The sequence below is a fragment of the Ideonella sp. FW305-24 genome (genome assembly GCF_058788035.1).
Genome location: NZ_JBYTAI010000002.1, coordinates 470416 through 694906, shown reverse-complemented (window position 1 = coordinate 694906; position 224491 = coordinate 470416). Strand labels below are relative to the sequence as shown.

The window sequence follows — 224491 nt, the reverse complement described above, 5'->3', positions numbered from 1 at the left end:
CTGCGTGAGGTGCGCCGCAAGATGGGCGGCCTGGCCGACGAGGCCCGTGCGAGTTTGGACACCTGGATGCAGCGCGCCGAGCGCATCCATCGGCAGCGGCCCAAGGACAAGAACAAGCTGTATGCCCTGCATGCGCCGGAGGCCGAGTGCATCTCCAAGGGCAAGGCGCGCCAGCCCTGCGAGTTCGGCGTGAAGGTGAGCCTGGCTGTCACCCACCAGCACGGGCTGATGGTGGGCGCGCGCAGTTTCCCCGGCAACCCGTACGACGGCCACACGCTGGCCGCGCAGATCGAGCAGACCACCAACCTGCTGCAGGACATCGGGGTCAAGCCCACCACCGCCATCGTGGACCTGGGCTACCGCGGTGTGGACAAGGAGTTGGCGCCGGTGGAGGTGATCCACCGAGGCAAGTTCAAGTCGCTCAGTCCAAAGCAGAGAACCTGGCTGAAGCGGCGCCAGGCCATCGAGCCGCTGATCGGCCACACCAAGACCGACCACCGCATGGACCGGTGCTGGCTCAAGGGCGCGCAGGGCGACGCGCTGCATGCGGTGCTGTGCGCGGCGGGCTTCAACATCCGCTGGCTGCTGCGGGCCATAGCCCGACTGGGCCTCGGCGGTCTTCTGTTGGCCCTGACCGCGCTGGCGCTGTATGCGGCGGCCATGGCCAACCTGCTGCGTCACCCGCGCTCTGGCTTCGATGCCCCGTCTGCAACGTGACCGCTGCGGCTCAAGGAATCAAATGACTGCTGTCGCTGCGCTTGAAATGGATTTTGCAGGGCCGACTCAGTATCGAAAATGAACGATCGACCTCGAAGATGTGGGCTTCCAATGGCCCAAGAAACTGCAGCACCGCCCGATTCCTGGCGCTGTAACGATAACAGCGTCTAAAATGGGGGCATTCGATCACGTTATGCGGTTTCTTTGGAAATCAACAACCATTTTCAGCCGATGGTTGCAAGCTGCTTTATCTTTGCGCACCAACTGCCAGCCAAGACTGCAAAGAGCATCATGGGGATCGCGTGGTAGAAAAGACCATCAACCAGAGCGTAAGTGAAGAATCCCGCAATACAGCAACTCAAAGCCTGAAGTTCCGAGGATTGGCAAAACCAGGAACGCCATTTGGCCTGATGTCCGGTCAGTTGACCAACAATTTGTATTGCAAGATTCGCCGCGCAAATGATGCCCGCGATACCGAATTCCAGTAGCCAAAGCAAAATGCAGGAATGGGGCTGCACCGCAGTGGAGGGGTAAGAGGCATTCCCCAGGCAGCAGCCTGAGGTGAGATAGCCTTCCGGTCCGTAACCCCAAAACGGACGCTGCAGGACACCTCTCACGGCGTCATGCCACATCTCCCAGCGGCCGGAGGTATGGTAGATCACGATGGCTCCCGCCTCCTGCGTGCGGGCGAATATGCTGCCGGCGGCCAAGATGCCATGAGATTCCACATAGTAGCTGGCGTACCCCGCAATGCATGTTGTTGCCAAACAGAATGCCAAAATCGAAACGCGCTCTTGGTAGATGCACAGCGCCAAGGCCGCAGAGACCAGCCAGGCGTACAGCGCACCTCGTGTGCCCAGGGCAATGATTTCGAACAATGCGCAGGTCGTCAGCAAAAATGCCGTGAGTCGCAGGCGGCGACTGGTCATGAAGATGCCAAGCCCCCCTGCAGCTGCAACAAATCCGAGGTAACCAGGGTGGCGAAAGTGCGAGTGGTAGGGCAGGCGGGTTAGGCCGTCGTAGTGCCCGTTCAACATGGAAACGATCCAAGCCACGATGGCGGCCAGCACCAGTACGTGTACGACACCTATCACGGTGAATATCTCGGTCGCTCCGCCGCGGGTTCCTCGTCGACCAAGGATATAGGCCAGAAATCCGAGCAGGCCCGTTGCGAGATAGAGATACAGCCTGTCCAACGCCGCCAAGAGGTTCGGAGACGACGCGGTGGATATGACTGCGCTTAATATCAGGATCAGCAACGAGGTGGTGACCTTGGGCTGCCGGCGCCAACTTTCCCCCGTTGCCCCGGCGAGCCACAGCCCGATGGCCACGGCCGGAAACAGCCTTTGGGCCGTTGCAAGGTTGTAGGCAGTGGAAGGGGAGGCGAAACTGACGATGCAGGCATAAAGCAGCAACCCAAATAGAATGGGCGTCGCCCAGCGTTGCGCAGTGGCCTTGCTGTTGCGCGTGAAGGAGGCTGGCAGCATGGAGGTGTAGTTGGAAAGCGGCCGTGGCTGCTGTCAATGTAAGGTTTGAGATCTACCCCATCGTGGCGTTGGTGCCGACCTATGCCAGTCGGGCACGATAGGCTTCCATTTCAGAAATGTCCCGAGGGCTTGATGCGCGGCGTGAGCATGTCAGCATCTTGCCGCAGCCTCAGCCGGTCAAGGCCAGCGATGGACGGTTTCTAGAACCGCCCTTATGGGTGACTGGTACGCGCTGTGCGTCAAGGTAGATCGCAAAGCCCAGCAACGCTACCGCCAGGTAAACGGGGACCCTGGCCCAAGCACGCGTCGGGCTCGGGGCCAAAGTGATGGAAATTAGCAAGGAGGCAGAGAAGCAGAGTAACAACAGGCTTGTGGCAACGAACACGTGGCTGGCCACGATGCCGTTGTATTCGATTGAGGGTGGCTGGTAGGCCAGAATGCTGAAGTAGAACAGCAATGAGAAGCCTGACGCAGCCCCCCAGCGGCGAAACAGGTTCCTGGCGACTTCTTGCACTGCTTCCGCTGTCAGGTATTGCATGGGGAAATTCGCGAGCACATCATTCGGCTGAGCCACCCGCAACAAGCATCAACCTTTGCTGATAGGCCTTGATCTTTTCGATGTCCGCGGCAGCTGGGGGTATTTCTATAGGATCCTGGCCGTCATTTTCGAGCCGATAGGCGTGAAATTTCCCATCGGCCTTTCTGAAAAAAGTCAACCTATCCTTGCAGCGCCAACCCACATCCTTGGTGGCCACGAGCTCATGCAAGCGATCTTCACGTAGTTGCATGCGCCCATGCGCGTCCGTTTCATAGTAGTTGAGTCCTTGTGCTGCGAGCTTTTTTGGATCTAGCGTTGCATAGTTTGCCGCGTTCGAAAATCGAATGCCTGTTTCCACGGGAATGCAGGCCTGGGCGGGTTGCAGATCGATACGGCCATTTGCAGCAAATCCCTCAATGGCGGCGCGCAAGTCCATGAGTGACACCTGTTCGTGTCGCAGGGCAGGAGCGCTCACGGGATGGCCGTCCTTGAATTGAATGGTTCCAAGCACGATACGACTCTGATGGTCACTGAGAACGTCTGCGCCATGACCATAGCCGCTCACCGAAAAATCGCGGCCATTCATCTGCGTGTGTGCTTCGATGTCGCCGAGGCCCTCGCCATGATCCGAGAGCACCACCACGAGAGCGTCGTCTAGCTGGCCCGATTGACGAAGCCCATCCATCAACTGACCGATCTGCCCATCGACAGCGATTACTGCTTCAACATGATGAGCCCGGAAGCGATTTGCATCGGGCACCTGCACGGACGTATGGCGAGAAATGAAGGGGTAGTGGCCAGAGAGGAAGTGAATGGCCAGGAATAGCTTGTCCGCGCCTTGGGTCTCTTTCACCGCATGCTCAACGAAGCCGCTCGCGTCGTAGTTGTTGTAGGAGGCGACATTCAAATATGAAAACGGCAGGGCCCATTCGCCCAGCGGGGTTTGCAGCAACAGGTTCGTGAGCGGAGAATCATTGAATTGCTGGATGGCAAAGTCCAAGGCCCCAACCTTGGGGCCGACGACTGCATTGAACCCGAAGCGCTCATCCATGTTGTTGAAACGTCGCTCGTCTATGGCGAACACCGTTCGGTAGCCTAGCGCTTGCAGATGTTGGGTTACTAATCCTTGAGTTTTCACATGGGACAGGCTGCGCAGGTTAAAAATGGCGCCATGCTCGGCTGGGGTTTGACCACTGAGGATGGTTTCCCAGGCTGGGTAAGTGCGGCCCAGCAATGTATAGGCTCTGTCATAACGCGTGGCATGCTGCATCAAATCGCGCAGATGAGGGAATCTGTCCTGCTCGCTAGCCAGCACCGCGGCTGAGAGCGAGTCGATTCCCACCAAGATGATGTTTCTTTGCGCGCCCTTGGCCCTTGCGGTGCTGTGCCACGCGGGCAACATCGCAGCCACAGAAATTGCAACACAGGAGGCCAGCGCGCCTCCCCACACAATTGGTCGACGGAGGCGGGTTTGATTGCGCCAGGTGCCTAACGCTGCGCAGGTGAACAGAAGACTGCCGCTGACTGTGGCCACTGGCATGTTGGCAATTGCGCTGTAAGCCATCGAATAGTCAGAGTTCGGGAACCACACGGCATTGCTTGCAACAAGAAAAATCCAACCCAGGATCAGAATGGAAAGCCTGGGCAGCAATGGCCGCTGCTTGAGGCACTTGGCGGTTACGTTGCCCAGCAACGTCAACGTGGCATACCAGAGGGTAAACAAAATCAGGTGGGTCAGCGCATTTTGAGCGATTGCCCACTGCAGTGCGGGGATCGCAAGTGTCTGCCGCACCGCCTCAGTTGCGCGAGCATCCATCTCCTGCGACGTGTACAGGTATGGGATGAATGGGGAAAAATATGCTGCACCACTACCCAAGAGGAGCAAAAGTTCGCGTGACCAGCGGCGAAGATCGAGCGTCATGTGGTGCAGGAAAGCAAATCCGGGCGGGAGAATGCCAAAGGCCCTCGCGTGAGCTCGCGAGGGCCTTGATCTAGCTATCGGATGCGGAGCATCCGGTCAGACATCAGCTCGCGTTACGGCATTCCGACGGCACGTACTTAAATTGGGCCGAGTCAGCAGAGCACTTCCAAACAACGCCAGCGGAACCAGCTGTGGGTGCGAGTTTGATGGTCACATTGCCCGCCGAGGTGCCAGAAGCCACCACCGCAGTCATCACGCCACCGGAGCCGCACGACAGCGTCGTCTTGCCAGTTGTGCCTTCAGTCACGCCGGCGCAGGCGTCCGTGCCCGTCTTGCCAGCAGCCAGATTTTCGGAAACTGTGGGCTTGGCGCCGCTCGCCATAACCACGCCTTCCGACACGCGTGCACGCACGGTGTAATCTTGATAAGCCGGCAGCGCGATGGCGGCCAGGATGCCGATGATCGCCACGACGATCATCAATTCGATGAGGGTGAAACCTTGTTGAACGCGCTTCATGGGTTGACTCCTGAGAGGTCTGGAAACTGACTGACGGATGTGACCGGCGGGAAGGTGCCGGAGGTGTTTTGCATTCAGTCTTATGCGAGCGGCGTGCCAGCTTGTTTGGCCGGTTTTCAGCCTGCTCTTCTGACGATTCGGGTCACCTGCCGGCACTGGTTCCGCTTTCGCGGCGGGTGTGGGTGACCAAAAGTGTCAGGGTGCCGTGCCTGGTCGCGTCAGGTCAGGCCAGTGCGATGGTCTGGCCGGCCTGCAGGGTCTGCAGGCACATGCCGGGCAGCCGGTTGGCCAAGTCGGCGAGCACGGCTTCTGTTTCGCCGGGCTTGATGTGGGTGAGCATGACCTGCAGGCCGGCCGGGACGTGTTGCAGTTCGGCGGCCAGCGTGGACGGGCAGTGGTGCAGCGCGTCGGCGGCGATGGCGCGGTCGCGTTCCGGGAAGGCGATCTCGATCACCAGGTGGCTCATCTGTCTGCCGCGCAGGGCTTCCCACAGCGCAGGGTTCGGGCCGGTGTCACCGGTGTAGACCCACAGCGGGCCGCCGTGTCGGGTGGCAACGGCGTAGCCGACCGCGGGCACGCTGTGGCGGGCCGGCAGCACTTCGATCTGGCGGGCCTTGGCGCCCAGCGTCAGGACCTGGCCGACCTGCAACGGCTGCAGCACCAGCACCGGGCTTTCGGTGCTGGGCAGGCGGGTGAAGTCCGGCCAGAGCAGGTTGTTGAAGACGTGCTGGCGCAGCACGGCCAGGGTTTCCGGCAGCGCGTGCAGCTGGATGGGCGGGCGGCCGGCGCGGCGGCGCATCACGGTGTCGGCCAGCAGCGGCACGCCCAGCACGTGGTCCAGGTGCGAGTGGCTGAGCAGGATGTGGTCGATGCGGGTGAGTTCGTCCAGCGTCAGGTCACCAACGCCGGTGCCGGCGTCGATCAACACGTCGTCATCCAGCAGGAAGGCGGTGGTGCGGCAACCCCGGGCGATGGAGCCGGAGCAGCCGAGGACGCGAACGCGGGCTGTTGCAGCCTCCGCTTCGCGGTGTCCCTCCGGGAGGGACTGAGCGCCGCCTTCGGGCGACCGTGCGGGGGCGCTCATGTCGCCGATGCGGACGCTGGCGGCTCGTCCACGCTGGCGCGAAGCCGGGTTTCGAGCGACGCGCAGAGCGCGGCCAGCACGGTGTTCAGCGCCGTGGGGGCGGGGGAAGCCAGGGGGGTGGGAGTGTCAGCGGCGCGCAAGGCAGTGAGGTCGGCCAGCAGGGCCAGAGCTTGGGCAGCATGGTGGGTGCGGACGGCTGCTTGCGCAAGCGCCCAAGTTTGCAGTTGAAGCGCTTGCGCGGGCGTGGGCGGACTGGCGGTGCCAGCGAGCGTGAAAACCGTCACGCTTTGCTGGCGGCCCCGGACCTGGGTTTGATCGACCTCAAGCCACGCCGCGCCGGCGGGTGCGGGGCCGCAAGCGGCTTGTGTGCTGCTTGCGACCAGCAGCGGTGCGCCGAGTTCACGCGTCAGCGCTTCGAGGCGGGCGGCGAGGTTCACGGCGTCGCCGACTGCCGTGTAGCTGCGCCGCAGCGCCGAGCCCAGGTCGCCCACGCAGACCACGCCGCTGGCCAGGCCGATGCCAAAGCGGACGGCAGGCAAACCTTGGTCGCGCAGCCGCTGGTTCAGCGGTTCTGCGGCCTGGCGCAGGTCCCAGGCCGCAGCCACGGCGCGTTGTGCATGGTCGGGCTGGGCTTGTGGCGCGCCCCAGAAGGCCATCACCGCGTCGCCAATGAACTTGTCCAGCGTGCCGCCGTGGGCGTGCACGACCTGGGTCACGGTGGAGAAGTAGTGGTTCAACAGGTCGCGCAAGGCCAGCGGGGGCAGTTGCTCCGACAGCGCGGTGAAGCCTTGCAGGTCGCAGAACAGCAGCGTCAGCTCGCGGTTCTCGGCTTGCAGCGTTTGCTGCTGCGCCGGGTCACGCGCGAGTTCAAGCGCCAGCGCACGGGCGCGTTCGGGCGGCAGGTACTGGTCGAACAGTCGCAGCAGCGAGCGGCGGTTGCGCCATTCGCCCAGGTAGTTCCGGCCGACCAGCAGCAGGGACAGCAGGCCGCCCAGCAGCAGCGCGCTGGCGACCGGCAGCACGAGTGCCGCGCCGGCATACAGAGCGGCATTGGCCGCCAGCTGCAGGGCCATCACGGCGGCCACGCTGGCCAGCGCCAGCGGTGCAGCCTTGAGCCGGGCCGCCAAACCGCAGAGCAGCAGGCTGAGGGCTATCAGGCAGACCTCGTAACCGGGTGCCCAGGCGGGGCGGTAGGGCAAGGCGCCGTCCAGCAGGCCTGCAAGCAGGTGGGCGTGCACTTCCACACCGGGTGTCGCGGGCCCGGCCGGCGTGGGCCGCAGGTCGGCCAGTCCGGGCGCCGAGCTGCCCAGCAACACGATGCGCCCGGCCAGGCTGGCGGCCGGCAGCTCGCCAGCCAGCACGGTGGCGGCGCCGAGGTAGCGAAAGCTGCCACCCTGCACGCCGGCCGGGCCGCGGAACGGCACGCGCCAGTTGCCGTGTTCGTCGACCGGCAAGCGGCGCGCGGCCTGGCCAGGCGGGGACACCCGCAGCGCGGCCACGGCGGCGCGAGGCTGGGCACTTGTGGCGGGCAGCCACTCGGCGGACACGCCTGCCGCGGCCGCCGGGCTGCCGGTCACCAGTTGCAGCGTGGCCAGCGCCAGCGAAGGCTGGAGCTGCCCTTGCACGACGGCCGCGGCCGGCACGCTGCGCACCAGGCCGTCAGCGTCTGGCAGCACGTTGAAGAAGCCGGCGTGCGGCGCGGCCTGGGCCAGTGCCGGCAGGCTGGCGGCGTAGCCGGTCCACAGCGGCCAGCCTTGCGGGACTGTGTTCGTGCTCGCCAGTGCGGCGGGCAGCTGGCCGGCGCGGTAGTTGGCGCCGGTGGCTTGCAGGTAGAAGCCGGCGACCACGGGTTGGCCGCGCCAGGCGGCGGCCAGCGTGTCGTCACCCTCGGCCGCCTCGGGGAAGACGAAGTCGAAGGCCAGCGCGGCGACCTGCTGGCGCTGCAGCAGCTCGCGGCTCAGCGCGGCAATGCGCTCGCGTGGCCAGGGCCAGTGGCCGACGGCCTGCAGGCTGGCTTCGTCGATGTCGACGATGAGGATGTCGGGATGCGGACCGGCGGCATGGGCGGGCGCGAGCAGGTCCTGGCGCCAGTCGTCTGCCGCGGTTTCCAGCCGTGCCAGCGGCGGCAACGGTTTCACGGCGGCATGCCAGGCGCCCAGCAGAGCCAGTGCGCCGCCGGCCCACCACGCGAGGCCGCGCAAGCGCATGGCGTGCTCGTGCGGGCTCGGTCAGCCCTGGATGAACTGCATCTGCGTGCCGGCCAGCTCGATGATGTCGCCGTTTTTCAGCGCCATCACGCCGTCGCCCAGCGGTGCGCCGTTGATGCTGGGGCGGGCGTCGCCTTCGACGTGGGCCAGCACGTAGCCGGTGGGCCGCTTGGCGATCGAGGCGACCTGGGTGCCGGGCTTGCCGACGGTGGTGACTGCCTTGGACAGCAGCACTTCGCGGCCGGCGGCGCCACCGTTCAGCACCTTGACCGAGGCGGGCAGGGTCTGCACGGCAGGCATGGGCGGCAGGTGCGGCGTGAAGGTGCCGGGCCGCAGGATCATGGTCTTTTCGTAGTCCGGCACTTCGTCGGTCAGGTACTTCAGGCGGTACTTGCCGATCTCGATCGAGTCGTTGTGCGAGAGCAACTGTTTCTTGACCGCCTTGCCGTTGATGTAGGTCCCGTTGGTGCTGTTGAGGTCTTCCAGGAAGACGTCTTCACCGACGGCCAGCAGCACGGCGTGCTCGCCGCTGACGGCAAGGTTGTCGATCACGATGTCGTTGTACGGACGCCGGCCCAGGGTCGTGCGCTCCTTCTGGATCTGCACTTCCTTGAGAACCACGTTGTCGAGTGATACGACCAGCTTGCCCATGAAATCCCTCAGTTGTCCGCGTGCGGACGGCTCCTCTACACCCCTGCCAGGTCAGCGCCGGAAAGGCCACCAGGCCCGGGCTGACGCGTTCTGGCTTCCTTTTGTCCTGGCCAGAATCACGGAGATGTTATCCCTTCCGCCCGCCGCGTTGGCGGCATCCACCAAGGCATGGGCGGTGCTGTCCAGGTCGCTGTCGTGCTGGCGCAGCACTTGCGCGATGCCGGAATCCGGCAGCATATCGGACAGTCCGTCAGAACACAGCAAGATGACATCTCCCGGTAACAAGGCGTGTTCGTGCACTTCCAGCATCACCTCGGGCTCCACGCCGACTGCGCGTGTCACCAGATTGCGGTGCGCGGCGAACTGGGCTTCCTCGGCCGTCAGCAGGCCGGCGTCGATCTGTTCCTGCAGCAGCGAGTGGTCACGGCTGAGCTGGTCCAGCCGGCCGGCGCGCCAGCGGTAGGCGCGCGAGTCACCGAGGTGGCCGATCCAGACCTGATGGCCGCCGAACAAGGCGCCCACCAGCGTGGTGCCCATGCCGTTGTACTCCGGCACGGTTTGCGCTGCGGTGAAGACGGCGCGGTTGGCATGTTGTGCGGCAGCGGCCAGCGCGGCCTGCACGGCGGGGCTGGTGGGCGGGGTGGACTGGTCAGGTTGTTGCGCGGCCCATTCGACCAGGTGGTCGCGCATGGTGCGTACCGCCATCTCGCTGGCGACCTCGCCGGCGTTGTAGCCGCCCATGCCGTCGGCCAGCAGGCACAGCGACAGGCCGGGGTCGACCAGCACGGCGTCTTCGTTGTTGTGGCGAGCGCGGCCGGTGTCGAGCGCGCTGCTGTAGTCGAGGCTCAGGGGCACAGGCAGGAATCCTGAAATGTGAAGTGATGCCGGGCAGGCATTGTGCGCTCAAGCGTCATGGGCTTTGGTGCGGGTTTCGGGCAGCACCGTGCAGCTTGGCACCAGGAGACGAAGTTCACGCGCGAGTTGCGTGCCGTCCACATGGCGCTGGCTGGCGTGCTTGGACAGCAGCCGGGCGATCACGTCGGCCAGCAGCGGCGGCAACTCGGGGCGCAAGGCATCCAGCCGCGGGGCCGGCTCGGTGGCAATCGCCACCAGCAACTGGCCCATCGAGGCATGGGCAAACGGCAGCCGGCCGGTCAGCAGCTCGAACAGCAGCACGCCGAGCGCGTACAGGTCGCAGCGCCCGTCCAGCGGCAGGCCGCTGAGTTGCTCGGGCGCCATGTAGCCGGGCGTGCCGACGATCAGCCCGCTGCGGCTGCGCTCGGCGTCGCTGAGGCGGGCGCAGCCGAAGTCGCCCAGCTTCAGCATGCCGTTGGCCGGGTTGAACATCACGTTGGCCGGCTTCAGGTCGCGGTGCACCACGCCTTGCAGGTGCGCATGGGCCAGTGCCTCTGCCATGGCCGCGCCGATCTGCAGCACCAAGCCTTCCGGCAGCAGTTGCCCGGGTGTGGTGTAACGGATCAGGTCGCCGCCTGGCACCCATTCCATCGCGATCCAGCCATGCGCTTCGTGCGACTGGCTGACGACGCCCGATGCGAAGGTCTGCACGATGTGCGGATGCTGCAGGCGGGCTGCCGTTTCGGCTTCGTGCAGAAAGCGCTCACGGGTGTGTTCGCTGCCTTGCAGCCTCACCGTCTTCAGCGCGACGGGCTCGCCGGTGCGCGGCGCGTCTGCCAGGTAGAGCGCACCTTGGGGGCCCTGCACCAGCACCCGCTGCAGCGTGTAGCCGGCCAGTTTGCCCAGCGGCGGCGCTGGCGCTGCCGGCAATGCCGCGGATGTGGCCGGTTCGCTGGGCGGCGGCTGGCTGGTGGCGGGCCAGGCTTGCTGCCTGGCGCCTTGGTTGCGGCGGAACAGCTGCTGCCAGAAGCCCGGTTGGGCGGTTGCCATCGTTGGCGTTTCCCTTGGGTGAATTGGGGCTGGCTGACCTTAGCACAGCGGCAGCCCCGTCAGGTCCTGGGACTCGCCCACCCGCGGGGTGGCATACCTCCACGGGTGGATGCGGTGCGGCGCTCAGTGAGCCACGCCGGGCTGGGCCGCGTTGGTGTTGGCGCGGCGCTTGCGCCACCAGCCCGCAGCCAGCACGCCGACGACCACCACCGCATAGGTCAGCAAGCGGGTGGGCAGCGAGGCATCGAATACCGCGTCCAGCAGCGGCTCGTCGATCACCATCTTGGCGGCAGTGAAGGCCAGCACGCCGGCGCCGATGTAGGTGATGGCGGGGAAACGGTCCACCAGCTTCAGCACCAGGCTGCTGCCCCAGACCACGATGGGCACGCTGATCAGCAGGCCGATGATGACCAGGTCGAAGGCGCCATGCGCCGCGCCGGCCACGCCCAGCACGTTGTCGATGCCCATCAGTGCGTCAGCGACGACGATGGTCTTCATCGCGCCCCAGAAGGTGGTGGCGCCCCCGCCTTCATGACCACCTTCGTCGTTGGAGGCCAGCAACTGGTAGGCAATCCAGACCAGGCCCAGGCCACCGGCCAGCATCAGGCCGGGGATCTTCAGCAGCCAGACCACGACCACCGTCATCAGCGAGCGCACGACGATGGCGCCCACGGTGCCCCACAGGATGGCCTTGCCCTGCAGGTGCTTGGGCAGGCCGCGGGCGGCCAGGGCAATGACGATCGCGTTGTCGCCGGCCAGGACGAGGTCGATCAGGACAATGGCCAGCAGCGCTGAGAACCATTGGGCGGACAGGAATTCCATGTGTGTGCTCCAGGTTGTCGGTGGGTACGACACACCCTGTGATCGGGCGAGAGCCAAAGACGCGCCGGATCAACCGGACGGGGATGCCTTCGAACTCCCGACGCGTGTCGCGCGGGCGTGTCGAAGGTCTTGCTCGACAAGCGGCTGTTGCGGCCAGCTTGTCCGACAGACCGGGGGCTTGCGACCCCGTATTGACGACCTGCCGATGGGAGCTACTCCCCTTCAGGCCGCCATTATGCGGGACACCAAAGGAAAACCCCGCCGGGTGGCGGGGTTTGTCAGCGGAAAAGCGGCCTTGTAGCGGCCTTGTTTCAGCTGGCTTTGGCCTGCGCCGCGCGGTGCGCGCGCTGCTTCAGGAAGTGGCCCAGCGCGACGACGAACACGGCACCGATGGCCCCGGCGATCTCGGGCACGATTTCCGGCTGCGGGCCGATCAGTGAGACCACGCCCGGGTCGGTCAAGGCCATTTCACCGGCCAGGTAGCCCAGCAGTGCGGCGCCCAGCGTGATGATGATGGGGAAGCGGTCCATGACCTTCAGCAGCATCGTCGAGCCGAAGATGATCAGCGGGATGCTGATGCCCAGGCCCAGGATCAGCAGCAGCGTGTTGTTGTGCGCGGCGGCGGCCACGGCCAGCACATTGTCCAGGCTCATCACCAGATCGGCCACGAGGATGGTGCGGATGGCCGTCATCAGGCTGGTGTGGCCGGTGCCGTGTGCGTCGTCCTCATCGTCGTTCTCCAGCAGCAGCGAGGTGCCGATGTAGACCAGCGCCACACCGCCCACCAGTTTCAGGTAAGGCATGGCCAGCAGCTTGACGGCCAGCAGGGTCAGCACGATCCGCATCACGATGGCGGCGGCGCTGCCGTAGAAGATGGCCTTCTTCTGCTGGTTGGCCGGCAGGGCGCGGGCAGCCATGGCGATCACCACTGCGTTGTCGCCCGAAAGCAGCACGTTCGCAAGGATGATGGAGCCGAGGGCGGCCCAGAAGGCGGCCGAAGTGATGTCCATGGCGTGGGATCTCCCGAAGAATGATGTTGTGGGTGGCGGTGGCCCCGGCCCAATGATGGCCGAATGAAAAAGGCCTGATGCATCTGCATCAGGCCCATGCGCAGGGCATCGACCTTGCGATCGATCCCTGGATTCTAGGCAAGCCTGTCAGGTGGCTGTCCGTGGTATTACGGACATCCCTAGGCTGTCGGCGCCGACCTTACAGCATGGCTTTCAGCAGCTTGGCCATTTCCGACGGGTTGCGGGTGATGGTGAAGCCACACTCTTCCATGATGGCCAGCTTGGCATCGGCCGTGTCTGCGCCGCCGGAGATCAGCGCGCCGGCATGGCCCATGCGCTTGCCGGGAGGCGCGGTCACGCCAGCGATGAAGCCGACGATGGGCTTCTTCATGTTCAGCTTGCACCAACGGGCGGCTTCCGCCTCGTCCGGGCCGCCGATCTCGCCGATCATGATGACGGCGTCGGTGTCCGGGTCGTCATTGAAGGCCTGCATCACGTCGATGTGCTTCAGGCCGTTGATCGGGTCGCCACCGATGCCGACGGCGCTGGACTGGCCCAGGCCGATTTCGGTCAGCTGTGCCACGGCTTCATAGGTCAGCGTGCCCGAGCGCGAGACCACGCCGATGCGGCCCTTGCGGTGGATGTGGCCGGGCATGATGCCGATCTTGATTTCTTCCGGCGTGATCAGGCCGGGGCAGTTCGGGCCCAGCAGCAGCGTCTTCTTGCCACCAGCGGCTTCCTTGGCCTTCATCTTGTTGCGCACTTCCAGCATGTCCTTCACGGGAATGCCTTCGGTGATGCAGATCGCCAGGTCCAGGTCGGCCTCGACGGCTTCCCAGATCGCGGCCGCGGCGCCAGCCGGCGGCACGTAGATCACCGACACGGTCGCGCCGGTCTGGCCGGCGGCTTCCTTGACGCTGCCGTAGATGGGAATGTCGGAGAACTTCTCGCCGGCCTTCTTCGGGTTCACGCCGGCCACGAAGGCGTTCTTGCCATTCGCGTAAGCCTGGCAGCCCAGGGTGTGGAACTGGCCAGTCTTGCCGGTGATGCCCTGCGTGATGACCTTGGTGTCTTTGTTGATGTAAATGGACATGGTGCCCCTCGTATGCGGTGTACCGCACCCGATCCCCCGAGGGGATCACGCCCGGCTTGGGGCGGCCCGGCGCTCGGGCGTGGTGCGATGGTGTGGATGGGAGTCAGGCGACGGCGGCGACGATCTTGGTGGCCGCTTCGGCCATCGTGTCGGCCGCGATGATGGGCAGGCCGCTTTCGGCCAGCATCTTCTTGCCCAGGTCTTCGTTGGTGCCCTTCATGCGCACCACCAGCGGCACCGACAGGTTCACCGCCTTGCAGGCCGTGATCACGCCGGTGGCGATGGTGTCGCACTTCATGATGCCGCCGAAGATGTTGACCAGGATGCCCTTGACTTCCGGGTTCTTCAGCATGATCTTGAAGGCTTCAGTGACCTTCTCGGCAGTGGCGCCGCCACCCACGTCCAGGAAGTTGGCCGGCTCGCCGCCGAACAGCTTGATGGTGTCCATGGTGGCCATCGCTAGGCCGGCGCCGTTCACCAGGCAGCCGATGTTGCCGTCCAGGCTGATGTAGGCCAGGTCGAACTTCGAGGCTTCGACTTCGGCCGGATCTTCTTCGTCCAGGTCGCGGTAGGCGACGATTTCCGGGTGACGGAACAGCGCGTTGGCGTCGAAGTTGAACTTGGCGTCCAGCGCGATCAGGTTGCCCTTGGAGTCGCAGTTCAGCGGGTTGATTTCCACCAGCGACGCGTCGGTGTCCATGTAGCACTTGTAGAGCTTGGCGAACAGGTCCACGGCCTGGTCCACCGAGGCGCCGGTCAGGCCGATGGCTGCGGCAATCTTCCTGCTCTGCTCGGCCGTCAGGCCCACCAGCGGGTCGATCATCTCGGTGACGATCTTCTCGGGGGTCGAGTGCGCAACTTCCTCGATGTCCATGCCGCCTTCGCTCGAAGCGATGAAGGCGACCTTCTGCGTGCCGCGGTCGGTGACCAGCGAGACGTAGAGTTCATTCTTGATGTCGGCGCCTTCTTCGATGTAGAGGCGGCGCACCTTCTGGCCTTCCGGGCCGGTCTGGTGCGTGACCAGCTGCATGCCGAGGATCTGCTCGGAGATGGCCTTGACGTCGTCCATCGTGCGCGCGAGCTTCACGCCGCCGCCCTTGCCGCGGCCGCCAGCGTGGATCTGGGCCTTCACGACCCAGACCGGCCCGCCCAGCTTCTGGGCGGCTTCCACCGCCTCTTGCACGTTGAAGGCCGGGATGCCCTTGGGCACCGGCACACCGAACTGGCGCAGGATTTCCTTGCCTTGGTACTCGTGAATCTTCATGGGAGGGTCTTTGCGTGAGTGCGAAAACGGGGAAGGAGCAGCGGCAGTGCCGGCTCAGCGGGAAATGCTGCCAGCGGGACCGGCGCGCAATTTTGCGGCAGTTTCGTCGGCGGCGGCCTGACGGAACCAGCGGGGATAGTGCAGCCTGACCACCTCGCCATCGGTGACGAGGGCGTGGCAGCGGTCGAGCTGGAAAGGGGGTTCGTCGCCCTGGCCGTGGGTGTCCAGCACCTCGCCGGCAAAAGCCTGGACGACAGCGGTGGGCAGCAGGTCGCCCATTTCGGTCAGGTGGGTGCAGCCGCGAACGCCGCCCACGCGTTCGCGCAGCGCGCGCTTGAAGCCTTGCATCAGGTTCAGCCCGGCCAGCCTGCCGTAGGCGTCGCCGTGCTGGTTGCAATGGCCCGGATAGGGCGTGGCGCGGGATTCTGCGCCCGCTTCGAGGATGTTGAAGCGGGTGTCGACGACCAGCCGCAGCAGCAGGTCGTGCACCGGCTCGCCAGCCGGGCGCACCCCGTTGGCGGTGCTGATCGGGTGGGTCTTGATGTCCGTAATGCGGGCGTCGACTTCCCACAGCCCGTCGTCGCGAGCGAACACGGTCACGCTGATCGCACGGTGGTGCTTCAGCTGGCGGGTGGGGGATGCAGCGGGCAAAGGCATGGGGACAGCTGCCCCGAACCGGGCCAGACAACCAAAGATTTTACACCCTTGCTGCATCGCAGCATGCCCGTTCCCTCAAGTGACCTGATGACTTGCCGGCGCGAGGCCAGTCCTCACGAGCAGCGTGTAACCCGCATGTACCTGGTTTCGGGCATCACCTGGATGCCCGCGAGCAGTGCGAGTCAGTCGTCTTCCCTGTCGCCCACAACCCGCCGCACCACGTCCCCAGCAAAGCCGCGCGCGGCGAGGAAACGCATCTGCCTGGCCCTTTCGGCAGCTTCGCTTGCAGGGGTGTCACCAAAGCGTCGGCGCCACACCTCGCGGGCGCGTGCCAGCTCGGTCTGTCGCAGCTGCAGCGCGGTTTCGGCATCCAGCGCCACACCATGCTGCGCCAGTTCCTGCTTGATGCGCATCTGGCCCAGCTTGCCGGCGCGGGCGTTGACGCGGCTCTCGATGAAGCGGGCGTCGCTTTGATAGCGCTGCGCTTCCAGCCAGTCCAGCACTTCGTCGACCTCTGCGCCCAGGTTTTCCTGCGCCAGTTCGTGCATGCCGGCATCCCCATCGTCATCCGGCCCGGCCGATGAGCTGGATGCGGCCGGATCGAGGCCAAAGGCGGTGGCGAAATCCAGGCCGGCGGCGCGCTCGGCCGCGCGGCGCTGGTCTTCGGCCAGCCAGGCAAGGCGCTTGCGGCCATGGGCCAGCAGCTTGGTGCGCAGCTCGGCACGGCTGTGTTCGCGCCGCGCCAGCAGTGCCAGCGCCTGGGCCTTCAGGCTGGGAGGAGCGGTCTTCACGGCGGGACGGGCAGAAGGCGCCAGGAGATGACGCCTGGGCGATGGCTGGCGCCACCGCCAAGTGCCAGCGGCGGCTCAAGCCGGCTGCTGGCCGCGGTTCATGCTGCCGCAGTGCCCGCCGCCGCGTTCAGCAGCGGCACGCCCAGTGCAGCGCGCACCTTGTTTTCGATCTCGCGCGCCAGGTCGGCGTTTTCACGCAGGAATTCGCGCGAGTTGTCCTTGCCCTGGCCGATCTTTTCGCCGTTGTACGAATACCAGGCACCGGACTTGTCGACGATCTTGGCCTGCACGCCCAGGTCGATGATCTCGCCTTCGCGGCTGGTGCCTTCGCCGTAAAGAATGTCGAACTCGGCTTCCTTGAACGGCGGAGCGACCTTGTTCTTGACGACCTTGACGCGGGTCTCGTTGCCGATGACCTCTTCGCCCTTCTTGATCGAGCCGATGCGGCGGATGTCCAGTCGCACCGAGGCGTAGAACTTCAGCGCATTGCCACCGGTGGTGGTTTCCGGGCTGCCGAACATCACGCCGATCTTCATGCGGATCTGGTTGATGAAGATCACCATGCAGTTGGACTTCTTGATCGTCGCGGTCAGCTTGCGCAGCGCCTGGCTCATCAGCCGGGCCTGCAGGCCGGGCAAGGAGTCGCCCATTTCGCCTTCGAGTTCGGCCTTGGGCGTCAGTGCGGCGACCGAGTCGACGATGATCAGGTCGACCGCGCCGGAGCGGCACAGCGAATCGACGATCTCAAGCGCCTGCTCGCCGGTGTCGGGCTGGCTGATCAGCAGTTCCTGCAGGTTCACGCCGAGCTTTTGCGCGTACTGGATGTCCAGCGCGTGTTCGGCGTCGATGAAGGCGGCCACGCCGCCGAGCTTCTGCATTTCGGCCACGACCTGCAGCGTCAGCGTGGTCTTGCCCGAGGACTCAGGGCCGTAGATCTCGACCACGCGGCCGCGCGGCAGGCCGCCGACGCCCAGCGCCACGTCCAGGCCCAGCGAGCCGGTGGAGACGACCTGGATGTCCTCGATCTTTTCGCCATCGCCCAGGCGCATGATCGAACCCTTGCCAAACTGCTTCTCGATTTGCGAGAGGGCCGCTTGCAGGGCCTTGGACTTTTCGGGGTTCAGCGTATTGGCGGGGGCGGGGGCATTCATGCAAGTCTCTCCTGGTGATGGCCGCGATTATGGCAGAAGCTGGATATTCGTACAGTATCTTGGCGCCGCGATTTGCGAGATTGCATCATGTCGCGTGGGCGGCACTGTGAACCTCGCCACCTAGAATCAAACGAGTCGGCCAGCAGGCTGCGAGGAGACAAGGCAATGCGCATCCTGATAGCCGAAGACGACCAGGTCCTGGCCGATGGCTTGCTGCGCTCGCTGCGCGGCGCCGGTTATGCGGTGGACCAGGTCGGCAACGGCAGCGAGGCCGACGCGGCCCTGGCGGCCCACGAATTCGACCTGGTGATCCTGGACCTGGGCCTGCCCAAGCTGCATGGCCTGGAAGTGCTGCGCAAGCTGCGCGCCCGCGGCACCTCTACGCCGGTGCTGATCCTCACCGCGGCCGATTCGGTCGAGCAGCGTGTCAAGGGCCTGGACCTGGGGGCCGATGACTTCATGGCCAAGCCGTTTTCGCTGCAGGAGCTCGAAGCGCGGGTGCGTGCGCTGACCCGGCGCGGCCTGGGCACGGCCTCCAGCGTCATCAAGCATGGCCCGCTGACCTTCGACGCCACCGGCCGCGTGGCCTATATCAATGACCAGATGATCGACCTGTCGGCGCGCGAGATCAGCCTGCTGGAAGTGCTGCTGCAGCGCGCCGGCCGACTGGTCAGCAAGGACCAGCTGGTGGCCCGTCTGTGCGAATGGGGCGAAGAGGTCAGCAACAACGCGATCGAGGTGTACATCCACCGCTTGCGCAAGAAGATCGAGCAGGGCCAGATTCGCATCGCCACCGTGCGGGGCCTGGGCTACTGCCTCGAAAAAATCGCCGCCTAGAGGCCCATGCGGCTGTTGCCCTCCGCCCGCCCTGCGCCTTCGGCCGACAGCAGCACGCCACGCGAACAACGCTCGTTGTTTGGCGAGATCCTCGACTGGATGCTGGCGCCGCTGCTGCTGCTGTGGCCGATGAGCGTGGCGCTGACCTGGCTGGTGGCGCAGAACATCGCGGCCCGGCCTTACGACCGCGACCTGGGCCAGCTGGCCCACATGGTTTCGCGCCAGATGGCGGTGGAGCTGGCGGCCAACCCTGGCCTGCCGGTGCGGCTGCCGGAATCTGCCGCGGTGCTGCTGCGCAGCGACGAAGTCGACCGGGTGTATTTCCAGGTGCTGGACGCCCAGGGGCGGCTGATCACCGGCGACCGTGACCTGCCGCAGGTCGACGGCGAGCGCAGCGCACCGGGCGAGCTGGCCTGGCGCGACGCCGAGGTGCGCGGCGAGCCGGTGCGCGTGGTCAGCCTGCGGCCGCTGCAGGTGGACGGCAACGCTTCGCAGCCGTGGCCGGTCGCGCTGGTGCAGGTGGCCGAGACGCTGGACAAGCGCTCGCGCCTGGCCACCGAGATCATCAAGGGCGTGATCCTGCCGCAGTTCGTGATCCTGCCGCTGGCGGTGCTGCTGGTCTGGTTTGCGCTGGCGCGGGGCATCGCGCCGCTTAATCAGCTGCAGCAGCGCATCCGCCAGCGTGAGAGCCACGACCTGAGCCCGATCGAGGAACACGACGCGCCTGAGGAAGTGGCGCCGCTGGTGCGCTCGATCAACGACCTGCTGGCCCGGCTGGACCAGAGCATGGGTGCGCAGAAGCACTTCCTGGCCGACGCTGCGCACCAGCTGAAGACGCCGCTGGCGGGGCTGCGCACCCAGGCCGAGCTGGCCCAGCGCGAGATTGATGCGGGTGGCGACGTGCGTTCGGTGCGCCGCTCGCTGCAGCAGATCTCGCTGTCCAGCCAGCGTGCGGCCCACATGGTCAACCAGCTGCTGGCGATGGCGCGCGCCGAGGACCACGAACAGGCCCAGCGGCGCCAGGTGTTCGGCCTGGTGCGGCTGGCCATCGACACGGTGCAGGACTTCGTGCCGCGGGCGATGGAAAAGCGCATCGACCTGGGCTACGAGGGCCCGGACGCCAGCGAGCGGGTGGCGAAGCTGCTAGGCCAGCCGCTGCTGGTGCGCGAGCTGGTGCGCAACCTGGTCGACAACGCGCTGCAGTACACCCCCGAGGGCGGCACGGTCACGGTGCGGGTGTTCGCCGACCCGTTTGGCCAGGTCATGGTGCTGCAGGTGGAGGACAACGGGCCGGGCATTGCGCCGGCCGAGCGCGAGCTGGTCTTCCAGCCGTTCTACCGCGGCCTGGGCACCAACGTGGATGGCAGCGGCCTGGGCCTGGCCATCGTCAAGGAAATCGCCGACAAGCATGGCGCCACGGTGAGCGTCGAATACGCCCGCGAAACGCCGCAGCACGAAGGCCTGGGCACCTTGATCACCTGCCGCTTCCCGATCGCGCCGGCCGTGCCGGCGGCGTAGTGGTTCTCAAGAAAACGCCGGGCCGCCCCAAGTTTTCTTGGCCCCCTCGGGGGGGCCTGACGCGAAGCGGCAGGTCTGGGGGTGCTCAGAACCGGATCGAGACGCCGGCGCCCCACTGGAAATCGGCGGTTTCGCGGGTCAGGCCGCGCGAGGCGGCGAGGTCCAGCTGCAGCGAATCGGTCACCAGGTAGCTGGCGCCGAAATCGAAGCTGACGACCTTGCCGCCGTTGTGCCTGGCGGCGAGTTGCTGGCCGGCGATTTCGACGAAGCTGTGCCACGCCGGCCCCCAGCCCTTGCCCAAGGTGATGGCGAAGATGCCGGCGGCAAAGCGCTTGCCGTCCTCGGTCTTGTCGGCGACCACGCCCGGCATCACGCCGACCGAGAAGTCATGCGGCAAGTCCCATTCGGCGACAAAGCGCAGCGAAGGGCGCACGCCCTGGCCGCGGAAGTCGCGGCTGCCCGAAGCCAGGTCGGCGTGCAGCAGCCAGGCCATGCCCGGTGCGCCAGTCTCTTCGTCGCCCTCCTGCATGCGCCACTTCAGGCCCAGCGAGGTGTCGGCAAAGCCGTGGGTGGTGGTGGTCGTGTCGGCGGTCGTGTCCTGCGTGCGGCTGTGCATCGCGCCGTCGGTCTCCACGCGCAGTTCCAGCGCGTCACTGACGCCCAGGCGCAGCAGCGTCGGCGTGCTGCGGGCGCGGGTCTTCAGGCCGCTGCCGTCCTGGCGCTCGCTGCTGAAGCCGGTTTCGATCTGGAAGCGGCCGCGGCCGACCACGTCGCTGGATTCGACGAAGTCCGGCCGGTCGGTGACGATCTCGTCGCCAGCAAAGGCCGAAGGCGGCGCGCAGGCCGCCAGCAGCGTCAGCGTGGCAAGCCGGGGGAAACGGAACAGGGGCAGGGCAGCAGCCATGGGACTTCCTCGCGAGGAAGCCCCGCACCCCTGGCATTTCGGCGCGTTGGCGCCGGAACTGAAGCGGCTCGCCCGAAGGTCTCAGCTTTGCATCAGCCGCCGGCTGCGGGCGATGGACATCAGCATGCCCATGGCCAGGCCCAGCGTGACCATCGCGGTGCCGCCGTAGCTGATGAAGGGCAGCGGAATGCCCACGACAGGCAGGATGCCGCTGACCATGCCCATGTTGACCATCGCGTAGGTGAAGAAGCTCATCGTCAGCGCGCCACCCAGCAGCCGCGTGAAGGCGGTGGGCGCCTGTGCGGCGATCACCAGGCCACGGGCCAGCACGAAGGTGAAGCAGGCGATCAGGCCCAGCGTGCCCATCAGGCCGAATTCTTCTGCATAGGCGGCGAACACGAAGTCGGTGGTGCGCTCGGGGATGAACTCCAGATGGGTCTGCGTGCCCTTCATGAAGCCCTTGCCGGTCGGGCCGCCGGAGCCGATGGCGATCATGCCCTGGATGATGTGGAAGCCCTTACCCAGCGGGTCGGTGGTCGGGTCCAGCAGTGTGCAGACGCGGTGCTTCTGGTAGTCCCGCATCGCAGGCCATTTCACGCCGTCCTGGCAGATGCGGTCACCCGACATCACCAGCGCCGCGACGGCGATGGCACCAGCCAGCAGCACCGGCAGGATCAGTTTCCACGACAGGCCGGCGAAATAGATCACGTACAGGCCGCCGGACAGGATCAGGATGGCGGTGCCCAGGTCCGGCTGCTTGACGACCAGGCCCACCGGCACCAGCAGCAGCAGCCCGGCGACGACGAAGTCCAGCGTGCGCAGCTGGCCCTCGCGCTTCTGGAACCACCAGGCCAGCATCAGCGGCATCGCCAGCTTCAGCAGCTCGCTGGGCTGGATCACGATGCCCACATTGAGCCAGCGTGTCGCGCCCTTCTTGGTCACGCCGAACAGCGCGGTGGCCACCAGCAGCGCCACGCCCACGGTGTACAGCGGCACGGCCACGCGCATCAGCTTTTGCGGCGGGACCTGGGCCACGGCAAACAGGATGAACAGCGCCAGCAGCATGTTGCGGCCGTGGTCGACGAAGCGGGTGCCGTGGTCGTAGCCGGCCGAGTACATGGTCACCAGGCCGATGCCGCCCAGCAGCACCAGCCCCAGCAGCAGCGGCAGGTCGAAGCCGTAGAAGACCGGCAGCACGCGGCGCCACAGCGGAGGACGTTCCAGCACCACACTCATGGCTCGACTCCCGAACTTGGCTTCGGCGCAGGCGCCAGCACTGGCAGCGCTGCGCTGGCCGGTTTGGGTGCCCCGGGCGGCACGGGGGTCGATGCAGGCGGCGCCGACCCCACGGCGGTCGCTGCCGAGGCGGCGCTGGCCGCGAGCGCAGCTTCGCTGGCGGCCAGCTCCGGCGTGGGCACCAGGCCCATTGCGACACTGGCGCCAGTGCCGGTGGGCAGCAGAATGTCCGCCGGGTTGCGCGGCTTGCCGACCGGCGCGGTGGCCTTGCCCTGGCGCACCAGCGCCATGTCTTCTTCGCTGGGGTACTCGTTCCTCAACACATAGTCGAACACGCGGCGCGCGATGGGCGCGGCCGAGGTCGAGCCGAAGCCGGCGTTCTCGACGATCAGGGCCAGCGCGACGCGGGGCGCTTCGAGCGGCGCGAAGGCGATGTAGAGCGAGTGGTCGCGCTTGCGCTCGTCGGCCTTGATGTCCTTGTAGGTCTGCCCCGCCCGCAAGCCGATCGCCTGAGCCGTGCCGGTCTTGCCGCCGCTCTGATAGCCGGCACCGGCGAAGACTGCACGCGAGGTGCCTTCGAGCGTCACGCCGTTCATCGCGTTGCGGATCACGTCGACATCGGCCGGACGCAGCGGCAGCGCGCTCAGTGCGTCGCTTGCGATGTGGCGCTGATCGTGCTTGACCACGTCCTCGATCTCGCGCACCAGCCGCGGCTTGTAGCGCTGGCCGCCTGTCGACAGCGTGGAGACGGCGGTGGCCAGTTGCAGCATGGTGAAGCTGTTGTAGCCCTGGCCAATGCCCAGCGAGATGGTTTCGCCGGGAAACCACTTCTGGTTCGCCGGAGTCTTCGCAAAGTAGCGACGCTTCCAATCCTGCGAGGGCAGCACGCCGGTGACCTCGCCTTCCAGGTCGATGTCGGTCTTGCGGCCGAAGCCGAAGGGTTCCAGTTGATCGTGGATCAGGTCCACGCCCATCTCGTTGGCCAGGCTGTAGAAGTAGACATTGCTGGAGGTGACGATGGCCAGGCGCATGTCCTTGGGGCCGGCGCGGTCGCCCTCGGCACTGCCGAAGGTGCGGCCGCCGAAGCTGTAGGTCAGGTTGTCCTGGATCACCAGGCTGGGCGAGCGCTTGCCGGTGTTGAGCGCAGCCATCGCCATATAGGGTTTGAAGGTCGAGCCCGGCGGATAGGTGCCGCGCATGGCCCGATTCAGCAAGGGCTTGTCGGGGTTTTCGTTCAGATCGCGCCAGGAGTCGGCATCGATGCCGTCGACGAACAGGTTCGGGTCGAAGGTCGGCTTCGAGACGAAGGCCAGCACCTCGCCGTTGCGCGGGTCGATGGCGACCAGCGCGCCGCGGCGGTCGCCGAACAGCTCCTCGACCATCGCCTGCAGCTTGATGTCGATCGACAGGTGCAACTCGTTGCCAGGCGTGGGCGGGCGGCTGTTGAGCCGGCGCACTGCACGGCCGCCGGCCGAGGTCTCCACCTCCTCATAACCGGTTGCCCCGTGCAGCTCGCTTTCGTAGCTCTGCTCCAGCCCCAGCTTGCCGATGTATTCGGTGCCGCGGTAGTTGGCCAGCACGTCCTCGTCCCAATCCTCCATGGCCTTTTTCTCGGCCTGGTTGATGCGGCCGATGTAGCCCAGCATGTGGGACCCGGTTTCACCCAGCGGGTAGTTGCGGAACAGCCGTGCCTTGATGTCCACGCCGGCAAAGCGGAAGCGCTGGGCCAGGAAGCGCGCCACTTCCACGTCGGTCAGCTTGGTGCGGATGGGCAGTGACTCGAAGCTCTTGCTTTCTTCCATCTGCCGCTTGAAGCGGCGCCGGTCGCGCGGCTGGATCTCGACCACCTGCGTCAGCGCATTGATGGTCTCTTCCAGGTTCTCGACCTTGGACGGCGTGATTTCCAGCGTGTAGGCGGTGTAGTTCGAGGCCAGCACCACGCCGTTGCGATCCAGGATGCGGCCACGGTTGGGCACGACGGGCAGCACCGCAATGCGGTTGGCCTCGGCGCGGGTCGACAGTTCGTCGTGCCGGTAGACCTGCAGATACACCAGCCGCGAGCTCAGCAGCCCGAAGGCGATCAGCACGAAAAACGCCGCCGCGACCGAGCGCAGCCGGAACCTGTCCAGCTCGCGCTCGACATTGCGCAACTCCGTCATGCCGGCAACTTTTGCATGCGCTGTTTCACAGCGGCCGGGTCTTGTCCGGGTCCGGCGGCCGGCGCTGCGGTGCCAGCAGCACCCAGCTCGCCACCGGCCACAGCAGGGCCTGGATCAGCGGCGCCAGCGCCAGCTGCCAGCCGGGGAAGGCGTCGCCGGCCATCAGTCGGATCAGCAGCGAGACCAGCTGGGCGATGAAAAACAGCGGCAGCACGTGCAGCAGCTGCGCGCCCCAGCCGAAACCCAGCACCCGGCGGTGCAGCGCAATCGCGAAGTAGCTCAGCAGGCTGTAGGACAGCGCATGCTGGCCCAGCAGCGCGCCTTCGTGCACGTCCATCAGCAGGCCAAACACAAAGGCCCAGCCAATGCCGACCCGGCGCGGCTGGTGCACGTTCCAGAACACCAGCACCAGCGCGATGAAGTCCGGCATCGCTGCGTAGCGGCCCAGCGGCATCAGGTTGAGCGCCATCGCCAGCAGCAGCGAGAACCACAGGAAGACCGGATTGACCGGCAGCAGCAGCTGCCCGGCGCCGCGCGGCATGATCATCTGCGCTCTCCCTTGGGCTTGCTGCTGCTGGCGCTGGCGGCGGGACGCGAGGCGGCCGCGGCCGGGCGGGAGGCCGCAGGACGCGGTGCACTGGCCGCGGTGCGCGGTGCGCTGGCGGTCGCCGCGCGTGTTGGTGGCGAGACCGGCGTGGCAGCCGCTTCATGCGCGGGTTGCTGCTGCTCCAGCGGCTCCAGCACCAGCACATGGTGCACGCCGCCCAGCGGCGCCATCGGCTGCAGGCCGATGCGGGCAAAACCGGCGTCGCCGCGCCTGTCCATGCGCGTGACCTTGGCCACCGGCAGCCCGGCGGGGTAGATGCCGTCCACGCCGCTGGTGGTCAGCAGGTCGCCGACCTGCACGTCGTCGGTCGCCGAGACGAAGCGCAGTTCCATCTGGTTTTCCTCGCCGCTGCCAAAGGCTGCGCTGCGGTGCTGGGTGCGGGTGTTCAGCACCGGAATGGCGGCGTCCTTGTCGATCAGCAGCGTGACCTCGGCGCTCATCAGGTAGGTGCGCGTGACCTGGCCCAGCACGCCGGCTTCGTTGATCACCGGCGAGCCGTCGACCACGCCGTGGCGGCTGCCGCGGTCGATGAAGAGCTTGTGCGAATAAGGGTCCGGCGCTTCGTACAGCACCTCGGCCGCCAGCGAGCGCACCTGCAGCCCTGGCCGCAGGCCCAGCAGCGCACGCAGCTCGGCGTTTTCGTGGGCCAGCCGGCCGGCGCTGGCCGACTGTTCGGACTGGACCACCAGCTTCTGCTGCAAAGCGTCGGCCTTGGCATAGGCCTGGTGCACGCCGCCGAAATATTCGCCGACGCCGTCCCAGGCCTGCATCGGCAGGCTGAGCACGCGCACCACCGGCAGCAGCGCGGTGGCCATGGCGTTGCGCAGCGGCTGGGTCAGCGCGAAGCGGTGGTCGGCGGCCATCAGGAAGATGGCCAGCGCGGTGCACAGCAAGAGCTTGGAAAGCGCGGGCAGGCCCTGCCGGAAGAAGGGCGGTGGGCTGCGGTCGAAGGTGCCCAGTGGCATGGCGGTCGGGCGCTTGTCAGGGCATGAACAGAGGAGGCCGCGGCGTCAACGGACGACGTGCGGCCCTGCGGCGGCCGGTTACTCCTGCGTGAAGATCGAGCCCAGGCGTTCCATGCTTTCCAGCGCCATGCCGCAACCGCGCACCACGCAGGTCAGCGGGTCTTCGGCCACCAGCACCGGCAGGCCGGTTTCCTCGGCCAGCAGGCGGTCCAGGTCGCGCAGCAGCGCGCCGCCGCCGGTCAGCATCATGCCGCGCTCGGCGATGTCGGCGCCGAGTTCCGGCGGGGTTTGCTCCAGCGCGTTTTTCACCGAAGAGACGATCTGGTTCAGCGGGTCGGTCAGCGCTTCCAGGATCTCGTTGGACGAGATGGTGAAGCTGCGCGGCACGCCTTCGGAAAGGTTGCGGCCCTTGACTTCCATTTCCTTCACCTCGGAGCCGGGGAAGGCCGAACCAATGTTCTTCTTGATCGCCTCGGCGGTGGGCTCGCCGATCAGCATGCCGTAGTTGCGGCGGATGTAGTTGATGATGGCTTCGTCGAACTTGTCGCCACCGACCCGGACCGAGCCCTTGTAGACCATGCCGCCCAGCGAGATCACGCCGACCTCGGTGGTGCCGCCGCCAATGTCGACCACCATCGAGCCCGAGGCTTCCGACACCGGCAGGCCGGCACCGATGGCTGCTGCCATTGGTTCTTCGATCAGGTAGACCTCGGAGGCGCCTGCGCCCAGGGCAGATTCGCGGATGGCCCGACGCTCGACCTGGGTCGAGCCGCAGGGCACGCAGATGATGATGCGCGGGCTGGGCTTCAGCAGGGACCGCGGATGGACCATCTTGATGAACTGCTTGAGCATTTGCTCGGTGACGGTGAAGTCGGCGATCACGCCGTCCTTCATCGGGCGGATGGCCTCGATGTTGCCCGGCACCTTGCCCAGCATGGCCTTGGCTTCGTGGCCCACGGCCTGGATGGTCTTCTTGCCGTTGGGGCCGCCTTCGTGACGGATGGAAACGACCGAGGGCTCGTCCAGCACGATGCCCTTGCCTCGCACGTAGATCAGCGTGTTGGCGGTGCCCAGGTCAATGGCGAGGTCGGTGGAAACGTAGCGGCGGAGGGAAGCGAACATGGGGGCTCAGTCCAGACAATGGCAGGCCACGAGGTCGGCGGCCATCCACGTCCGTTGGACGCAGGGCGGGCTCAGTACCTCGAGGCTCATGGATGGGGGGTGTGCTCGTCGAACTTGCGGGCCTCGTGCCACGCAGCAGGATCGCTGGACATGGCATCGGAAGAGGTCGCCGATAGGTCGCGGATAACCGGAGATAATACCCCAAGCCCCCCGCAGACATGGGGTGCGCAGGCCCTTTTTTGCCCGCTGGAAGCCTCTTCCGGCCGCTTCGATTTCACCTTGAAACACCCATGGCACTCTCCCCCGCGGACGTGAGCCGCATCGCCCATCTGGCGCGCCTGGAACTCTCCGGCGCCGAGGCCGACGCGATGCTCACCCAGCTGAATGGCTTCTTCGGCATCGTCGAACAGATGAGCGCGGTCGACACCCGCGGCGTCGAGCCGCTGTACACCCCGCTGTCGGCGGTGCAGGACGTGACACTGCGCCTGCGCGACGACGTGGTGACCGAAAGCAACAATCGCGAGCGTAACCAACTGAGCGCCCCTGCCGTCGAGAACGGCCTGTTCCTCGTGCCCAAGGTGATCGAATGAGCGCAGGTGAATTGCACACCCTCGGCGTGGCCCAGCTGTCGGCCAAGCTGGCCGCTGGCGAAGTCTCGTCCACCGAGTTGACCCAGCACCTGCTGGGCCGCGCCAAGTCCCACGCCGCGCTGGGCGCCTATTTGCACCTGGACGAAGCCGGCGCGCTGGCCACCGCTGCGGTGGCCGACGAGCGCCGCGCCGCCGGCAAGGCCACGCCGCTGACCGGCATTCCACTGGCGCACAAGGACATCTTCGTCACCCGCGACATGCCCACCACCGCCGGCTCGAAGATGCTGGCCGGCTACCGCAGCCCGTTCGACGCGACCGTGGTCGCCCGCCTGGGCAATGGCGCGGACGACTTCGACGGCGCCGGCATGGTGTCGCTGGGCAAGCTCAACTGCGACGAATACGCGATGGGCTCGGCCAACGAGAACTCCGCCTTCGGGCCGGTGCGCAACCCCTGGGACACCTCGCGCGTGCCCGGCGGTTCGTCCGGCGGCTCGGCTGCTGCGGTCGCCGCGCGCCTGGTGCCTGCTGCGACCGGCACCGACACCGGTGGCTCGATCCGCCAGCCGGCCAGCTTCTCGGGCATCACCGGCATCAAGCCGACCTATGGCGTGTGCTCGCGCTACGGCATGATCGCCTTCGCCTCCAGCCTGGACCAGGCCGGCCCGATGGCGCGCAGCGCCGAGGACTGCGCGCTGCTGCTGTCGGCCATGAGCGGCTTCGACACCCGCGACGCGACCAGCGCCGAGCGCCCGCCGCAGGACTTCCATGCCGCGATGCTTACCGCGCGTGACGGCGCCACCGCAGCTCAGCCGCTGAAGGGCTTGCGCATCGGCCTGCCGCTGGAGTTTTTCCCGGCCGCGCTGGCGGCCGACGTGAACGGCGCCGTGCGCGGTGCGCTGGCCGAGCTGGAGAAGCTGGGCGCCACGCTGGTGGACCTCAGCCTGCCGCGCACCGAGCTGTCGATTCCCGTGTACTACATCATCGCGCCGGCCGAGGCCAGCTCGAACCTGAGCCGCTTCGACGGCGTCAAGTTCGGCCATCGCGCTAAGCAACACGGCGACCTGCTGGACATGTACAAGAAGACGCGCGCCGAAGGCTTTGGCGCCGAGGTCAAGCGCCGGATCATGATCGGCACCTACGTGCTGAGCCACGGCTACTACGACGCCTACTACCTGCAGGCGCAGAAGCTGCGCCGCATGATCGCCGACGACTTCCAGGCCTGCTTCCAGCAGTGCGACCTGATCGCCGGCCCGGTGGCGCCCACGGTGGCCTGGAAGCTGGGCGAGCAGGGCGACGATCCGGTCAAGGCCTACCTCGCCGACATCTTCACGCTGTCCGGCAGCCTGGCCGGCCTGCCCGGCATGAGCGTGCCGGCCGGTTTCGGCGAACACGGCATGCCGGTCGGCCTGCAACTGATCGGCAACTACTTCCAGGAAGGCCGGCTGCTGCACGCGGCGCACGCGCTGCAGCAGGCCACCGATTTCCACCTCCGCACGCCGGGGGGCTTCTGACCATGTCCGCACCTCAACTCATCCGCGGCTACGAGGTCGTCATCGGCCTCGAAAACCACGTCCAGCTCTCCACGCTGTCCAAGATCTTCAGCGGCGCCTCGACCGCCTTCGGCGCCGAGCCCAACACCCAGGCCTGCCCGGTGGATCTGGCGCTGCCCGGCACGCTGCCGGTGCTCAACCGCGCTGCCGTGGAGCGGGCCATCCGTTTTGGCCTGGCGGTGGGTGCCAAGGTGGCGCCGCTGTCCATCTTCGCGCGCAAGAACTACTTCTATCCGGACCTGCCCAAGGGCTACCAGATCTCGCAATTCGAGATCCCGGTGGTGCAGGGCGGCGAGGTCGAGTTCTTCGTCGGCGGCGAGAAGAAGAAGGTGCAGCTGACCCGCGCTCACCTGGAGGAAGACGCTGGCAAGAGCCTCCACGAGGACTTCCAGGGCATGTCGGGCATCGACCTGAACCGGGCCGGCACGCCGCTGCTGGAGATCGTCTCCGAGCCGGACATGCGCTCGGCCCAGGAAGCCGTGGAATACGCCAAGACGCTGCATGCGCTGGTCATGTGGCTGGGCATCTGCGACGGCAACATGCAGGAAGGCTCGTTCCGCTGCGACGTGAACGTCTCGGTGCGCAAGCCGGGCCGCCCCTACGGCACGAGGCGCGAGATCAAGAACCTCAACAGCTTCCGCTACCTGGTGGACGCGGTGAACTACGAGGTGAACTGGCAGATCGACCAGATCGAGGACGGCCTGCCGATCCAGCAGGCCACCGTGCTCTACAACCCGGACCGCGGCGAGACCCGCGCGATGCGTTCGAAGGAAGACTCGGCGGACTACCGCTACTTCCCCGACCCCGACCTGCCGCCGCTGGTGATCGCACCCGAGTGGGTGGAGCGCGTGAAGGGCGAGATGCCGGAACTGCCGCGCGCGATGGCCGAGCGCTTCGTGCAGCAGGACGGCCTGCCGGCTTACGACGCGACGATGATGACCCAGTCGCTGGGCTTCGCCCGCTACTACGAGGCCGCACGTGAGGTTTGCAGGCAGCCCAAGCTGGTCGCCAACTGGCTGATGGGCGAGATCAGCAAGCGGCTGAATGCGGAGGATCGCGGCATCGAGCAGGCGCCGGTGTCGCCGGCCACCTTGGCCACGCTGATCCAGCGCATCCACGACGGCACCGTGTCGAACAACTCGGCCCGGCAGGTCTTCGAGGCCCTGTGGAACGGGGCGGGCAGCGACGTGGACGCCATCATTGACGCCAAGGACCTGCGCCAGTCCAACGACAGTGGCGCGCTGGAGAAGATCGTCGACGAGGTGATTGCCGCGAACCCGAAGTCGGTCGAGGAATACAAGGCAGGCAAGGACAAGGCCTTCAACGCGCTGGTGGGTCAGGTCATGAAGGCCAGCAAAGGCAAGGCCAATCCGGCCCAGGCCAGCGAGCTGCTGAAGCAGAAGCTCTGAGCCGGCGACTCAGCGCGAGGCGGTCTCGCCTGCCGGTGGGCGGCGTGACGCTCCGCTGCCGTTCAACACCTCGGGCTCCAGCGAGGCCACGACCTTCTTGCAGATCAGCGTCGGCTGGTCCTTGCGTGCCAGTTCGGCCTGGCTCTTGGCCAACGTCAGCGTCACGCCGGCGTTGTTGACGAAGCGGGCGTCGGCCCGGTCGCGCACGCGCTTGAGCTGGTATTCCTGGCTGTCCAGCTTGAGCTTGGCGTCGCGCGGCGTCATCGTCGCGTTCAGCACCTGGCCGTTGTCGCAGCGATAGGTCGCCGGGGAGGCAGATGCACCCGCGGCGGCGCCGGCCAGCAGCAGGGCGGCGACGCAATGCGGCAGGTGGGCGCTGAAAGGCGTCGTCAGGTTGACCAGAATTGTCATGGGGTGGCGCGCTTGGCGGCAGGATCGGCCGCGCCCGGCGCGGCACCGGCCCACAGCTGCTGCAGCCGCGAGCGTTCTGCGTCGAACTGTTGCACGATGCGTTCCCGCTCCGCTTCCTGGTTCTGCAGGATGGTGCGCTGCGCCTCGGTGGCGCCCTCGTTGGCATTGATGCGCGAGCGCAGTTCGTCCGGAGACGACCGGTTGCCCAGTGCGGCACGTTCGGTGGCCAGCCCGTCGGCCTCGGCTTCCAGCGTGTGCAGCCGGCTCTTGGCCGCATCGATCAGCTTTTGCACCGGCGCCAGCGCGCGCTGGCGCGCCACGTCATGCGAGCCGGCGTCGGGGTAGCGCGTCAGCAGCATGCGGTCGCGCCGCACGGCTTCGTTCTGCGTCGCCAGGTCCTGCGACTGCTGCTTCTTCAGGTCTTCCAGCCGGTCCTGCTCCTCGCGCGAGCGCAGTGGCGGCACCACGCCGCGCTGGCTGCCGTCCCGGCCCAGCACGCGCTGCTCCTGCGACAGGCATTCGGGAATCGGCCGGTCCGAGCTGAGCCGGCGTCCGCTGGCATCGGTGCAGGTGTAGATGCGCCCATCGCCGGTTTGCGGCTTGGCATCGACCGCCCAGGCAGCGGGCGCCGCAGCGGCCAGCATGGCGCCGAACAACACACTCAGCAGAACTGGTGACGCCATGGACGGAGGGTGGGCAAGGAGAGAGGAACTTCGGAGGCGAGCGTACGTCATCTGGCAAGGGCCGGATGCGTCGGTCAGCAGGTGTTTCAGCGCTTAGATTCCGTAACGCGTGCGATAGGCCGCGACGCGTTCGGTGTTGGCTGCCAGCGTGGCGTCGCCGGTGGTGGCCAGGAATTGCATCAGGTCGGCCAGCGTGGCGATGGACAGCACCTGCAAGCCCAGTTCCTGCTCGACATACTGCACGCCCGAGCGGCGGTTGGCGGGATCGTCGGACGCGCGCTCCTGGCGGTCCATCGTGATGGCCACGCCCACCGGCGTCGCGCCTGCGGCGCGGATCATTTCAGCGGCTTCGCGCTTGGAAGCGCCGTCGGTGATCACGTCGTCGATGATCAGCACCCGGCCCTTGACCGGCGCGCCGACCAGCGTGCCGCCTTCGCCATGGTCCTTGGCTTCCTTGCGGTTGTACGCATAAGGCACGCTCTTGCCGTGCTTGGCCAGGCCGATGGCGACCGCAGCCGCCAGCGTGATGCCCTTGTAGGCCGGGCCGAACAGCATGTCGAATTCGATGCCCGAGGCCAGCAGGCGGCGTGCATAGAATTCGCCCAGCCGCATCAGCTTCGCGCCATCGTCGAACAGCCCCGTGTTGAAGAAATACGGCGACTGCCGACCCGCCTTGGTGGTGAACTCGCCGAAGCGCAGCACCCCCGCTTCCACCGAGAACTGCACGAAATCCTGCGCCAGCGGGTCGGTATGGGGAACGGTCTTCATGGAGAAATTCAAATGGGATTCAGGCTGGTGACGCTGAACTTGAACGGGATCCGTTCGGCAGCGACCAAGGGCTTCATGCAATGGACGGAAAGCGTCTCGCCAGATTGTATGGGGGTGCAGGAAGTCAAGGCCCAGGCAGTCGACGTGAATGGGAAGTACGACACGGTTGCCGGCATGAATGGGCATTTCCACTACGCGCAGAAGAAGGGTTACTCGGGCGTTGGGGCTTACAGCAAGAAGGAGCCCAGCGATGTGATCACCGGCTTTGGCGTCGAGGAATTCGACTTCGAAGGCCGCTACATCGAGTTGCGCTTCGACACGCTCGCTCGCAGATTCAGCGTCATCAGTTGCTACTTCCCCAGCGGCTCATCGGGCGAAGAACGCCAGCGGGCCAAGTTCCGCTTCCTGGCCCAGATGTACCCGTACCTGATGACGCTGAAGGCCGAGCGCGAGTTCGTGCTGGTGGGCGACATCAACATCGCCCACAAGGCCATCGACCTGAAAAACTGGAAGGGCAACCAGAAGAACTCCGGCTTCCTGCCCGAAGAGCGGGACTGGATGACCACGCTGCTCGAAGAAGGCGGCCTGGTCGACGTTTTCCGCAAGCTCAACGACAAACCCGAGCAATACACCTGGTGGAGCAACCGCGGCCAGGCCTGGGCCAAGAACGTGGGCTGGCGCCTGGACTACCACCTCGCCACCCCCGGCATCGCCGCCACCGCCCAGCGCGAATACATCCACCTCGACCAGCGCTTCTCGGACCACGCGCCGCTGGTGATCGATTACGACTTCAGCTTGTGAAGGCGCGTCCGCACCGATAAAATCTGACCAGTCTGGTCTGAATGGAGCGAAGCGATGAACACTTGGCAGATGCAGGACGCGAAAGCGCGCTTGTCCGAATTGGTGAAGCTTGCCGAAGTGGATGGGCCTCAGGACATCACTTTGCACGGTCGCTCGGTGGCCGTGGTCCTGTCACGCGCCGCGTATCAGCGGCTCTCAGGCCAGGGCGCTTCTCTGACCGAGTTCATGCAAGCCTCGCCGCTGGCCGGCCTGGAAGATGAGCTGAGGTTCGAGCGCAGCGACAGCCTCACCCGGGACGTCAGCTTTTGAGCTATCTCGTCGATACCAACGTGCTGTCGGAACTGCGTCGCAGGCAGCCGGACGCGCAGGTTGTGCAATGGTTTTCGGCTCGACCTGCTGGCACCTTGTACTTGAGCGTGCTGACGCTGGGTGAAATCCGCAAAGGCGTTGAAGCCCTGTCCGATCAGCGTCGCAAGCTGCCTCTGCTGGACTGGCTCGAAACAGACCTCCCGGCATTTTTTGAGGGGCGCATCCTGCCCGTGGATCGCGCCGTGGCGGAACTTTGGGGACGCATGCAAGCCCAAGCTGGGCGTCCCCTGCCGGCCATTGACAGCCTGCTCGCAGCGACAGCGCAGCATCATGGCCTGATGCTGGTCACGCGCAATGTGCGCGACATGGAGGGCCTGGGCGCGTCCTTGGTCAACCCCTGGCATTCGTCCTGACAAGACTGGCAGGGCGAGGTTCTTGCGCTGGAACTAGGCACCGCTCGCCTTGTTGGCGATCAGGCCGGCCACCATCTCGTCGGTGAGCCGCATCGGCAGCGCCTGGGCTGACAGCAGCGCCACCACCGCGTGGTCGGCCTGGGCGCTGTCGCGCGTGACCGGCACCCCACGCGGCGCGCCGTTGGCATTGGTGAGCGCGACCACCAGGGGCCAGTGGGCGCGTTCGCCGTTGCGCACCACCAGGCCCATCTCGCCCGAGGCCAGCTTGACCAGGCTGCCGGGCGGGAACACGCCGAAGGCCCTGATCAGCGCCGTGGCCAGCGGGCTGGCGCCTGCCATCTGGTGAAGTTCGCGCCCGGCCTGCTGGGCGCTCATTGCCGGCCGGTTGGCGCGGCTGTTCAGGCGGGCGGTGTAGACATCGGCCAGGCGCAGCATCTCGGCCAGTTCGCTGACGTCCGTCGCGCCGCTCGGGTAACCCGAGCCGTCCGCCAGTTCGTGGTGCTGGATCACCGCGTCCAGCCAGTCCTGGTCGGTGATGCCGGCCTGGCTGAGCATCTCGGCGCTGCGGGTCGGGTGCTCGTTGATGGTTTCGCGCTGCTTGGCCGTCAGCGGCGAGACCTGTTGTGCCAGCCGGGCCTGCAGGTCGAACATTGACAGGTTCATCGTCAGCGCGGCCTGGAAGGCCCGGCGCTGCTCGGTGGCGCTCCAGCCCAGGTAACGCGCGGCCGCCTGGCAGGCCGTGGCGGCATGGATGGAATGGTTCACGCCATAGTGCCCGGCCCCGCTGTCGGGCTGGCGCACCACCTGCGAGAGCGCCATGTCGGGGGAAAACTCGATCAGTGCCAGCAACTGATCCGTGGTCTTGTGAAGCGCGCCAGCCAACTCTGCGCTGGGTGCGTTCAGCGCTCGCTTCACCTCGCGCGAACGGCGCTCCCACTCCTGCGGCAACTGGGCGTGCCGCTGTGCCGGGTTTTCGCTGCGCACTGCCTGCACCGCTTCGGCCAGTTCTTCCAGCTCGACCACCGCCCCGCGCTTGAACAGCGCCTGCAACTGGGCCTCGTCGACGATGACCTGGCCGCGCGCCAGCAACAGCATCTGGCTTGCGTCTCGCACGCTGAACGGCAGCGGCTCACCCAGCACGATGCGATTCTTGACCGAGGAGAGTGAGCAAACAGGCATGACGACAGTTGAGGGTTGCGGCCGCCGCCGCGTGTGAAGACCGATGTTGCCATGCAACGCCTGCATCCTTGCTGGGCCGGGCAACGCCCTTTTGACGTTTGCCTTGCCTGAGCCAGGAAGCAGGGCATGCATGACCGACCCGCGCAGGCCCGGATCATCCCGGTCACAAAGCTTCGCGAGCTTGGCTCAGCGTGGCGGCGCTGCAGGTGGCGTCACGCCGCCGGTTGGCGCGGCCAGGCTGGCCATGCCGGTCTGGGTGTTGACTTCGCTGCCGCCAGTGGCCTGCGCGCCAGGCGCGGAGGCGGCCGGTGTGGCACCGGCTTCTGCTGCGCGGCTGGGCGGGATGTTCTGCGCAGACGCTGCGCCTTGCAGCTCGGCGCGCACCCTGGGCAGCGCCTGCGGCTGGCTGCGTTGCAGGAAGGCGATCAGGCCTTCGCGCAGCAGGCAGCGCAGGTCCCAGTTCTGGCCAGCGGAAGGCGAGCTGACGATCAGCCGCAGCTGCATCGCGTTTTCGCTGGTCTCCACCACCTGCAGCAGGCAGACACGGCCGTCGTAGTCCTGGCTGGACTGGGCCAGCCGCGTGGCCTCGGCGCGCATCGGCGCGAGGTCGGTCGTGTAGTCGACCCACAGCATCACGCTGCCGATGATTTGCGAGGTCGTGCGGGTCCAGTTCTGGAACGGGTGCTCGATGAACCACTGCAGCGGGATGATGAGCCGGCGCTCGTCCCAGATCTTCAGCACCACATAGGTCCCGGTGATCTCCTCGACCCGGCCCCATTCGTTCTCGACGATCAGCACGTCGTCGATGCGGATCGGCTGCGACAGCGCGATCTGCAGGCCGGCCAGCAGGTTGCCGAACACCGACTTGGCGGCAATGCCGATCACCAGGGCCGAGAGCCCTGCCGAGGCCAGCAGGCTGGTGCCGAGCTGGCGCGCGCGGGGGAAGGTCATCAGCATGAAGGCCAGGCCTGCCAGCAGCAGCCCGGCAATGGCGATGCGCGACAGCACGCGGGCCTGCGTCATCACCCGCCGGGCTTCGAGGTTGTCGGCGACGTCCTGTGGGTGCAGCAAGGCAACCGCATCGACCACGCCGCGCACCGCAGCGATCGCTGCAGCGGTGAAGGCGCCGATCAGCGCAATGCCGGTCCAGTGGCGCAGGCCGTCGATGCCGCGCAGCTCGTCCGGCACGCCGGCCCAGACCAGCTCCAGCGCGATCAGCGGCAGCAGCCACTTCAGGGCCGGCTGCAGCCGCACTGCCACGGCATGCAATACCGGCGAATGCTGGGTCACCCGCCGCACCAGCGGCTGGCTGAATCTGTAGACCAGCCAGGCCAACACCGCGGCACCCAGGCCCACCGCCAGCGGTTGCCACCATTCGTAGAGATCGAAATGCTGCATCGCGGCAGCGAGGCAAACGGCGTGCCGCTCTGCTGCGCCGCAGCATCGGGATCAGCCCGAAAATTCAGGCCGGGTAGGCGCGCTGCAGCAGCGCATTCACGTCCAGGCCCCGCGTGTCCAGCGCGCCTACCACGCTGCCCCACTGGCCGTCGCCAAAGCGGGTGGCGATGAAGGCGCCGGACACCGCTGCCGGCGCGTGCTGGCGCAGCAGCCCCGCCTGCGCCACCAGCACCAGCTGCTGGGCAAAGCGCCGGCCCAGGCCTTCGAGCGCTTCCGGTGGCTCGCGCAGCGCGTCGCCCAGCGCCTGCAGTGCGGCGATCAGCCGCGGTTCGCCGGCGGCCAGGCCGCCGAGTTCGTCCAGCAGCGCCCAGGCGGCGTCGGGCTCGCGGGCCACCGCGCGCATCACGTCCAGGCACATCACGTTGCCCGAGCCCTCCCAGATCGAGTTGACCGGCGCCTCGCGGAACAGCCGCGCCATCGGCCCTTCGTCCACGTAGCCGTTGCCGCCGAACACTTCCATGGCCTCGCCGGTCAGCTCCACCGCGCGCTTGCAGACCCAGAACTTCGCGGCCGGCGTCAGCAGGCGTTTCCACGGCTTCTGTGCCGGCGTGTCGCCCGCCTCGAAGGCCTGCGCCAGGCGCATCGCCAGCACCAGCGCGGCTTCGCTTTCCAGCGCCAGGTCGGCCAGCACTGCGCGCATCAGCGGCTGCTCGGCCAGCGCGCGGCCAAAGGCATGGCGCTGGCGGGTGTAGGCCAGGGCCTGCACAGCGGCCTGACGCAGGATCGCGCTGCTGCCCAGCACGCAGTTCAACCGCGTGTACGTGGCCATCTCGATGATGGTCGGAATGCCGCGGCCCTCGTCGCCCAGCATGAGCCCAAACGCGTCCTGGAACTCCACCTCGCTGCTGGCATTGCTGCGGTTGCCAACCTTCTCCTTCAGCCGCTGGATCTGCACCGCGTTGCGCGTGCCGTCCGGCCGCCAGCGCGGCACGTAGAAGCAGGAGTGCCCGCCTTCGGGTGTGCGGGCGACGACCAGGTGCGCGTCGCTGGTCGGCACCGAAAAGAACCACTTGTGGCCGGTGAGCCGGTACTCGGCACCGCGCCCGCCCGCGCCCACCGGCGTGGCCTGCGTGGTGTTGGCGCGCACGTCCGAGCCACCCTGCTTTTCGGTCATGCCCATGCCGATCCAGCCGGCCGCCTTCTGGGCCACCGGCACATCGCGCGGGTCGTGCTGCGTGCTCAGCAGGTGGGGGCCCACCTCGGCCCAAAGCGCGGGCTCCTTCTGCAGCACCGGAATGGCCGCCTGCGTCATCGTGGCCGGGCACAGCGTGCCGGCCTCGACCTGGCCGTGCAGGTAGAAGCCGGCCGCGGTCGCGGCCCAGCGGCCGGGGCGGTCGTTGTCGAAGGCCAGCGAGACCAGCCCTTGCCGGCGGTACAGCGCCATCAGCGCCTGCCAGCTCGGGTGGTATTCGACCTGGTCGACACGCCGCCCGCGCGCGTCGAAGGCGTGCAGCTCGGGCGTGTGGCGGTTGGCTTCTTCGGCCCAGGCCCAGGTCTCGGGACGGGCCAGTTCGGCGCTGAAGCCTTGCAGCATCGGCATTGCCCAGCCCGCTTGTGCGCGGGCCAGTGCTTCCTGCAGCGCCAGGTCCGTTTCGAGCAGCGGGTAGGCGCTCAGTGCGTCGTACTGGTTGCGAATCTCGTGGGTGGACCAGGCCATGGCGCGCTTCCGGTGGGAACAGAAGCACCCAAGTCTACGCAGCGGGGCAGCGCCCTGCGATCCGGTTAGGCCCCGTGACGCAGCCGCTTGTCGATGGCAAAGCCTGCCGCAGAAATTGCCCACGGCAGCGGGGCGACGCGGCGGCGCGCCGCAGGGCACGGGGATTGCCGGCACAGCGCATTCGACGCGCTGCCAGGCGGCGCGCCACCTCGCTGACACGCACCGAAAGGCACGCCATGAAAACCGCTGAAAAGTCCCGCCCTGACACCGTCAAGCAGAACGCCGACGCGACTGTCGCGCGCCAACGCGCCTTCCAGGCCCAGCAGGACGAGCAGGACGAGCAGGACCAGTTGAAACCTGCCGGCGAGAAGGGTTCGAAGGAAGAGAAGGCGGTACAGGCCGGTGCACGCGAGCAGCCGCGCACACTGGCCAGGCAGCATCTGCAAAAACCGGGCGTCGAGGCCGACCTGGCACTCGCGCCCCGCTTCCAGGCGCCGGACTACAAGGGCAGCGGGAAGCTCCAGGACATGGTCGCCATCATCACCGGCGGCGACTCGGGCATCGGCCGTGCGGTGGCGGTGCTGTATGCCCGCGAAGGCGCAGACGTGGCCATCGTCTACCTGCATTCGGACGAAGACGCCAAGGAGACCTGCAGGCACGTCGAGGCCGAAGGCCGGCGCTGCCTGCTGCTGCGCGGCGACGTGCGCGACAGCGCGTTTTGCATCGACGCGGTGCAGAAGACCGTCAACGCCTACGGCCGGCTGGACGTCCTGGTCAACAACGCGGCGTTCCAGGAACACGCCGCCAGCATCGAGGACATTTCCGACGAGCGGCTGGAAGAGACACTGCAGACCAACATCGGCGGGTATTTCCACATGGCCCGCGCCGCGGTGCCGAAGATGCGTGCCAAGGCCTGCATCATCAACACCGGTTCGGTGGTCGGCCTGAAGGGCAGCCCGCGGCTGCTGGACTACGCCACCACCAAGGGTGCGATCCACGCCTTCACCAAGTCGCTGGCGCAGAACCTCATCTCGAAGAACATCCGCGTCAACGCGGTGGCCCCCGGCCCGGTCTGGACGCCGCTGAACCCCGCCGATTCGCAGGCCGAGCAGGTCGAGAAGTTCGGCCAGGATACCGACATGAAGCGCGCCGCTCAGCCCGAGGAGCTTTCGCCGGCCTACGTCTTCCTGGCCTCGCCGGTGATGTCGGGCTACATCAACGGGATCGTGCTGCCGGTGACCGGCAGCGTCGGTGCGATCTAGCCGCGACGGGTCCTGCAGACCGGCACCGAGCTCAGTGAATCGGTGCCAACGCAGCAAGAGGCGGGGCGGCTCGTGCGCCTTAAACTGAGGCCGTGAACCAGCACTCGCAGCCCCCGACATCTGACATCGCATCCGGCGCCACACCGGGCATCACGCCTGACACAACGCCGGACACCCGCCACAAGAACCCCGGTTACCTGATGAACCGGGCCAGCCGGCTGCTGATGCGCAGGGCCGAGCGGCGGCTGGTCAAGTTCGGCCTGGCGTATGCGCAGGTTCCCGTGATGGTGACGCTCAAATACAGCGAAGCCGGCCTGTGCCAGAAGGACCTGGCCGCGTTGATGCAGATCGAGCAGCCGGCAATGGCCGAACTGCTGGCCCGCATGGCACGCGACGGCCTGATCCTGCGCGAGCCCGACCCCAAGGACAGGCGCAGCAGCCTGGTCACGCTGACCGAGCAGGCCAGGCAACTGCTGCCGCAGGCGCGGCAGACCCTCAGGCAAGGCAGCAGCGAGGCGCTGGCCGACTTCAGCGAGGCTGAGGCCGAACAGTTCATCGGCCTGCTGCAGCGGGTGGTGGCCAACCTCGAAAACTCGGCCGCGCTGGACTAGGCACGCCAGCCGGGTCCCGTCCCGGGCCATTGGTGTGGCCGCTGGTGCTGCCGGTGGCGTCGAAGAGCAGCTGGCCGACTTCGGCGAAGGGCAGCGAACTGTTCAAATCGATCCATGGCAACGTGAGAAGCCGTGAACGAACCTGACCCGCCCATGCTGAGATACCACACCATTCCCGTCACCGCGTTCCAGCAAAACTGCTCACTCGTTTGGTGCGACGAGACGCTGGAAGCGGCGGTGATCGACCCCGGTGGTGGGCTGGACCTGCTGCTGGCCGAGGTTGAGCGGCGCGGGCTGAAGCTGACGGCGATCTGGCTCACGCATGCGCACATCGACCATGCCGGCGGCACCGGACAACTGGCGCGGGAGCGGGGGCTGCCCATCATCGGGCCGCACCCGGGCGACCAGTTCTGGATCGACCAACTGGCGCAGCAAAGCCGCATGTTCGGCTTCCCGCCGGCAGAAGACTTCACACCCACCCGCTGGCTGGCCGATGGGGACACGGTGGCGCTGGGCCACACCGAGGTCAGCGTGCGCCACTGCCCTGGCCACACGCCTGGCCATGTGGTGTTCCACCATGCCGGGGCGCAGCGCTGCTTTGTCGGCGACGTGCTGTTTTCCGGTTCCATCGGGCGCACCGACTTTCCCGGCGGCGACCACGGCACCCTGATTGCCAGCATCCGCGAGCGCCTGTGGCCGATGGGTGACGACACCGTGTTCATTCCCGGCCACGGCCCGGAGAGCAGCTTCGGCCGCGAGCGGCGCCAAAACCCCTACGTGCGCGGGACCTGACCGGGGCTGGGCAAACGGCGTGCGCAAGCCGCCATGTTCACGAATTGTTGCACTGCCGCGCCTGCGCATCTCGTGCCAGCCTCTGTCAAGAAGCCGACACATGTCGCCAAGCGTGGGGACGGAGTGTGAATAACGCACACAGCCCGCAGGTCAAACTCACCACCGGTTACGACTTGTGTTCCCTAAGCTTCCGACCATGGGTGGCCTGTGTTGCGCTGCCTTCTCAACCCGGGAGTTCTCCATGGTGGATCAAGGTCAGAGCCGCGCTTCTCGCAACTCCGCCATGGGCTCGTCGGCGCTCACGCTGGCCGGCAATGTGCACGCCGCGTTGTGGCCCTCGGTCAGCCAGGCCATGGCCTACCGCGGCCCGGAGCGGCGCACCGGCGCCGCGGTGATGGCGCGGCTGATGGCGCTGGCGCTGGACGAGATCGACTACGGCATGCTGGTCATCAACGATGAATACCAGGTGCTGCATGCCAACCATGCCGCGCGCGTCGAGCTGGAAGCCGGCGAGCATCCGCTGACGATGGAAGGCGGCCAGCTGCGCGTGCGGCAGGCGCAAGACCTGCTGGTGCTGCAGGAGGCGCTGCTGGGCGCCAGCCGGCGCGGCCTGCGCAAGCTGCTGTCGCTGGGCACCGGCGCGGCCCGTGCCGGGGTTTCGGTGGTGCCGCTGCCGGCGCTGCCGGGCGACCCGCTGCCCGGCGCCACGCTGCTGGTACTGGGCAAGAGCCAGGTCTGCGGCGCGCTGTCGGTGCAGGGTTTTGCCCGCGCGCACCGGCTCTCGCCAGGCGAAGAACAGGTGCTGATCGCCTTGTGCGATGGCCGCTCGCCGGGCGACATCGCCAAGACCCACGGCGTGGCGATTTCGACCGTGCGCACGCAGATTGCGAACATCCGGGCCAAGACCGGCAGCGTCAGCATCCGCGACCTGATCCAGCAAGTGGCCTTGCTGCCGCCGCTGGTCGGTGCCCTGCGCCAGAAGCCGGAAGCCCGCACCGCCGCGCCGGCAGGCAGCGCCAGCGCGCGGGCGATGCACAGTGCCGATCACCTGCTCGAAGCCCTGGGCGCGTTGACCAGCTGACGCGGCGGGCGGCGCGCGCGAGTTCACGCGCGTCAAGCCGCCTGGCGGCCAGGGCGCTACGATGGGGGGCATGCAAGATGCCCCCCACGCTTCCCCTTCACCGCGCAGCCCTGTGGCCCTGCCCTTGCTGTCGCCCTCGCTTCAGCTGCTGGCGCAGCGTGGCGACCTGCGGCGCTACCCCAAGGGCACGCTGATCATCCAGGAGGGGGACAGGGGCGACACGCTCTACATCATCGTCTCCGGCCTGCTGCGCGCCTTCTCGGCCGACGAGACCGGCCGCGAGATCACCTATGGCGTCTACGGCCCGGGCGAGTACATGGGCGAGATGAGCCTGGACGGCGGTCTGCGCTCGGCCAGCGTCATCACCCAGGAGCCCAGCGCCTGCGTGGTGCTGACCCGCGAAACCCTGACCCGCCACATTGCCGAACACCCCGAGTTTGCGTTCGAGTTGCTGGCCAAGGTCATCCACCGGGCCCGCGCGGTCACGCTGTCGGCCAAGCGACTGGCGCTGAACGACGTGTACGGCCGGCTGCGCCTGCTGCTGACCCAGCCACCCAACGAAGCCTGCGGGGCCGACGGCCTGTTCAACGGCCGGCTGACCCACCAGGATGTGGCCAGCCGCATCGGCAGTTCGCGCGAGATGGTCAGCCGCCTGCTGAAGGACCTGGAGCGTGGCGGCTATGTGGCGCAGCAACGCGGCCGTCTTCAAGTCCTGCGCAACCTCCCGCCGCGCTGGTGAGATGACGCGCCCGGTCTCGCGAGTACGCGAAACCACTCTCCGAGAGGGTGCGGGGCCGCTTGGGAGCGGCCCGGCGCTGGCCCCGCTGGATGGTGCACCCGGCCTTGCGAATCAGCGCAGGCCGGTGAGCGGATAGGCCAGTTGCTCGGGCAGGCCGCGCAGTTCGGGGATGCGCGGTGGCAGGTGCGTGACCTGCGCGTGCACGTTGCGCCAGGCGGCCTCGCAGGCCAGGATCTCGCCGGCCTCGGCGGCGGCGCAGAGGCGGGCGGCGCGGTTGGTCACGGTGCCGATGGCCGCGTAGTCCAGCCGGCCTTCGAAGCCGATGGCGCCCACCGTGGCCTCGCCGCGGCTGATGCCCAGGCCCAGCCCGGCCGGGCCGTGGCGGCCATGCCAGGCGGCCAGCAGCGGCGCGGCGCGGGCCTGCATCGCCAGCGCCAGGCGCACCGCGCGCAGGCTGTGGTCGGGCTGCGGGTCTGGGTCGTTGAAGAAGACCATGAACCCGTCGCCGGTGAAGCGTTCCAGCGTGCCCTCGAACTGGAAGATCAGCTCGCCCATGGCCGCATGGAAGCTGCGCAGCATCGCCATCACCTGGTCGGCGCTGGCCTGCTCGGCAAACGCGGTGAAGCCGCGCAGGTCGGCAAACAGCACCGTGACCTCCTGCCGGTGGCTGTTCAGGATCTCGTCGCGCAGCCGGCTGGCCACCAGCCGGGCCGCCAGCGCCGGTGAGAAAAAGCGCTTGAGCTGCGAGAGCTGCTGCATCTCGCCCAGTTGCTCGGCCACGCGGCGCTCCAGCTCGGTGGACCAACTGGCGAGCTGGCGCTGCTGGCGCTGCGATTCGTCGTACAGCGTCTTGACCCGCAGCAGCGAGCGCACCCGGGCCCACAGCTCTTCCTTCACCAGGGGCTTGGTGATGAAGTCGTCGGCCCCGGCGTCCAGCCCGCGCACCCGGTCTTCCTTGGCGTCCAGCGTGGTCACCATCACGATGGGCACCGCGCGCAGCGCCGGCAAGGCCCGCATCGCGGCGCAGACGCTGAAACCGTCCATGTCGGGCATCAGCACGTCCAGCAGCACCATGTCCGGCGGCTCGGCGCTGGCCATGGCCAGCGCTTCGTGGCCGCCAGCCGCCAGGCAGACCTGGTAGCCGCGGGCCAGCAGGTGGGCTTCCAGCAGCCGGCGATTGGCCGGCAGGTCGTCCACCACCAGAATGCGCGCCGGTGGGGGGGCTGGAAAGGCCGGTGAGCCCTCGTTCACGACCGACCCAGGTGCTCCCGCACCTTCAGCACGAACTCGCGCACGGAGGACAGCGGCTTGGCGATGAAGCCGTTGAAGCCCGATTCTTCGATGCGGCCGCGGTGCGCCGGCATCACCGAGGCCGTCAGCGCAATCACGGGTACCTCTTTGAGGGCCGGCTGCTCACGGATCCAGGCGATGACCTTGAAGCCGTCTTCGTCGGGCAGCTGGATGTCCAGCAGCACCAGGTCGGCGCCGTGGGCGCTGAGCTGGTCGCGGGCGGTGGCAGCGGTGCCGGATTGCAGCACCTCGAAACCGGCCGCGGCCAGCACGTCGGAGGCCAGCTTGCGGCTGCGCTCGTCGTCGTCGATCACATGCAGGGTGGTCATGGCAGGGTCCCGGGGGCAGTCAGATGATGGCGGGCACGGGTGCTGCGGCGGGCTGCAGCGGCAGGTTGAAGCGGAAGGTCGAGCCCTGGCCTGGCGCACTGTGCAGTGTGACCTCGCCGCCATGCAAATGCACGAGTCGCCGCACCAGCGGCAGGCCCAGGCCGGTGCCCTCGGCCTTGCGCAGCACGTCGTCGCCCACCTGGCGGAACTCCTCGAACACCGTGGCCTGGTCCTCCAGCGCGATGCCCACCCCTGTGTCGCTCACCTCGACCCACAGGCCTTCGGCCGCATTCTGCCCGGCGCGCAGCGTCACCTGGCCGCCGGCCGGGGTGAACTTCACCGCGTTGGACAGCAGGTTCAGCACCACCTGCCGCAGCCGCCGCGCGTCCACCGTCCAGACGTCCATGTCCTCCGGCAGCTGCAGTTGCAGCTGCAGCCCCTGGCGCATGCAGCGCTCGCGCATCATGTTGGCGGTGGCGGTCAGCAGCGAGGCCACCTCCACTTCCGACAGATCCAGCGTCATGTGGCCGGCCTCGATCTTCGACAGGTCCAGCACGTCGTTGATCAGCGCCAGCAGGTGCTCGCCGGAGGCATGGATGTCGTTGGCGTATTCCTTCTGCTTGTCGTTCAGAGCGCCGAACAGCTCTTCGCGCAGCACGTCGGAAAAGCCGATCACCGAGTTCAGCGGCGTGCGCAACTCGTGCGACATGTGGGTCAGGAACTCGGACTTGTGGCGGTTGGCCAGCTCCAGGTCGCGTGTCTTCTCGGCAATCATGGCCGACATGTTGCGGTACACATGCTGCAGGTTGCTGGCCATGGTGTTGAACTGCAGCGCCAGGTCGTCCAGCTCGTCGCCGGTGCGGATCTCGATGCGCGCGTCCAGCTTGCCATCGCCCAGCGCCTGCGCGCCGCGGTGCAGCGCGTTGATCGGCGCGATCGAGCGGCGCACCAGCACCAGCGCCAGCAGCACCGCGGCCAGGCTGGCCAGCAGCGTGATCAGCAAGGTGCGCAGGACCGTGTCGTACACAGGGGCCAGCGCCACGTCGCGCGGCTGTTCGATGACGATGCGCCAGCCCAGCTCCGGCAGCTCGAAGCTGCTGGCGATCACCGGCCGCTTGTCCAGCCCGCTGCGCGCGGTGGCGGCCGGCGCGTCGGGCCGCGCGGTGGCGGCGCCCAGCGCCTGGTGCTGGGCCAGCATCAGCGTGGTGTCGGCATGCAGCACCACCACGCCGCGCCTGTCCACCGCATACGCCTCCAGGCCCTTGCTGCGCAGCACCTCGTTCAGGCCACGCGCCAGGCTGCGCAGGTTGACCCGCGCCAGCGTCGTGCCGGCGCCCAGTCGCGGGTCCGGCGTCACCAGCAGCAGGTGCGGCTCATAGCCGTCTGCGTAGTCGATGCTGCCCTGGGCCGGCGGCAGGCCGTCCGGCCAGCGCAGCCGCGCCGCGTCGGCGAAGCTCAGCGTGTCCGGCCCCGGCAGGCTGGACAACTCCAGCCGCGAGACAAACAAGTCCGGCTCGCCGCGTGCATCGTGGTGCGTCAGGTCGCGCACCGCGGGCTCCAGCCGCAGGATGCGCTGGAACTCGTCACGCCGGTCCTGCAGGTCCAGCCAGCCCGGCATCTCCCACGGCAGGCTGGCGGTGGCCCGCACATGGTTCTGGATCGAGTTCAGCGAACCGCGGATCGAGCCACTGACCTCACGCGCCAGCAGCGACTGGTTCAGCGTCACTGCCCTGATCGCCTCGCGGTACGAGAACATCACTTCGGCCGCACCAAACAGCACGAAGCTGAGCAGCACCAGCCCCCCAAACGCCAGCGCTTGCTTGCGCCACAGGCGCATGCGCCAGAGCGAAGGCTTGTGAAGGGCGGGTGGAGGCTGGAGCGGTGGCGCGGACATCGATGGCGAAGGCAGATCGGCGCTCAGCGTATCAGCCGATCGGCCGCACGCAGCAGGGCCTTGCTCGGCGGCATGCCCAGCTCACGGGCGGCCTTGAGGTTCACGATCAGCTCCACGCCTTCCGGACGTTGAACTGGTATGTCGGCTGGCAGTTCTCCTGCCAGGATGCGACCGGCCAGTTCGATGCCTCTGGCCTCGCCGGGCGGCTCGCGCACCGGCGACATGGCCATCAAGGCACCCATGGGCAGGAAGTTGCGCGACGCGTAGATGGCTGGCAGGCGCAATTGGTACAGCTGGGACACCAGCGCTTCACCATTGCGGTACAGCAAGCCATGGTAGAGAACGATTACTCCCACTGTTGGCGCACCACGAGACGTGTTGACCGGGAGCCAGCGAGCCAGTCGACCAGCATCTTCATCGGAGCACAGCCGCAAAATTCGCACGGGATGGCGCAGTCTCTGTGAAGCCTGCTTCAGCCGCACGGGGCTGGTGAACGAGAAGAGCAGGGCCTGTTGTTCGGTCTCGCTGTCCACGTAGCCTGCACGGCAGGCAGGAACAGGCATCGGACGCGGACAATCAGCCAGCTCCGCGAGATCCTGGCCCTCGGTAATCAACACAAGCTGATCAAGGCTGGGGTAACCCAATTGCAGGGTTTCAGCCATTTTTCCTTCGCTCCATGTGGCACTGGTGAAGCCAGTGGCATTGGTGCCAGGGTGCCGCAGGCTGTTCACGAGGCAAAGCAGCGTAGGCTGATCGGCGACCCGGAACAGCAGCGGCACACGGGTGCCGCTTTGCTGAACCAACAGGGAAGTCCAGCTATCGGTGGTGACGATCAGCTTCCAGGGACGCAAGCCCAGGATGCGTGCAACATTGCCGCGTACGCGCTGGGCGTCTGGTTCGTCAGGCAGTTCGATGCGTTCGATGCGTGCGGACGCCGAGCCGTCAGAGGCCCTGAGTTCTCGCTGCAGTGTGGCCATCACACCTCGGTCATAGGCTTCTGGCAGGGATGACAACACCAGCACGTCGTCATTGGCCGTTGCTGCAACCGATGACAGGCACCAGCAGAACAACCAGGACAACAGACAGTGGCGCGCAAACAAGCGCATAGAGGGCAAGTCAGGTCGTTGGAACCCGGATAGCGTACAGGCTGTTGTTCGTGAAGGCTGCACCGCCGCCGCATGGAAGCATCCAGTCATTGAGCTCTGTGAGAGATGCAAACATCGCGACCCAAGTTTCCAGCGGTGCTGCCGGGGTCTTGCCGGCCACCAATTCTCCATACCAGCGCGGCAGCCCGCTGTTGATTGACGGAGGACATTTTGGGCACACCGCGCTTGGCGCAGCGTGGCCCCAGGCGCGCCAGCGGTGGATCACCATTACAACGTTGCCAACGCCGACGTCCGTGCCGTCGTAGCCCGAAACCATGCTGACGTTCAGCAGCGATTGAACGGCGGGGAGGTTCGACCATGTCGTCGCGGCGGCCTCGTTGGCAAACGAGATCCACTGCAACGAGGCCGGCCCGGCGACGATGCCGGAACCCAGCAGCGAGTCGGTGTCACCGGCCCAACTGGAGGTTTCACCGGGTTGGGCGGTCAGCAGCGTGCCGCCGCCCAGTGGGCTGCCGCTGTTGAGTGGCGTGCCTTGGAAACGTGGAATGCAGACATAGAACATCGAAATCCCTCCTGGACGAAAAATCCTTGAAGGCGCGATGTTTCAATTTGCATCCGGATGTGTCTACCGGCGGCGTCCTCTGGGCTGGGGAGGAGGCGACGCTTGCGCGCCAATTCATCGTGAAAAAGATCACGCGAAGGCCAGTTGAAACCCCGATTCAGCTGGGTTGGCCGGCCACGAACCGCGTTCAGGCTGTAGGCGGGCCGTAGAACTTGGCCGGCTTGGGGGCGCGGTCGTAGATCGGCAGCACGCGCGGCAGTGCGCGTTCGATCTCGGCGATGCGGGTGGGGCTGGCGGGGTGGGTGGAGAGGAACTGGGGCGGGGCGCCTTTGTTGGCCTCGGTCATCTTGTTCCACAGGCTGATGCCCGCGCGCGGGTCGTAGCCTGCGCGCGCGGCCAGTTCCAGGCCGACCAGGTCGGCCTCGGTTTCGTTTTCGCGGCTGAAGCGCAGCGTCAGCAGCTGGGCGCCCATGTTGAGCATGGTGTCGCCGAGGTTGCCAAAGCCGAACAGCGAGCTGATCAGGCCAGCGCCCATGCGGGTGGCCGCTGTCTTGCCCATCTGCTCGCGCGCATGTTCGCGCAGCGCGTGGGCCATCTCGTGGCCCATGATCATCGCCACCTCGTCGTCGCTCAGCTGCAGGCGCTTGAGGATGCCGTAGTAGAAGGCAATCTTGCCGCCGGGCATGCAGAAGGCGTTCAGCTCGTTGGAGCCGATCAGGTTGACTTCCCAGCGCCACTGTCCGGCGCGTGGGTTCCAGGCCTGGCAGAACGGGATCACCCGCTGGCCGATGGCGCGCAGGCGGACCAGCTGCGGGTTGTCGTCCGACGCCAGCGCATGCTTGGCGGCGGCTTCGCGCTTCATCTGGCCGTATTGCCGGGTCGCGGCCGTTTCCACCTGCTCGGCCGAGACCATTTGCGCGAAGCTGGATTCCCGGCCGACCTGCGAGCGCACCCCTTCTTCGGTGCTTTGCTGGGCTCGCGCCACGGCGGGCAGCAGGCCAGCGCTGCCCAGCGTGACCGCCAGCGCCGCACCCATGCGGCGGCGCGCATGCAGGGGGCAACTGCAGCCGCTGGCGTGGACCATCGGCGGCAGCGGCAACTCGGCGTCGGTGCGAAAACTGTGGGTCATGCTGCGGTTGTGGAAATTTGGAAACCCTGAGGCAGCCAAGCAACAGCCGGGCCCGGCGGAATGTGACGTTTTCAGTCGTCTGCCAGGCCTGCGCTGTCGGGGGAAGCGGTGAGCAGCGCGATGCTCGCACGCAGCTGCCACAGCAGCATCAGGGCTGGTGCTGCCAACAGCGTCGAAACAATGAAAAAAGCTGGCCATCCGATGGATTCGGCCAAAACCCCGGCCAGCGGGCCGACCCAGACCCGGCCGACCGAAGCGAACGAGATCAGCAGCGCGTACTGCGTGGCCGTGAAGCGCTGGCTGCACAGGCTCATCAACAGCGCGACAAAAGCCGCGGTGCCCATGCCGCCCGAGAGGTTCTCGAAGGCAATCACCATCAGCAGGCCGCCGTCCACCGGCGTGTCCTGCACCAGCTTCACGAAGCCCCAGTCGAAAGCCGGGATCACCAGGCCGGGCATCAGGCCCTTGCCGGCCACGGCCAGCCACCAGTAGCCGAGGTTGCTGACCATCTGCAGCACGCCAAACAGCATCAGCGCCCGCCACAGGCCCAGCCGCAGCATCAAGGCGCCGCCCAGCAAGGCGCCGCCAATCGTCAGCCACAGGCCGACGATCTTGTTGACCACGCCGACCTCGGCCGCGCTGAACAGCATGCTCTTCAGCAGGAAGGGCGTCATCAGCGAATAGGCAAAGGCGTCGCCCAGCTTGTAGAGCACGATGAACAGCAGGAAGGCAATCGCACCGGGCTGTGCGAAGTAGCTGTTCAGGCCATTGATCAGCGTCTCGAAACGCGCTTTGCGCGCGGCCCAGGCCGCCAGCGGCACGGTCACCCCCAGGCCGACCAGCAGCCCGGCCAGGTCCATCCAGCGCTGCTGCAGTGTGGCGGCCATGCTGCTGCCGGCGAACAGCGGCGTCATCGCCCAATGCGCCAGCGGGTTCCAGAGGTGGTCGGTCAGCAGGTAGCCGGCCGCGGCTGCGGCGCAGACGGCGAAAAAGCCGACCACGTCATGCCGGGCCACGCTGCTGGGCATGGCGGCGTTGCGCAGTGGCGGCAGCAGCACGGCGCTGAAGACCGCGGCGCCTGCCATCAGCCCTGCCATCAGCCGGTAGACCGAGGGCCAGCTCCAGCCGCCGCCTTGCGCTGCGTCGGTCCAGATGAGCGCCAGGCCGCCGGAGACGATCATTGCCAGCCGGTAGCCCATCACGTTCAGCGAAGAGCCCAGGCCGCGCTCGCGCTGCGGCAGCAGGTCGGTCTGGTAGGCATTGATCACCACGTCCTGCGAGGCCGACAGGAAGGCAATGGCCACGGCGACCAGAGCAAACAGCTGCAGCGAGTCCTTGGGCGGAATGGCCGCCAGCAGCAGCAGGCCACCGGCCAGCAGCAACTGCGTGAGCACCATCCAGCCACGCCGCCGGCCGAGCAAGGGCAGCTCAAAGCGGTCCATCAGCGGGGCCCAGAGGAACTTGAAGGTGTAGGGCAGGCCGATCAGGCTGAGGAAGCCGATGGTCGCCAGGTCCAGCCCCTCGATGCTGAGCCAGGCCTGCAGGGCCATGCCGGTCAGTGCCAATGGCAGGCCGGAGGCAAAACCCAGCACCGTGACGACCAACAGCCGGTGAACGGTGCCAAGCCGTTGGCGGGCCGGTGAGGAAACAGCTTCAAGGGCGGCCAGCTGGGAGGGGTTGGGCATGCGCGCGATTCTAGGAGCCGCGCACCCCCGGCCAGCCTGTCAACCGGCCGTCAGCTCAGCGCGGGTCCCAGCGGCCCGGGCGCTCGCGCCAGCCGCGGCCTGCGGGCTCCCAGGCGTGCGGCACGTAGCGGTAGCCGGCGCGCGGCGCTTCCCAGTGGCCGGCATTCCAGTAGTGCTGGTTGGCGCGCCAGCCCCAGTAGCCGCCAATCCAGAGCCAGCCGAGGGCCGGTGCGGGGGTGATGACTTCGTAGCGCGGCGGCGGCGGTGCCACGTCCACCACCACGCTGCCGCCGTAGTTGTCGTAGGCCGGGCCGTTGTTGTAGTAACCGTGGTCCACGTAGCCACCGCCGCCATAGCCGCGGGCTGGCAGGGGTGCGACCACGCATCCGCTGAGTGCGGCGGCAGCGGCCAGTGCCAAGGCGGCGGCCGGGGCGGTGCGCAACAGGGAACGTGAAGCGGGAAGGGGTCGCATAGAGATGTCTCCAACAGCGGTGTTCAGTGCAGCTCAACGCCGCGCCGCGCCCAGCCGATGACGGCGGCCGCCCGGATTTACACCCCGGCCATCACGTTTCCAGGCGTGACAAGTCAAGCGACCTTGTGCAGCGTGTCCCGAAAGCGCCTGGCGTTGTCGACGTAGTGCGCCGCGCTGCCCATCAGCCCGGCCATCTGCTCGGGCGACAGTGCGCGCTTGACCACCGCCGGGCTGCCGACGATCAGCGAACCATCCGGAAATGTCTTGCCCTCGGTGACCAGCGCACCCGCGCCGACCAGGCAGTTTTTACCGATCACCGCACCGTTCAGCACCACTGCGCCAATGCCGATCAGCGAGCCGTCGCCGACGGTGCAGCCATGCAGCATGACCTTGTGGCCGATGGTCACGTCGTTGCCGATCGTCAGCGGCTTGCCGGCGTCCGAATGCAAAACACTGGCTTCCTGGATGTTGGTGCGCGCGCCGATGCGCACCGGCTCGGGCTGGTCGCCACGGATCACCACGCCAAACCACACGCTGCTGTCTTCACCCAGTTCGACCCGGCCGATCACCTGGGCCGAGTCGGCCACCCAGGCCGAGTCCGGTACCACCGGCTGCAAGCCGTCCACTTCATACAAGGCCATGTCGGGTTGTCTCCTGTCGGTTGGAATGGGGTGGCGGCCTCAGGGCGACGAAGCCGGCGCGCTGGCCGGCAGCGGCAGCAGTGCACCGGCAGCCTCGGCTTCCGAAGCCGCGTTCTCTGGCGAAGACTCGGCGCCCACGTGGGCCACGAAGCTGCCGTCGGCAAACTCGCTGTAGAGCCAGTCGCCGCCTGCTTCCTGCACGCCTTCGGGTGCGGGGTAGGTCTGCACCGCCACGCCCTTCAGCGCACGCTCCATGTAGCTGATCCAGACCGGCAGCGACAGCCCGCCGCCGGACTCGCGGCTGCCGAGACTGCGCGGGTCGTCGTAGCCCATCCACACGACCGCCACCACCGAGGGCTGGAAGCCGGCGAACCAGGCGTCCACCGCGTCGTTGGTGGTGCCGGTCTTGCCATAGATGTCCGGCCGCTTCAGCGCGGCCTGGGCACGGGCGGCGGTGCCGCTGCGCGTCACTTCGTTGAGCAGGCTGTCGGTGAGGAAGACATTGCGCGCCGGCACCACGCGGCGGCTGTCGTCCAGCGCGGCCGGCGTCGGCGCCTCGTACAGCGTCTTGCCCTGCGCATTGGTGATGCGCTCGATGACCAGCGGGTCGACCTTGTAGCCGCCGTTGGCCAGCACCGCGTAGGCACCGGCCATCTGCAGCGGCGTGACGCTGCCGGCGCCCAGCGCGAAGGTCAGGTTGTCGGGCTGCTTGTCGGCGTCGAAGCCAAAGCGCGAGATCCACTCGCGCGCATCGGCCAGCCCCACGTGCTGCAGCAGCCGGATGCTGACCAGGTTCTTGGACTTGGCCAGCGCGCGGCGCAGGCTCATCGGGCCGTCGAACTGGCCGTCGGAGTTCTGCGGGTTCCAGTTGGCCGGTGCGCTGCCGTCGGCCAGCGTCAGCGGTTCGTCGTCGATCACGCTGGCTGGCATCACGCCGTGTTCCAGCGCCGAGGAGTACAGGAAAGGCTTGAAGCTGGAGCCGGGCTGGCGCCAGGCCTGCGTGACGTGGTTGAACTGCTGGCGCGTGAAGTCGAAGCCGCCGACCAGCGCGCGCACGCGGCCGGTCTGCGGGTCCATCGAGACGAACGCGCCCTGCGCTTCGGGCCACTGCGCCAGCGTCCAGCTGCCTTGCGCGTCCTCGCCCTTGGCGCCGGGCTTGGCATCCACATGCGACACGCGGATCACCGCGCCGCGGTCCAGCAGCAGGTCCTTGCTGGCCTTGGGCTTCAGGCCTGGCTGGCCCAGGCGCAGGCCGTCGCCAGTCAGGCGGATGTTCTCGCCGGTGGCCAACTGGGCCACGACCTCCTTGGGGCTGGCCTTGAGCACCAGCGCCACGCGCAGGTCCTCGTCGTCGCGGTAGTCCTTGAGGATTTGCGCGGCCTGGACCTCACCGTCGTCGGTGTTGTCCGGCAGGTCCTCGTTGTCCTCCGGGCCGCGCCAGGGCTGCTTGCGCTCGTGGTCCAGCACGCCACGGCGCAGCGCGCTCCAGGCGGCCTGCTGGTCGGCCGCGATCAGCGAGGTGTAGACCTTGAAGCCTTCGGTGTAGGCCTGCTCGCCGTAGCGCTCGAAGACCACCTTGCGTGCCATCTCGGCCACGTGTTCGGCATGCACGTCGACCTGCGTCTGCGAGCGGATCACCAGCTTCTCGGCCTTGGCCTGCTCGTACTGCGCCTGGTCGATCACGCCGGTGGCCAGCATGCGCGCCAGCACCACATGCTGCCGCGTGGTGGCACGCTCGAAATTGCTCAGCGGGTTGGCATAGCCCGGGTTCTGCGGCAGCCCGGCCAGCATCGCGCATTCGGCAGTCGACAGCTGCGACAAGGGCTTGCCGAAATAGACCTGCGCCGCCGCGCCGAAGCCGTAGGCCCGGTGGCCGAGGTAGATCTGGTTCATGTAAAGCTCGAGGATCTGGTCCTTGTCGAGCTGGTGTTCGATCTTCAGCGCCAGCAGCGCTTCCTTCAGCTTGCGTTCCAGCGTGCGGCGCGAGGACAGGAAGAAGTTGCGCGCGACCTGCTGCGTGATGGTGGACGCGCCCTGGCGCATGCCGCCCGGCGTTACGCTGGCCACCAGCGCGCGCAGCACGCCGATCGGGTCGATGCCGCCATGCTCGCGGAAACGCGCGTCTTCCACCGCCAACAGCGCGTCCTGCATCTGCTTGGGAATCTGCGCAATCGGCAGGTACTGCCGGCGCTCCGAGCCGAACTGGGCGATCTCCACGCCGTCGCGCGTGAAGACCTGCAGCGGCTGGCGCGGCTGGTAGTCGGTCACGCGGTCCAGCGCCGGCAGCTGCGGGTAGATCACGGCAATCGAGACCACCAGCACCAGCAGCAGTGCGCTGAAGCCGGCGCCCAGCATCAAACCCAGCTTGGCCCAGGGGCTTTGCGGCCAGTTGGCCGGCCAGCGGGTCCACAGCTTGCGCCACAGTGCGGCGGCCTGCTGGCGCAACGCGGCCGGGTCGAAGTGCAGCCGCCCGCGCTGGCGGGATGGCGGCACGGCACGGCGGACATCGCGGTGCGCGGGGCGGGGAGCAGTGACACGCATCAGGTCGGATCCTGGAACTTACGGCCGACCGATTATCGGCATGCCGCCAGGTCGCCCGCCGTCAAGCCCCGAAGTGGCGGGCGCATGGTCCGCTCTTTGGCCTGACGCGCGGGCCGCAAGCCCGCTAGCATGCCGCCAGCCCGAGCACGGCCCGGGCGAGGAGTGAGTTGCATGCCTGCCTGGTTGAATGCCCTGAACCGTCTGATTCCCTTGCGCTATCTCACGCTGGTGGCCTGTGCGCTGCTGGCGCTGGTCAGCTGCGTGGTGCTGGGCCTGGGCGGCCACCTTGGCGCCTGGGCCCTGGCGCTGCTGGTCGGCCTGGCCGGGCTGGTGCTGGGCCTGCGCGACCTGCGCCAGACCCGCCACGCGATCCTGCGCAACTACCCGGTGATCGGCCACCTGCGTTTCCTGCTGGAGTTCATCAGGCCGGAGATGCGCCAGTACTTCATCGAGAGCGACAACGAGGCCGCGCCTTTTTCGCGCCAGCAGCGCTCGCTGGTCTACCAGCGCGCCAAGGGCGACCCTGACAACCGGCCGTTCGGCACCCAGCTGGACGTGCAGCGCGAAGGCTACGAATGGATCAACCATTCGCTGCTGCCCACCGTGCTCGATTCGCACGACTTCCGCATCACCATCGGCGCCAGCTGCACGCAGCCCTACCAGGCCAGCGTGTTCAACATCTCGGCGATGAGCTTTGGCGCCTTGAGCGCCAACGCCATCCTGGCGCTGAACGGCGGCGCGCGGCGCGGCAACTTCATGCACGACACCGGCGAAGGCTCGATCAGCGTGCACCACCGGGTGCATGGTGGCGACTTGGTGTGGGAGATCGGCTCGGGCTACTTCGGCTGCCGTGACGAGGCCGGCCGCTTCAGCGAGGAGCGCTTCATTGCCAACGCCCGCGAGCCGCAGGTCAAGCTGATCGAGCTGAAGCTTTCGCAAGGCGCCAAGCCGGGCCACGGCGGCGTGCTGCCGGGCCCGAAGGTCACGGCCGAGATCGCCGCAGCGCGTGGCGTGCCGGAAGGCGTGGCCTGCATCTCGCCGTCCTCGCACAGCGCCTTTTCAACGCCGGTCGAGATGCTGCAGTTCATCGCAAAGCTGCGCGAGCTTTCAGGCGGCAAGCCGACCGGCTTCAAGCTCTGCATCGGCCATCCGTGGGAATGGTTTGCGCTGTGCAAGGCGATGCTGGAAACCGACCTGCTGCCCGACTTCATCGTGGTGGACGGTGCCGAAGGCGGCACCGGTGCGGCGCCGCTGGAGTTCACCGACCATGTCGGCGCGCCGATGCAGGAAGGCCTGCTGCTGGTGCACAACAGCCTGGTCGGCCTGGGCCTGCGCTCGCGCATCCGGATTGGCGCGGCCGGCCGCATCGTCAGCGCCTTCGACATTGCCCGTGCGATGGCGCTGGGTGCCGACTGGTGCAACTCCGGCCGCGGCTTCATGTTCGCGCTGGGCTGCATTCAGGCCCAGACCTGTCACACCGGCAACTGCCCGACGGGCGTGACCACGCAGGACCCGGTGCGCCAGCGCGCGCTGGTCGTGCCCGACAAGATCGAGCGCGTGACCCGCTTCCACCAGAACACGCTGCACGCGCTGAAGGAACTGGTGCAGGCTGCCGGCCTGCACCACCCGAACGCCATCTCGGCCCGCCACATCGTGCGCCGCACCGCCGGCGACCAGATCCGCCTGCTGTCCACCCACCTGCAGTTCCTCAAGCCGGGCGAACTGCTGGCCGCCGCGGCTGGCCAGCAGCCCTGGCCGCACAAGGTCTTCGAGATGTACTGGCCCATGGCCCGCGCCAACAGCTTCCAGGCTGCGGAGGCCGAGCTGGAAGCGGTGAGTTAGGCCTGGGGGATGGTGTCCAGGAAGCTTTGCCGGGCAGCGAGCTTGTCGTACAGCTTCTGGAGATTCGGGTAGGGCGTGCGCCAGTCGATCTCGGGATATCGGAAGTCCAGGTAGCCGAGTGCGACGCCGACGGCGACGTCCGACAGCGTGAAGTGGATGCCCACGCAGAAGGGCTTGTCGCCCAGGCCCAGGCTCATCGCCGCCAGCGCGGATTGCACACGCGCCATGTAGCGGTCGATCCAGGCCTGCGAGCGCTGTTCTTCGGTGCGGCCGGCCCAGTGCTTTTCCAGCCTGGCGGTGATGCTGGCGTCCAGCAGGCCATCGGCCAGCGCTTCCCAGGTGCGCACTTCGACGCGCTCACGGCTGTTGGCCGGAATCAGCTTGCCGACCGGCGACAGCGTGTCGACGTATTCCACGATGACGCGCGAGTCGAACACCGCCTCGCCGCCTTCCATCACCAGGCAGGGCACCTTGCCCAGCGGATTGGCCGCCAGGATGCCGTCGCTGCCCCAGACGTCCTCCAGCACGAACTGGCAATCCAGCTTTTTCTCGGCCAGCACGATGCGTACCTTGCGAACGTACGGGCTGGTGAGTGATCCGATCAGTTTCATGCTTGTTGTCGTCTTTGGGCTGTCCCTTGGCCGCGATTCTATCGAAGCGGCCCATGGGCATGCCGAGGGGCCTCGCGGGTTGCCCCCGTAAAATGGGGCGCTCCGCACATGCGCCCCGCGTGTGCGCCTTGCCTGGCTTGCGCCCCCGCTCCTATGCAGAACTCCCCCTCGCTGTCATCCCATTCGGCCCTGATGGCCCTGTCCCCGCTGGATGGCCGCTATGCCGCCAAGGTCGCCCCGCTGCGCCCGCTGCTGTCGGAGTACGGACTGATGCACCGCAGGGTGCAGGTCGAGGTCGAGTGGTTCATTGCGCTGTCCGACGCCGGCCTGACCGGCTTTGCGCCGCTGTCCGAAGCCTCGCGCGGCCTTCTGCGCGGGCTGGTGACCCGCTTCTCGGAAGCCGATGCGCAGGCCATCAAGGACATCGAGAAGACCACCAACCATGACGTGAAGGCGGTCGAGTACTGGCTCAAGGCCCGTTTCGAGCAGAACGCCGAACTGACCGCGGCGTCCGAGTTCGTGCACTTCGCCTGCACCAGCGAGGACATCAACAACACCAGCCATGCGCTGATGCTGAAGGCCGCGCGCGCCGAGGTGCTGCTGCCGGGCCTGGAGCGCGTCATCGCCCAGCTGACCGAGATGGCGCACGGCTTTGCCGATGTGCCGATGCTCTCGCGCACCCATGGCCAGACGGCCAGCCCGACAACGGTGGGCAAGGAGTTCGCCAACGTCGTGGCCCGCCTGCAGCGCGCCCGCGAGCGAATTGCCGAAGTGCCGCTGCTGGCCAAGATGAACGGCGCGGTCGGCAACTACAACGCCCACTCGGTCGCCTACCCGGACAAGGACTGGGAAGCCTTCTCGCGCCAAGTCGTCGAAAGCGGCCTCGGGTTGACCTTCAACCCGTACACCATCCAGATCGAGCCGCACGACTACATGGCCGAGCTGTTCGATGCGGTGACGCGCTGCAACACCATCCTGATCGACTTCGCGCGCGACGTCTGGGGCTACATCTCGCTGGGCTACTTCAAGCAGAAGTTGAAGGACGGCGAGGTTGGCTCCTCGGCGATGCCGCACAAGGTCAACCCGATCGACTTCGAGAACGCCGAGGGCAACTTCGGCCTGGCCAACGCGCTGCTGGCCCACCTGAGCCAGAAGCTGCCGATCAGCCGCTGGCAGCGCGACCTGACCGACTCCACCGTGCTGCGCAACATGGGCGTGGCGCTGGGCTACGCGGTGCTGGCGCACGAATCGCTGTCGCGCGGCCTGGGCAAGCTGGAGATCAACACCGACGCGCTGGCCGCCGACCTGGACGGCGCCTGGGAGGTGCTGGCCGAAGCCATCCAGACGGTGATGCGCGCCCATGCATTGCCGCAGCCCTACGAGCAGCTCAAGGCCTTCACCCGCGGCAAGCCGATGACGCGCGACATGATGCAGGGCTTCATTGCCAACCTGGCGTTGCCGCAGAGCGAAAAAGACCGCCTGCTGGCGATGACGCCGGGCAGCTACCTCGGCCTCGCCGCAGCGTTGGCAAAACGGGTCTGAACGGTAACGAAATGCAAGGGTGGCGGGGTGCATGCCCCGTGTCCCGCAAAAAGCACGTCAGGCCGGCAGCGGATTCACCTGTTCGGTCACCCTGCGGGCAGGGGGCGCTCATTAGAATCGCCCCATGCATTTCGCTTCCCAGTTGGCGCGCGCTTGCGCCCGCCACGAATCCCTGCTATGCGTCGGTCTTGATCCGGACCCGGCCAAGTTCCCCGCCGGCCTGCGCGGCGACCCGTCCCGCATTTTCGACTTCTGCGCCCGCATCGTTGACGCGACCAAGGACCTGGTCTGCGCCTTCAAGCCGCAGATCGCCTACTTCGCCGCCCATCGCGCCGAGGATCAGCTGGAGCAGCTGATGGCCTACCTCCGGCGCAATGCGCCCGAGGTGCCGGTCATCCTGGACGCCAAGCGCGGCGACATCGGCAACACCGCCGAGCAGTACGCCCGCGAAGCCTTCGAGCGCTACCAGGCCGACGCGGTGACGCTGTCGCCCTACATGGGTTTCGACTCGATCGAGCCCTACCTGAAATACGACGGCAAGGGCCTGATCCTGCTCTGCCGCACCTCCAACCCCGGCGGCAGCGACCTGCAGTTCCAGCCGCTGGCCAATGGCGAGCGCCTGTTCGAGGAAGTGGCCCGGCTGGCGGCCGGCAAGTGGAATCGCGATGGCCGGCTGGGCCTGGTCGTTGGTGCCACCTTCCCGGCCGAGCTGGCCCGGGTGCGCGAGCTGGCGCCCACCTTGCCGCTGCTGATCCCCGGCGTGGGCGCCCAGGGGGGCGATGCTGCGGCCACGGTGCAAGCCGGCTGGCGGCCTGACGCACCGATCATCGTCAGTTCCTCGCGCGCCGTGCTGTACGCCGGCAGCGGCGAGGACTTTGCCCAGCAGGCCCGCACCGTGGCCCAGGCCACGCGTCTGGAGCTGCAGGCCGCGCAAAAAGCCTTGCCGGCCCGGTTGTCGTGAAGTGCCTGCCGGCTGCAGTCCCCGCCAGGTCGGCCCAGCCGACCGGCGCTGCGGCACGCTGACCGGCCCCCGCCGCGCAGGTTGTCGAAATGACCCGCCGCCCTGCCGGTCGCCCTGCGCGCCCCGCCCATCCGGCGCCGCCGGCCTCGCACCTGCGTGCCTTGCCGCGCTGGCGCGCGCTGGCTGGTGCCGGCAGCACAGGGCTGCTGGCGGCGCTGGCGGCCATGTCGTTGTGGCAGCTCTACCCTGGCGAATGGCCGGCGCCGCTGCGCTGGGGCCTGGGTGCGCTGCTGGGCGTGGCCGGCGGCGTATGGCTCAGCCTGCGCCTGCATCGCAGCCGCGCAGCCGCCGCCTTGCCCGCAGAGCGGCCCGCTGTTGCGTCTGAAACCGCGCCGCTCTCGCCGCCGCGCGACGCACTCGCTGCCGGCTTGCTGGCGATGACCGCCGACGCGGTGCTGACGCTGGACGAGCACGGCCGCTTGCTCGGCCTGGTCGAACAGGATGGCCGCCAGCGGCTGGCGGCACTCGCCGCTTTGAGCGGCCAGCCGCTGTGGGCGCTGCCCGGTGCCCGGCTGCCGCCGCCTGACCTGCCGGCGCTGCAGCGCGCCATCAAGGAAGGCCGGCCCTGGCGCGACCTGGACTGGCACTGGCAGTCGCCCGATGGCCAGGCCTGGCATTTCGCGCTCAGTGGGTTGCCGCGCCGCAGTGCCGGCGGACGCCTGCTGGGCTTTGGCGCGGTGCTGCGCGACCTGCGCGGCGAGCAGCGCTTCCAGGCCTTGTTCGCCGAGCTGCCACAAGCGCTGCTGCTGCACCGCGGCCCGCGCCTGCTGGACGCCAACCTGGCTGCGCTGCAACTGCTGGGCGCGGCCGACCGCCAGGCCCTGCTGGCGCGTGACCTGCTCGAAAGCTTTGCGCCGGGCGACAGCCGGGCCCGCGCCGCTCGCCAGTTCGAGGCCGCGCGGCGCCAGCCGGCGGGCGCCTCGCCGCTGGTCGGCAGCTTCCTGCTCGGCACGGCCCAGCCGATCCAGGTGCGCAGCCAGGTGCTGGGCGGCGGCAGCGGTGGCGAGGCACCTGCCACGCTGTCGCTGCTGCTGCCCGAACACACGCCGGCGCCTGCCGCCACTAGCGGCCGCGCGGATGCCCTGATGTCGCACCTGGTCGACATCAGCCCCGATGCGATCTCGCTGACCGAGCTTGGCAGCTCGCGCTATGTGATGGTCAACGCCAGCTTCGAGCGCCTGATGGGCTACCGCGCGAGCGACGTGATCGGCCGCACCGCGCTGGAGGTCGGCATCTGGACCCACCCGGCCCAGCGCGGTGAGCTGCTGGAGGTGCTGCGCCAGCGGGCCGCGGTGCAGGACATGCCGGTCACGCTCACCGCGCGCAACGGTCGCCGGCTGGACGTGCTGCTGTCGGCCGCACGCTTCCACGAGGACCAGGTCGACTACATGGTGGTCACGCTGCGCGACGTGACCCAGGCCGAGCAGACCCGGCTGGAGTACCAGGCGATCCTGGACAACGCGCTGATCGGCATCGCGTTCGTGCGTGACGAGCATTTCGTGATGGCCAACCCCCGCTTCGAGGCCATGCTGAGCTGGCCGCCCGGCGCGCTGGTGGGCCAGCATGCCGCGGTGATCTGGCCCACGCGAGCCGAGCACCTGGAGGCCCAGCGGCGTTTCGATCCGCGGCTGACGGCCGGTGAGTCGATCGAGCTGGAGCACCTGCTCAAGCGGCGCGACGGCAGCGTTTTCCTCTGCCGCCTGATGGCCAAGGCCATCAACCCGCACAAGCCCGGCCCGCGTGGCAACCTTTGGCTGGCCGAAGACGTGACCGAGCGCCGCCAGGTCGAGCAGCAGCTGGCCAAGGCCCGTGACGAGGCCCAGGCTGCCAACCGGGCCAAGAGCGACTTCCTGGCCAACCTCAGCCACGAGATCCGCACGCCGCTCAATGCGCTGCTCGGGCTGGCCCGGCTGGCGCGCCAGCCCGAGGTCGGCGAGCGCCGCCGGCAGGACTACATCGAGCAGATCAGCGAAAGTGCCGAGACCCTGTCGGCCATCATTTCCGACATCCTGGACCTGTCCAAGATCGAGGCCGGCAAGATGCACCTGGAGCACCTGCCGTTTTCGCTGCAGGCGCTGCTCGACAGCCTCTACCAGGCCTATGGCGCACTGGCCGACAACAAGGGCCTGACGATGCGCCTGGCCTGCGATGCCGACGTGCCGGCCATCGTCATCGGCGACTCGGTGCGGCTGCGCCAGATCCTCAGCAACTACCTGACCAACGCGCTGAAGTTCACCCAGGCCGGCCGGATCGAACTGGCGGTGCGGCGCATCGGCGGTAACGCGCTGCGCTTCGAGGTGCGCGACACCGGCAGCGGCATCGCGCCAGACGCGCAGGCCCGGCTGTTCACGCCCTTCACCCAGGTCGACAACTCGGTCAACCGGCGCTTTGGCGGCACCGGCTTGGGCCTGTCCATCTGCCGCCAACTGGCGCACCTGATGGAAGGCGAAGTGGGGGTGCTCAGCGAGCCGGGCCGTGGCAGCGTGTTCTGGGCCGAGCTGCCGCTGCCCAGCGGCAGCAGCGAGGACCTGGAGGCCAGCACCGGCAGCGGCGGCATGGACCCGGTCAACGGCGCACGCGTGCTGATGGTCGAGGACAACCCGGTCAACATGATGATCTCGGTGGCCCTGCTGGAGCAGTGGGGCGCGCTGGTCACGCAGGCGCATGACGGCGCGCAGGCCATCGAGGCGGTGGAGCAGGCCTTTGCGCTGGGCCGGCCTTACGACGTGGTGCTGATGGACGTGCAGATGCCCGGCATCAGCGGCCACGAGGCGACCCAGGTGCTGCGCCGTCGCCACTCGCGCGAGCAGCTGCCCATCATCGCGCTGACCGCCGCGGCGCTGGTCTCCGAGCGCAACCAGGCGCTGGCCGAAGGCATGAACGACTTCCTGACCAAGCCGATCGACGCGCAGCGCCTGCGCGCTTCGCTGGTGCGCGCGCTGCGCGCGCTGCACGGCGAGACCTGAGGATTGGCACTCCCCGGGCCGGGTTGCGCCCGGCCCTTTCAGGCGGCCAGCGTCAGCGGCAAGCTGCGCAGCCGCTGCCCCGTCAGCGCAAACAAGGCATTCGCCAGCGCTGGCGCCACCGGTGGCACCGCTGGCTCGCCAATGCCGGTCGGTGTGCGGGTGCTGGTGATGAGGTGGGTCTCGATCAGCGGGCATTCGCGCAGGCTCAGCAATGGCTGGTCCGGGAAGTTCTTCTGCTGGACTTCGCCGTTCAAGATGTCGATGCGTCCGTAGAGCGCGGCCGTCAGCCCGAAGACCACGCTGCTTTCGACCTGCTGGGCCACGATGTCCGGCTGCAGCACCATGCCGCAGTCCACTGCGCAAACCACCCGCAGCACGCGCGGCTTGCCCTCGCTCAGCGTGACCTCCAGCACCTGGGCCACCACGGTGCCGAAGCTCTCGTGAAGCGCCAGCCCGCGGGCGATGCCGGCCGGCAGCGGCTGGCCCCAACCGGCCTTCTCGGCGGCGCGCTGCAACACGGCGGCATGGCGCGGCTGGTCGGCCAGCAGGCTCAAGCGAAAGGCCAGCGGGTCGGCCCCGGCGGCATGCGCCAGCTCGTCGATGAAAGCTTCGCTGAAAAACGCGTTGTGCGAATGGCCGACCGAGCGCCAGTTGCCGATCGGCACGTCGTGCTGCGTGGCCACATGCGCCATGCGCTGGTTCGGCACGGCATACGGCAGGTCGAACAGGCCTTCGGCCGTGGTTTTGTCCGGCATGTCCACCGGCCCGGCCAGCTGAGGTGCGTTGCGCGCCATCCAGCGCGGCGTGATGGCGTCACCCGCGCTGTGGATGCTGAGCGCCTGCAGCTTGCCGTCGCCAGAGAGCACGCCGCGCAGCAGCGCGGCCCCTGCCGGGCGGTAGAAGTCGTGCGTGAAGTCCTCTTCGCGCGGCCACAGCAGCTGCACCGGCCGGCCGCCGGTTTCCATGGCCACGCGCACTGCCTGGCCCACGTGGTCGGTCTCCAGCCGGCGGCCGAAGCCGCCGCCGATCAGCGTCATGTGCAGCGTGACCTTTTCCAGCGGCACGCCGGCCACGCGGGCCGCGAGCTGGCGGGCCATTTCAGGCACCTGTGTCGGGGCCCAGATCTCAACGCCCTGGTCCGTGACCTGCACGGTGCAGTTCATCGGCTCCATCGTCGCGTGGGCCAGGTACGGTGCCTGGTACGCGGCTTCCAGCCGGCGGGCGCCGCCTTGTTCGCCGGCCTGCCAGCTGGCCGCCGCGTCCCCCAGGCTGTAGAAGCCAAAACCGTGGCTGGCGTCGGCAGCGCTGCGCGCCGTCTGCGCCAGGCTGGCGGCAATCGCCGCCGAGTCCAGCGCGCCGGCGGGTCGGCCCTGCCAGCTCGCGTCCATTGCCAGCGCCGCCTGCTTGGCATGCCAGCTGCTGTGTGCGACCACCGCGATGCCGGCGGTGCTGCCGGCCACCGGGCCCAGCCGCACCACGCGCTGCACGCCGGGCCGGCGCAGCAGCGCGTCCATGTCCACCGCACCCGGGGCGCCGCCCAGCGCAGGCGCATGGCGCATCACGGCGAACAGCATGTCTGGCCGCCGGGTGTCGATGCCGTAGCGCGCCGCGCCGGTGCTCTTGGCCAGCGTGTCGCTGCGCGGTTGCGGCTTGCCCAGCAGCCGCCATTGGCTGCTGGCTTTCAGCTTGATGCCGCCGGCCGGCACGGTGGCCGCCGCCTCGGCCAGCTCGCCGTAGCCGGCGCTGTTGCCGCTGGCAGCGTGTTGCACCACACCGTCCTGCACCTGGAACTCGTCCACCGGCAGGCGCCAGCGCAGCGAGGCCGCGCCCAGCAGCTGGGCCCGCGCGGTGGCCGCGGCCAGGCGCAGCGGTTCCCAGGCGTCCGCCACGGTGGACGAGCCGCCGGTGATCACGATGCCCAGCTCGCGCGCCACCTTGCGCACCATCCACTGCCCCAGCCGCGCGCCGGTGGTCTCATGGCCGGGTTCCAGCGAGCGCGGATGCACCGGCAGGCTGGCGGCCAGCACGGCCACGTTGCCGTAAAGCGTCTCGCCCGCAGCTGGCGCGGTCAGTCGCACGCGGGTGGGCGCCAGGTCCAGCTCCTCGGCCACCAGCAAGGCCAGCGTGCTGTGCACGCCCTGGCCCATCTCGGCGTAGGGCATGGCCAGCAGCACGTCGCCATTGCGCGCCACCTTGATCCAGCCGTTCAGCCCGACCTCGCCAGCCACTGGCGGCAAGGTGTCGGCCCGGCCCAGCCGGCCGCGTGGCGGCAGCCCGCTCCAGCCCACGATCAAGGCCCCGGCGCCGGCCAGGCCGGACCACAGCAGCGTGCGGCGCTTGAGCGTCATGCGGCGCTCCGGTCCTGGTCCGCCAGGGCCGTCTTGACGAGCGCCTTGGCCCCGGGCTTGACGGCCGGCGCCAGCGCCGCCGCCGCGGCATGGATGGCCGCGCGCACCCGCGGGTAGGTGCCGCAGCGGCACAGGTTGGTGATGGCCGCGTCGATGTCGGCGTCGGTCGGCTGTGGTTTCTGGCGCAGCAGCGCCTCGGCCGCCATCAGCATGCCGCTCTGGCAGTAGCCGCACTGCGGCACCTGGTGGGTCACCCAGGCCTGCTGCAGCGGGTGCAAACCCACGCCCGCCAGGCCCTCGATGGTTTTCACCGCCTTGCCCTGCACCGCACCGACCGGCGTCACGCACGAGCGCACCGCCTGCCCGTCGACCTGCACCGTGCAGGCGCCACAGGCGGCGACGCCGCAGCCGTACTTGGTGCCGGTCAGCCCGAGTTCATCGCGCAGCACCCACAGCAGCGGCATGTCCGGCGGTACGCGCTGGTCGTCGAGGGCATGGGCTTGGGTGTTGACGGTCAACTGCACGGGCGCGTCTCCTGCGCTCCTGGAACTGGGAGCGCCGCGAGTTTGGCAGAAGCAGGGCCGCCATCGCCTGTCGCGAGGGTGTCCAGCGGTGACAAGGCCGCCCGGACTAACCCGAGGTGACGCGGCGTTTGAAGCTCACTGCCCCTTGAACAGGCCCTGGAAGTGGCGCGACACCGGCAGCTTCTCGCTGCGGCCGCGCAAGGAGAGCACCATCGTGCCCTCGTCCACCCGCAGCGCGCTGGCAATGTGCCGGTGGTTGACGATCACCGAGCGGTGCACCTGCCAGAACTGCTGCTCGTCCAGCTGCGCCAGCAGCTCCTTCAGCGGCGTGCGGATCAGCGCCTCGCCCGGGCCGGCCTCGTCCTGGTAGACGACTCGCGTGTAGCGCGCGTCCGACTCGAAGTACACCACCTGCTCGACCGGGATCAGCCGCACCTCCTTGCCGATGCTGGCCTGGATCATCGGGGCCGGCCGGCGCGCCGGCAGCAACTGCTGGCTGAGCTGCGCGAGCAGTGCCGTCATGTCCGGTGTGGCGGGCGCGGCTTGCGCGGGCTGCAGGCGCTGCTTGAGCCGCGCCACCGTCTGCGCCAGCCGGGCAGGATCCACCGGCTTCATCACATAGTCCACCGCGCCAGCCTCGAAAGCCTGCAGCGCATGGTCGCCATAGGCGGTGACGAACACCACCTCGGCCCGGCCCTGGATGCGCTGCGCGACCTCGATGCCGCTCAGGCCCGGCATGCGGATGTCCAGGAAACACAGCTGCGGCTCGTGTTCGAGGAAGGCGTCCCAGGCGTCCACGCCGTTGACGGCCTCGGCCACCAGTTCGAGTTCCGGCCAGGCCTGCTGCAGCGCGGCTTTGAGTTGCGCGCGCGGGGCTTCTTCGTCGTCGGCGATCAGGGCGGTGATGGGATTCATCGGTGTGCAGGCTCAGGCAGAAAGTGGAAGACGCAGCAGCGCACGGCAGCCGCCCTCGGGTCGGTTGGCCAGGCTCAGCTCGGCCTTGGTGCCGAAGGCTTGTGCGAGGCGGGCGCGGCTGTTGACCAGGCCCACGTGGCCTTCGGCAGGGCCGGGCAGCAGCGGCAGGCCGGGGCCGTCGTCGTCGATGGCGATGCAGAGCTGGCCGGCTTCGCGCCAGGCGCTGAGCTGCACGCTGCCGCCGGCCAGCTGCGGCGAGATGCCGTGTTCAACGGCGTTTTCGACCAGCGTCAGCAGCAGGCCGGGCGGCAGCGGCGTGGCGCCCAGCGCAGGCTCGGCGCGGATCTCGAAGCGCAGCCGCTCGCCCAGCCGCGCCTGCATCACCTCCAGGTAGCGGCGCACGGCTTCCAGCTCCTGGTCCAGGCGCAGCAGCGGTCGGTCGAACAGCGGCAGCGTGGCGCGCAGGTAGCCGGTCAGCGAGTCCAGCAGCGGCGCGGCGCGCGGGTCGCCGCTGGCCACCCAGTGCTGCAGCGAGGCCAGGGTGTTGAACAGGAAGTGCGGCTGGATCTGCGCGCTGCCGAGCTGGCGGGCCATTTCCAGCGCGCGCTCGCGCTCGTCCAGCTCGGCCAGGCGCAGGGCGATGTGCTGGCTGCGGTGCATCGCGGTGAACCACAGGCCCACCATGCCCATGCCGAACAGCGCGCCCAGCACGCCGGGGCCGGCCGGCACCGTCGACAGATTCTGCGCGGTGTGCAGCACCTGTCCGAAGGACCCGCCATAGGTGAGCATCGGCACCAGCAGGAAGCTGCTCGCGGTGGCCATGGGCATCAGGTAGTAAGCCCAGCGCCCGGCCCGGCAGCCGGGGTCGTGCCACAGCGCCCACAGGCCGGCCAGCAGCCCCAGTAGGTAGAAGCCCATCACGAACCAGATCGGCGCGGGCACCATGGCGTGGAAGGCGACGGCGTACATCGCCATCACGAAGATCACGTTGAACAGCACCGCGCCGACGATGGAGGGCGACGGGCCGTGCGGCACGGCGCGCGCCAGCTCGGCGGCCGTGAAGCGCCGCCTGGGCAGCATCATCATCATGCAGCGCCAGTCGAACCATGTCGTGCGGGGCGGGGTGGTCGCGGCGGCCGAGCCGGCTGATCCCTTCCCCGTCCTGACTGACCCCTCCGCCGTTCGGGCTGAGCTTGTCGAAGCCCCCGGCCCTTCGACAGGCTCAGGGTGAACGGATGCCGATGCACGTTGTCCGTCCGTGCCGAGTCCCCCACCGTTCGGGCTGAGCTTGTCGAAGCCAGCCAACCCTTCGACAAGCTCAGGGCGAACGGACCCGAGAGGAGTCGCGCTCATGACCGCGACTCCGGCAACCACAGCGCGGCGCGCGTACTGCCATCGGGCTGGCGCTGCAGGGCCAGCGTGGCGCGTGGGCCAGCCAGGCGCTGCAGCCGCTCGCGGCAGTTGCGCAGGCCCACGCCTTCGGATGGCAGCGGTTCTGGCAAGGGCTGGCCGGTGTTGTCGACCCACACGGCCCAGCCATCGGCCTGCCGCGCGCCACCGAGGCGGATCTCGCCGCCGGCCAGCGCCGGGCTCACGCCGTGCTCGATGGCGTTTTCCACCAGTGTCAGCAGCAGCCCCGGCGGCAGCGGCAGCGCGCCGGCTTCGGGTGGCAGCGACTGGGCGGTCTGCAGCCGCGCGCCGAGCCGGGCCTGCTGGATGGCCAGGTAGTGCGCCACGGTGGCGGCTTCTTCGGCCAGCGGGATGTGCGCGCGCGACAGCGTTTCGGTGCTGGCACGCAGGAAGCCGGTGAGGGCGCGCAGCAGGCCGGGCGCGCGCGCGTCGCCGCTGTCCACCCAGTGCTGCAGCGCGGCCAGCGTGTTGAAGATGAAATGCGGCTGGATCTGCGCCTGCAGCAGCCGCAGCTGCGCCTCGGCGGCTTCGCGCGAGGCCTGGTCGCGTTCGCGCTTGAGCTGCATGCGCTCGAACTCCAGCTTCATCTGCACCTTGCGGGTGTTGGACAGCAACCAGAGGAAGACCAGCGTGGTGAGCGCCACGATGAGCTGCAGCGGCGTGGCCGCCCACAGCAGCGCCGGCCACTCGCCCGGCGAGGGCCAGCCGGCCTCGCTGCCTCGCAGCTTGCGCCAGGCCAGCACCAGCGTGCTGGCATAGGTGGCCAGCGACATCAGCAGCGCCAGGCGCAGCAGCCGCCGGCCCGAGCCGTACGAGGCGAACAGCCCGGGCTGGCGCCACACGCGCAGGCACAGCATGAACAGCCCGGCGAAATACAGCGCGCTGACGGCCCAGGCGGCCGGCCAGCTCAGGCCGTTGGCATGCAGCCCGCCAGCGCCGCCGATGACGCCGCCGGCCACGCCTGTCGCCATGCCCAGGCCGAGGCGGCCGACCATCAGGCGATCCATGGTCTCGGCCATCTCGCGCTGTTCGGCGGGCCAGTCCTGGCGGTCCGGCGACATGCGAATCAGCAGCCAGCGCTGGACGCCGTTCAGCGGCACTTCTGCGGTGGTGGCTGCTCCGGCAGGGCGGCTCGGGTCTTCAAAGACAAAGGGCGTCGGCGGCATCGTCATGGCGCAAGCATCTCGCAGCCGCTGGCGCAGCGGCGCTGCGAGGCGGTGGATGGCCGGTGCGGGCGCACGAATGGCAGCAGCGGCGCATGAACTGCGGTCAGCCCAGCGGCTGGCCGTCGACAAACACCTTCAGCTCGCCGCAGGTGAAGGCGGTCCAGGCTTCGTGCTGGGTCAGCGGCTCGGTGGCGATCACGGCCACGCGGTCGTTGGGCGTGGTGTGGTGGGCAAAGTCCACGCTGAGGTCCTCGTCGCGCAGCGCGACCGCGCCGAACGGATGCTGGCGCACGACCCAGTGCAGGTGGGTGGATGCATGCGCCCACAGCGCCTGGCCGTTGGACAGCAGCATGTTGAAGGTGCCGTGGCGGTGCAGCGTGGGCATCAGCTCGGCCAGCGTGCGCGTCAGCTCCTCGATCGCGGGCACGCCGGCATGGGCCTTGGCGAGTTCCTGCATCAGCCAGCAAAAGGCGCGCTCGCTGTCGGTGTCGCCCACCGGGCGGAACGCGGCGTGCAGGCGCGGGTGGAAATCCACCAGGTTGCCGTTGTGCGCGAAGACCCAGTAGCGGCCCCACAGCTCGCGCTGGAACGGGTGGGTGTTCTCCAGCGCCACGCGGCCCTGCGTGGCCTTGCGGATGTGGGCGATGACGTTGTCGCTGCGGATCGGGTAGGTCTTGACCAGTTCGGCCACTGGCGACTGGCGCGCGCTGTGGTGGTCCACGAAGAGCCGCACGCCGCGGTCCTCGAAGAAGCCGATGCCAAAGCCGTCCTTGTGCTCGTCGGCGCGCGTGGCCAAGCCGGTGAAGCTGAACATCACGTCGGTCGGCGTGTTGGCATTCATGCCGAGCAGCTGGCACATGCTCAGACGCCGATCATCGCCCGGGCCAGACCGCGCACGGTCACCAGGCTGCCGGGGTTGCTGGTCTCGTCCAGGATCTTGGCCATGCGCTGGCGCAGGTAGGCGCTGTGGCGGCCGCGCCAGATCAAGAGGTCGGCCAACCACGGGTGGCTGTTGATCAGGTTGGCCTTCTCGTACAGCGCGAAGCGCGGCTGCAGCGCGCGCAGCCGGGCTTCGTAGGCGGCGCGCTGAACGCCTTCGTCTTCGGCCACCAGCAGCGCCTCGGCGGCCAGCATGCCGGTTTCCATGGCCTTGCCAATGCCTTCGCCGGTGAAGTGATAGGTGGCGCCAGCGGCCTCGCCGGTGACCAGCACGCCCGGCGCGCTCCACTTCGCGCCGTTCAAGGAGCAGCGCAGTGGCGCGCCCTTGAGCGCCCAGCCTGCGGTGTCGCGCTTCACGTCGCCCAGCACTTCGCCGTCCTGCATCAGCAGGCGTGCAGGTTCATGGGCTTCGAGGAAGGCATTGAACACCTGGCGCAGATTGGGTGCCTCTTCAGAGTCGGTCTGAAACAGACCCACGCCGATGTTGAACACGCCATCCTTCATCGGGAAGATCCAGCCGTAGCCCGGCCGCAGCTTCTGGTGCCAGACCAGCTCCAGCCCGCGGATGCGGTCCACCAGCGACTGGCAGCGCACATGGGCGCGCAGCGCAATCGCGCTGGGCGTGCGGCGCTCGCACAGGTCGGCCGCCAGCAGGCCTTGCGTGACGGCGCCGGTGGCCAGCACGACACGGCTGGCGCGCACTTCGCGCAGCGTGCCGTCCGGGCCCTTCAGGCGGGCGCCGGTGGCGGGGCGATCCGGGCCGTCTGCGTGCAGCAGGGCCTCGAAGCGCCACGGTGCATGGAAGGCGGCGCCGGCGCGGCGCGCGGCTTCGAGCAGGATCATGTCCAGCTCGCGGCGGGCCAGCGTGGCCAGGTGACCGGGGATTTCGATGGACCCGCCACGCGGGCCCACGCAGCGCAGGAACGGCACCTTGTGTGCATAGGCCTGGATCTGGTCGGCCACGCCCAGGCGGGCGAAGGCGGCGTGGGCATCGGGGATCAGGCCGTCGCCGCAGATCTTTTCGCGCGGGAAGCTTTGCGCGTCCACCAGGCAGACCGCCTTGCCGGCGCGCGCCAGCAGCTGGGCGCAGGCGCTGCCAGCCGGGCCCGCGCCGATCACCAGCACGTCGCAGGCTTCAGGCAAAGGGGATGCGGAAGGGATGGCGGCCAGCGGGTCCATGGGGCGGGGTGATCGGCGGAAGCGGTCATCGTAACGCCGTGCCTGGCTCACTCCGGACGGGCGAGCAATTTCAGCGTGCGGTCCAGCGCCCGGGCGACCGGGGCCAGCGCCTCGGGGCCGGTCGTGGCGGGCGTGTCGCCCGGGTTGTGGAAGAAGCGGTGGCCGGAGGCCAGGCCGAGGTAGCGGCCGTAGCCTGCCGCATGGATCTCGCGCAGTTCGCCGGGCGGCGCCGCGCTGCCCACCTGCACCCGGCGCAGCGGCAGCAGGCCTTCGCTGCCGGCATTCGCCGCGGGCGCCAGCGCAGCGCTGTAGAACAGCGTGCGGCGGGCGTCCACCGCGCGGTCGGTGACCCACTGCGCCCCCTCCTTGCGCCACTCGTAGCAGGCCAGCGACGCGCCCAGGTGCAGCCAGCTGACCGAGTCGGCCGGCGGCGGCTCGCGCTGCAGGAAGACTTCCATGCCGCCGTGGCCAATCTCGTGGCCAGCGGTGGCCACGAAGACGAAGTTCACACCCAGGTCGCTGGCCGCCACGCTGCGCGCCAACGCCAGGAAGACCGCGATGCCGGAGCCACGTTCGCAGGCGCTGGTGAACCAGCCGGTGGTCGGCGTGGAGACGACGATGGTGCGCGCGGCATGGCGGTCCAGCCGGGCCACGACGTTGCGCCCGGCGACCTGTTGTTCGTAGCGGCCGTCGACGGCAATGTCCACCTTGTGGCCGGCTGCCTGCGCGGCCCGCAACAGGCCGGCGTCCGCCGTGCCCACGGTGAGCACTGGCACTGGCCACGGCGTGTCTGCCTGCGCGACGTTGTACGCATACGGCTGCTCGCCCGGGCTGGCAATGCTCAGCAGGATGGCCGCTGGGTGGCGCAGTGCAGCGGCGGCAATCGCGTCGCGCTGCGCCTTGCCGAGGTAGGCGGACTGGTCGTAGGGCAGCGTCAGCCAGACGATCTGGCCGCTGGCGTCGGCGCTGCCTTCAGGCGCAATCGGTGCGCTGAGGCGAAAGCTCGCCTGCTCGGCCGGTGGCCACCAGAACGGCAGCGCCTGCAGCTGCGCTTCGCCGACCGTCACGCTGGCGCTGTCCAGCTGGTACTGGCGGTCCATCGTGAACGGCTGGAAGCTGGTCTGCAGGCCGGCGTGTTTCAGCTCGGCGGCCAGCCAGTCACTGGTGGCCTGGTCGGCCGCAGAGCCGAAGCGGTGTTCGCCCAGGCTGGCGTAGTGCTGCACGTCGGCATACAGCTGCGGGCCGGCCAGCGGGTCGGACGGCGGGGCCGGCGGCGTTGCGCAGCCGCTGACGAGCAGCGCCAGCGAGGCGAGCAGTGCAACGGGTGTCGGTTTACGTTGAGTTTTGAACTCTTTGCGCTTAACTTGAAACTCGGGCATGGTCGAACGGGTCGAGGTCCATTTCGGGTAACGCAAAGATTGCTGAGTTGCCGATGCGGCTGTAGAGGCGGCTAGACCGGGATGCCGTTCGCGATCGCGATTTCGGTTGCGATTGGCGTGTAGAGGTTGATGTCCGCCGCTACCGCATCGAGTGGGTGGATCGACACGACCAATGAGTAGCGCACGGTGATGCCAGCGCGCTCACTATCGCGCCAGTCCTTCCACCAGCCGCCAACTGGGAAAACGGCCACATGCGACTTTGCAGCCAGCGCCGCTGCGGTACCCCGCCAGATGTCGGAGTGCAGGGAGCCACGTGCGCGCAGTTGTGAACCAAGCACCCATTCATTGCGGTCGGGGTCCAACATGGCCTCATCAACGTTTACATCTGCCAGCTCGCGCTCAATTTTGTTGATGCGCTGATTGAACTCTTCCTCTGTTTCTGAGGCGCCTTTTACTGCGAAGCGCAAGCCATGGGATTGGTACCGGAACTTGCTCTGCCAACCGCGCCGGCTGGGGTTGGGCTCGATGAAGTACGAGAGCGTGACTCGCATTTCGACCTGCGTGCCGCCAAGATTTCGCAGCACCTCAGCGGGCCACGGCATTGCATGCAGCTTGAGTTCATTGAGCTTGACTTGACCATCCTCCGATTTGTACGGAACGATGGTGTCCTGTGTGACTAGGTTCGGTGATTGCTCGGTCGAAAACAGCGAATTCTCAAGCGATACGAGCCCGAAGCCGTACTCGCGTAGGAGGTTCTTAATTTGTGCCTTGGTATGGTTGGGCGGCACTTGGGACCACATGCGCGGAGTGAAGCGCGCACCGTGTACGACCAGGGCGCGAATGGTCTCTTCCCAGTACTCAGGATAGCGAGCTCGCAGATGGGCGCAGATTCGACCGACCTCTGCGGCTGCGGCACTCGTGTCGCCGCTCTCCGCGAACGGTGACTGATGCTGACGGTGCGACGTCGTAAGGACACGCAGGCTCTCCGGGCCCACGATGACATGAGGGGCTGGGTCGAGGCTGCCGTTGCCGCCTTCCGCGACTACGTCAGGCTTGATGGGCCACGAGTTGACCCACAACAGCGACGTGGTGGAGGCTGGTGAGAGTGCCCCTTGGCTTGCGATGGGCACTGCATTGGGCCAGTTCGTGAAGTCGACATCAGTCAGACTGGTACATGCGCCGACGGTCAAGACATTCCAGGCCTGGCCGGGATCTTCGATCGAGGTCTGGCGGTTTATGCCCGGATAGGCATTCCAAGCCTCCCACGGCACGTTGCCAGCCGACAGCACGAAGAGTCGTGGACTTAGTTCATCGGTTGCCCAATCAACACCCTGTGCGTACGGCTGCAAGCCATCAAGGCCAAAAGCGAGTTGGTCGATTGCTGCAGACCATTCCGTCGGCTTGCCTGCGCTTGGGCCTACAGCCGTCGTCATCGTTGCAAAGACACGCTGCCGTTCGGAGTTGTTGTCTTCTACGTTGCTGACGGCCTGCGCATACACCCAGCCATAGAGGTGGGGCGGGTTGACGCCGGCAGGCGGAAAGATCTTGACGGACTCCAGTCGATGCGGAATTTCTATCTCGTGGGTGCCAGCAAGGGCATGAACCAAGTTACCGTAGCAGACAATGCCCGCTATCCCGGTGCCGTGCCCGTTCTGGTCTGCGCCGCCCCATTCGGGAAACACAGCCAGCACATCGTTCTGCTCGATTGCTTCCTGCAGAAGCACGTGTGCCCGGTTGACCCCGGTGTCGAGCAGCGTCACATACGGGGCAAGGTCTGGGGCAGCGAAGGTTGAGCGCCCCTGAAGGTCTTGAATCCAGTGCGCCTGCTCCCTGGGGGTAAGGTTTGACAAGAAGAACTCTGCAGTAGGCTGGACACCACGGATCTCGGCGATCAGGTCCAGCAGTGACACAGCCTGCTCGAGCGAGCGTCGCGTTGACATCGCAGCGATTACGACGCGCCCGGGGAAGGTCAGAAAACCGGTTTCCACCTGCACCTGAAGCTGCCGCGCAACATCGGTGAACGCCGCGACCACGTCGCGAGGGATGCGGTCCCCAATGCGCAGCCAGAGCTGGAACCATTGGGGCTGATCCAACGCCGTCGGCGCGGAGGCGTCTTCGGTCCACAATTCATCGAATGCTGCTCGCCGAATCGCGTCGATGGCATTGACCAGCTTGGCGTGCTTCGGTTTGCCATGCCGCGTGTCTTCAGTAAGGTACTCGCGAACCCGCTTCTCCAACGCGCCAAGTCTCCCGTCGGGCACATGAAGCGCAACGACAGGGCCGTTGCCTCCGTCCACCACACTGAGCACCTCGATGCCCTCGCGTTTCCATTCGAGCGTCCTGAAGTCGAAATCGGCGTCGTGCGCGAATTGGATGGCGATGGTGATGCCGGCTGCCGTGTCCAGGCCTCTCGCGGTGCGCTCTAAGGCCAGTTCTTCAGCGCTGAGCTTGAGGGTTTGCAACTGGCTGAGCAGCGCGTTGCCGTGACCGCCGCGATTTCGTTGAGGCGATTCAGTGCCACGAACAGACAGGTTGGATTTGAAGGGGCGATCCTCGACAAACCCCTCGACATACAAGTGTTCGAGCTGAGTCATCCCTGAAGCGACTGGTTGTTGTTACACCAATGTACTTCACGTGCGGTTGGGCCTGACGCCGCGAATTCACTGATGCAGTTGGCTAGACGTCCGCTCTTTTAGGTGCTGCACGACATTTTCTTCGCTGACTCGGTCCTGGCCATCGAGCACGGCGTCCTTGATCGCGTCTTCGCACGCACGCACGATTTCGGAGTGCGAGAGGCCACGTGCAGCTGGGACTAAGCCCTTGAACCACATGCCGTCAGGAGCCAGCAGCGCAAGGCGGTTACCTAGTAGCTCCTCGATCTGGTCGTCGTCCGGCGACCCGTATCGGATGACATCGTCAAAACGACGGAACAACGCCGAATCTAGCGAGGCACCATGATTGGTGGCCGCAACGATGATGCTGTCCGATTCATCCTGCTCGATTAGTTGCAGGAACATGTTCAGCGTGCGGCGCATCTCAGCCACATCGTGTTGGCTGCCACGTTGCAGTCCAAGCGAGTCAAACTCGTCGAAGAGATAGACGCCGCGGGTCGATTTCAGCGCTTCGAAGACCAAGCGCAGCTTCGACGCGCTTTCGCCCATGAACTTCGTGATGAGGCTGTCGAAGCGCGCTGTGAAGAGGGGCAGCTTCAGCTCTGTAGCAAGGACGGCTGCGGTCAAGGTCTTGCCAGTCCCTGGCGGGCCGACCAGCAGTAGCTTGCGGCGCGGGGACAGGCCGTGCCCGCTTAGCCTTTCATGCTGGCGTTGCTCTCTCAGAACTCGCTGAAGCTTTTGTTCCACCTCTGAAGACAACACCATCTGCTTCAAGTGGTGCTGGGGGTACTGCGCTGTCAGGAGTTCGGCTAGCTCCCCGCGCGGCTGGACCAGCGGCATCGCACGGCTTCGTGCGCGCGGCGCCGCCGGAGCACGGGCTGCTTCAATCAACTCGCGAAGCTCGGTGGCCAATTTCATGTGACCGCGGCGAGCCTCTTCCGCAGCCACCTGCAATGCGACGGAGATGAACTGCGCGTCCTCATTGCCTGCATAGGCCCTGAAGAGTGCCTTGATTTGTTCAGCTCGTGCCATGAATGCTCCTTGCTGCCATCTTAGGCGCACACACTTTTCAGCTTGTGCTATTGTCGCAATATGGTGCTTTTATTGCAACAAAATGGCGAGCGATCATCCACCTTTCCGACGACCCAGGCGGAATTGATCAAACAGGCCCGTGGGGACCGTACCCAGACGGCATTTGCCCGCGTCCTGAGTGTCAGCCGCTCTTGTCTCTCCCGCTACGAAAGCGAGGAGTTGGGGGCGCCCACGAGTGTCATCAACCACTGCCTTGGTGCGATAGCTGCACAGCTATCCGGCCTGCCTGAGGCGGGTGATCCGCTGAACCGTGCATTGCAGTTGAGTCGAGCCACGACGCGACAGTTGGAAGCAGCAGCAAGGCGTTCGGCTTGAGGCGGGGTTCGCTATGCCTGTCAACGGCGTGCATGGCATGCACGACGCCATCTACGAACTACTCGGCGTCAGGAGGTGGGCCCTTGGCAGCTGCTCGACCACCTGATGGATCACATTCAATGCGCAGCCGCCGCACTTACCCCAGCCGTCAGGCTGCCGCGCCTTGCCAGCCCTTGGGCACCGCGCTGATCAGCTTGCGGGTGTATTCCTGCTTGGGCGCATGCAGGATCTCCTCCACGCCGGCCTGCTCGACGACTTCGCCGTCCTTCATCACCAGCACCTCGTCGGAGATGAAGCGCACGACCGACAGGTCATGGCTGATGAAGATGTACGACAGGCCCAGCTCGTCCTGCAGGTCCTTCAGCAGGTTCAGCACCTGGGCCTGCACCGACACGTCCAGCGCGCTGACCGATTCGTCCAGCACCAGCACTTCCGGGTTCAGGCTCAGGCAGCGGGCAATCGCCACGCGCTGGCGCTGGCCGCCGGAGAACTCGTGCGGGTACTTGCCGAAGGCGCGGCCGTCCAGCCCCACCTTGACCAGCAGCTCGCGGGCGCGCTGCTCGCGATCACGGTCGTCCTTGCCAATGCCGTGGATGCGCATCGGCTCGATCAGCGCCTGGCCGATGGTGAAGCGCGGGTTCAGCGAGGCATACGGGTTCTGGAACACGATCTGGATGCGGCGGCGCATCAGCTGGCGTTCGGCGGCCGACAGCGCCAGCAGGTTCTTGCCGTCGAAGATCACCTCGCCGCTAGTCGGCTCGTGCAGGCGCAGCAGCGTCAGGCCCATGGTCGTCTTGCCGGAGCCCGACTCGCCAACGACGCCCAGCGTGTGGCCCTTGCGCAGCTTGAAGTTGACGTTGCGCACGGCCTTGAACTCGCGCTTGCCGAACAGGCCTTCCTTCATGAAGAAGCTCTTGGCCAGCGACTTGACTTCCAGCACCACCGGCGCGGCCGGGTCCTTGGCCTTGCTGTCGGTGCGCGCGGCGCGGCCCTGGATGTAATCGTCGATCACCATCAGCCGCGGCGGGTTGTGATCCAGGCTGGGTCGGCAGGCCAGCAGCGCCTTGGTGTATGGGTCTTTCGGCGCGCTGAACAGCTCGGCCGTGGTGCCAGCTTCGCGCACCGTGCCCTGGCGCATCACGACGACGTGGTCGGCAATCTCGCCAACCAGCCCCAGGTCATGGCTGATGAACAGCACCGACATCTTGTGCCTGGCCTTCAGCGAAGCCAGCAGTTCGATGATCTGGCGCTGGATGGTCACGTCCAGCGCGGTGGTGGGTTCGTCGGCGATCAGCAGCTTGGGCTCGCAGGCCAGCGCCATCGCAATCATCACGCGCTGCTGCTGGCCACCCGAAAGCTCGTGCGGATAGGCCTTGAGCCGGCGCGCCGGCTCAGGGATCCCGACTTCCTGCAGCAGCTGCTCGGCGCGCGCCAGCGCCGCCTTGGCCGAGAGGCTCAGGTGCACCTTCAGCGTCTCGACCAGTTGCTGGCCCACGGTGAAGACCGGGTTCAGCGAGGACATCGGGTCCTGGAACACGCAGGCGATTTCGGCGCCGCGCAAGGCGCGCAGCTCGGCCGGCGTGGCTTCCAGCAGGTTCTTGCCGCGCCACAGCACCTGGCCCGAACGCTCGGCGTTCTTGGGCAGCAGGTTCAGGATGGACATCGCGGTGACGCTCTTGCCCGAGCCGGACTCGCCGACCAGGGCCACCGTGCTGTTCTCCGGCACGTCGAAGCTCACGCTTTCGCCGCCCCGGCCCACGGCCTCGGCACGCACCATCTCGCCGTTCACGCGCCCCATGCGGAACGCGACCTTCAGGTTCTGAATGCTCAACAACATGATGGCTTACTCCTGGCCGCGCAGCTTGGTGTCCAGCGCGTCGCGCCAGGCGTCGGCCATCAGCGAGAAGGCCGTGACGAAAACCGCCATGAAGACGGTGGCGGCAGCCAGTTGCCACCAGTAGCCGAGGATCAGCTCAGCCTGCGATTCGGCCAGCATCGTGCCCCAGGACACCTGGTCGACCGGCACGCCCAGGCCCAGGTAGGACAGGATCACCTCGCTCTTGATGAAGCCCACCACCATCAGCGACATGCGCACCAGCACCACGTGGCTCACGTTGGGCAGGATGTGGCGGAACATGCGCGAGAACGACGAGGCGCCGATGGCCTCGGCCGCCCGCACGTATTCGCGCTGGCGGTGCTTGATGAACTCGGCCCGCACCTGGCGGTACAGGCTGGTCCAGCCGGTCAGGCCCAGGATCAGCACCACGGTGCCGATGCCCCGGCCCAGCACGGCCGCGAAGGCGAAGATCAGCAGGATGTCGGGAATGGCGGTGAAGACGTTGTAGAGCCACTCCAGGAAGTCGTCGACCTTCTTGCCGAAGAAGCCGGCCGAGGCGCCCAGCAGCGTGCCGAGGATGGTCGCCACCAGCGCGGCCAGCACGCCGACGAAGACCGAGATCTCGGTGCCTTTCTGCGCCTTGGACAGCACGTCCCGGCCCAGCCGGTCGGCGCCCAGCGGCAGCGTCGTGGCCTTCACGGTTTCGGTCGTGTGGTACTGCTTGGCCTTCTCGGCCCACTCGGCGTAGCGCGGGGCCAGCGGGTCGATGTCGCTCAGGTCCACGTTGGGTGTGAGTGGTGCGGCCACAGCGGCTGCGGCCTTCTCGGCCGCGCGGGCGCCGAGGAAGCTTGGCGGCGCGTTGGGCACGGCCACTTCCTGCTGGAAATTGCGCGCCACCACGCCGGTGGCCGACAGCAGGATCATCACCAGGAAGATGGCCACCACGCCCATGGAGACCAGGCCCACGCGGTCGGTCTTGAAGCGCCGCCAGGCCGCGCGCCACACACCCTCGGACCGCTCGTTCATCTCGGCGGCCGTTGCATTCATCACTGCGCTCATTTCAGCACCACCCGCGGGTCCACAACCTTGTAGAGCAGGTCGGTGGCCAGGTTGATCAACATCGTCATCATCGCCAGGTAGACGGCCGAGGCCTGGATCACCGGGTAGTCGCTGCGGTTGACCGCCAGCAACACCTCGCGACCCATGCCGGGAATCGAGAAGAAGAATTCGATCAGGAACGAACCCACGAAGATGCCCGGCAGCGCCAGGCCGACGTTGGTCAGGATCGGAATCATCGCGTTGCGCAGCACGTGCTTGAACAACACGCTGCGCTCGCTCAGGCCCTTGGCGCGTGCGGTGCGCACGTAGTCATGGCTGAGCTCGTCGAGGAAGAAGGTGCGGTACAGGCGCGTCTGCGGCGAGATGCCCACCGCCACGGCCAGCAGCACCGGCAGCGGGCAGTAGACGATCAGGTTGGTCAGCGTCGAATCGCTCCAGCCCTGCACCGGGAACCAGCCGAGCTGGAAGCCGAACACGTACTGGCCGATGATCACGTAGACCAGGAAGGAGATGGACAGCGCGATGGTGGTGGCCACCATCAGCGTGCGGTCGGTCCAGGAGCCGCGCACATAGGCCACGCCCAGGGCCACCGGAATGGCCAGGATGGTGTCCAGCAGCACGATGGGGATCATGACGGTCAGCGTGGCCGGCATGCGGGTGGCGAACAGGTGGCTCACCGCCTCGTTGGTCGCCCAGCTCTTGCCCCAATCGAAGGTGGCGATCTGCTTGATGAAGATCCACAGCTGGAACCAGGCGGGCTGGTCCAGGCCGAGCTGCTGGCGGATGGCGGCGATCTGGGCCTGGGTGGCGTTCTGCCCCGCCAGGATCACGGCAGGGTCACTGCCGAAGTACTTGAAGAGCACGAACACCAGCAGCACCACACCGATCAAGGTGGGAATCATCTGCCACAAGCGCCGTATCAGGTAAGCGAGCATGGGGGCAACAGCGGAAGTTGAGGCGCACCCAGCTTGTGGCGGGCTGCCAGTTGGCGAAAACGCGAGAGTGTAGGGCCACGCCCTTGTTGAGCTTTCCTCACGCAAACCCTGTGCCAGGCGCGGGAAGGCCTGGGTCGCGGATAGACTCTGCGGCTTTGCAACGGAAGCGGCAGCAGCACATGGGCCGGATTCGCAGTTTGGCGCGGGCCACAAGCCATGCGCTGAGAATCGCTTTGATCTTAGGGCTGGCAGGCGCCAGCCATTGGGCTACCTCTGCCACGCCGCCCGACGCGGTGGCGCAGAAGGTTTTCCGCTATGCGCTGGACGCGGCCGAGACCAGCCTGGACCCGGCCCGGGTTTCGGACACGTACTCGAACACGATCATTGCGCACATCTTCGAGTCGCCATTGACCTACGACTACCTGGCGCGCCCGGTGGTCCTGGTGCCGCGCACCGCCGTGGCCCTGCCCGAGCATTCGGCCGACTTCAAGACCTGGACGATTCGCATCCGGCCCGGGATCTACTTCGCCGACGACCCTGCCTTCAATGGCAAGCGCCGCGAGTTGACCGCTGCCGATTACGCGTACAGCTTCAAGCGCTACTACGACCCGCGCTGGAAGAGCCCCGTCTACGGCAACTATCGCGCAGACGACGTGCTGGGCCTGGAGGCGCTGCGCCAACGGGCCTTGGACACCCGGCAACCGTTTGACTACGACGCGCCCGTGGCCGGCCTGGAACTGAAGGACCGCTACACGCTGAGCGTGCACCTCGGCCGGTCCGATCCCCAGTTCATCCTGAACATGGCCAATCCCAACAACTTCGGGGCGGTGGCGCGCGAGGTGGTGGAGCGCTATGGCGAAGAGCTCGACGACCATCCTGTTGGCACCGGCCCCTTCAAGCTCGCCCAGTGGCGGCGTGCTTCGAAAATCGTGCTGGTGCGCAATCCCGGCTTCCGCGAGGACCTGTTCGACGCGCAGCCCGCCGCCGACGATCCCGCCGGCCAGGCCTGGCTGGCCAAGTACAAGGGGCGCCGCCTGCCGCTGGTTGACCAGATCGAGATCTCCATCATCGAGGCGGCGCAGCCCATCTGGTTGTCCTTCCTGGGCAGGGAGTTCGACCTGGTGCGCGTGCCGCTGGAGTTCGCGCCCATTGCCGTGCCCGGCGGCAAACTGGCCCCCAACCTGGCCAAGCAGGGCATGACGCTGGAGCGCACGTTGCAGGCCGACCATGTCTACACCTACTTCAACATGGAAGATCCGGTGGTCGGCGGCTACACGCCAGACAAGATCGCGCTGCGGCGTGCGATTGCGCTGGCCTACGACAACCGCACCGAAATCACCCGCGTGCGGCGCGGGCTGGGCATTCCCGCCACCAGCCTGGTCGTTCCGTACACCCTGGGCTACGACGCTGCGCTGGACTTCGGCTTCAGCGAACACGACCCCTCCAAGGCCAAGGCCTTGCTGGACCTCTACGGCTATGTGGACAAGGACGGTGACGGCTGGCGGGACCTGCCGGATGGCCAGCCGCTGACCCTGCACTACTACACCACCGGCAGCGAGACCTACCGGCAGTTCAACGAGCTGTGGGCCAAGGCGATGAAGGCGGTCGGCCTGCGCATGGTGTTCGAGATCGGTCAGTGGCCCGAGCAGTTCAAGCAGGCGCAGGCCGGGAAGATTCAAATCTGGGGCCTGGGCAATACCGCCACCTCGCCGGACGGATCCAGCTTCCTGCACGAGGCCTATGGCCCCGAGATCGGCGCGGAAAATCTGGCGCGCTTCAACCTGCCGGCGTATGACGCCCTGGTGAAGCGCATTGACGAATCCCCCGAGAGCCCGGAGCGCCATGCGCTGCTGAAGCAGGCGCAGTCCTTGCTCGCGGTCTACCTGCCGATCAAGCCTCATGTGCATCGCATCCGCATCTACTTGTCCCAGCCCTGGCTGACCGGTTACCGCACGCATCCATTCGCGCTGGACTTCGGCCGCTATGTGGATGTTGACGCTGCCAAGCAGGCGGCGGCGATTCGCTGAGCGCCACACGCCCCACAAGGGCGGTTCACCCGAGAGTTGTCGTGACCAAGAAGACTGTTGTTTCCGCTCGGCCGAAGTTGCCGGCCCGCCGTCGCGGCCTGCAAGCCGCCGGCGCCGCAGCCGGCCTCTGGGCCACCGGCCTGGGCTGGGCTGCCGATCCTGCCGCTTCTGCCACTGTGAGCACCACGCCGGCTGGGCAGAAGGTCATGCGCTATGCGTTCAAGACCTCCGAGACCGGCATGGACCCGGTGCGGCTGTCGGACCTCTATTCGCGCTATCTCACGGCCCACATCTTCGAGAGCCTGTACACCTACGACCACCTGGCTCGGCCCGCGCTGATCAAGCCCCTGACCGCTGAAGGCATGCCCGAGACCTCGGCCGACTTCAAGGTCTTCACGATCAAGGTCAGGCCCGGCATCTTCTTCGCCGACGATCCAGTCTTCCAGGGCAAGCCGCGTGAATTGGTGGCGCAGGACTATGTCTACACCTTCAAGCGTTTTGCCGACCCGGCCAACAAGTCGCAAAGCTGGAGCGACCTGGAGGAGCTGAAGTTTGTCGGCTTGAACGAGCAGCGGGATGAGACCATCGCCTCGCGCAAGCCGTTTGACTACGACCGCGTGGTGCCCGGCATCCGTGCGCTCGACCGCTACACGCTGCGCCTCGAACTGCGCGACACGCGGCCGCGGCTGATCGAATCGCTGGCCGACTGCAGCTTGCGTGGCGCAGTGGCGCGCGAGGTGGTCGAGCACTATGGCGACCAGGTCAGTGCCCACCCGGTCGGCACCGGGCCATTCGTGCTGGCTGCCTGGCGGCGCAGTTCGCTGATCACGCTGGCGCGCAACCCTGCCTACCGCGAACACTATTACGACGCCCAGCCGGCTGCCGACGATGCCGAAGGCCAGGCCTTGCTGGCGCGCTTCAAGGGCCGCCGGCTGCCGATGCTGGACCGGGTCGAGGTTTCCATCATTGAAGAACCTCAGCCGCGCTGGCTGTCCTTCCTGAACAAGGAGCATGACTTCCTGGACGTCGTGCCCGAGGAGTACATCAACCAGGCCATGCCCGGTGGCAAGGTCGTGCCTGGCCTCGCCCACCACGGCGTGAAGGGCTACCAGTCCCTGGCGCCAGACCAGTTCCTCACGCTCTACAACATGGAGGACCCGGTGGTCGGCGGCTACACGCCGGAAAAGATCGCGCTGCGCCGGGCGATGAACCTGGCGATGGACGTGCGCCGAGAGATCGACATCGTGCGGCGTGGCCAGGGCATTCCGGGCCAATCGCCCATCGTGCCGCACACGTCGGGATACGACCCGAAGTTCCGCTCCGAGATGGGTGACTACGACCCGGCCAAGGCCAAGGCGCTGCTGGACCTCTATGGCTACGTGGACCGCGACGGCGACGGCTGGCGCGAGCAACCCGACGGCAGCCCGCTGCGCATCTGGCATGCCACCCAGAGCGATCAGCAATACGTGGCCTTGTCGGAGCGCTGGCAGCGCGACATGACCGCGATTGGCATCAAGGTCGAACTGCGTGTGGCGCAGTGGCCGGAGAACCTGCGCACGGCGGAGGCCGGCAAGCTGATGATGTGGTTCCTGGGCCTGAGCGCCGCGCAGTACGACGGCCAGGGCGCGCTCACGCTCTACTACGGCCCGCAGGCCGGTGCCGGCAACCTCGCCCGCTTCAAGAACGACCAGTTCGACGAGGTCTACCGCAAGATGCTGGTGCTGCCGGACGGCCCGGAGCGCGAGGCCTTGTTTCTGCAGGCCAAGCGCATCGCCGTGGCCTACGCCCCCTACAAGATCCACCTGCACCGCTATGTGACCGACCTGGCCCGCCCGTGGATCGTCGGCTACCGCCGGCCGCTGTTCTGGCTGGACTGGTGGCAGTACATCGACGTGGACGAAAGCCAGCGCAAGGCTTGAACGAGATGAGCAAAGACGTCTTTCCCGAATTGATTGACCGCAGGCGGCGCCAGGGCCTGGGTGTGGCGATGGCCGTCGTGGCCGGCGGCCTGTTCGCGCCGTTGGCAGGCCTGGCCACGCCCAGTGTGGCCGAGTCCGGTGGCCAGAAGGTGCTCCGCTATGCGTTGCGCGCAGCCGAAACCGGCTTCGATCCGGCTCCGTTGTCGGACCTGTACTCACGCATCATCACCAGCCACCTCTTCGAAGGTCTCTACACCTACGACCACCTGGCGCGTCCGCCGGTGATCAAGCCCCTGACGGCCGATGGCATGCCCGAGGCCTCGGCCGACTTCAAGGTCTTCACGATCAAGCTCAAGCCCGGCATCTTCTTTGCGGACGATCCGGCCTTCAAGGGTGGGAAGCGCGAACTGGTGGCCGAAGACTTCATCTACGCCTTCAAGCGTTTTGCCGACCCGGCCAACAAGGCGCCCAGCTGGAGCGACCTGGAAGAGCTGAACATCGTCGGGCTCAACGAGGCGCGCGATGAAGCCATCGCTTCGCACAAGCCCTTCGACTACGACAAGGTGTTGCCGGGCTTCCGTGCGCTGGACCGGCACACGCTGCGCATCGAGCTGAAGGAAAGCCGCCCCCGGTTGATCGAATCGCTGGCTGACAGCAGCCTGCGCGGCGCGGTGGCGCGCGAGGTCGTCGAGTTCTACGGCGACCAGATCGCCGCGCACCCGGTCGGCACCGGCCCGTTCATCCTCGCCAACTGGCGCCGCAGCTCGCTGATCACCCTGGCGCGCAACCCGGCCTACCGCGAGCGCTTTTACGACGCACAGCCCGCGGCGGATGACGCCGAAGGCCAAGCCCTGCTGGCCCGCTTCAAGGGCAGGCGGCTGCCGATGATCGACCGCGTGGAAGTGGCCATCATCGAGGAGCCGCAGCCGCGCTGGCTGTCCTTCCTGAACCAGGAGTACGACTTCATCGAGCGTGTGCCCGAGGAGTACATCAGCCAGGCCATGCCTGCAGGCAAGGTGGCGGCCAACCTGGCCAAGCATGGTGTACAGGGCTACCGCTCACAGGCGCCGGACATCGTCATCTCCGTCTACAACATGGAGGACCCGGTGGTGGGGGGCTACACCCCGGAGAGGATCGCGCTGCGCCGGGCCATGAACCTGGCAATGGACATCCGGGCCGAGATCGACATCGTGCGTCGCGGCCAGGGCTACACGGCGCAGTCGCCGTTCATTCCGAACACCTCCGGATACGACCCGAAGTTCAAGTCCGAGATGGGTGATTACGACCCGGCCCGGTCCAAGGCGCTGCTGGACCTTTACGGCTACCTGGACCGCGACGGCGATGGCTGGCGCGAGCAGCCCGATGGCAGCCCGCTGCGCGTGTGGCGTGCCAGCCAGACCGACCAGCTCTCGCGTGCGCTGGACGAACGCTGGCAGCGCGACATGAAGGCCATTGGCATCAGGGCCGAGATCCGCCCGGCGCAGTGGCCCGAGAACCTGCGCGCGGTGCAGGCTGGCAGCCTGATGATGTGGTGGCTGGGCATCAGCGCAGCGCAGTACGACGGACAAAGCACGCTGGGCCTGTACTACGGCCCGCAGGCCGGCAGCGGCAACTACGCCCGCTTCAAGAACGAGCAGTTCGACGCGCTTTACCGCAAGGCGCTGGTGCTGCCCGACGGACCCGAGCGGGAAGCGCTGTTTGTGCAGGCCAAGCGCATCGCCGTGGCCTACGCCCCCTACAAGATCCACCTGCACCGCTACATCACCGACATGGCCCGCCCGTGGATCGTCGGCTACCGCCGTCCGGTCTTCTGGAACGACTGGTGGCAGTACGTGGATGTGGACGACAGCCAGCGCAAGACCTGAGATTCCGATGAGCACCGATTCCGATACCTCTTTGTTGCCAATCGACCCTAGCCGCCGGCAAGTGCTGGGCTTTTCCGCGGCCGCAGCTGCCGGCTTGGCGATACCCGCGCTGGGCATGGCCGCGCCGGCGCCGGCAGCCACCGCTGGCGGCAAGAAAGTGCTTCGCTACGCGTTCCAGATCGCCGAGACCGGTTTCGATCCGCCCAAGCTGTCGGACATCTATTCGCGCATCGTCACGCAGCACATCTTCGAAGGGCTCTTCACCTACGACCACCTGGCGCGCCCGGCGAAGATCAAGCCGCTGACTGCTGCCGCGATGCCTGAGATCTCGGCCGACTTCCGCGTCTACACGGTCAAGATCAAGCCGGGCATCTTCTTCGCCAGCGACGAGGCTTTTGGTGGCAAGCCGCGCGAGCTGGTGGCACAGGACTATGTCTATGCGCTGAAGCGTTTTGCCGACCCGGCCAACAAGGCGCCACCCTGGGGTGACCTGGAAGAGGCGGACTTCATTGGCCTGAACGCGCTGCGCGAAGAGTCGCTGGCCAAGCGCACGCCGTTCGACTACGACCGTGAAGTGCCGGGCTTGCGGGCGCTGGATCGTTACACGATCCGTTTCGAGGTGGTCGCCGCGCGGCCGCGTCTGCTGGAGCTTCTGGCGGGCGGCGACCTGTATGGCGCCGTGGCCCGTGAGGTGGTCGAGCACTATGGCGAGCAGATCCCCGCGCATCCGGTGGGCACCGGCCCGTTCAAGCTGGTGCAGTGGCGCCGCAGCTCGCTGATTGTGCTGGAGCGCAACCCGGAGTATCGGGAGATGCTTTACGCGGCGGAGCCGGCTGCGGACGATGCCGAAGGCCAGGCCTTGCTGGCCAGGTTCAAGGGCCGCCGGCTGCCGATGATCGACCGCGTCGAGGTCTCCATCATCGAAGAGAACCAGCCGCGTTGGCTGTCCTTCCTGAACCAGCAGAACGACTTCGTCGAACGGGTGCCCGAGGAGTTCATCACCACTGCGATGCCCGGCGGGCAGGTGGCACCCAACCTGAAGCGCCACGGCGTCCAGGGCTATCGTGTGCTGACGTCCGACATCGTGCTGACGCTCTACAACATGGAGCATCCGGTCATCGGCGGCTACACGCCCGAGAGAGTGGCGCTGCGGCGCGCGATCAACCTGGGCGTGGACATCCAGCGCGAGATCGACCAGGTTCGCCGCGGCCAGGGCATCAAGGCCCAGGCGATGGAAGTGCCCAACACGACCGGCTACGACCCGCACTTCAAGTCCGAGATGAGCGACTACGATCCGGCGCGCGCTCGCGCGCTGCTGGACATGTTCGGCTACGTGGACAAGGACGGCGATGGCTGGCGCGAGCAGCCCGATGGCAGCCCGCTGGTGCTGATCAAGCACACGCAACCGGATCAGAAGTCGCGCCAACTGGATGAGCTTTGGCAGCGCAACATGAATGCGCTGGGCCTGAAGATCGAATTCAGTGCCAACAAATGGCCCGAGAATCTGCGGGCAGCGCAAGCCGGCAGCGTGATGATCTGGGGCGTCGCTTCATCGGCCGCCCAGCCCGATGGGCAGGGCGCGCTCGGCCGACTGTATGGGCCGTTGAAGGGCAGTGCCAACCTGGCGCGCTTCGAGAACAAAGCCCTCGACGAGATCTACCTGAAGATGCAAGGCATCCCGGACGGCCCCGAGCGCAATGCCCTGTTCCGCGAAGCCAAGCGCATTGCCATTGCCTACGCGCCCTACAAGTGCCACCTGCACCGCTACGTGACCGACATGGCCCACCCGTGGATCATCGGCTACCGCCGGCCGGACTTCTGGCAGGACTGGTGGCAGTACGTGGACGTGGACGACAGCAAGCGAAAAGCCTGAGATGAGCAGCATTGACCTTGATGCGCCCGTGAACCCGGGCCGCCGCACGGCCCTTGGCATGGCCGCTGCCGCTGCGGGTGGTTTGCTGGCGCCGGGCTTGGCCAGCGCAGCACCTTCAGCGGGCGACGTCAGCCCCAAGGTCCTGCGCTACGCCTTCCGTGTCGCCGAAACCGGCTTTGATCCGGCCAAGCTGTCGGACCTCTATTCGCGCATCATCACCGCGCACCTGTTCGAGGGCCTGTACGGATACGACTACCTGGCCGAGCCGGCCAAGATCAAGCCGCTGACGGCGGCAGCCTTGCCCGAGGTGTCGGCTGACTTTCGCGTCTTCACCGTCAAGCTCAAGCCCGGCATCTTCTTCACCGACGATGAGGCATTTGGTGGCAAACAGCGCGAGCTGGTGGCGCAAGACTACGTCTACAGCATCAAGCGCTTCGCCGATCCTGCCAACAAGAGCCCGGCTTGGGGTGAGCTGGAAGAACTTCGCCTTGTCGGCCTCGCCGAGGTGCGCGAAGAAGCGCTGAGCAAGCGCACGCCATTCGACTACGAGCGAGAAGTGGCTGGCCTGCGGGCATTGGATCGTTACACCATTCGCTTTGAAGTGCGTGAGCCGCAACCGCGCTTGGTCGAGTTCTTGGCGCAAGGCGACCTGTACGGGGCTTTGGCGCGCGAAGTCGTGGAACGCTACGGCGACCAGATCCCGGCCCATCCGGTGGGCACCGGCCCGTTCAAGCTGGTGCAGTGGCGGCGCAGCTCGCTGGTGGCGCTGGAGCGCAACCCGCAGTACCGCGAAGTGCTGTACGACGCCGAGCCGGCGGCCGACGACGCCGAAGGCCAGGCGATGCTGGCCAAGTACAAGGGGCGCCGCCTGCCGCTGGTGGACCGTGTGGAGGTGTCCATCATTGAGGAGAACCAGCCGCGCTGGCTGTCCTTCCTGAACCAGCAGCACGACTTCATCGAGCGTGTGCCCGAGGAGTTCATCAACATCGCGATGCCGGGTGGCAAGCTGGCGGCCAACCTGAAGCACCAAGGCATCCAGGGCTATCGCACGCTGTACTGGGACGTGGTGGTCACGCTGTACAACATGGAGCATCCGGTCATTGGCGGCTACACGCCAGACAAGGTGGCGCTGCGGCGCGCGATCAACCTGGGCACCAACATCCAGCGCGAGATCAGCCTCGGTCGCCGTGGCCAGGCCATTCCAGCGCAGGCGATGGAAGTGCCGCACACGACCGGCTACGACCCGAAGTTCAAGACCGAGATGAGCGACTTCGACCCGGGCCGGGCGCGGGCGCTGCTGGATCTCTACGGCTACCTGGACAAGGACGGCGACGGCTGGCGTGAAATGCCCGACGGCAGCCCGCTGGTGCTGGTCAAGAACACCCAGCCTGACCAATTCACCCGCGGGCTGGAAGAGATCTGGCAACGCGACATGCAGGCCATCGGCCTGAAGGTGGACCTGCGTATCGCCAAGTGGCCCGAGAACCTGCGCACCGCGCAGGCCGGCAAGGCCATGATCTGGGACGTGGCCTCGTCATCGTCCCAGCCCGACGGGCAGGGTGCGCTGGGCCGGCTCTACGGGCCCATGAGCGGTGGCGCGAACCTGGCGCGCTTCAAGAACAAGCAGTTCGATGCGATCTACGACAAGATGAAGGCCTTGCCCGATGGCCCGGAGCGCCTGGCCCTGTTCCAGGAAGCCAAGCGCATTGCCGTGGCCTATGCACCCTACAAGAACCACGTGCACCGCTACGTGACGGACATGGCGCACCCGTGGGTGCAGGGCTACCGCCGACCGGTCTTCCACAACGACTTCTGGCATTACGTGGACGTGGACAACAGCCTGAAGAAGGCCTGAAGTTTTTGGGCCCCGGGGCAGCCCGGATGGCGCGGTGCAGCAAAGCTGCCTAGTCTGCCGGCATGACACGTGATGCCGCTGCCCTGCCGGAACCTCAGCTGATCCGTTTCGAGCGCTGGCTGGAGGCGCGCAGCGGGCGGCGTTTCGCCAGCTACGACGCGCTGTGGCAGTGGTCGGTCGACGAGCTGGAAAGCTTCTGGCAGGCGGTGTGGGAATACTTCGACCTGCAGTCGCCCACGCCGCATCGCACGGTGCTGGCCGAGCGGCGCATGCCGGGCGCGCAGTGGTTTCCCGGCGCCCAGGTCAGCTATGCGCAGCAGGTGCTGCGGCATGCGGACGCGGCGCATGCCGCCGGCCATCCGGCCATCGTGTGGACCGACGAGCCTGGCCTGGCGCGTGGCGAGCTTCGTCAGCTGGACTGGCCGTCGCTGCGGCGCCAGGTCGGCCTGCTGGCCGCGCGGCTGCAGGCGCTGGGCGTGCAGCGCGGCGATCGGGTGGCGGCGCTGCTGCCGAACCGGCCCGAGACCATCGTGGCCTTCCTGGCCTGCGCCAGCCTGGGGGCCGTGTGGTCGGTCTGCTCGCCGGACATGGGGCCGGTGGCGGTGCTGGACCGCTGGCGGCAGATCGCGCCGGTGGCGCTGATCGCCTGCGACGGCTACCGCCACGGCGGCCAGGCGCATGACCGGCGCGCGCTGGTGGCGCAACTGCAGCAAACCTTGCCCAGCCTGAAGCTGCAGGTGGCCGTGGACGTGCTGGACCTGCCATGGGACGACGCAGGGGGCGGCTGTCCGCGTCTGGACTTTTCGGCGTTGGTGGCCGACGCGCTGCTGCCCGGTGAGGCGCAAGTCCCCGCACCGCTGGCCCCGGCCTGGCTGCCCTTCGATCATCCGCTGTGGATCGTCTATTCCAGCGGCACGACAGGACTGCCCAAGCCCATCGTGCACGGCCACGGCGGCGTGGTGCTGGAGGCGCTGAAGATGGGCGGGCTGCACAACGACCTGGCGCCAAGCGCCGTTGGCGGTGACCGCTTCCACTGGTACAGCAGCACCGGCTGGATCATGTGGAACAGCCAGGTTGCCGGCCTGCTCAGCGGCACCACGGTCTGCCTGTTCGACGGCTCACCGGCAGCGCCCGCCAATGGCCATTCGGGCGCGCCGGATTGGTCCACGCTGTGGCGCTTTGCCGGCCTGGCCGGCTGCACCTTCTTCGGCGCCGGCGCGGCGTTCTACGCTGCTTGCCTGAAGGCTGGGGTGGCGCCGCAGCAGGTGGCCGACCTGCACCGCCTGCGCGCCGTCGGCTCGACCGGCTCGCCACTGGCACCCGAGTGCTACGAATGGATCTGGCAGCAGCTGCCGCGGCCCGGTGGCCGGCCGATCTGGATCTCCTGCATCTCCGGCGGCACCGACTTCGCCGGCGCCTTCCTGGCCGGCACGCCCGCCCTGCCGGTGGTCGCCGGCGAAATGCAGTGCCGCTGCCTGGGTGCTGCGGTGCAGGCCTTCAGCGAGCCCGATGACGAGGGCCGTGGCCGGCCGCTGATCGATGAGGTGGGCGAGCTGGTGTGCACCGCGCCGATGCCTTCGATGCCGCTGTACTTCTGGGGTGACCAGCCGCCAGGGCCGCAAGGTCAACGCCTGCACGACAGCTATTTCGACACCTATCCCGGCGTCTGGCGGCATGGCGACTGGCTGCGCATCGTGCCGCATCCGGACGCTGGTGCGGCTGGCGCCATCATCTACGGCCGCAGCGACGCCACCATCAACCGCCACGGCATCCGCATGGGCACGGCCGAGCTGTACCGCGCGGTCGAAGCCGAGCCCGAGGTGCTGGACAGCCTGGTGGTGGACCTGGAGTACCTGGGCCGGCCGTCGTTCATGCCACTGTTCGTGGTGCTGCGCGAGGGGCTGGCGTTGGACGAGGCGCTGGTCGCGCGGCTGAAGGCCGGCATCCGCCAGGCGCTGTCGCCGCGCCACGTGCCCGACGTGGTGCTGCAGGTGCCGGCGGTGCCGCGGACGCTGTCGGGCAAGAAGATGGAGCTGCCGGTGAAGAAGCTGCTGCTGGGCGAGGCGGCGGAGAAGGTGCTGAACCCGGACGCGATGGCGAACGCCGGCGCGGTGGGCTGGTTCGTCAGTTACGCGCAGCAGCGCCTGGCGGGCTGATTCAGCTGGCCGCGAACTGGGCGATGGCGGCAGCCGGCCGTGCGCCCGCCTGGCGGTCCGCCTCCTGGCCGCCCTTGAGCTTGAGCAGCGTGGGAATGCTGCGGATGCCGAAGCGGGACGAGACCCGCGGGTTTTCGTCGCTGTTGACCTTGGCGAACACCACCTTGCCCTTGAGCTGCGCGGCGGCCTGCTCGAACTGCGGCGCCATCATGCGGCAGGGGCCGCACCATTCGGCCCAGAAGTCCACCACCACTGGCAGCCCGCTGGCGCGCACGAAGGCGTCGAAATTGGCGTCGGTGAGGGTGATGGGGTGGCCGTCGGCCAGCGCAGTGCCGCAGCGGCCGCAGACCGGGTCTTCGGCCAGGCGTGCGCTGGGCACGCGGTTGGTGGCGCCGCAGTGCGGGCAGGCGAGCAGGGTGCGAGCTTCGGTGTCCATGGCCTGATCGTGAGGCCGGGCCGGCGGATTTCAAGCCGGCAAGGCCTTGTGCCTCAGGACTGCGGCGGGCGCACTGCCGTGGTCGGCGCCGCCGCGGTGGCTGGCGGGTCTTCGAACTGGGTGCTCTGGAAGGCGCTGGGCGACATTGGCTGGCCTTGCTCGACCGCGTCGATCAGGTGCAGCAGCTTGGTCTGCGCCCGCTTGAGTTCTTCGTCGGCCTGGGCCATGGCTGCGCCGTGGATGGTTTTCAGCTGTTCGAGCTGCTGGCTGTGGCGGGCGGTGGCATCGGCCAGCCGGCCGCGCAGCTCGGTCTGCAGCTCACGCATGCGCTCCACATCGCGCTTCAGGCCGGCTTCGTTGCGCAGGGCGGTGGCCAGCTGGGAAGCGGCTTTCGGGTGACGGCCGGGGCCAATGCGCCAGCCCAGCACCAGGCCCAGAACCAGGCCGGCCAGCAGCCAGGCGGCGTGGACCAGGGCAAGCGAGTTCAGCGACATGCGGGGAACAGCGGCGGCGGCACGTCGGCTCAGTGCGAAGAGGAGCGGGGCCGCGTGGGCGGCCCGGGCGGGGCCGCTGGCAGCGGCCGCATGTCGCCGCCCATGGTCATCGTGACCGGGCGGGTCAAGGCTTCGGAGGCGGCGGCTTCGGCGCTGGTCTGAGAGGCGCGCTTCAGTCGCTCGATCTCGCCTTCCAGCGTGTGCACCTGGGCGGCATGCTCGCGCTGCATCGCATCGACCTGCTCGACCATGGCCGACATCAGGTGCGAGAGTTCGGATGAATGGGCCTGGCGCAATTCTTCGAGCTGCCGCTCATGGCGCATCTGGTCGGACTGCTGGGTCTGGCTGCGCTCCAGGATGTCGCGCGCGTGCTGGTCGGTTGCGGCGCGCAGCTTGGCGTTCAGGTCCAGGTTGGTCTCGCGCAGCTTTTCCAGCAGGCGCTGGGACGGGCCGGCTTCGCCGGCGGCTGGCTGGGTCGCGGCGGCCGCTGCCAGGCCGGTGGCGCCAGGCGGGCGGCTGGGCCGGGGTGGCAGCGGCACGGTGCTGGACGGCCCGGCGGCCTGCGCACGCGGCGCGCCGGCGGCGCTGCCCTTGCTGCTTCTGCGCTTGTGCAGCGCACCCAGCACCAGGCCCAGTCCCAGGCCGCATATCGCGCCCAACACTTGCCAGTACCAGGCGGGAACATCTGCCATCAAGCCCACACGCGCTACCCCATCGGTTGTTGACATGGCTGACGCGCGCACCCCGGCGGTGGGCGGTCGTGCCTGGTGGCTGATTCCATCACATTTTCCCGGCACCACCGTGCAGCCACCGGCCACGGTGTCGCGCTTTTGCTGCCAATTTGCTGAATCCGGCGTCAGCGCCGCATGAATTTGGCTGCTGCGCCGCGAGATGGAGGCTGGCCCCAGCCCTGCCGGGCGCCGCCGGCATCAGCGCCTCCCATGAAAAAAGCCGGCCCTTTGGCACGGGCCGGCTCTGTTGGCAGCGGAAAGCCTCGGCTTACCAGGTCTTCAGCGCCGCGCGGATCTCGTCGCGGTACAGCTCGTTGGACGCGTCGTTGTAGGCGTTGACGTAGGTGGTTTCCTCGGCGCAGTTCCAGCAGGAGACCGGCACGTCGGAGATCAGGCGGGCAAAGCTGTAGACCTTGGGCGCGATCACGCCGCCGCTCTTGAAGGGCAGGCTGATCAGGCCGGTGCCCGAGCGGATCGTGACCTTCTGTCCGCAGGCGCCGTTGCTGTCAGGCAGGCAGGTGCCGTAGCTGCCGCCCTTGCCCCAACGCTTGATGTTGGCGCCGAAGCTGGCTGCGATCGACGACTTGCCCAGCGCTGCCGCCTCTTCGTTGATCACGGCCTGCAAGGTGGCATCGACCCCGCTGGACGGGTTGGCCGATTCCAGAAACTCGGTGCGGGCGTTGAAGTTGTTGCTCAGCAGGGTGCTGTTCCAGACACCTTCGTAGATGCGCGCCAGGTTGCTCGCCGTGGTGTCGTTGCGCATGTTGGTCGGGTCGTACTTGCCGGTGCTGAGGTTCTTGTAGCCGCAGCCGATGTTGTGGCGCAGCGTGGTGCCCGTCAGGCCGACGGCGGCGGCCGTGTTGTTGAAGGGCGTGAAGCCGCCGTAACGGATCACCGTGCCACGCGTGGTGCGGTTGTCCGAAATGGCCATCATCTGGTCCAGGCCGGTCTCGAAGTTGTAGTTGGTGCGCAGGTTGGCGGCGGTTTCCAGCGCCGGGTTCGGGCAGGCGTCCTTGCCCTTGACCGGGTCGTACTCGTAGTAGCTGAAGGCCGAGGCCAGCGTGTCCGCACCGGCGGCGACCTGGCGCATCGAATGCAGCAGGTGAACCGACTTGAACGAGCTGGCGGTCTCGGCACGGCGGCTGCCGTTGAGGTCCACCTTCACGCTGCCGCTGACTTCCTTCAGATAGGCCTCGAAGATGCCCTTGGTCGGGTTGCCGTTGGCGTCCAGGAAGGTGGGGGCGAACTCGCTGCGCATGCGGCGGGTGCTGGTGTTGGCGTTGTCGATGAAGGCGGCGTCGTAGCGGCGGGTCCCGTTGGCGTCCTTGTAGGTCGTGATGTCGACCGGGCGCGAGGCGAGTTGCAGCGCGTAGTTGTTCAGGTCGGCCATCGAGGCGAAGCCGTACTGGTACCACCAGGCCGAGGCGTCGCTGCCGGTGTTCTTCACCTGGATCATGTTGTAGGTGCCGTCGCTGTGGCGATCCAGCTTGACGATGCGGCCCTGGAAGGCCGAGACCTTGCTGGCGATGGTGGCCGGGCTCACGCCGTAGAACCACTGCCAGGATTTGGCATCCGCGCCGGTGTTGGCCACGAACACTGCGCTGTACTTCTTCACACCGCCTTCGACGTAGCTGTCCAGGTCGATCAGGCGGTGGCCGCTGTTGGTGATCTGGGTGCTGATCTGCGAAGTGCTCACGCCCATCAGGTAGCTCCAGGCACGCGCCGCGCTGCCGGTGTTGGAGACCATCACTGCCGCGTAGCGGATCGTGCCACCGCCGGCGTCATAAGGCTGCAGGTCGATCAGGCGGGCGGTGTTGGCATTCACCTTGGCCGTCACGTCGGCCGCCGTCAGGCCGTAGTACCACCACCAGCCGGGCACCGCGTAGGCGCCGCTGTTGGCCACCATGCGCACGCTGAAGGTCGGCGTGCCGTTGCTCACGCCGTAGACCTTGACCTCGGTCAGGCGGGCGTTGTTCTGGCTCAGGTAGGTGCCGATCGAGGCGGCGCTGACATTGGTGTAGGTCCACCAGCCGGTGGGTACGTTGACCGAGTGGTCATCGGTCATCGAGGTGGTGTCGAGGATCTGCGGGGTCGGGTCAAGCTGGGCAGAAAGCGCCTCGTCCTGCGCCGACATCGTCTCGGCTTGAGTCGCCATGTCCTGTGCGTGGGCGCCAGAAGCGGCGGCCAAGGCGGTCATCGTGGCAATGGTGGCGAGGGCGGCCAGCGCGGATTGGGTCAGCTGCTGGCGGGTGGTCATGCGGGTCTTCATGTTGATCTCCGAGGGTGTGAATCGATGAATCAGCACCGGGTGTTTGTTGAGGTGCTTACCTATCAATTCGCGCCCCGGAGGCAAAACCGGACATGCGCTGTCTCCCTCCGATGGGGGGATTTCCGAAAGTATTTCAGAGCCGCTTCAGAACACGTAGCTCGGCCGCTCCGGCAATGTGCCGCCTGAGCGCTCGGTGTAGCGTGCACTGGCCTGGCTGCGCATCGTTTCGGCGGCAGCCGTCTGGCCGCCGGCCTGCAACAAGGTGGAACGGATCCAGGGCAGCAGTTCGCGGTCCGGGTGGGCGGCCGGCAGTTCGGCGTTGAACAGGCGTTCGGCCTCGGCCAGGCTTTGCGCAGCTTCATCCGGCCTTTGCAGCGCCACCAGGGCCAGCGTCTGGACCATCAGGCATTTGGCGCGGCCGAGGCGGCCGGCTGAGTTGTCGCTGCGGCCGAACAGCGCAGCGCCGGCCTCAGCACTGGCCAGCGCCTCGCGCGGCTGGCCAGCGGTGTTCAGCGCGCCGGCCTGCAGCAGCAAGGTGGTGGCATGGCGGGTGTCCAGGCCACCTGCGGCGCGTTCGTCGTCTGCCAGCGCGGCAAACTCGGCCAGCGCCTGCGAGGTCTGGCCGGCGGCCAGCAGCGCACCTGCGAAGCGGCGCCGCACGCCACGCTGCTCTGAGCCGGACAAGGTGCCCGGCCCGGCGCTGACCAACTGCCAGGCCTCGCGCGCGGCGGCCAGCGCACCGGCCATATCGTTGGTGCGGTACAGCGGCAGCACCAGGAACGAGAGGTTCAGCGCCGTTTCGCTGTCACCAGGCCCGTAGAAAGTGCGGGAGCGGGCGACGTTGCTGCGCAGCACTTCGGCAGCGCGGGCGTACTGGCCGCTGTCCATGTAGAGCATGCCCAGCGTGCGGCTGGCCTGGATGGTGCCGGCATTGCGCGGCCCGGCCAGCCGCTCCAGCTCGGCAATCGCCTGGCGCAGCAGCTCGCCGCTGGCCTCGAACTCGCGCAGCTGCCACAGCGCGTAGCCCACATCGGCCCGCAGCTCGGTGGCCTCCAGGCCTTGCTCGGGCCAGTCGCGCGCCAGCGCCGGGGCCAGCCGCTGCAGGGCTTCACGGCTCTTGGCCAGCTGGCCGGTGGCGGCCAGCTGGGTGGCCACCTGCACTTCGGCCTTGATCACCGTCCAGTGCTGCGCGCCATGCCGCGCGAGCAGCTGCTGCAAGGTGTCTTGCGCCAGCGTCAGTGCCTCGCCGGTGCGCAGCAGGGCCTGCAGGTTGTCAGCCTTCATCATCGCCAGTGTCAGCCTCGCGTCGGCCCTTGCTTCGCCGTGTTGCGCGAGCACGGCGTCGGCCTGTGCCAGCGTGGCCAAAGCCTGTTCGTGATGGTCCAGCATCGTGTGGATGCGGCCCAGGGCCATCAAGGCGTCCCCGTGGGCCATGCTGCCGGCGCCGTGCTGTTGCAGTGCCCAGGCCACTTGCTGTTCGGCCAGCGGCAGCGCGCGCACGCCGTCGCCCAGCTTGCCGTAAAGCGTCATCAGCACGCCGCCGAGCTGGGCGGCCAGATCGGGCTCGGCGGCCAGGCGCGTCAGCTCGCGCTCGCCGCGCGCCAGCAGGTCGTGCGCCGACAGCTCGCGGCCTTGCGCATGCGCCGGATCGGCCTCGTTGAACAGGCCGATCAGGAAGTCCTGCACGGCCAGCGTGCGCTGGGCCTGGCGGCGCGCGGCCTCGGCCTGGTGCAGCGCCACGCCCAGGCCCACGGCCAGGCTCAGCGTGGCCACCGCGCCGGCGGCCACCGGCAGCGCATGGCGGCGCATGAACTTGCGTGTGCGGTAGGTCCAGTGGCTGGGATGGGCCAGCACCGGCTCGTGGCGCAGCCAGCGCCGCAGGTCCTGCTCGAAGGCTTCGGCCGACACGTAACGCTCGGCCGGCGCCTTGCGCAAGGCCTTTAGCGCGATGGTGTCCAGGTCGCCGCGCAGCTCGCGCCGCAGCAGCGGCTGCTCGGCGCCCACCAACTGGCTGGGCCGGCTCGGTTCGGTGTGCAGGATGGCGTCTTCCAGCGCGCCGCGGCTGGCGCGCGCCAGCCGGTAAGGCCGCTGGCCGCTGAGCAGCTCGCACAGCACCACGCCCAGCGAATACACGTCCGACGCAGTGCCCAGCGGCTCGCCGGCGATCTGCTCGGGCGAGGCGTAGTTCGGCGTCATTGGCGCGTTGGCCCATTCGGTCGCAGGGCCGTGGCCGGGCTCGGCTTCGTCGGCCAGCAACGTGGCAATGCCGAAGTCCAGCAGCCGCACCTGGCCCTCGCGGTTGACGAAGATGTTCGAAGGCTTCAGGTCGCGGTGCACCACCAGCTGCGAGTGCGCGTGCTGCACCGCCTGCAGCACCTGCAGGAACAGCTCGATGCGCGCGCGCAGCGGCAGCGCCTGCTGTTCGCTCCAGGCGGTCAGCGGCTGGCCGTCCACGTATTCCATCGCCAGGTAGGGCTGGCCGTCGGGGGCGATGCCGGCGTCGTACAGGCGCGCAATGTGCGGGTGCTCCAGCGCGGCGAGGATGTCGCGTTCGCGCTCGAAGCGGCGCGCCAGGCGCTGCGGGTCGCTGCCGGCCGGGCGCGCGGGCAGCTTCAGCGCCACTTCGCGCTGCAGCCCGCCGTCCACCCGCTCGGCCAGCCAGACCTCGCCCATGCCGCCTTCGCCAATGCGGCGCAGCAGGCCATAGGGGCCGACGCGGCTGTTGCGCTCGTTGGCCGGCTGGCCCAGCGCCTGGCGAGCCGCGGTGGCGGCCATGGCCGGCAGCCGGTCCAGCAGCGAGATCGGCCCCGGCGCCACCGCTGCGCGCGACAGCGGCGCGGCGTCGTCCGCCAGCAGTTCGGCCAGCAGCGCGCGCAGGTCGGCGTCTTCAGGGGGCAGGTTTTCCAGCCATGCCGCCCGGCCGGCTTCGCCCAGCGGCAGGGCCTCGTCCAGCAGGCGGGAGAGCCGTGTCAGTTCGGCAGCGGGTAAGGGCATGGGGGCCAGAGCCTGAGGGCTTTTCGGACGTGTCCGAGCAGCGCGTCAAAAGGCGACTGATCTAGGCGCAAAGCACAGCCATAGCTCGGGCTACGGCGAGCATTTGCAACGACGAGCAGGTGTTTTTTGGCGTGATGAGCGGGCATGTCCGAAGGGCTCTCAGGCTCTTAGGCCAGCGCCGCCTTGAGCATCAGCCTGGCCTTCTGCCAGTCGCGGCGCACGGTGCGGTCTGTGATGCCCAGCGCGTCGGCAATCGTCGCCTCGTCCAGCCCGCCGAAGCAGCGCATGTCGACGATGCGGGCCAGGCGCTCGTCCACCTGGGCCAGCTCTTCCAGCGCTTCGTGGATGCGCAGCACCTCGCTGTCGTCCACCGCCAGCGAGTCGCCGATCTCGGTGTTCAGCGTGACCTGGAACTGCCCGCCGCCGCGCCGCTCGGCATGCCGCTGGCGCACGAAGTCGATCACGACGAAACGCATGCTGCGCGAGGCATAGGCCAGGAACTGCCCTGGCGGCAGCTGCGCCAGCGCCGCGTCTTCCTGCTGCTGCATGCGCAGGTAGGACTCGTGCACCAGCGCGGTGGTGTCCAGCAGCGTGATGTCCTCGCTGCGGCGCAGCCGGGCCCGAGCGAGGCGGCGCAGGTCCTGGTAGAGCTGTTGGAACAGGGCGTCTGCGGGCGGCGGCTCGGCGGCAATCATCAAAGGCTCTCCGAGGGCGAAGGGAGGGGGCGGGGCGAGTATGCCAGCGGGGCGGGGCGTGGGAATTGGTGTTTTTTGCCTCAATCCAGGGTCTGCCGGTACCTCGCCAAGGCAACGGTGCCTGCGACGACGAGGAAACCGAGCAGTGGCCACAGCTCCGGCAGCACCTGGCCCACGGTGTTGCCCTTGAGCAGGATGCCGCGCACGATGCGCAGGAAGTGCGTCAGCGGCAGCAGCTCGCCCAGGTGCTGGGCCCAGACCGGCATGCCGCGGAACGGGAACATGAAGCCCGACAGCAGCATCGACGGCAGGAAGAAAAAGAAGGTCGCCTGCAGCGCCTGCATCTGGTTCTTGGCCAGCGTGGAAAACGTGAAGCCCACGGCAAGGTTGGCCAGCATGAAGACGCCGATCATCGCCATCAGCAGCGTGAAGCTGCCTTCCATCGGCACCTCGAAGAGGAACGCGCCCGCAGCCAGGATCACGCCGAGCTGGATGTAGCCCACCAGGATGTAGGGCAGGATCTTGCCGGCCATCACCTCGAACGGGCGCACGGGCGTGGCCAGCAGGTTTTCCATCGTGCCGCGCTCGCGTTCGCGCGTCATCGCCAGCCCGGTCAGCATCACCATCGTCATCGTCAGGATGGTGCCGATCAGGCCGGGCACGATGTTGTAGCGCGACAGGCCTTCGGGGTTGTAGCGGCGGTGGATGCGCGTCTCGAACGGTGCGGGCCCGGGTTGCAAGTGGGCCAGCGGGCCGCTGAGCTCGCGCTGCAGCGCGGTGCTGCCCAGCTGCGACAGCGCGGCCAGCGCATTGCCGGCGGCCGAAGGGTCGGTCGCATCCACGCTGACCAGCAGCGCAGGCTGCTCGCCGCGCACCAGGCGGCGGCTGAAGTCCGGCGGGATGACGATCAGGAACTGCACCTCGCCGTCGGCCACCAGTGCGTCGCCGGCGGCCTCGCTGGCAGGCTGGGCGACGACCTTGAAATAGCCGGTGTTCTGCAGCGTGGCCAGCAGGCTGCGCGACATCGGGCCGCTGTCGTGGCTCACCACCGCAGTGGGCAGGCCCTTGGGGTCGGTGTTGATCGCGTAGCCGAACAGCACCAGCTGCAGGATGGGCACGCCGACCGCCATTGCGAAGGTCGGCCGGTCGCGCATCATCTGCTGGAATTCCTTCAGGAAGATGGCCCACATCCTGGCGACGCTGAACCTCTTGCTCTTCATGCCTTGTCCCTCGCGGCGCCGCTGCCGAAGTTGTCCGGGCTCTGCGAGATCAGGCTGATGAACACGTCTTCGAGCGACGCCTCGGCCGGCGCCCAGCGCAGGCCCGGCTGGTGCTCGAACGGCGCAATGGCACGCTTCAGCGCCGCTTGGTCCTGGCTGGCCACGTGCAGCGCGCTGCCGAACGAGGCCACGCTCTGCACGCCGGGTGCCGCCTTCAAGGGCGCGACCAGCGGCGCCAGCGCGGCCGGGTCGTCGCGGTCCGACTGCACGGACCAGACGGTCAGCTTCGCACCTTCGATGATCTCGCGCTCGCTGCCGCGCGCCAGCAGCTTGCCGTAGGCGATGTAGACCAGCTCGTGGCAGCGCTGGGCCTCGTCCATGTAGTGGGTCGAGACCAGCACCGTGATGCCTTCGGCGGCCAGGCGGTGGATCTCGTCCCAGAAGTCGCGCCGCGCCTTCGGGTCCACCCCGGCGGTGGGCTCGTCCAGCAGCAGCAAACGCGGCGCGTGCAGCAGGCAGGCGGCCAGCGCCAGGCGCTGCTTCCAGCCGCCCGAAAGCGTGCCGGCCAGCTGGCGCTGGCGGCTGGCCAGGCCCAGGCGCTCAAGGCCCTCGTCCACTCTGCGCTTGCGGTCCGGCAGCTCGAACAGCCGGCCGATGAAGTCCAGGTTCTCGCGGATCGACAGGTCCTCGTACAGCCCGAAGCGCTGCGTCATGTAGCCGACCTGGCGTTTGATCGCCAGCGCCTCGCGGCGAATGTCCAGCCCCAGGCACTGGCCCTCGCCAGCGTCCGGCGTCAGCAGCCCGCAGAGCATGCGGATGGTGGTGGTTTTGCCGCTGCCGTTGGGCCCGAGGAAGCCGCAGATGCGGCCGGGCCGCAACTGCAGGTCGATCTGGTCGACGACGGTGTGTTGGCCGTAGCGCTTGGTCAGTCCGCGCACGTTGATTGCAAGACCTTCCGTGTCGCTCATGGCGCACTGGCCGCACTCGCGGCGTTGTTCAGCCGCACATCCAATGGCTGCCCCGGTTGCAGCCGCAGCGCATCGGCCGCGGCCGGCACCGCCTCGACCAGGAACACCAGCTTGGCGCGCTGGGCGTTCGAGTAGATGACCGGTGGCGTGTACTCGGCCTGCGGCGACAGGTAGCTGATGCGCGCGGCAATCGGTGCGCCGCAGCCGTCGCAGCCCAGGCTCACCGCCTGGCCCACGCGCAGCCCGCCCAGTTCGGCCTCGGGCACGTAGAAGCGGGCCTTGCGGCGCTCGGGTGGCAGCAGCGACAGCACCGGCTGGCCAGCGGGCACGTATTCGCCTTCGCGGAAGAAGGTGTCGGCAACCAGGCCGGCGGCCGGGGCGCTCTGCCTGGCCTGCTGCGCGCGCCAGGCGGCCTGCGCCAGCGCCTGCTTCGCGGCCTCGGTGTTGGCCTGCGCGGCCTTCAGTTCCTCGGGCCGGGCGGCAGGCAGCTCACCGCTGCGCAGCGCGGCCTGCAGCTCGGCCACATGATCGTGCGCCTGGCGGGCGGCGGTCACTGCGTCGTCCAGCCGCGAGCGCGAGATGAAGTTCTGCGCCACCAGCTGCCGCTGGCGCTGCAGCTCGGTGTCGGCCCGCTGGGCAGCAGCCTGGGCTTGGGCCAGCTGCGCCTGTGTCACGGCCAGCTGCGGCGTGCGCTGGCCGCTGCGGCCGTTGTCGGCCTCGGCCTGGGCTGCGGCCACGCGGGCTTCGGCCTCGTCGTTGGCTGCCCGTGCGCTCACGTCGTCCAGCGAGAACAGCGCCGCGCCAGCCGCCACCGTCTGCCCGCGCTGCACCGCGAGCTTGGTCAGCGTGCCTGCCACCGGCGCAGCCACCAGCACGTAGTCGCCTTCCACGTAGCCGGACCAGCCGGCCGGCGGCGGCTTCTGGCAGCCCGTCAACAACAACGCCAGTGCCGCTGTTGCGCCCAGGAATTTCGGATCAAGCCTTGTCATCGGGCGAGCCCTCCTCGGTTGCGCACAGTGCTGCCAGCGCCAGGTCCACGCGCTGCGCCAGCGCCGCGTCGCTCACCACCTGCGCTGCCAACTGCTCGCCCAGCACACCCGGCACCACGCCAATGTGCAAGGCGCCGGATGCCACCAGCAACGGCGCATTGACCGAGCCCATCAGGAACGCAAACGCCTGCATCGGCAACACCCCGGGCTTCAGCGCGACCTCGCCCAGCAGGCGCATCACCAGCCCCAGGTGTCGCGGTGCATTGGCCTGCAGAAAGCTGTGCACCACCGGCTCGCTCTGGGCCGCATCCATCAGCAGCCGGGCAATCAGCGCCCGGTGCTCGCGCAGGAACCCCGCCAGCGCCAGCAGGGCCGTGCGCAGCCGGTGCCTCGCTGTCCCCTCAGCCGCACTGCCCGCGCTCATCTGCGCAAACAACTGCTCGTAGCACCGCTGCAGCACAGCCCCCAGGAACGCCTGCTTGCTGCCGAAGTGGTAGTGCACCATCGCCGGCTGCGTGCCCGCATGTTCTGCCACCTTTCGCAGCGACAAGCCCGCGCACCCCACCTGCGGATACAGCGCCAGCCCGCTCTGCAGCAAAGCTTGGTCAACGGCTTGGGACGGGCGTGGCATGGGGCATTATTGGCCGAGTGTTCAGTAATTCAAAGTCCGGATGGCTGGGCGGGGGATGCGGCACCCGACGGCTCCGTCGTTCTGCATCTGCAGGGCGCCTGCAGCACCAAGGGTTGATCGCCGAGTGACCGTTGCCGTGGGGCATGGCAGGTTGCCGCGCTGCTAAACTCCTTCCATTGGCGCCGATTTGTTCCGGATTGCGGGCGCCGGGAAGCCGAGGGGCCGTCCCGAAGAAATGCCGCTAAAGAGGGACGCCCTGACCCAACAGTCACCCGGTGTCCGCTTCTTGTGCGGTGCCGGGTGTTCTTGTTTTGGGGTTTGCAACATGGCTTCGCTGGGCGTCGTCACACCGCAGCAAATGCATTTCGAGCAGCCGCTGCCGCTGCAAAGCGGCGCGCAGCTGGCCGACTACACGCTGGTCTACGAGACCTACGGCACGCTGAATGCCGCACGCAGCAATGCGGTGCTGGTCTGCCATGCGCTGAATGCCTCGCACCACGTGGCGGGGCTGCATGCGGGCGAGCCCAAAAGCGAGGGTTGGTGGGACAACATGATCGGGCCCGGCAAGCCGCTGGACACCGACAAGTTTTTCGTCATCGGCATCAACAACCCCGGCTCCTGCTTCGGCTCGACCGGGCCGATGCACACTGACCCGAACCCGGCGAAAAACGGCCAGCCTTATGGTGCTGACTTTCCCGTCGTCACGGTGGAGGACTGGGTCGACGCACAGGCGCGGCTCATTGAGCGCCTGGGCATCACGCAGCTGGCGGCCGTGCTTGGTGGCAGCCTGGGCGGCATGCAGGCGCTGGCCTGGACGCTGCGCTACCCGGAGCGCCTGCGCCACTGCGTGGCGGTGGCCACGGCGCCCAACCTGTCGGCGCAGAACATCGCCTTCAACGAGGTGGCGCGCCGCGCCATCGTGACCGACCCGGACTTCCACGGCGGGCATTTCTACGCCCATGGCGTGGTGCCCAAGCGCGGCCTGCGCGTGGCCCGCATGATCGGCCACATCACCTACCTGAGCGACGACTCGATGGAGGCCAAGTTCGGCCGCGAGCTGCGCAACGGCGCGCCCAGCTACAGCACGCAGGACATCGAGTTCCAGATCGAGAGCTACCTGCGCCACCAGGGCGACAAGTTCAGCGACTATTTCGACGCCAACACCTACCTGCTGATCACCCGCGCGCTGGACTATTTCGACCCGGCACGCGCGCATGCCGGCGACCTGACGCGGGCGTTTGCGGTGGCGCGCGAAAAGAAGTTCCTCTTGGTCAGCTTCACGACCGACTGGCGCTTCTCACCCGCCCGTTCGCGCGAGATCGTCAAGGCATTGGTGGACAACCGCGTGGACCTGAGTTATGCCGAGATCGCCGCGCCGCATGGCCACGACGCCTTCCTGCTCGAAGACCCGCGCTACCACGGCGTGATGCGGGCGTATTTCGAGCGCATCGCGGCCGAGACCGCGAACGTGCCGCTTCAGGCCAAGGGGTTTGCAGCATGAGTGAGAGGAAAGACCTTGAAGTAATCGCGAGCCTGGTGCCAGAAGGTGCGCGTGTGCTCGACCTGGGCTGCGGCACCGGCGAGCTGCTGGCCTACCTGCAGCAGCACCGCGGCTGCAGCGGCTACGGCATCGAGCTGGACGACGCCAATGTGCTGGCCTGTGCGCAGCGCGGCGTCAACGTGATCCAGCTGAACCTGGAAGAAGGCCTGGACCTGTTCGACGACCGCAGCTTCGACGTGGTGCTGCAGCTCGAAACCCTGCAGCACTTGCGCAATGCCGAGCGGATGCTGCGCGAGACGGCGCGCGTGGGCCGCATCGGCATCGTCAGCTTCCCGAACTTCGCCCACTGGCCGAACCGGCTCAGCGTGGTGCGCGGCCGCATGCCGGTGACACGCGCGCTGCCCTACGAGTGGTACGACACGCCGAACATCCGGGTTGGCACCTTGGCCGACTTCGAGGTGCTGGCGCGCAAGAACGGGCTGAACATCGAGGACAGCTTCGGCCTGCAGGGCGGGCGCGTCGTGCGGCGCTGGCCCAACCTGCGAGCCAGCGTCGCGGTGTTCAAGTTCTCGAAGTAGCGCTCGCTGCGAAAGGCGAGCGCGGCGTTCAGAACCCGACCTTCACGCCCAGGCTGTACTGGTCGATGTCCTGGTGGTCGGAGAAAGCATCGAAGCGGTAACGGTTCCATTCGCCGCGCAGCGCCACCTGCTTGCTCAGGTCGTACTGCACGCCGGCGCCCAGCTTCAGGCCGTTGCCGTGGTCGTCGCCGGCAGTGGTCTTCAGATTCGCGCCGGCATAGCCGAGGCGGCCCAGCAGCGAGAAACGCTCGCCGATCGGCAGCGTGCCCACCGCATCCAGGTAGCCGCCCTGGGCCTTGGCCGAGGTGCTGAGGCCTTCGACGTCGCCCTTCAGGCGGCCTAGGTTCATGTAGCCTGCTTCCAGTGACCAGTTCGGCGTGAACGAATAGCCGCCGTAGAGGTTCACGCCCACGCCCTGGTTGTCGCCATCGCTGCCGTTGACAGGCCCGTGCCACTGCGGCACCGCCAAGCTGCCACCGAGGTAAAGCCCCTCGGCACGAGAGCTGGCGGCAAAGCCCAGCGCTGCAAGCCCGAGCAAGGCCACGCCCAGCTGCGCGGCACGTCGACCACGGCGCCGCGTCACCAGCGGCAGCACTTGCGGCTGGCCGGGGCGAGGTGCCGCCGAGCCGGCAGGCAGGCCTTGGGCAGCAACACGGGAACGGGAGAAGAAGCGAGTCATGTGATGCCTTTCTGTATTGCACAGCCGGGTGGCTGCGAAGTGCGGTGCCTGCGAGGCGAGATCGTTGCGGGCCTCTTTTTTGGCACTGCTTTGAGATAGACCTGCGGGCAAACCCGGATGTTCCGTTGCTGGGCGTAAAGAAGCCCGAAGTGAAAGCGGATGTCAGACGAAGCCTGCGTTTGCAAGCGTGCCCCGGCTTTTTGCCGCTTCAGGCACCTGGCTTGCCGGAACCTGCTTTTGGCTTCGCAGGTCGCGCCCTGTGCGGGTGAACGCCAAGGGCCTGTGCGTTGGCGCCTCGTAGACTGCCTCGATGAGCACCCTCCCAGAATTCCTGGCGCCGGCCTGGCGCAGCCCGGACGGCCTGAACCTGCAGCGTTACCGATGGCAGCCCACAGGGCCGGCGCGCGGGCAACTGCTGATCGTGCACGGCCTGGGCGAGCACGCCGGCCGTTACCAGGCGCTGGCGCAGACCCTGGCCGGCGAGGGCTGGCAGGTGCAGGCCTACGACCAGCGTGGCCACGGGCGTTCGCAAGGTGCGCCGGGGCGCATCGCGGCAGACGACAGTTTGCTGAGCGACCTCGGGGGCCTCTGGGACGCGGTTTCGGCCGAAGCCCCGGCCGGCGCGCCACGGGTGCTGCTCGGGCACAGTCTGGGCGGACTGGTCGCCGGGCGTTTCGTCGCCGAGGCGCTGCAGCCGCAGCCGGCCGCATGGTCACGCACGGTGGACGCGCTGGTGCTGTCGTCGCCCGCGCTGGATGGCGGCATGAGTGCGTTCCAGAAGAAGCTGGTCTCGCTGGTCTGCGCCCTCTCGCCATCGCTGGCGGTCAACAACGGCCTGGATGCCGACTGGATCTGCCGCGACCCGGCGGTGGTGCAGGCCTACCGCGACGACCCGCTGGTGCATGACCGCATCAGCGGCCGGCTCGCGCGTTTCGTGCGTGATGAAGGCCCGGCTGTCGAAGCGCTGGCTTCTCGCTGGCGCGTGCCCACGCTGCTGATGTGGGCCGGTGCGGACCGCTGCGTTGCCCCGGCCGGCAGCGCGCGCTTCGCGCAACATGCGCCGGCGCTGGTGCGCACCCGCGAGTGGCCGGGCCTGGCCCACGAGATCTTCAACGAGCCCGAACGGGCGCAAGTCGTCTCTGCCCTGCTGGCCTGGCTGCAGGCGGTGGACCGGCGTGGCGCGGTGGCGGCACCCATGGCCGCCGTCGCCTGAGCCCCCGCCTCGGTTCGGGCTGGCACGGGAAGCGCAAAATACTGGGTTGGCGCCCGTTGGGGTGCGCTGCCACAGGGCCGATCCGGCCCGTTCCCGTCCAGCACCGCGCCGGCACCCGGCGCGCCGGAGGCTTCACACCATGAATGCACCTGAAAAACTGCCCGGCCTCGATTCGGCACAACTGAATCGGTTCGTCACCGAGGCCTGGAGCGAGCGCATCGTTCCGAACCTGGTCGACTACATCGCAGTGCCGGCCAAGAGCCCGATGTTCGACCCCGACTGGGCCGCGCACGGCCTGATCGACCGCGTGGTGCGCGACGCCGCGGCCTGGGTCGAGGGCCGCAAGGTGCCGGGGCTGAAGCTGGAGGTCATCCGCGGCGAAGGCCGCACGCCGGTGATCTTCTTCGAGGTCGAGTCGACCAAGCCCGGTGGCACGCAGACGGTGCTGATGTACGGCCACCTGGACAAGCAGCCCGAGTTCAACGGCTGGCGCTCGGACCTGGGCCCGTGGACGCCCAAGCTGGAGGACGGCAAGCTCTATGGCCGCGGCGGCGCGGACGATGGTTACGCGGTCTATGCCGCAGTCAGCGCGATCGAGGCGCTGAAGGCGCAGCATGCGCCGCACCCGCGCATCGTCGGCCTGATCGAGAGCTGCGAGGAATCCGGCTCGTTCGACCTGCCGTTGTACCTGGAACAGCTGAAGGACAGGCTGGGCGACGTGAGCCTGGTGGTCTGCCTGGATTCGGGCGCCGGCAATTACGACCAGCTGTGGCTGACGACCAGCCTGCGCGGCAACATCACCGGCGCGCTGAAGGTCGAGATCCTGACCGAGGGCATCCACTCGGGCGACGCCAGCGGGCTGGTGCCGTCGAGCTTCCGCATCATGCGGCAGGTGCTGGACCGGCTGGAAGATTCCGCCACCGGCCGGCTGCTGCCGCCGGTCTTCCACTGCGAAGTGCCGGCCTCGCGCGTGGCGCAGGCCCAGGCCACGGCCGACATCCTCGGCGACGAGGTCTGGAAGCGCTACCCCTGGGCCTGCGGCGCCGACGGCGGCGCGACCTTGCCCACCACCACCGACCCGGTGCAGGCGCTGCTGAACCGCACCTGGCGGCCCACGCTGTCGGTCACTGGCGTGGAAGGCATGCCGTCGCTGGAAAACGCCGGCAACGTGCTGCGGCCCTACACCGCGTTCAAGCTCTCGCTGCGGCTGCCGCCGCTGGTGCAGGGCCACGAGGCGGCGGTGCAGCTGAAGGCGCTGCTGGAAGACAACGCGCCCTACAACGCCAAGGTCACCTTCGTGCCGGATGGCCGCGTGGGCCAATGGGGGGCGACCGGCTGGGACGCGCCTGAACTCTCGCCGTGGCTGGAGACGGCGATGGACCAGTCCTCGCGCAGGCACTTCGGCGCACCGCTGGGCTACATCGGCCAGGGTGGCACCATCCCGCTGATGAGCCTGCTGCAGCAGGGCTTCCCGAAGGCGCAGATGATGGTTTGCGGCGTGCTGGGTCCGAAGAGCAATGCGCACGGGCCCAACGAGTTCCTGCACATTGGCTACGGCACACGGCTGACGGCGGCGGTGGCCGAGGTCATCGCGGCCCATCCCTGAACGTGGCCGTCAAGGGCAGCTGCCGGCTCAGGACGTGAAAAAGCGGGCCTCAAGCCCGCTTTGGTTCTGGCGTGTCTGGCAGACCTGGCCCTCGGGGACCAAGCTGCCGTTGCCCCGCGCTCACTGGGCGCTGGTCTTGGTTTCGGTGTCGGGGGTCTTGGTGGTCGCCGGGGTGCTGGCAGCAAACGCGGTGGGCGCCTGGACGCGGACGCGACGCGGGGTCTGCATGACTTCCTGGTCGGCGAAGTTCATTTCGCCATTGGCGCGGGCCTGGGCCAGTTCGGCCAGCACTTCGGCACGGGTACGCGGCTGGTCGGCCTTGTCGGCGGCCTGGGCCACGTTCAGGGTGGCGACAGATGCCAGCAGCAGGCCGGCAACCATGGAAGCGGAGGAGAAGCGGGTCATCTGAGTTCCTTTCGTTTCGGCCCAGGGTTAGTGCCGATAGGGTTGAACTGTAGAGATTTGGATCGAAGGAATAAATAAGGTTTGCGCACACGCAGTGTTCTCGTTTCGCAAACAATCGAAACGGCGCTGCCGGCCCCTCAGTCTTTGAATTCCTGGAGTGCTTGCATGCCCACCTTGCGCGCCATGCGGGTGTTTGCCCGTGTCGTCGACGAAGGCAGCCTGGCTGCCGCGGCGCGCGCGCTGGACCTGGCACCGGCCGTCGTGACCCGGCTGATTTCTGAGCTGGAGACGCACCTTGACGCCCGGCTGCTGAACCGCACAACGCGCCGGCTGTCGTTGACCGAAACCGGCGAGGCTTACCTGGAGCGGGTGCGGCAGATCCTGGCCGACATCGACGAAGCCGAGGCCATGACTTCGGCTTCGGTGCACGAGCCACGCGGTCATGTGCGGCTGCTGACCGCGCCGGCCTTCGCCGTGCACCAGATCGCCAAGCTGCTGCCGCGCTTCCATGCGCTGTACCCGCACGTGACGCTGGAGATCACCGCACCCGGCGCGGTAGAGGCGGTCGACGAAAGCTTTGACCTGACGCTGGTGCACACCCGCAAGCCGCTGGACGGCCAGTTCGTGGCCCGCCGGCTGGCGCGCACCGAGGTGATCTGCTGCGCCTCGCCCGAGTACCTGGACAAACGCGGCCGGCCGCAGCACCCGGCCGAGTTCAAGCAGCACGACATGCTGATCCCGCCGGCTTCAGAGGTGACACGCGGCGTCACCTTCTACCGATGCGGCGCGAAGGAGGGCGACACCGGGCCGGACGTGGTCCACATGGTGCCGCGCCGCGGCGTGTTGAGCACCCTGCATGTGGACGCCAACTACGCCGCGGCGCTGGCTGGCCTGGGCATTGCCGGCCTGCCGTCCTTCGTGGCCGAAGACGCGCTGATGGAGCATGCGCTGGAGCGTGTCATCCCCGAATGGCGGCTCTACAGCCAGACGCTGTGGCTGTGCATGCCCACGCGCCATCACCTGCCGGCCCGCACCCGCGCGCTGCGCGATTTCCTGGTCGAGGCATTTGGCGGCGAGGACCGGGACCCGTGGCTGGCCGCAGCCGGTTGCGAGACACGCCCGTTTGCGGCCGACTGCGTCAAGGCACTTGAAACCATGGCCAGCGCGAGCTCAGCGCCCGCCGGGCCGCCCCAAGGGCGCTGAGCCAACCCGCTCGGCGGGTGGTTCGACGTACTCGTCGGGCCGGGTGCCCCAATTTACAGCTCAGCGCCCGCCGGGCCGCCCCAAGGGCGCTGAGCCAACCCGCTCGGCGGGTGGTCTCGCGTACCCGCGAGGCCGGGGGTGCGCCATGTCAAAAGGTGTAGCCGGTGCTCAGCTTGGCCTGTTGCATCGGCTCGATCAGCGCGAGCAGCGGCTTCAGCGGCTGGTAGCGCAGCGCCACTTTGTTCGCGTAGGCAAAGAAGCGTGGCAGGTCTTCGCTGTAGCGCGGTTTGCCGTCGCGGTGCTTCAGGCGACAGAAGATGCCCAGGATCTTCAGGTGGCGCTGCAGGCCCATCCATTCGAGCTGGCGCCAGAACTCGCCAAAGTCCTCGTCCACCGGCAGCCCGGCCTTGCGCGCGGCCTGCCAGTAGCGCACGGCCCAATCCAGTTCCTGCTCTTCGTCCCAGGACAGGAAGGCATCGCGCAGCAGCGAGGCCACGTCGTAGCTGATGGGGCCGCGCACGGCGTCCTGGAAGTCCAGGATGGCCGGGTTCGGGTCGGCCACCATCAGGTTGCGCGGCATCCAGTCGCGGTGCACCGCCACGGTGGGCTGCGCCAGCGCGCTGGCCACCAGCCGGTCGCACACCAACTGCCAGCGGGCGTGTTGCTCGGCTGTCCAGGTGATGCCGAATTCGCGCTGCACGCACCATTCGGGGAACAGCGCCAGCTCGCGGCGCAGCAGCGCGTCGTCGTACGGCGGCAACGGTGTCGCGTCGACATGGCCCTGCCACTGCACCAGCGCACGGATCGCGTCGCGCATCAGCTTGTCGGCCTGGGCACAGTCCTCGGCCTGCAGGGCGTCGAGGTACAGCGTGCGGCCCAGGTCGCTGAGCAACAGGAAACCTTGTTCGGCGTCGCAGGCCAGCACCTGCGGGCCGTGCAGTCCCGCCTGCTGGATCAGCCCGGCAACCTGCACAAACGGCGCCACATCTTCCAGCGGCGGCGGCGCGTCCATCACGATCAGGGTGGAAAGCGGCATGCCGGCCGGCTGTGCCTGGATGCGGAAATAGCGCCGGAAGCTGGCGTCGGCCGAGGCGGCCTCCAGGCTGGCCACTTGCAGGCCGTGCGAGGCCACCAGCGGCTGTAGCCATTGCTCGAAGGCCAGGCGTCGGCCTGCATTGCCCCAGGCGATGCGGGCGGGGCATTGCACGGGGGCCACGGGGGGCGAAGCGGGGGCGGGGGGTTCAGGTGTCATCAGGGCATGCCGGCTGGCCACGGCCTGCCGCGGCAGGGTTCACACCTTGGCGCCTTCGCCTGGAAGGGCTTCGGTGCGGGCCGCTTGGGGCGGCCGGGCAGGGCTCATGGATAATCTTCATTCTAATGACGCCCCGGGCGGCCGCTGCCGGCCTGCCCTGTGTTGAGCCGCTTGCCGCGACCGGTGGGGCTTGCACATCACCGCGAGTTGCCGCGCTTGTTTCTCCCGCTGCCTGCCCCCCGCCGCTCCCGCCGCCTCTGTCCTGCGCCCTTCGCCTGGCTGCCGCTGGCCGCCGGGCTGGCGCTGGCCTTTGGCGTGGCGCCGTTGGCCTGGGGCCAGTCGACCGCTGCCGCGCTGCCTGCGCCGGCCCTGACCACGCCCGCCCAGTCCCGGCCCGGCAAGGTCAACCCGCAGCCGCCCATCGATGGCAGCAGCGACAGCCCGGTGCAGCTGACAGCGCGCGAAGTGCACAGCCAGCTCAACCAGGAAACCCAGGCGCTGGGCGATGTGGAGCTGCGCCGCGGTGGCCTGCTGCTGACCTCGGACACCTTGCGCTACCTGCAGGCCCAGCGCCTGGTGATGGCCAGCGGCCAGGTGCGGCTGAGCAGCGGCGGCGACATGTTCAATGGCGAGCAGGCCCAGTTGCTGCTGGACAGCCACACCGGCTACGTGACCGAGCCGACCTACTACTTCGCCCGCACCGCCGCCGGTGGCAACGCGCGCCGCATCGACTTCACCGGCCCGCAGCAGCTCACCGCCTACAACGCCAACTACAGCAGTTGCACCCGCGAGGCCGATGGCGAACCCGGCTGGGAGCTGCGCATGGACAAGCTGGACCTGGACTTCGATGCCAACGAAGGCAAGGCCACCGGCGCGGTGCTGCGTTTCCTGGGCGTGCCCATCCTGGCGCTGCCGTCGATGAGCTTTCCGACCAGCGACGCGGCCAAGTCCGGCTGGTTGCCACCGACGATCGACTTCTTCGACAGCCGAGGCGGCTTCGGCTTTTCGGTGCCGTACTACTGGCGCTTCGCGCCGAACTACGACCTGATGCTCACGCCGGTGCTCTCGTCGCGCCGCGGCACCGCGCTGCGCAGTGAATTCCGCTACCTGCAGCCCAATGACAGTGGGCGGCTGGAGCTGCACTGGGTGCCGGAAGACCGCACCACCGACACCCGCCGCTACTCGGTGCAGGCCGAGCACGAAGGCGCGCTGGACAACGGCGTGCGCTACGAGCTGGCCTACGAAGACGCGTCCGACGACCGCTACTGGAAGGACTTCTCGCGCCTGCTGCCCAGCCTGGCGCCGCGGCTGCTGCCGCAGCAGGCGGGCGTCTGGCGCTCGTGGGCGGTGGACCAGGGCAACCTGTCGGTCTATGCCCGGGTGCAGGACTGGCGGGTGCTGCAGGATGTGGACACGCCCATCGAGGTGCCGTACCAGCGCGCGCCGCAGATCGGCGCGCGGCTCAGCAATGTGGGCTGGCAGTCGCTGCGCTTCGACCTGGAGACCGAGGCCAACCGCTTCACGCTGAACGATCGGGCGGCCGGCGACACGAGGCCCCAGGGCAGCCGCGTGCATGCGCTCGGCGCCGTCGCGCGTCCCTACGACTTCGGCTGGGGCTGGCTGACGCCGCGCCTGGCGGTCAACGCCGCGGCCTACGACACCGATGAGCCGATGACCGACGGCCGCACCCGCGCCCACCGCGTGATCCCCACCGCCAGCATCGACGGCGGGTTGCGCTTCGAGCGCGATTCGACCTGGTTCGGCACCCGCTTCGTGCAGACGCTGGAGCCGCGCCTGCACTACCTGAACACGCCCACCCATGGCCAGGATGCGCTGCCGCTGTTCGACACCGCAGCCAGTGACTTCAACTCGCTGTCCATCTATGCCGACAACGAGTTCACCGGCATTGACCGCGTCAGCGACGCGCACCAGATCACGCTGGGCGCCAGCACCCGCTGGATAGAGCCGGACACCGGCGTCGAGCGCTTCAGCCTGGGCGCCGCGCAGCGCTTCCAGTTCCGCGACCAGAAACTGACGGCCGATGGCCAGGCCAGCGACAACCATGTCTCGGACCTGTTGGTGTTCGCCGCCGGCCGGCTGGGGCAGGACTGGCGGACCGACACCACGCTGCAGTACAACCCCGACCTCGGCCGCACGGTGCGCTCCATCATCTCGATGCGCTACAACCCGGCGCCGTTCCACACGCTGGCCGGCACCTATCGCTACTCGCGCGGCCTGAGCGAGCAGTTCGAGCTCGGCTACCAATGGCCGCTGTTCAGCGGCAAGGGTGCGCAAACTGCGGATGGCAGCTGCCAGGGCACGCTGTATGGTGTGGGCCGCGTCAACTACAGCCTGAAGGACCACCGCACCACCGATTCCATCGTCGGCCTCGAATACGACGCAGGCTGCTGGATCGCACGGGTGGTGGCGGAGCGTGTCTCCACCGGCCAGTCCGAAGCCACCAAGCGGCTGATGATCCAGCTGGAGCTGGTCGGCCTGTCCCGCCTGGGCAGCAACCCGCTGCAGGTCCTGAAGGACAATATCCCCGGTTACCGGCTGCTGCGTGATGACAACGCAGCGCCACCGTCCACGGTGAATCCATGATGTCTTCCTCGCGTTCCCTCTTCCGCCTGCTGCCGCTGATGGCTGCGCTGGCCTTTCCTCACCTGGGTGCGATGGCCCAGCGCGTGGGCACCAAGCCTGCACCGGTGATTCCCGCACCCCGCACCGCGGACTACATCGTGGCCGTGGTCAACAACGAATTGGTGACCCAGGTCGAGGTTGAGCAGCGCATCGCCAGGGCCAAGGAAGAGGCAGGGCGCTCTGGCGCCAAGCTGCCGGACGACGCCGCGCTGCGCAAGGAAGTGGTCGAACAGCTGATCGACGAGCGGGTGATGATCACCAATGCCCGCGACAGTGGCGCCAAGGTTGACGACGCCGAGCTGGACCGCGCGGTCGACAACATCGCCAGTGCCAACAAGATGACCGTGCCGCAGCTGCGCGAGCGGCTCAAGGCCGACGGCATGGACTACACGCGTTTTCGCGCCAACCTGCGCGACCAGATCCTGGCCGAGCGCAGCCGCGAGCGCGAGGTGAACTCGCGCGTGAAGATCACCGACGCCGAGGTCGACGCCTACCTGGCCGAGCAGCGTGCCGCCAAGGCCACGCGCAACGAGATCAACCTCGCGCAAATCCTGCTGACCCTGCCGGAAAATCCCAGCGAGGCCCAGGTGGCCGAAGTCCAGGCCCGCATGAAGACGGTGCAGGGCCGGCTCCAGAGCGGCGAGCCGTTTGAACTGGTCGCCAAGGCGGTTTCGGAAGACAACAACAAGGAGCGCGGTGGCGAGATCGGCTCGCGCCCGACCGACAGGTTGCCGGACCTGTTTGTTGCCGCGGTGAAGGACCTGCCGGTTGGCGCGGTCACGCCGCAGCCGCTGCGCAGCCCGGCCGGGTTCCACTTGCTGAAGGTGCTCTCGCGCGCCAGTGCGGACGTCAACACCGTCACCCAAACCCGTGCCCGCCACATCCTGCTGCGGCCGTCCGAACAACTTTCCCAGGACGCCGCGCAGCGCCGGCTGGCCGATTTCCGCGCCCAGATCCTCAGCGGCAAGCGCAGCTTCGAGGACCTGGCCAAGGCCTACTCGGAAGACGGCAGCGCCTCGCGTGGCGGCGACCTGGGCTGGGCTGCGGCCGGCACCTTCGTGCCCGAGTTCGAGATCACGATGAACGCGCTGCAGCCAGGCGGCATTTCCACACCCATCGTCTCGCGCTACGGCGTGCATCTGATCCAGGTGATGGAGCGCCGCGAGATCCCCATCGACCCCATCAAGGCGCGTGAGCAGGCCCGTGCCGCGCTGCGCGAAAAGAAGTTCGACGCGGCCTACGCCGAGTGGATCGACGACCTGCGCGCCAAGGCCTTCATCGAGATGCGCGAGCCGCCGCTGTGAGCTGTGCTTTCAAGCGGGTCGAGCGCCGGGCCGCTCCCAAGCCGGCCGCTTGCTGGCGTGACTTGTCCCCCGGACAAGTCACGTCCGCGCTCGCCCCCGTGGGGGATCGGCTGACGTACCCGTCGGACGAGGGGCTGTCATGAAGCACTTGGCGCGCAAGCGCTTTGGGCAGCACTTCCTGACCGATGCTGGATTGATCGACGACATCGTGCGCGCGATCGATCCGAAGCCGGGCCAGCCGGTGGTCGAGATCGGCCCTGGCCTGGGCGCCTTGACGCTGCCGCTGCGCGAGCGCTGCCCGGCCTTCACCGTCATCGAGCTGGACCGCGACCTGGCCGCCCGCCTGCGCAAGCAGGAAGGCCTCAGCGTGATCGAGTCCGACGTGTTGAAGGTCGACTTCAGCGCGCTGGCCGGCGAACTGGGCGGCAAGCTGCGCGTGGTCGGCAACCTGCCCTACAACATCTCCACGCCCATCCTGTTCCACCTGCTCGAACACGTGCAGCATGTGGAAGACCAGCATTTCATGCTGCAGAAGGAAGTCGTCGACCGCATGGCCGCCGGCCCCGGCAGCAAGACCTACGGCCGGCTCTCGGTGATGCTGCAGTGGCGCTACGACATCGAGTCCCTGCTCGACGTCCCGCCCGAAAGTTTCGACCCGCCACCGCAGGTCGATTCGGCGGTCGTCCGCATGATCCCGCTGCCGCAACCCGCCACGCTGGACCTGCCCCGCTTCGGCGCCATGGTGCAAGCTGCCTTCTCCCAGCGCCGCAAACTGTTGCGCCACGCACTCGGCCGCTGGCTGGATGAACAAGGCTTTGAAGGCACGTTCGACATGCAACGCCGCGCCGAGGAAGTCCCTGTGGCCGAATTCGTTGCGCTGGCGCAGTCGCTGCCGCCGCGCTGATCTCAACGCAGACGCACCAATGCAAACGGCCCGCATTCGCGGGCCGTTTGCATTCACCAACCGTCAAGGCCGCAGAGCGCAGCCGGCGCCTGGCCGCCCCTAGGCGGCTGCGCAACCCGCTTGGCGGGCGGCTCGGCGTATCCGCCGAGCCGGGTGCACCACACTCCGGGGCCAGCGCCGGGCCGCTGCCACGCGGCCCCGCTACCCGCTCGGCGGGTGGCCTCAGGTGTCCCTGAGGCCGGGTGCACAACTCAAGCGGCGTTCTGCCACATGGCGGTGTCGAAGGCGCTGCTCATCATCGGCATGTTCATGCCGAAGCTGGGGTTGCTGCCTGCTTTTGTACTGGCCTTGCTGGCCGGTTTTTCGGGGGCCGTTTCCGCAGCCCGCTCCCATGACCCGTTTTCTTGGGAGCGGGCTACTGAAAAGAATAGAAACATCTGAACGGGATTTTCCGCTCGGCCCAGAAGTCGGCCGCGTCTCGGAAGACGTCCAGAAGCTGTTCTCGGGATTCGCGGTCGAAACGCGAGTTGTCCGGCAACTGTTCCAACACGACGACAAAGCCGGGCTGCTGGCCCGATTTGTGCACCAGGTCGGTCATGCAGTCATACAGCGCGTCCAGGTTCTTCCCGAAATGCTGGGGGAACAAGAACGAGGTGGCAATGCCCTCGAGCACGTCCTGCTTGGACTGGGCTTCAGTCAGATTGGCGAACAGGAAGTGCTGGCCCGATTCCTGGGCCGCGCGCATCAGGTCATCCACCCGATAAGCGCGTATCGCCTGCACGATGTTGGGACGGACGGTCTGCAAAAGCATGGTCGCGTTCCTCCTTGGTCAAAGAAATCCAGATCCCGAAATGGCGTTCACGGCACCAGGCGGCGAAAGCTGGCGTAGTGGTCGTCGGTATAGAAACAGGCTTCAGGCTGTTGCGGTTGACGACCGCCGCACACCAAACGCCTTGCCCCACGATTCTTTGCATGGGGCGTGGGCACGGTGTACTCGCGGTAGTAGCCTCGCGCCTGAGGCGGCAGCCTGCGTTCCCGGTTGCCGAAGGCCACGCCATCCTTGTCGAAAGGAAACGGACCGCCGGCACGCACCAGGCGTTCGGTTTGCTGCGCCTCGGGCGGCAGGCTGGCCAGCGACACCGTGCCGAGCGACTCGGCGGTGACGACCATCGGTTCCCGCGCAAGGGCTGCGCCGGACCCTGCCAGTTGGACCACGGCGGCCATTCCCAGCACTGCTGCCACACCGAAGGAGCTGAGGCCACGACGCACAAAATCAAACTTTTGGCGCCAGGACCGCTCCATCGGCGTTGTTGACAGCCGACCAAGAAAAACCACGGGTTTGCCCTGAAGAATCAAACCGCGATCCTATCTGATTGGCACAAATACCACAAGTCCACTGCCCGAAAAGCGTGCAGTGGACGGGTATTGAAGTAACCGCTTACTTGTTCTTCTGCCGCTGGCCTGGATGCGCGGTTTTGGTGCCGGTTGGTGGGCGCTCAGCGCCCGGCGTTGGCGTCCGCCACGGTCAGCGCGGTCATGTTGACGATGCGGCGAACCGTGGCCGAAGGCGTCAGGATGTGCACCGGCTTGGCCGCGCCCAGCAGCACCGGGCCGATGGCAATGCCACCGCCGGCGGCGGTCTTCAGCAGGTTGTAGCTGATGTTCGCGGCGTCGATGTTGGGCAGCACCAGCAGGTTGGCTTCGCCGGTGAGCGTGCTGCGCGGCATCAGCTCGGCGCGGTAAGCGGTGTCCAGCGCCACGTCGCCGTGCATCTCGCCATCGATCTCCAGCCAGGGCGCCTGGGCCTGCACCAGCGCCAGTGTGTCGCGCATCTTGATGGCGGACGGCTGGTTGCTGGAGCCGAAGTTCGAGTGCGAGAGCAGCGCGGCCTTGGGCTGGATGCCAAAGCGCAGCATTTCCTCGGCCGCCATGATGGTGATCTCGGCCAGCTGTTCGGCGGTCGGGTCGTAGTTGACGTGGGTGTCGACCAGGAACAGCTGGCGGTTCGGCAGCACCAGGCCGTTCATGCAGGCGTAGGTCTTGACGCCAGGGCGGCGGCCGATCACCTGCTCGATGTGGTTCAGGTGCAGTGCGGTCGAGCCCCAGGTGCCGCAGATCAGGCCGTCCACCTCGCCCTTGTGCAGCAGCATGCTGCTGATCAGCGTCAGGCGGCGGCGCATCTCGATCTTGGCCAGCTGCTCGGTCACGCCCTTGCGGTCCATCATCTGGTGATAGGTCTGCCAGAAGTCGCGGTAGCGGCGGTCGTCGTCGGTGTTGACGATCTCGTAGTCGCGGCCTTCTTCGAGGCGCAGGCCCAGCTTCTTGATGCGGGCTGTGATGATGTTCGGCCGGCCGACCAGCACCGGCCGCGCCAGGCCTTCGTCGACCACCACCTGCACCGCGCGCAGCACGCGCCGGTCCTCGGCTTCGGCGTAGGCCACACGGTTGGCCTTGGCCTTTTTCGCGACCGAGAAGATCGGCTTCATCATCGTGCCGGAGGCATAGACGAAGGTGTGCAGCTTCTCGCGGTAGGCCACCATGTCGGTGATGGGTCGGGTGGCCACGCCCGACAGTTGCGCCGCCTCCGCCACGGCGGGTGCGATCTGCGTCATCAGCCGCGGGTCGAAAGGCTTGGGGATCAGGTATTCCGGGCCGAAGCTGAGGTTGATGCCGGCGTAGGCTGCGGCGACCACGTCGTGCTGCTCGGCCTGGGCCAGCTCGGCGATCGCGCGCACCGCGGCGATTTCCATCTCGTCATTGATGGTGCTGGCGCCGCAGTCCAGCGCGCCGCGGAAGATGTACGGGAAGCACAGGACGTTGTTGACCTGGTTCGGGTAGTCGGTGCGGCCGGTGGCCATCACCGCATCGTCGCGCACCGCCTTGACCTCTTCGGGCATGATCTCCGGCGTCGGGTTGGCCAGCGCGAAGATCAGCGGCTTGGGGGCCATGGCGGCGACCATCGCCGGCTTGAGCACGCCGCCGGCCGACAGGCCCAGGAAGATGTCCGCGCCTTCGATGGCCTCCGACAAGTGGCGCTGCGAGGTTTCCTGCGCAAACTCGGCCTTGTCCGGGTCCATCAGCTCGACCCGGCCCTTGTAGACCACGCCGGCCAGGTCGGTCAGCCAGATGTTTTCCTTGGGCAGGCCCATCTTGACCAGCAGGCCGATGCAGGCCAGCGCCGCGGCGCCAGCGCCGGAGGACACCAGCTTGACCTGCTTGATGCTCTTGCCGACGACCTTCAGGCCGTTCAGCAGCGCCGCACCGACGACGATGGCCGTGCCGTGCTGGTCGTCATGGAAGACCGGAATCTTCATGCGCTCGCGCAGCTTGCGCTCGACGTAGAAGCAGTCCGGTGCCTTGATGTCTTCGAGGTTCACGCCGCCAAAGGTCGGCTCCAGCGCAGCAATCACGTCGACCAGCTTGTCCAGGTCGTTCTCGGCGATCTCCAGGTCGAAGACGTCGATGCCGGCGAACTTCTTGAACAGCACCCCCTTGCCTTCCATCACCGGCTTGGAAGCCAGCGGGCCGATGTTGCCCAGGCCCAGCACCGCAGTACCGTTGGACACCACCGCGACCAGGTTGCCGCGCGAGGTGTAGCGGAAGGCATTCGCCGGGTCTTCGACGATCTCTTCACAGGCGGCGGCCACGCCGGGCGAGTAGGCCAGCGCCAAGTCGTGCTGGTTGATCAGCTGCTTGGTGGCAGTGACAGCGATCTTGCCCGGCGTCGGGAACTCGTGATACTCCAGCGCCGCACGGCGCAGTTCGGCTTTTCGTTCTTCGGCTGTCGGCATCGCAAAGTGTCCTTTTCATTCCCAACCCCGGGGTCGGCGATTGTAGGAGCCGCAAGTGAACGGCGGGGCGGGGGCGCAGTGTGCGCGCGCCGGCGGGCATGGCGCATGCGAGGAACTGCTTACCGGGCGCCTCTGCCCAGCGCAGATACTTCGGCCCCGTTCCCTGCACGATCATGCGCCCGCGAGACCCCACGCCGATGAGGATGGACACCCCCGCCGACGCGCCCCGGCTGCGCCGCGGCATGCGCTGGCTGCTGTGGGGTGCGCTGGTGGTGCTGCTGCTGGTCGCGCAGTCGCTGCTGGTGATGCTGACGCTGCGCTACGAGGAAGCCCGAACCCAGGACGAGACCGATGCGGTCGCCACCTCGGCGGCCATCGAGATGCGGCGCGTGCTGCTGCGCAGCCAGCAAAGCGTGCAGTCGTTGCTGTGGAACGAGCCGGACGAGCGCCAGTGGCGGCTGGACGCCACCGAGATGCTGCGCCAGCGCCGCGAGGTGCTGCGGCTGGAGCGGCGCGACCTGGAGCTGCGCGTCCAGCTCGCACTGGACGGCAGGCCCGAGCTCTCGCTGTTCACCGTGATCGGCCGCAGCGAGCTGGAGGTCGAGCTGCAGGCTGCCTGCGCCACCGCCCGCCGCAGCAGCGCGCCGGCCTATTCGCGCTCGTACTTCGTGCCCCAGCCCAGCGGCCTCGGCCTGGAGGTGCTGGACCTGTGCATGCCGATCACGCAATCGGGCCACCTGGTCGGCTTCATGGTGGCCACGCTGGGTCTGGCAGCCATGCTGGACGACACGGTGCGCCAGGCCGAAGTCGGCCGGCACGAGCTGTCGCTGGTCGAGGCCGACGGCACGCGGCTGGTGCGTGCCGGGCCGATGCGCGGCGCCGGCATCTACCACGCCAGCCGGCTGGTCGATCTGCCCGGCAGCTCGCTGCAGCTGCGCGCCGATGCCGTGGCCGGCCGGCCTGGGCTGATCCCGAACCTGGCGATTGCGCTGGTGCTGGGCCTGTCGCTGGTGCTGCTGGGGCTGGTGGTGCTGCTGGTGCGCGACGTGCGCCGCCGCGGCCAGGTCGAGACCGCGCTGGCCGAGTCGCTGGCCTTCCGCCGGGCGATGGAGGATTCGCTGGTCACCGGCCTGCGCGCACGCGATGTGCAAGGCCGCGTCAGCTATGTGAACCCGGCCTTCAGCGAGATGGTGGGTTATGCGCCGGAAGAGTTGATCGGCCGCTTTCCGCCGCCTTACTGGCCACCCGAGCAGGTCGAGGAATACCTGCGGCGCCAGGACACCCGGCTGCAGCTGGGCGTGGACGGCGGCGGCGTGCACCGCGAGGGCTACGAAACCGTGTTCATGCGCCGCGGCGGCGAGCGTTTCCCGGTGATGATTTACGAGGCGCCGCTGCACGACCGGGTGGGCCACCATGTGGGCTGGATGGGGGCGATCCTGGACGTCAGCGGCGAGCGGCGCATGGAAGAGCTTTCGCGCCAGCAGCAGGACAGGCTGCAGGCCGCGGCGCGCTTGGCCACCGTCGGCGAAATGGCCTCGCTGCTGAGCCACGAGCTGAACCAGCCGCTGGCGGCGATTGCCAGCTACGCCACCGGCTCGCTGAACCTGATGGCCGAGCCCGAGCCGGACACGCTGGAGCTGGTGCGCCAGGCCATCGAACGCATTGCCGAGCAGGCCGAGCGGGCAGGGCGTGTCATCAAGAGCGTGCACGGCTTTGTGCGTCGGCGCGAGCAGTCGCGCGAGGTGGTGGCGGCGGACCAGTTGATAGAGGCCGTGCTGCCCTTGGTGCGCCTGCAGGCGCGCAAGAGCGGTACGCGCATCGAGCTGGACCTGCCCAAGCCGGTGCCCAGCGTGCAGGCCGATCGCACCATGGTCGAGCAGGTGCTGCTGAACCTGACGCGCAATGCGATCCAGGCCATGGAGACCGACCAGACGCCGCTGGCCCAGCGGGTGCTCACGCTGAAGGTGCGCCAGCACGAGCCGCGCTGGGTGCAGTTCAGCGTGGCCGATGCCGGACCCGGCATTGCGCCGGAAGTGGCGGCGCGGCTGTTCACGCCGTTTTTCACCACCCGCCAGGAAGGCATGGGCCTTGGCCTCTCGCTTTGCCGCACCGTCATCGAGCAACATGGCGGCACCTTGGACCATGGGCCGGCCAACAGCGAGGCCTCTCCCGCCGGCACGGAATTCCGGTTTACCCTTCCAGCGCCCGACAGCCCGCGCCGCAACGCGCCTTCTTCTGCCATGACGCCATGACGCCCACCTCGTCCCGCTTCGGCCTGCCCATGGTCTACCTCGTTGACGACGAGGACGTGGTGCGCGACGCCCTGGCTTGGCTGCTGCGCTCGCGCCGCCTGCTGTCCGAAGGTTTTGCCAGCGGCGAGGCCTTCGAGGAACTGCTGGACCAGCGCGGCGCGCACGCCGACCTGGCCGCCAACTGGCCGACTGCGCCGTCCTGCCTGGTGCTGGACGTGCGCATGCCCGGCATGAGCGGGCTGGCGCTGTTCGACCGGCTGGTCGAGCGTGGCCTGGCCCAGGTGCTGCCGGTGATCTTCCTGACCGGCCATGGCGACGTGCCGACCGCCGTTGCCGCCGTCAAGCGCGGTGCCTTCGATTTCGTCGAGAAGCCGTTCTCGGACAACGCGCTGGTCGACAGGGTCGAACACGCCTTGCAGGCCAGCGAAGTGGTGCTGCTGCAGCGCCTGGCCAAGCGCGAGGTGCAGCGCGCGCTGGCCGAGCTGACCGAGCGCGAGCGCGAGGTGATGCAGTTGGTGGTCGAAGGCCGGCCGAACAAGCTGATCGCCGACGCGCTGGACATCAGCGTGCGCACCGTCGAGGTCCACCGGGCACGCGTCTTCGAGAAGATGAACGTCAAATCCGCCGTCGAGCTGGCCAATCTTTTGCGCCCCTGATCCGGTGTTCCGCTGACCGACAATACCGCCCATGTCCCTGGGCGAATTCGAACTGATTGACCGCTTCTTCAAGCGCCCCGTGCAGCGCGCCGCGCTGGGCGTGGGCGACGATTGCGCGCTACTGCAGCCCACGCCCGGCATGCAGCTGGCGGTGTCGACCGACCTGCTGGTCGAGGGCCGGCATTTCCTGTCCACCGTGGACCCGGCGCGGCTGGGCCACAAGGCGCTGGCCGTCAACCTCAGCGACCTGGCCGCCTGCGGCGCCAAGCCACTGGGCTTCACGCTCAGCCTGGCGCTGCCGCGGGCCGACGAACGTTTCCTCGCGCCATTTGCGCAAGGCCTGCTGGCGCTGGCGGACCGGCACCAGATCGAGCTGGTCGGCGGCGACACCACGGCAGGCCCGCTGACCATCGGCATCACCGTGTTCGGCGAAGTGCCGCCCGGCCAGGCCTTGCTGCGCAGCGGCGCGCGGGTGGGGGACGGCATCTGGGTCAGCGGCTGGCCCGGCGAGGCGCGGCTGGCGCTGGAGGTCTTCCGCGGCACACTGGCGCTGTCCACCGAAGACTTTGCACGGGCCCGGCTGGCGATGGAATGCCCCGAGCCGCGCGTGGCGCTGGGGCTGGCGCTGCGTGGCGTCGTCACAGCGGCCATCGACGTCAGCGACGGCTTGCTGGGCGACCTGGGCCATGTGCTGCGCCGCTCGGGCGTGGGCGCCGAACTGGCGCTGGCCCGCATGCCGCGCCGCGCGCTGCTGGCCGGCCAGTCGCCAGCCGTGCAGCGCATGGCTTGGCTGACTGGCGGCGACGACTACGAGTTGCTGTTCTGCGCGCCCGAAGGCGCCGACGCGGCGCTGCAGGCGATTGCGACGCAAACCGGCGTGCCGCTGCACCGCATTGGCCAGGTCTTGCCCAAGGGTGCCGGGCTGCGTGTGCTGGACGAGCAAGGCTCGCCCATCGACCTGACGCAACTCGCCGGCTTCGATCACTTCAAGTCATGAACGAAGAGCCCACTGCCACCTCACCCGCTTCGATCAGCGACGCCCACGTCATCGCCGAGACGCCGCGGCCTGGCTTTGAGTCGGTGCACGCGGCCGATGCCGCCTTGCCGCCGCGTCGTGCGGGCGTGTGGCTGCTGCGCCGCTCGCCGCTGCACTGGATCTCGCTGGGCATGGGCAGCGGGCTGTCGCCGTTTGCGCCGGGCACGGTCGGCACGCTGTGGGCCTGGGCGGCCTTCCTGCTGCTGGACCCGATGCTCAGCGACGCGCTGGGCGAGGCCGGCTGGGGCTGGGTGCTGCTGGTCGGCTTTTTCGTCGGCTGGTGGGCCTGCACGCGCACCGCGCAGGCCATGCGCGTGGGCGACCCCGGCGCGGTCGTCTGGGACGAGGTGCTGGCCTTCTGGCTCATCCTCTGGCTGGTCACGCCCTCCAGCTTGGTCGTGCAACTGGCCGCCTTCCTGATCTTCCGCCTTTTTGACGCCGCCAAGCCCGGCCCGGTCGGCTGGGCCGACCGCCGCTACAAGGGCCAGCCCGGCACGCCGCCCGGCTGGCGCCAGGGTTTCGGCATCATTTTCGACGACCTGGTGGCGGCGCTCTGCACGCTGCTGGTGATGGCGCTCTGGCACGCATGACGGCCGCCGGAAGTCGCGCGCGGCGCAATTCAGCGATCACGCCAATATCCGGGTTCCCGCCTCTGGTGCGAAACGGCAAGCACGAACACGACCGCGCCTTCAATCTCATAGAAAACGGTGTACGGGAATCGTCGAAGCAAACAATGGTGCGTGCCATCGTCATCCTTCTTCCACTTCTCTGCCGAGTCCGCCAGCGCATCAATGCAGCCGAGCGCTTCGGTGCGAAATGCGTCAGCGGCAAGCGGATTGCGTTCGCGATACCACTGGAACGCACCCGCTATTTCAGCTTCTGCGTCGGGAAGAATGACGACTTCGAACTGACTCACAGTGCACGGAGTCGTGCCTTGGCTGCAGCCCAAGGAAGCGGAACGATGGTCCCATCCCGAAGCCCGGCACGCCGCCTGCGAATCTCCGCACGCCAAGCCTCAGAAATGCAGGCATCGTCGCTGCCTTCCAGGCTGTCAAGCAACGCAACAACCAGCGCGGACCGTTCGTCCGTCGGCAAGGACAAGGCTTCATCGAGAAGCTGGTCAACGCGAGCAGTCATGCGTCAAAGTCTAGCATCGGGCGCCATCTCAATGCCTGTGTCTGCGGCGCAACCCCAGTGATGGACACACTGCTCACCGACGCCGCCTCGCTGCAAGCCCGCCTGCCGGCGCTTGCCGACGCACTGCGCGCCCGCGGCTGGCGCATGGCCACGGCCGAGAGCTGCACCGGCGGCCTGATCGCCGCGCTGTGCACCAGCGTCGCTGGTTCCAGCGACTGGTTCGACCGCGGTTTCGTGACCTACAGCAACGAGGCCAAGACCGACCAGCTCGGCGTGCCGGCCGACCTGATTGCCTCGCACGGCGCCGTCAGCCAGGAAGTGGCTGAAGCGATGGCCCGCGGCGCGCTGGCACACAGCCGCGCGCAGATGGCGGTGGCCGTCACCGGCATTGCCGGGCCGGGCGGCGCAGTGCCGGGCAAGCCGGTGGGCACGGTGTGGCTGGCGCTGGCCTGGCAAGTCGGTGCTGTGGCGCAGGTTCACAGCGAGTTGCTGCAACTGCCAGGTGACCGCACGGCGGTGCGCTCGGCGACCGTCGCCTTGGCGCTGGCGCGCCTGGTCGAGCGCTCGGCTTAAGGCTGCAGCGCCATCGGCGCAGGCGCAGCCTGGCCGCGGCGGGGTGGCGGCTGCATCAGGTCCAGCATCATCAGCATCAGGCGGCGCAGGCCGTCCCAGGCTTCGGTGGGCCAGTCGGGGTGGCGCAGGCCTTTGACCAGGCCGTCGCAGATCGCGGCAGCCTGCACCAGCGCGGCGAGCTTCGTGTCATCCAGCTGCGGCAGCACGCGTTCGAAGGCGCGCTCCTTGTCGCCCCAGACCCGCGCTTCGCGCAGCGCCATCGGCAGCGGCTTGCCGCCGGCCATCGCGTCGCGGGCGCGCTTCATCGCGCGGATGTCCTCGGCCAGGTTCCAGTGCACCAGCACCGCGGCCTCGCCTTCGGCGCGCAGGCCGTCCAGCATGCGCAGCGCGCGCTCGGCCTGGCCGGCCAGCACGGCGGCACCGAGCTTGAAGACGTCGTAGCGGGCCACGTCCAGCACCGCGTCCTGGATCTGCTCGAAGCTGAGTTCGCCTTCGGGGTACAGCAGCGCGAGCTTCTGCAGTTCCTGGTGCGCGGCCAGCAGGTTGCCTTCGACCCTGTCGGCGAAAAACGCCAGCGCCTGCTCGCCCGCTTCACCGGCGGGCAGCGACTGGCCTTGCGCGCCCAGCCGGCGCGAGATCCATTGCGGCAGTTGGTTGCGCTCGATCGGGTCCAGCCGCACCGTCACCCCCGCCCTGTCCAGCGCCAGGAACCAGGCGCTTTGCTGCTGCTGGCGGTCCAGCCGCGGCAGGTGAACGATGGTGAACAGGCCTTCGCCCAGCCGGTCGCAATACTGCTGCAGCGCGACCGAGCCTTCCTTGCCGGGCTTGCCGGAAGGGATGCGGATCTCGATCAGCTGCTGGTCGGCAAACAAGCCCATGGACTGCGCGGCGCCCAGCAGGCTGCTCCAGTCGAAATGCGCGCCGCTGACGGTGAAGACCTGGCGCTCGGAGACGCCGGCTGCGCGGGCCGCCGCACGGATCGAATCGGCCGCTTCCTGCGCCAGCAGTGGCTCGTCGCCGTGCAGCGTGTAAAGCGGCTTCAGGCCACGCGAGAGCTGCGCTGCCAGGGCATCGGAGCGGACCTGCATCGCGGGGCCTTCAGCGTGCGGCCGAGGCCGGCGCGGACGCGGCAGCCGCGCCCCAGTTGCCGGCGGGCGCCGGCACGAAGGCCGGCTCGGGCGCCGATGCGGCCTCTGGTGCGGACGCCGCCGAAGCCGCTGGCGCCGGCAGCCGCGCCGCCAGCTCGGCCGAGGCCGACAGCATGCGCAGCAGCTGGCGCGCCATGTCGGCGTGCATGTCGTGCAGCAGCGTGGCCTCTTCGGTCTGCTTGGCCAGTGCCGCGGTTTCGGTGTAGCTCATGTCGCGGCTCTGTTCCAGCTCGGTGTCGCCGAGCAGCACCGTGCCGTCCGGCCGGGTGAGGCGGAACTTCAACAGCACGCGCAGCCGGAATTCACGCACCTGGCCGGCCGAGGTGGAGGCTGCGACGGTGCGTTCCAGCTTGTCCTCCATCGCCGCCAGCACCACCTGGGCCTGGGCCGTGCTGTCGACGATCTTGGTGCCGCTGGGCAGCGCCAGCCGCACGGCTTCTGGCATTTCGGAATGGCGCGCGAAGCCGGTCAGCGCAATGCGCTGGTAGGGCAGCTGCGGCGGCTGCCGCAGCTCGAAGCCACAACCAGCCAGCGACGCAGCGGCCAGCAGCGCCACGAGGGCGCCGCGGCGCGAAGACAGCAAGCGCGCGGCCACCCGCTCAGACCACCACATTGACGAGCCGGCCCGGCACCACGATCACCTTCTTCGGCGGCTTGCCTTCGGTGAACTTCTGCAGCTCCGGGTCGGAAAGCGCGGCCATCGCCGCGGCCTCGATCGCGGCCTTGTCCGCACTCGCCGGCACCTTCACCGCACCGCGCAGCTTGCCGTTGATCTGCAGCACCAGTTCCAGCTCGTCCTGCACCAGCGCAGCCTCGTCCACCGTGGGCCAAGGCGCGTCCAGCAGGTCACCCAGGCGGTCTGCGTAACCGAGCTGGGTCCACAGCGCGTGCGTGACATGCGGGCAGGCTGGGTACAGGCCGCGCAGCAGCACCGAGAAGCCTTCGCGCAGCACGGCGCTGTCGCCGGCGCTGCCGGTGGACTTGAAGCCCTCGAGCGCGTTCAGCAGCTTCATTGCGCCGGAGACCACGGTGTTGTATTGCATGCGCTCGTAGTCGTACGAGATCTGCTTGAGCACCAGGTGCACCTCGCGGCGCAGCGCCTTGGCGTCGGCCGACAGCTCGGCGGCGGTGTCGCCCGCGGCCTTCAGCGCGTCGGTGTTCTTGGCACCGAAGCCCCACACGCGCTTCAGGAAGCGGTGCGCGCCTTCCACGGCGGCGTCGTTCCACTCCAGCGTCTGCTCCGGCGGCGCGGCGAACATCACGAACAGGCGTGCGGTGTCGGCGCCGTAGCGGTCGATCAGGGTCTGCGGGTCGATGCCGTTGTTCTTGGACTTCGACATGGTCGTCATTTCGTACTCGACCGGCGAGCCGTCAGACTTCAGTTTGTAGCCTTCGACTGCACCCTTGTCGTTGAGCACGGTTTCGACGTCCTGCTCCCAGAAGTAGTTCTTGCCAGCGTCGGCCGGCTTCTGGAAATAGGCACCTTTGAGCACCATGCCCTGGGTCAGCAGGTTCTTGAACGGCTCGCCAAACTTGACCAGCTTCAGGTCGCGCATCACCTTGGTCCAGAAGCGCGCGTACAGCAGGTGCAGGATCGCGTGTTCGATGCCACCGATGTACTGGTCCATCGGCATCCAGTAGTCGGTGCCGGCGCCAACCATCTGCTGCTCGTTCGTCGGGTCGCAGTAGCGCATGAAGTACCACGACGAATCGACGAAGGTGTCCAGCGTGTCCGTCTCGCGGCGCGCAGGCTTGCCGCACTTCGGGCAGCCCACGTTCAGGAAGCCGGCGTGCTTGTTCAGCGGGTTGCCCGAGCCGTCCGGGATCAGGTCTTCCGGCAGAACGACCGGCAGGTCCTGCTCGGGCACCGGCACCACGCCGCAGTCATCGCAGTGGATGATGGGGATCGGCGTGCCCCAGAAGCGCTGGCGGCTGACACCCCAGTCGCGCAGGCGCCAGGTGGTCTTCTTTTCGCCCAGACCCTTGGCGCCGACGAGTTCCGCGACCTTGCTGACGGCCGCCTTCTGGCCCAGGCCGTCCAGCTCACCCGAGTTCACGCAGACGCACTTCTGCTTGTCGCCATACCAGTCGGCCCAGGCCTCGGTGGAGAAGGTCTCGCCTTCGACGGCCACCACCTGCTGGATCGCGATGCCGTACTTCTTCGCGAACGCGAAGTCGCGCTCGTCATGTGCCGGCACGCCCATCACCGCGCCGTCGCCATAGCTCATCAGCACGTAGTTGCCGACCCACACCGGCACTTGCGCGCCGGTGAGAGGGTGGGTGACGAGCAGCGCGGTCTTCACGCCCTTCTTTTCCTGCGTGGCCAGCTCGGCTTCGGTCGTGCCGCCCTGCGCGCATTCGGCAATGAAGGCGGCCACTTCGGGCTGGCTGGCGGCGGCGTGCGCGGCCAGCGGGTGCTCCGGCGCCACGGCGCAGAAGGTCACGCCCATGATGGTGTCGGCGCGGGTCGTGAACACGAACAGCTTGCCGCCCTGGATCAGCCCGCCGTCCGCGCTGGCGATCTCGTGCGGGAACGCGAAGCGCACGCCTTCGCTCTTGCCGATCCAGTTTTCCTGCATCAGCCGCACACGCTCGGGCCAGCCGCTGAGGTACTCGGGGTCGCTCGGGTCGGTCACGGCCGACAGCAGTTCCTCGGCGTACTTGGTGATGTTCAGGTAGTAGCCCGGGATCTCGCGCTTTTCCACCGGCGCGCCGGAGCGCCAGCCGTGGCCGTCGATCACCTGCTCGTTGGCGAGCACGGTCATGTCCACCGGGTCCCAGTTGACGATCTGCGTGCGGCGCTCGCAGATGCCCGCTTCGAGCATCTTCAGGAACAGCCACTGGTTCCACTTGTAGTACGAGGGCTGGCAGGTGGCGACCTCGCGCGACCAGTCGATCGCCAGGCCCATGGCCTGCATCTGCAGCTTCATGTGCGCGATGTTGTCGTAGGTCCACTTGGCCGGCGGCACCTTGTTCTTGATCGCGGCGTTCTCGGCCGGCAGGCCGAAGGCGTCCCAGCCCATGGGCATCAGCACGTTCATGCCCTTCATGCGCAGCTGGCGCGTGAGCATGTCGTTGATCGTGTAGTTGCGCACATGGCCCATGTGCAGCTTGCCCGAGGGATAGGGCAGCATCGAGCAGGCGTAGAACTTGGGCTTGTTCTGGTCTTCGCTCACGCGGTAGGCGTCGTTCGCGTGCCAGTGCGCCTGGGCGGCCGACTCGACTTCGGCGGGGACGTATTTCTCGTTCATCGGCAAATTATCGCGCGTGGCTGGCCGCCGGGCCTTTTGGCATCATGCGCGCCAACAAGGGAGAGGACCGCCACCGGCGGGCACACGCATGCAGCAGTACATCCACCGAGCGCTGGCCGCCACCGCGCTGGGGCTGGCCACGGCCGCCAGCGCCCAGCTGGCCGAAAAGCCCAGCGGCTACCAGGCAGGCCGCGCCGCGGCGCCATCAAGTCCAGCAAGCGCGGTGCCTGCCGGCTGGCTGCCCCGGCTGGCCAGCCGCCAGGAACTGGACCGCCTGGCGCGGGTGTACGACGCAGGCACCGCGCTGGCGCTGCCCCACGTGCTGTTCATGATCGACCGCGCCAACGGCGAGCAGGTGATGTTCCTGGACAGCCGCCGCTTCGCGCTGCATGAGCAGTTCCTGCGCGCGCGCGACGGCGCAGCGGCGTGGCCGCATGCCGCCGTGGCGCAGAACTACCGCTCGCCGCAGCGCCGCTACCTGATGGGCACGCTGAGCTGGCAGGCCGCAGCCGGTGCCTGGGCCTACGAGTTCTGGGAGGGCGATCCGCTGTCGCCCGCATTGCTTCGCCTGGCCGACCAGCGGCTGCGCGCCGCATTTTTTGCGCCGCTGCGTTTCAAGCCGACCTCGTCGGTCCAGCAAGCGCTGGCCGAGGGCCTGCAGCCCGGGCTGGACCAGCCGCTGCTGAGCCAGGCGGCCGTGATCGCCAAACAGGGCTTTCTGCCGCTGAACCCGGGCAGCGCGGTTGGCCGTCTGCGGGTGCGCGACGACCCGGACGCGACAGACGACCTGCAGCGTGGCGACATCGCGCTGCTCGGCACGCTGCCGCAGAACCTGCCACCGGTGGCAGGCGTGCTGACGCTGCAGCCTTCCACCGCGCTGTCGCACGTCAACCTGCTGGCGCGCGGCTGGGGCATTCCGAATGCGTGGTCGCGGGACGCCGAACGCTGGCGCGCGCTGGACGGGCAATGGGTGCGGCTCACGGTGGCCCGCACCGGCGTGACGCTGGTGCCGGCCAGCGAGGCCGAAGTGGCAAAGGCGCAAGCCCGGCCGCTGGTGGCCAAGGTGAAGAACTGGCCGCAGCCGGACCTGGCGGGCAGCGCGCTCGCGCCGCTCACCGAACTGCGCCGGGCCGACAGTCGCCGCTGCGGCAGCAAGGCCGCCAACCTGGGCGAACTCACGGCCGCGCTGCGTCAGGGCCAGCTGCCCGGCGCCGCGCCGGTGCCTTCGGGCTTCTGCATCCCGTTTGCCAGCTTCGCCGCCTTCATGGCCCAGCCGGCGGCGCGCGCCGCGCTGGCCGAGGCGGTGGGCACGCCAGACTTTGCGCTCGACCGCCAGGTGCGGGCGCAGGCGCTGGCGAAGCTGCGCGAGGCGCTGGTCGCGCTGCCGCTGCCGGAGGTCGAGGTACAGCGCTGGCACGAAGCCCGCGCGCGCTGGGTCCCTGGCGGCCGCGGCGTGTTCGTGCGCAGCTCCTCCAACTCCGAGGACCTGCCCGGCTTCAGCGGCGCCGGGCTCTACACCACGGTGCCCAACGTGGCCGACGACGATGCAAAGCTTGCCGAGGCGGTGAAGACGGTCTGGGCCTCGGTCTACAACACCGAGGCCTGGGAGGCGCGGCGCGCGGCTGGCGTGCCGCACGACAAGGTGGTGATGGGCGTGCTGGTGCAGCAGGCGGTGGACGCACAGGCGGCCGGCGTGATGACCACCGCCAATCCCTTCGACGTGGGGCAGCCCGGCATGAGCTTCATCACCGCCAAGCGCGGCCTGGGTATTCGGGTGGTGGACGGGCTGCGCCAGGCCGAGCAGGTGCTCTACCACCGGCGCAGCGACAGCATCCAGGTGCTCAGCCGCACCGAAGACCCGGTGGCGCTGCTGCTGGACCCGCAGGGCGGTGTGCGCGAAGCCCCGGCCGAGCCTGGCCGCGCGGTGCTGAGCGACGCGCTGGTGCGGCAGCTGGCGCGGGTGGGCGAGGCGGTGCAGCGGCGCCTGGGGCCGGCACCGCAGGACATCGAATGGGCCATCGACCCGGCCGGGCAGGTGGTGCTGCTGCAGTCGCGCCCACTGGTGACACGGCGCTGAGCCGGTTCAGGGTGCGGCAGTGGTGCCTGCGGGCTTGGCTGGCGGGCCGGCGGTGATGAAGCCAATGTGGCTCAGGCCGGCGTCCTGCAGCAGGCCGATCAGCTCGGCCACGCGGCCATAGGGCACTTTCTCGTCGGCGCGCAGCTGCACTTCGGTATTCGGATCCTGCTGCGAGGCCTGGCGGGCGCGCAGCGTCAGCTGGGCGTCGTTGACCTGCTCGTCGTCCAGGTGCAACTGGCCGTCGATGCTGATGGCCACCGAGAGGAATACCGGGTTGTCGCCGGGCGACGCGCCTTCGGCCTTGGGCAGGTCCAGCTTCAGGCTGCTGGCCATCAGCGGGGCGGTGATCATGAAGATCACCAGCAGCACCAGCATCACGTCGATCAGCGGCGTCATGTTGATGTCCGCCATCGGCTGCGGCGGGCGGGTGCGTTCCAGGCGTCCGAAGGCCATGGCGCTGTTCTCGGGTGCGGGCTCAGCGGCCCGTCAGCACGAGGTCGCGCAGGTCGTGCGCGAAGCCTTCGAGCTCGGCTTCCAGTGCGCCCAGCCACTTGCCGAACAGGTTGTAGGCGAGCACCGCAGGAATGGCGACGGCCAGGCCGGCGGCGGTCATGATCAGCGCCTCGCCGACCGGGCCGGCGACCTTGTCGATCGACAGGCTGCCGGCGGTGGAGATGCCCAGCAGCGCGTGGTAGATGCCCCAGACGGTGCCGAACAGGCCGATGAAGGGCGAGGTGGCCCCCACCGAGGCCAGGAACACCTGGCCGCTCTGCAGCCGGCCCAGGCCTTCGTGCAGCGCGTCGCGCAGGCGGCGGGTCAGCTGGGCTTCGGCGCTGGCGCTGCCCTGCAGCGTGCCGGCCATGGGCTGCGCGGCGGCCGCGTCCACCATGCCCAGCAGCACCTGTTCGCGGTCCAACTGGGCCACACGTTCGCGGCCGTCCTTCAGGTTCGGTGCCTGCCAGAAGGCGGCGACGCTGTCGCGCTGGCCGCGCAGCGCGCGGCGCAGCAGCCAGGTCTTCCAGACGATCAGCACCCAGGCGCCAACCGACATGGCCAGCAGCAGCAGGGCCACCGTGCGGCCGATGCCGTCGCTGCCCGCCCAGAAGTCGCTCAAGCCGTTCATCTCAGGACAATCCCAGCACGTCGTTCATGTCGAACAGGCCACTGGCCTTGCCGGCCAGGAAGCGCGCGGCGCGCAGGCTGCCCTGCGCATACGTCACGCGGCTCGAGCTCTTGTGCGTGATCTCGATGCGCTCGCCGATGCCGGCGAACAGCACGGTGTGGTCGCCGACGATGTCGCCACCGCGCACGGTGGCAAAGCCGATGGTGCTGGGGGCGCGCGCGCCGGTGACGCCTTCGCGGCCGTAGACGGCACATTCCTTCAGGTCGCGGCCGACGGCCTTGGCGACGACTTCGCCCATCGCCAGCGCGGTGCCGCTGGGCGCGTCGACCTTGTGGCGGTGGTGGGCCTCGATGATCTCGATGTCGTAGCCCTGGTTCAGCGCCTTGGCGGCCTGGGCCAGCAGCTGCATCACGACGTTGACGCCCACGCTCATGTTGGGCGCCATCATGATGGCGATGCGCTGCGCGGCGGCACCGATTCGGGCCTTTTGTTCCGGCTCGAAACCGGTCGTGCCAATGACCATCTTCACGCCCAGGCGCTCGCATTCGGCCAGGTGGGCCAGCGTGCCTTCGGGGCGGGTGAAGTCGATCAGCACCTGCGCGTTGGCCAGGCCCTCGGCCAGGCTGGCCGTGATCTTGACGCCGCTGGCCTGGCCCAGCCAGGCGGTGGCGTCGCTGCCCAGCGCAGGGCTGCCTTCGCGGTCCAGCGCGCCGGCCAGCACGCAGTCGTCAGCGGCCTGCACCGCCTCGATCAGCATGCGGCCCATGCGGCCGCTGGCACCGGCAATGGCGATGCGCAAGGGGCCGGCGGCACTCACAGCGTCTCCAGCGGCGGGTAGGTGCGGGTCGGACCGGTGGGGGCTGCGGCGGTGCTGGCGGCTGCGGCGGGCGGCAGCGGCAGGGCGGCGCGTTCCTCGTCGGTCAGCATCAGCTTGCGTTCCTTGCTCGGATCGGCCTTGTAGCGCGTGATGGACGCGACGAACTCGCGTTCTGACGGCAGGTCGGGCGGCGCGTCGACGGTCTTGACCGTGTCCTTTTCGAAGCGGATCACGACCGAGCGCTTCTGCGCTTCGGTACCGGGGCGGCGCAGCGTGAACACATAGTCCCAACGGTCGCCGTGGAAGGGGTCGGCCAGCAGCGGCGAGCCGAGGATGTCGCGCACATCGTTGCGGCTGCGGCCCGGCTTGATCTGGGCGATCTGCTCCGAGGTCACCACGTTGCCCTGGACGATTTCCACGCGGTAGGGCGTGATCACGCTGGTGATGCCCTCGCTCATGGTGCGCGAGACGTAGGCACAACCGCCCAGCAGGCTGGCCGCCATCAGCGCGGCCGCGACCGCAACGGGTCGAACAGAACTCAGCAAAGGCATACGGCGAATCGCCCTGCGGGCGGCGATGGAGCGAAAAAGAAACCGCGCGACACGAGGCGAAGGCGGCCGAAATGGCTTGCCTGTCGCTTGAGGCGGACAGGCTGGCTATGATTGGACGATTCTAGGGCAACGCCAAACAAGTCTCACCAAGCCTCGCGGGGCCAGGGATTGACACCATGAGCAACCAGGTAGACGAACTCAAGAGCAGCGGCTTGAAGGCCACGCTGCCGCGCATCCGCATTCTGGAGGTCTTCCAGAAGACCCAGCAGCGGCACATGACGGCGGAAGACGTGTTCAAGGCCTTGATGAACGAGGGTGCGGACATCGGCCTGGCGACGGTCTACCGTGTGCTGATGCAGTTCGAGCAGGCCGGCATCCTGGCGCGCAGCCATTTCGAGTCGGGCAAGTCGGTCTTCGAGCTCAACGAGGGCAACCACCACGACCACCTGGTGTGCCTGAGCTGCGGCCGGGTCGAGGAGTTCTTCGACCCAGAGATCGAGTCGCGCCAGCGCGCCGTGGCGCAATCACGCGGCTTTGCGCTGCAGGACCATGCGCTGGCGCTGTACGCCACCTGCGTGAAAACCGATTGTGAACACCGCCCGGCAGGCGGCGTCAAACATCCGAGCCCGAACTCATGGCAGCCTGGTGGCGGGCGATGAATTCCTGGTAGGTGTCAATGCCGCGCAGCTGCAGGATGGTGTTGCGCACCGCGGCTTCCACCAGCACCGCCAGGTTGCGGCCAGCGTCCACCGCAATGACCACCTTGCGGATGGGGATCTCGAGGATGTCCTCGTGCAAAGGTTCGTAAGGCAGGCGCTCGAACTCGCGCTCCATGGTTTCCTTGCGGACCAGGTGCACGATCAGCTTCAGGCGCATCTTGCGCCGCACCGCCGTCTCGCCAAAGATGGCCTTGATGTCCAGCAGGCCGATGCCGCGCACCTCCAGCAGGTTCATCAGCAGTTCCGGGCAGCGGCCCTCCAGCGTGGCCTGCGAGATGCGGAACAGGTCCACCGCGTCGTCGGCCACCAGGCCGTGGCCGCGTGAGATCAGCTCCAGCCCGAGTTCGCTCTTGCCCAGGCCGGATTCACCGGTCAGCAGCACGCCCAGTCCCAGGATGTCCATGAACACGCCGTGGCGCGTGGTCCGGTCGGCCATCAGCTGGCTCAGGTAGGCGCGCACCACGTCGATCACATGGCCGGCCGAATGGCTGGTGGTGAACAGTGGGATCTCGGCCCGGTCGCACATGGCCACCAGCCGGTCCGGCGGGCGCTGGCCGTCGGCCACGATGATGACCGGCGGCTCCAGCGTGACGATGCGCTGGATGCGGCGCTCCTGGATCTCCGGCGCTGCGGCCTCGCCCAGGTAGTCGACCTCGCGGCGGCCGACCAGTTGCACCCGGTAAGGGTGGATGTAGTTCAGGTAGCCGACCAGGTCGGCGGCCGAGCGGGCGTCGCGCACCGCGGCTTCGTCGAAGCGGCGCTCGGGGTGGGCATGGCCGGCGATCCACTCCCAGCGCAGCGCCGGCTGGTGCTCCTCAAACAGCGCTTCGGCGCTGATCGAAATGGCTTTCACGCCACCGACTTCAGCGGTTCCCAGCCTTCGATCAGGCGGTGCACGGCGGCTGCGTCGGGTTCGCTCTTGAGCTTGTCGCGCAGTTCGCGGTCGGACAGCAGCTCGGCAATCTCGGAGAGGATCTCCAGGTGGCGCTGGGTGGCCGCCTCGGGCACCAGCAGGAAGATCAGCAGGCTGACGGGCTCGTCGTCCGGTGCGTCGAACGGGATGGGCTGCTGCACGCGCAGCACCGCCGCTAGCGGGTTTTTCAGGCCCTTGACACGGCCGTGCGGCACCGCCACGCCATGCCCCAGGCCGGTCGAGCCCAGGCGTTCGCGGGCGAACAGGTTGTCGGTGACCGTGGCCCGGGCAATTGCATGCTGGTTCTCGAACAGCAGGCCGGCGTGCTCGAACGCGCGCTTTTTGCTGGTGGCGTCCACACCCACCAGCACATTGGCGGCGGGCAGGATGGCGGCAAGGCGGTTCATGAAGAATGTTCTCCGACTACGGTCACAACTGGAGCGGCAGGCTGTTCAAGCGTGCGGGCGGGGAGCGGATTATAGAAATCGACAGCCTCACCATGAACTTGAACGAAGCCTGAATCAAGTGGTTGACGGAAGGGGTGCTGCGTTGCAGCAACAGTTCACGATTTCGCAGGTGTAACAGTCTCGCGCTTGCGCCAGGCAGCAAAAACGGCCCCGCAGGGCCGTGTTGGGTCGACAAAAGCGAGGCCATCAAAGCGGTGCGGCCACCTGGCGCTTGGCCGATTCGTGGTGGTGGTCCTGCATGCGGTCCTTGTGACGGCAGACCTGGCGGTCCAGCTTGTCCATCAGTTGGTCGATCGCCGCATAAAGATCCTCGTGGCAGTGTTCCACGAAGATGTCGCGGCCCTTGACATGGAGGGTGACCTCCGCCTTTTGTCGTCGATCCTTTTCCTTCTGGTTGTCTATCGTCAGCAGGACGTTGACATCGACCACCTGGTCGAAATGGCGCGTGACCCGGTCCAGCTTGGTCAGCACGTACTCGCGAAGCGCGGGGGTAACGTCTAGGTGATGTCCGCTGATCGTCAGGTTCATCGAGGACTCCTTTCAGGAAAGGGGAAAACAAGGGCAGGCTCATCGCCTGCATTTGGTCGCTCGCAGCCGGTGCCTTTGGGGGCTCCGGTCGAATTCAGTGTGCGCGTGGGACCATGCTTTGACAAGCGTGGTCAGCCTCGTCCCAGGGGGTTAGACTCCCTGGTTGTGAGCATTACTGCGCAGGCCGTTCGCGGCGGTGTCTGGTCCTTTGCGGGCCAAGGCCACGCCTGACCCGTGCAGCCCGGCGTCACGGCCCTTTCGGGGCGCCAAGGCCCGCTGGCCCGGTGTTTTGGAATGGCCGGCTGCTGGGCAAAAACCCAGGGAAAACCCCGTGCGGCTCTCCGTTTTTAGACCCTGCCTGCAGGACCGGTTTTGGTTTTTTCTTGATTGTTGAAAGCACGACTTGGACACCCCTCACCCTCGGTGACCGTCCATTCCAGCTGCCGCGACGCCTGCCCCCGGGCCGGTCCGGCCCGTCTGGGGTGAGACGGTCTGCTCCGAACACCCCGACCTGATCTTTCTGCCCGCGCCGTGCCTGCCTTCCTCGGCCGCCGCGCCGGGCCGATCCGCTGGAAGTACCGCATGCTCAACGTGTTCACGCTGGACAAGGGCCGCCTCAGTGGCCGCCTCGTGCAAGAGGAAATTGAAACTGCGGCCGAATTGGCCCAGGTACAGCCCGTGTGGGTGGACCTCGAAGCGCCGTCGGCCGAGGAGATCGGCTGGATCGCCGGGCGTTTCGGGCTGCAGATCCCCGGCAACATCGTGGACGACGACCTCGAAGAATCGGCCCGCTTCTACGAGGAAGACAACGGCGAGTTGCACATCCGTTCCGACTTCCTGATCGATGACGACATCACGCCGCGCAACGTGCGCGTGGCCTTCATCCTGTTCAACAACGTGCTGTTCTCGGTGCATGCCGAAGACCTGCCGGTGTTCCGCCTGCTGCGGCTGCGTGCGCGCCGCATCCCGGCCCTGATCGAGGACGCGAAGGATGTGCTGCTGAAGCTCTACGACGCCGACGCCGAATACTCCGCCGATGCGCTCGAAAGCATTTACGACAGCCTGGAAAAAGTCGGCGCCCGGGTGCTGAAGCAGGACGTGGACGACCGCATGGCGGCCGAGATCCTGGCGGCCATTGCCAAGGAAGAGGACTTGAACGGCCGCATCCGCCGCAACGTGATGGACACGCGCCGCGCGGTCAGCTTCATGATGCGCAGCCGCATGCTCAACGCCGAGCAGTTCGAGGAATCGCGCCAGATCCTGCGCGACATCGACTCGCTGGACAGCCACACCGCCTTCCTGTTCGACAAGATCAACTTCCTGATGGACGCCACCGTCGGCTTCATCAACATCAACCAGAACAAGATCATCAAGATCTTCTCGGTGGCCTCGGTCGCGCTGCTGCCGCCCACCTTGATCGCCAGCATCTACGGCATGAACTTCCAGGCCATGCCCGAGCTGAGCTGGAAATACGGCTACCCCTATGCGCTGTGCCTGATGGTGGCCTCGGTCGCTGCGCCGCTGCTCTATTTCCGCCGCAAGGGCTGGATGCGGTGACGGTCATGCCAAGCTGGCGCGCCATCACGCTGGACCTGGACGACACGCTGTGGCCAGTCTGGCCGGCCATCGAAGCCGCCGAAGCCATGTTGCATGGCTGGCTGCAGGCCAACGCACCGGCGACGGCCGCGGCTTTCGACACCGCGGCACTGCGCCTGATCCGCGAGCAGGTTGGGCGCGAGCACCCCGAGCGCGGCCACGACCTCAGCTGGCTGCGGCTGACCAGCATTGCCCGCGCGTTGGCGCAGTGCGGTGAAGACCCGGCGCTGGCCGAGCCGGCTTTCGAGCTGTTCTTCGAGCACCGCCAAAAGGTACAGCTTTACGACGACGTGCCGGCCGCGCTGGCGCGGCTGGCCGCGCGTGGCCCTGTGCTGGCGCTGACCAATGGCAACGCCGACCTGCAGCGCATCGGCCTGGCCGGCCATTTCGCCGGCACGCTGGGTGCGCGTGAATTTGGCGTGGGCAAGCCCGAGCCGGCATTTTTCCATGCCGCCTGCGAGCGCCTGGGCTGCGCGCCGCACGAAGTGCTGCACGTGGGCGACGACTGGGCGCTGGACATCGAAGGCGCGCACGCCGCCGGCCTTGCCAGCGTCTGGCTGCATCGGCCCGGCCATCGCCCCAAGCCGCTGCGCACCACCGCCACGCCGTGGCGCGAGCTGGATTCGCTGACGGCGCTGGCCGATGCGCTGGACCTGTTCGACGCCGCGCCAGCGAAAGCCTGAGAAAGCCTGATCAGTCCCGGCTCAGCAGGGCCGCAGGCCCGGCAATGCGTCGCTTCAGCCAGCGCAGCAGGCCGCCCAGCAGCGGCACCTGCTCGTACAGCTCCTCGGCTGCGTCCCAGTAGTCGCGGTGCAGCGCCACCCGGTCCTGCAGATCGAACAGCAAATGGCTGCTGCCGTGGATGTGCAGCGGCCGGCCGTTGCGCAGCGCGTCGAAATCCCAGGTCATGAAACACTGCGCGCCTTCGGCGATCACGCTGTGCACAGTGAAGCGCGGCGCCTGCAGGTTGGTGAACATGCGGCGGAAGATCGCGTCGATCTCGGCCACGCCCTGCACGCTGTGGAACGGGTCCTTGAAGTAAGCCTCGGGCGTGTAGAGGCTGTGCAGCTGCGCCAGGTCGGCCAGCTGCAGTTGCTCGAAGAAGTGGATCAACTTCTGCACGCGTGCGTCGGCATGGCGGGGCGCGGGGCGCTGCTGGTCCTGCAGCTTGGCGAAGGTGGGCAAGGCGTCTTTCAGCATGGTCACAGCCCCGTCACCCGGCGCACGGCCGGGAAGTACAAGGCGTCCGGCAGGTAGCGTGCGGCGCGCATCCAGCGGGTGAAACGTTTCGGAAAGTGCAGCGAGAAGTCGCCCGCGGCCCAGCCGGCCAGCATCTGCCTGGCGGCTTCATCGGCGCTGATCAGCGCTGGCATCGCGTGCTCGTTCTGCTGCACCAGAGGCGTGTCGACAAAGCCCGGGCAGACCACCGACACGCCAATGCCTTGCGCATGCAGGTCGCAGTACAGGCACTCGGCCAAGTTGATCAGCGCCGCCTTGGTCGGTCCGTAGGCCAGCGAGTTCGGCAGTCCGCGGTAGCCAGCCACGCTGCTGATCAGGCTCAGGTGGCCGCCGCGCTGGCGTAGCAGCACCGGCAGCACGGCGTCCAGCAGGTGCAGCGCGCCGACGTAGTTGATCTGGTCATGCCGAAGCGCATCCACCAGGTCGAAGGCCGTGGCCCGCAGCGCGCGGTAGTGGCCGGCGCAGTACACCACCATGTCCAGCCGGCCACGCCGGGCCACCACGGTCTGTGCGGCAGCCTGCAGCGAGTCGCGGTCGGTCACGTCCAGCGCAATCGCCTGGCTGCCCGGGTGTCGGGCCACGAATTCGTTCAGTGCCACCTCATGGCGGGCCGAGCAGACGACCACGGCGCCAGCGGCATGCAGCCGCTCGGCCAGCGCCCGGCCAATGCCCGAAGAGGCGCCGACCAGCCAGACCACCTGGCCCTGCCAGGCGGGAATGCGGGGGTTCAGGGACATCAGGTGCTTTCGCAGTGCAGGCGGGTGGGCATGGCCGGGTTCATGGCTTGTAGAAGGCCAGCGTGACCTCGCCGAGCTGGAAGCCGAACTTGCGCATCGCCGCCTTGTTCAGCATCACGTGGGCATCCATCAGGTACATCCAGTCGTCGAACTGCACCTCGTAGACCGTGCCGTCCACCGGCAGGCGCAACGTGTAGTGCCAGTTCAGTGCATTGCCCGCGGCCTGGCCGACGGCCTCGCCGACCACGTCGTCGGCGCTGCCGGTGTAACGCCCATCGGGCAGCTGGCGCAGGTGCCAGACCCTGCGCTGGCGCTCGCCGTCGCTGTAGACGAAGTCCTCCTCCAGCACGCCCTCATCGCCTTCCCAGCGACCGTTCAGGGCCACGCTGAAGCGGCGTACCACCTTGCCCGAGCGGTCGGTGAACAGCCCCTGCGCGCTCATCGGGCCGTTGAAATAGCTGCGCAAGTTCAGCACCGGGGTCTGGCTGGCGTAGTCGGCCGGCGTCGGGCTGGCGCAGCCGGACAACAAGGCCAGGCACAGCGGCGCGCTGAGCGCGAGCCCGGCCAGGCGAGGCCAGCGGGTGTTCAGGCGGGCAAACATTCGGGCACCTTTTTTCTCAGCCAGCCGTGCCACAGCAGCAGGCCAGCCAGGGTTTTCAACACACAGGGCAGCACGCCATACACGGTGGCCAATGCCAGGCCGGCAGCCGCATCGGCATGGCCTGGCGCATAGCCGAGCGCCTGCAGCAGCGGCAGCGCCACGCCGGCCGCCAGCGCCAGGTTCAGCTTGGTGCAGAGCTGCCACCAGCCGAACCAGGCGCCTTCGCTGCGGCCGTGCAGGCCTTCTTCGCGCAAGAGGCCGGCCAGCAGTGCGGGCGGCACGCTGAGGTCCGCGCCCAGCGCCACGCCGCTGGCCACGCAGATCAGGCCGTAGGCCAGCGTGTCGCCAGCGCCCAGCGCCACCGCGCCGAGAAAACTCAGCACCGCCAGGCCCATGCCCAGCGCCCAGCAGCGCGCCAGCCCCAGCCGCTTGACGCTGCGCACCCACAGCGGCAGCGACAGCGCGGCGGCGAGGAAATACGCGCCCAGGAACAGCGGCGCCAGCGCGGGCGCCTGCAGCCGGTCGCGAATGAAAAACAGCACCAGCGTGGCCGGGATCGCGCTGGCCATGCCGTTCAGCAGGTAGACGCCCAACAGCCGCCGGAAGTGCGCATGGCGCAGTGGCGCCAGCAGCGACGGTGCGGCTTCGGCAACGGCCAGCACCACCTGCGGCCGCGGTGCGCGCGACAGGCCGACCAGACCCGCGGCCAGGGTGGCGGCCAGCACCGCGCTGGTCCACTGCAGGCTCACGCCGGCCAGCAGGCTGGCCGTGATCACGCCCAGCAGCCCCAGCCCTTCGCGCCAGGCGACCACGCGGGCCCGCTGGGCTTCGTCACCGCCCAGGCTTGCGCCCCAGGCTTGGTGCAGCACGCTGAGTGCGCTGTAGGCCAGGTAGCAGCCGGCCAGCATCAGCGCGCACCAGGCCAGCAATGCCGGGCTGCCGCGCACCGGCGGGAAAAACAGGCCGTGGAAGCTGGCGGCCAGCAGCAGTGCGGCGGCCAGCGCCATCAGTGCCCAGTCGCGTGGCGGGCGGCGCAGCAGCCTGTCCACGCCGCGGCCGATCAGCGGGTCGATCACCGCGTCCCCGGCACGTGCCAGCAGCAGCACTGCGCCCAGGCTTGCCAGCGGCACGCCGAAACTGCGTGCGTAGTGCTCGGGCAGCACCACGTAGAGCGGCAGGGCCACGAAGGCCAGCGGCAGGCCCAACCCGCCATAGGCCAGGCCGGCGCGCCAGCCGGGCAGCGGTGGGGCGAGGGCTGCGGCCAGGCTCACGGCGCGCGGCCCAGCAACTGCTGGCGCAGCGCGGGCTCCGAAGTCGCGTCCGACAGCCAGATGCCGAAGAAGCGGTTGGCAAACGCCGCGTCGCGCAGCTCACCAACCGCGCGGCCGTTGACGTAAACGCGCGCCGCCAGGCCAGGTTCGAGCACGCCGGTGATGCGGTCACCCGGCTTCACGTCGGGGAAGAGTTCCTTCATGCGGGCCAGCCAGGCCGTGCCCTGGGCGGCGCTGAAGCCGCCCTGGCGCTGCATCTCGTCCAGCGAGCGCTCGGCGATCTTCGCGCCGTCCAGCCCGTGGGCGTAGCGAATCTCCAGCGCCAGCGGCTTGCCGGCCCAGTCGCTGGCGCCGACCGGTGTTGCCGCCCACAAGGCAATCTCGTAGATGGCGATGCCGAGGAACCGCATGCGCCCCTGGCCCTGGAGCTGCGCGGCCTCGCCCAGCGCCTCGCGCACCTCGGCCGGCGGCGTGCTGGCCGGCGCTGCAGCCTGTGTCCACAGCGGCAGGGCCAGCAGTGCGGCGAGCAGGTGGCGGCGAGGGTGTTGGGCCATGGCCGTGGGCCTCAGTCGCGCTGCAGCGTGAACTGCATGACGTTGGTATTGCCGCTCTCGAAGGCCGCCTCGCAGTAGGCAAGGTAGAAGTCCCACAGGCGCAGGAAACGGTCGTCGTAGCCCTGGCGGCGCACGGCTTCCTCCTGGGCCAGGAAGGCGGCGCGCCAGCGGCGCAGCGTCTCGGCATAGTCTGGCCCGAAAGCCATTTCGTCGACCACCCTGAGCCCCGCCTGCGCCGCCTGTTCACGGAAGGCCGTGGGGCTGGGCAGCATGCCGCCGGGGAAGACGTATTGCTGGATGAAATCGGTGCCGCCGGCGTAGCGCTCGAACAGCTCGTCGCGCAGCGTGATGGACTGGACGCAGGCCCGGCCGCCGGCCTTGAGCTTGGCATGCACACCGCGGAAGAACTGTGGCCAGTAGGCCTGGCCCACGGCTTCGAACATCTCGATCGAGACCACCGCGTCGAAGCCGCTTTCCGGCACGTCGCGGTAGTCCTGCAGGCGCAGCTTGGCCAGGCCGTCCAGCCCCTGGCGGGCCAGCCGCGCTTGCGCAAAAGCCAGCTGCTCGGTGGACAGCGTCACGCCGGTCAGTTCCAGACCGCGCTGCGCAGCAGCCTCGGCCACAGCCCCCCAGCCGCAGCCGATTTCCAGCACGCGCTGGCCCGGCCGCAGCCCACAGGCGTCCAGCGCGCGGCCAAGCTTGGCGCGCTGCGCCTGGTCCAGCGGCTGCTGCAGGTCGCCGTCAAACCAGGCGCTGGAGTAGTTCATGGTTTCGTCCAGCCAGAGCCGGTAGAAATCATTGCCCAGGTCGTAATGCGCCTCGATGTTGCGGCGGCTGCCTTCGCGCGAATTGCGGTTCAGCGCATGGCGCACGCGGTGCAGCAGGCTGCCCCACCAGCTGCCGTAGACAGCGCGTTCGAGCTGCTCGCGGTTGGCCATCAACAGGCGCAGCAGGGCCGGCAGGTCGGGCGAGCTCCACTCTCCGGCCATGTAGGCCTCGCCAAAGCCCACGTCGCCAGACTTCAGCACCGCGGCAAAGACGCGCCAGTCGTGCAGCCGCAGCACCGCGCCGGGCGCGTCGCGCGGGCCGAAGTGCAGCTGCTCGCCGTCGGGCGTGTGCAGGGTCAGGTTGCCGTGGCCAAGGCCTTGCAGCAGCCGCAACACCTGGCGTGCGGCAAACGGCGGCCTGGCCCTTTGTGCGCGCTTTGTCGCGGTTGTATGTTGGGCAGACGAGGCGGTGGGCGCAGTGGACACATTCATGGGCGGGCACCAGGGTCAGGCCAGGGGGCGCCGCGCGAGGCAACGGCCGCGGGCGCTTCGGGTTTGCGGAAAAACGGCACGCGCTTGCGCCACAGCAGCAAGGCTTGCCAGTGGATGCGGGCGGTGACGCCCAGCGTCAACAGCGGCATGCGGCAGAAGACGGCCAGCAGCGCGGCGCGCGTCAGCGGCTGCAGCGCGCCGCTGACGCTGGTGCGCAGCAGCAGGCCATCGGCGTCGTCGTGTTCGATGCGCACGACCGTGCGTGGCTGCGCGGCCGGTCGCGGGCCGAGGTCGTTGCGCAGGAAGCGGAAGCGGTAGCCACCGGTGACCTCGCAGAACGGCGAGACGTGCATCTGCTTGCGCGCATGCAGCTCGCGGCCCCAGGGCAAGGTGTCGCAAGGAAACGCAGGGCTGCCCCAAGTTTCCTTGACCCCCTCGGGGGGCGGGCTGGGCGGAGCCCGGCCCTGGGGGCGCTCACAAGGCTCGCCGTGCAGCACGTAGCAATGCCGCTCGCCAAAGGTGTTGTGAACCTCGGCGACCACGGCCACCAGCGCGCCGTCGGCACTGTGCGCGTACCAGAAGCTCACTGGCTTGAAGGCATAGCCCAGCACGCGCGGCAGGCAATGCAGCCAGATCTCGCCGTCGGCCCGGGCCAGCAGGCCTTCGCGCGCCAGCAGGCCCTCGACCCAGGCCAGGCTGTCGGCCCCGCCGTCGCCATGGTCGCGGTCATGGAAGGCGATCAGGCCGAAGCGGTTGCGCGGCAAGGCGGTGCAGGGCTGGCGGCGCAGCGTGCGCATCGGCAGCAGCAGGAAGAAGCTGGGGTAGGCAAAGCCGTGGGCGACCGGCCGCAGCCGCTGGTGCCGCACCTCGCCAATGCCCAGCAGGGCTCGCGAGTGGGAAACGGTGGTGGTCGACATGCAGTTTTCAGGCACTCAGCGGCCAGGACTGGGCGCGCTGCGTGGCTGCCAGCGCGCGGGCCACGGCCAGTCCGGACTGCAGGCCGTCCTCATGGAAGCCGTAGCGTGTCCAGGCGCCGCAGAACCAGACATGGCTGGCGCCCTGGATGCGCGGCAAGGCCTGCTGGGCCGCCACCGCGACCTGGTCGAACACCGGGTGTGCATGGTCGAACTCGCTATGCACGGTGGCCGGGTGCGGCTCGCGCACCGGGTTCAGCGAAACGATCACCGGCGCTTGCCAGGGCAGCGGCTGAAGCCGGTTCAGCAGGTAGTGCAGGCAGACGTGGCTGCGTTCCTGGTCCTGCCCCGCGGCACGTTCGTAGTTCCAGGCGGCCCAGGCGAGCTTGCGGCGCGGCAGCAGCGAGGCGTCGGTGTGCAGCACTGCGCGGTTGGCGTGGTAGCGGATGGCGCCCAGCAACTGGCGTTCGTCGCCGTTGGCGTCTGGCAGCAGCGCCAGCGCCTGGTCGCTGTGGCAGGCCAGCACGACTTCGTCGAAGCGCTCGCTGTGGGCCGTGCCGTCCGCGCGCAGGCCATCCAGCATCACGCCGCCCAGGCCGGAGCCGGGGGGCAGCCGGCGCACCGCCTGCACCGTGTGGCCGGTGCGCACATCGGCCAGCTGCGCGCGCAGCTTGTCCACATAGACCCGGGAGCCGCCGCGCACCGTGTACCACTGCGGCCGGTCCTGCACCTGCAGCAGGCCGTGGTTGTGGCAGAAGCGGATCAGCGTGCCGACCGGGAACTGCAGCATCTGCTCGACCGGGCAGGACCAGATGCAGGCCACCATCGGCAGCAGGTAGTCGAGCCGGAAGCGCTCACCGAAGCGATGCACCGCCAGGAATTCGGCAATCGGCATGGCCAGCGCCGCATCGTCACCGGATTGGGCCAGCGCGGTGCAAAGGCGGTTGAAGCGCAGCAGGTCGGCAAGCATGCCCCAGAACGCCGGAGAGACCAGGTTGCGGCGCTGGGCGAACACGGTGTTGAGCGAGCTGCCGCTCCATTCCAGCCCGGCGGACTGGACCGAAAACGACATCTCCGCCGGCGCGGTCGGCACCTGCAGCGCTTCGAACAGCGCGATCAGGCCCGGGTAGGTGCGCTCGTTGTAGACCAGGAATCCGGTGTCCACGCCGTGTCGCACGCCGTTCAGCACCAGGTCCACCGTGTGGGCGTGGCCGCCGCATCGGGTTTCGGTCTCGAACAGCGTGACCCGGCTTTGCGGCAACTCGCGCTGCAGCTGCCAGGCCGCAGCCAGGCCTGAAATGCCGGCGCCGACGACGGCGATGCGTGGCTGCGCCTGGGCGGCGTTCAAGCGCAACTCCTGCGCAACGGGCGCGAGCCAGAGGAAGAACGGAGAGCGGGGCGAACCGAAGACCGGGACGCTGCTTGCGCAGGCCGATGTGGTTCAGGCGTGTGCCGTGGGAGGTGTGGGGAGAAGAAGGAAGCCGCGCAGCGCCCGGGAGCGCAACAGGGAGGGAGGGAGGAGGAGAGGCCCTCCCGGGTGACAGCCAGATCAACTGACAGGCTGCGCGGCTTTAAGAAGACAGCCCCAGGTGTTGCCAGCCTGAGACCGGGGTCGGCACCGAAGTGCCAAAACCCAACCCACGTCTGTCTGACAGGCCCGTGTTCGGTTGGTTCCATCTTTTTTCACCCCGGAGTTGTAACAAATGACGCGGTGCAGCGAACCCGCCCAGGCGGACCCGGCGGCATAAAACTGACTGGTTCAATTTTTATACCGATCAGTTCAATTTGTCTACTGATAAGTATTGCCGGCGGTAGGGGCGAAAAAAAGCCGGGCGTACCCGGCTTTGGCAGCGCTTCGGAAAACTCAGGCCGGCTTGCTGCCCTTCAGTGCGGCCAGCTGCGACTCCTGCTCGGCCACGCGGTCGGCCGTGACCCGCTGCGCGCTGGGCCGCTGGCCGACCAGCTGCACATACGCTTTCCAGTTGACGCCGCCGGCAGCCAGCAGGTCTTCGCCCAGCACCAGCTTGGTGGACAGCGCCACCAGCGGCAGCGAGACAAAGGCGGCGCAGTCCGCCGTGGTGAACTGTTCGCCGGCCACGTAAGGCGCGAACTTGGCCAGGCGCTGGAAGGCTGCGATGTTGCGCATCAGCAGCTTGCGCAGCCGCGCCTGGTTGCCTTCGCTGACGGTGCCACCGAAAAACGCCTGCGGGTACAGCTCGCGCGCCACCAGTTCCAGGTGCAGGTCGATGAAGGTCGTCAGCTCGCGCACCTTGGCCTGTCCCCAGGCATCGGCCGGCGCGAGGGCCGGCTGAGGGTAGGTGGCTTCGAGGTATTCGACGATGGTCTGGCTCTCGCAGAGGTTGCCCTGCGCGGTGCGGATGAACGGCACCTTGCCCAGCGGCGAGCAGCTCAACACGTCTTCGCCCTTGGCGCCCATGACCCGCTCCTCCACGAACGGGATCTGCTTTTCCAGCAGCACCATCTTGACCTTGTTGTAGTAGTTCGAAAGTGCGAAGCCGCAGAGCGTGATCACGGGGTGTCTCCTGATGTTGTGGGCGAAAGCGCCAGTCTAGTCAGCCCGCGGGGCGGGCCCTGGCGCCTGCGCGACAACGCGCGGCGGCGAAGGCCGGCTGACCAGTGCCGTGCCCAGCACCACCGCGGCCAGCGCCACCAGCAGCCGCACGGTCAGCGGCTCGTTCAGCAGCCAAACGCCGGCCAGCAGGCCGAACACCGGCGTCAGCAGCGTGAAGGCCGAGATCCGCGTGGCCGGGTAGTGCCGCACCAGCCAGAACCACAGCAGGTAGCTGGCGAAGGTGATGATGACGGTCTGGAAACCCAGCGCGGCCCAGGTCACCGCACGCAGCGGCCCGGCCGGCCAGGCCTCGCCGCTGAACCAGGCCGCAGCGCCCAGCGCCAGGCTGGAGACCAGCAACTGGCACATCAGCGTCTGCTCCGGCGGTGTCTGCGACAGCGACGAGCCGCGGATGGTCAGCGTGGTGCCTGCCCACAACGCGGCGGCCACGACGCCCAGCGAGTCGCCCAGCCATTGGCGCGGGCCGGCGGCGGCTGCCCCCCAGCCTTCGGCAAAAGCCCAGACCACGCCGGCAAAGGCGACGATGAGCCCGCCGAACTGCAGCGCGCCCAGCCGCTCGCCCGGTGCCACAAGCGGCATGCCCAGCGCGACGATGAACGGCGCCAGGTAGATGAAGATGACGATGCGCGAGGCACTGGTGTACTGCAGGCCGATGAAGATGCAGCCAAACTCGGCCGCGAACAGCAGGCCGGCCAGCAGCCCCGGTGCCCAGGCCTTGCGCGCGAGCTTCAAGGGCAAGCCGCGCAACGTGGCCCACAGCCCGAGCAGCATGGCGGCGCCCAGTGAACGGCCAGCGGCCTGCAGCAGCGGCGGCACTTCCTGCAGCGCGACTTTGGTGGCCGTCTGGTTCACGCCCCACAGCAACGCGCAGCCCACCAGGCAGCACACAGCCAGCGCGTCGAGCTGGGTCTTGCGATCGGTCATTCAAAAACTCTCAGGTTCTCTCAGGCGGTGTGGGCGGCCCGCGCGGTGTCGCGCCGCGTCAGCAGCAGGCCGCAGGCGGCGCCGACCAGCGCGCCGCTGAGGTGCGCCGCTGGCGCCAGCGCAAAGTCCCAGCCCGGCACCTGGCGCAGCGGCCCGGCCCAGGGCTGTTCGGTGGCGATCTTGAGCAGCAGCCCGCAGGCGATCAGCCCGCCCAGCCAGCGCTCGCGGCCGGGCCGGCGCAGCAGCTGCATTGCCAGCACCGCCATGCCGGCATGCAGCACGCCGGACAGCCCGCCATAGTGCGCCAGCGCGGGTTGTGCCAGCAGTCCCAGTTGCGTCAGTGGCCATGCCAGCGCCCAGGCCGCGCTGGCGCGCCAGCCGGCTGCGGCACGCCAGCCCAGCCAGGCCAGCAGCGCGGCGCCGGCCAGGTTCATCTGCAGGTGGCGGGCGCTCCAGTGCACCGCGGCAGCGCTCCACCAGCGCCAGGGCTGTTGCCAGACCAGGGCGGGTTGCCAGTCCCAGCGTTCGGTGGGCTGGGACTGCAGCAGCCAGGCCGCCAATGCCAGCAGCAGCGCAAGCAGGGGCCAGGCGCTGCGCGCGAGTCGCGCCGTCAAGCCTCGAACACCGCTCGCCACAGCGCCAGCACCGCGTCGCGTTCGCTGGCCAGGCTGGCGGGGTCGAATTGCGTGGGCTGTTCGTCCAGCCTGGCCCGGTGCTGGGCGCGGCGCAGCTCGCGGTAGGCATTGGCCGCCGCGCTGCCCACGCCGGCCGGCAGCAGGCCGGCGTTTTCGGCGCGCTGCAGCAGCGCGATGTTGCCGGCGTTGTCCAGCAGCGCCGGGTGGCTGCCGCTTTGCGACAGCACCAGGTACTGCACCGCGAACTCGGCGTCCATCATGCCGCCGGGGCTGTGCTTGACGTCGAACAGCCCGCTTTTCACCGGCACCGCGGCGCGCACCTTCTCGCGCATGGTGCGCACCTCGTCCTTCAACGCCTGCGCCTCGCGCGGCGCGCTGATGACCGCGCGCCGCGTGGCCTCGAAGCGCTCGCCCAAATGCGGCGTGCCGGCGCAGAAGCGGGCACGGGTGATGGCCTGGTGCTCCCAGGTCCACGCGGTGTTGCCGCCGCGGCCGCGCTGGTACTTGTCGAAGGAGTTGATCGAGCTGACCAAGAGGCCGGAGCCGCCGTTGGGCCGCAGCGCGGTGTCGATCTCGAACAGCTCGCCGGCCGCGGTGCGCAGCGTCAGCCAGCTGATCAGCTTGCGCACGAAGCCGGCGTAGATTTCCTGCGCCAGGTCGGGGTCGGCCTCGTCGGCATCGTCGTAGACGAAGACCACGTCCAGGTCGCTGCCGTAGCCCAGTTCCAGGCCGCCCAGCTTGCCGTAGGCGATGACAGCGAACTGCGGCGTCTCGCGGTGGCGTTGCTTCAGGTGTTGCCAGGCCCAGCGCAGCGTGCAGTCCAGCATCGCGTCGGCCAGCGCCGAAAGGTCGTCGGCCACCTGTTCGACGGTGATGCGCTGCTCCACATCGCGCACCAGCGTGCGGAAGACTTCGGCGTGGTGGGCGCGGCGCAGCGTGTCCAGCAGCGCGCCTTCGTCGGCTTCGCCGGAGCGCTGCCAGGCGGCGTGGCGCTCGTTCAGGTCGGCGGTGAAGGCAGTGCGGTCGAAGCGCTCGGCCATCTGCCGCTCGTCGGCCAGCTCGTCGATCACGCCGGGGTGCAGCATCAGATAGCGCATCGGCCAGCGCGCCAGCCCCAGCAGCTTCAACAGCCGCTGCTGCACGCCAGGCCGCTCGACCAGCAGCGCCAGGTAGCTCTCGCGCCGCAGCAGCGGTTCGATCCAGTCGACAAAGCGCTGCGCCGCAGCCAGGCTGCAATGGCCTTGGGCCACCGCGCCGGCCGCGCGCAGCATCAGCTTGCCCAGGCGCAGCTTGCTGTCGTCGCGCAAGGCCTTCACGCGTGGGCTGGCGATCAGCGCGCGCACCCGCTCGGCCAGGCCTTCGGGCAGCTTGGCCATCAGCTGTTCGCTGTCCAGCGGCAGCGGTGCGCCGCAGGTGCCGCCCTTGCAGCCGCCGCGACCGGGCGCCTGGCCGTCGTGCAGCAAGGTGTCGAACTCGGTGGCCACCAGCTCGCGCACCTCGCAGAGCTTGTCGGTCAGCGGGCAGGCGAGGCTGCTGCAGGACAGCTGCATGCTGGCGGCGATCCAGCCCAGGTCGGCGTCTGCCGTGGGCAGCACATGCGTCTGCTGGTCGTCCAGGTACTGGATGCGGTGCTCGACCTGGCGCAGGAAGCTGTAGGCCTCGGCCAGTTTCTGCGCCGTGTCGACCTTCATCAGCCCGCCAGCGGCCAGCTTGTCCAGCGCTTTCAGCGTGGAGCGGGTGCGGATCTCGGGGAACTGCCCGCCGCGCACCACCAGCAGCAGCTGCACGATGAACTCGATCTCGCGGATGCCGCCGCGCGACAGCTTCACGTCGTTGGCGCGCTCCGGCCGGCCGGCGGCGCGGCGCTGCGCTTCCTCGCGGATGCGCCGGTGCAGCTGGCGCAGGCCCTCGAACACGCCGTAGTCCAGGTACTTGCGGTAGACAAACGGCGTGACCAGCGCGCGCAACTGCAGCGCCCGGCCGCTGGTGACCGCCTCGCGCGGCGCGACCACGCGGCTCTTCAGCCACGCAAAACGCTCCCACTCGCGGCCCTGGACCAGGAAATACTCTTCCAGCATCGCCAGGCTGACCACCGGCGGGCCGGAGTTGCCGTTGGGCCGCAGCGCCAGGTCCACGCGGAAGACAAAACCGTCGTCGGTCACGTCGCCGATCAGCGTGTAGAGCTGGCGCGCCACCGCGCTGAAGTATTCGTGCGCCGAGATTGGCTGCGGGCCGTCGGTCTGGCCGTCGTCTTCGTAGACGTAGATCAGGTCGATGTCGGACGACACGTTCAGCTCGCGTGCGCCCAGCTTGCCCATGCCGATGATCCAGAAGTCGATCGCCTCGCCATTGGCGTCGCGCGGCGCGCCGTGGCGTGCGTTGGCGTCCAGCCGGGCCTGTGCCAGCGCCAGGCCCAGCGTGACCTCGGCCAGCGCGGTCATCGCGTGGGTGATGCTGGCCAGCGGCGCCTGCTGCTCCACGTCCAGCACCGCCAGCCGTTCCAGCACCAGTTGGCGTGCCACGCGCATGGCGCTGGCCAGCGGGCGGCCTGCAGCTTGCAACTGCGTAATCAGCGCCGTGATGCTGGCGTGGTCGGGCGCGCCCGGCGGCAGCAGGGCCAGTTCAGCCGCATGGCGGCGGCGCACGCGCTGCACGAAGCGGCTGTGTTCGGCGAGCGCGGCCGCTGTGGCGGTCACAGGATGTAAGGAACCCATCGAGGCAGCAAAATGTCTGTGCTAGATTGCGCTGGAACTCAGGCGAGCGACAACGTTGCGGAGCGTCCGCCCTTCAGCCCGCCCATTTCCCGGCAGCCGAAGGCCGGGCATCGCGCGCCTGGACATCGATTCCATGCCGTTGATGCCGTCTGATTCTGAGCGAGGCCCGAAGCCTCGCCGTCACTTGCTCGTGTCCCTCTCACGCGGTGCCTTCCGTGCCGTGCTGCTGATGCTGATCACGCTCTGGAGCTTATTGCTTCTGGGGTGGCTGATATTGCACTGGGGGATTCTGCCGCACATCGACGAATGGCGCCCCCAGGTCGAGGCGCATGCCTCACGCGCATTGGGGGTGTCCGTCCGCATCGGGCGCATCGAGGCGCGCTCGCCCGGCTGGGTGCCGGTGCTGGCGCTGCATGACGTGCAGCTCGCAGACGTTGCCGGCCGACCGGCGCTGACGCTGCCGCTGGTCTCGGCCGCGGTGTCGCCACGCTCGCTGCTGGTCTTGTCGCTGCGGTTCTCCCAGCTTTACATCGAGGGCGCGCAGCTGGAGGTGCGGCGAGACCGCAGTGGCCATCTGCACGTGGGCGGCCTGGCCTTCAACAGCGGTGCTGACGGGTCCGATGGTCTGGCCAGCAACTGGTTCTTCGCGCAGCCCGAGTTCGTGGTGCGCCATGGCCAACTGCGCTGGGTCGACGAGCAGCGCGACGCGCCGCCGCTGGCGCTGGAGGACGTGGACATCGTCGTGCGCAACAGCCTGCGCCACCACGACCTGCGGCTGGACGCTACGCCGCCGGCCGGCTGGGGCCAGCGTTTCAGTGCCCGCGGCCGCTTCACCCAGCCGCTGCTGGCGCCGGCCGGCGACTGGCAGCGCTGGAACGGCACCTTGCACGCCGACCTGCCTTATGTCGATGTCGCCAGCCTGCACCAGCACGTGCAGCTGCCGTTCGAGCTGCTGGCCGGCCAGGGCAGCCTGCGGGCCTGGCTGGACCTGGCACAAGGCCAGTGGCGCGCCGCCACGCTGGACATGGCGCTGCAGACGCTGCAACTGCGCCTGGGCCGCGAACTGGCGCCGCTGGCGCTGCGCAGCGTCAGCGGCCGGCTGCAGGCCGAGCGCGAGCCGGACCGGGTGCGGCTGGACGCCCGCGAGCTGGCTTTTGCGACCGAAGACGGCGTGGCCTGGCCGGCCAGCCGGGTTGCGCTCAGCTGGCTGCAGCAGCAGGACCTGGTCGCCAGCCTGGCCGAACCGGACCGGCAGCGCGTGCCGCTGGCCGCTGCTGCGGCGTCCGAAGTGACGCCCGAAACATCGGCTTCCGCGCCCGAACCGACTGCTTCCGAGCCCGCCGCAGCCAGCTCCGCCATTCCCTTCGCCACGGCGAATGCCGCGCCCATCACCGGTGGCGAGTTCAGCGCCGACCGGCTGGACCTGGCCCTGCTCGCCCGCATGGCCAGCCGCTTGCCGCTGCCGGCCGCGCTGCTGCGCACGCTGCAGGACAGCGCGCCGCAAGGCCTGGTGCAAGGTCTGCAGCTGAGCTGGAGCGGCTCGCCGCAGGCGCCGCAGCATTACCGCGTCAAGGGCAGGCTCAGCGGCAGTTCGCTGTCGGCCCAGCCACCCGAGGCTGGCCAGGGTCCCGGCCGGCCAGGCTGGCGCGGCGCAGACCTGGACCTGCAGGCCAATGAGACCGGCGGCGAAGCCCGGCTCAGCGTGACCGATGGCGCGCTGGAGCTGCCGGGCGTTTTCGAAGACCCGCTGGTGCCGCTGGCGCGTTTCCAGGCCAAGCTGGTCTGGCAACTGCAGCCGCGTCCCGGCCTGCTGCCGGCCATCCAGCTCCTGGTGCAGGACGGCCGTTTCGCCAACGAAGATGGGCAGGGCGATGTGTCCGCCCGCTGGCAGACCGGCGAAGGCGTGGTCGGCGCGGCCGGCGAGCCGCCGGGCAGCTTGGCTGACCACGGTGCCGGCGCACGCTTCCCCGGTCGGCTGGAACTCAGCGGCCATGCCACGCAGCTGAAGGCGGCGCGCGTCGCCCGCTACCTGCCGCTGGGCGTTGGCCCCAGCGCGCGGCAATATGTGTCCGGTGCCGTGCTGGGGGGTGACATTTCGCAGCTGAACTTCAAGCTGCGCGGTGACCTGTGGCACTTCCCGTTCCCCAAGGCCGCCGAGGGCGAGTTCCACATTGCCGCCAAGGTGCACAACCTGGACTTTGCGTATGTGCCGGCCGAGCCCGGCGCGGCGCCCGCCTGGCCGGCCTTCAGCCAGCTCAGCGGCGACCTGGTGTTCGACCGCGTCAGCATGCAGATCCGCAATGCCCAGGCCAAGGTCTGGGGGCTGGCGCTGACCAACGTCAACGGCGACATCCGTGACCTGATGTCCAAGCCGGCGCTGAGCATCGACGGCACGGTGCGCGGCCCGCTGGCCGACGGGCTGCGCTACGTCGCCGCATCGCCGGTCGACAAGCTGATCAGCGGCGCATTGCACGACACCACCGGCACCGGTCCGATGACGCTGCAGCTGGGGCTCGTGATTCCGCTGGACGACGTCAACAACACCAGTGTCAAGGGCCAGGTGCAACTGGCCGGCAACGAGATCCGGCTGCGGCCGGACCTGCCGGTGTTTGCCAACACCCAGGCCCGGGTCGACTTCAGCCAGCACGGCTTCAGCGTCAGCGGCGGCGCGGCGCGGCTGGTGGGCGGTGACGCCACCTTCGAGGGCAACATGGGGCCGGACGGCATCGTGCGCTTCCAGGGCCAGGGGACGGCCACCGCCGAAGGGCTGCGCCGCGCCACCGAACTCGGCTGGGTTGCCAAGCTGGGCACCCAGCTCAGCGGCCAGTCGCCGTACAAGCTGCAGCTCGGTGTCGTGCATGGCCAGACCGAGCTGCAGATCACCAGCCCGCTGACCGGCATGGCCAGCGCCTTGCCCGCACCGCTGGGCAAGGCGGCCGAGGCCGCGCTGCCGCTGCGCTACCAGACCACGCTGGGCCCTTCGGTGCCGGCGGCTGGCGGCGCCGCGGCGATCACGCGCGACACCTTGCGCGTCGAGCTGGGCAGCCTGCTGCAGGCCGAATACCAGCGCGACATTTCGCAGCCCACGCCTGTGGTGCTGCGCGGCGCGCTGGCGGTGGGCGACACGCTGCCGACGCTGACGCCGGGCACGGTGCAGGCGCTGTTGAAGCTGGGCACGGTGGACATCGACGCCTGGCGCAAGCTTTCGGCCCAGCTGGCCGGCCCGGCGGCGGGGGACGCCGCCGGCACCGGTGCACATTCGTCCTACGAGCCGACCGACATCAGCCTGCGCGCCCAGTCGCTGGCCATGGGCGGGCGCAAGCTGACCCGCCTCAGCGCGCAGGCCCAGCGCCGCGCCGGGGCGGACGGCGAACACTGGCGCGCCAACCTGCAGGCCGACCAGGCGCAGGGCCAGATCGACTACCGCCCGCAGGCCGGCGAGCGGGCCGGCCTGGTGCACGCACGCTTCACGCGGCTGGCGCTGCCGCAGTCGGAGGCCGATGCGGTGGACGACATCCTCGACGACCCGGGTGACCATCCGCCGGCGCTGGACATCGTGATCGACGACTTCGAGCTGGCCGGCAAGAAGCTGGGCAAGCTGGAGGTGGACGCGGCCTACAAGGGGGCGGACTGGCGGCTTTCCAAGCTGAACCTGACATCGCCCGAGGCCAAGCTCGTGGGCAGCGGCCAGTGGTCGCCCGGCCCGCGCCGGCGCATGGCGATGGATTTCCGGCTGGACCTCAGCGACAGCGGTGGCCTGCTGGAGCGCATGGGCATGGGCCGGGTGATGCGTGGTGGCAAGGGCCACATCCTGGGCCAGCTGGCCTGGACCGGCTCGCCGCTGACGCCGGAATGGGCCGAGATGACCGGCCAGATGCAGCTGGCGCTGGACAGCGGGCAGTTCCTGAAAGTCGATGCCGGCGTCGGCCGGCTGCTGGGCGTGCTCAGCCTTCAGAACCTGCCGCGCCGGCTGCTGCTGGACTTCCGCGATGTGTTCCAGGAAGGCTTTGCATTCGACAACGCCAGCGCCGACATTGCGCTGGCCGATGGCGTGGCGCGCACCAACAACCTGCGCATTCGCAGCGCGCAGGCGGTGGTGCTGATGGAAGGCAGCGCCAACATGCGCCAGGAAACCCAGAACCTGCGCGTGGTCGTGGTGCCCGAGATCAATGCCGGTACCGCCTCGCTGGCCTACGCCGCGATCAACCCAGTGATCGGCCTGGGCACCTTCCTGGCCCAATGGTTCCTGCGCAAGCCCTTGATGCAGGCCAGCACCCGTGAGTTCCAGGTCACCGGCCCCTGGGACAAGCCCAATGTCGTCTCGGTCGAACGCAAGGCCAACGAGCCTCTGCCGGACCTGGACGCGCCGCTGCTGCCGACACCTGCGGCCTCTGCCGCGTTGGCCCCGGCCGCGCCCTGAACCGGCCGCGGCGGTATGCTGCACGGCATGAAGATCGCCGCCCTGCAAATGGTCGCCACGCCCGACGTGGACCGCAATCTCGCCGCTGCCGCCGAGCTGGTCGCCCAGGCCGCAGCGCAAGGCGCCCGGCTTGCCGCGCTGCCCGAATACTTCTGCCTGATGGGCCGGCGCGACGACGACAAGCTGGCCATCGCCGAGGCCGACGGCCACGGCCCGATCCAGGACGCGCTGGCCGCGATGGCGCGTGAACATGGGCTGTGGCTGGTGGGCGGCACGCTGCCGATCCATGGCACGCAGCCGGGCCGCGTGCGCAACGCCTGCTGCGTGTGGAACCCGGATGGCGAGCGGGTCATCCGCTACGACAAGATCCACCTGTTCTCGTTCGACAACGGCAAGGAGCGCTACGACGAAGCGCGTGTGCTGGAGCCCGGCGACACGCCCGCCACCTTCGACGCGAAGGTGGACGGGGTGGACCTGCGCGTGGGCCTGGCCATCTGCTACGACCTGCGCTTCCCCGAGCTTTTCCGCGCGATGATGCAGCCGCTCTGCGACCTGATCGTCGTGCCCGCCGCCTTCACCTACACCACGGGCCGCGACCACTGGGAACTGCTGCTGCGCGCCCGCGCGGTCGAGAACCAGTGCTACGTGCTGGCCAGTGCGCAAGGCGGCGAACACGAAAACGGCCGCCGCACCTGGGGCCACAGCATGGTCATCGACCCCTGGGGCGAAGTCCTGTCCGTCGTCGACGAAGGCCCCGGCATCGCCATCGCCGACCTTGCGCAGACCCGGCGCGACACCGTGCGCGTGCAATTGCCGGCACTGGCGCATCGCAAGCTGTGAACGGCGGCCCGTCAAACAGGTGCCTGATGGCACCGGCCGAAACCGATGGCAGCGCGCAAGGCATGCAGCGCTACTACGCGGCGCGTGCGCCCGAGTACGACCTGGTCTACGAGAAGCCGGAGCGGCAGGCCGACATTGCCCTGCTGCAAGCCGAGCTGCCGAGGCGCTTCGAAGGCTTGCGGGTGCTGGAGGTGGCGTGTGGCACCGGGTTCTGGACCCAGTTCATCGCGCCGGCGGCAAAGCATGTGCTGGCGCTGGATGCGTCACCCGAGACGATGGCGATCGCGCAGCAGCGCGTGGCGCCGGACCGGGTCACGTTCCGCGAGGGCGATGCCTATGCGCTGCCCGAAGACTGGCGCGGGCTGGACGCGGCGTTTGCAGGCTTCTGGTTCTCGCATGTGCCCATCGCGCGCCGCCGCGAATTCCTGCAAGGCCTGCACTGCTGCCTGGCGCCGGGCGCCCGCGTGCTGCTGATCGACAACCAGTTTGTCGCCGGCAGCAACCATGCGATCAGCGAGATCGATGCCGCTGGCGACAGCTACCAGGCGCGTCGGCTGGCCGATGGCTCGACGCACCGGGTGCTGAAGAACTTCCCGAGCCGTGAAGAGCTGGTCGCGCTGATCGATGGCATGGGCAGGCCCTTGCCGAACCCGACAGCGCTGGCCGGGCTGAGCTACTACTGGTGCTTCGAGTACCAGCTGCCGGGCTGAGCGGAGCCCCGTTCAGGCGTCGTCTTCGGTCAGCTGTGCGATGAAGTTGCGGGCGACGCGTTCGGCGCTCTGCACCGCGTCCAGCTCGCTGGGCGCTTCGACCCAACTGCCGACCACGTCTGCCACCGCGCCGGGCGCGGTGTCGAAGTCGGCACCGGCCACCGGGCGGTAGTCGAACACCTTGGCGAAACCTTGCCAGCCACCGTGCCGGTACTCGGCCCGGGCGGCGACGTAGTGGCCCGCGTACGGGCCGGTGATGCGGCGTATGGGCATGGCCGAAGCGTAAGGCATCGAACCCGTTTTGCGATCATGCAAATCGACGGTGAATGCCGGCTGTGGCGCCCGCGCGTCTCGCGCGCCGGGCGGGTGGTCTCGCGTAGTCGCGAGGCCGGGTGCCCCATGTCACGCGGGGCCAGCGCCGGGCCGCCCCAAGCGGCCCCGCAACCCGCCCGGCGGGTGGTCTCGCGTACTCGCGAGACCGGGTGCCCCATGTCACGGGGCCAGCGCCGGGCCGCCCCAAGCGGCCCCGCCAACCCGCCCGGCGGGTGGTTTCGCGTACTCGCGAGACCGGGTGCCCCATGTCACGGGGGCAGCGCCGGGCCGCCCCAAGCGGCCCCGCAACCCGCCCGGCGGGTGGTCTCGCGTATGCGCGAGACCGGGTGCCCCATGTCACGGGGGCCAGCGCCGGGCCGCCCCAAGCGGCCCCGCCAACCCGCCCGGCGGGTGGTCTCGCGTACTCGCGAGACCGGATGCCCCATCAATGCCCGATGAGCGATTCCAGCTCGGCGAAGCTGCGGGCGTGCAGGTCGCTGCGCAGGTCCATGCCCAGCGCGGTTTCGAGGCGGCGAGCCGAGAAGATGCCGTGCAGCACCGGGCGCGGCGTGCCGGGGTTCACCACCAGCAGGTAGCGCAGGCCGTGTTCGCGCAGCGTCGAGACGATGTCGCCGACGCGGGCGTGAGCCACCTGCGCGGAGGTCAGCACCTGCCATTGCGAGACCGGGGTCATCAGCTGTTCCAGCGTCAGGTCCTGGAAGCGCACATGGTCGGCCTGGGCGCGCTGCATCGGGCGCTCGCCCTGCAGGTCGTCGGTCGTGATCATGCCGACGACCTGTTCGTCGACGCCGGTCACGAAGGCCATGTGCACGTGGGCGCGCACCATCGTGTGGATGGTCGAGTCCAGGCCGTCGAGGTGATCGGCCATCACGCAGGGGGCATGGCTCAGGTCCGTCAGCAGGCTGAGCGCGGGATCGGTCAGCTTGGCGGTGGTGAAGCCTTCGTCGCGCAGCGGGGGAGCGCTGACTGTCGACAGCGGCAGGGCGTGGAATCCGGTCAGAGCAGCCATGGGGCCCTCCAGTCAATGTTGTCGCTTACAGCGGTATTGCTGCAGTGCGACAGATTCTGAAACCGGACCCATATGGATTGCATATGGAATTCGGCACGAAGCTGTCGGCAGGCCGTCGGGTAGGCGGCCTGCCCCCGGTCTTCAGGCCACGCGGCGCAGGCGCGCCGGCCCGGCTGCGGCGCTGCCCAGCGTGCCGCCAAACAAGTCCTTCGGGTCGTCCAGCCGCGGCACCAGGTCGATCTGGCGCGTGCCGTGCAGGCCGCTGCCAAGCAACTGGTGCAGGAAGCGCAGCGCCGAGAAGTCTTCCAGCGCAAAGCCGACCGAGTCGAAGATCGTCACTTCGGCTGCGCTTCGGCGCGCCGTCTGGCCGCTGGCGACCACGTTGGCGAACTCGATCACCGGGAAGTTGGCCGGCAGCTGCTGGATCTCGCCTTCGACGCGGGACTGCGGCTCGTATTCGACGATCACGCGGGCGTCCGGCCGCAGCAGGATTTCGCGCGCCAGCTCGGTCTTGCCGGGGCAGTCACCTCCCACCGCGTTGAGGTGCATGCCCGGCTCGATCATGTCCTTGGTCAGGATCACCGCGTTGCGCTTGTCGGCCGTCACGGTGGTGACGATGTCGGCGCCGCGCACTGCCTCGGCCACGCTGGCTGCGCGCACCAGGCGCAGGCCGGCCAACTCGGGTAGCGCGCGCAGGTTCTGTTCGAGCTTGGCGGTGGCCAGCGGGTCCACGTCGTACAGCCGCAGCTCGCGAATGCCCAGCATGCGGTGGAAGGCCAGGGCCTGGAATTCGCTCTGCGCACCGTTGCCGATCAGCGCCATCGAGCGGCTGTCCGGGCGGGCCATCCACCTGGCCGCCAGCGCCGACATCGCCGCGGTGCGCAGCGCGGTGGTCACCGTCAGCTCCGAGAGCAGCAGCGGATAGCCGGTGCTCACATCCGCCAGCACGCCAAAGGCCGTCACGGTGAGCAGGCCTTCCGCCGTGTTCTTGGGGTGGCCGTTGACGTACTTGAAGGCGTAGAGCTGGCCGTCGCTGGCCGGCATCAGTTCGATCACGCCGACCGAGGAGTGGCTGGCCACTCGGGCCGACTTCTCGAACTGGGCCCAGCGCCGGTAGTCGGTCTCGATCTCGCCAGCCAGTTGTTCGATGAAGGACGCAGCGCCGATGGCGCGCACCAATTGCTGGATGTCGGCCACGCCGATGTAGTTCACCATGATGTCTCTGCCTTGTCTCGATTGCTTTGCCGGCTTTGGAAACGGGCTGGCTGCAGAGGTTGCAAGCAGGCGCCCGGACGCGCGCGATGGGCGCGTCATTGGCCTCGCAGCGCGGGGCGTGCGGGCCTGCCGGTGGCGCGGGGAGCGCCGGGGTGGTTGAATTTTCCGCAGGCCGGCGGCCAACAAGAAGCAGGCATTGCGCCCATAACGCTCGGTCTTCGGCGCAATTTGCCAAGAGTAGGTGGCAAATTGATCAATCTCGCCGGCCGAGCTGGTTTCAGGCCGTCAGGAAGCAGGCAATCAGGGTGAACGGTCAGTGGCAGGCCGCGCAAGGCGGCCGTGCAGCTGGCGTCTTTTCAGTGCATCAGTGCATCAGTGCATCAGTGCATCAGTGCATCAGTGCGTCGGCGCCAGCAGTGGCCAGGCGATGATCGGGCAGATGCGCTTTCACCCATGCCAGGTCCAGGTTCACATGGTTGATCAGTGCGGCCTGCGTCGTGCGCAGGCTCTCGATCGGGTTGACCTGGATTTCGGCGGCGTCGCAGACCACGCTGGCCAGGCGCAGCACCACACCCAGGCGGCAGAACGGGCGGGCGGCCATCGGGTCGGCTGCCGCGCTGAAGGCGGCGACCAGCGCTTGCGGGAACTGCCAGTGGCGGGCCAGCTCGGCGCTGACCTGCGGATGGCTGCAGCCCAGCAGCGTGGCCTCGAAGCCGATGCGGCTGTCCGGCGCGCGGGCATGGCGCGTCACTTCGGCCATTGCAGCCGGCTCGGCCATCGTCATCAGGATCTGCCCTGTGCGCACCACTAGGCCGCCCAGGTAGGCCGTGTCCGGGTCCGCATCCAGCGCCGGTGCCAGGGCTTGCGAATACGCGGCCACCGCCAGCGTCGAGCGCCAGAAGCCCACGCGGTCGAAGCCGTCCATCTTCGGGAACGCGCCCGTCATGCAGGCCGACAGGGTCAGGTCGCGCAGCGTGCGCAGGCCCAGCGAGGCGGCGGCGTCGTTCAGCGTGCTGACCGTGTGCGAAGGCGAGTAGCGCGCCGAGTTGGCCAGCCGCAGCACCTTGGCGGCCAGCGACTGGTCGCGGCCGATCAGCTGGGACAACTCGCCCAGCGACAGGTCGTCGCGGTCGAAGGAGTTCAGCAGCTTGCGCGCCACTTCCGGCATTGCCGGCAAGGTGGTGGCTTGCTGGACATAGAGATCGAAATGGGACAAGGCGGCCTCCGGCACGGAAAGGGATCCTCTTGCTTTCGGTCGCACCGGGGCCGGGTTGATGCGCGCAAATCCCGATGCGCTGCGGCCGGTGTGCGAATCTGCACGGAGATCGCGGCCACCATGAAAAACGCCGGGACAGGCCCGGCGTGCGTGGCGAAGGTGAGTGCCCGCTTCAGGCGGCTGTGGCGTTGCTGTCGCCCAGCAGCCCGCGGCGCGTGGCCGGCCGCACTTTCGGCCCCATCCAGATCTTCATCAGCATGCGGAAGAAGCTTTCGCCCTGCATCGCGTCGCCCACCTTCTGGCCGTTGAGCGTCATCTCGGTCAGGTTGGTGGTGGGATTGAAATCCATCACCACGAAGTCGCCGCGCACCAGCTTGCTGCGGTTGCTGAAGGCCGAGCCGAACTGGGCGATGGCGATGAAGTTGGCGGCGATTTCCTCGCTGGCGGCGTTTTGCCGCAGCCGGTCGAGGAAGGTGTTGGACAGGTCCTTGGCCGAGACCTCGCGCATGCTGTAGAAGCACAGGCGCTTGGCACCGGGTTCGGCCAGCGCGGCTTCGGGCGTGGTCTGCTTGTGCGGCAGGTACAGCGCGACCACGGTGGTGCGCACCGAGAGGATCAGCGAGACGGTGGCGCCGTTCAGCAGCAAGGGCTTGCCGGCCACGGTGGCGCTGGGCTCGAACTTGAAACCCTCGATTTCCACCGGCGCGGTCGGCGCGGCGGAAGGGGCCGCTGGCGCGTCAGCGGCATGGCCCAACACCGGCCAGCCGGCCAGACCGGCCAGCGCCAAACCCATGCAATCCCTGCGCGTGAAAGTACTCATGTCCCGAATCATGTCTGGTTTTGGGCCGCGTCGCGACGGCCTTCATCCGTCAACTTCATGGAGATGCGGCGTGCGTCACGGCAACAAGTGGCAACTTCAATACAACCGGTGTCACAACCACTAACGCAACGACACATCCCAAGGTATCTTCTCGCCCTTGCTTTTAAAACACCACAGAGCTTTCCATATGCGCTATCAACCGGTGCGATCTGCATTCATCCTGACTTTGGCGGCCATCGGCTTGTCCGCGCAGGCCACGGAAAATCAGCAGCTGCGCGCCTTGCTGGGCGCACCAGGCCAGGAAATGACGCTGCCCCAGTTGCCGGGCTTGTATGGGCAGGTCTGGGCCCAGCACTACGAGGCGACGAAGTTCCGCAACGGCGATGGCGACGACCAGGTCACCGATCTCGGCAATGGTGTGTCCGCGGTGCGCGGCGGCAAGATCAGCGCCAACGTGCTCGTGCCGCGCCTGACCTGGGTCAGCGAAGCGCACCTGGGCGACGGCCGGTTGGGCCTGTCGGTCACGCTGCCCATCATTGACCTGGACGTGCACACGACAGCCACCGGCCGCTTCCCGACCGGCTTCCCCAGCTCGATGGCCAGCGCCATCCAGGCCCAGCTCAATGGCGTGGCAGCGGCCAATTCCGGTTCGCAGACCGGCCTGGGCGACACCGAGATCGCGCCGTTTGTCGACTTCCAGGACGACGAGTCGCGCCTGGTGCTGCTGGCCGCGCTGGTCGCACCCACCGGCGACTACAAGTCCACCCGCGCCATCAACCCAGGCGCCGGCAAGTTCTGGACGATCCGCCCCGGCTTCCTGTATGGCCGCGCCTTGGAAAACGGCCTGGAATTCGGCACCCGCGTGACCTATTCGATCAACACCGAAAACACCGCGACCGACTACAAGTCCGGCCAGTACGTGCATGCCGACTACTCGCTGATGTATCGCGTCAACGACAGCTGGCGCGCCGGCCTGCAGGGCTACTTCCTCAAGCAGTTCACCAAGGACAAGGGCGAGGGCGTCGCGGCCGATGGCAACAAGGCCCAGGTGCTGGCCGCAGGCCCGGCGGTGGGCTATTCGTCCGAAGACGGCCGCTGGGGTGCCGAGGTCAAGGTGCTGCCGGAATTCCTGGTGCGCAACAAGTCCGAAGGCACGACCAGCTGGTTGCGCCTGATGTTCCGAGTGGACTGATGTAGATGGCGCACCCGGTCTCACGGGTACGTGAGACCACCCTCCGAGAGGGTGCACGGACCGCTTGGGGCGGCCCGGCGCTGGTCCGCGCCTGCCTTGATCAGGCGGCGGTCAGCGCCTGCCGAACATCATCTGCCGGGCCAGTGCTGATTTGACCGGCGGCAAGGCCTGCAGCGCGGCCAGGCCCAGGCCGCGCGCGGTGGCCAGGCCTGGCAGTTGCCAGGTGAAGCTGCGGGCCAGGAAATCGGTCGCGGCGATCATGCTCCAGCGGTCCGGCGCGCGGGCCCAGGCGACACGGCGCAGCGCGGCGTCCAGGTCGGCCGCGCCGCGCAAGGTGTGCACCAGCGACCAGGCGTCCCGCAGGCCCAGGTTCAGGCCCTGGCCGGCGACCGGGTGCAAGGTTTGCGCCGCATTGCCAATGCGCACCTGCCGGCCGGTCACCAGCCCACGCTCGGCATTCAAGCCCAGCGCAAACGACTTCAGCGGGCCCACCAACAGCACCTGGCCCGCGGCATCCGACAGCAAGGTGTTCAGCACGATGCGACGCTGCGTCGCGTCCAGCGGGGCGACCGGATCGTCGCGGCTGTCCACGCACCAGACCAGCGACGCGCGCGCCGTGCCGTCCGCCGCCGGCTTCAGCGGCAGCAGGGCGACAGGGCCGTGGCGCGTGAAGCGCTCGAAGGCAGCGCCGGTCGGCGCATGGCCGTCCAGCGTCACGCTGCCGACCCAGGCGGTCTGCTGGTAATCGCGGCTCACGGCCTTGCGCGCTTGCTCGGCAAACACGCCGCCTTCGGCCACCACCGCCAGGTCGAAGGTCTCTGCCGTGCCAGCGTCCACCTCCACGCCGCCGGCCACATCCTTCAGCGCCTGCACCGGTGTGCCAAAGCACATGCGGTGGCGGGCAGGCTCGGCCGCGCAGCGTGCCGCCCACGCCGCCTGCAGCGGTGCCACCAGTTGGCCATAGGCCAGCACCGCGCCCAGCATCGGCACGGCCTGCTCGTCGGCGCGAATGCGCACCTCGGCCTGGGGCAGGTTCAGCTTGGGCAGCAGGCCGCGCAGCAGGTTGGGCGCCGCCTGCGAGACATGCACCTGCGTGATGGGTTGTGCCTGCTCGGCCGGCCAGGCGCCCAACTGCTGCAGCAGCTGCACGCTGCCCAGCGACAGCGCCAGCGTGCGCGGATCGGCCGAGACGTCCTTGTCGGCTGCTCGGGCATCGAACACCGTGACCTGCACCTCCGGCCAGCGCGTGCTGGCGAGCAAGGCCAGCGTCAGCCCGGCCGGCCCGGCGCCGATCACCGCCAGGCGCACAGGCTGGGAAGGTACCGTTTGCGGCGATGTGGGGCTCAGTGCTTCGAGGGGGGCGGTTTCGGCGGGGTCGTGCATGAGCGGCGGGTCAATCAGGTCAAGCGAACAACAGGCAATCGAGCGAGGGCGCTGGACGGCAGCGCCCTCGCGCGTATTATTCGCCGCGCCGGCAATCGGGCCGTGCTGCGAAGCCAGAAGGGGGTGCTGTCATGGGTTTGATGGATTTCATCAAGAAACAGTTCATTGACATCCTGGAGTGGACCGAGTCCGGCGACGGCACGCTGGCCTGGCGCTACCCGATGGCGGGCAACGAAATCCAGTACGGCGGCTCGCTGACGGTGCGCGAGAGCCAGATGGCGGTGTTCGTCAACGAAGGCAAGATCGCCGACGTCTTCGGCCCCGGCATGCACAAGCTGACCACGCAGACGCTGCCGGTGCTGACCTACCTGAAGAACTGGGACAAGCTGTTCCAGAGCCCGTTCAAGAGCGACGTCTACTTCTTCAGCACCCGCCAGCAGATCGACCAGCGCTGGGGCACCAGCCAGCCGATCACGATCCGCGACAAGGACTTCGGCGCGGTGCGCCTGCGCGCCTTCGGCAACTACGCCTACCGCATCGCGGACCCGAAGCTGTTCCACACCGAGATCTCCGGCACGCGCGACCGCTACACGGTTGAAGACCTGGATGGTCAGCTGCGCGGCCTGATGCTGCAGCACATCAGCGACGCGGTGGCGCAAAGCGGCATCCCGTTCCTGGACCTGGCGGCCAACCAGATCGAGTTCGCCAAGCAACTGCGAGATGCAACCGCTCCGTCCTTCGAGGCGCTGGGCCTGAAGCTGGAAGGCGTGACGCTGCAAAGCGTGTCGCTGCCCGAGGAGCTGCAGAAGATCCTGGACCAGAAGATCGGCATGGGCATGGTCGGCAACGACATGGGCAAGTTCATGCAGTACCAGACCGCGCAGGCGATTCCGAAATTTGCCGAAGGCGCCGGCCAAGGCGGCGGCATTGCTGGCGACGCGATGGGCCTGGGTGCCGGCGTGGCGCTGGGCCAGGTGCTGGCGCAGCAGTTGGGCCAGGGCCTGGGCGGCGTTGGCCCTGCGGTCACCGGGGCGCCAGCGGTGGCCGCGGCGTCGCCTGCCGTCGCGGCTTCGGCAGACGACGTGATGGCGCTGCTGGAAAGACTGGGCGACCTGAAGGCCAAGGGCATCCTGACAGACGAAGAGTTCCTTGCCAAGAAGACGGAACTGCTCAAAAAGCTGACCTGAGTTCGTGGCAACCGGCAGTCCTCCCGCGGCGCCTGGGCGGCCCCAGCGCGTCTACCGTGCCGCGTGCCCGAATTGCGGTGCGCCGGTCGAGTTTGCGTCGGCCGCGTCGGCCAGCGCGGTTTGCAGCTTCTGCCGCAGCACGCTGGTGCGCGATGGCGAGGCGCTGCGCCGCATCGGCGTCAGCGCCGAGCTGTTCGACGACCACTCTCCCCTTCAGCTCGGTGCCAGCGGCCAGTACCAGGGCGTGCCGTTCACGCTGGTCGGGCGGCTGCAGTACCGCTATGAAGCCGGCACATGGAACGAGTGGCATGCGCTGTTCGATGCGGGGGCCGACGCCACGCCGCGTGTGGCCTGGCTCAGCGAGGACAACGGCGCCTACGTGCTGGCTTTCGATCAGCCGCTGCCGCCCGACACTCCCCAACTGAACGAGCTCTACCCCGGCGAGCGCCGGCTGCTGGCCGGCCAGGCATGGAGCGTGGCCTCGGTGCAGCGCGCGTCGCTGCTGGCCGCTCAAGGCGAGCTGCCAAGGCCGCCCAAGCTCGAAGGCGAATTCACGGTCGCCGACCTGCGCAGCGAGCGCGGCGAGGTCGGCACGCTGGACGACGCCGAGGCCGGCCAGCTGCAATGGTCCATCGGCCGCTCGGTCGCGCTGTCCGAGCTGAAGCTGCGCGGCCTGCGCGAGGAAAACGAGAAGACGCTCGGCAGCAAGGGCTTCAGCTGCCCCAGCTGCGGCTTTGCGATCACGCTGAGCCTGTCGACCACGCAAAGCGTGAGCTGTCCGCAGTGCAAGGCCGTGGTGGACGTGTCCAAGGGGCCGGGTGCCGACCTGGCCTTCTACGCGCAGAACAACAGCGGCCCCGGCAACCTGCAGCCGCAGATCCCGCTGGGCCGCATCGGCAAGCTGGCCTTGGGCGCCGAGGGCGAACTGGACTGGCAGGTCGTCGGCTACCAGGAGCGCTGCGACCTGCCCGCGCCGGGCGACGACGACGAGCAGACCTTCTGGCGCGAGTACCTGCTCTATCACCGCACGGCAGGCTTCGCCTTCCTGGTCGATGCCGAAGACGGCTGGAGCTGGGTGCGACCGCTGACCGGCGCGCCGGTGGTGCAGGGCAGCACCACACGTCTGGAAGCGACGAGCTTCAAGCAGCGTTACCGCTACCAGGCCAAGGTCACCTGGGTGCTGGGCGAGTTCTATTGGCGCGTGCAGCGCGAGGAGCGCGCCGAGGTCACCGATTACGACGGCCCCGGTGGCGCCATGCTCTCGAGCGAGCGCACGGCCAACGAGGTCGTCTGGTCGCTGGGCAAGGCCTTGCCGGCGGATGCGGTCGCCAAGGCCTTTGGGCTGACCGGCCCGCAGGCCGCGGCGCTGCGCAGCGATGCCTCGCCGCTGTCCAGCCTCACCGGCAGCAAAGGCGTTGGCGGGCTCAGCCAGGGCGTGATCATCCTGGTGGTGGTGATCGTCGTGATCCTGCTGATGACCCGCTGCAGCAGCAGCGACGATTGCGCCCAGCAGCGCGCCACCTTTGGCGAGGCCAGTGCCGAGTACCAGCAATGCCGGCAGCAGCAGCGCAGCCACGGTGGCGGCTTTTTTGGCGGCAGCGGCGGCTCGTTTGGCGGTTATTCCAGCGGTGGTGGCGGTCACAAGTGAGCCGCCACGTCAAGCAATCGTGAGGCCTTCATGACTCCGTCCGAACTCCGGAAGCCAATTGTTCAGGCCTTACAGGAGGTGTTGCGGCCGCTGGGATATCGCAAGAAGGCAAGCGTCTTTTCGCGCGAGACAGAAGACGTGGTGCATCTGATCGAATTGCAGAGTTCCCGCTACAACACATCCAGTAGCAGTCGGTTCACCGTGAATGTGGCGGTGTTCGCGCGTGCGGCGGTCTACCCGGACATCCGCGACACCGTGAAGCCATCTGTTGGCATGTCTCAATGGCAGCAACGCATTGGGTCGCTATCGCCGGAGCAACGGGACTTGTGGTGGGAGGTGCACGGCCCCGCAGGTGCAGCTGACGCTGCGCATGAGATCGCTTCTCGCATCGAGCAGTATGGGTTGCCGGCGCTTGAAGAGCTGCCCAACTTGGCTGCGCTCGTGTCACTCTGGAAGAGAGGGCAAAGTTCTGGCACCTCACCCATTTTGATGCAACAGTTCTTGTCAACAGTGGAACGGGGTGACGGCCTAGCGGCGCGGCCCGAGATCTCAATCCAGCGGACTGCTCCTGGCGGGCGCTGAATTCAAACAACGGAGAAAACACGATGAACCTCGAATGGCTGCACCCGGACGTGGTGCTGGGCTCGGTGCTGTACGCGGTGATCGGCGTGCTGGTGCTGTGGATCAGCTTTGCCGTCATCGACAAGCTCACCCCGTACAAGCTGTGGGAAGAGATCGTCGAGCACAAGAACGTGGCGCTGGGCATCGTCGTGGCGGGCATGTTCATCGCGATCGGGCAAATCGTGGCCGCCGCCATCCACGGATGAGCGTCCTGGAGCCTCTGCACGAAGAGGTGCCTGAATCAGGTCGTGTGCAGCCGGCTGAAGTGCTGCTGCTCGCATCCGTTTTTGTCATCGCGGCCTGCGGTCTCGTCTATGAACTCGCCGCTGGTGCGCTCGCCAGCTACCTGCTCGGCGACTCGGTGCTGCAGTTCTCCACCATCATCGGTGGCTACCTGTTCGCGATGGGGCTGGGCTCCTGGCTGAGCCGGTACGTGGAGCGCCAGCTGGTGGCGAACTTCCTGCGCGTGGAGCTGCTGGTGGGCCTGGTTGGCGGGCTGATGCCGGCGGCATTGTTCGCCTCGCATGCCAGCCTGCCGCCCACGGCCGGCGCCTCGTTCCGCGTGCTGCTGTACGGCCTGGTCGGGCTGGTGGGCGTGCTGGTCGGGCTGGAGATTCCGCTGGTCATGCGCATCCTGAAGCGCCAGTTCAGCCAGCGCTACGGCCTGAAGGACCTGGTCTCGCAGGTGCTGACCTTCGATTACCTGGGCGCGCTGGTCGTCGCCGTGGCCTTCCCGCTGCTGCTGGTGCCGCACCTGGGGCTGATCCGCACGGGGATCTTCTTCGGCCTGCTGAACGCGGTGGTGGCCGTCTGGGCGCTGTGGATGTTCCGCGCCCAGCTGCGGGCCTGGCGCGCGCATGCGCTGGCCTGTGCCGGCGTGCTGCTGGCGCTGCTCGCGGCCATGGCCGGTGCCGAGCAGCTGACCACCTGGGCCGAGGACCGCTTCTACGGTGAGGCCATCCTGCTGCGCGAGACCAGCGCCTACCAGCGCGTGGTCGTCACCCGCAGCCGCGCCGGCATCCGGCTGTTCCTGAACGGCAACCTGCAGTTCCACTCCAAGGACGAGTACCGCTACCACGAGGCGCTGGTGCACCCGGCCATGGCCGCGCAGGGCGGGCCTCGGCGCGTGCTGGTGCTGGGCGGGGGCGACGGCATGGCCGCGCGCGAGATCCTGAAGTACCCCTCGGTCGAGCAGGTCACGCTGGTGGACCTGGACCCGAAGATGACGCAGCTGTTCCGCACCGAGCCGCTGCTCACGGCGCTGAACCAGAACTCGCTGAATTCGCCCAAGCTGAAGGTCGTCAACGACGACGCCTTCGGCTGGCTGGCCTCGCACGCCGAGAGCTTCGACGTCATCGTCATCGACTTCCCCGACCCCAGCAATTTCGCGCTCGGCAAGCTCTACACCACCAGCTTCTATGAACTGGTGGACCAGCACCTGGCCGCGGGCGGCTACGCCGTGGTGCAGACCACCTCGCCGCTGATCGCGCGCAAGAGCTTCTGGACGGTGGCCAGCACGCTGGAGGCCGCGGGCCTGACCATCACGCCGTACCACGCCCACGTGCCCAGCTTCGGCGAATGGGGCTACATCCTCGCCAGCCGCCGGCCGTGGCACCCACCCACCGCGCTGCCCGTCGGCCTGCGCTTCCTGACGCTGCCGGGCCTGCCCGCGCTGTTCGACTTCCCGCCCGACATGGCGCGCGTGCCCGCCGAGCCGAACCGGCTGTCCAACCAAGTGCTGGTGCAGACCTTCGAGGAAGAGTGGGGGCAGGTGCATCAATGAGTTCGTTGCGGCGGCGCTCATTGCTGGTCGGCGCCGCGCTGCCTTGGCTCAGCGGATGCGAACGAACGCGGGAGGCGCCAGATACGCGCTGGGTCGGCGCGTCCTTCGAGCGTGGCCACCGCCTGCGAACTCTGAAGTCCGGCTCGTTACCGGTGGCTGCGGTGCAGCGCCGCGCGGGCGTGCTGGTGATGGGCGGTGGCGTGGCCGGCCTGTCGGCACTGCGTGCGCTGGACCAGGCCGGGCATGCGGATGCGCAGCTGCTGGAGCTGGAAGACCATGCTGGCGGCAACAGCCGGGGCCACGCGGTCGCCGGCCTCGCTTGCCCCTTGGGCGCGCACTACCTGCCGGTGCCGGGTGAGAGCACCTACGAAGTCAGTGCCTGGCTGCATGACATCGGCCTGCTGCGCTCGGATTCTTCCGGCGTGCATGCCAACGAACGCTACCTTTGCCACAGCCCGCAGGAGCGCCTGTTCATCGACGGCGCCTGGCAGGATGGGCTTTTGCCCTCCGCGCAAGGGCGGCCGGCCACGCTGGCGCAGTACCGCCGCTTCGCCGCGCTGGTGGACCAGGCGCAACGCGAACTCGGCTTTGCGCTGCCCACGCACCGCGTGCGCTGGTCGCCCGGTCATGCCGCACTGGACGCGCAGCGCTTCGACGCCTGGCTCGCCGCCAATGGCCTGGACGACGCACGCCTGCTCGGCTACCTGGACTACTGCTGCCGCGATGACTACGGCGCCGGCATTCACACCGTCTCCGCCTGGGCCGGTCTGCACTACTTCGCCAGCCGGCACGGCTTCCACGCGCCTGGCGACGACAGTGCCGAGCGCGACGCCGTGTTCACCTGGCCTGAAGGCAACGCCTGGCTGGTGCGCGAACTGGCCGAGCCGCTGAAGCCGCGGCTGCGCACCGGCCGCACCGTGCTGCGGGTCGAGCTGCAGAAGCATGGCGTGCAGGTGCTGGCCTGGGACGAAGCTGCAGGCCAGGCCGAAGTCTGGACGGCCGACGCAGTGGTGCTCGCGCTGCCGCTGTTCATCGCCAACCGGGTCGTGGCCGGGCTGGACGCGCCGCTCGTCAGCGCGCTGCAGCAGGCCGCGGCGGGTACCCGCTACGCGCCCTGGCTGGTGGCCAATCTGTTGCTGAAAGCGCCACTGCTGGACCGCCTCGGCGCCCCGTCTTCATGGGACAACGTGGCTTTCGCGCCGGCCGGCAGCAGTCTGTCGCTGGGCTACGTGGACGCGCAGCACCAGAGCCTGCGCCCCGACACCGGCCTGGCCGGCCCGCAACTGCTCACCGCCTACTGCGCGCTGCCCGAGACCCGTCGCCCCGAACTGCTGGCCGGCAGTGCCGAGCACTGGACGGCAGAGATCGTGCGCCAGCTCGCGCCGCTGCACCCGGACCTGGCGTCCAAGCTTCAGCAGGCCGACCTGATGCGCTGGGGCCACGCGATGAGCATCCCCGTGCCCGGCACCCGCAGCCAGCCGGCGCGCGAGGCACTGCGCCAGGCCGCCGGCCGCCTGCGCTTCGCCCATGCCGACCTGGCCGGCTACTCCGTGTTCGAGGAAGCCTTCACGCTGGGCTGGCAGGCGGGGCGGGGGCTGGTGACGGCCACGCGCCTTGCGTCACCCCGGTGACGCATTGAAGAAAGGCGAGTGGTTCACGGAATCGCGCAGTGCGCAAGTCGGCTAAACGCAGCGGCATCCGCCAGCAGTAGGATGCGGGCGAGGTGCACATGGCGAAGCGCGGGTGGAGTCGTCGGCAGATCTGTGTGGCGGGTGCGGTGCTAGGCGCCGCCGTGTCGCCACGGGTCCGCGCCGCTGGCAGGCAGCTTCGGGTGCTGGCATGGCCTGGCTACGCCGAACCGGAAGTGGTCGCAGCCTTCGAGCAGCGCAGCGGCGCCAGGGTCGAGGTGAGCGTGGTCGATTCCGATACCGTGCTGTGGCAGCGCCTGACCCACAACCACGCGCAGGACTTCGACGTCTTTGCCGCCAACACTGCCGAGCTGCAGCGCTACATCCGCCAGGAACTGGTGTTGCCGCTGGACACCAACGCGCTGCCCAACCGCCGCCGCCAGTTGCCGCGCTTTCGCGACGCCGCTTCGCTGCCCGGGCTGGTGCAGGGCGGCCGGCTCTACGGCGTGCCCTATGCCTATGCCGAGATGGGCCTGATCTATGACCGGGTGCGCGTGCTGGACCCGCCCAGCTCCATCACCGCGCTGTGGGACGAGCGCTACCAGGGCAGGGTGCTGGCCTACAACGACGGCTCGCACAACTTCTCGCTGGCCGCGCAGGCGCTGGGCCTGAAGACCCCGTTCCACCTCAGCGAGGCGCAGTGGCCCAGGGCGGTGGACAGGCTGATCGCGCTGCGCCGCAACGTGGCCGGGTTCTACACCCAGCCCGAGGAGTCCGTGGCCATGTTCAAGCGCCGCCAGGCCTGGCTGATGTTCGCCAATTACGGCAGCCAGCAGCTGCAGCTGGTGCGGCAGGCCGGGCTGGACGTGGGCTACGTCATTCCGAAGGAAGGCGCACTGGCCTGGCTGGACTGCTGGGCCGTGACCCGTGGCGCACGCGACCCGGCGCTGGCCCATGCCTGGATCGACCACCTGCTGGAGCCCGAACCGTCGCGCCTGCTGATGACGCGCCAGGGCCTGGGCTGCACCGTGCAGGCTTCGCCGGTGGAGCGGCCGGGCGACAAGCTGCTGTGGCTGGAGCCCGTGGAAAACGAGGAGCGCCGCAATGCCTTGTGGGCGCGCATCGTCTCGGGCGACCGGGCGTCCCGGGTGCTCGCCCCATGACGGCAGACCCGTCACCGCACAGCGAGACGGCGGCGCTGGCGTCGCCCGCGGTGCTGCAGCCGCCGGGTCTGCCATCGGGGCTCGGTGCGGCCGCGTCGCCACCGTCCGCCATCGCGCCGCCACGGCGATCACGCCTGAGGCTGGGCATTGCCGGCCGGCTGGCGCTGGTGCTCGCGCTGGTGGGGCTCTGCGCTGCGGGCCTGACCGGGTTCTACGCCTACCAGGCCAGCCGCAGCCTGCAGGTGGTCTCGGCGCGCAACGAGCTGCTCACGTCCACCCAGGTGCTGGCGCGTCGCATCACGCAGACGCGCGAAGAAATCACGCGCAACCTGCAGGTTCTGGTCAACCACCCGGCCACGCTGACCGTGCTGCAGCGTGGCGACGCGGCCGATGCCGACCGCCTGGCCTCGCTGTTCGGCGGCGTGATGACGGCCAACCCGTCCTACCTGCAGCTGCGGCTCATTTCCGCCAGCGAGCATGGGTTGGAGCGGGTGCGCATGGATCGCCGCGGCGCATCGCCCGTTCGCGTGCTGGGCGATGCGCTGCAGGAGAAGGGCCACTACGCCTACGTCGCCGAAACCCTGCAGATGCCGGCCGGCGCGACCTACCTGTCGCGCATCACCATCAACCACGAGAGCGGCACCGCGGCCGGCTTCGACCAGCCGGCGCTGCAGCAGGCCATGCCGGTGATCGATGCGGCCGGCAAGGCGATTGGCGTGGTCGTCGTCAACGTGGACCTGAACAGCATGTTCGCGCTGCTGGCAGCCGACCTGCCCGAGGCCTTCGCGCTGTACCTGGCCAATGGCGGCGGCGACATCCTGATCCATCCCGACAGCAGCAAGACCTTCGGTTTCGACCGCGGCCGCCGCGTGCTGCTGCAGGACGAGTTTGCAGCCACCGCGCCGGTGGTCAACGGGCGCAGCGAGCATGTGGTGTTCGATGTCGATGGCGACGCCGAGCCCGGCGGCCCGCCGCAGGCCGGTCTGGTCGCGGCCTTTGTCGCGCTGCCGCTGGAGTCCCCGGCCAACGAGAACCGGCTGGTGCTGGGCCTGGCCCAGCCGCTGGCGCAGGTGCTGGCCCAGTCGCAGCCGCTGGGCCAGGCCATCACCCGCATCGTGCTGGGGCTGGGGCTGGTGTCATTGCTGGTGGCTGCGGCGCTGGCGCAGGCGCTGACCCGGCCGATCAATGCCGTGTCGGAGGCCGCGCGGCGTTTCGCGGCTGGCGAGACGCCGGGCGACCTGCCGCTGCGCCGCAATGACGAGATCGGTTCGCTGGCGCGCCGTTTCCAGCAGATGCAGGTGCAGATCACGCGCCAGCTGGCCGACCTGACGACCAAGCAGCAGGAACTGGAGCACCTGTCGCACCACGACATGCTGACCGGCCTGCCGAACCGCCGGCTGTTCCAGGACCGGCTGGCGCACGCGTTGGCCCAGGCCAGGCGCAATGGCGAAGCGGTCTGCCTGCTGTTCATCGACCTGAACAACTTCAAGCAGGTCAACGACCAGCACGGCCACGATGCCGGCGACGTGGTGCTGCAAATCATCGCCCAGCGGCTGCACGCCGCGATGCGCCAGGCCGACACCGTGGCCCGCCTGGGCGGCGACGAGTTCGTCGTGCTGCTGGACACCTCGGCCCACCCGCTGCACGTGGCCCTGATCGCAGAGAAGCTGCTCGACGAGATCCGCCTGCCGGTGCCGCACGGCTGCAAGCAGCTGCAGGTCGACGCCAGCATCGGCATCGCCCGCTACCCGCATGACGGCGAAACCGCCAGCGACATCATGGCCAATGCCGACCGCGCGATGTATGCCACCAAGACCGCTGGCGAGGGCGGCTACCGGTTTTTCTCGGTGCCACTGGAGTGAACAAGGTTGGCGCGGCTGGATAAGCTGCGCAGCTCATTCCAAATCCATCAGGAGATCCTCATGCGTTATCGCCGCCTGGGCCGCGCCGGCCTGCAAGTCAGCGAGCTGTCGCTGGGTTCGTGGGTCACTTACCACAACCAGGTCAATGTGAATGCCGCCGTCGAGATGATGGCCGCGGCTTTTGATGCCGGCGTCAACTTCTTCGACAACGCCGAGGCCTATGCCGCCGGCGAGAGCGAAACCGTGATGGGGCAGGCGCTGAAGAAGCTGGGCTGGAACCGGCTGGACTATGTCGTCTCGACCAAGTTCTTCTGGGGCCTGCCGGGCCAGCATGGGCCGGTGAACCGCAAGAACACGCTGAACCGCAAGTACCTGATGCAGGCCATCGACGGCTCGCTGCAGCGCTTCGGCCTGGCGCACCTGGACCTCGTCTACTGCCACCGGCCGGACCCGAACACGCCGATCGAGGAGACCGTGCACGCGATGAGCGACATGATCACCCAGGGCAAAGCGCTGTACTGGGGCACCAGCGAGTGGAGCGCGGCCGAGATCCGCGCCGCCTGGGACATTGCCGAGCGCCATCACCTGCACAAGCCGGTGGTCGAGCAGCCGCAGTACCACCTGTTCCACCGCCGCAAGGTGGAGCAGGAGTACGCCCGGCTCTACGACGACATCGGCCTGGGCCTGACGACCTGGAGCCCGCTGGCTTCGGGCCTGCTCACCGGCAAGTACAGCGCCGGCGTACCGGCCGATTCGCGCGGCGCGCTGCAGGACATGGGCTTCCTGCGCGAGGGCCTGACCGATGCCGTCAAGAACGCCGCGGTGCAGCAGCTCGCGCCGATTGCCGCGGAACTCGGCGGCACCACCGCGCAACTGGCCATCGCCTGGGCGACCCGGAACCCGCATGTCAGCTCGGTGATCACCGGCGCGTCCAAGGTCTCGCAGCTGCAGAGCAACCTCGGCGCGCTGGCGATTGCCGACAAGCTGACGCCTGAGGTGATGGCGCGCATCGAGGAAATCACCGGCAAGCTGGCGGACTGAGCGTGACTGGGGCACCCGGTCTCGCGGGTACGCAAGACCACCTGCCGGGCGGCCCGGTGCCGGCCGCGCAAACTCAGCGGTTCAGCGCGTCCAGCCGCTCGATCGTGCCAACATCGGTCCACGGCCCCGGCCACAACCGGGCGCCGACGCGGCCGTCTGCGATGGCGGCGTCCAGCTTGGGTCGCAGCGCCAGCCTGGTGCCGGGCGGGATGTCGGTGAACATGGCTGGCCGGAACAGGCCGACGCTGGCCCAGGTGTGGCGCTCCGGCGCATCGGCCACTGCCAGGCCTTCGGGGCTGATGCCGAAGTCGCCGCGCGGATGGTGCGGCGCGTTGGGCACCAGCCAGAGCTGGGCGGACAGCGCGCTGGCGGCGAAGGCCGCCGCATCGGCCGCGTCGAACGGAAAGCCGGGCAGGAACACGTCCCCGGAGACGACCCAGAAGGGCTCGTTGCCCTGCGGCGCCAGCAGCGGCAAGGCCTTGGCAATGCCGCCGGCGGTCTCCAGCGCGCCGCCGTGGTCACGGCCTTCCATCGAATAGTGCAGCCTGAGGCCCCAGCGGCTGCCGTCGCCCAGGGCGGCCGGGAACTGGTCCTCCAGCCAGGCGGTGTTGATGGCCACCTCGCGCACGCCGGCCGCGGCCAGCGCTGCCAGGTGCCATTCGATCAGCGGCTTGCCGCGCACCAGCAGCAGCGGCTTGGGGGTGGCATCGGTCAGGGGCCGCATGCGTTCACCTCGGCCGGCGGCGAGGATCAGGGCGCGGGGCGCGCTTGCCGTCGAACTCACTGCAGCACCACGAGCACCGCGCTGCCCGGCCCGATGCCGGCCTTGACGGTGCAGTCGCTGACCTCGGGTGCCTTCACCGCGCCGCCGCCTTCACCACCGGTCCGCCAGACCTGCGTCTGCGCGATCTTGCCGCAGTGGCCGCTGCCGCCCTGCAGGCGGGCATTGAGCTGGTGGGGTTCGTCGCTGCTGTTGCTGATCATCAGGTAGCTGTTTTGCGGGGTCTGGAATGCGGTGGCCACCAGGCCGGCGGGCATTCGGCCTTGCACCGCGGCGATCTTCGCCCCTGCCGGCAGCGGCGCGACGATGGTCTGCAGCGCCTGCGCCACCGGCCGGCGCTGGCCGTCTTCGCTGAGCAGGCCGTGGCCTTGCGTGCCCCAGTTGAAGTCCTTCAGCTGCCAGTAGATCAGCGCGCTGGCGCCATTGTTCAGCAGCAGCCCGGCCTGCGCGATGGCGCTCAGGCCGTAGGCCGGCTCGGTGACCGCGAAGCTGCGCGCGCCGACCTTGGCCTTGCCGTCCTGCGCGCCGAATTCGGTGATGACGATGGGCCCGAAATGGCCGCGGCCCAGGAAGCTGGCCATGCCGGGCTGGCGCGGGTCGCTGAGCAACTCGGGGTTCTCGTAGACGTGGGCCGAGATGTAGCCCAGGTCGTCGGTCGCCTTGGCCTGCTGCAGCGCGCCGATGTAGTGGTCGAACTGCTTCAGGTTCACGCCCGGCCCGGCGATCTTGACCTCGCCCAGGCCGTTCTGCTGCATCGCGGCCCTGGCCGCCTGCACCAGGCGTGCATAGTCCTCGCGGGTGTAGAGCGTGCTCCAGGCGCCGTGCGGTTCGTTGGTCAGCTCCACCGCGTCGGCCGTGATGCCCAGGCCGCGCAGGTAGACCATTTGCGCGGTGACCAGGTTGGCGTAGTCCGTCACCCGCGCCGGGTCCGCAAAGGTCGAGCGGTCCTTGGAGCCGCTCTTGCGCTGTGTGTCGTAGCGGGCCCAGGGCTCGGGCATGCGCCAGAAGATCAGGTGGATCTGGATGCCCAGCTGCTTCATCTGCTCGCCGAAACGCGTCAGTCGCTGGCGCTGCTGTTCGCTGTCATTGGCCTTGATCAGCTTCAGCCCGTCCTGCACCGACATGCCAGGCCGCAGCTGGTTCAGCAGGATTTTCGGCGCCAGGCCCACGCGCACGTAGCGTGCGTGCAGGTCGCGCAGCATCTGCGTGCTTTGCTCGGGCTTGTTGTCGTTCAGCCAGACCTGGGCGCCAAAGCCGAGGTAGGGGTGCGACTGGCCGAAATCGAAGCTGGCCTCGGCCTGGGCAGCCAGTGCCGCGCCGCCTTGCACGGCGAACAGGCTGCTCAAGGCCAGCGGCAGCAGCTGGCGGAAGGCGGTGTGGGGCGAAAGCGTCATGGCAACTCCTGGAGCGCAATTGGGAAGCCGGCGCCTGACTGCTGCGCCACCATTCGCCAGTCTAGGCGGCCAACGGGCCCGCGCGTGTCGGACGACGGCGCACTTGCGCCTTGTGCGTCAGCGGGCGTCGCCTCGGTGCAGGCGTTGCAGCGCTTGCTGCGCCGGCTGGAACACCACGATCAACGCCGCCATCAAGGCCTCGGCGCGGGCGCTGTTGTCCTGCCCGAGGTTGCAGACGTAGACGTCCAGCGTCACCGCGCCGAGTTCGGGCCAGGTGTGCACCGCGAGGTGGGATTCGGCCAGCAGCACCACGCCTGTGACACCAGGCGGTGCCGTGCTTTCCGGCAGTGGCGTGAAGCGGTGGAACAGCTCGCCGACCGGCTGCAGACCGGCCGCCAGCACCGCGGCGCGGCAATGCGCGCGCAGGGTGTCGGGATCGGTCATCGCGGCTGCGCCGGCGGGGCAGCCGCGCAGGTCGGCGGTCAGGTGCAGGCCGTGCATGGGGTCGGGATTATCCGGCCCCGCTAAAATCCACCGCTGCACGGCTCGGCGCTCCCGACAGATCCGGGAGTCCAGCGCGTCGTTTACAGGCCCATCAGCGCGCTCACCAAGGCGCCAGGCGGCCCGCCGCTGATACCGGCGCTCCTCGCATTTTCCCGGCCCTTCCCCCGACACGGACCCAGCATGCCCCTCGACACCTCCCCCGTCAGCGCCCGTACCGAGCACCCCCAGATGGCCAACGCGATCCGCGCGCTGGCGATGGACGCGGTGCAGCAGGCCAATTCCGGCCACCCCGGCGCGCCGATGGGCATGGCCGAGATGGCCCAGGCCCTGTGGGGCCGCCACCTGAAGCACAACCCGAAGGCGCCGAAGTGGGCCGACCGCGACCGCTTCGTACTGTCCAACGGCCACGGCTCGATGCTGCTGTACGCGCTGCTGAACCTGACCGGTTACGCGCTGTCCATCGAAGAGCTGAAGAACTTCCGCCAACTGCACAGCCTGACCCCGGGCCACCCGGAAGTCGACGTGACGCCAGGCGTGGAAACCACCACCGGCCCGCTGGGCCAGGGCATCACCAACGCGGTGGGCATGGCGCTGGCCGAGAAGCTGCTGGCGGCCGAGTTCAACAAGGACGAGCTGAAAATCGTCGACCACCACACCTATGTCTTCATGGGTGATGGCTGCCTGATGGAAGGCATCAGCCATGAAGCCGTGGCCTTGGCCGGCGCCTGGAAGCTGAACAAGCTGGTCGCGCTGTACGACGACAACGGCATCTCGATCGACGGCCCGGTCGCGCCCTGGTTCATCGACAACACCGCCCAGCGCTTCAAGGCCTGCGGCTGGAACGTCGTCGGCCCGGTGGACGGCCATGACGTCGGCGCGGTCGACAAGGCGATTGCCACTGCCAAGGCCAGCAGCGACAAGCCCACGCTGGTCATCTGCAAGACCGCCATCGGCAAGGGCTCGCCCAACCGCGCCGGCACCGCCAAGGCCCACGGCGAACCGCTGGGCGGCGACGAGATCAAGCTGACCCGCGAAGCGCTGGGTTGGCCCCACGAGCCCTTCAGCGTGCCTGAAGACGTGCGCGCCGCCTGGGACGCCACCGAAACCGGTGCAGCGGCCAACGCCCAGTGGGACGCCCGCTTCGCCGCCTACGCCGCTGCCTACCCCGAAGCCGCAGCCGAGTTCACCCGCCGCATGGCCGGCGAGCTGCCGGAGAACTTCGCCGAGACCGCGGTCGACGCCGTCGCCTCCGCCCACGACAAGGCCGAAACCGTGGCCAGCCGCAAGGCCAGCCAGATCGCGCTGGAATTCTTCACTGCCGCGCTGCCCGAGCTGCTGGGCGGCTCGGCCGACCTGACCGGCTCCAACCTCACCAACACCAAGAGCACGCCCGCGCTGCGCTTTGGCAAGGACGGCCAGCCGGCGCGCAACGAAGCCGGCCAGCTGGGCCGCCACATCAACTACGGCGTGCGCGAGTTCGGCATGGCCGCGATCATGAACGGCGTGGCGCTGCATGGCGGCTACATCCCCTACGGCGGCACCTTCCTGACCTTCAGCGACTACAGCCGCAACGCCATCCGCATGGCCGCGCTGATGAAGCTGCGCGTGGTGCACGTGTTCACCCACGACTCCATCGGCCTGGGCGAAGACGGCCCGACGCACCAGTCGGTCGAACACGCCGCCAGCCTGCGCCTGATCCCCAACCTGGACGTCTGGCGCCCGGCCGACACGATGGAAACCGCCGTCGCCTGGACCATGGCGCTGGCCAACAAGCACCGCCCGAGCGCGCTGCTGCTGTCGCGCCAGAACCTGCAGTACACGCAGAAGGTCGACGCCGACGTCATCACCCAGGGCGCCTATGTGCTGTCCGAGCCGTCAGACATCGGCATGAAGAAGGCCGCCCAGGCCGTCATCATCGCCACCGGCTCCGAAGTGCAGCTGGCCATGGCCGCACAGGCCGAGCTGGCCAAGGCCAAGATCGCGGTGCGCGTGGTCTCGATGCCGTCCACCACCGTCTTCGACCGCCAGCCCATGGCCTACAAGCTCTCGGTGCTGCCGGCCAAGCTGCCGCGCATCGCCGTCGAAGCCGGCGTGACCGACGGCTGGTGGAAATACGGCTGCGCCGCCGTCGTCGGCCTGGACCGCTTTGGCGAATCCGCCCCGGCCGGCGTGCTGTTCAAGCTGTTCGGCTTCACCGCCGACAACCTTGCGCTGACGGTGCGCAAGGTGCTGGGCAAGTGACACCGGCAGCATCCCCTGCCTGAGCCGGCAGGGGTGGGTTGCCCATTGCGTTCACGTTCACTTCTTCACAACTCAGATCAAGAGGCATCTCATGACCATCAAGGTAGGTATCAACGGCTTCGGCCGCATCGGCCGCATGGTGTTCCGCGCTGCGGTGCAGAACTTCGCCAGTGACATCGAAATCGTTGCCATCAACGATCTGCTGGAACCTGACTATCTGGCCTACATGCTGAAGCATGACAGCGTGCATGGACGCTTCAAGGGCGAGGTCGCGGTCGAAGGCAGCACGCTGATCGTCAACGGCAAGAAGATCCGCCTGACCGCGGTGAAGAACCCGGCCGAGCTGAAGTGGGACGAGGTCGGTGCCGACGTCATCATCGAATCCACCGGCCTGTTCCTGACCAAGGAAACCGCTGAAGCCCACCTGAAGGCCGGCGCGAAGAAGGTCATCCTGTCGGCGCCTTCGAAGGACGACACGCCGATGTTCGTCTATGGCGTGAACGACAAGACCTACGCCGGCCAGGCCATCGTCTCGAACGCCTCGTGCACGACGAACTGCCTGGCACCGGTTGCCAAGGTGCTGAACGACAGCTTCGGCATCAAGCGCGGCCTGATGACCACGGTGCACGCCACCACCGCCACGCAGAAGACCGTGGACGGCCCGTCGAACAAGGACTGGCGCGGTGGCCGCGGCATCCTGGAAAACATCATCCCGTCGAGCACCGGCGCTGCCAAGGCCGTGGGCGTGGTGATCCCGGAGCTGAACAAGAAGCTGACCGGCATGTCCTTCCGCGTGCCGACCTCCGACGTCTCGGTGATCGACCTGACCGTCGAGCTGGTCAAGGAAGCCAGCTACGAAGACATCTGCAACGCCATGAAGGCCGCGTCGCAAGGCGCGATGAAGGGCGTGCTCGGCTACACCGAGGACAAGGTCGTCTCGACCGACTTCCGCGGCGAGCCGATGACCTCGGTCTTCGACGCCGACGCCGGCATCGCGCTGGACAAGACCTTCGTCAAGGTCGTGGCCTGGTACGACAACGAATGGGGCTACTCGAACAAGTGCCTCGAAATGGTCCGCGTGGTGGCTTGAGCACCCGGCTTCGCGAATACGCGAAGCCACCCGCCGGGCGGGTAGCGGGGCCGCTTGGGAGCGGCCCGGCGCTGGCCCTGCGGTCCGCCTTGCGCCGGTGATGTCGGCTGTAAGTCGAAAAGCCCCTTGCGAGGGGTTTTTTTTGTGGGCGCCGTAGACGCAATCAGCAACGAGTCGTTTACTTCGAAACGTCTAGACTTCACCCTCTTTTGCCGCGGCACGCTGCTGCCCTTTGCCGGATGACTGCCATGAACCACACGGGTTGGACGAACTGGACACACAAGGCCTGGCTGGCCTGCTCCGCGGCGGTGCTGCTGGCGGCGGTGGCGACGCTGCCGGCCCGCGCGGCCGAGCAGGGTGTGCCGCGCGGCGTCGGTGTCACTGTGCCGGCCGCGGCCGCAAGGGTGATCGTCAAATTCAAGTCCGGCGCCAGCGTGCTGTCGCGCAGCAGCATCCTCTCCGCCGGCTCCGCTGCCGCAGCCCAGGCCGGTCCGCAGGCTGCGTACACGTTGGCCAGACGGCTCGGCATTGCGTCGCTGGCCGACGGACGCATCATGAACGAGCGCATGCAGATCATGACGTCGACCGCGATGGGCAGCGAGGCGCTTGCAGCCAAACTGGCGGCGGATTCGGAAGTCGAATGGGCTGTGGTGGATGGTCGGCGCCGCGCATTGACCGCCCCGAACGACCCGCTGTACCCGACGGGCCAAACCACCAATTCGTTGACCGCTGGACAGTGGTACCTGCACACGCCGGACAGCACGGTCAAGTCGGCCATCAATGCCGAAGCTGCCTGGAACGTCACGATGGGCAGCAGTAGCATCGTGGTAGCGGTGCTGGACACCGGCATCCGACCGGATCATCCGGACCTGACGGCCAAGATCCTGCCGGGCTACGACTTCATCAGCGACAGCGCCACGGGCAATGACGGCAACGGCCGCGACAGCGACCCGAGCGATCCTGGCGACTGGGTCACATCGGCTGAAGATGCGTCCGGTACCTTCAAGGGCTGTGGTGCGGAAGCCAGTTCCTGGCATGGCACCCAGACCGCGGGCCTGGTCGGTGCCTCGGCCAACAACGGCATTGGGATGGCCGGTACCGCGCCCAACGTGATGCTGCTGCCGGTGCGCGTGCTGGGCAAATGCGGCGGTTACGACTCCGACATCATCGACGCGATGCGCTGGGCGGCAGGTCTGTCCGTGACGGGCGTGCCGACCAACACCCATCCAGCCAAGGTGCTCAACATGAGCCTGGGCAGCGCCGGCACTTGCGATGCGGCTTACGTCGAGGTCATCGCCGAGGTGACGGCCGCCGGCGCAAGCATCGTGGTGGCTGCCGGGAATGATGGTCTTGCCGTTGGTGTGCCTGCCAACTGCAGTGGTGTGATCGCGGTGGCCGGTCTGCGGCATGCTGGCACCAAGTCCGGTTTCTCGGACCTTGGCCCCGAGGTCGCCATCTCGGCGCCGGCCGGCAATTGCGTCAATGCTTCTGGCCCTTGCCTGTATTCGATGCTGAGCAGCACCAATGCCGGCACCCAGGGTCCCGGCACCAACACTTACACCGACGCAACCAACTATGCGCTGGGCACGAGCTTCTCGGCACCGCTGGTCGCGGGCACGGCCGCCCTGATGCTGTCGGCGAAGCCCTCGATGACGCCTGCGGACATCCGCAGCACGATCCGCAGCACGGCAACCACGTTCCCCAGCAGCGGCGCAGGCACGGGTGTGAGCGCTTGTCTCGCGCCCAGTTCAACCGCGCAAACCGAGTGCTACTGCACGACCAGCACCTGCGGTGCCGGCATGCTGAACGCTGCCGCTGCCGTCAACGCGGCCGTGGCGGCTGTCTTGCCCACGCCCGTGATCAGTGCGTCGGCCACCGCAGTGCAGCCGGGGACCGCCGTCACGCTGGATGCCAGCGGTTCGACCGCGTCGGCGGGGCGCAGCATCACCGGGTACAGCTGGAGCGTGGTAAGCGGTGACACGCTGATTGGCGACGTGAGCGACACATCTGCCGCCACCTTCGGTTTTACCGCGCAAACTGCCGGCACCGTCACAGTGAGCCTGACCGTGACCGACAGCGCTTCGGCGAGTGCTTCGACCCAGCAGTCGGTGCAAATCCTCAGCGGTTTGCCGACCGCGCGCATCAGCCTGTCGGACACTGCACCACAGGTCGGCGACTTGCTGACCCTGGACAGTGCGAACTCCAGCGCACTGGATGGTGCATCTATCGTTGGCTACCAGTGGGAGCTGGTTTCGGGAGACACGTTGGCCAGCTTCAGCGGGGCCACCAATGGTGCAACCGCTGCCATGAATCTGACCGGCGCCGGGATCGTCACCGTGCGTTTGACCGTGACCGACAGCCGGGGCTACACCGGCAGCACCGACCTCAGTTTCACCGTCGCTGCAGTCTCTTCGTCTGGCGGTGGCGGCGGGGGGGGGGGCGCCGGCTCGCCCATCTGGGCCGCGCTGCTGCTGCTGATCGGCCTGGCCCTGCCGCGCCGCCGCACCCGCGGCTGAGCTCACGAAATACAGGCCTTCAGGGGCGGCGCGGCCGGGCAGGTCGCGCCGCCCCTTTGTTTTGGCCGCGGCCGGCCGATATCCCGACATCTGTCAAAAAACACGATGTCGGGGTTGTGCATGAGTGGAAGTCGACGCTGTGCGGCGGGCTGGGCCCTGGCCGGGCTGCTGCTGATGGGTTTGTCTGCCGGGGCGCAAGCCGCCAATACGGCGCTGCCGGTGCGCGGTCTGATCGTGCAGTTGCGCGACGCGCCTGCGCACCAGGCGATGCTGGACGTGCCGGATGCCCAGGTCGCCAACTCGGCTGGCGGACCGAGCGCGGCCGAACTCAAGCGCGCCGATGGCCTGCGCTGGGCCAGGCTGATGGGCGCAACCGGGCTGACGCGACAGGGCAGTGCGCCCAGCCTGCAGCCGGTGGGCCGCGCGGCGCAGCGCCTGCGCTGGGACACGCCGCCTGACGCGGCCACGCTGGCGCGCTGGCAAACCTCGCTGGCCGCCCGGCCGGAGGTCGCCTGGGTCGTGCCGGACACCCTGGAGCCGCGGCTGCAGGCCGAGTTGACCATGCCGGACGATCCTTTGTTCGGCGGCCAGGACCAGCAGTGGTGGCTGCAGCCCGTCAGCGGCAGCAACAGCCTGCCGCTCAGTGCCCGGCTGCGCGGCGTGCCGGGCGTGCAGACCGCCTGGTCGCGCAGCACTGGCGACGCCGGCCCGGTGGTGGCGGTGCTGGACACCGGCCTCACGGCCCATCCCGAATTCGACAGCGCCCGCTTGCTGCCTGGCTACGACATGGTTTCGGACTGGGACGCCAGCGCCGGCCGCGGTTACGCCAATGACGGCGACGGCCGCGACGCCGACCCGTCCGACCCCGGCGACTGGGTGGACATCGCGGATCAATCGGCCGACGCCGGCCGCTTTGGCAGCTGCAGCCTGCAAGGCAGCAGCTGGCACGGCACGACGGTGACCGGCATCATTGCCGCGAGCAGCAACAACGCGCTGGGCGTGGCCGGGCTGAACTGGGGCGTGCGCATCCTGCCGGTGCGCGTGGCCGGCAAGTGCGGCGCGACCGTCAGCGACATCGTCGACGGCATGCGCTGGGCCGCCGGCCTGCAGGTCTGCAAACGCTGGACCGATGGCAACATGGCCAGCGGTTGCGCCGAATGGGCGCCGGTCAACCCGACGCCAGCGCGTGTCGTCAACATCAGCTTCGGCGGTGCTTCGGCCTGCAACGCGGCCTACCAAAGCGCCATCGACGAACTCTGGGCGCTGGGCGTGCTGGTGGTCGCGGCCGGTGGCAACGACCACGCCAGCCCCAGCCGGCCGGCCAACTGCCAGCACGTGCTGGGCGTGGCCGCGCTGAACCGCGACGGCTTCAAGGCCAGCTATTCCAACTTCGGCAGCGCGCTGGCGCTGGCCACCGTGGGCGGCGACGACACGAGCGGCCGTTGGGGCTCGCTGCTGACCGACGGCGGCCTGCTGACGCTGGGCAACAGCGGCAGCACCACGCCTGGCCTGCCCGGCTACGGCCGGCACACCGGCACCAGCTTTGCCGCGCCGGTGGTGGCGGGTGTGGCGGCGCAGATGCTGTCGCTGGCACCCGGCCTGGACGCGGCCGGGCTGCTGCAAGGCCTGAGCGCCAGCGCCCGGCCACACGTGGGCTCGGCGCTGATGGCCGCTTGCAGCGCGGCCAATCCGGGCCGCTGCGTCTGCTCCACCGCGACCTGCGGCGCCGGCATCCTGGATGCCGACCAGGCGCTGCGCTACGCCCAGCTCACCACGCAGTCACAGGCCTACCAGGCGCCGAACTGGGCGGCGGTGCAGATCGACACCAGCGAGCTGCGCGCGGCGGTGGCGCTGGGCCAGGACCGCGAGGCCGCGACCAGCGAAGACGGCGCGACCAGTGGCGGCACCGGCAACAGCGCTGGCGGTTCATCGGCCGGTGGCGGCGCGTTGGACGGTTTCGAGCTGGCGGCGCTCGCGGCGCTGCTCTTGCTGCAGGCGCTTGGGCAGCGGCTCAAGCCGGCGCGCAAGCGCTCCAGGGCGTCGCCGCCTTCTGGGTCCTGAGCTTGCCGGCCTGCTCGGCCGTCAGCGTCTCCACGCGCAGCTGGTGCTGCACGACGGGTTCGATCAGCGCGACCACGCGCGCAGTGCGCACGCCGCGCTGCTGCAGCTGGTTCAACCGGCCCTCGGCTTCTGCCTGGCTGTTGAACTGGCCCAGCGTCAGCCCCGGGCTCAGCGTCGCGTGGTTGACCAGTTCCTCGTGCGGCAGCCGCAGCCTGCGCACTTCTTCCAGTTTCTTCTGCAGCGCGTCTGCGTCGGCAAAGCGGCCCATGTAGACCGCCCAGCGGCCGGGCAGCTCGCGCCGGATGTCGACCCAGCCGTCGCTGCGCAGCCCGAGCTGCTGCAGCTGGCGCGTCATCTCGCCATAGGCCTGGTCGCTCAGCGGGCCGGCCTGCAGGCAGGCAGCACCCGCCGCGGCGGTTGACACCGCATTGGCGCTGGCCGGTTCGCTGGCGATGGTTGCCGCTGTGGCTGCAGCTGTTTCAGACGCCGTTGACGCGGCGGGTGCCGGGGCCGAGGCCGCGCCGTTGGACAACAGCTGCAGCGCCTGTGCATTGACCTGGCGCGCCAGCCGCTCGGGCTCGCGCTGCGGGTCCAGTGCGTGCAGGCCCAGCTTCTCGGCAATCACCGGTTGGGTCCAGGCCCAGACGGCCAGGTTGGCCACGACAAGCAGGACCAGCAGCCAGCGCAACATCGCCGGGGCGGCCGCTCAGCGCGGCGCGGCGGCCAGCGGGCGCACGCTGACTTCGCCGCTGACGATGCGCTGCACTTCGCCGTTGCAGCGCACCAGCAGCGCGCCGTCCTCCGCCACGCCCAGCGATTCGCCTTCGGGGCACGACGCGTCGGTGGTCGTCACCGCATGGCCGCGCAGCAGGTCGCGTTGCGCATAGGCGGCGGCGATGCCGGCGAAACCGCCTCGCTCGAAGTCCTGCAGGCGTTGCGCCAGCCTGGGGCAGATGCGCGCCAGTGCCTGCGGGGCCGAGAGGTCCGGCTCGAATTCGCTGACCGAGGCAATCGCTTCCTGCACGTTTTGCGGCAGGTGCAGCGGCCGCAGGTTGATGCCGATGCCGATCACCGCGAAGCGCTGTTCGCCGACCTGCAAGGCCTCGATCAGCACGCCACCCAGCTTGCGGCCACGGCCCGGGCCGTCCACGCGCCACAGGTCGTTCGGCCACTTCAGGCCGATCTCGTGGCCGTTCGGGTCCAGCGCCTCGGCCGCTGCCACGCCCACTGCCAGCGATAGGCCTGACCAGTCGGCGCGGTGGATCGGCAGGCTGAGCGAGAAGGTGAGGGAACTGCCCGGTGCCGATTCCCAGCTGCGGCCCAGCCGGCCCTTGCCCTGGGTCTGCTGCACGGCCACCAGCAGCGAAGGCGCCAGGTCGTCTGCCCGCAGCTCGCGGCCCTGGGCCTTCAGTGCGGCGTGGCGCAGCCGGTCCATCAGCGCCTGGTTGGTCGACTCGATGTGGTCCACCACCTCGATCGACAGCTCAGGCAGCATCGGCAGCAGCTGTTCCCACAGCGCGTGGATGCCCCACAGGCTGTGGCGGTCGGCCGGGTTGGGCGCAGGAGGCGGCGGAATCAGCGGGGCGTCGTTCATGGGCGGGACGCCTTCTGGCGCGTCTTCGGGCTCAGCATCGTGCCACGGCAATCGGCTGCGCCGCAGCGGCATTCGTAGCGTTTTTTCAGCTTCGGGGTGTAGCGCTCGTCAATGGTGAGGCCGTAGTCGTAGAACAGTTCCTCGCCGGGCGCGATCGGCCGCAAGGCCTTGATGAAGACGCGGCCATCCTGCTCGTCGGCCTCGCAGTTCGGGTCGCAGGCATGGTTGATCCAGCGCGCGGCATTGCCGCCGTACAGCGCGTCGATCACGTTGCCGCCTTCGATCTGGAAGTAGAAGGTGTGCTCGGGGTTGGACGGGTCGTGCGGGTGGCGGCGCAGCGCCTCTGGCCAGTCGATCACCTGGCCGGTGTATTCGATCAGGCGCTCGCCCGGTTCAATGGGCTGCAGCGCGAAGACCCCTTTGCCATGCACGCCACTGCGGCGCACCTGGATGCGCCTGCCGCTGCTTTTCGCGGAGGGCCCTGCCGTCGCCTTCGCGGCCGTTTGCGAGCGGCCCTTCGGCTTGGCGACAGGGTTGTTGGCGGGCTTGGCTTGCGTGCGAGGCTTCATTGGGTACATTGGAATCATGGGCGTGCGCGCGTGTACACGTGCATACGCATGTACACACAGGCGCGCGAGTCGCTGGATTGTAGGCATGGCCGAATCCGGCCCGAGTGGAAATCGAAGAACACATGAGCAAGTCACTGATCATTGCGGAAAAGCCCAGCGTCGCGCAGGACATCGTGCGTGCGTTGACGCCGGTCTCCGGCAAGTTCGAAAAAGCCGCCGACCACTTCGAGAACGAGCAGTACGTCGTCACCTCGGCGGTTGGCCATCTGGTGGAGATCAAGGCGCCGGAGGAATACGACGTCAAGCGTGGCAAGTGGAGCTTTGCCAACCTGCCGGTGGTGCCGCCGCACTTCGACCTCGCGCCCATCGACAAGGCCAAGGCGCGCCTGCAGGCCGTCGTCAAGCTGGTCAAGCGCAAGGACGTGACTTCGCTGATCAACGCCTGCGACGCGGGCCGCGAGGGCGAGCTGATCTTCCGGCTCATCGTGCAATACGCCGGCACCGCGAAGGCGCCGATCAACAAGCCCATCCAGCGCCTGTGGCTGCAGAGCATGACGCCGCAAGCCATCCGCGACGGCTTCGACAAGCTGCGCTCCGATCAGCAGATGATGGGCCTGGCCGACGCCGCACGCAGCCGCTCCGAGGCCGACTGGCTGGTGGGCATCAACGGCACCCGCGCGATGACGGCCTTCAACTCGCGCGACGGCGGTTTCTTCCTGACGACGGTCGGCCGGGTGCAAACGCCCACGCTGTCCATCGTCGTCGAGCGCGAAGAGAAGATCCGCAAGCACGTGGCGCGCGACTACTGGGAAATCAAGGCCGGCTTCGGCGCCGCCGCGGGCGACTACGAAGGCAAGTGGTTCGACCCCAAGTACAAGAAGGACGACCCCGCCGGTGGTGGCGCGCTGGCCGACATCCCCGTGTCGGACCGCCGGCCTGACCGCCTCTGGAACGAAGCCGAAGCCAAGGCGATTGCCGATGCGGTGCGCGGCCAGCCCGGCGTGGTCACCGAAGAAGCCAAGCCCAGCACCCAGAGCAGCCCGGGCCTGTACGACCTGACGACCCTGCAGCGCGAAGCCAACTCGCGCTTCGGCTTCAGCGCCAAGACCACGCTGGGCCTGGCGCAGGCGCTGTATGAAAAGCACAAGGTGCTGACCTACCCCCGGACCGACTCGCGCTACCTGCCCGAGGACTATGTGCCGGTGGTCAAGGAAACCTTCCAGATGATCGCCACCGAGGACCTGCCAGGCCCGCTGCAGGCACTGGCCCAGCACGCGAGGAAGGGCTTGAAGGAAGGCTACGTCAAGCCGCTCAAGCGGGTGTTCGACAACACCAAGGTTTCGGACCACTTTGCCATCATCCCGACGCTGCAGGCCCCCAAGGCGCTGACCGAAGCCGAGGCCAAGCTCTACGACATGGTCGTCAAGCGCTTCCTCGCGGTCTTCTATCCGGCGGCCGAATACATGGTCACGACCCGCATCACCAAGGTCAAGACCGCCGCCGGCCCCGAGCATGCGTTCCAGACCAACGGCAAGGTGCTGGTGAACCCGGGCTGGCTGGCCGTCTATGGCAAGGAAGCCCAGGACGAGGACGCCAACCTGGTCGCGGTGCAGCCGGGCGAGACGGTCAGCAACGAAGGCGTGAACGTCGTCGCGCTGCGCACCAAGCCGCCGGCGCGCTACACCGAGGCCACGCTGCTGAGCGCGATGGAAGGGGCAGGCAAGATGATCGACGACGACGAGTTGCGCGAGGCCATGGCCGAGAAGGGCCTGGGCACGCCAGCCACGCGCGCGCAGACCATCGAAGGCCTGATCCTGGAGAAGTACATGCTGCGCGAAGGCCGCGAGCTGGTGCCCACCGCCAAGGCCTTCCAGCTGATGACGCTGCTGCGCGGCCTGGGCGTGGAAGACCTGACCAAGCCCGAGCTGACCGGCAACTGGGAGTTCCAGCTGGCCGAGATGGAGCAGGGCAAGCTCTCGCGCGAACAGTTCATGAAGGCGATTGCCGACATGGCCGAGCGCATCGTCAAGAAGGCCAAGGAATACGACCGCGACACGATTCCTGGCGACTATGCGACGCTGAAGACGCCGTGCCCGAACTGCGGCGGCGTGGTGAAGGAAAACTACCGCCGTTTCACCTGCACCGGAAGGGCTGACAGCCCCTCGGCCGCGGGTACGCGACCGGTCCCCCAAGGGGACCGAGCCGCCCTTGGGAGCGGCCCGGCGGACGGCTCGACGGGCGACAGCGAAGGCTGCGGCTTCTCGATCACCAAGATCCCCGGCGGCCGCAGCTTCGAGCTGGCCGAGGTCGAGCAGTTCCTGGCCGACAAGAAGATCGGCCCGCTGGAAGGTTTCCGCTCCAAGGCCGGCTGGCCGTTCACTGCCGAGCTGAAGCTGGCCTTCGACGACGAGACCAAGAACTGGAAGCTGGAGTTCGACTTCGGTGAAGACGCCAAGGCGGCCGAAGAAGGCGAAGCGGTGGACTTCAGCGACCAGGAGCCGCTGGGTTCCTGCCCGAAGTGCCAGGGCAAGGTCTATGAGCACGGCAGCAACTATGTCTGCGAACACGCGGTCAGCGCGCCGGTGACCTGCGACTTCAAGACCGGCAAGGTCATCCTGACCCAGCCGGTCGCGCGCGAGCAGGTGCACAAGCTGCTGACGACCGGCAAGACCGACCTGCTGGAGAACTTCGTCTCGAACAAGACCCGCCGCAAGTTCAAGGCCTTCCTGGCCTACGACAAGAAGGAAGGCAAGGTCAGCTTCGAGTTCGAGCCGCGCGCAGCCAAGCCGCCGGCGAAGAAGGCCGCCGCCAAGGCATGACGCCGGCGGCATGACGCTGGCGATCCTCTACAAGCTGCTGGCCATCGTGCTGGTGGTGGCGCTGGGCTGGATCGTGGGGCGCCTGCGCTGGCTGGGCGAAGGCACGGCCGACAACGATCCGGCGCGCATCCTGTCCGCCGCGGCCTTCTACCTGTTCGCGCCGGCGCTGTTCTTCCGCACCACCGCGCGCGTGGACCTGGCGCACCTGCCCTGGGCGATGCTGGCCGCGTTTTTCGTGCCGGTGACCGGGCTGATGCTGGCCGTGTACGGCGTGCAGCGCGCCCGGCGCGACCGCAGCGGCCAGGCCGTTGCGGCGCCCGCGGTGCGGGCCGTCACCGTGACCTTCGGCAACTCGGTGCAGATCGGCATTCCGCTGGCCGCCGGCGTGCTCGGCGAAGCTGGCCTGGGCCTGCATTTGACGCTGGTCAGCGTGCATGCGCTGATCCTGCTGCTGGTCTGCACCACGCTGGTCGAGCTGGACCTGGCGCGTGCCCACGCTGCACCCGACGCGCACCTCGGCCATGTGCTGCTGGGCACGCTGCGCAACGCGGTGATCCACCCGGTCGTGCTGCCGGTGCTGGCTGGCCTGGCCTGGAACCTCATCGGCTGGCCGCTGCCCGAAGCGGTCGACGAAGTGCTGCGCATGCTGGGCTCGGCCGTGGTGCCGCTGTGCCTGACACTGATCGGCATGTCACTGGCCTACCTGGGCCTGCCCAAGCGCCTGGATGGCGCCATCGCCGTCAGCGCGCTGAAGCTGGGGCTGCAGCCTGCGCTGGTGCTGGGCGTCGCCCACTGGGGCTTTGGCCTGACCGGTACGCCGCTGGCGGTGCTGGTGCTGCTGGCGGCCTTGCCGGCCGGCAGCAACTCGATGATGTTCGCCCAGCGGTATCGCACGCTGGAAGCCGAGACCACCGCGGTCAACGTGCTGTCCACGCTTGCCTTCGTGGGCACCGCGCCGCTGTGGCTGGCGCTGCTGGCCTGGCTGGGCTGAACGCGAGCGGCCCCGGCCGGGGATAATCCCGGTATGACCCCGCACGACATTCCCGCCTACATGGACCACCTGGGCGTGGGGGCGCGCGCCGCCGCGACCGCGATGGCCAGCGCCGGCACCCGCGTGAAGAACGATGCGCTGAGCGCGCTGGCCCGGCTGCTGCGCGAAGCAGGCGAGCCGCTGGCCGCGGCCAATGCCAAGGACATCGCTGCCGCCGAGGCCGCAGGTCTTGCCGCGCCGATGGTCGACCGCCTGCGCCTGACACCCAAGGTCATCGCCACGGTCGCCGAAGGTTGCGAGCAACTGGCGGCGATGCCGGACCCGGTCGGCGAGATCACCGGCGTGAAGCGCCGGCCCACCGGCATCAGCGTGGGGCAGATGCGCGTGCCGCTGGGCGTGTTCGGCATGATCTACGAGAGCCGGCCGAACGTGACCATCGAGGCCGCGTCGCTGGCGATCAAGAGCGGCAATGCCTGCATCCTGCGCGGCGGCTCCGAGGCCATCCATTCCAACCTGGCGCTTTGGCAACTGGTGCAGCGCGCGCTGTCCGAAGCCGGCCTGCCGCCTGAGGCCGTGCAACTCGTCGAGACGACGGACCGCGCCGCCGTGGGCCGCTTGATTGCGATGCCTGAATACGTGGACGTGATCATCCCGCGCGGCGGCAAGGGCCTGATCGCGCGCATCAGCGCCGAGGCCAAGGTGCCGGTCATCAAGCACCTGGACGGCAACTGCCACGTCTATGTGGACGCCGAGGTCGACATTGCGCAGGCGCTGGTCGTCACCGACAACGCCAAGACGCAGAAGTACAGCCCCTGCAACGCGGCCGAATCGCTGCTGGTGCATGCAGCTTCGGCGCCAGCCTTCCTGCCGCAGATCGGCGCGATCTTCGCGGCCAAGGGCGTGGAGATGCGTTGTGACTCGGCCGCCAAGGCGATCCTCGCTGCCGTGCCTGGCGCCAGGCTGGCGGACGCGACCGAGGCCGACTGGGCCGAGGAATACCTGGCGCCCATCGTCAGCGTGAAGGTGGTGCAGGGCCTGGACGAGGCCATCGCCCACATCAACCGCTACGGCTCGCACCACACCGATGCGATCCTGACGACGAACCACCCGAACGCGATGCGCTTCCTGCGCGAGGTCGACTCGGCCAGCGTGATGGTCAACGCCAGCACCCGCTTTGCCGACGGTTTCGAATACGGCCTGGGGGCCGAGATCGGCATCTCGACCGACAAGTTCCACGCCCGCGGCCCGGTTGGCCTCGAAGGCCTCACGTCCATGAAATGGGTGGTGCTGGGCCAGGGCGAAATCAGGGGCTGATGACATGAGCGAGCCGTCTTCCCGCCATGCCCTGGTGCTGTTTTCCGGCGGCCAGGATTCCACCGCCTGCCTGGCCTGGGCGCTGTCGCGTTTTGCGCGTGTCGAGACGCTGGGCTTCGACTATGGCCAGCGCCACAAGGTCGAGCTCGAATGCCGGCAGGTGGTGCGGCGCGAGATTGCCGAACAGTTCCCGCAGTGGGCTGGCAAGCTGGGCGACGACCACTTGCTGGACCTGGCGCTGCTGGGTCAGATTTCCGACACCGCACTGACTGATGCGCGCGCCATCGAGCTGCAGGCCAACGGTTTGCCCAACACCTTCGTGCCCGGCCGCAACCTGCTGTTCCTGACCTTTGCCGCGGCGCTGGCCTACCGGCGCGGCGCGTCGGTGCTGGTCGGCGGCATGTGCGAGACCGATTACTCCGGCTACCCGGACTGCCGCGACAACACGCTCAAGGCGATGCAGGTCGCGCTCAGCCTGGGGCTGGACACGCCGATGACGCTGGAAACCCCGCTGATGTTCCTGACCAAAGCCCAGACCTGGGAACTGAGTGACCAACTGGGCGGCGCGAAGCTGAACGAGTTGATCGTCGAGCACACGCACACCTGCTACCTCGGCGACCGCAGCCAGCGCCACGCCTGGGGCTACGGCTGTGGCCAGTGCCCTGCCTGCGAGCTGCGGGCCCAGGGCTTTGCCGCCTGGTGGGCCAGCAAAGGCGGCCAGGGCGCGTTCGCATGAGCCTGTTCGCGCCGGAAATCTGGCAAGGCGCGTTGGCGGCATCGGATCCGGCCAGCGAGCCGGCGACCAGTGCCGCCTGGCCGAACTGGCTGCAGCTGACGCATGTTGGCCATGTGGGCGGCTGGCTGCTGGAGCTCGCGCTGATCCTGGTGATCGCCTTCTGGATGGTGGGGGCCTACAACCGGCTGATGCGACTGCGCAATGCGCTGGGCCAGGCCTGGGTGCAGATCGATGAATTGCTGGTGCGCCGCGCCGCCGCGCTGGACATGTTGCTGGCCGCCGTGCGCGAGCCGCTGGCCGATGAGGCCGGCAGCCTGCAGGTGCTGATGCAGGCGCAGGAGCGCCAGCGTCAGGCGGCCCTGGCCATGCGGCCCAGGCCATACCGTGCCTTGCTGGTGGCGGCATGGGTGGCCGCGGAGCGTGACATGGCCTCGCCGATGGCGCGGCTGCATGCCCTGCTGGAGCAGCAGCCGACGCTGGACGAGCAGCCCGGCGTGCATGCCTCGCGGCAGCAGTTGACCGAGCTCGCCGCCCGGCTGGTCTATGCGCGCCAGTCTTTCAGCGACGCTGCAGCGGCCTACAACCAGGCCTTGACCGAGTTTCCGACCCGGCTGCTGACCCGCCTGTTCGGTTTTCGCGCCGCGGCCAAGCTCTGAATGCCACCTGGCCGGTGCCTGCGCGTCAGGCCTGGCCCATCATGGCCGCGGTGGCGACCATCTCGTCGAACAGCGCGGCCATCGCGGCGCCGGACACGGCGTAGGGGTTCAGCGTCGCGGTTTCGGAGTATTTGAGCAGCAGGCCAGGGTTCAGCCGGGTCAGGTTGACCATGCCCATGGCCCAGCCGGCGAAATGCCGCTCGGCGATCTCGGCATAGTTCAGCAGCACGACCTGCTGGTGGCGCGGATCCGCAGCGATGCGGTGGTACAGCTTGTTGACCGCGTCGCGGCCGCCTTCCAGCGTCTGCACGAAGGTGCCGTGCGCAAAGCACAGCGCACCGGTGATGCCTTGCGTCGGGTTGGTGGCGCGGGCCTGCTGCAGGATGCCGGTCAGCGCATCCTGGTCCATCTCTGCCGTGGCCCGGCTGGCATACATCAGTCGCACAAGCATCGGGGGTTCACCTCTTCTTGGACAACAGGGACAGGAATTCGCGCCGCAGGTTCGGGTCCTTCAGGAACGCACCCCGCATGACGCTGTTGGTCATCGCCGTGTCATTGTCTTTCACGCCGCGCCAATGCATGCAGAAATGGTCCGCCTCCATGACGATGGCCAAGCCGTCGGGCTTGACGCGTTCCTGCAAGGCGTCTGCCAGCATGATCACCGCCTCTTCCTGGATCTGCGGCCGGGTCATGATCCAGTCGGCGATGCGGGCGTATTTCGACAGCCCGATCAGGTTCGAGTGTTCATTGGGCAGCACGCCCACCCAGATCTTGCCGAGGATGGGGCACATGTGGTGCGAGCAGGCCGAGCGCACCGTGATCGGGCCGACGATCATCAGCTCGTTCAGGCGGGAGGCATTCGGGAATTCGGTGACCGGCGGCATCGGCTGGTAGCGGCCGCGAAACACTTCCTCCAGGTACATCTTGGCCACGCGGCGCGCCGTGTCCTGGGTGTTGTGGTCGCTCTCGGTGTCGATCACCAGCGCCTTCAGCACCTCGGCCATCTTGGCGCTGACCTCGTCCTTCAGTTCCTGCAACTCACCCTCGCGCAGGAAGTCGGCAATGTTGTCGTTGGCGTGGTAACGCCGCCTGGCCTGGACCAGGCGATAGCGCACCCGTTCCGACACCGGCAGCGCCGCCAGCGCTTCGTCTTGCAGGATGGGCGCAGCAACGCGCGGGCTCTTGGGTTCGGCCATGCCGGGGGGTCCTTGCCTGGTTCTATGACCAGCGCATTGTCGGCCAGCGGCTGCCGCATTGCGCGTGCGGGGTCGGCCCGTCGCAATCTTCTGGATGGGTTGGGTGGTTAGACTGCCGCGGGTGAACCCAGCCCACCCCTCTCCTCCGCTGTCCCGCCTGCTCGAACTGTGTGCCGACGCGGTCCAGGCCGTGCGTGCCGGCCGTTCCCTGACCGATGTGCTGGCCGGCGTGCAGCCGGCCGCGCGGCCGGGCACCCAGGCGCTGGCCTTTGCGGTGCTGCGCAGGCTGGGCGCGGCCACTGCGGCGCGTGCCGTGCTCGCCCCGCGCAACCCGCCGCCGGTGGTGGACGCCTTGCTGGTCTGCGCGCTGGCGCTGCTGTGGCCTGACGACGCACCACCCTACCCGGACCACACGCTGGTCGACCAGGCCGTGACCGCGGCACGCCACAAGGTGCCGGCTGCCGCAGGTTTCATCAACGCCGTGCTGCGCCGCTTCATCCGCGAGCGTGCCGCAGTGGTGGCGCAGGCCGAGCAGCAGCCCGAAGGCGCGTGGAACCATCCCGCCTGGTGGATCCAGAAAGTGCGCCACGACTGGCCGGCCGACTGGCAGGCGCTGCTGGGCGAAGCCCAGCGCCACCCGCCGATGACGCTGCGCGTCAACGCCCGCCGCAGCAGCCGCGAGGCCTACCTTCAGCAACTGCAGGAGGCCGGCATCGCAGCCGACCCGGTCGAAGGACCCGGGCTGGAACAGGCGCTGGTGCTGCGCCAGCCCTGTCCGGTGGACCGCCTGCCGGGCTTTGCACAAGGGCTGGTGTCGGTGCAGGACCTGTCGGCCCAACGTGCGGCGCCACTGCTGCTGCGGGACTGGGCTGGCGGTTTGCCCGCCGGGGCCCACGTGCTGGACGCCTGCGCCGCGCCCGGTGGCAAGACGGCGCACCTGCTGGAGCTGGCCGAGCTGGACCTGCTGGCGCTGGACACCGACGCCAGCCGCCTGGCCCGCGTGGACGACGGGCTGCGCCGCCTGGGCTTGCAGGCGCGCACCCGCGCGGCCGATGCGCGCCAGGTCAGCCAGTGGTGGGACGGCCGGCCGTTCGACGCGATCCTGCTGGACGCACCCTGCAGCGCGTCGGGCATCGTGCGGCGCCACCCGGACATCCGCTGGCTGCGCCGTGCCGACGACATCCAGGCGCTGGCCCGCATCCAGGCCGAACTGCTGGACGCGCTGTGGCCGCTGCTCAAGCCCGGTGGCCGCCTGGTTTATGCAACCTGTTCCTTGTTCAAGGACGAAGGCATTCGGCAGATCGACGCATTTTTGCAACGCCATTCGCTGGCACCCGGGGTCATCGCAGCCCAGTCGCCCGGCCACCTGCTGCCGCTGCCGGACAATGCAAGGCATCTCCCGTCGGCCTCGCTGGCCGACGGTTTTTACTATGCCTTGCTGCAACGGCCCGCTGCTGCCTCTGACTGAATGCCGATGGGTTTTGAAAGCGCCCCCAGGACCGGGCTGCGCCCAGTCCGCTCCCCGTGGGGGGTGAGGGAACTTGGGGCGGCCCTGCGTTTCCTCATGAGGATGTCCGGCCCGACTGGCCGCGGCGCGACTTGCGCGGCTGCGGCCTGCGTGCGCGGGCTGCTGCTGGCCGCTTGGTTGGGCGTGCTGGGCCACACGGCAGGGGTGCGGGCGCAAGGCATCGAGCTGCCGCAGCTTTCGCTGAGCCGGCAGGAGGGCGGGCTGACGCTGGACTTTGAAGTCAAGCTGGCGCTCAGCCGTGCCACCGAAGATGCGCTGCAGCGCGGCGTGCCGCTTTATTTCACCGCCTCCGCGCAGGTCTTTCACCCCCGTTGGTATTGGCGCGACGAGCGCGTGGCCCGCGCCACCCGCACCTGGCGCATCTCCTACCAGCCGCTCACCTCCAGCTGGCGCGTCAGCTTCGGTGCGCTGAGCCAGAACTACCCCAGCGCCGAGGCCGCGCTGGCGATGATCTCGCGCGCCACCCGCTGGCGCATTGCAGAACCCGAGCAGATCGACCCCAGCGAGCGCTACTACGTCGAGTTCAGTTACCGGCTGGACAGCAGCATGCTGCCGCGCCCGCTGCAGCTGGACCTGGCGGTGCAGTCCGACTGGCGGCTGTCCGTCGAGCGCACACTGAAGCTCGACTGAGCCTTTGATCCAGCCCCCCGCCACGCGCCTTGCCACCCGACCCGCGATGAAAAACTCCGTGCGCCTGGGCTGGGGCCTTGCCACGCTGGTGGCAGCGGGCCTGGGCCTGGTGCTGGCGGTTGTGCTGTCGCTGGTGGTGCAGGGCCCGCTGGGCTACGGCGGCCACTTCGTCTGGTTGTTCTGGGTCAATGTGGGCGTGGCCGGCGTGCTGGCGCTGGTGCTGCTGGCGGCGGCCATCCGGCTGGTGTTCCGGCTCAAGGCCGGCAAGTTCGGCAGCCGGCTGCTGATCAAGCTGGCGGGCATCTTCGCGCTGGTCGGCGTGCTGCCGGGCGCACTCATCTACACCGTCAGCTACCAGTTCGTCTCCCGCAGCATCGAGGCATGGTTCGATGCCAGCGTCGAAAGCGCGCTGGACGCCGGCCTGGCGCTGGGCAAGGGCACGCTGGAAGCGCTGGCCTCGGACCTGGTCAACAAGACCCGCGCCGCGGCCGACCGGCTGGCCGAGGTGCGCAGCAGCGACCCGGCCCTGCTGCAACTGGAGCGCCTGCGCGAGCAACTGGGCGCCACGCAGGTGGCGGTCGTCAACGGCAATGGCCAGGTGCAGAGCAATGCCAGCGCCACGGCCGACCTGGGCATCGAGCGGCCGGCACCGGCACTGCTGCGCCAGGCCAAGGCGGTGCAGTCGGTCAGCCAGGTGGAGGGCCTGGAGGACGATGGCACGGCCGCCGCCGGCCTGCAGCCGGCCCAGGTTCGCGCGCTGGCGCTGATCCCGGATGCGCGCATCAAGCTCTCCGGCGAGTCCGACCGTTACCTCATGGTGCTGCAGCCGCTGCCCACCGCGCTGACCAGCAATGCGCTGATCGTGCAGGCCGCCTACCGCGAATACCAGCAGCGCCACATCGCGCGCGACGGCCTGCGCCGCATGTACATCGGCACGCTGACGCTGGCGCTGGTGCTGTCGGTCTTCGGCGCGGTGCTGCTGGCTGTCGTGCTGGGCAACCAGCTGGCGCGGCCGCTGCTGCTGCTGGCCGACGGCATGCGCCAGGTCGCGCGTGGCGACCTGACCGCCAAGCAGATCTTCACCTCCAACGACGAGATCGGCGAGCTGACACGCAACTTCGCCCACATGACCGAGCAGCTCGGCAGCGCCCGCCAGCAGGCCGACGCCAGCCTGCGCCAGCTCGAAGGCGCACGCCTGCGGCTGCAGACCATCCTCGACAGCCTGACGGCTGGCGTCATCGTGTTCGACCGCGACCACCTGATCGACACCGTGAACCCTGGCGCCACCCGCATCCTGCGCGCGCCGCTGTCCGTCTTCGTGGGCCGCGGGCTGGGCGAGGTGCCCGGCATGACCGACTTCGCCGCCGCGATCCACCAGCGCTTCGCGCAGCACCAGAGCAGCCCGGAAGACGGCGAGCGCGACCATTGGCAGGAGTCCTTCGAGCTGCGCCAGAGCGAGCGCGAAGGCGGCATCACGCTGCTGGTGCGCGGCGCGCTGCTGGTTGGCGGTGCGCGCCTGGTGGTGTTCGACGACATCACCGAGGTCGTCTCGGCGCAGCGCAGCGAGGCCTGGGCCGAGGTCGCACGCCGGCTGGCCCACGAGATCAAGAACCCGCTGACGCCGATCCAGCTCTCGGCCGAGCGCCTGCAGCACAAGCTCGAAGCCAAGCTCGAATCGCCAACCGACCAGGCCATGCTGGTGCGCTCGGTGGCCACCATCGTCAACCAGGTGCAGGCGATGAAACAGTTGGTCAATGAGTTCCGCGATTACGCGCGGCTGCCCGCGGTGCGCCTGCAGGACACCGACCTGAACGAGCTGGTCGCCGAAGTACTGGGCCTGTATGGCGACGACCAGGAGCGCGGCCGGCTGCAGGCCCGTTGCGTTCCCGCGCTGCCGCTGGTGCGGGGCGACCCGACCCAGTTGCGCCAGGTCATTCACAACCTGGTACAGAACGCCTTGCAGGCGCTGGCCGGCCGTGAAGACGGCAAGGTCTGCGTCGAGACCGAGATCGCGCGCCATGAAGACGGCCGCGTGCGGGCCGTGCGCCTGAAAGTGGCAGACAATGGCCCTGGGTTCAGCGACAAGGTGCTCAAACGTGCGTTCGAACCCTACGTCACCACCAAGAGCAAAGGCACTGGCCTGGGACTTGCGGTGGTGAAGAAAATTGCCGACGAACACGGCGCGCGCGTTCGCATCGTCAACCTGCCCCCCCAGAATGCAGGCAGCGATGCGCCGTCGGGCGCGCAGGTTTCGCTATCATTTTCCAGCTTCATTGAACAGAAGGATCCTCCAGTGAATGGCCCGGCCCACCCACCCGGCGCCTGAACGCTGTCTCGGACATCCATGGCAACGATACTTGTAGTCGACGACGAGATGGGCATCCGTGCCCTGCTGTCGGAAATCCTCACCGATGAAGGTCACGCCATCGAGCTGGCCGAAAACGCCGCTCAGGCCCGTGCGGTGCGCGAGCGCCTGCGGCCGGACCTGGTGCTGCTCGACATCTGGATGCCCGATGTCGATGGCATCACCTTGCTCAAGGAGTGGGGTGCCAGCGGCCAGCTGACCATGCCGGTGGTCATGATGAGTGGCCACGGCACGATAGACACCGCGGTCGAGGCCACCAAATACGGCGCCATCGCCTTCCTCGAAAAGCCCATCACGTTGCAAAAGCTGCTGCGTGCCGTCGAGCAGTCGCTGGCTCGCACGCCTGCACGCCCGCCGGCCCCGATGGGCGCGCCCACCGCCTACCGCGGCGAAATCGGGTTGACGGTCGAATCCGCGATGACTGGCGGCGTCGGCCTGCCCGCGCTGCCGGTGGACCTCGGCCCGCAACCCGAACAAAGCTTCGACCTCGACCGCCCGTTGCGCGAAGCCCGCGACGCCTTCGAGAAAAGCTACTTCGAATTCCACCTCGCCCGCGAGAACGGCTCGATGACCCGCGTCGCCGAAAAAACCGGCCTGGAGCGCACCCACCTCTACCGCAAGCTCAAGCAGCTTGGCGTCGACCTGACCCGCAACAAACGCGGCAGCATCGCCTGAAACCATGCTATAGTGTTTGACTTCGCTGATCGCACATCAACACGCTTGATTGCAGCACAGCAAAGTGATTGGCCTGGTAGCTCAGTTGGTAGAGCAGCGGATTGAAAATCCGCGTGTCGGTGGTTCGATTCCGCCCCAGGCCACCAGGAACGCTAAGCCCTTGATTCTTAACAGGATCAGGGGCTTTTTGCTTTCTGGCTCATGCCTAGCCCGCTTGGATTGGTACACCAGGCAGGTACACCGTGGCATCAGTTCGCACCGCGTCTAGACTCGTCGGCAACAGCATCCCTCGCCGCCGTTCGTTCATGGCTCAGCCGTTTAAGCATCCCGACTCTGGCATCTACTACTTGAGGCGGAAGGTGCCTCTTGAACTGCGACCTTCTCTCGGGCGCGAGTACAAGGTCTCTCTGAAGACGCGCGAACCGGGAGAGGCGAAGGGGCGCTTTGCCGATGCTTGGGCAAGGTCGGAGGCGGCCTTCGCGGCGGCCCGAGCGCAGCTTGCGGGCGTAGAAGTGATCGACAGGGCTGACGCGCACCAACTGGCCGCAAGGTGGTTCAGGAACGAGCAAGAGCGGATTGAGCGGGCTGGCGCGTTCACGGAAATCCTCGTGGAGGGCTCTAGAACGCTCGTGGAGCGCGGGAATGAGGCAGGTGAATGGGTGGCCAGCTACCTCACGCTTCGAGAGGCTGCGGAGCAGGATATTGGACCGCCGGACGATGATTGGGCTGCGCTGGTCGAGCCTCACATCGCCGACACGCTACGCCAGCACGATTTGCCCCGGCCCGTTTCGGGCGGCGCCGCAGCCGAGCTGTTGAATACCGCGTTCATCGAGCACCTGCACCGGCTGTCCGAATGGGCAATGCAGCGATACCTTGGCACGTATGCCGCTGCAGGCATCTGCGTGGCTCCGGTGCTTCCCTTGCGCTCTGAGCTGAGCAAGCCCACCCAGCAAAAGGCAATCAAGCTCATGGCTCTTTTCAACTCGTATGCAGAGGACAAAATCCTCAACGATGGTGACACGCGGGCAACTCGCAAGACGATAGATGGCTTTCGCGCTACGGTGGAGCGCTTCCTCGAGTTGATTGGTGATTTGGACATCACCGCCATCAGCCGGGAAGTCATCGGCCGCTATCGTCGTGAACTGGCTCGCATGCCCGCCAAGGGCAAGGGAACGCGGGGGCTGACCGCGACTCAACTCATCGCCAAGGCGGAGGCAGAAGGTCTGCCACGGCTGTCTGAGTCAACCATTCGCAATCAACTGCGTGCGGTGTCTGCTGTGCTGAGTCACGGTGTGCGCTTGCATTGGCTGAACGAAAACCCTGTCATTGCCGGCGGGGTCGGGCGCAATGCAGCCAGGGCCGCGACCCGACAGGCCCAAGGAACTAGGCGGCGCAAAGACTATTCGCCTGACGAGCTGCGGGCCATCTTCACCAGCCCTGCCCTCACAGAGACAGATTGGGCGCCGCCCCGTGCTGCATTTGGCAAGGCTTGGTACTGGCTGCCGCTACTGCTGTACTACACGGGAGCACGTAGAGAAGAGCTGGCGCAATTGAAGGCCTCCGATGTGAAGAAGTCGCCCGATGGCATCTGGCACCTGAACATCCTTGCCGTGGTAGATGAGGATGACGGCGACCGTGGTGTCAAGACAGAAGCCAGCCGGCGTTTGATTCCGCTACACCCAGACTTGATCAGCCGTGGCTTCGTAGAGTACGCCTGTTCCTTGCCGAAAAACGGGAACCTCTTTCCCGACCTCAAGCCCAGCCCTAGCGGCTACTTTGGTGCGAACTTCGGCAAGCGTTGGGCTGTGTACCTCCGGGAGACGGTGAAGCTCGAAAGCTCTGCAAGTCCCATCCATGGCTTCCGGCATACCTTCAAGACGCTATGTCGGGATGTTGGCATTCCGGAAGACGTACATGATGCGATCACAGGCCACGCGGGAACCGGAGGCATTGCTCGGGACTATGGCTCTATGCCGCTGAGCCGGATGGCCAGGGAGCTTGCCAAGTTTCCAAGCGCCCCAACGACCTAAACAGGCCGTTGCTGGACCAAGCCTTCCAAGGTCGGAAGGCTACTGGAAGGCTGGCGCGGAGCGCGGGCCTCCTGACGCCTTCAACGGCGAGCCAGCCTCACGACCTTTGGGCTCACTCAATCCCAGCGCCCTTCCTGCCTGCTGGCTTCAGGGCTGCTCGCTGGGTCAGGAGAGCAGGAGAGCAGGAGAGCAGGAGAGCAGGAGAGCAGGGCTCCTTCAGACTTCGGGGCTCACCTCCTCGGTCGCTGCTTCGGGGCAGCCTTGCTATCGCGGGCCCCAGGGCTTCTATCGGGCTTCTGGAAGGCTTTATGCCTGTCGGCAAGGTATAGATGCAAATTGCACCTACCGGCCTTCTTTCTGTTAGTAGGGTACCAATTCGCCATCGTCCACTCTGGCACCCATGCAGACATAGCGACGCGAGGACGGGCATGGGGGATGGTGGCACTCAGTTGGGTCACATGCCCCTTCGCCTAATCAAAAAATTTTTGAGTTTCAAGGGCTTTGCCGGTGAGGCTTAGGCTCCAGCCAAGTCGGCGTGATAGCCCTTGGTCAGACCCATAGGATTGGTGTTTCTCTCGATGAAGTCGAAGTATTCCCGTCCGCCTTGTTCTCGTCCTGCGTCGAAGTCAGGGTCGCCCTGCAGCTCCAGCGATTCGACGGTGAAGGACACGCCCTTTTCCACGTCGCCACCCATCAGGCGGATGTGACCTGATGCGATGAGCTTGACGAAGCCGTCTCCGTCCTGCAGCGGGACACCGCTGAGCTGAACCGCCGCGTCGAAGAACCCGGTGAGGTATCCGCGTGCAAACTTTTCATGAAGAAATCGCTGGTACCTGCGCGCATCGAGGTTGCATAGCGCTAGCTGTACTTCGAGCGCTGCTGCGGCTCCGGAAATGCGATGCCCCAGTGCTGCGCCTGGTGACATCACTGGTGCTTGCTTCTTCTTAAAGAGTCCGAACATTTTGCTGAAGTCCATCTAAGGCGGATAAAAGTGGTTGACCTTGTTGCCCAATCGGAGGGCTCCGCTGCCGCCTCAGGCGAGCTTTTCTATGCTCTCAGGGATGTAATCCGGAATCGGGTCTACGAAGCTGTACACCTCCTGGTCCAGTTCCTCGCATGCGGGGCATGTCTTCTCCCTGCGCTGCTGATTGCTCAGAGGGCTAGAGCACCGCTCGCACCGGTAGGGCATGAAGGCCAGGACGATGAGGGTCATCCCAATGGATAGGAAGCCGAACACCCCCCAGGCGAGAGCGCTGCGGTTCTTGCGATAGGCCAAGCCTGCTGAGGCCAGGGCAGGGATGCCGAAGAAGATGAAGTCCACGAGCATGGACACTGCGGTTACGCGCACCTATACCTCCAACAACGAGTGCCAACAGTCTATCAATGAAACCTATAGGTTGTAGTCCTATAGGTTGCGGATTGGTCCACTGTCTTCTGTGGGCATCAACAACAAGTCGGACTTTGGGGCAGCGTTCCTGTTCGCCAGGAAGGCGAAGGGCCTCACGCAGGAGGACTTCGATGACGTGTCCAGTCGGGTCTACGTAAGCGCTCTGGAACGAAAGATCAAGCAACCAACCCTTCCCAAGGTTGATGAGCTAGCCGCCCGGATGGGCTTGCATCCCCTGACAGTCCTTGCGCTTGCCTATTGCGTGCGTCCAGGCGATCAAGGTGAGACCGATGCGTTGATAGCGATGCTCCGGCAAGAGCTTCTCGCTGTGATCAATTGCTGACCAAGCGCGGGGCTTGCTGCAAGAGGTTTGGCAACGATTCGCTACTGATGGACTTACGCCATATAAAGTTCTTGCCGCGGCTGGGTTGGGTGCGTCGGTCTCAACTCTGTGGTGCGCGGGCTCCTGTAAAGTGGCGACATGAAGGCCCGCCCGCTGCTGCCGCTACCAGACTACCAACGCGTCTATCAGGTCATCTACAGCGTGCTTCAAGCCAGTGAGGCTGTCCACACGCATCGAGCCTGCGTCATCTTCACCATCGCCGGTACGCTGATACTTCGGGAACATTACAAGCTGCCTGCCACGATCAGCGCCGGATTCCTGGGGATGACGGTCGATGAGGAGCGCGCAACGGTCGCCATGTACGGACGCATCGGAGAGGGGGCTGAAAGCGATAGTCAAGCATTTCATGCGTGGGTCGAGTGCCAAGGGTGGCTGATTGACTTCATGGCACCAATCATGGGTGTTGCCTTCAAGGAAGACGGACACCTGCTGAAGGTGCCACGGCGAATGCTTCAGAAGCCGTTGGCCGAACGGAAAGCCAGCGTCAACGATTTGCGGCGGTCTGGCGACTTCTACCTTGCACACGATTCCGCACTAGCTGAATCGTTGATCGACTTCCAATCGGCGGGCTCGATTGACTTGGCGCACGTCTGCCTTGCTTGGTTCCGACGTCCCCCTTCGACCCTAAAGGAACTGTCGTTAAGTGACAGCCAAGGCACGCCCAAAAAACTCGTCTTGCACGCGCCGTCGATTGACGGGGTCTGGTAAGTCCGGAAACCCCCGCACTCAAGTGCAGAGATGGTTCAGCCGCCGGCAGCACTGGCAGCAAGCGACAGCAGCGTTTGAACATGCGGCTTAGCCAGTTCTCCAAGGATGTTGCCCGCTGCACCTTCAGCAACTGATTTGATGCTGCGGGCCGTGGCCTTGATGACTTCCCACTTTGGATTTGGAGAGGCAGCCTGTGCCCGTAGGGTAGCCAACTCGGCGCGTAATTCGTCGGTTGCTACACCTTGCTCGCTACTGTCGAGGGCAGCGCTCAGTGCTTGGATCAAACCCCGCAGATCTTCAAGGTCGGTTCCTGTGCCTGTGTTCGCTTGGTTCTGTGTTGATCCGTTTGAACTTATCTGAATCTGTGAACCTGATATGTTGCCGAAATGATTGTGGATCTGCTGCACCGTCTGCTTCTCCTGCTGAGTGAACGTCATACCTTCCCCGAGCACGCCTCGACCCTCAAGGTCTAGCGCCCACTCAAGGATACGATTTCGCACCCGCTCAACGATGCCTCGAATCTGCACGGCTGTGAACGAGAGATGCGGTTTCATGGGCACACTCATCGCCTTCATGATTTCCCGCTCTAGCTCTGTGGGGAAATGTCGGTGAAGCGTACCTGTGCCTGTGGCGAGAGGTTCAAGTTCAGGGATTGAGCTGCGCTCAGTCAGTAGGGTTAGCCAGTCGGCACCCTGGCCTGCCATTTGAAGGGGCACCGGGCCATGGTAGGGATTCATTGCTTCTAGGTGACCCCGAATCTGTCGATAGTCGGGTACCTTCCCTTGGTAGCCGTTCAGTTCTGATGCCATCCATTCCGCGAGGTCTGGTACGTCTAGGCGACGGGCTGCGACAAGAGCGCGGCGAAGTAGGTCGGAAACCGGCACGGCGGGGTCGCTCGCCATGTTGACTAGCTCAGGCACGAGTGCAGGCATGTTCTTCCCTTGGTGTTGCCTGCAGCGGATGCAGTCGCTGCGGTCTGTCTTAGCGGAACCTTTGCAGGCCTCGACATTATCCGTGGAGCTGGAAGGCAGTCCAACTTCATATTTCCAGCGCGGCTCCTTGAACTTAAGCGGCCAATCCCAATAGTGCAAAGAGTCGGGAGGCCGTCTCCCGTTGCTAACTCATAGGTAAAACATGGCTCAGAGAACGGAATTTGAGATCGGCAACATCGTCAAGTTGAAGTCGGGCGGTCCCGATATGACGGTACAGCGCGAGACAATCACTAGTGCAGGCCGGTTCTATCGGTGTCAGTGGTTCGCAGGTAAGAAGCTGGAATCGGGCGACTTCCCTCCGGACTCCCTCGACGTGGTGGAGCCCGAGGCTAAGAGCGAGTGATGACACCTGACTCTGTCGCGGCTTGGATGCTTGCTCAAGTTGAGCGCGATGGGTGCCTCTACCAAGACGACGTAGTTGACTACCTCGTCAAAGCGAAGCAAGAAAGCTTGTTGACCGAAAACGCAGATGGCAATCAGGTTGTTGGTAAGGCAGTGCTAGCTGCCTTCCTCAAGCTGACTGTAGCTGACGTGGTTTGGGTCAAGCCTGATCGCTATTGGCGTTGGCGCGTTGGTGAAGATGAAGTCGGCCGAGAGGCTCGTGGCTGACCTTGTCGCGGAGGACCGAAGGACATGCCGCAGCGGCGACCGAGAGGTGCGCTGGCAGGTACTTTCAACTGGTACACTGTCCTGCATCCGCAAGATCTAAAAACCTCGCTGATTCATAGGGTTAGGCCCGCAGGGTGCCGTGTCGGTGGTTCGATTCCGCCCCAGGCCACCAAATCGCAAGCCCTTGATTCCGAACGGATCAAGGGCTTTTTGCATTCAGCCTGCGAGGCGTTTCGCGGCGTCTTGCAACCCTGCAAAGATGGCGTTGGTCACCTGGGTGTCCCATCCCTGCGGCAGCCCCGCGCCGACCTTGGCGATGACCTCCGGTGTTCGCGAGACGATCTGTTCAATCAGGTAATCAATCTCCCGCCCATCTTCCGTCAGCACACCATGCCGTTTGCCGAGCGCCAGCCAGTGCCGGCGCAGGATGTCCCGCATCTTCCAGTGCGCGTTTGTTGACCGCACGGCCATGGCCATCCTGGCCTTGAGCGGTGGGAGGTTCGATGGCCCCTTGCCCGGCACCGGGTACGCTGACAGCACGTCGTACAGCGGTGTCAGTTGGTAGCGGCCGCCGGGGCGCAGGAACAGGCTGAAGTTCTTGGCGTGGCCGTCGGTGGCGCACAGCATCCAGAAGAGCAGTTGCGCCTTGAAGAAGTCGCGGCGGTCTTGTTCGCGGGTCATCGAGCCATCGAGCACATCGAGGATGCGGTCCATGCCCGGGCCGCCGTCCGCCTCGTACTTCGCTTCGGGCGGGACGCCGGTGGCCTGGCACATGTCTTCCTGCGGCAGCCGGATGAGACGGTGCTCCCCGGAAGGATGCGTCCACCAGGCGCGGTCGAAGCGCTCGACGACCAAGGCCTTCACGTCCTCGAACTGCAGCGGGTGGCAGGTCGCAACGGGCAGCCCGAACTCGCGCAGGATCAAGGCGCACAGCCACTCGTTCTCGACCGAGTCGCGCATGTCGAGCTTCATGCCGCCGATGAGGCCCAGCGGCAGCTTGAAGATGTGCGTCGTGGGCGTGCTGCCACGCGGAAGGCACCACTGGCCGTCTCGCAGCAGCAGGGCCGTCTTCTCCTGGGCGCCGGCAATCGAGATGCGGAAGTCATCGTCATCACCGCTCCAGCCCATGGCGTTCAGGGTCGTCGTGCCGCGCAGGACCTGGGCCACTTGCGCTTCGCTCAAGGACTCGGCCTGCAGGGGCGCGGTGCCGGTGGAGCTTGTGCCCTCAGGGAGGATTTCGAGCGCACCAACGCAGTCCCGACCGATCTCGGCCAGCAACTCGAACGCCCTGGTGGATCCGGTGTTGAAGCGGCGTGCCAGCCGTTCCCGGATGTCCTTGCTGTCGGGCAGCAGGTTCTCGAAATAGGCGCGGACCTTGTCGCCACGATGCGGCGCATTGCCCGGCGTGAAAGGCAAGGACAGGGACAGCGGGCGCCCTTGCTCGGACTGGGTCCAGGCCGGGTCGTACTGGAGCGTGTCGGGCGCGTTCGGCGCCAGGCTCCAGTTGCCGACGAAGGCCCCGTTCATCCATAGGCCCAGGGTTCGGGTGTGAGAGCGGCGCCCCATGGCTTACCAGGCCGGCTTGTCGGTGGCGGCGCGCTGACCAGGTGGGGAGGGTGCCGGCGTGGGGGAGGGCTTTCCAAGAGCCAGCTCGACGCCCAGGATGTTGAGCAACTTCAGCAAGCGAGCGGCGCCCACCTTGTCGGCGTTGCGCTCCATCGCCGAGTAGGTCTGCTGGGAGACACCCAGGCGTAAGGCGACCTCGCCCTGGGTGAGGCCGGCTTCTTTTCGGAAGGCCTGCAGCAGCGAGGGCAGTTGCTCGGCGGTGCGTACGGTGAACTGGGCCATACAGTCTTTGATGCGTGAATCGAGCTTACGCGCTAAAAGCTGTATTTGCAATCTACTGCTTGTGGGCTGTTTCTGCGGATGCCTGTCCAACTGCTGGAGCCGACGGAGTTTGGCGGGCATCAGCGGCTGTCCGGTTTGCCTTCGGGGCCGGCGCTGCCAGCGTCAGTGGGGCGCAGGGGCTTTTGCTTTCCGGCGCATGCCTGACCTGCTTGAGCGGGTACAACGGGCACCAAGGCGTCACAGAAACTCTGGTTTTATCTTGGCCGACTCGGCGGCAAGCCTGGTTAAACGGGTGGCCTGTCCCACCACGAAATCTCTGAGTTGCCCTGCGAAGGCGCGCTCATCGTCGTCGATGTAGTCATCTGCCATGGCCTGTGTCGGCGCGTGCGCCATCACAAGCTTGGCCAGCCGCACGGCCTCGCGTTTGAGCAGGTTCCTGTCGAGCCCGCATCGCTTTGCAAAGTCGGCCAGCTGAAACGCACTCACCTCATTGAGCGAGAAGGCATCGCCCCAGGCCATGGCCAACTCGTGGGCGATGCCCGGGTACTGCACCACACTGACCAGGTCGTACCAAGGCGCCGGGTCCAGTCCCTCGCGGCGCACGAAGAATGAGAAGTTCTTGCCATGGGCGTCGGAGTTGCCGATGAGGAACTGGAACAAGGCCCACCTCAGCAAGGTCATGCTCGCCGCGGCCTTGTTGACGGTTTGCTCGACGCGCTCGAACAGCATTTCGAAGCTCACGCCCTCCCGGATGTTGCGCACGTGCTCGCCACTCCCCAAGTTCCGCTCGTACTTGTAGCTCTCGGGCAGGTCCGAGGCCTGGCAGGCGTCGATGATGTGCAGGCGCTTCACGGTGGGCTCGTTGGCGCCATGCGCGGCACCTTCCACGACGCCTTGAACGACAAGCCGGTCGAACCGGCGAACGACGAGTACCGGCCTTGGTGTCCGATAGATGCTGACCTCGGCGACCGGCAACCGCATGCGACTAGCCAAGGACATGCAGAAGTGTTCGTTGACGACCAGATGCGGCGTTGCCTGACGCGCAGGGTCTGGCTTGAGGATGTGGGTCGACGCCAGGGGCGGCTCGACCAGCAACAGGCGTCCTCCGTCGCTCAGCGGGCGGTCCAGGTAGACCATCAACTTGTCTTGCACGCCCGCAATCGACATGCGGACCTTGCCATCCCAAACCGCCAGCGGAATCTGGTCGCGCTCGGCGATTCGTCTGTCCAGTTCTTCGCGGGTCACTTCACGCGGCGGCTTGGCGGCGACGACGGGCGGCACTTCATCCGAGCGCCAGAAGCGGAACGCCCCGGTGGTCTCGGTCCCCAGTGCGCTGATGAGCGCGTAGATGTTCGACTTCGATACGCGGTAGGTCGTGGCCGTGATGTCGAGTGCGCGGCCTTCGGGGAGCAAGTTCTCCACAAAGCGCTTCACTGCGCCGATGGCATAGCCGTCGGCCGAGGGCTGGAAGGGCAGCGCGGGCGACAGTGGAAACGCACCCGGCGCCGCGACCCAGTCCGCGTCGTAGTCCAGTGACCACCGGTCGTTCAAGGCCTCGTAGCCGAGCGTCGCCACCTTCTGGTCATCCGCCCAGAGGGTGAGCGCATGCGGCGCAATAGGGGCGTCGGTGGCCGAGTTCATGGCTGCCCCGGAAGCTCGACTCTGGGATGCAAGACGGACTGCATCATCGGATGGTCCTTGGGGCCGAGCACGAGTGCGAGCCCCAGGCTGTCCAAGACCGCCAGCAGCTTGTCCAGTCGCACGGAACCCTTGCCGTTTTCGAGGCGGGAGAGCAGGTCGACGGAAACGCCGCTCAAGGAGGCCGCATCGTCAATGCGGAGCGACTGTGCTCGACGCCGTGCTCGGACGGCTGGGCCAAGGGTGCTCGCGTCGGTAATGTGCAGGAGCGCGGGGTCGGTGAGGCTCGAAGTCATTTCGGAATTCCCGGGATGATGGCCTCAGGTTTGCGGCCGGAGGAGGAATTTCTGGAATTCCGAAATAGTGCCACGACTCGGCTTTGGTGGCGCGGTAGTTCACTAAATTCCGAAATTCACACCGAATCTTCAGACTCTGACGGCCTCGCGCCTTAAATTCCGAAACGAGCTTGCCTGGCATGCGGCACCAACGCCAAGGCCGGATTGCAGGGGCGAGGCGCCGGCGGAACTCACGCCCATGGGGGCTCGAGGGGAAGCCGATCAACCTTCGGCCAAGGCGCGCAGGGCCACCGTGTAGCGCTTCCAGGTGACCGCATGCACCGGGGGGCTTGGCATCGAAGACCACTCCAGGTGGCCGACGGACGAAAAGGGCCGTGCGCGGCCAGCTTCAGGCTTCTCCTCAGGCCGCCATGATCCGATGTGGGGTAGCCTGTCGCGTCGGCATGAACGCCGGCACACGCCACGCGCCGGTGTCCGCCGAAGCCACCGTCGGTTCCGGCAGCAAGCCGCGGGCGATGGCGATGTTGGCGGCTTCGGTGCGGGTGCTGGCGTCGAGCTTGGCCAGGATGGCGCGCACGTGGGCTTTGACGGTGCCGGCGGCGATGGCCAGGCGGTTGCCGATGGTCTTGTTGCAGCAGCCCTGGGCCAGCAGGGTCAGCACGTCGTGTTCGCGCGAGGTGAGGGCTTCGGTGCTGAGGCTGTTGGCCAGTTCCTGAGCAGCGACCGGGCAGAGGTAGCGCCGGCCTTGGGCCGCGGCGCGCACGGCGCATTGCAGCTCGGCCAGGCTGCAGCCGCTGGCGACGTAGCCGAGCACGCCTTTCTCCATCGCCCGCTGGATCTCGAATTCGCGCGGCTTGCCGGACATGGCGACGATGCCGGCGCGGTGGGGGTTGTCGAGCAGCATGGCGGCCTGGTGGTCGCAGACGATGACGCGCGCGCCGCGGCCTTGTTCGACCGTCGAGGAGGGCGCGGTGTCCACCGACACCTCGAATTCCGGCACCTGGCCCAGCGCGGACATCAGGCCCATCGCGAGGATGGGTTCGGTGTGCTTGACGATGACACGTTGGGCGAGGGCGGCGAATTGGGGCATGGCTTTTTCCTGAACAGTGATGAGATGTCTGAGTCCTTGATCAGGATCGTAGGGACTGTGTCGTCTCAAGGCTGTACACAAAAAGAGGTAGCGGTGCTCCCAAGGTGCGCAGGCGGGGTCAGGTATCCAGGTCGATGATGCCGCGGCGCAGCGCGATCATCACGGCCTGCACCCTGTCCTTGGCCTCGAGCTTGGCCAGGATGTTTTTCATGTGGACCTTGATGGTGCCTTCGGTGATGCCCATCTCGGCCGCGGCGAGCTTGTTGCGGCCGCTGTTGGCGACCATGCGCAGCACTTCGATCTCGCGTGGCGAGAGCGCTTGCTGGCCGGCGTGTGCACCGATGGCGGCGGCCATCGCCGGCGGGATGAAGTCCTGGCCCTGGTGTGCGGCGCGGATCGCGCTCAGCATCTCGCTGCGGATCATCGTCTTGAGCAGGTAGCCCTTTGCACCTGCGCGCAGCGCCCGCACTGCCTGCGCATCGCCGCCATAGGTGGTCAGCACGACGATGCGGGCGTCCGGCGCCTCGGCTCGGATCGCGGTGATGGCCTCGATGCCGTCCATGCCGGGCATCTGCAGGTCCATCAGCGTGACGTCGGGCCGGTGCTGGCGGAAGGCGTCCACCGCGGCGTGGCCGTCGTCGGCCTGGGCGATCACGGTCATGTCGTCCTCGGCGTCCACCAGGCCGACGATGCCGGCGCGCACGACCATGTGGTCATCGGCCACCAGCAGGCGGATGGGCGCGGCGGGCTGCGGTGCAGGGTTCATGGACTGTCTTTCTGGTGGTTGCTGGCGCTGTGCGCGGCGAGCCGTTTGCGCAGCCGCTGCAGCGGCGCCGCCAGCCAGCGCGGGAGGGTGTGGCGGAAGACGCGCTGCGGTCGCAGTTGCAGGCAGACCTCGGTGCCACCCGTCTCGCGGCGGCGGATGAGCAACTGGCCGTGGATGCGCGCCGCGCGTTCCGTCATGCGGATGATGCCGCAGTGGCCGAGCCGGGCGGGGCCGGCCAGTGCGAGTTCGTCGATGCCGCGGCCATCGTCGCGCACCTCGAACACCAGTGAATGTCGCTGGTGGCGAACTTCAAGCTCGACTCTGCCTGCGCGCGCATGCCGGCAGGCATTGGCCAGGGCCTCGCGGGCGATGTAGAAGACCTCGCGGCGCATGGCCGGGCGCAGCAGCGGCAGGCGTGGGTCGCCGTGGAAGCTGAACTGCACGCCGTGGCGCAGCGCGAGGTCCGCGCCCAGGCGCACCAGGGCCTGGACCAGGTCCGGCTCGTCGGCGCCGAGGTCGCCCAGCTCGGGCAGCCGTTCGCGTGCGCCGGCAATGATGGCGTCGGCGTCGTCGAGCAAAGCCTCCAGCTGGCGGCGCGGGGCCTCGGCCGGCGGCAGGCGGCTGGCGATGACCTGCAGGTTCAGCACCAGGCCCTGCGTGCTCTGCAACAGGTCGTCGTAAAGCGCCAGGGCGACCCGGTCGCGCTCGCGCAGCCTGTCCTCGGTGCGGGCGCGCCTGCGCCGGTTCCGCTGCCGGACGTGCCAGGCCCAGGCCAGGCCGACCACGGCCAGCACCACGGCGCTCCATGCCAGCAGTTGCACGCTGGCCGGCGCATCGCGGGGGCCGGACAAGGGCGCAGTCTGCATGGCAGAACCAAAGGCCTGGCCAGGCAGCAGGGCGCAAGCGACCAGGCGCTGGGAAAGCCGTGGTCGGGGCGATCGGGATCGGCTCGCCGGACCGTGTCTTTCTTGGGGCATGGAAATGGAGGTCGCAGGATGTGGCCACTGTAGGCAGCCGTGCCGGAAAAGCGATATCCAAAAAGAGGTAGGGCCGTGAGGCCCTGGCCAGATGGCAGAGGCCGCGCTGTCCCGGATGGGTGAACGGGGCTCGGCTGCCCGCCCGATGCCGCCGCGGCGCGCCGGCCCTCCAATGGGCTTCTCGCAGAAAGGATCCACATGTCCCACCCCCTCACGCCCGAAACCGCACCAGTGTCCCAAGCCTTTGGCAGCCTCGCAGACGTGCGCATCGGCCTGTCGGCCGACGTGCGCCATGCCAGCGTGGCCGCGCTCAACCGCCTGCTGGCGCACACCATGGCGCTGCGCGACCTGTACAAGAAGTCGCACTGGCAGACCGCCGGCCTGGTCTTCTTCGAACTGCACCAGCTGTTCGACAAGCACTACGAAGAGCAGGTCGTGCTGATGGACGCACTCGCCGAGCGCGTGCAGACCCTGGGCGGCGTGGCGCATGCGCTGGCCGGAGATGTGGTCAGCGAGTCGCGCCTGTCGCGTGCGCCGCGTGGCATCGAGACCGCGCACCACCAGCTCGAACGGCTGCTGGATGCGCACGAGTTCGTGCTCGGCGAGGCTCGGCCGCTGGCGCGCGCAGCGGCCGAGCTGGGCGATGACGGCACCAACGACCTGATCGTCAGCCAGTTGATCCGGCTGCACGAGCTGCAGAGCTGGTTCGTCTGGCGCCACATCTCGCGGCCGGCCTGAGTTGCGCGGCTTCCCCGGCGAAGAGCACGGTCGCCGGGGCGCAACAGTGACAGCCGAAGGGAGGGGTTGAGCCTCTCCCAATTGGGTGATGTGGGCCTGCTGCAGGTGGGGGGCGCGACGCTGGCGGCGCGTGTGTGTGACTATGCTGCCGGCTGCCTCCCGTGGCCCTGGCCGCGGACCGTCACCCTGCCGTTGCCGCGCCTCCCATGTTGTTGGTCTTGCTGCGGTCGCCCGGCCGCCGTGCGACTGCCCGATTTGCGCTGTTGTGCCTGGCTTGGCTGCTCGCCTGTGTGGCCTGCGTCGCGCAGGCACAGCCGGCAGACACTGCCGGTTTCGACGACCTCGGCCACACGATGTACACGCCGCGGCAGGGTGCGCCGGGCAACGTCAATGCGCTGGCCCAGACACCCGACGGTTTCCTCTGGCTGGGCACCTCCGAAGGCCTGTTCCGCTTCGACGGCCAGCGCTTCCTGCCGTACCGCGCGCCCGGTGGCCAGGCGCTGCCGGACGCCGACGTGATGAACCTGCTGGCCCTGCCTTCGGGCGAACTGTGGGCTGGCACACGCTTCGGCCACGTCTATGCCATTCGCAATGGCCAACTGAAGCAATACGGCCCGGCCTCCGGGCTGCCTGCGCACTCGATCTTCGGCCTCGCCGCGGACCCACGCGGCCGCATCTGGGCCGCCACCAGCTTTGGCGTGTTCTACCTGGACGGTGAACGCTGGCACGAAGTGAAGGCGGCCAACGGCGCGACCTTGCAGGTGCTGGGCTTCCGTGCCTTCCTGGCTGATGGCGAGGGCCGGCTCTGGGCCGTGGCCTCGGAGGCCGGGGTGTTTTCCCTCGAACCCGGCGCCAACGCCTTCGTCAAGCGGCGAGCGGCCAGCGAAGTCAGCGGCAACCTGCTGCTGGACAAGACCGGCGCCGCATGGATTGCCGACGACATGGGCCTGGCCGCGCTGAGCGGCCCACCACGCGGCATTGCGCAGCGCTCGCTGGCGCGCCTGGGCAGTGGCCGGCAGGCGACCTCGGTGCTGCGCTTCCTGGATGGCGACAGCGTGCTCTGGGGCCACAGCGACGGCCGCCTGCTGCGCCTGCCATGCGCGGCCTGCGCGGGCGACGGCACGCCGGGCCCGCTGGCGCTGCAGCGCTGGCCGCGCGACCGCGAGCTGAGCGGCAGCCAGTTCCTCAGCTTCTTCGAGGACCGCGAAGGCAACCTATGGATCGGCACCAATGGCGGGCTGGACCGCTTCCGCCCGCACAAGTTCAAGCGCGCGCTGGCCGATGGCATGCCGCTGGCGGACGTGGCCATCGCGACCGGTCCGGATGGCCGCCTGATGGCCGGCACGCACGCCTCGGGCCTGTTCAGCACTGGCGCGGCGGGCACCCTCCGCGAGCCGTTTGGCAAGGCCGACGACAACTTCATCACCAGCCTCTACCGCGCCCGCGACGGCACGCTGTGGGTGGGCGGCGACGGCGAGTTGCACCGCAGCGGCCTGCATGGCTACGAGCGCGAGCCCTTCCTGGCCGCGGGTGAGAACTACGAAGTCCAGGCCATGGCCGAGGACCGCGATGGTGGCTTCTGGGTCTCGGCCGCGCTGAGCGGGCTGTACCGCCGGAAGGACGGTCGATGGCTGCGCAATGGCGGGCTGGCCGGGCTGCCGGACCAGCCGCCGCTGTCGCTGGCGTCCGACGAAGGGCAGGGCCTGTGGCTGGGCTATCCCGGCAGCGAGGTGGCGCAGCTGCAGGGCGGCCGCGTGCGGCGCTGGGGCGCGGCCGACGGTCTGGCGGTCGGCAACGTGCTGGCCTTTTTGCAGGATGGACCGCGCACCTGGGTGGCCGGCGCAACCGGCCTGGCGCTGTACCAGGCAGGGCGTTTCCGCATGGTCACCAGCGCCAGCGGCGAGCCCATTGCGGGCGTCTCGGGCCTGGTGCACAGCGCCGATGGTGAGCTGTGGCTGAACGCTGCTTCGGGTGTGATGCGCGTGTCGGCTGACGCACTGAGGCGTGTGGCCGCGGGCGGCGGCAGTGTTGCGCTGGAAGCCGAGACCTTCGGCGCGCATGCCGGCGTCGAAGGTCTGCCGGAGAACCTGCGGCCCATGCCCACGGCCGCCGAAACGCCGGACGGCCGACTCTGGTTTGCGACCACCAGCGGGCTGTTCTGGATCGAGCCGCGCCACATCCCGCGCAACCGCGTGGCGCCGCAGGTGCATGTGCTGGCGCTGGCGGCCGACGGCCAGGCGCAGGCGCAGGCGCAGGCGCTGCAAGCCAAGCTGTCCCTGGCCGCCGGTACGCACACGCTGCAGATCGACTACACGGCCACCAGCCTCAGCGTGCCCGAGCTGGTGCGCTTCCGCTACCGGCTCGACGGTGTGGACGCCGACTGGCAGGTCGCCGGTGCGAGGCGCCAGGCCTTCTACACCAACCTGCAGCCCGGCCGCTACCAGTTCCACGTGGCCGCGACCAACGAGGACGGCGTGCCGGCTGCGACGGATGCCACCGTCAGCTTCGAGATCCCGCCCAGCTTCTGGCAGACCGGTTGGTTCATGGCGCTGTGTGCACTGGCCGTGGCACTGATGGCATGGAGCCTGTACCGCCTGCGGCTGGGCACGCTGACGCGCCGGGTCCACATGCGTTTCGAGGAGCGGTTGCGCGAGCGCGAGCGCATTGCCCGCGAGCTGCACGACACCTTGCTGCAAGGCACGCAAGGCCTGGTGCTGAGCTTCCAGCTCGCGGCCGGCAAGCTGCCGCGCACCGACCCGCGGCGCCAGGAGATGGAAACCATCCTGGACCGCGCCGACCTTGTCGTTGCCGAGGCGCGCGACCGGGTGTACGACCTGCGCAACCCGGACCCGTCCGAACAGGACCTGGTGTGCGCGCTGACGGCCGTTGGCGAAGACCTGGCGGCGGCCAGTGCGGCCAGCGCCGTGCGCTTCGAGGTGCAGGCCGACGAGGCCTTGCCGGCGCTGCGCCCCGAGATGCTGGGCGAGGCTTTCATGGCGGGCCGAGAGGCGCTTACCAATGCCTTCCGCCATGCCCAGGCCAGGACGGTGCAGCTTGAGCTGCGCCACGACCTGCGCCACCTCCACCTGCGCGTGCGTGACGACGGCAAAGGCCTGGACGCCGACACGCTCGGCCGCGGCAGCCGGCCCGGCCATTGGGGCCTGGTCGGCATGCGCGAGCGGGCCGAGAAATCCGGCGGGCGTTTGCACATCCGCAGCGAGGCCGGGCAGGGCACCGAGGTCTGGTTGTGCTGGCCGTGCAAGGCGGCTTTCGAGCGACCGGCGGGTTGGTGGGCGGGCCTGCGGCAGCGTTTGAATCAGCGCCAGGTCGAGCGGGTTTAGTCCTGGACCTTCAAGGCCGCCAGTGCGGCGGCATGTGCGTGGGCGAGGTCCGGCGATGCATCGAAATACATGGCGTAGCGGGTTGCGAAAGCGTCGCTGCTGTCGCGGTCCAGTCGCAGCAGTGCACGTGCACGCTCGGCCACGGCCTGCGGCGTCAGCGCGGCGTCGCCGTCGGCATCCATCGCCTCGTCCAACATCACGATCAAGCGGCTCAGCGGTTCCAGCCAGCGCATCTCGTCGGCATAGGCCATCACCTGCAGGAACTCGCCGGCGGACTGCCGGCCGTGGCGCTTTTCGTAGGCAATGCGCTCTTGCTCGACCAGCGTGCGGTGCAGGTGCAGCAAGGCCTTGCGCAACGCGGCGCAGGCCTGGGGCGATGGGGGCGAGGCAGTGGTCACGGTCGGGCTCCGGTGGGCTGTGGGGTGGGGCAAATGGACGGGGCGGCGGGGCGACTCTGACACAGGCCGTGCCTGTCGCGCCACTCCCATTCGGATTGGGCCAGGCGGGAGCCGGATGGCGACGCCGGTTGCCAGGCAAGGCAGTCTAAGATCGCCGCCACATGCCCGAGCACCTCGCCCCTGCCGCTGCCCGTTTGTGGCCTGCCGACTGGACCTGCATCGCCCAAGCGCGTGCCCGGACAGGCCGGCCGCGGGTGCCGTTGTGGGTGGATGGCGTGGTGGCCGGCTCGGTCGCGCAAGCGGACCTCGCCGCGCTCGCTGCCTGGCCGCAGTGGCTGCGCGTGGACGCGCAAGGCGTGGCGCTGACCGCACCGGCCGAAGCGCTCAGCGTGGTGCTGGCCGAGGTCAACCATGCCCTGCGGGCGCAAGGCCTGATCCGCGCCTGGCGCGACGAGCCGTATCCGCTGCTCGACGACGAGGACAGGCTTTGCGCGACCATCGAACGTGCTTCGGCGCGCTTCTGGGGCACGCGGACCTTTGGTGCGCATTGCAATGGTTTCGTGGCCGATGCCACCGGCCGGCCGGCGCAGCTGTGGATCGCCCGCCGCTCTTTCGACAAGGCCACCGACCCCGGCATGTTGGACAACCTGATCGGCGGCGGCGTGCCGCTGGGCCAGACGCCACGCGAGGCCTTGCTGCGCGAAGCTTGGGAAGAAGCAGGCTTGTTGCCGGCGCAGATGGCGGTGCTGCGCCCTGGTCGGGTGCTGGCGCTGGACTGCGACCTGCCCGAGGGCCGGCAGGTCGAATGGCTGCATGTCTACGATCTTGCAATGCCGCGCGGCCTGCAGCCGCAGAACCAGGACGGCGAGGTGGCCGAGTTCAGTCTGATCCCGTTGGCCGAGGCCCTGGCCCGGGCCGCAAATGGCGAGATGACGGTGGACGCGGCCTTGTGCACGCTGGACTTCGCGCTGCGCCACCGCTTGCTGCCTGCGGATCAGGCCGAGCGGCTGGCGGAGCCACTGGGCACCTTGCTGGTTGCGCCCGAACATGCGGCGCGGTTCGATCCGCCCGTCTGAAAACCAGGCTTTGAGAAGGCTGGCGATGAAGTTGGTAACGAATCGTCATTCAGAAAAACTGAAGTGCTGCCTTCAATCGGCCTGAACCGCGCCGTGGCTCGCGCTGCGGACACTGCAGTCCTTGCATCACCCCACATGGCCCGCACCGGGCCGACAGAGAGAGCAACATGACCCGGTCATCATTCAATCAGTCAGAACGCTACAGCGGTGTGGCCATCGGCCTTCACTGGCTGCTGGCACTGTTGATTCTTGGCGTGTTCGGCGTGGGTTTCTACATGGCCGACCTGCCGTTCTCCATGACCCGGCTGAAGCTGTTCAACTGGCACAAGTGGGCCGGCACGACCATCCTCGCGCTGTCCATCCTGCGCCTGCTGTGGCGCGCCACGCACCGGCCGCCCGCCGACCTGCCGGCGCCCCAGTGGCAGCTGACGGTGGCGCACCTGACCCACTGGCTGATGTATGCGCTGTTCTTCGCGGTGCCGCTGGTCGGCTGGGCCTACAGCTCGGCGGCGGGTTTCCCCATCGTCTGGTTCGGCGTGCTGCAGCTGCCGGATTTCGTGCCCAAGGACAAGGCGCTGGCCGAGATGATCCAGCCCTGGCATGGCGCGCTGGCCTGGGCGCTGATCGTGCTGGCCGGGCTGCACATTGCCGCCGCGCTGAAGCACCAGTTCATCGACCGCGACGGGTTGATCAATCGCATGCGCCCCGGCCGCGGCTGAAAGCCCTCATGCCAACCAAGACTCTCTGTTGCGCCGTCCAATCGCGGCACTTCGCAAGACTCCGGACATCACCAAGCATCATGAACACCGCCTCCGTCTCCTCCAAGTTCTTCAAGACCCTGGCTGCCGGCCTGCTCGTGCTGGGCGCTGGCGCCGCGCTGGCCGACCAGAAGATCGTCCCGGCCCAGAGCGACATCAGCTTCACCTCGCGCCAGATGGGCGTGCCGGTGGACGGCAAGTTCAAGAAGTGGGACGCGCAGATCGCCTTTGATCCGAAGAAGCCCGAGACCGGCAAGGTCAGTTTCACGATCGACACCGGCAGCGCCACTTTCGGCGCCGCCGAGACCGATGCCGAAGTGCCCAAGGCTGCTTGGTTCAACGTGCCCAAGTTCCCGCAAGCCACATTCCAGTCCAGCGCCATCAAGGCCGCCGGCCCGGGCAAGGTCGAGGTCACCGGCAAGCTGAGCATCAAGGGTGCCGTGCATGACGTCGTCGTGCCCGTCACCCTGACCCAGGCCGGCGCCACCACCACGGCCGCCGGCAGTTTCACCATCAAGCGCCTGGACTTCAAGATCGGCGAAGGCGAATGGGCGGACACGTCCATGGTCGCCAACGACGTGGTCGTGAAGTTCAAGCTGGCGGTCACCGGCGTTGCGCCGTTGTGAGCCTGGCGCCCGCCACCATCCTTTTCCCTCACCTGTCATCCCACGGAGTTTCCGAATGAAAACCGCCCTGATCGCTGCCGCCATCGCCCTGCTGGCCTCCACCGCTGCCCAAGCCGAATCGGCCACCTACGCGATCGACCCCGCGCACACCTACGCAACCTTCGAGATCACCCACTTCGGCACCTCGACCAACCGCGCCCGCTTCGACAAGAAGGAGGGCTCGGTCACGCTGGACAAGGCAGCCAAGACCGGCAAGGTCGACCTGACCATCGACATGAGCTCGGTCAACTCCGGCTTCGAGGCCTTCAACAAGCACCTGAAGAGCGCCGAGATCTTCAACGCCGAAGCCTTCCCGACCGCCAAGTTCGTCGGCGACAAGTTCACCTTCGCTGGTGACAAGGTCACCGAAATCGGCGGCTCGCTGACGCTGCTGGGCAAGACCAACCCGGTCACGCTGAAGGCCACCAACTTCAACTGCTACGTCAACCCGATGAACAAGCGCGAAGTGTGCGGCGGTGACTTCGAGACCACGGTCACCCGCAGCCAGTTCGGCGTCAACTACGGCCTGAACTACGGCTTCCCCGACGCTGTTCGCGTCGTGATCCAGGTCGAAGCCGTCAAGCAGTGAGCTTGAAGCGGCCTGGCCGCTGGACATGAAAAAGGCCGGCAGTGATGCCGGCCTTTTTCGTCGACGGGGGCGAGTTCAGGCCTTGGGCGTGGCGCGTGCGGCAGCAAGGCGGTTGGCGCGAGCCGTCTTGGCCGCGGGTTGGCCACCGGCGGCACCCGCCCTGGCAGCCTTGCTGCGCAGGCCGGCCAGCCAGATGTCCATTGCTGCGACCACCTGCTCGTGGGTGGGCGAGTCGGGCAAGGCATCACCCAGCGTGCGTTGCAGCCAGTTCAGCGCGCGCGGCGTGAGCTGCAGCAGGTCGGCTTCGGTGCGCAGCGCGCCTGGCCGTTCGGGCGGCAGTGCCGAGATCGAGCTGCCCAGACGCTCTTCCATCCAGGCCATGTCGGCCGCGGTGAGTTCCAGGTAGGGTTTCAGCACCGAGGGCGCCAGGCGCATCTTGTCGCCCTCGATGTCTCGCAACTGCCGTGTCAGCAGGCGAACGTCCAGCTTGTCCTGCGGGCTCAGCTTGCCCTGCTTGGCCAGTCGGCGATACAGGTAGAGCAAGGCCAGACCATCGACCGACACGCCCTCGTTGTCGATGATGACCCGCGAGGCGTCGAACGGAATGGCCAGGCGGTGGCAGAAGTCCAGCACCACGTCCTTGCCCGGAAATTCTGCCGGATTGAACGGCCACAGCACCACGTTTTCGCGGTCAAAGGCACGGTCGAAGCGCAGGAACTTGGCTTGGTACTTCGGCAGCACGTTGCGCAGGTTGTTGAAGTTGGCCGGCGAGCCGGTCTTCAGGCGCTGCTGGAAAGCGCTTTCGATCCAGCTGGCCGCGCCGCGCACATAGGCAAGGACCTTGATCTGGTCGACATGCCGAGACAGCGCCTTGCGCAGCTCCTGCAGCTGAGGCAACGTCAGGTTGTGCAGTCGCTCGCCTGACAGGATGAACACCTCGTGCTGGTCATCGAAGCTGCTGTGCAGTTGAGCCAGCAAACGGTTCCTGTTGGCGAGCCCCTGCTCGGGCGTCCAGCCGGTCCGCAGTTCCTGCTCACGCTGGGTGACTTCACCGGCAAAGATCTCCAGCAAGGCGGCACTGCAGTTGACCTGCTTGTCCAGCACGATGTACTTGAACTTGTCACCCAGCGAAGTCGCCCGGCCCAGCGAGGCCTGGATCGACATCGTGCCGGTCTTGGGCATGCCAATGTGAAGGTAGCAGGTGCGCATGAAAAAAGGCAGCGTGCAGAGAGGGCCGGGCCGCAGCTGGGCGCTGCGGCAGAAATGGCGGCGGCAGCGTGTTCGCTGCCGGTGGCTCAGTTGGGGTCGAACCCGTAACCGAAGCGTTCGATCACCGGCGCATACAGCTTTTGCACCAACGCCACCGTTGCATCGTCATAGTAGCTTCGGTAGTCGCGCTTCTGGCCGCCGTCGAGTCTTTGCGCAGTGACGTTGTGCTCGGCCACCGGGATGTCCTCCGTGATGCCGAGTCGCGCCAATGCCTCTTGAAAGCCCTGGGTCAGGGCCTCGAAGCGGATCACATGATCGACGCTGTCGACGAAGACCATCGGCCCCATGACGGGCTTGTCCGCCGCCAGGTATTGTTCGTGTGCTTGGCGCACCCATTCTGGGAACGCCAGCTCGGCTGCAAGACCGACAACCTCGCGGGCACGGGTGTTCTTGCGGATGTGGCCCGAAATCTTGCTGGCTTCGGTGTGCCGGCCGCGCAGTTTCTCGTAACGGCTGACCAGCAGGTCGAACGGATTGCG

The 224491-nt window shown here is 67.9% G+C and carries 199 protein-coding genes, 1 tRNA gene and 1 pseudogene (1 of these 201 cut by a window edge); 82 read left to right on the top strand and 119 right to left on the bottom strand.

What is annotated here, in order from left to right; all coding sequences use genetic code 11:
- A partial coding sequence (locus AC3WR5_RS08760; protein WP_492483546.1) for a transposase occupies positions 1–717 on the top strand: 717 nt, incomplete at its 5' end.
- A 224-nt stretch (positions 718–941) separates the two neighbouring features.
- Here the strand turns inward: AC3WR5_RS08760 and AC3WR5_RS08755 are convergent.
- The 16 genes from AC3WR5_RS08755 to recA form a co-directional block, all read right to left on the bottom strand.
- On the bottom strand, positions 942–2204 hold the full coding sequence (locus AC3WR5_RS08755; RefSeq protein ID WP_492483544.1) for an O-antigen ligase family protein: 1263 nt from the start codon (positions 2202–2204) through the stop codon (positions 942–944).
- Between the two features lie 169 nt (positions 2205–2373).
- Complete coding sequence (locus tag AC3WR5_RS08750) at positions 2374–2742, bottom strand: hypothetical protein (RefSeq protein ID WP_492483542.1); 369 nt, start codon at positions 2740–2742, stop codon at positions 2374–2376.
- A 19-nt stretch (positions 2743–2761) separates the two neighbouring features.
- Positions 2762–4663, bottom strand: a complete 1902-nt coding sequence (locus AC3WR5_RS08745; protein WP_492483540.1) for a sulfatase-like hydrolase/transferase — start codon at positions 4661–4663, stop codon at positions 2762–2764.
- 103 nt (positions 4664–4766) lie between these two features.
- The gene (locus AC3WR5_RS08740) at positions 4767–5180 is read right to left on the bottom strand and encodes a pilin (RefSeq protein ID WP_492483538.1); all 414 of its coding nucleotides are present in this window, start codon (positions 5178–5180) and stop codon (positions 4767–4769) included.
- Between the two features lie 223 nt (positions 5181–5403).
- A complete protein-coding gene (locus tag AC3WR5_RS08735) occupies positions 5404–6264 on the bottom strand; it encodes an MBL fold metallo-hydrolase (RefSeq protein WP_492483536.1) in 861 nt (286 codons plus the stop codon).
- A complete protein-coding gene (locus AC3WR5_RS08730; RefSeq protein WP_492483534.1) occupies positions 6261–8471 on the bottom strand; it encodes a CHASE2 domain-containing protein in 2211 nt (736 codons plus the stop codon). Before AC3WR5_RS08730 ends, AC3WR5_RS08735 begins: the two co-directional genes overlap by 4 nt.
- A 21-nt stretch (positions 8472–8492) precedes the next feature.
- Positions 8493–9122 carry an FHA domain-containing protein gene (locus tag AC3WR5_RS08725; RefSeq protein WP_141288200.1) on the bottom strand — a complete coding sequence of 210 codons (630 nt, stop codon included), beginning with the start codon at positions 9120–9122 and terminating at the stop codon, positions 8493–8495.
- A gap of 51 nt (positions 9123–9173) precedes the next feature.
- Positions 9174–9977: a Stp1/IreP family PP2C-type Ser/Thr phosphatase gene (locus AC3WR5_RS08720; RefSeq protein WP_492483532.1), complete on the bottom strand. Its 804-nt coding sequence runs from the start codon at positions 9975–9977 to the stop codon at positions 9174–9176.
- Positions 9978–10025: 48 nt separating this feature from the next.
- A complete protein-coding gene (locus AC3WR5_RS08715) occupies positions 10026–11027 on the bottom strand; it encodes a serine/threonine-protein kinase (protein ID WP_492483530.1) in 1002 nt (333 codons plus the stop codon).
- A 123-nt stretch (positions 11028–11150) separates the two neighbouring features.
- A complete protein-coding gene (locus tag AC3WR5_RS08710; protein WP_141288198.1) occupies positions 11151–11849 on the bottom strand; it encodes a TerC family protein in 699 nt (232 codons plus the stop codon).
- A 311-nt stretch (positions 11850–12160) separates the two neighbouring features.
- On the bottom strand, positions 12161–12859 hold the full coding sequence (locus tag AC3WR5_RS08705; protein WP_141288197.1) for a TerC family protein: 699 nt from the start codon (positions 12857–12859) through the stop codon (positions 12161–12163).
- A gap of 199 nt (positions 12860–13058) precedes the next feature.
- A complete protein-coding gene (sucD, locus tag AC3WR5_RS08700; RefSeq protein ID WP_141288196.1) occupies positions 13059–13952 on the bottom strand; it encodes a succinate--CoA ligase subunit alpha in 894 nt (297 codons plus the stop codon).
- Positions 13953–14055: 103 nt separating this feature from the next.
- Positions 14056–15216 (bottom strand): ADP-forming succinate--CoA ligase subunit beta, encoded by a 1161-nt coding sequence (gene sucC / locus AC3WR5_RS08695; RefSeq protein WP_141288195.1) that lies wholly within the window; start codon positions 15214–15216, stop codon positions 14056–14058.
- Between the two features lie 54 nt (positions 15217–15270).
- Positions 15271–15873, bottom strand: coding sequence for a DUF2889 domain-containing protein (locus AC3WR5_RS08690; RefSeq protein WP_141288194.1), 603 nt, complete (start codon positions 15871–15873; stop codon positions 15271–15273).
- A 182-nt stretch (positions 15874–16055) separates the two neighbouring features.
- Complete coding sequence (locus tag AC3WR5_RS08685; protein ID WP_310742414.1) at positions 16056–16664, bottom strand: regulatory protein RecX; 609 nt, start codon at positions 16662–16664, stop codon at positions 16056–16058.
- Between the two features lie 98 nt (positions 16665–16762).
- On the bottom strand, positions 16763–17815 hold the full coding sequence (gene recA / locus AC3WR5_RS08680; RefSeq protein WP_141291147.1) for a recombinase RecA: 1053 nt from the start codon (positions 17813–17815) through the stop codon (positions 16763–16765).
- 165 nt (positions 17816–17980) lie between these two features.
- Here recA and AC3WR5_RS08675 point away from each other — a divergent pair, with 165 nt between their 5' ends.
- Positions 17981–18652 carry a response regulator gene (locus AC3WR5_RS08675; RefSeq protein ID WP_141291149.1) on the top strand — a complete coding sequence of 224 codons (672 nt, stop codon included), beginning with the start codon at positions 17981–17983 and terminating at the stop codon, positions 18650–18652.
- A 6-nt stretch (positions 18653–18658) separates the two neighbouring features.
- The gene (locus tag AC3WR5_RS08670) at positions 18659–20170 is read left to right on the top strand and encodes a sensor histidine kinase (protein WP_492483526.1); all 1512 of its coding nucleotides are present in this window, start codon (positions 18659–18661) and stop codon (positions 20168–20170) included.
- Between the two features lie 85 nt (positions 20171–20255).
- On the opposite strand, the gene AC3WR5_RS08665 is transcribed toward AC3WR5_RS08670, so the two are convergent.
- The 6 genes from AC3WR5_RS08665 to AC3WR5_RS08640 all read right to left on the bottom strand — a co-directional run bounded on the left by AC3WR5_RS08665 (position 20256) and on the right by AC3WR5_RS08640 (position 27163).
- Positions 20256–21074: a transporter gene (locus AC3WR5_RS08665; protein ID WP_492483524.1), complete on the bottom strand. Its 819-nt coding sequence runs from the start codon at positions 21072–21074 to the stop codon at positions 20256–20258.
- An 81-nt stretch (positions 21075–21155) separates the two neighbouring features.
- The gene (rodA, locus tag AC3WR5_RS08660) at positions 21156–22310 is read right to left on the bottom strand and encodes a rod shape-determining protein RodA (RefSeq protein ID WP_492483522.1); all 1155 of its coding nucleotides are present in this window, start codon (positions 22308–22310) and stop codon (positions 21156–21158) included.
- On the bottom strand, positions 22307–24469 hold the full coding sequence (gene mrdA, locus AC3WR5_RS08655) for a penicillin-binding protein 2 (RefSeq protein ID WP_492483520.1): 2163 nt from the start codon (positions 24467–24469) through the stop codon (positions 22307–22309). Before mrdA ends, rodA begins: the two co-directional genes overlap by 4 nt.
- Before the next feature lie 25 nt (positions 24470–24494).
- Positions 24495–25016 (bottom strand): rod shape-determining protein MreD, encoded by a 522-nt coding sequence (gene mreD / locus AC3WR5_RS08650; protein ID WP_492483519.1) that lies wholly within the window; start codon positions 25014–25016, stop codon positions 24495–24497.
- Positions 25013–26041, bottom strand: coding sequence for a rod shape-determining protein MreC (gene mreC, locus AC3WR5_RS08645; protein WP_492483517.1), 1029 nt, complete (start codon positions 26039–26041; stop codon positions 25013–25015). Before mreC ends, mreD begins: the two co-directional genes overlap by 4 nt.
- Positions 26042–26119: 78 nt before the next feature.
- Positions 26120–27163 carry a rod shape-determining protein gene (locus tag AC3WR5_RS08640; protein WP_141287514.1) on the bottom strand — a complete coding sequence of 348 codons (1044 nt, stop codon included), beginning with the start codon at positions 27161–27163 and terminating at the stop codon, positions 26120–26122.
- Between the two features lie 290 nt (positions 27164–27453).
- Here AC3WR5_RS08640 and gatC point away from each other — a divergent pair, with 290 nt between their 5' ends.
- The 3 genes from gatC to gatB are packed head-to-tail and all read left to right on the top strand — an operon-like array spanning position 27454 to position 30712.
- Positions 27454–27753, top strand: coding sequence for an Asp-tRNA(Asn)/Glu-tRNA(Gln) amidotransferase subunit GatC (gene gatC / locus AC3WR5_RS08635; protein ID WP_325656045.1), 300 nt, complete (start codon positions 27454–27456; stop codon positions 27751–27753).
- Positions 27750–29264, top strand: coding sequence for an Asp-tRNA(Asn)/Glu-tRNA(Gln) amidotransferase subunit GatA (gene gatA, locus AC3WR5_RS08630; RefSeq protein ID WP_492483514.1), 1515 nt, complete (start codon positions 27750–27752; stop codon positions 29262–29264). The genes gatC and gatA overlap by 4 nt, the downstream gene beginning before the upstream one ends.
- Positions 29265–29266: 2 nt before the next feature.
- Positions 29267–30712: an Asp-tRNA(Asn)/Glu-tRNA(Gln) amidotransferase subunit GatB gene (gatB, locus tag AC3WR5_RS08625; protein WP_492483512.1), complete on the top strand. Its 1446-nt coding sequence runs from the start codon at positions 29267–29269 to the stop codon at positions 30710–30712.
- Positions 30713–30721: 9 nt separating this feature from the next.
- On the opposite strand, the gene AC3WR5_RS08620 is transcribed toward gatB, so the two are convergent.
- The 3 genes from AC3WR5_RS08620 to pyrE all read right to left on the bottom strand — a co-directional run bounded on the left by AC3WR5_RS08620 (position 30722) and on the right by pyrE (position 32574).
- On the bottom strand, positions 30722–31123 hold the full coding sequence (locus AC3WR5_RS08620) for a hypothetical protein (protein ID WP_492483510.1): 402 nt from the start codon (positions 31121–31123) through the stop codon (positions 30722–30724).
- Entirely contained in the window at positions 31120–31806 is a 687-nt protein-coding gene (locus AC3WR5_RS08615) for a hypothetical protein (RefSeq protein ID WP_141287509.1), read from the bottom strand. The genes AC3WR5_RS08620 and AC3WR5_RS08615 overlap by 4 nt, the downstream gene beginning before the upstream one ends.
- A gap of 93 nt (positions 31807–31899) precedes the next feature.
- Positions 31900–32574, bottom strand: coding sequence for an orotate phosphoribosyltransferase (gene pyrE / locus AC3WR5_RS08610; RefSeq protein WP_492483508.1), 675 nt, complete (start codon positions 32572–32574; stop codon positions 31900–31902).
- Between the two features lie 12 nt (positions 32575–32586).
- On the opposite strand from pyrE, the gene AC3WR5_RS08605 reads away from it, so the two are divergent.
- The 3 genes from AC3WR5_RS08605 to AC3WR5_RS08595 are packed head-to-tail and all read left to right on the top strand — an operon-like array spanning position 32587 to position 34097.
- Positions 32587–33375, top strand: coding sequence for an exodeoxyribonuclease III (locus AC3WR5_RS08605; RefSeq protein WP_492483506.1), 789 nt, complete (start codon positions 32587–32589; stop codon positions 33373–33375).
- A gap of 54 nt (positions 33376–33429) precedes the next feature.
- Positions 33430–33684 (top strand): type II toxin-antitoxin system Phd/YefM family antitoxin, encoded by a 255-nt coding sequence (locus AC3WR5_RS08600; protein WP_492483504.1) that lies wholly within the window; start codon positions 33430–33432, stop codon positions 33682–33684.
- A complete protein-coding gene (locus tag AC3WR5_RS08595; protein WP_492483503.1) occupies positions 33681–34097 on the top strand; it encodes a type II toxin-antitoxin system VapC family toxin in 417 nt (138 codons plus the stop codon). The genes AC3WR5_RS08600 and AC3WR5_RS08595 overlap by 4 nt, the downstream gene beginning before the upstream one ends.
- A 33-nt stretch (positions 34098–34130) precedes the next feature.
- On the opposite strand, the gene AC3WR5_RS08590 is transcribed toward AC3WR5_RS08595, so the two are convergent.
- From AC3WR5_RS08590 to AC3WR5_RS08580, 3 genes are all read right to left on the bottom strand, one after another.
- Positions 34131–35276 (bottom strand): HD-GYP domain-containing protein, encoded by a 1146-nt coding sequence (locus AC3WR5_RS08590; RefSeq protein WP_492483501.1) that lies wholly within the window; start codon positions 35274–35276, stop codon positions 34131–34133.
- A 186-nt stretch (positions 35277–35462) separates the two neighbouring features.
- Positions 35463–36674, bottom strand: coding sequence for a mechanosensitive ion channel family protein (locus tag AC3WR5_RS08585; RefSeq protein ID WP_492483499.1), 1212 nt, complete (start codon positions 36672–36674; stop codon positions 35463–35465).
- 64 nt (positions 36675–36738) lie between these two features.
- Complete coding sequence (locus AC3WR5_RS08580; protein ID WP_492483497.1) at positions 36739–38391, bottom strand: acyl-CoA dehydrogenase family protein; 1653 nt, start codon at positions 38389–38391, stop codon at positions 36739–36741.
- A gap of 236 nt (positions 38392–38627) precedes the next feature.
- On the opposite strand from AC3WR5_RS08580, the gene AC3WR5_RS08575 reads away from it, so the two are divergent.
- The 5 genes from AC3WR5_RS08575 to AC3WR5_RS08555 all read left to right on the top strand — a co-directional run bounded on the left by AC3WR5_RS08575 (position 38628) and on the right by AC3WR5_RS08555 (position 42876).
- The gene (locus AC3WR5_RS08575; RefSeq protein ID WP_492483495.1) at positions 38628–39653 is read left to right on the top strand and encodes an SDR family oxidoreductase; all 1026 of its coding nucleotides are present in this window, start codon (positions 38628–38630) and stop codon (positions 39651–39653) included.
- A 92-nt stretch (positions 39654–39745) separates the two neighbouring features.
- Positions 39746–40264 (top strand): MarR family winged helix-turn-helix transcriptional regulator, encoded by a 519-nt coding sequence (locus AC3WR5_RS08570; RefSeq protein WP_492483493.1) that lies wholly within the window; start codon positions 39746–39748, stop codon positions 40262–40264.
- A 153-nt stretch (positions 40265–40417) separates the two neighbouring features.
- Entirely contained in the window at positions 40418–41056 is a 639-nt protein-coding gene (locus AC3WR5_RS08565) for an MBL fold metallo-hydrolase (RefSeq protein WP_492483491.1), read from the top strand.
- Between the two features lie 241 nt (positions 41057–41297).
- On the top strand, positions 41298–42137 hold the full coding sequence (locus AC3WR5_RS08560) for a helix-turn-helix transcriptional regulator (protein ID WP_231010417.1): 840 nt from the start codon (positions 41298–41300) through the stop codon (positions 42135–42137).
- 70 nt (positions 42138–42207) lie between these two features.
- Positions 42208–42876 (top strand): Crp/Fnr family transcriptional regulator, encoded by a 669-nt coding sequence (locus AC3WR5_RS08555; protein ID WP_170200896.1) that lies wholly within the window; start codon positions 42208–42210, stop codon positions 42874–42876.
- A gap of 111 nt (positions 42877–42987) precedes the next feature.
- Here AC3WR5_RS08555 and AC3WR5_RS08550 read toward each other — a convergent pair whose 3' ends face one another.
- The 10 genes from AC3WR5_RS08550 to AC3WR5_RS08505 form a co-directional block, all read right to left on the bottom strand.
- A complete protein-coding gene (locus tag AC3WR5_RS08550; RefSeq protein WP_492483488.1) occupies positions 42988–44127 on the bottom strand; it encodes an adenylate/guanylate cyclase domain-containing protein in 1140 nt (379 codons plus the stop codon).
- Positions 44124–44495 carry a response regulator gene (locus tag AC3WR5_RS08545; RefSeq protein ID WP_492483486.1) on the bottom strand — a complete coding sequence of 124 codons (372 nt, stop codon included), beginning with the start codon at positions 44493–44495 and terminating at the stop codon, positions 44124–44126. The genes AC3WR5_RS08550 and AC3WR5_RS08545 overlap by 4 nt, the downstream gene beginning before the upstream one ends.
- Before the next feature lie 19 nt (positions 44496–44514).
- Positions 44515–46332 carry a sensor histidine kinase gene (locus AC3WR5_RS08540; RefSeq protein ID WP_492483484.1) on the bottom strand — a complete coding sequence of 606 codons (1818 nt, stop codon included), beginning with the start codon at positions 46330–46332 and terminating at the stop codon, positions 44515–44517.
- 80 nt (positions 46333–46412) lie between these two features.
- Positions 46413–47495, bottom strand: coding sequence for an ABC transporter substrate binding protein (locus tag AC3WR5_RS08535; RefSeq protein ID WP_492483482.1), 1083 nt, complete (start codon positions 47493–47495; stop codon positions 46413–46415).
- Between the two features lie 10 nt (positions 47496–47505).
- Positions 47506–48057 carry a hypothetical protein gene (locus tag AC3WR5_RS08530; protein WP_492483480.1) on the bottom strand — a complete coding sequence of 184 codons (552 nt, stop codon included), beginning with the start codon at positions 48055–48057 and terminating at the stop codon, positions 47506–47508.
- 187 nt (positions 48058–48244) lie between these two features.
- Entirely contained in the window at positions 48245–49186 is a 942-nt protein-coding gene (locus AC3WR5_RS08525) for a M48 family metallopeptidase (RefSeq protein WP_492483478.1), read from the bottom strand.
- Positions 49187–49257: 71 nt separating this feature from the next.
- The gene (locus AC3WR5_RS08520; RefSeq protein ID WP_492483476.1) at positions 49258–50871 is read right to left on the bottom strand and encodes an AmpG family muropeptide MFS transporter; all 1614 of its coding nucleotides are present in this window, start codon (positions 50869–50871) and stop codon (positions 49258–49260) included.
- A 55-nt stretch (positions 50872–50926) separates the two neighbouring features.
- Entirely contained in the window at positions 50927–51313 is a 387-nt protein-coding gene (locus tag AC3WR5_RS08515) for a hypothetical protein (RefSeq protein ID WP_231010411.1), read from the bottom strand.
- A 143-nt stretch (positions 51314–51456) separates the two neighbouring features.
- Positions 51457–51984 (bottom strand): gamma carbonic anhydrase family protein, encoded by a 528-nt coding sequence (locus AC3WR5_RS08510; protein ID WP_492483474.1) that lies wholly within the window; start codon positions 51982–51984, stop codon positions 51457–51459.
- 39 nt (positions 51985–52023) lie between these two features.
- Positions 52024–54525: a penicillin-binding protein 1A gene (locus AC3WR5_RS08505; RefSeq protein ID WP_492483472.1), complete on the bottom strand. Its 2502-nt coding sequence runs from the start codon at positions 54523–54525 to the stop codon at positions 52024–52026.
- A 171-nt stretch (positions 54526–54696) separates the two neighbouring features.
- Between AC3WR5_RS08505 and AC3WR5_RS08500 the strand changes: the two genes are divergently transcribed.
- Positions 54697–56367: an FMN-binding glutamate synthase family protein gene (locus tag AC3WR5_RS08500; RefSeq protein ID WP_492483470.1), complete on the top strand. Its 1671-nt coding sequence runs from the start codon at positions 54697–54699 to the stop codon at positions 56365–56367.
- On the opposite strand, the gene AC3WR5_RS08495 is transcribed toward AC3WR5_RS08500, so the two are convergent.
- The gene (locus AC3WR5_RS08495; RefSeq protein ID WP_492483468.1) at positions 56364–56978 is read right to left on the bottom strand and encodes a glutathione S-transferase family protein; all 615 of its coding nucleotides are present in this window, start codon (positions 56976–56978) and stop codon (positions 56364–56366) included. The two genes, AC3WR5_RS08500 and AC3WR5_RS08495, sit on opposite strands and share 4 nt — an antisense overlap.
- Positions 56979–57131: 153 nt before the next feature.
- On the opposite strand from AC3WR5_RS08495, the gene purB reads away from it, so the two are divergent.
- The 3 genes from purB to AC3WR5_RS08480 all read left to right on the top strand — a co-directional run bounded on the left by purB (position 57132) and on the right by AC3WR5_RS08480 (position 62507).
- Complete coding sequence (gene purB / locus AC3WR5_RS08490) at positions 57132–58520, top strand: adenylosuccinate lyase (RefSeq protein WP_141288143.1); 1389 nt, start codon at positions 57132–57134, stop codon at positions 58518–58520.
- 124 nt (positions 58521–58644) lie between these two features.
- Positions 58645–59481: an orotidine-5'-phosphate decarboxylase gene (gene pyrF, locus AC3WR5_RS08485; protein WP_231010406.1), complete on the top strand. Its 837-nt coding sequence runs from the start codon at positions 58645–58647 to the stop codon at positions 59479–59481.
- A gap of 89 nt (positions 59482–59570) precedes the next feature.
- Positions 59571–62507, top strand: coding sequence for an ATP-binding protein (locus AC3WR5_RS08480; RefSeq protein WP_492483465.1), 2937 nt, complete (start codon positions 59571–59573; stop codon positions 62505–62507).
- A gap of 38 nt (positions 62508–62545) precedes the next feature.
- Here AC3WR5_RS08480 and AC3WR5_RS08475 read toward each other — a convergent pair whose 3' ends face one another.
- From AC3WR5_RS08475 to AC3WR5_RS08415, 13 genes are all read right to left on the bottom strand, one after another.
- Positions 62546–64855, bottom strand: a complete 2310-nt coding sequence (locus tag AC3WR5_RS08475; protein WP_492483463.1) for a xanthine dehydrogenase family protein molybdopterin-binding subunit — start codon at positions 64853–64855, stop codon at positions 62546–62548.
- A complete protein-coding gene (locus AC3WR5_RS08470) occupies positions 64852–65379 on the bottom strand; it encodes a (2Fe-2S)-binding protein (RefSeq protein WP_492483461.1) in 528 nt (175 codons plus the stop codon). Before AC3WR5_RS08470 ends, AC3WR5_RS08475 begins: the two co-directional genes overlap by 4 nt.
- 135 nt (positions 65380–65514) lie before the next feature.
- Positions 65515–66294 carry a LytR/AlgR family response regulator transcription factor gene (locus AC3WR5_RS08465; RefSeq protein WP_141291914.1) on the bottom strand — a complete coding sequence of 260 codons (780 nt, stop codon included), beginning with the start codon at positions 66292–66294 and terminating at the stop codon, positions 65515–65517.
- Positions 66295–66306: 12 nt separating this feature from the next.
- The gene (locus AC3WR5_RS08460; RefSeq protein ID WP_492483459.1) at positions 66307–67380 is read right to left on the bottom strand and encodes a sensor histidine kinase; all 1074 of its coding nucleotides are present in this window, start codon (positions 67378–67380) and stop codon (positions 66307–66309) included.
- Positions 67381–67643: 263 nt separating this feature from the next.
- Positions 67644–68876: a sensor histidine kinase gene (locus tag AC3WR5_RS08455; protein WP_492483457.1), complete on the bottom strand. Its 1233-nt coding sequence runs from the start codon at positions 68874–68876 to the stop codon at positions 67644–67646.
- A gap of 97 nt (positions 68877–68973) precedes the next feature.
- Positions 68974–69729 (bottom strand): class II glutamine amidotransferase, encoded by a 756-nt coding sequence (locus AC3WR5_RS08450; RefSeq protein ID WP_492483455.1) that lies wholly within the window; start codon positions 69727–69729, stop codon positions 68974–68976.
- Positions 69730–69731: 2 nt separating this feature from the next.
- Positions 69732–70988 carry an NAD(P)/FAD-dependent oxidoreductase gene (locus tag AC3WR5_RS08445; RefSeq protein WP_492483453.1) on the bottom strand — a complete coding sequence of 419 codons (1257 nt, stop codon included), beginning with the start codon at positions 70986–70988 and terminating at the stop codon, positions 69732–69734.
- 47 nt (positions 70989–71035) lie between these two features.
- Positions 71036–72367: a hypothetical protein gene (locus AC3WR5_RS08440; protein WP_492483451.1), complete on the bottom strand. Its 1332-nt coding sequence runs from the start codon at positions 72365–72367 to the stop codon at positions 71036–71038.
- Between the two features lie 71 nt (positions 72368–72438).
- Entirely contained in the window at positions 72439–74961 is a 2523-nt protein-coding gene (locus AC3WR5_RS08435) for a S8 family peptidase (protein ID WP_492483449.1), read from the bottom strand.
- Positions 74962–75027: 66 nt separating this feature from the next.
- Complete coding sequence (locus AC3WR5_RS08430) at positions 75028–76011, bottom strand: AAA family ATPase (protein WP_492483447.1); 984 nt, start codon at positions 76009–76011, stop codon at positions 75028–75030.
- A gap of 523 nt (positions 76012–76534) precedes the next feature.
- Entirely contained in the window at positions 76535–78223 is a 1689-nt protein-coding gene (locus tag AC3WR5_RS08425) for an ABC transporter ATP-binding protein (protein ID WP_141286474.1), read from the bottom strand.
- A 6-nt stretch (positions 78224–78229) separates the two neighbouring features.
- Entirely contained in the window at positions 78230–79270 is a 1041-nt protein-coding gene (locus AC3WR5_RS08420) for an ABC transporter permease (protein ID WP_492483445.1), read from the bottom strand.
- An 8-nt stretch (positions 79271–79278) separates the two neighbouring features.
- Positions 79279–80217: an ABC transporter permease gene (locus AC3WR5_RS08415; RefSeq protein WP_141286470.1), complete on the bottom strand. Its 939-nt coding sequence runs from the start codon at positions 80215–80217 to the stop codon at positions 79279–79281.
- Between the two features lie 293 nt (positions 80218–80510).
- Between AC3WR5_RS08415 and AC3WR5_RS08410 the strand changes: the two genes are divergently transcribed.
- From AC3WR5_RS08410 to AC3WR5_RS08385, 6 genes are all read left to right on the top strand, one after another.
- Entirely contained in the window at positions 80511–82244 is a 1734-nt protein-coding gene (locus AC3WR5_RS08410; RefSeq protein ID WP_492483443.1) for an ABC transporter substrate-binding protein, read from the top strand.
- Between the two features lie 41 nt (positions 82245–82285).
- Positions 82286–84163, top strand: coding sequence for an ABC transporter substrate-binding protein (locus AC3WR5_RS08405; RefSeq protein ID WP_492483441.1), 1878 nt, complete (start codon positions 82286–82288; stop codon positions 84161–84163).
- A gap of 5 nt (positions 84164–84168) precedes the next feature.
- Positions 84169–86028: an ABC transporter substrate-binding protein gene (locus AC3WR5_RS08400; protein WP_231010361.1), complete on the top strand. Its 1860-nt coding sequence runs from the start codon at positions 84169–84171 to the stop codon at positions 86026–86028.
- Between the two features lie 7 nt (positions 86029–86035).
- Positions 86036–87901 carry an ABC transporter substrate-binding protein gene (locus AC3WR5_RS08395; RefSeq protein WP_231010359.1) on the top strand — a complete coding sequence of 622 codons (1866 nt, stop codon included), beginning with the start codon at positions 86036–86038 and terminating at the stop codon, positions 87899–87901.
- Between the two features lies 1 nt (position 87902).
- Positions 87903–89756 carry an ABC transporter substrate-binding protein gene (locus tag AC3WR5_RS08390; RefSeq protein ID WP_492483438.1) on the top strand — a complete coding sequence of 618 codons (1854 nt, stop codon included), beginning with the start codon at positions 87903–87905 and terminating at the stop codon, positions 89754–89756.
- Between the two features lie 62 nt (positions 89757–89818).
- The gene (locus AC3WR5_RS08385; RefSeq protein ID WP_231010346.1) at positions 89819–91912 is read left to right on the top strand and encodes an acetoacetate--CoA ligase; all 2094 of its coding nucleotides are present in this window, start codon (positions 89819–89821) and stop codon (positions 91910–91912) included.
- Between the two features lies 1 nt (position 91913).
- Here the strand turns inward: AC3WR5_RS08385 and trxC are convergent, their stop codons facing one another.
- The 3 genes from trxC to AC3WR5_RS08370 are packed head-to-tail and all read right to left on the bottom strand — an operon-like array spanning position 91914 to position 93534.
- On the bottom strand, positions 91914–92348 hold the full coding sequence (gene trxC, locus AC3WR5_RS08380; RefSeq protein ID WP_492483436.1) for a thioredoxin TrxC: 435 nt from the start codon (positions 92346–92348) through the stop codon (positions 91914–91916).
- A gap of 53 nt (positions 92349–92401) precedes the next feature.
- A complete protein-coding gene (locus AC3WR5_RS08375) occupies positions 92402–92842 on the bottom strand; it encodes a hypothetical protein (RefSeq protein ID WP_492483434.1) in 441 nt (146 codons plus the stop codon).
- Between the two features lie 29 nt (positions 92843–92871).
- The gene (locus AC3WR5_RS08370) at positions 92872–93534 is read right to left on the bottom strand and encodes a hypothetical protein (protein WP_492483432.1); all 663 of its coding nucleotides are present in this window, start codon (positions 93532–93534) and stop codon (positions 92872–92874) included.
- A gap of 34 nt (positions 93535–93568) precedes the next feature.
- Between AC3WR5_RS08370 and AC3WR5_RS08365 the strand changes: the two genes are divergently transcribed.
- Positions 93569–93712, top strand: coding sequence for a hypothetical protein (locus AC3WR5_RS08365; protein WP_492483430.1), 144 nt, complete (start codon positions 93569–93571; stop codon positions 93710–93712).
- A gap of 129 nt (positions 93713–93841) precedes the next feature.
- Here AC3WR5_RS08365 and AC3WR5_RS08360 read toward each other — a convergent pair whose 3' ends face one another.
- From AC3WR5_RS08360 to AC3WR5_RS08330, 7 genes are all read right to left on the bottom strand, one after another.
- On the bottom strand, positions 93842–95842 hold the full coding sequence (locus AC3WR5_RS08360) for a serine hydrolase (RefSeq protein WP_492483428.1): 2001 nt from the start codon (positions 95840–95842) through the stop codon (positions 93842–93844).
- Between the two features lie 144 nt (positions 95843–95986).
- Entirely contained in the window at positions 95987–98836 is a 2850-nt protein-coding gene (locus AC3WR5_RS08355; protein ID WP_492483426.1) for a protein kinase domain-containing protein, read from the bottom strand.
- Positions 98837–99003: 167 nt separating this feature from the next.
- On the bottom strand, positions 99004–99531 hold the full coding sequence (locus AC3WR5_RS08350) for an ECF-type sigma factor (protein ID WP_141291469.1): 528 nt from the start codon (positions 99529–99531) through the stop codon (positions 99004–99006).
- Positions 99532–99611: 80 nt separating this feature from the next.
- Positions 99612–100751, bottom strand: a complete 1140-nt coding sequence (locus AC3WR5_RS08345) for an ABC transporter permease (protein WP_492483424.1) — start codon at positions 100749–100751, stop codon at positions 99612–99614.
- Positions 100748–101719 (bottom strand): ABC transporter ATP-binding protein, encoded by a 972-nt coding sequence (locus AC3WR5_RS08340; RefSeq protein WP_492483422.1) that lies wholly within the window; start codon positions 101717–101719, stop codon positions 100748–100750. The genes AC3WR5_RS08345 and AC3WR5_RS08340 overlap by 4 nt, the downstream gene beginning before the upstream one ends.
- Positions 101716–102708 carry an HlyD family secretion protein gene (locus tag AC3WR5_RS08335; RefSeq protein ID WP_492483420.1) on the bottom strand — a complete coding sequence of 331 codons (993 nt, stop codon included), beginning with the start codon at positions 102706–102708 and terminating at the stop codon, positions 101716–101718. The genes AC3WR5_RS08340 and AC3WR5_RS08335 overlap by 4 nt, the downstream gene beginning before the upstream one ends.
- The gene (locus AC3WR5_RS08330) at positions 102695–103339 is read right to left on the bottom strand and encodes a TetR/AcrR family transcriptional regulator (protein WP_492483418.1); all 645 of its coding nucleotides are present in this window, start codon (positions 103337–103339) and stop codon (positions 102695–102697) included. The genes AC3WR5_RS08335 and AC3WR5_RS08330 overlap by 14 nt, the downstream gene beginning before the upstream one ends.
- A gap of 325 nt (positions 103340–103664) precedes the next feature.
- On the opposite strand from AC3WR5_RS08330, the gene metX reads away from it, so the two are divergent.
- Together metX and metW are read left to right on the top strand one after the other, a co-directional pair.
- On the top strand, positions 103665–104840 hold the full coding sequence (gene metX, locus AC3WR5_RS08325) for a homoserine O-succinyltransferase MetX (protein WP_492483416.1): 1176 nt from the start codon (positions 103665–103667) through the stop codon (positions 104838–104840).
- Positions 104837–105418 carry a methionine biosynthesis protein MetW gene (gene metW, locus AC3WR5_RS08320; RefSeq protein WP_141290021.1) on the top strand — a complete coding sequence of 194 codons (582 nt, stop codon included), beginning with the start codon at positions 104837–104839 and terminating at the stop codon, positions 105416–105418. The genes metX and metW overlap by 4 nt, the downstream gene beginning before the upstream one ends.
- A gap of 28 nt (positions 105419–105446) precedes the next feature.
- On the opposite strand, the gene AC3WR5_RS08315 is transcribed toward metW, so the two are convergent.
- Complete coding sequence (locus tag AC3WR5_RS08315; RefSeq protein WP_492483414.1) at positions 105447–106097, bottom strand: porin family protein; 651 nt, start codon at positions 106095–106097, stop codon at positions 105447–105449.
- A 310-nt stretch (positions 106098–106407) separates the two neighbouring features.
- On the opposite strand from AC3WR5_RS08315, the gene AC3WR5_RS08310 reads away from it, so the two are divergent.
- Both AC3WR5_RS08310 and AC3WR5_RS08305 read left to right on the top strand, forming a co-directional pair.
- Complete coding sequence (locus tag AC3WR5_RS08310) at positions 106408–107310, top strand: alpha/beta hydrolase (RefSeq protein WP_492483412.1); 903 nt, start codon at positions 106408–106410, stop codon at positions 107308–107310.
- A gap of 139 nt (positions 107311–107449) precedes the next feature.
- Positions 107450–108916, top strand: a complete 1467-nt coding sequence (locus AC3WR5_RS08305) for a M20 family metallopeptidase (RefSeq protein WP_492483410.1) — start codon at positions 107450–107452, stop codon at positions 108914–108916.
- A 120-nt stretch (positions 108917–109036) separates the two neighbouring features.
- On the opposite strand, the gene AC3WR5_RS08300 is transcribed toward AC3WR5_RS08305, so the two are convergent.
- Positions 109037–109321: a DUF4148 domain-containing protein gene (locus AC3WR5_RS08300; protein ID WP_141289838.1), complete on the bottom strand. Its 285-nt coding sequence runs from the start codon at positions 109319–109321 to the stop codon at positions 109037–109039.
- A gap of 165 nt (positions 109322–109486) precedes the next feature.
- On the opposite strand from AC3WR5_RS08300, the gene AC3WR5_RS08295 reads away from it, so the two are divergent.
- Positions 109487–110524 (top strand): LysR family transcriptional regulator, encoded by a 1038-nt coding sequence (locus AC3WR5_RS08295; protein ID WP_492483408.1) that lies wholly within the window; start codon positions 109487–109489, stop codon positions 110522–110524.
- Between the two features lie 148 nt (positions 110525–110672).
- On the opposite strand, the gene AC3WR5_RS08290 is transcribed toward AC3WR5_RS08295, so the two are convergent.
- Positions 110673–111776, bottom strand: coding sequence for an aminoglycoside phosphotransferase family protein (locus tag AC3WR5_RS08290; protein WP_141289836.1), 1104 nt, complete (start codon positions 111774–111776; stop codon positions 110673–110675).
- A gap of 216 nt (positions 111777–111992) precedes the next feature.
- Between AC3WR5_RS08290 and AC3WR5_RS08285 the strand changes: the two genes are divergently transcribed.
- The 4 genes from AC3WR5_RS08285 to AC3WR5_RS08270 all read left to right on the top strand — a co-directional run bounded on the left by AC3WR5_RS08285 (position 111993) and on the right by AC3WR5_RS08270 (position 117068).
- Positions 111993–114380: an LPS-assembly protein LptD gene (locus AC3WR5_RS08285; protein WP_231010321.1), complete on the top strand. Its 2388-nt coding sequence runs from the start codon at positions 111993–111995 to the stop codon at positions 114378–114380.
- Positions 114380–115723, top strand: a complete 1344-nt coding sequence (locus AC3WR5_RS08280; RefSeq protein WP_231010314.1) for a peptidylprolyl isomerase — start codon at positions 114380–114382, stop codon at positions 115721–115723. The genes AC3WR5_RS08285 and AC3WR5_RS08280 overlap by 1 nt, the downstream gene beginning before the upstream one ends.
- Positions 115724–115862: 139 nt before the next feature.
- Positions 115863–116627 carry a 16S rRNA (adenine(1518)-N(6)/adenine(1519)-N(6))-dimethyltransferase RsmA gene (rsmA, locus tag AC3WR5_RS08275; RefSeq protein ID WP_141288261.1) on the top strand — a complete coding sequence of 255 codons (765 nt, stop codon included), beginning with the start codon at positions 115863–115865 and terminating at the stop codon, positions 116625–116627.
- 270 nt (positions 116628–116897) lie between these two features.
- Positions 116898–117068 carry a hypothetical protein gene (locus AC3WR5_RS08270; RefSeq protein WP_170200914.1) on the top strand — a complete coding sequence of 57 codons (171 nt, stop codon included), beginning with the start codon at positions 116898–116900 and terminating at the stop codon, positions 117066–117068.
- Here the strand turns inward: AC3WR5_RS08270 and AC3WR5_RS08265 are convergent.
- From AC3WR5_RS08265 to AC3WR5_RS08255, 3 genes are all read right to left on the bottom strand, one after another.
- Entirely contained in the window at positions 117043–117438 is a 396-nt protein-coding gene (locus AC3WR5_RS08265; RefSeq protein ID WP_141288262.1) for a barstar family protein, read from the bottom strand. The genes AC3WR5_RS08270 and AC3WR5_RS08265 overlap by 26 nt on opposite strands.
- 47 nt (positions 117439–117485) lie before the next feature.
- Positions 117486–117929, bottom strand: coding sequence for a guanyl-specific ribonuclease (locus AC3WR5_RS08260; RefSeq protein WP_375140583.1), 444 nt, complete (start codon positions 117927–117929; stop codon positions 117486–117488).
- Between the two features lie 194 nt (positions 117930–118123).
- Positions 118124–120418 (bottom strand): NADP-dependent malic enzyme, encoded by a 2295-nt coding sequence (locus tag AC3WR5_RS08255; RefSeq protein WP_492483404.1) that lies wholly within the window; start codon positions 120416–120418, stop codon positions 118124–118126.
- A 203-nt stretch (positions 120419–120621) separates the two neighbouring features.
- On the opposite strand from AC3WR5_RS08255, the gene AC3WR5_RS08250 reads away from it, so the two are divergent.
- From AC3WR5_RS08250 to AC3WR5_RS08235, 4 genes are read left to right on the top strand one after another with little or no spacing between them, the layout of a single operon-like run.
- Positions 120622–122670, top strand: a complete 2049-nt coding sequence (locus AC3WR5_RS08250; protein ID WP_231010312.1) for a sensor histidine kinase — start codon at positions 120622–120624, stop codon at positions 122668–122670.
- Positions 122667–123326: a response regulator transcription factor gene (locus AC3WR5_RS08245; protein WP_492483402.1), complete on the top strand. Its 660-nt coding sequence runs from the start codon at positions 122667–122669 to the stop codon at positions 123324–123326. The genes AC3WR5_RS08250 and AC3WR5_RS08245 overlap by 4 nt, the downstream gene beginning before the upstream one ends.
- A 37-nt stretch (positions 123327–123363) precedes the next feature.
- Positions 123364–124323 carry a thiamine-phosphate kinase gene (gene thiL / locus AC3WR5_RS08240; RefSeq protein WP_492483584.1) on the top strand — a complete coding sequence of 320 codons (960 nt, stop codon included), beginning with the start codon at positions 123364–123366 and terminating at the stop codon, positions 124321–124323.
- A complete protein-coding gene (locus AC3WR5_RS08235; RefSeq protein WP_492483400.1) occupies positions 124320–124952 on the top strand; it encodes a phosphatidylglycerophosphatase A family protein in 633 nt (210 codons plus the stop codon). The genes thiL and AC3WR5_RS08235 overlap by 4 nt, the downstream gene beginning before the upstream one ends.
- Positions 124953–124981: 29 nt before the next feature.
- Here the strand turns inward: AC3WR5_RS08235 and AC3WR5_RS08230 are convergent, their stop codons facing one another.
- Entirely contained in the window at positions 124982–125278 is a 297-nt protein-coding gene (locus AC3WR5_RS08230; RefSeq protein WP_492483398.1) for a type II toxin-antitoxin system RelE/ParE family toxin, read from the bottom strand.
- Complete coding sequence (locus AC3WR5_RS08225) at positions 125275–125499, bottom strand: addiction module protein (protein ID WP_492483396.1); 225 nt, start codon at positions 125497–125499, stop codon at positions 125275–125277. The genes AC3WR5_RS08230 and AC3WR5_RS08225 overlap by 4 nt, the downstream gene beginning before the upstream one ends.
- A 60-nt stretch (positions 125500–125559) precedes the next feature.
- Between AC3WR5_RS08225 and AC3WR5_RS08220 the strand changes: the two genes are divergently transcribed.
- On the top strand, positions 125560–126072 hold the full coding sequence (locus AC3WR5_RS08220; protein ID WP_492483394.1) for a CinA family protein: 513 nt from the start codon (positions 125560–125562) through the stop codon (positions 126070–126072).
- Here the strand turns inward: AC3WR5_RS08220 and holA are convergent.
- From holA to leuS, 3 genes are read right to left on the bottom strand one after another with little or no spacing between them, the layout of a single operon-like run.
- A complete protein-coding gene (gene holA, locus AC3WR5_RS08215; RefSeq protein ID WP_492483392.1) occupies positions 126069–127160 on the bottom strand; it encodes a DNA polymerase III subunit delta in 1092 nt (363 codons plus the stop codon). The two genes, AC3WR5_RS08220 and holA, sit on opposite strands and share 4 nt — an antisense overlap.
- Before the next feature lie 10 nt (positions 127161–127170).
- Positions 127171–127833, bottom strand: coding sequence for an LPS-assembly lipoprotein LptE (locus AC3WR5_RS08210; protein WP_492483390.1), 663 nt, complete (start codon positions 127831–127833; stop codon positions 127171–127173).
- Entirely contained in the window at positions 127820–130471 is a 2652-nt protein-coding gene (gene leuS / locus AC3WR5_RS08205) for a leucine--tRNA ligase (protein WP_492483388.1), read from the bottom strand. The genes AC3WR5_RS08210 and leuS overlap by 14 nt, the downstream gene beginning before the upstream one ends.
- 88 nt (positions 130472–130559) lie before the next feature.
- On the opposite strand from leuS, the gene AC3WR5_RS08200 reads away from it, so the two are divergent.
- Positions 130560–132548, top strand: a complete 1989-nt coding sequence (locus AC3WR5_RS08200; protein ID WP_492483386.1) for a PEP/pyruvate-binding domain-containing protein — start codon at positions 130560–130562, stop codon at positions 132546–132548.
- A 6-nt stretch (positions 132549–132554) separates the two neighbouring features.
- Here the strand turns inward: AC3WR5_RS08200 and AC3WR5_RS08195 are convergent, their stop codons facing one another.
- From AC3WR5_RS08195 to AC3WR5_RS08180, 4 genes are read right to left on the bottom strand one after another with little or no spacing between them, the layout of a single operon-like run.
- Complete coding sequence (locus AC3WR5_RS08195) at positions 132555–133001, bottom strand: ExbD/TolR family protein (protein ID WP_141287746.1); 447 nt, start codon at positions 132999–133001, stop codon at positions 132555–132557.
- 22 nt (positions 133002–133023) lie between these two features.
- Positions 133024–133671 carry a MotA/TolQ/ExbB proton channel family protein gene (locus AC3WR5_RS08190; protein ID WP_492483384.1) on the bottom strand — a complete coding sequence of 216 codons (648 nt, stop codon included), beginning with the start codon at positions 133669–133671 and terminating at the stop codon, positions 133024–133026.
- A 1-nt stretch (position 133672) separates the two neighbouring features.
- The gene (dapB, locus tag AC3WR5_RS08185) at positions 133673–134488 is read right to left on the bottom strand and encodes a 4-hydroxy-tetrahydrodipicolinate reductase (protein WP_492483382.1); all 816 of its coding nucleotides are present in this window, start codon (positions 134486–134488) and stop codon (positions 133673–133675) included.
- A complete protein-coding gene (locus tag AC3WR5_RS08180) occupies positions 134485–135039 on the bottom strand; it encodes an outer membrane protein assembly factor BamE (RefSeq protein WP_492483380.1) in 555 nt (184 codons plus the stop codon). The genes dapB and AC3WR5_RS08180 overlap by 4 nt, the downstream gene beginning before the upstream one ends.
- Positions 135040–135215: 176 nt before the next feature.
- Here AC3WR5_RS08180 and fur point away from each other — a divergent pair, with 176 nt between their 5' ends.
- Positions 135216–135698 carry a ferric iron uptake transcriptional regulator gene (gene fur, locus AC3WR5_RS08175; protein WP_141287744.1) on the top strand — a complete coding sequence of 161 codons (483 nt, stop codon included), beginning with the start codon at positions 135216–135218 and terminating at the stop codon, positions 135696–135698.
- Here the strand turns inward: fur and hprK are convergent.
- From hprK to hpf, 3 genes are all read right to left on the bottom strand, one after another.
- A complete protein-coding gene (gene hprK, locus AC3WR5_RS08170) occupies positions 135652–136611 on the bottom strand; it encodes an HPr(Ser) kinase/phosphatase (protein WP_141287743.1) in 960 nt (319 codons plus the stop codon). The two genes, fur and hprK, sit on opposite strands and share 47 nt — an antisense overlap.
- Positions 136608–137078: a PTS sugar transporter subunit IIA gene (locus AC3WR5_RS08165; RefSeq protein WP_141287742.1), complete on the bottom strand. Its 471-nt coding sequence runs from the start codon at positions 137076–137078 to the stop codon at positions 136608–136610. The genes hprK and AC3WR5_RS08165 overlap by 4 nt, the downstream gene beginning before the upstream one ends.
- A 246-nt stretch (positions 137079–137324) precedes the next feature.
- A complete protein-coding gene (gene hpf, locus AC3WR5_RS08160; protein ID WP_141287741.1) occupies positions 137325–137666 on the bottom strand; it encodes a ribosome hibernation-promoting factor, HPF/YfiA family in 342 nt (113 codons plus the stop codon).
- 582 nt (positions 137667–138248) lie between these two features.
- Between hpf and corA the strand changes: the two genes are divergently transcribed.
- Positions 138249–139223 (top strand): magnesium/cobalt transporter CorA, encoded by a 975-nt coding sequence (gene corA / locus AC3WR5_RS08155; RefSeq protein ID WP_492483582.1) that lies wholly within the window; start codon positions 138249–138251, stop codon positions 139221–139223.
- A gap of 5 nt (positions 139224–139228) precedes the next feature.
- A complete protein-coding gene (locus tag AC3WR5_RS08150; protein ID WP_492483376.1) occupies positions 139229–139945 on the top strand; it encodes an HAD family hydrolase in 717 nt (238 codons plus the stop codon).
- Between the two features lie 10 nt (positions 139946–139955).
- Here the strand turns inward: AC3WR5_RS08150 and AC3WR5_RS08145 are convergent, their stop codons facing one another.
- From AC3WR5_RS08145 to glnE, 12 genes are all read right to left on the bottom strand, one after another.
- Positions 139956–140462, bottom strand: a complete 507-nt coding sequence (locus tag AC3WR5_RS08145; RefSeq protein WP_492483374.1) for a nuclear transport factor 2 family protein — start codon at positions 140460–140462, stop codon at positions 139956–139958.
- Positions 140463–140464: 2 nt separating this feature from the next.
- Positions 140465–141238, bottom strand: a complete 774-nt coding sequence (locus AC3WR5_RS08140; RefSeq protein ID WP_492483372.1) for an SDR family NAD(P)-dependent oxidoreductase — start codon at positions 141236–141238, stop codon at positions 140465–140467.
- 40 nt (positions 141239–141278) lie between these two features.
- On the bottom strand, positions 141279–141839 hold the full coding sequence (locus tag AC3WR5_RS08135) for a DUF3833 domain-containing protein (protein ID WP_492483370.1): 561 nt from the start codon (positions 141837–141839) through the stop codon (positions 141279–141281).
- Positions 141824–143110 carry an MFS transporter gene (locus tag AC3WR5_RS08130; protein WP_492483368.1) on the bottom strand — a complete coding sequence of 429 codons (1287 nt, stop codon included), beginning with the start codon at positions 143108–143110 and terminating at the stop codon, positions 141824–141826. Before AC3WR5_RS08130 ends, AC3WR5_RS08135 begins: the two co-directional genes overlap by 16 nt.
- Complete coding sequence (locus AC3WR5_RS08125; RefSeq protein WP_492483366.1) at positions 143107–143664, bottom strand: chalcone isomerase family protein; 558 nt, start codon at positions 143662–143664, stop codon at positions 143107–143109. The genes AC3WR5_RS08130 and AC3WR5_RS08125 overlap by 4 nt, the downstream gene beginning before the upstream one ends.
- A gap of 11 nt (positions 143665–143675) precedes the next feature.
- Positions 143676–144923, bottom strand: a complete 1248-nt coding sequence (locus AC3WR5_RS08120; RefSeq protein WP_492483364.1) for a class I SAM-dependent methyltransferase — start codon at positions 144921–144923, stop codon at positions 143676–143678.
- Positions 144920–145840, bottom strand: coding sequence for a DUF1365 domain-containing protein (locus AC3WR5_RS08115; protein ID WP_492483362.1), 921 nt, complete (start codon positions 145838–145840; stop codon positions 144920–144922). The genes AC3WR5_RS08120 and AC3WR5_RS08115 overlap by 4 nt, the downstream gene beginning before the upstream one ends.
- Positions 145841–145847: 7 nt before the next feature.
- Positions 145848–147185 (bottom strand): NAD(P)/FAD-dependent oxidoreductase, encoded by a 1338-nt coding sequence (locus AC3WR5_RS08110; protein ID WP_492483361.1) that lies wholly within the window; start codon positions 147183–147185, stop codon positions 145848–145850.
- A 516-nt stretch (positions 147186–147701) separates the two neighbouring features.
- A complete protein-coding gene (locus AC3WR5_RS08105) occupies positions 147702–148370 on the bottom strand; it encodes a glutathione S-transferase (RefSeq protein ID WP_492483359.1) in 669 nt (222 codons plus the stop codon).
- A 36-nt stretch (positions 148371–148406) separates the two neighbouring features.
- A complete protein-coding gene (locus AC3WR5_RS08100) occupies positions 148407–149354 on the bottom strand; it encodes a DMT family transporter (protein ID WP_492483357.1) in 948 nt (315 codons plus the stop codon).
- A 20-nt stretch (positions 149355–149374) separates the two neighbouring features.
- Positions 149375–149968, bottom strand: a complete 594-nt coding sequence (gene rrtA / locus AC3WR5_RS08095; protein ID WP_492483355.1) for a rhombosortase — start codon at positions 149966–149968, stop codon at positions 149375–149377.
- Positions 149965–152703: a bifunctional [glutamate--ammonia ligase]-adenylyl-L-tyrosine phosphorylase/[glutamate--ammonia-ligase] adenylyltransferase gene (gene glnE / locus AC3WR5_RS08090; protein WP_492483353.1), complete on the bottom strand. Its 2739-nt coding sequence runs from the start codon at positions 152701–152703 to the stop codon at positions 149965–149967. Before glnE ends, rrtA begins: the two co-directional genes overlap by 4 nt.
- Positions 152704–152893: 190 nt before the next feature.
- On the opposite strand from glnE, the gene AC3WR5_RS08085 reads away from it, so the two are divergent.
- The 3 genes from AC3WR5_RS08085 to AC3WR5_RS08075 are packed head-to-tail and all read left to right on the top strand — an operon-like array spanning position 152894 to position 158673.
- Positions 152894–157123, top strand: coding sequence for a YhdP family protein (locus tag AC3WR5_RS08085; RefSeq protein WP_492483351.1), 4230 nt, complete (start codon positions 152894–152896; stop codon positions 157121–157123).
- A 27-nt stretch (positions 157124–157150) separates the two neighbouring features.
- Complete coding sequence (locus AC3WR5_RS08080) at positions 157151–157963, top strand: carbon-nitrogen hydrolase family protein (RefSeq protein ID WP_231010295.1); 813 nt, start codon at positions 157151–157153, stop codon at positions 157961–157963.
- A 26-nt stretch (positions 157964–157989) separates the two neighbouring features.
- Entirely contained in the window at positions 157990–158673 is a 684-nt protein-coding gene (locus AC3WR5_RS08075; protein WP_141291768.1) for a class I SAM-dependent methyltransferase, read from the top strand.
- A gap of 12 nt (positions 158674–158685) precedes the next feature.
- On the opposite strand, the gene AC3WR5_RS08070 is transcribed toward AC3WR5_RS08075, so the two are convergent.
- From AC3WR5_RS08070 to AC3WR5_RS08050, 5 genes are all read right to left on the bottom strand, one after another.
- Entirely contained in the window at positions 158686–158946 is a 261-nt protein-coding gene (locus tag AC3WR5_RS08070) for a hypothetical protein (protein ID WP_141291766.1), read from the bottom strand.
- A 484-nt stretch (positions 158947–159430) separates the two neighbouring features.
- A complete protein-coding gene (locus AC3WR5_RS08065; protein ID WP_492483348.1) occupies positions 159431–160015 on the bottom strand; it encodes a CBS domain-containing protein in 585 nt (194 codons plus the stop codon).
- 141 nt (positions 160016–160156) lie between these two features.
- Entirely contained in the window at positions 160157–161230 is a 1074-nt protein-coding gene (ocd, locus tag AC3WR5_RS08060) for an ornithine cyclodeaminase (protein WP_492483346.1), read from the bottom strand.
- Positions 161231–161618: 388 nt separating this feature from the next.
- The gene (locus AC3WR5_RS08055) at positions 161619–162446 is read right to left on the bottom strand and encodes an HDOD domain-containing protein (protein ID WP_492483344.1); all 828 of its coding nucleotides are present in this window, start codon (positions 162444–162446) and stop codon (positions 161619–161621) included.
- 172 nt (positions 162447–162618) lie between these two features.
- Positions 162619–163266: a chalcone isomerase family protein gene (locus AC3WR5_RS08050; RefSeq protein WP_492483343.1), complete on the bottom strand. Its 648-nt coding sequence runs from the start codon at positions 163264–163266 to the stop codon at positions 162619–162621.
- Positions 163267–163468: 202 nt separating this feature from the next.
- Here AC3WR5_RS08050 and AC3WR5_RS08045 point away from each other — a divergent pair, with 202 nt between their 5' ends.
- Positions 163469–164458 (top strand): SphA family protein, encoded by a 990-nt coding sequence (locus AC3WR5_RS08045; protein WP_492483341.1) that lies wholly within the window; start codon positions 163469–163471, stop codon positions 164456–164458.
- A 111-nt stretch (positions 164459–164569) separates the two neighbouring features.
- Here AC3WR5_RS08045 and AC3WR5_RS08040 read toward each other — a convergent pair whose 3' ends face one another.
- Positions 164570–165841, bottom strand: a complete 1272-nt coding sequence (locus AC3WR5_RS08040; protein WP_492483339.1) for an FAD-dependent monooxygenase — start codon at positions 165839–165841, stop codon at positions 164570–164572.
- A 131-nt stretch (positions 165842–165972) separates the two neighbouring features.
- Between AC3WR5_RS08040 and AC3WR5_RS08035 the strand changes: the two genes are divergently transcribed.
- From AC3WR5_RS08035 to AC3WR5_RS07995, 9 genes are all read left to right on the top strand, one after another.
- Positions 165973–167028, top strand: coding sequence for an SPFH domain-containing protein (locus tag AC3WR5_RS08035; protein ID WP_231010293.1), 1056 nt, complete (start codon positions 165973–165975; stop codon positions 167026–167028).
- A 4-nt stretch (positions 167029–167032) separates the two neighbouring features.
- Positions 167033–168676: a DUF4178 domain-containing protein gene (locus tag AC3WR5_RS08030; RefSeq protein ID WP_492483337.1), complete on the top strand. Its 1644-nt coding sequence runs from the start codon at positions 167033–167035 to the stop codon at positions 168674–168676.
- A gap of 30 nt (positions 168677–168706) precedes the next feature.
- Positions 168707–169258, top strand: coding sequence for a DUF4304 domain-containing protein (locus tag AC3WR5_RS08025; protein WP_492483335.1), 552 nt, complete (start codon positions 168707–168709; stop codon positions 169256–169258).
- A 23-nt stretch (positions 169259–169281) separates the two neighbouring features.
- Positions 169282–169503: a DUF350 domain-containing protein gene (locus AC3WR5_RS08020; protein ID WP_141291541.1), complete on the top strand. Its 222-nt coding sequence runs from the start codon at positions 169282–169284 to the stop codon at positions 169501–169503.
- Complete coding sequence (locus AC3WR5_RS08015; protein WP_492483332.1) at positions 169500–171080, top strand: polyamine aminopropyltransferase; 1581 nt, start codon at positions 169500–169502, stop codon at positions 171078–171080. Before AC3WR5_RS08020 ends, AC3WR5_RS08015 begins: the two co-directional genes overlap by 4 nt.
- Entirely contained in the window at positions 171077–172711 is a 1635-nt protein-coding gene (locus AC3WR5_RS08010) for a flavin monoamine oxidase family protein (RefSeq protein ID WP_492483330.1), read from the top strand. The genes AC3WR5_RS08015 and AC3WR5_RS08010 overlap by 4 nt, the downstream gene beginning before the upstream one ends.
- Before the next feature lie 200 nt (positions 172712–172911).
- Positions 172912–173871 carry an ABC transporter substrate-binding protein gene (locus tag AC3WR5_RS08005; RefSeq protein ID WP_231010289.1) on the top strand — a complete coding sequence of 320 codons (960 nt, stop codon included), beginning with the start codon at positions 172912–172914 and terminating at the stop codon, positions 173869–173871.
- Positions 173868–175733, top strand: coding sequence for a diguanylate cyclase domain-containing protein (locus AC3WR5_RS08000; RefSeq protein ID WP_492483328.1), 1866 nt, complete (start codon positions 173868–173870; stop codon positions 175731–175733). Before AC3WR5_RS08005 ends, AC3WR5_RS08000 begins: the two co-directional genes overlap by 4 nt.
- A gap of 60 nt (positions 175734–175793) precedes the next feature.
- On the top strand, positions 175794–176774 hold the full coding sequence (locus AC3WR5_RS07995) for a potassium channel beta subunit family protein (protein ID WP_492483326.1): 981 nt from the start codon (positions 175794–175796) through the stop codon (positions 176772–176774).
- A 73-nt stretch (positions 176775–176847) separates the two neighbouring features.
- Here the strand turns inward: AC3WR5_RS07995 and murU are convergent, their stop codons facing one another.
- The 3 genes from murU to speD form a co-directional block, all read right to left on the bottom strand.
- Complete coding sequence (gene murU / locus AC3WR5_RS07990) at positions 176848–177558, bottom strand: N-acetylmuramate alpha-1-phosphate uridylyltransferase MurU (protein WP_310742409.1); 711 nt, start codon at positions 177556–177558, stop codon at positions 176848–176850.
- Positions 177555–178949 (bottom strand): glycoside hydrolase, encoded by a 1395-nt coding sequence (locus tag AC3WR5_RS07985; RefSeq protein ID WP_492483324.1) that lies wholly within the window; start codon positions 178947–178949, stop codon positions 177555–177557. The genes murU and AC3WR5_RS07985 overlap by 4 nt, the downstream gene beginning before the upstream one ends.
- A gap of 117 nt (positions 178950–179066) precedes the next feature.
- On the bottom strand, positions 179067–179450 hold the full coding sequence (gene speD / locus AC3WR5_RS07980; protein ID WP_492483322.1) for an adenosylmethionine decarboxylase: 384 nt from the start codon (positions 179448–179450) through the stop codon (positions 179067–179069).
- 183 nt (positions 179451–179633) lie between these two features.
- On the opposite strand from speD, the gene tkt reads away from it, so the two are divergent.
- From tkt to AC3WR5_RS07955, 5 genes and pseudogenes are all read left to right on the top strand, one after another.
- On the top strand, positions 179634–181694 hold the full coding sequence (tkt, locus tag AC3WR5_RS07975) for a transketolase (protein ID WP_492483320.1): 2061 nt from the start codon (positions 179634–179636) through the stop codon (positions 181692–181694).
- Between the two features lie 91 nt (positions 181695–181785).
- Positions 181786–182784, top strand: a complete 999-nt coding sequence (gap, locus tag AC3WR5_RS07970) for a type I glyceraldehyde-3-phosphate dehydrogenase (RefSeq protein ID WP_492483318.1) — start codon at positions 181786–181788, stop codon at positions 182782–182784.
- 734 nt (positions 182785–183518) lie between these two features.
- A pseudogene (locus AC3WR5_RS07965) lies at positions 183519–184469 on the top strand (S8 family peptidase); the annotation flags it as partial.
- A 114-nt stretch (positions 184470–184583) separates the two neighbouring features.
- Positions 184584–185300 (top strand): PKD domain-containing protein, encoded by a 717-nt coding sequence (locus AC3WR5_RS07960; protein WP_492483580.1) that lies wholly within the window; start codon positions 184584–184586, stop codon positions 185298–185300.
- Positions 185301–185420: 120 nt separating this feature from the next.
- Complete coding sequence (locus AC3WR5_RS07955; RefSeq protein WP_492483316.1) at positions 185421–187361, top strand: S8 family serine peptidase; 1941 nt, start codon at positions 185421–185423, stop codon at positions 187359–187361.
- On the opposite strand, the gene AC3WR5_RS07950 is transcribed toward AC3WR5_RS07955, so the two are convergent.
- Genes AC3WR5_RS07950 through AC3WR5_RS07940 form a run of 3 tightly spaced genes read right to left on the bottom strand, consistent with a single transcriptional unit; the run spans position 187312 to position 189524 of the window.
- The gene (locus tag AC3WR5_RS07950) at positions 187312–188052 is read right to left on the bottom strand and encodes an SPOR domain-containing protein (RefSeq protein ID WP_492483314.1); all 741 of its coding nucleotides are present in this window, start codon (positions 188050–188052) and stop codon (positions 187312–187314) included. The genes AC3WR5_RS07955 and AC3WR5_RS07950 overlap by 50 nt on opposite strands.
- A 15-nt stretch (positions 188053–188067) precedes the next feature.
- On the bottom strand, positions 188068–188955 hold the full coding sequence (locus AC3WR5_RS07945; protein WP_492483312.1) for a biotin--[acetyl-CoA-carboxylase] ligase: 888 nt from the start codon (positions 188953–188955) through the stop codon (positions 188068–188070).
- Positions 188952–189524, bottom strand: coding sequence for an SET domain-containing protein (locus tag AC3WR5_RS07940; RefSeq protein WP_492483310.1), 573 nt, complete (start codon positions 189522–189524; stop codon positions 188952–188954). Before AC3WR5_RS07940 ends, AC3WR5_RS07945 begins: the two co-directional genes overlap by 4 nt.
- Before the next feature lie 122 nt (positions 189525–189646).
- Here AC3WR5_RS07940 and AC3WR5_RS07935 point away from each other — a divergent pair, with 122 nt between their 5' ends.
- The 5 genes from AC3WR5_RS07935 to AC3WR5_RS07915 are packed head-to-tail and all read left to right on the top strand — an operon-like array spanning position 189647 to position 196040.
- A complete protein-coding gene (locus tag AC3WR5_RS07935) occupies positions 189647–192343 on the top strand; it encodes a DNA topoisomerase III (RefSeq protein ID WP_492483308.1) in 2697 nt (898 codons plus the stop codon).
- Positions 192344–192353: 10 nt separating this feature from the next.
- Positions 192354–193334: an AEC family transporter gene (locus tag AC3WR5_RS07930; RefSeq protein WP_492483306.1), complete on the top strand. Its 981-nt coding sequence runs from the start codon at positions 192354–192356 to the stop codon at positions 193332–193334.
- 33 nt (positions 193335–193367) lie between these two features.
- Positions 193368–194648, top strand: coding sequence for a glutamate-5-semialdehyde dehydrogenase (locus AC3WR5_RS07925; protein ID WP_492483304.1), 1281 nt, complete (start codon positions 193368–193370; stop codon positions 194646–194648).
- A 4-nt stretch (positions 194649–194652) separates the two neighbouring features.
- On the top strand, positions 194653–195384 hold the full coding sequence (queC, locus tag AC3WR5_RS07920; protein WP_492483302.1) for a 7-cyano-7-deazaguanine synthase QueC: 732 nt from the start codon (positions 194653–194655) through the stop codon (positions 195382–195384).
- Positions 195381–196040 carry a LemA family protein gene (locus AC3WR5_RS07915; RefSeq protein WP_492483301.1) on the top strand — a complete coding sequence of 220 codons (660 nt, stop codon included), beginning with the start codon at positions 195381–195383 and terminating at the stop codon, positions 196038–196040. Before queC ends, AC3WR5_RS07915 begins: the two co-directional genes overlap by 4 nt.
- Positions 196041–196065: 25 nt before the next feature.
- Here AC3WR5_RS07915 and AC3WR5_RS07910 read toward each other — a convergent pair whose 3' ends face one another.
- Both AC3WR5_RS07910 and folE read right to left on the bottom strand, forming a co-directional pair.
- The gene (locus AC3WR5_RS07910) at positions 196066–196491 is read right to left on the bottom strand and encodes a BLUF domain-containing protein (RefSeq protein WP_141290131.1); all 426 of its coding nucleotides are present in this window, start codon (positions 196489–196491) and stop codon (positions 196066–196068) included.
- A gap of 7 nt (positions 196492–196498) precedes the next feature.
- Positions 196499–197236 carry a GTP cyclohydrolase I gene (gene folE / locus AC3WR5_RS07905; RefSeq protein WP_141290132.1) on the bottom strand — a complete coding sequence of 246 codons (738 nt, stop codon included), beginning with the start codon at positions 197234–197236 and terminating at the stop codon, positions 196499–196501.
- Between the two features lie 94 nt (positions 197237–197330).
- Between folE and rsmB the strand changes: the two genes are divergently transcribed.
- The 6 genes from rsmB (at position 197331) to AC3WR5_RS07875 (ending at position 204464) form a co-directional block, all read left to right on the top strand.
- Positions 197331–198704, top strand: a complete 1374-nt coding sequence (gene rsmB / locus AC3WR5_RS07900) for a 16S rRNA (cytosine(967)-C(5))-methyltransferase RsmB (RefSeq protein WP_231010281.1) — start codon at positions 197331–197333, stop codon at positions 198702–198704.
- Positions 198705–198806: 102 nt separating this feature from the next.
- A complete protein-coding gene (locus AC3WR5_RS07895; RefSeq protein WP_231010280.1) occupies positions 198807–199394 on the top strand; it encodes a DUF4390 domain-containing protein in 588 nt (195 codons plus the stop codon).
- Between the two features lie 46 nt (positions 199395–199440).
- Positions 199441–201720 carry a sensor histidine kinase gene (locus AC3WR5_RS07890; RefSeq protein ID WP_141285799.1) on the top strand — a complete coding sequence of 760 codons (2280 nt, stop codon included), beginning with the start codon at positions 199441–199443 and terminating at the stop codon, positions 201718–201720.
- A gap of 18 nt (positions 201721–201738) precedes the next feature.
- A complete protein-coding gene (locus AC3WR5_RS07885; protein ID WP_141285797.1) occupies positions 201739–202434 on the top strand; it encodes a response regulator in 696 nt (231 codons plus the stop codon).
- Positions 202435–202504: 70 nt separating this feature from the next.
- A tRNA-Phe gene (locus AC3WR5_RS07880) sits at positions 202505–202580 on the top strand.
- A 159-nt stretch (positions 202581–202739) separates the two neighbouring features.
- Positions 202740–204464, top strand: coding sequence for a DUF6538 domain-containing protein (locus AC3WR5_RS07875; RefSeq protein WP_492483299.1), 1725 nt, complete (start codon positions 202740–202742; stop codon positions 204462–204464).
- A 514-nt stretch (positions 204465–204978) separates the two neighbouring features.
- Here AC3WR5_RS07875 and AC3WR5_RS07870 read toward each other — a convergent pair.
- Both AC3WR5_RS07870 and AC3WR5_RS07865 read right to left on the bottom strand, forming a co-directional pair.
- A complete protein-coding gene (locus tag AC3WR5_RS07870; RefSeq protein ID WP_492483297.1) occupies positions 204979–205440 on the bottom strand; it encodes a hypothetical protein in 462 nt (153 codons plus the stop codon).
- Between the two features lie 57 nt (positions 205441–205497).
- A complete protein-coding gene (locus tag AC3WR5_RS07865; protein WP_492483295.1) occupies positions 205498–205791 on the bottom strand; it encodes a hypothetical protein in 294 nt (97 codons plus the stop codon).
- A 109-nt stretch (positions 205792–205900) separates the two neighbouring features.
- Between AC3WR5_RS07865 and AC3WR5_RS07860 the strand changes: the two genes are divergently transcribed.
- Together AC3WR5_RS07860 and AC3WR5_RS07855 are read left to right on the top strand one after the other, a co-directional pair.
- Positions 205901–206194 (top strand): helix-turn-helix domain-containing protein, encoded by a 294-nt coding sequence (locus AC3WR5_RS07860; RefSeq protein WP_492483293.1) that lies wholly within the window; start codon positions 205901–205903, stop codon positions 206192–206194.
- A gap of 138 nt (positions 206195–206332) precedes the next feature.
- Positions 206333–206962, top strand: coding sequence for a DUF2026 family protein (locus AC3WR5_RS07855; RefSeq protein ID WP_492483291.1), 630 nt, complete (start codon positions 206333–206335; stop codon positions 206960–206962).
- 35 nt (positions 206963–206997) lie between these two features.
- Here AC3WR5_RS07855 and AC3WR5_RS07850 read toward each other — a convergent pair whose 3' ends face one another.
- Positions 206998–207894: an AbiTii domain-containing protein gene (locus tag AC3WR5_RS07850; RefSeq protein ID WP_492483289.1), complete on the bottom strand. Its 897-nt coding sequence runs from the start codon at positions 207892–207894 to the stop codon at positions 206998–207000.
- Between the two features lie 202 nt (positions 207895–208096).
- Between AC3WR5_RS07850 and AC3WR5_RS07845 the strand changes: the two genes are divergently transcribed.
- Positions 208097–208297 carry a YodC family protein gene (locus tag AC3WR5_RS07845; RefSeq protein ID WP_492483287.1) on the top strand — a complete coding sequence of 67 codons (201 nt, stop codon included), beginning with the start codon at positions 208097–208099 and terminating at the stop codon, positions 208295–208297.
- Complete coding sequence (locus AC3WR5_RS07840) at positions 208297–208563, top strand: DUF6953 family protein (protein WP_492483285.1); 267 nt, start codon at positions 208297–208299, stop codon at positions 208561–208563. The genes AC3WR5_RS07845 and AC3WR5_RS07840 overlap by 1 nt, the downstream gene beginning before the upstream one ends.
- Before the next feature lie 216 nt (positions 208564–208779).
- On the opposite strand, the gene AC3WR5_RS07835 is transcribed toward AC3WR5_RS07840, so the two are convergent.
- The 7 genes from AC3WR5_RS07835 to AC3WR5_RS07805 all read right to left on the bottom strand — a co-directional run bounded on the left by AC3WR5_RS07835 (position 208780) and on the right by AC3WR5_RS07805 (position 215067).
- Positions 208780–210129, bottom strand: coding sequence for a type II toxin-antitoxin system HipA family toxin (locus AC3WR5_RS07835; RefSeq protein ID WP_492483283.1), 1350 nt, complete (start codon positions 210127–210129; stop codon positions 208780–208782).
- A gap of 3 nt (positions 210130–210132) precedes the next feature.
- Positions 210133–210411, bottom strand: coding sequence for a helix-turn-helix domain-containing protein (locus AC3WR5_RS07830; RefSeq protein ID WP_492483281.1), 279 nt, complete (start codon positions 210409–210411; stop codon positions 210133–210135).
- 237 nt (positions 210412–210648) lie between these two features.
- Positions 210649–212052: a HipA domain-containing protein gene (locus AC3WR5_RS07825; protein ID WP_492483279.1), complete on the bottom strand. Its 1404-nt coding sequence runs from the start codon at positions 212050–212052 to the stop codon at positions 210649–210651.
- Positions 212049–212345, bottom strand: coding sequence for a helix-turn-helix domain-containing protein (locus AC3WR5_RS07820; RefSeq protein WP_492483277.1), 297 nt, complete (start codon positions 212343–212345; stop codon positions 212049–212051). Before AC3WR5_RS07820 ends, AC3WR5_RS07825 begins: the two co-directional genes overlap by 4 nt.
- 400 nt (positions 212346–212745) lie before the next feature.
- Positions 212746–213435, bottom strand: coding sequence for a response regulator transcription factor (locus AC3WR5_RS07815; protein ID WP_492483275.1), 690 nt, complete (start codon positions 213433–213435; stop codon positions 212746–212748).
- Between the two features lie 118 nt (positions 213436–213553).
- On the bottom strand, positions 213554–214201 hold the full coding sequence (locus AC3WR5_RS07810) for a response regulator (protein ID WP_492483273.1): 648 nt from the start codon (positions 214199–214201) through the stop codon (positions 213554–213556).
- Positions 214198–215067 carry a sensor histidine kinase gene (locus tag AC3WR5_RS07805; RefSeq protein WP_492483271.1) on the bottom strand — a complete coding sequence of 290 codons (870 nt, stop codon included), beginning with the start codon at positions 215065–215067 and terminating at the stop codon, positions 214198–214200. The genes AC3WR5_RS07810 and AC3WR5_RS07805 overlap by 4 nt, the downstream gene beginning before the upstream one ends.
- 309 nt (positions 215068–215376) lie before the next feature.
- Between AC3WR5_RS07805 and AC3WR5_RS07800 the strand changes: the two genes are divergently transcribed.
- Positions 215377–215916 carry a Dps family protein gene (locus AC3WR5_RS07800; protein WP_141291522.1) on the top strand — a complete coding sequence of 180 codons (540 nt, stop codon included), beginning with the start codon at positions 215377–215379 and terminating at the stop codon, positions 215914–215916.
- 206 nt (positions 215917–216122) lie between these two features.
- The gene (locus tag AC3WR5_RS07795) at positions 216123–219257 is read left to right on the top strand and encodes a sensor histidine kinase (RefSeq protein ID WP_492483269.1); all 3135 of its coding nucleotides are present in this window, start codon (positions 216123–216125) and stop codon (positions 219255–219257) included.
- Here AC3WR5_RS07795 and AC3WR5_RS07790 read toward each other — a convergent pair.
- The gene (locus tag AC3WR5_RS07790; RefSeq protein ID WP_492483267.1) at positions 219254–219655 is read right to left on the bottom strand and encodes a hypothetical protein; all 402 of its coding nucleotides are present in this window, start codon (positions 219653–219655) and stop codon (positions 219254–219256) included. The two genes, AC3WR5_RS07795 and AC3WR5_RS07790, sit on opposite strands and share 4 nt — an antisense overlap.
- Before the next feature lie 161 nt (positions 219656–219816).
- Between AC3WR5_RS07790 and AC3WR5_RS07785 the strand changes: the two genes are divergently transcribed.
- The 4 genes from AC3WR5_RS07785 to AC3WR5_RS07770 all read left to right on the top strand — a co-directional run bounded on the left by AC3WR5_RS07785 (position 219817) and on the right by AC3WR5_RS07770 (position 222743).
- Positions 219817–220731: an NUDIX hydrolase gene (locus tag AC3WR5_RS07785; RefSeq protein ID WP_492483265.1), complete on the top strand. Its 915-nt coding sequence runs from the start codon at positions 219817–219819 to the stop codon at positions 220729–220731.
- 167 nt (positions 220732–220898) lie between these two features.
- Positions 220899–221450 carry a cytochrome b gene (locus AC3WR5_RS07780; RefSeq protein WP_492483263.1) on the top strand — a complete coding sequence of 184 codons (552 nt, stop codon included), beginning with the start codon at positions 220899–220901 and terminating at the stop codon, positions 221448–221450.
- Between the two features lie 80 nt (positions 221451–221530).
- Positions 221531–222115 carry a YceI family protein gene (locus AC3WR5_RS07775; protein WP_141286273.1) on the top strand — a complete coding sequence of 195 codons (585 nt, stop codon included), beginning with the start codon at positions 221531–221533 and terminating at the stop codon, positions 222113–222115.
- A 55-nt stretch (positions 222116–222170) separates the two neighbouring features.
- Positions 222171–222743, top strand: coding sequence for a YceI family protein (locus AC3WR5_RS07770; RefSeq protein WP_141286271.1), 573 nt, complete (start codon positions 222171–222173; stop codon positions 222741–222743).
- Positions 222744–222818: 75 nt separating this feature from the next.
- Here the strand turns inward: AC3WR5_RS07770 and AC3WR5_RS07765 are convergent, their stop codons facing one another.
- Both AC3WR5_RS07765 and AC3WR5_RS07760 read right to left on the bottom strand, forming a co-directional pair.
- Positions 222819–223952, bottom strand: a complete 1134-nt coding sequence (locus tag AC3WR5_RS07765) for a hypothetical protein (protein ID WP_492483260.1) — start codon at positions 223950–223952, stop codon at positions 222819–222821.
- An 86-nt stretch (positions 223953–224038) separates the two neighbouring features.
- Positions 224039–224491, bottom strand: the 3' portion of a protein-coding gene (locus tag AC3WR5_RS07760) for a sulfotransferase family 2 domain-containing protein (protein WP_141286267.1). Its footprint extends 237 nt past the window's final position; only the last 453 of its 690 coding nucleotides appear in the window; its start codon lies beyond the right edge, outside the window; the stop codon is at positions 224039–224041.

Coding starts and splice junctions, on each gene's coding strand:
- AC3WR5_RS08755 (WP_492483544.1), bottom strand. CDS start 2,204: ATGCTGCCAGCCTCCTTCACGCGCAACAGCAAGGCCACTGCGCAACGC.
- AC3WR5_RS08750 (WP_492483542.1), bottom strand. CDS start 2,742: ATGCAATACCTGACAGCGGAAGCAGTGCAAGAAGTCGCCAGGAACCTG.
- AC3WR5_RS08745 (WP_492483540.1), bottom strand. CDS start 4,663: ATGACGCTCGATCTTCGCCGCTGGTCACGCGAACTTTTGCTCCTCTTG.
- AC3WR5_RS08740 (WP_492483538.1), bottom strand. CDS start 5,180: ATGAAGCGCGTTCAACAAGGTTTCACCCTCATCGAATTGATGATCGTC.
- AC3WR5_RS08735 (WP_492483536.1), bottom strand. CDS start 6,264: ATGAGCGCCCCCGCACGGTCGCCCGAAGGCGGCGCTCAGTCCCTCCCG.
- AC3WR5_RS08730 (WP_492483534.1), bottom strand. CDS start 8,471: ATGCGCTTGCGCGGCCTCGCGTGGTGGGCCGGCGGCGCACTGGCTCTG.
- AC3WR5_RS08725 (WP_141288200.1), bottom strand. CDS start 9,122: ATGGGCAAGCTGGTCGTATCACTCGACAACGTGGTTCTCAAGGAAGTG.
- AC3WR5_RS08715 (WP_492483530.1), bottom strand. CDS start 11,027: ATGGCAACCGCCCAACCGGGCTTCTGGCAGCAGCTGTTCCGCCGCAAC.
- AC3WR5_RS08710 (WP_141288198.1), bottom strand. CDS start 11,849: ATGGAATTCCTGTCCGCCCAATGGTTCTCAGCGCTGCTGGCCATTGTC.
- AC3WR5_RS08705 (WP_141288197.1), bottom strand. CDS start 12,859: ATGGACATCACTTCGGCCGCCTTCTGGGCCGCCCTCGGCTCCATCATC.
- sucD (WP_141288196.1), bottom strand. CDS start 13,952: ATGTCCATTTACATCAACAAAGACACCAAGGTCATCACGCAGGGCATC.
- sucC (WP_141288195.1), bottom strand. CDS start 15,216: ATGAAGATTCACGAGTACCAAGGCAAGGAAATCCTGCGCCAGTTCGGT.
- AC3WR5_RS08690 (WP_141288194.1), bottom strand. CDS start 15,873: ATGCCTTTGCCCGCTGCATCCCCCACCCGCCAGCTGAAGCACCACCGT.
- recA (WP_141291147.1), bottom strand. CDS start 17,815: ATGAATGCCCCCGCCCCCGCCAATACGCTGAACCCCGAAAAGTCCAAG.
- AC3WR5_RS08675 (WP_141291149.1), top strand. CDS start 17,981: ATGCGCATCCTGATAGCCGAAGACGACCAGGTCCTGGCCGATGGCTTG.
- AC3WR5_RS08670 (WP_492483526.1), top strand. CDS start 18,659: ATGCGGCTGTTGCCCTCCGCCCGCCCTGCGCCTTCGGCCGACAGCAGC.
- AC3WR5_RS08665 (WP_492483524.1), bottom strand. CDS start 21,074: ATGGCTGCTGCCCTGCCCCTGTTCCGTTTCCCCCGGCTTGCCACGCTG.
- rodA (WP_492483522.1), bottom strand. CDS start 22,310: ATGAGTGTGGTGCTGGAACGTCCTCCGCTGTGGCGCCGCGTGCTGCCG.
- mrdA (WP_492483520.1), bottom strand. CDS start 24,469: ATGACGGAGTTGCGCAATGTCGAGCGCGAGCTGGACAGGTTCCGGCTG.
- mreD (WP_492483519.1), bottom strand. CDS start 25,016: ATGATCATGCCGCGCGGCGCCGGGCAGCTGCTGCTGCCGGTCAATCCG.
- mreC (WP_492483517.1), bottom strand. CDS start 26,041: ATGCCACTGGGCACCTTCGACCGCAGCCCACCGCCCTTCTTCCGGCAG.
- AC3WR5_RS08640 (WP_141287514.1), bottom strand. CDS start 27,163: ATGTTCGCTTCCCTCCGCCGCTACGTTTCCACCGACCTCGCCATTGAC.
- gatC (WP_325656045.1), top strand. CDS start 27,454: ATGGCACTCTCCCCCGCGGACGTGAGCCGCATCGCCCATCTGGCGCGC.
- gatA (WP_492483514.1), top strand. CDS start 27,750: ATGAGCGCAGGTGAATTGCACACCCTCGGCGTGGCCCAGCTGTCGGCC.
- gatB (WP_492483512.1), top strand. CDS start 29,267: ATGTCCGCACCTCAACTCATCCGCGGCTACGAGGTCGTCATCGGCCTC.
- AC3WR5_RS08620 (WP_492483510.1), bottom strand. CDS start 31,123: ATGACAATTCTGGTCAACCTGACGACGCCTTTCAGCGCCCACCTGCCG.
- AC3WR5_RS08615 (WP_141287509.1), bottom strand. CDS start 31,806: ATGGCGTCACCAGTTCTGCTGAGTGTGTTGTTCGGCGCCATGCTGGCC.
- pyrE (WP_492483508.1), bottom strand. CDS start 32,574: ATGAAGACCGTTCCCCATACCGACCCGCTGGCGCAGGATTTCGTGCAG.
- AC3WR5_RS08605 (WP_492483506.1), top strand. CDS start 32,587: ATGGGATTCAGGCTGGTGACGCTGAACTTGAACGGGATCCGTTCGGCA.
- AC3WR5_RS08600 (WP_492483504.1), top strand. CDS start 33,430: ATGAACACTTGGCAGATGCAGGACGCGAAAGCGCGCTTGTCCGAATTG.
- AC3WR5_RS08590 (WP_492483501.1), bottom strand. CDS start 35,276: ATGCCTGTTTGCTCACTCTCCTCGGTCAAGAATCGCATCGTGCTGGGT.
- AC3WR5_RS08585 (WP_492483499.1), bottom strand. CDS start 36,674: ATGCAGCATTTCGATCTCTACGAATGGTGGCAACCGCTGGCGGTGGGC.
- AC3WR5_RS08580 (WP_492483497.1), bottom strand. CDS start 38,391: ATGGCCTGGTCCACCCACGAGATTCGCAACCAGTACGACGCACTGAGC.
- AC3WR5_RS08575 (WP_492483495.1), top strand. CDS start 38,628: ATGAAAACCGCTGAAAAGTCCCGCCCTGACACCGTCAAGCAGAACGCC.
- AC3WR5_RS08565 (WP_492483491.1), top strand. CDS start 40,418: ATGCTGAGATACCACACCATTCCCGTCACCGCGTTCCAGCAAAACTGC.
- AC3WR5_RS08560 (WP_231010417.1), top strand. CDS start 41,298: ATGGTGGATCAAGGTCAGAGCCGCGCTTCTCGCAACTCCGCCATGGGC.
- AC3WR5_RS08555 (WP_170200896.1), top strand. CDS start 42,208: ATGCAAGATGCCCCCCACGCTTCCCCTTCACCGCGCAGCCCTGTGGCC.
- AC3WR5_RS08545 (WP_492483486.1), bottom strand. CDS start 44,495: ATGACCACCCTGCATGTGATCGACGACGACGAGCGCAGCCGCAAGCTG.
- AC3WR5_RS08540 (WP_492483484.1), bottom strand. CDS start 46,332: ATGCGCCTGTGGCGCAAGCAAGCGCTGGCGTTTGGGGGGCTGGTGCTG.
- AC3WR5_RS08535 (WP_492483482.1), bottom strand. CDS start 47,495: ATGCGCTTGTTTGCGCGCCACTGTCTGTTGTCCTGGTTGTTCTGCTGG.
- AC3WR5_RS08530 (WP_492483480.1), bottom strand. CDS start 48,057: ATGTTCTATGTCTGCATTCCACGTTTCCAAGGCACGCCACTCAACAGC.
- AC3WR5_RS08525 (WP_492483478.1), bottom strand. CDS start 49,186: ATGACCCACAGTTTTCGCACCGACGCCGAGTTGCCGCTGCCGCCGATG.
- AC3WR5_RS08520 (WP_492483476.1), bottom strand. CDS start 50,871: ATGCCCAACCCCTCCCAGCTGGCCGCCCTTGAAGCTGTTTCCTCACCG.
- AC3WR5_RS08510 (WP_492483474.1), bottom strand. CDS start 51,984: ATGGCCTTGTATGAAGTGGACGGCTTGCAGCCGGTGGTACCGGACTCG.
- AC3WR5_RS08505 (WP_492483472.1), bottom strand. CDS start 54,525: ATGCGTGTCACTGCTCCCCGCCCCGCGCACCGCGATGTCCGCCGTGCC.
- AC3WR5_RS08500 (WP_492483470.1), top strand. CDS start 54,697: ATGCCTGCCTGGTTGAATGCCCTGAACCGTCTGATTCCCTTGCGCTAT.
- AC3WR5_RS08495 (WP_492483468.1), bottom strand. CDS start 56,978: ATGAAACTGATCGGATCACTCACCAGCCCGTACGTTCGCAAGGTACGC.
- purB (WP_141288143.1), top strand. CDS start 57,132: ATGCAGAACTCCCCCTCGCTGTCATCCCATTCGGCCCTGATGGCCCTG.
- pyrF (WP_231010406.1), top strand. CDS start 58,645: ATGCATTTCGCTTCCCAGTTGGCGCGCGCTTGCGCCCGCCACGAATCC.
- AC3WR5_RS08480 (WP_492483465.1), top strand. CDS start 59,571: ATGACCCGCCGCCCTGCCGGTCGCCCTGCGCGCCCCGCCCATCCGGCG.
- AC3WR5_RS08475 (WP_492483463.1), bottom strand. CDS start 64,855: ATGACGCTCAAGCGCCGCACGCTGCTGTGGTCCGGCCTGGCCGGCGCC.
- AC3WR5_RS08465 (WP_141291914.1), bottom strand. CDS start 66,294: ATGAATCCCATCACCGCCCTGATCGCCGACGACGAAGAAGCCCCGCGC.
- AC3WR5_RS08460 (WP_492483459.1), bottom strand. CDS start 67,380: ATGATGATGCTGCCCAGGCGGCGCTTCACGGCCGCCGAGCTGGCGCGC.
- AC3WR5_RS08455 (WP_492483457.1), bottom strand. CDS start 68,876: ATGACGATGCCGCCGACGCCCTTTGTCTTTGAAGACCCGAGCCGCCCT.
- AC3WR5_RS08450 (WP_492483455.1), bottom strand. CDS start 69,729: ATGTGCCAGCTGCTCGGCATGAATGCCAACACGCCGACCGACGTGATG.
- AC3WR5_RS08445 (WP_492483453.1), bottom strand. CDS start 70,988: ATGGACCCGCTGGCCGCCATCCCTTCCGCATCCCCTTTGCCTGAAGCC.
- AC3WR5_RS08440 (WP_492483451.1), bottom strand. CDS start 72,367: ATGCCCGAGTTTCAAGTTAAGCGCAAAGAGTTCAAAACTCAACGTAAA.
- AC3WR5_RS08435 (WP_492483449.1), bottom strand. CDS start 74,961: ATGACTCAGCTCGAACACTTGTATGTCGAGGGGTTTGTCGAGGATCGC.
- AC3WR5_RS08430 (WP_492483447.1), bottom strand. CDS start 76,011: ATGGCACGAGCTGAACAAATCAAGGCACTCTTCAGGGCCTATGCAGGC.
- AC3WR5_RS08425 (WP_141286474.1), bottom strand. CDS start 78,223: ATGTTGTTGAGCATTCAGAACCTGAAGGTCGCGTTCCGCATGGGGCGC.
- AC3WR5_RS08420 (WP_492483445.1), bottom strand. CDS start 79,270: ATGAATGCAACGGCCGCCGAGATGAACGAGCGGTCCGAGGGTGTGTGG.
- AC3WR5_RS08415 (WP_141286470.1), bottom strand. CDS start 80,217: ATGCTCGCTTACCTGATACGGCGCTTGTGGCAGATGATTCCCACCTTG.
- AC3WR5_RS08400 (WP_231010361.1), top strand. CDS start 84,169: ATGAGCAAAGACGTCTTTCCCGAATTGATTGACCGCAGGCGGCGCCAG.
- AC3WR5_RS08395 (WP_231010359.1), top strand. CDS start 86,036: ATGAGCACCGATTCCGATACCTCTTTGTTGCCAATCGACCCTAGCCGC.
- AC3WR5_RS08390 (WP_492483438.1), top strand. CDS start 87,903: ATGAGCAGCATTGACCTTGATGCGCCCGTGAACCCGGGCCGCCGCACG.
- AC3WR5_RS08385 (WP_231010346.1), top strand. CDS start 89,819: ATGACACGTGATGCCGCTGCCCTGCCGGAACCTCAGCTGATCCGTTTC.
- trxC (WP_492483436.1), bottom strand. CDS start 92,348: ATGGACACCGAAGCTCGCACCCTGCTCGCCTGCCCGCACTGCGGCGCC.
- AC3WR5_RS08375 (WP_492483434.1), bottom strand. CDS start 92,842: ATGTCGCTGAACTCGCTTGCCCTGGTCCACGCCGCCTGGCTGCTGGCC.
- AC3WR5_RS08370 (WP_492483432.1), bottom strand. CDS start 93,534: ATGGCAGATGTTCCCGCCTGGTACTGGCAAGTGTTGGGCGCGATATGC.
- AC3WR5_RS08365 (WP_492483430.1), top strand. CDS start 93,569: ATGGCTGACGCGCGCACCCCGGCGGTGGGCGGTCGTGCCTGGTGGCTG.
- AC3WR5_RS08360 (WP_492483428.1), bottom strand. CDS start 95,842: ATGAAGACCCGCATGACCACCCGCCAGCAGCTGACCCAATCCGCGCTG.
- AC3WR5_RS08355 (WP_492483426.1), bottom strand. CDS start 98,836: ATGCCCTTACCCGCTGCCGAACTGACACGGCTCTCCCGCCTGCTGGAC.
- AC3WR5_RS08350 (WP_141291469.1), bottom strand. CDS start 99,531: ATGATTGCCGCCGAGCCGCCGCCCGCAGACGCCCTGTTCCAACAGCTC.
- AC3WR5_RS08345 (WP_492483424.1), bottom strand. CDS start 100,751: ATGAAGAGCAAGAGGTTCAGCGTCGCCAGGATGTGGGCCATCTTCCTG.
- AC3WR5_RS08340 (WP_492483422.1), bottom strand. CDS start 101,719: ATGAGCGACACGGAAGGTCTTGCAATCAACGTGCGCGGACTGACCAAG.
- AC3WR5_RS08335 (WP_492483420.1), bottom strand. CDS start 102,708: ATGACAAGGCTTGATCCGAAATTCCTGGGCGCAACAGCGGCACTGGCG.
- AC3WR5_RS08330 (WP_492483418.1), bottom strand. CDS start 103,339: ATGCCACGCCCGTCCCAAGCCGTTGACCAAGCTTTGCTGCAGAGCGGG.
- metX (WP_492483416.1), top strand. CDS start 103,665: ATGGCTTCGCTGGGCGTCGTCACACCGCAGCAAATGCATTTCGAGCAG.
- metW (WP_141290021.1), top strand. CDS start 104,837: ATGAGTGAGAGGAAAGACCTTGAAGTAATCGCGAGCCTGGTGCCAGAA.
- AC3WR5_RS08315 (WP_492483414.1), bottom strand. CDS start 106,097: ATGACTCGCTTCTTCTCCCGTTCCCGTGTTGCTGCCCAAGGCCTGCCT.
- AC3WR5_RS08310 (WP_492483412.1), top strand. CDS start 106,408: ATGAGCACCCTCCCAGAATTCCTGGCGCCGGCCTGGCGCAGCCCGGAC.
- AC3WR5_RS08305 (WP_492483410.1), top strand. CDS start 107,450: ATGAATGCACCTGAAAAACTGCCCGGCCTCGATTCGGCACAACTGAAT.
- AC3WR5_RS08300 (WP_141289838.1), bottom strand. CDS start 109,321: ATGACCCGCTTCTCCTCCGCTTCCATGGTTGCCGGCCTGCTGCTGGCA.
- AC3WR5_RS08295 (WP_492483408.1), top strand. CDS start 109,487: ATGCCCACCTTGCGCGCCATGCGGGTGTTTGCCCGTGTCGTCGACGAA.
- AC3WR5_RS08290 (WP_141289836.1), bottom strand. CDS start 111,776: ATGACACCTGAACCCCCCGCCCCCGCTTCGCCCCCCGTGGCCCCCGTG.
- AC3WR5_RS08280 (WP_231010314.1), top strand. CDS start 114,380: ATGTCTTCCTCGCGTTCCCTCTTCCGCCTGCTGCCGCTGATGGCTGCG.
- rsmA (WP_141288261.1), top strand. CDS start 115,863: ATGAAGCACTTGGCGCGCAAGCGCTTTGGGCAGCACTTCCTGACCGAT.
- AC3WR5_RS08270 (WP_170200914.1), top strand. CDS start 116,898: ATGGCGGTGTCGAAGGCGCTGCTCATCATCGGCATGTTCATGCCGAAG.
- AC3WR5_RS08265 (WP_141288262.1), bottom strand. CDS start 117,438: ATGCTTTTGCAGACCGTCCGTCCCAACATCGTGCAGGCGATACGCGCT.
- AC3WR5_RS08260 (WP_375140583.1), bottom strand. CDS start 117,929: ATGGAGCGGTCCTGGCGCCAAAAGTTTGATTTTGTGCGTCGTGGCCTC.
- AC3WR5_RS08255 (WP_492483404.1), bottom strand. CDS start 120,418: ATGCCGACAGCCGAAGAACGAAAAGCCGAACTGCGCCGTGCGGCGCTG.
- AC3WR5_RS08250 (WP_231010312.1), top strand. CDS start 120,622: ATGGACACCCCCGCCGACGCGCCCCGGCTGCGCCGCGGCATGCGCTGG.
- AC3WR5_RS08245 (WP_492483402.1), top strand. CDS start 122,667: ATGACGCCCACCTCGTCCCGCTTCGGCCTGCCCATGGTCTACCTCGTT.
- AC3WR5_RS08235 (WP_492483400.1), top strand. CDS start 124,320: ATGAACGAAGAGCCCACTGCCACCTCACCCGCTTCGATCAGCGACGCC.
- AC3WR5_RS08225 (WP_492483396.1), bottom strand. CDS start 125,499: ATGACTGCTCGCGTTGACCAGCTTCTCGATGAAGCCTTGTCCTTGCCG.
- AC3WR5_RS08220 (WP_492483394.1), top strand. CDS start 125,560: ATGGACACACTGCTCACCGACGCCGCCTCGCTGCAAGCCCGCCTGCCG.
- holA (WP_492483392.1), bottom strand. CDS start 127,160: ATGCAGGTCCGCTCCGATGCCCTGGCAGCGCAGCTCTCGCGTGGCCTG.
- AC3WR5_RS08210 (WP_492483390.1), bottom strand. CDS start 127,833: ATGTGGTGGTCTGAGCGGGTGGCCGCGCGCTTGCTGTCTTCGCGCCGC.
- leuS (WP_492483388.1), bottom strand. CDS start 130,471: ATGAACGAGAAATACGTCCCCGCCGAAGTCGAGTCGGCCGCCCAGGCG.
- AC3WR5_RS08200 (WP_492483386.1), top strand. CDS start 130,560: ATGCAGCAGTACATCCACCGAGCGCTGGCCGCCACCGCGCTGGGGCTG.
- AC3WR5_RS08195 (WP_141287746.1), bottom strand. CDS start 133,001: ATGGCCTTCGGACGCCTGGAACGCACCCGCCCGCCGCAGCCGATGGCG.
- AC3WR5_RS08190 (WP_492483384.1), bottom strand. CDS start 133,671: ATGAACGGCTTGAGCGACTTCTGGGCGGGCAGCGACGGCATCGGCCGC.
- AC3WR5_RS08180 (WP_492483380.1), bottom strand. CDS start 135,039: ATGCCTTTGCTGAGTTCTGTTCGACCCGTTGCGGTCGCGGCCGCGCTG.
- fur (WP_141287744.1), top strand. CDS start 135,216: ATGAGCAACCAGGTAGACGAACTCAAGAGCAGCGGCTTGAAGGCCACG.
- AC3WR5_RS08165 (WP_141287742.1), bottom strand. CDS start 137,078: ATGAACCGCCTTGCCGCCATCCTGCCCGCCGCCAATGTGCTGGTGGGT.
- hpf (WP_141287741.1), bottom strand. CDS start 137,666: ATGAACCTGACGATCAGCGGACATCACCTAGACGTTACCCCCGCGCTT.
- corA (WP_492483582.1), top strand. CDS start 138,249: ATGCTCAACGTGTTCACGCTGGACAAGGGCCGCCTCAGTGGCCGCCTC.
- AC3WR5_RS08150 (WP_492483376.1), top strand. CDS start 139,229: ATGCCAAGCTGGCGCGCCATCACGCTGGACCTGGACGACACGCTGTGG.
- AC3WR5_RS08145 (WP_492483374.1), bottom strand. CDS start 140,462: ATGCTGAAAGACGCCTTGCCCACCTTCGCCAAGCTGCAGGACCAGCAG.
- AC3WR5_RS08140 (WP_492483372.1), bottom strand. CDS start 141,238: ATGTCCCTGAACCCCCGCATTCCCGCCTGGCAGGGCCAGGTGGTCTGG.
- AC3WR5_RS08135 (WP_492483370.1), bottom strand. CDS start 141,839: ATGTTTGCCCGCCTGAACACCCGCTGGCCTCGCCTGGCCGGGCTCGCG.
- AC3WR5_RS08125 (WP_492483366.1), bottom strand. CDS start 143,664: ATGGCCCAACACCCTCGCCGCCACCTGCTCGCCGCACTGCTGGCCCTG.
- AC3WR5_RS08120 (WP_492483364.1), bottom strand. CDS start 144,923: ATGAATGTGTCCACTGCGCCCACCGCCTCGTCTGCCCAACATACAACC.
- AC3WR5_RS08115 (WP_492483362.1), bottom strand. CDS start 145,840: ATGTCGACCACCACCGTTTCCCACTCGCGAGCCCTGCTGGGCATTGGC.
- AC3WR5_RS08100 (WP_492483357.1), bottom strand. CDS start 149,354: ATGACCGATCGCAAGACCCAGCTCGACGCGCTGGCTGTGTGCTGCCTG.
- glnE (WP_492483353.1), bottom strand. CDS start 152,703: ATGGGTTCCTTACATCCTGTGACCGCCACAGCGGCCGCGCTCGCCGAA.
- AC3WR5_RS08080 (WP_231010295.1), top strand. CDS start 157,151: ATGAAGATCGCCGCCCTGCAAATGGTCGCCACGCCCGACGTGGACCGC.
- AC3WR5_RS08075 (WP_141291768.1), top strand. CDS start 157,990: ATGGCACCGGCCGAAACCGATGGCAGCGCGCAAGGCATGCAGCGCTAC.
- AC3WR5_RS08070 (WP_141291766.1), bottom strand. CDS start 158,946: ATGCCCATACGCCGCATCACCGGCCCGTACGCGGGCCACTACGTCGCC.
- AC3WR5_RS08065 (WP_492483348.1), bottom strand. CDS start 160,015: ATGGCTGCTCTGACCGGATTCCACGCCCTGCCGCTGTCGACAGTCAGC.
- ocd (WP_492483346.1), bottom strand. CDS start 161,230: ATGGTGAACTACATCGGCGTGGCCGACATCCAGCAATTGGTGCGCGCC.
- AC3WR5_RS08050 (WP_492483343.1), bottom strand. CDS start 163,266: ATGAGTACTTTCACGCGCAGGGATTGCATGGGTTTGGCGCTGGCCGGT.
- AC3WR5_RS08040 (WP_492483339.1), bottom strand. CDS start 165,841: ATGCACGACCCCGCCGAAACCGCCCCCCTCGAAGCACTGAGCCCCACA.
- AC3WR5_RS08035 (WP_231010293.1), top strand. CDS start 165,973: ATGGGTTTGATGGATTTCATCAAGAAACAGTTCATTGACATCCTGGAG.
- AC3WR5_RS08025 (WP_492483335.1), top strand. CDS start 168,707: ATGACTCCGTCCGAACTCCGGAAGCCAATTGTTCAGGCCTTACAGGAG.
- AC3WR5_RS08020 (WP_141291541.1), top strand. CDS start 169,282: ATGAACCTCGAATGGCTGCACCCGGACGTGGTGCTGGGCTCGGTGCTG.
- AC3WR5_RS08015 (WP_492483332.1), top strand. CDS start 169,500: ATGAGCGTCCTGGAGCCTCTGCACGAAGAGGTGCCTGAATCAGGTCGT.
- AC3WR5_RS08010 (WP_492483330.1), top strand. CDS start 171,077: ATGAGTTCGTTGCGGCGGCGCTCATTGCTGGTCGGCGCCGCGCTGCCT.
- AC3WR5_RS08000 (WP_492483328.1), top strand. CDS start 173,868: ATGACGGCAGACCCGTCACCGCACAGCGAGACGGCGGCGCTGGCGTCG.
- AC3WR5_RS07995 (WP_492483326.1), top strand. CDS start 175,794: ATGCGTTATCGCCGCCTGGGCCGCGCCGGCCTGCAAGTCAGCGAGCTG.
- AC3WR5_RS07985 (WP_492483324.1), bottom strand. CDS start 178,949: ATGACGCTTTCGCCCCACACCGCCTTCCGCCAGCTGCTGCCGCTGGCC.
- speD (WP_492483322.1), bottom strand. CDS start 179,450: ATGCACGGCCTGCACCTGACCGCCGACCTGCGCGGCTGCCCCGCCGGC.
- tkt (WP_492483320.1), top strand. CDS start 179,634: ATGCCCCTCGACACCTCCCCCGTCAGCGCCCGTACCGAGCACCCCCAG.
- gap (WP_492483318.1), top strand. CDS start 181,786: ATGACCATCAAGGTAGGTATCAACGGCTTCGGCCGCATCGGCCGCATG.
- AC3WR5_RS07960 (WP_492483580.1), top strand. CDS start 184,584: ATGCTGAACGCTGCCGCTGCCGTCAACGCGGCCGTGGCGGCTGTCTTG.
- AC3WR5_RS07955 (WP_492483316.1), top strand. CDS start 185,421: ATGAGTGGAAGTCGACGCTGTGCGGCGGGCTGGGCCCTGGCCGGGCTG.
- AC3WR5_RS07950 (WP_492483314.1), bottom strand. CDS start 188,052: ATGTTGCGCTGGCTGCTGGTCCTGCTTGTCGTGGCCAACCTGGCCGTC.
- AC3WR5_RS07945 (WP_492483312.1), bottom strand. CDS start 188,955: ATGAACGACGCCCCGCTGATTCCGCCGCCTCCTGCGCCCAACCCGGCC.
- AC3WR5_RS07940 (WP_492483310.1), bottom strand. CDS start 189,524: ATGAAGCCTCGCACGCAAGCCAAGCCCGCCAACAACCCTGTCGCCAAG.
- AC3WR5_RS07935 (WP_492483308.1), top strand. CDS start 189,647: ATGAGCAAGTCACTGATCATTGCGGAAAAGCCCAGCGTCGCGCAGGAC.
- AC3WR5_RS07930 (WP_492483306.1), top strand. CDS start 192,354: ATGACGCTGGCGATCCTCTACAAGCTGCTGGCCATCGTGCTGGTGGTG.
- AC3WR5_RS07925 (WP_492483304.1), top strand. CDS start 193,368: ATGACCCCGCACGACATTCCCGCCTACATGGACCACCTGGGCGTGGGG.
- queC (WP_492483302.1), top strand. CDS start 194,653: ATGAGCGAGCCGTCTTCCCGCCATGCCCTGGTGCTGTTTTCCGGCGGC.
- AC3WR5_RS07915 (WP_492483301.1), top strand. CDS start 195,381: ATGAGCCTGTTCGCGCCGGAAATCTGGCAAGGCGCGTTGGCGGCATCG.
- AC3WR5_RS07910 (WP_141290131.1), bottom strand. CDS start 196,491: ATGCTTGTGCGACTGATGTATGCCAGCCGGGCCACGGCAGAGATGGAC.
- folE (WP_141290132.1), bottom strand. CDS start 197,236: ATGGCCGAACCCAAGAGCCCGCGCGTTGCTGCGCCCATCCTGCAAGAC.
- rsmB (WP_231010281.1), top strand. CDS start 197,331: ATGGGTTGGGTGGTTAGACTGCCGCGGGTGAACCCAGCCCACCCCTCT.
- AC3WR5_RS07895 (WP_231010280.1), top strand. CDS start 198,807: ATGTCCGGCCCGACTGGCCGCGGCGCGACTTGCGCGGCTGCGGCCTGC.
- AC3WR5_RS07890 (WP_141285799.1), top strand. CDS start 199,441: ATGAAAAACTCCGTGCGCCTGGGCTGGGGCCTTGCCACGCTGGTGGCA.
- AC3WR5_RS07885 (WP_141285797.1), top strand. CDS start 201,739: ATGGCAACGATACTTGTAGTCGACGACGAGATGGGCATCCGTGCCCTG.
- AC3WR5_RS07875 (WP_492483299.1), top strand. CDS start 202,740: ATGGCTCAGCCGTTTAAGCATCCCGACTCTGGCATCTACTACTTGAGG.
- AC3WR5_RS07870 (WP_492483297.1), bottom strand. CDS start 205,440: ATGGACTTCAGCAAAATGTTCGGACTCTTTAAGAAGAAGCAAGCACCA.
- AC3WR5_RS07865 (WP_492483295.1), bottom strand. CDS start 205,791: ATGCTCGTGGACTTCATCTTCTTCGGCATCCCTGCCCTGGCCTCAGCA.
- AC3WR5_RS07855 (WP_492483291.1), top strand. CDS start 206,333: ATGAAGGCCCGCCCGCTGCTGCCGCTACCAGACTACCAACGCGTCTAT.
- AC3WR5_RS07850 (WP_492483289.1), bottom strand. CDS start 207,894: ATGCCTGCACTCGTGCCTGAGCTAGTCAACATGGCGAGCGACCCCGCC.
- AC3WR5_RS07845 (WP_492483287.1), top strand. CDS start 208,097: ATGGCTCAGAGAACGGAATTTGAGATCGGCAACATCGTCAAGTTGAAG.
- AC3WR5_RS07840 (WP_492483285.1), top strand. CDS start 208,297: ATGACACCTGACTCTGTCGCGGCTTGGATGCTTGCTCAAGTTGAGCGC.
- AC3WR5_RS07835 (WP_492483283.1), bottom strand. CDS start 210,129: ATGGGGCGCCGCTCTCACACCCGAACCCTGGGCCTATGGATGAACGGG.
- AC3WR5_RS07830 (WP_492483281.1), bottom strand. CDS start 210,411: ATGGCCCAGTTCACCGTACGCACCGCCGAGCAACTGCCCTCGCTGCTG.
- AC3WR5_RS07825 (WP_492483279.1), bottom strand. CDS start 212,052: ATGAACTCGGCCACCGACGCCCCTATTGCGCCGCATGCGCTCACCCTC.
- AC3WR5_RS07820 (WP_492483277.1), bottom strand. CDS start 212,345: ATGACTTCGAGCCTCACCGACCCCGCGCTCCTGCACATTACCGACGCG.
- AC3WR5_RS07815 (WP_492483275.1), bottom strand. CDS start 213,435: ATGCCCCAATTCGCCGCCCTCGCCCAACGTGTCATCGTCAAGCACACC.
- AC3WR5_RS07810 (WP_492483273.1), bottom strand. CDS start 214,201: ATGAACCCTGCACCGCAGCCCGCCGCGCCCATCCGCCTGCTGGTGGCC.
- AC3WR5_RS07805 (WP_492483271.1), bottom strand. CDS start 215,067: ATGCAGACTGCGCCCTTGTCCGGCCCCCGCGATGCGCCGGCCAGCGTG.
- AC3WR5_RS07800 (WP_141291522.1), top strand. CDS start 215,377: ATGTCCCACCCCCTCACGCCCGAAACCGCACCAGTGTCCCAAGCCTTT.
- AC3WR5_RS07795 (WP_492483269.1), top strand. CDS start 216,123: ATGTTGTTGGTCTTGCTGCGGTCGCCCGGCCGCCGTGCGACTGCCCGA.
- AC3WR5_RS07785 (WP_492483265.1), top strand. CDS start 219,817: ATGCCCGAGCACCTCGCCCCTGCCGCTGCCCGTTTGTGGCCTGCCGAC.
- AC3WR5_RS07780 (WP_492483263.1), top strand. CDS start 220,899: ATGACCCGGTCATCATTCAATCAGTCAGAACGCTACAGCGGTGTGGCC.
- AC3WR5_RS07775 (WP_141286273.1), top strand. CDS start 221,531: ATGAACACCGCCTCCGTCTCCTCCAAGTTCTTCAAGACCCTGGCTGCC.
- AC3WR5_RS07770 (WP_141286271.1), top strand. CDS start 222,171: ATGAAAACCGCCCTGATCGCTGCCGCCATCGCCCTGCTGGCCTCCACC.
- AC3WR5_RS07765 (WP_492483260.1), bottom strand. CDS start 223,952: ATGCGCACCTGCTACCTTCACATTGGCATGCCCAAGACCGGCACGATG.